The organism is Gardnerella sp. DNF01144, assembly GCF_049244245.1.
GTDB lineage: Bacteria > Actinomycetota > Actinomycetes > Actinomycetales > Bifidobacteriaceae > Bifidobacterium > Bifidobacterium piotii.
Genome location: NZ_CP058390.1, coordinates 230,685 through 461,370, shown reverse-complemented (window position 1 = coordinate 461,370; position 230,686 = coordinate 230,685). Strand labels below are relative to the sequence as shown.

The window sequence follows — 230,686 nt, the reverse complement described above, 5'->3', positions numbered from 1 at the left end:
GTTTAAGCCGGCATGTTCATTAAGCTAGAGCACTTATAGGATTGCAAGTCGCTCATTCCGTTAATGCCCGTTAGCTCCATTACAAAACAGAATCCAGCAACAACACCTTCGGATCTTTCAACAAGCCTTGCAGCAGCTTTTGCGGTTCCTCCTGTTGCAATCAAATCATCAACAATAAGAACACGCTGGCCAGGTTTAATCGAGTCTTTTTCAATCTCGATTTTAGCTTCTCCATATTCAAGAGAATACGATTCACTAATAACTTCTGGCGGCAACTTCCCTGCTTTTCTTACGGCAACAAAACCCTTATTTAAGCGTGCAGCTAATACTGGGCCAAATAAGAATCCACGAGCTTCAAGACCTGCAACTAAATCAAAAGAATCTTTAGAAACTGGCAAAGAATCAACAAGTGACTCAATAAGAATGTTCATACCACGAGCATCTGCAAATACTGGTAGAAAATCGCGAAAAACAATCTTTGGATTAGGGAATCCTGGAATTGTGCGAACAAGAGATACTAAATAATTAGCATCTTCACTACTAACATTCTTTAGAGGATTTACCGTAATATCAGTTGTTGTCATAATCCTAGCGTTCTATTCTAGTTTTCTTTATTTTCATTAGATTCGCTAGATTCTTGAACCTCGTTAGATTCATTGGATTCTTGCGATTCTTGCGATTCGTTATCTTCTGCGCTATCTGCATTATTAGCGCCTTCGGCACTATCTTCTTTATCGTAGCTATTAAAATCTACGCGAACGTAAACCCTGTTAACAGCACGGAAAGATACGCGAAGCAGACTACCTTCTGAATCTAAAACAATCTCTTCGTGATCTGCATCAACGCTAACAACTTTACCAATAATTCCGCCAATGGTTATAACCTCAACACCAGGCTTTAACGAATCATGGAAAGAACGCAATTCAGTTTGGCGCTTTTTCATGTTACGAGATTGGAACCACATGATACCAACCATGGCAATTACAAGAACAATAAGCATGCCATACTGTTGAAAGAATTGGGGCACAATAAACTCCTTAAGTTATCCAACCCTAAGACGGCAAAACACCGTCCAAATCAACTATTTTATGTTATCTATCTGACATTATCGGGTGCTTTAAGACCTAAATGTTGCCAAGCTTTTTCAGTTGCAACTCTGCCTTTAGGTGTTCTAACAAGAAAGCCTTCTCGAACCAAATATGGTTCACAAACAGTTTCCACAGTTTCCGACTCTTCTCCAACCATTGCAGCCAAGTTATTAAGCCCTACAGGACCACCATTAAATTGAACCACAATAGCTTTTAGAACAGCAATATCTAAACGATCAAGGCCTTGAGTATCTATTTGATACAAAGATAAAGCCTCGATTACAGACTCGCGATTTACTTCTTTAAGATTATGGACTACTGCCCAATCTCTAACACGCCTCAAAAGTCTGTTTGCAATCCTAGGAGTTCCCCTAGAACGCAAAGCAAGCTCTTTTGCCGCTTGGCATGCAAGATTTACGCCTAAAAGTGCGGAAGAACGCTCAATAAGCTTCTCTAGCTCTTCGTGAGGATAAAAATCCAAGTGAGCAGTAAAACCAAAACGCGCTCTAAGAGGAGAAGGAAGCATGCCTTCTCTAGTAGTTGCGCCAACAACCGTAAAATGAGGCAAAGTAAGCGGTATAGAAGACGCTCCAGGCCCTTTTCCAACCATAACGTCTACTCGAAAATCTTCCATAGCGATATAAAGCAACTCTTCTGCAGCGCGAGGAAGTCGATGAATCTCATCAATAAACAACACTTCACCTGTATCTAGAGAGCTTAAAATTGATGCTAAATCCCCAGCATGTTGAATAGCAGGGCCAGAAGTAACTCGAATAGAAACGCCTAATTCGTTAGCAACAATCATTGCTAAAGTTGTTTTTCCAAGACCAGGAGGACCCGCAAGAAGCATATGATCGGGAGGAACATTACGCAATCTTGCAGCATCCAAAAAAAGTTGCAATTGCGCTTTTAATAAAGGCTGACCAATAAAACCATCCAGAGCATGAGGACGTAACTCCTCATCACTAATTTGCTCGTTTTCTATAGCACTAGAAGATACTATTCTTAATGAATCTTCTGATACGCCAGTATTAACAGATTGCACGTTGTTGATTTTCTCGCTGTTGATTTTCTCGCCAAAACTCATAATCGTCACCTGCCTCTATCCAGCGAAGACAAAGCCATGCGCAAAACTGTTGGCATATCTTCATCTCTAATTGGCAAAGAAATATGCTCTTGTTTACAAACGCTTTCCACTGCTTTTTGAGCATCAAACTGCTTCCAGCCTAAAGACATCAATCCAACAACAACTTTTTGCATAGAAGAATCAATAAAATCGCTTATATTCTTGTTTACATTTTTATCCACGCTATCTTGTGCTAATAAAGACACGTCAATAGAGCCTTTAAGCTCGAGGATAATTTTTTGTGCACCCTTTTTTCCCAGCCCAGGAGCGGAAGAAAGCGCAGAAACATCTGAATCCGCAATAGCCTTAATCAAACGATCTACGCTTAATGTTGAAAGCAAAGAAAGAGCGACTTTAGGACCTACTCCACTAACTTTTTGTTGAATTTGAAGAAAAATACGCTTTGCAGCCATACTCGTAAAACCATAGAGCGTAATAGCATCTTGACTAACTTGCAAAGACGTATAAACTCTAACTTCTTGACCTTCGCGCAGAGATGATAAATCTGACGAAGGCATATATACCTCGTAGCCAACGCCACAAACACAGACAAGCGCACAACGCGAATCGATAGATTCCACTACGCCATTAAGCATACCGATCATCAGCGCTCACCTTTCTGAATAAATCCCTACAACCTATAGAACATCTGTTCTATAAACATCCTACATACCTCGCCCGACAGAACTTGATCCGCGCGCCGCACGCAAAGACTCGGCCCACTTTCTTTGAGCATCTGTTAAATGCTGCTCTCGCTCTCCTCCTTGCAATGCGCCTGCAGGCCTAAGAGCATGGCAAATAGCTTGAGCTAAAGCATCGGCAGCATCTGCAGGAGTTGGTAAAACATTAAGATTCAAAAGACGCGCAACCATGCGCTCTACTTGCTCTTTGCCAGCACTACCACTGCCTGCAACAGCAAGTTTAACCTCCGTTGGAGTGTGTAAAGCAACAGGAATACCCCTTTGAGCTGCAACAAGCATAGCGATTCCTGCAACTTGAGCAGTTCCAAGCACCGTATTTCGATTTTCTTGAGCAAACACGCGCTCAATCGAAACAACATCTGGCGAAAACCTCTCGATTTTCTCCACAAGACCATTGTAAATTTCTAGCAATCTTAAATCTTGAGAAGTTTTTGGATTGCTTCTTAAAACATCGACGTGAATAAAAGAAAGCCGACGAGAAACGCCGGCTTCAATCACGCCGACCCCGCAGCGAGTAAGCCCGGGGTCAACGCCCAAAATCATCATTGGAAACTATTCTGCTTCCTCAAGCTGAGCCATAACTTCATCCGAAGCAGTCCAGTTGCTATAAATATTTTGAACATCGTCCAAATCATCGAGATTGTCAATCAAGCGAGACACCTTTTGAGCATCTTCAAAGCTCAACTCAACCTCGTTATTTGGATGCATAACGATTTCTGCAGAATCGTAGTCAAAACCAGCATCTTGCAAAGCCTTACGAACAGTTACCAAATCGCTAGAATCCGTGTATACGGAGTACACGTCTCCATCGTCTGCAACGTCTTCAGCACCTGCTTCTGCAGCAATATCAAAAAGCTTGCTATAGTCAACACCTTCGCTAGGAACTTCAATCAAGCCCTTGCGCTCAAAGTTAAAGCTCACAGAACCACTTGTAGCCAAAGAGCCATTGCCCTTTGTAAGAGTGGAACGAACATCTGCTGCAGCGCGATTGCGATTATCTGTAAGGCACTCAATAATCAAGCCAACGCCTGCAGGAGCATAGCCTTCGTAAACAATCTCTTCGTAGTTTGCGCCGCCTGCTTCTTCTCCAGAGCCACGCTTAACAGCACGCTTAATGTTGTCTGCTGGCATAGAAGCTTTCTTGGCTTTAACGATTGCATCGTACAAAGTTGGGTTACCATCTGGGTCTCCACCACCAAGACGAGCTGCGATTTCAATATTCTTAATAAGCTTGGCGAAAAGCTTGCCGCGCTTTGCGTCGATAGCGGCCTTCTTGTGCTTTGTGGTCGCCCACTTGGAATGACCTGACATGATACTCCTAAAAAGTGTACGGTTACGTAAACGTGATGATTTTAATGCGCTTTAGCGACAAATCACCAAATTGAATTTATTTAAGCAAATTTTTAACTTCAAAAATGCGCTGAAAAACAGTTATAGCTCCACCAATGCAAAGAATAATCATTGCTAAGCAAAGCCACAATAACCAACCCGTTAATCCGCTTAATCCCATTGAAACTAGAATTATTGCAACTCTATCGGCGCGAGTAATCAATCCTTTTTTAGCGTCTACTCCAACAGACTCGCCTCTTGCTCTCGCATATGACGTTACAAAAGCAAACATCATAGATACTAGCGAGCACACTAATCCGCAATATCTCAAAAAATTATTCACGTAAAATGGCAAATATAAGCAAATGTTTAGATTATTTGCGCGATATAAACAAATGCAAACACAAGCAAAAAGCGACCAATCTGCAATTCTATCTAGAGTTGAATCTAAAAATGCGCCAAATTTAGTGCCACCATTCTTGTTTGTTAAAGCAGCAACAGAGCCATCTAAAGCGTCTGCAAGAACAAAAATCGTAAGCAAAATAGTGCCAATAAAAAGCTGGCCGCTTATAGAAATAAAAACAGAAGTTGCAACAAGTGCAATGGTGCCAAAAATCGTAACACTGTTAGCGCTACATCCAAATTTAACAAGAAGCTTTGCGATTGGCAAAATAACACGTTTGAATCCACTTCTTAAAGATTCCAACATATTAAGCCTTTCTTTGATTCAAATATAATCATTCAAACACAGCGCTCAAACACGAGTATTCAAACACGAGTATTCAAACACAAATCACTTCTAAACTCATCACCGCGTTAACAAAAACGCCGCTTAAAACTAAGCGGCGCTAATTCTAGCTCCCTCACCTGGATTCGAACCAAGACAAAGGGTTCCAAAGACCCGTGTGCTGCCATTACACCATGAGGGAACGGCGGAAAAAACCGCCAAGTCACTATTATGCCACAACAATCAAAATCGTCAAGCTTGGCGTGGCGAAATAGGATTTATGCAAATTTATGCAAACAAAAACCCTTTTCCGTGGTGCTCTGGGTATGTGTCAAACAGCTTTGCAACAGACCCATCTTCAAACACAGCTTTAATAGCGCTTGCCAAAAGTGGAGCAATAGAAAGAACCGTCAACCCATCCCAACGCTTTTCTTGTGGAATTGGAACAGTATCTGTTAACACAACTTCTCTAGCTCCGCAATTCTTTAATCGCTCAACTGCAGGTCCAGAAAGAACTCCGTGCGTTGCAACAACAGTTACAGACTTAGCGCCAGCATCTTTAAGAACATTGCAAGCACCTGCGATCGTTCCAGCAGTATCGATTAAATCGTCTACCATAACGCAATCGCGACCAGCAACATCACCAACTACACGATTTGCAACAGCTTGATTTGGACGCGTAATATCTCTAGTCTTATGAACAAAAGCCAATGGGCCTCCGCCCAATCTTTGCGCCCACTGTTCTGCAACACGAATTCGCCCTGCATCTGGCGAAACAACGGTAACATTGCCTAAATCTTCGCTAAAGCGATCCCTTACATAGTCCACCAAAACTGGCATAGCAATCAAATGATCTACAGGACCATCAAAGAATCCTTGCGATTGCGCAGCATGCAAATCAACGCTCATAATGCGATCTGCGCCTGCTGTTTTAAGTAAATCAAACATCAAGCGGCAAGAGATAGGCTCACGACCGCGATGCTTTTTATCTTGTCTAGAATATCCAAGCAACGGGCACACAGCGGTAATAGAACGAGCAGACGCGCGCTTTAATGCATCAATCATAATTAACTGTTCCATAATGGACTTATTAACAGGGTCACTATGACTTTGCAACACAAACACGTCTGTTCCTCGCACAGACTGAGTGTAACGAACATACATCTCGCCATTAGCAAAATCGTATGCCGTTGTTTCCAATACTTCTATACCAAGCTGATTCGCAACATCTTTAGCAAGCTTAGGATGCGCGCGACCAGTTACGAGAACAAGGTTTTTATCTGGCTTTCCTTCAAGGACGATGCTCACCATATCTCCAAACGCTAGTTCGCTAACAGTCCACAAAAATCGGACTGAGTTCAATACTATCTATTTGCGCAGACTATAACAATTAAGCCGTTTCATACATAACAAATGCTTGCAAACAGTTGCAAATCCTTACAAAAAACATTACAAATCATTACAAATCGCGTATGTATAAACCGTGTTTAACAATGTATTGAACAACGCCGTCTGGAACCAAATACCAAACTGGCTCCCCATGCTCTGCACGCTTGCGAACATCTGTTGAAGAAATTGCCAACGCTGGAATCTCCAATATGTCAACTGGAAAACGATGATTGTGACAATTAATCATATCGTCGCAAGAATCGTAAGACGCGGAACGAGCCTCAATTTGTGTAAACTTTTCTGGACTTGCATACCCTGGACGTGTAACTGCAACAAATCTAGCCAAACTCCATAATTCTCTAGCATTTTTCCATTGCATAATCTCTGCAATAGCGTCTGCTCCAGTAATAAAGAAAAGCTCCGCGTCTGGGTGTTGTGCGCGAATGTCTCGAAGCGTATCGATTGTGTAAGTAACGCCAGGCCTATCAATATCCACTCTAGAAACTGTAAATTTTGGATTTGAAGCTGTTGCGATTACAGTCATCAAATATCTGTCTTCTGCATTTGTGACTTTTTTGTCTAGCTTAAAAACAGGCTTTCCAGTAGGAACAAAAATAACTTCGTCTAAATCATAAACCCACGCAACTTCGGAAGCTGCTACCAAGTGGCCATTATGAATCGGATCAAAAGTGCCACCCATAATTCCTATGCGCGGATGTTGATGAACATTTCCTCTTGCAGAGTGCTTAAGCCTAGAAGAATTTGCCGAAACTGGCACACTAGCTTGACTTTGGTCAAAAGAACCTTGGAACAAATCCGACATTCTGCGTTCTGTAGATGAATCACTCATTTAAACAAAATCCCATTTTATTTTAAATTAGTCGCATTTTATGCATTAGATACATTATGCGTTAGCTGCATCTGCCGCATCATCTGCTTTAACTTCATCAATTACGCTGGAAGCAACATTTGCTTTATCTGGATTAATGTTCCCCATTTCTTCATTCCACTCATCTTGAACAACGCGCTTAATTTCTTCAAACGTTGGAAGAGCAAAATCAGGCTGGAAAACACCTCTAATGTTTGCAACACACTCCGTAATCTCTACAAGAACTTCGCTCATATTGTCTATAAGACTAGCGCGCTCAAGCTTACTAAATTCAGCTATATTGCTTTCCATTTTTTGCAAATTCTTATTAACTTCATCTATTGTTTCGCTATTTTCTGGCGTAACAACATCTCGATTATCTCTATCTGGCCAACCCATTAAAACAGCGTCAGCATACTCAAGAGAAGACCTTTGACTTGCAGAAGCAATCCCATCTTCTATTTGAACTAAAAACACGTAACGAACAATAGACAATCTTTCTGCTGCAACATCTAAAGCATCAAGCACATTAGAAGCACCTACACCGTTAGATAAGCTTAGATCCTCGTTTGATTGATTTTTAGCAATTTTAGACGATTGTGATTGTGATGTATCAGGCATATTCTTAACCTTACTCTTAAGCCCTTATTTGTCCTTGCCCGTAGCCGATCCACTTTGTAGTTGTCATCTCTACTAAGCCCATTGGCCCTCTTGCATGCAACTTTTGAGTGGAAATTCCAAGCTCCGCTCCAAAACCAAATTCGCCGCCGTCTGTAAACCTTGTTGAAGCATTTACCATAACAACCGCGCTGTCTATTGACGAAACAAACTCATTAATCGTTAAGTAGTCTTGCGCAATAATCGTTTCCGTGTGACCCGTTGAATATTTTGAAATATGATTAATGGCATCCTTAACACCATCTACAACTTTTACTCCGATTTGCAAAGACAAGTATTCCGTAGACCAATCTTCATTATTTGCATGCTCTAGTTTAATGCCACTTATATTTGCGGATGATAAAATATTGTATGATTCTTCATCAGCATGAATCAAAACATTACGATTCGCTAATTCACTTGCGACTTTTGGAAGAAAATCTTTAGCAATGCTTTTATCTACAAGTAATTTTTCTGCAGCGTTACAAACTCCGACTCGTTGCGTTTTTGCGTTTATAATAATCGGAATTGCTTGACTAAAGTTTGCTGTTTTATCTACATAAATATGAACGTTTCCAGCACCAGTTTCTATGACTGGGACTGTTGATTCCTTAACAACTGCCGCGATTAGATTTGCGCTTCCTCTAGGAACAAGAACATCAATATGACCATGAGCGTGCATCATTGACGTTGCGCCGCTTCTGCCTAAATCATCAACGGATTCTATAAGATTTTCACTTACACCAAAATCTTTTAAGACTTGCTTTAACACACTAATAGTTGCGCGATTTGTGCATTCTGCTGCACTTCCGCCTCTTAAAATTACAGCATTTGAAGATTTTACGCACAAAGACGCAACGTCAACAGTTACATTTGGTCTAGCTTCGTAAATCATTCCCATTACGCCAATTGGTACTCTTACTTGAGAAAGTCTAATACCATTTTCCAGCGTGTATCCTCGAACAATTTGACCAACAGGATCTTGCAATTGTGCTATTTTTCTAACGCTTTGAGCTGATTTAACTATTCTTTCTTTATTAAACACAAGTCTGTCTAGTTTTCCAGCATCCATACCATTTTTTTGCGCTTTTTCTAAGTCTTGCTTGTTTGCTTTTTCAATAAATTCTGCGTTATTTTCAAGAGAATCAGCAATAGCATTTAAAAGATTGTTCTTAAAAGTGGCATTAGCTTTAGCAAATTCTCTTTGTGCGATTCGCGCATCATCTGCTCTAGAAAAAACAATAGAATCTGTAGAGTCCCCATGCTCTTTAGAACTATTGACTTGCTCACTATTATGCGTTTCGTCAAACTTTGTATTGAGATTAATCATATTGAACATATTAGCAATAGCAGTGCTTAGGCTCCAACGCTTCGGGTATTATGTATAACAATTGACACAAATGGAGGAATCATGGCAGAAAACACTACGAATGCAGTTATGTTTCACAGCACTAGGTCTAACTCTAAAACCTACACTTCGAAGCAAGCTATTCGTAGAGGCATAGCAGAAGATGGTGGCCTGTTTGTTACGGATTGCCTTGGTGAAACTCGCTACAATATTTCTAATATTGTTGGAAAATCTTATAAGCAAATCGCTAAAGATGTTCTTCAAATCCTCCTTCCAGATTTTACTTCTAGCGAGCTTGATGAGTGCGTTGAAAATGCTTATGGAGATCAATGGGAAGATTGCGAAATTACTCCATTAAAGCAGCTTGGCACTAACAATGATTTTGTTTTAGAGCTTTTCCACGGTCCTACTTGCGCTTTTAAAGATGTTGCTTTGCAAATTTTGCCACAATTTATTCGTTGCTCAAAAAATGCTTCTGACTCTAGCCAAAACGTTATGATTCTTACAGCTACTTCGGGAGATACAGGCAAAGCTGCGCTAGCTGGCTTTGCAAATGTTGAAGGCACTTCTATGGTCACTTTTTACCCAGAAGGCAAAGTAAGTAAAGTTCAAGAATTGCAAATGACAACTCAAAGCGGAAGTAACGTAAAAGTTTGCGCTGTTAGAGGTAATTTTGACGACACTCAAAGCAGCGTTAAGCAAATCTTTACTAACGACTCAATTAATGAATCGATTAAGAACAACAATAATGCTTTGCTTTCTTCTGCTAATTCGATTAATATAGGCAGGCTTATTCCTCAAGTTGTTTACTACTTTTACGCTTATTCTAAGCTTGTTGAACGCGGATCTATAAAGCTTGGAGACGAAGTGGAATTTTGCGTTCCAAGTGGCAATTTTGGCAATATTCTTGCTGGATATTATGCAAAAATGCTTGGTCTTCCTGTAAAGCACTTGATTGTTGCAAGCAATAGCAACAATGTTTTGTTTGACTTTTTGGTTAGCGGAACATATAACAAGATTCGACCTTTCCATCAAACGGTTGCGCCTTCTATGGATATTCTTGTTTCTTCTAATTTGGAACGCATGCTTTACTACATGTGCAATAAAGATACGCGACTTTTGCAAATGCTTATGAATGATTTGCAACAATGGGGCGCTTTTGAAGTACCAGAAGACGTGCTTTCTAAAATTCGAGAACTTTTTGGATGCGGATGGGCAAACGAGGATCAAATTCGCGATTCCATAAAAGAATGCTGGAATAAGCATAATTATGTTATTGACCCACATACTGCTTGCGGATACTTTGTTATGAGCCATATTCCTCATGATTCTAGTGTTCCTCGCGTTCTTTTAAGCACTGCAAGCCCGTATAAGTTCCCTAGAGTTGTTTGCGAATCTTTAGGCTTAAATGTTGAAGGATTAGATGATTTTGCTTGCATGGATTTGCTAGAAAGAAAAACTTCTACAAACGCTCCTAAAATGCTTAGCGAACTTAAGAATAAAACAGCTAGATTCAACGATGTTATTAATGTTGAAGATATGCCAGATTACGTTCTTAAGTGCGCTAACGAAATCTGCTAAGTCCTAATAGTTTAAGACTTAAACAGAGCATAATATACTTCGTTTAACGTGTTTAAATCGTGACCTTTTCTAGCTCCTGCAGAGAAGAATCTTCTCCTTCTAACATCTGGTTCTAGATTTTTTGTTCGCTGTGCTACCTTTTTGCCTAAACTCCATGCGCTTTGTTCAAAAACACCGTTTTCTCTAGCATCTTGCAAAGATGAGGTTATTATTGCAGAAGCAACTCCCTTTTTTTGCAACTCCATGCGAGTTGCACGTTCTCCTAATGTTCTACTTGAGCATGAGCGTATAACAGATTGAGCATATTGTTCATCGTTAATCAAGTGCAAATCTTCTAAACGAATTATTACAGATTCAACAATATTCTCTCTGTAGCCCTTATCTATAAGCCTATTTTTTAAGTCGTTTGAAGATCTTGCAGCATAATCTAACATTCTTAAAGCACACTCTTTGCAACTATCAAAGTCGCATGCTTTTTTAGAGTCTACTTTTTTAACAGCTTTATTATTAAAAGAGTTATACTTTTGCAATCTATAAGACGAATGGCATGAGTCTTCTTCGCAATCACCTATTTCAATACTATTCTCTGAATAATGCGAATTAACAACTTCTAAACTACAATCATCTTCTGCATACACATTCTTGTTTTTAACATCATTTTTGTTAAAAACAGAAGCATCTACTGGCTTATGATTGCGAAGAAAACTCTCAACACTAATCATCTATTAGTCTTCTAATCTATTAGTCTTCATTCTTGGAATCTTTACTAGAAGCATCTGACTTATTTGCTGCATTAGAATTCGACTTTGCTTTTTCGCTATCGTCTTCATCTTCTACTTCAACAAATTGATCTTCTGGCTTCATTAGCCCAAAAGCAACTTTTACTTTATCGCTAATTTCTTCCGTAATAGCAGGATTATCTTTAAGGAATTGACGCACGTTTTCTCTACCTTGACCAAGCTGTTCGCCCTCATACGTAAACCAAGAACCAGACTTTTTAATAACGTCACACTGTACAGCCATATCAATTACAGAGCCTTCAGTAGATATTCCTTCTCCATAAAGAACATCAAATTCAGCTGTTTTGAAAGGAGGAGCCATTTTATTCTTAACAATCTTTACTTTAGTTCGATTTCCAACAGCTTCTTCCCCGTTTTTAATAGTAGAAACACGCCTAATATCCATTCGAACAGACGAATAGAATTTAAGAGCTTTACCACCTGTAGTTGTTTCTGGACTACCAAAGAACACACCGATTTTTTCTCGAAGCTGATTAATAAAGATTGCGGTTGTTCCAGCTTGAGACAAAGCTCCTGTCATCTTTCTTAAAGCCTGACTCATTAAGCGAGCTTGCAAACCAACATGGCTATCTCCCATGTCTCCGTCAATTTCGGCTTTTGGAACAAGCGCTGCTACAGAATCAACAACTATAACATCTAAAGCGCCAGATCGAATAAGCATATCCGCAATCTCTAAAGCTTGCTCACCATTATCTGGCTGAGAAACAATAAGAGAATCTGTATCTACACCTAATTTACGCGCATAAACTGGATCCAACGCATGCTCAGCATCAATAAACGCTGCAACTCCGCCATTCTTTTGAGCATTAGCAACAATGTGCAAAGCTAACGTTGTTTTACCAGAAGATTCAGGACCATAAACCTCTACAATACGCCCACGAGGAACGCCACCAATTCCCAAAGCCATGTCTAGAGCTAAAGAACCAGTAGGAATAACCTCAACGTCTTGCAGTGGCTTATCTCCTAATCGCATTGCAGAACCCTTGCCATATTGTTTTTCAACATTTGCAAGAGCCATCTCTAGCGCTGCTTTTCTACGTGGATCTGCCTTGTCGGCATCAATAAGACGATCCACAGCACCCTTTTTTGTTTGTTGTGCCATATTATTACTCCTTTCGCATGCCGATGTATTGATGACCATACTCAATACATGATGCCCGTGCAAGCGTTTTAGAGCAATGTGGTTAAAGGCTATTTTCCAATAACCAATAGGCACTTACACGCTGCAAGAAGACCAACAATTAAATATTATACACCATAAACGAACATTTGTTCGATATGCGTGTTGGCTTGAAATTCCAACAAAAACACATACACGCAATCAAAATAAAAAATAAAATAACCCTTATTTTGCTGGAAGTGGCGGAGCATTATGGTCTTTACCCCAACGCTTGCTATCTGGAATATTCATGTGATCACATAAAACATTCCAAACAATTCTAGGCTCCACGCCAGCATCAATCGCCTCGCGCGCACTCATACCATCAAGCTTTTGCAACTCTTGGTCTTTAGCAATACTCCTACCAAATTCTCTACCGAAAACTTCTTCAAGAAGCTCCCAAAATTCACGTTCGCGCATAAAAAATCCAATCTTCAAAAATAAGAGCATAGAAAATCTTAATTAGCGCGCTAACAACACCAATACGAACGTCTTTTCTATCTCCAGAAATATTTAGTTGAGCGCAAAGCGTAAAACCGTGGTCAACTGAATAAGTAGAACATCTACTTAAAGAAAGATTGCTTATTTTGCCACATTCACACTCAAAAACACGATCTTTAATATTGTTAATTTTTAGCGAAACTAAATCAAAATCAAGCGAAGAACAGCGCTTTGAAGCAGCATTTGGAATAAAAATTCCAACGTAAGCCAATCCTTGCGGTTTTAAGCCATCGGGACCAGGCCCTGCAACGCCAGTAGTAGACAATCCAATAACAGGAAAATCTGCGCTATCAACATCTTTACTAGAATCCGTGCAATCATATTGCCACTTTGCGCCGCTATACAATCTTGCGCAACCAAACGCCATTTGCTTTGCAACGCTAGGCTCTACAGCACCGCAAGTTTTAAGCAAATCGCAATCCACGCCAAGAATCTTAGATTTTTCGCGAATATCGTAAGTAACAGCCGATCCAAGAAAAACCTTTGAGGCTCCAGGAATATTTACAAACGAATCCGCAAGAAGTCCTCCTGTTAAAGATTCTGCACAAGAAATATGCAAAGAATTATTCACACAAAAATCGAGAATTTTGCTTGCAAAAAAGTCTGTGGAATCGCTTGTAAAATCGCTTACCAAATCGTCACACATTTTACTATCGCTTAAACGCACCGCGCACGTAAAGGAATCCAGAATAAAGCGCAAAACCAAGAGCAATGCCTATAAATCCGTAGCAAAGCGAGTAATAGCACACAACCCAAACAGAAACATTGTAAGCGCAAAATATTGGAACAATAGGCGCAAGCAACATTGAAATTCCAACAGATTGAGAAAGCGTCTTATATTTTCCAGCCCAAGATGCTGCAATAACTTTTCCGCCTTTATCTATAACGTAAAAACGCAAAACAGTAATGCCTATTTCTCTAAGAATAAACAGTAGAGTAATCCACCAATAAAGCTCGCCAAAAGCAGAAGCAATAATAAGAGCAGAAAGTATTAAAAGCTTATCGGCAATAGGATCTAAGAGTTTTCCAAGCTCTGTAACTTGATTATATTTTCTAGCCATCCAACCGTCTAATTTATCTGTTGAAGCTGCGATTATAAACATTGCAAATGCAGCCCAGCGAACCGAAGTAGAAGCATAGCCCCAAGGTCCAGAGATAAGATACAAAACGATGAATACAACAGAAAGAGCTATTCTTATGTAAGTCACAATGTTTGGAGCACAATTCCAACCTTCTAGCAACTTAGACTTACCATTTTGCAACATCGTTAATACCTCCATAACCGCTACACAAACATGGTATAGCAAACGCAAAACTTAATTAAAAACAATGCTTTAGCAATGCTTTTACAATACTTAATTATTCTTAATTCAAAGAATCAGACTCACCTTTAATAAAAGCTAAGACTTTAGGCAAATCTTGCGGCTGAACAAGAACCTCACGCGCTTTAGAGCCTTCCGAAGGACCAACAACGCCACGCGACTCAAGCAAATCCATAAGTCTACCTGCCTTAGAGAATCCAACACGAAGCTTTCGTTGAAGCATAGACGTAGATCCAAATTGTGCACCAACAACAAGCTCAGCAGCTTGAAGAAGCTCATCCATATCGTCGCCAATATCTGTTGTTTTAGCTTGCGCTTGAGCCTGTTCATCTGCTTTTGCAGCCATTTGCTCAATGTCTTCCCTGTATTTTGGTTTTCGCTGAGTTCTAACATATTCTACAGCTTTACGAATCTCTGATTCGCTAACCCAAGATCCCTGAACTCGCTGAGGCTTAGCGGCACCCATTGGAAGGAACAAAGCATCTCCTTGACCAATCAAAGTTTCCGCACCAACAGTGTCTAAAATAACCCTAGAATCCGTAGCAGAAGACGTAGCAAAAGCCAGTCGAGACGGAATATTTGCCTTAATCAAGCCAGTTACAACATCAACAGAAGGGCGTTGAGTTGCAAGAACCAGATGCACACCTGCAGCACGAGCAAGCTGCGTGATTCGCTGAATAGAACTTTCAACATCGTTTTTTGCAACCATCATCAAATCAGCCATCTCGTCTACAACAACAAGCAAATACGGGTATGGCGCAACTTTTCTCTCGGAGCCTTTTGGAGCATGAACCTTGCCTTCGCGCACAGCCTTGTTAAAGTCTTTAACATGACGGAAACCAAAGAATTGCAAGTCGTCATAGCGCGAGTCCATCTCTTTAACAACCCATTCAAGAGCTTGAGCAGCCTTCTTAGGGTCTGTAATAATCGGAGTTAACAAATGCGGAATCCCAGCATATGCAGAAAGCTCTACTCGCTTTGGATCTACCAAAATCATGCGAACCTGCTCTGGAGTAGAACGCATAATAATCGAAGTTAGCATAGAGTTTATAAAGCTTGACTTTCCAGAGCCAGTAGCACCAGCAACAAGCAAATGCGGCATTTTATCTAGAGCAGCAGTTACAAAATGACCCTCAACGTCTTTACCAACACCAGTGAGCATAGGATTTGAATCCTGGCGAGCTTTATCTGACCTTAAAACATCTCCAAGGTTTACAATCTCTCGATCTACGTTTGGAATCTCTATACCAATCGCAGACTTGCCTGGAATTGGAGACAAAATACGCACATCTGTGCTTGCTACAGCGTACGCAATATTTTTTTGAAGATTTGTGACTTTTTCAACTTTTACACCAGGCCCCAGCTCAACTTCGTATTGAGTAACAGAAGGCCCTCTTAAAAAGCCAATAACCTTTGCATCTACTTCAAACTGTTCAAACGTAGAAGTTAGCGCACGAATTACGCGATCATTTGCAGGAGTTCTAGTTGCGTGCGGTTTTCCGTGAACAAGAATATTCAAATCTGGCAATCTGTACGGCTCTTCGCTGTACTCACTTGAAGAATCGCTAGAATCGTTTGAATTATTGGCGTTGCTCACACTATCTTCATCATTTTCTTGCGATGACCTATATTGATCCAACTGCTGACCAGGCATTTTACTCCATGGATCATTGCTATATTGCGATTCGCCACTAATTGGCGCTTTTGGAAATTCGTCAATATACATTTGACCAGAAGACGGCAAAGAATTAGCGCCATAAGTGCCATTAGAAACACCATTAGAAGCAACAACACGCGGATGATTACTTTGATTCTGATCTTCTTGCGGATCCGATTTAGAGCCGTAGTCTTCAATAGAGTAACCATCTTGACTTGGCTTAGAAGAAGCGCTAAGAAAAGCATCATCTCCAGCATACGCATCTAAAAGTTCGCTATTACTATCCTTCTTTTTAGAGCCGAACATAGAATTAAAAATTTTAGAGATTATTGAATTGTGCAAATCTTTACGCGACTTTTCGCCATCTGAAGAGTCGTGAGTTGGAACACCTTCTGCAAACTCAAGATTATCGCTGCTATTACTCGAATTTTCATCATCTGTATTCTCTAAGTCTTGATTATTCTTTGACTTTTTAGAGAAAATAGATGAAACAAATTGAGTCACATCTTCAACATGTAATTTAAGAATCATTAAAATAGCAAAAATGGCAATAATAACAAAAATTGTAAGAGCAAAAATCCTAGATAATCCCCAGGCCAAAGGAGAACCTAAGAAGAATCCTAATAATCCGCCAGATTTTTGCAAATCATCTATATTAAATTCTTGATTTTTGCTTGCAATCAAAATGTCTAAAATTGAGCAAATTGACCATAAAAGAAGAACAAAACCACCTATAACACGAGGATTTCCAGATTTAGCACCACTATTTCGCATAAGCCTAATAGCAACCGCACTAAGCCACACTGGCAAAACAACGCTCATAATGCCAAAAATCGCGGAAGATAAAGAATGCAACGCAACACCTAAGAATCCGCTAACTCTAAACCATTCAGATGCGCAAAAAAGAACAGCAAGAATAAGCATTACAAAGCACAATCCATCTCTACGGTATGCCTCATCGTATTGCCCAACTCCAAAAAGCGAGCGAACTGCTTTGCCAATAACACGCGGAACAAAAAGCAGAGCAGACTCCCAAAATGGCTCATTAGTCTGCGCTTTAGACTGCTTACCACCATTGTTTGGCATATAAATCGCTCCTCCATAAAATGCGCGTACAAAAACCGCTAACAACTAGCAAGCTAATCGCCAGCAATCATTCACATTAAGTACAAACACCAACCGAATTACTTAAAATTATCCAATCAATATTATCAAATTAATAGCTTTACTTATTCTACTCCAAAGCGTGCTAACAAAATAAACATGTTTGAACACAAAAACAAGACAAAACAGAAAGCCATACAGAGTAAAAAAAAATCGGCTGGGAAGCAGCCGATTAAGTGGGGTGGCTAACGCGGCTTGAACGCGCGACCTTCTGAACCACAATCAGATGCTCTACCGACTGAGCTATAGCCACCATTACAGCGCGAAACCCTTCGGGAATCGCACAACAGAGGAATACTATACACGATTTTTCTAATTTGCGCTACCCTTGCGATTTTCGGCGCGTCGCACAAAATACGACGTTACTTAATGACACAATAAGACTATGAGTTTTTTGCAAAAATCAAATGCAACCAGCATGCTCAATGAGCAAGCAGAACATTGGAAAAGCGTTGAAAACAATCGCACTTTTGGCATTCTAAATTCAACATCACACACAACTACAGCACTTCTTTTAGGATCTGGAGAGCTTGGAAAAGAAATCGCTATAGAGCTTATAAGACTTGGTATTAAAGTATGTGCTGCAGATAGCTATGCAAATGCTCCAGCAATGCAAGTTGCGCAAGAAAATCGCGTTTTAGATATGAGCGATTCTAAAAAATTGCAAGAACTAATAAACAAAATAAACCCGAACATAATAATCCCAGAAGTTGAAGCAATATCGACCGAAGTATTAAAAGACGTTGTTAAAAACAAAAAAATTCAAGTTGTTCCAAGCTCTAGTATCACTTCGATTGCAATGGATCGCGAAGCTTTGCGAAAAATCGCCCACGAAAAAATTGGTCTGCCTACTACACCATATTGTTTTGCTTCAAGCTACAAAGAATTAGAAGAAGGAGCAAAAATCGTAGGATATCCATGCGTAGTGAAACCAATTATGAGTTCTTCTGGTCATGGTCAATCTATTGTAAAAGATCCTAAAAATCTTGAAGATGCTTGGATAGAAGCACAAAATGGAAGAAGATCTAAGCATAAAACGCAAAGCTTGCAGAGTGAAGATAATGAAAATAATGAAGATATATCTCGCGTAATCGTAGAAGCACTTGCTCCTTTAGACTACGAATTAACGGTTTTAACAGTGTGCTCAAGCGCTGGAATAACAACATGCGAACCTATTGCACAATGCCAAGAAAACGGCGACTACAGGCAATCATGGCAACCAGCAAACATACCAGAAAATGTTAGAAAATCAGCTCAAAATATTGCAAAACAAGCAGTAGAAGGTTTAAGCAAAATAGCAAAAGAAAACGGAGAAACAGGCTGGGGCATTTACGGCGTAGAACTTTTTGTTCTTAAGAATGGAGATTTACTTTTTAGCGAACTATCCCCTAGACCACACGACACTGGCATGGTAACAATGATTTCGCAATACTACAGCGAGTTTGCTTTGCATGTTTTAGCAATATTAGGTGTTCCAATCACACAAAAGCACACTGCTCTTTGCTTAAAAGATAACGAAGTTGCATTAAGTCACGCACTTGTTGTGCAAGGAAACGGAGCTGTAGGATTTACAAATCTTGCACAAGCATTAGACGAAGAAGATTGCACAAGATGCGATATACGAATTTTTGGAAAGCCAGAAGTCCACGGCTCAAGACGAATGGGTGTTATTTTGACAGTATCGAACAGCGTAAATGATGCAAAATCTTGTGCGACACGCATTGCAAGCAAAATACACACAGTAGAACTGCCATCGTAGAACGCTGAAAAGTCAAGGTTTTTACTACTTTTATTAGACAAAAAATCAAAAAATAATACAAACAAAATGTAGGTAACAATTGTTAGTCTAATCTTGCTGGCGGTTGAATAAACCTTCAAATAATGATGGTTTGCAACACTCAGCCATGGATACAACGGAGAGGCACGTCAATGGAAAAACTTGACAAGTTGTATGAAGGTAAAGCAAAGAAATTGTATGCCACGAGTAACGATAACGTTCTGTGGGTTCAATACATGAATCAAGCTACAGCTGGCAATGGTCTTAAAAAGGCTCAAATTGCTGGAAAAGGAAGCTTAAATAATCAAATCACTTCTCTACTGTTCAATCTTCTTAAAGCTCGTGGAGTTAAAAGCCATTTTCTTGGCAGAATTTCAGATACCGAACAGCTTGTAAAGCGCATGAAGATGTTTCCGCTAGAAATAATAATGCGAAACACAGCTGCTGGTTCTTTTGCAAAACGATATGCCGTTAAAGAAGGAACTGCACTAAAAAAGCCTCTTTTGGAGTTTTGCGTAAAGTCAGACGATCTTGGCGATCCTTTTATTAACCCAGAAGGCGTTGTAGCTTTAGGTCTTGCTAGCGAAAGCGAAATGGCAGAAATTACAAAGAAAGCTCACGCTGTAAACAATGCACTTTTGGATATTTTCAACAAAATCGACGTTCAACTCGTTGACTTTAAGATTGAAGAAGGCGTAGACGCACAAGGAAACATTCTTCTTGCAGACGAGATAACGCCAGATACATGCCGACTTTGGGATAAGCGCAATACGAATGGCTCTGAAGTAAGTCATTTAGATAAAGACTTGTTCAGACGCGATTTAGGAGACATAATTCCAGCCTACGAAGAAATATTCTCGAGGCTTAAATCTCTTGCGCAAAGCGAAGGAGTAAACTTCGACGAAGTCAATCCAAACGATTGCGCTGAACAATAATTTTAATGTGGCTCGCATCTTTTAGGTGCGAGCCACGCGCGTTCTTAAACAAATAAATAAACAAACAAGCAAACAAAAATAGCCAAACACAAATAGCCAAAACTACAATTGCAAGGCAGGTTCACCGTGGTATTTCGCGTTTATGTTGAAAAACGATCTGGTTTCGATATAAAAGCCCAACATCTTAATCACGAGCTTAAAGAAATTCTTGGTATTGATTCTCTAAAATCCACGCGCATAATCAACAGGTATGATGTAGAAGGAATATCTAAAGATCTTTTTAACACTGCTGTTAAAACAGTTCTTAGCGAGCCTACAGTAGACAACACTTACGACTACTTGCCTATTAGCACAAATGAGCATGTTGTTGCTATAGAATTCCTTCCTGGCCAATTTGATCAGCGCGCGCAATCCGCAAGCGAATGCGTACAAATGATTAGTCAGGGAGAATGCCCTAAAGTTAGAACTGCTCAAATTCTTGCTTTTAATGGCAATTTGTCTAAAGAAGACATTGACTCAATTAAACACTACGTTATTAATCCAGTAGAAGCTCGCGAAGCATCGCTAGATAGTGTCGATACGCTTAAAAGTGAGGCAATTGTTCCAGCAAACGTAGAAGTATTAGATGGTTTTAACGATTTAGATTCCAACGGATTGCAAAAATTCATTGAAGATCGCGCGCTAGCAATGGACTTGGCTGATGCTAAATTCTGCCAAGACTATTTTAGAAGCGAAAATCGCAATCCAACTATTACAGAAATAAAAGTAATAGACACGTATTGGTCCGACCATTGCCGCCATACTACTTTTGGAACGCATTTTGAAAACGTTCAAATAGATGACGAGCAAGTAAAAGATGCATTTAATCGTTATCTTAAACTACGCGAAGAGCTTAAGCGCACAAATAAGCCGATTTGCCTGATGGACATGGCCACTATTGGCGCAAAATATTTGAAGCATACAGGAAAGCTTAAAAACTTAGACGAATCCGAAGAAATCAACGCGTGCACAGTAAAAGTAAAAGTTGACGTTAATGGGCACGATGAAGACTGGCTGTTTTTGTTCAAAAACGAAACGCATAATCATCCTACAGAAATCGAACCCTTTGGCGGCGCTGCAACTTGCATTGGCGGTTGCATTCGAGATCCTCTTTCGGGACGCTCCTACGTATATCAAGCAATGCGCGTAACTGGAGCAGCCGACCCTAGAACTCCTATTAGCGAAACTTTAGAAGGAAAACTATCTCAACGAAAAATTGTAACGTCGGCAGCTGCAGGCTACTCGTCTTACGGAAATCAAATTGGATTAGCAACAGGCGAAGTACACGAGATTTACCACCCAGGATATGTTGCAAAACGAATGGAAGTTGGCGCGGTTGTAGCAGCTACCCCAGCAGACCACGTTAGAAGAGAAACACCTGAAGCAGGAGATGTGATTATTCTTCTAGGCGGCAGAACCGGAAGAGACGGAATTGGCGGAGCAACAGGTGCTTCTAAAGCGCAAGATGCAGACAGCATTGAAGAGTGCGGAGCAGAAGTTCAAAAAGGAAATGCACCTATTGAACGCAAGTTGCAAAGACTTTTTAGACGCAAAGACGCATGCCGTCTTATTAAGCGTTGCAACGATTTTGGCGCTGGTGGCGTAAGCGTTGCAACTGGAGAAATCGCAGATGGCTTGATTATTAACTTAGACAAGGTGTCTAAAAAATACGAAGGCCTTGATGGCACGGAGCTTGCGATTTCTGAATCTCAAGAGCGAATGGCAGTTGATGTTTCTGCAAGCGATGCAGACGAATTTTTGAGCTACGCGCGTCAAGAAAATTTGGAAGCGCAAATTGTAGCTACAGTTACAAAAGAAGCTCGAATGAAAATGACTTGGCGAGGAAAAACAATTGTTGATCTAAGCCGCGAATTCCTAGCTTCTAATGGCGCTCCAAAAACGCAAGATATTTACGTTGAAAATGGCAAAAAATATGCTACAAAGTGGCAAGACGAAAGTGGAGTTTACTCTGGCAAGTCTTTAGCTGAGCGCATTAAAAATCTTGTTTCTAACATAAACGTTTGCTCAAACAAAGGCCTTAGCGAAATGTTTGACTCCACTATTGGAGCCGCAACCGTTCTTATGCCATTTGGCGGCCGCCGCCAGCTCACTCCAGCACAAGCAATGGTCGCAAAATTCCCAGTATTTGGCGAAACAAACACCGCTTCTGCAATGTCTTGGGGATTTAACCCATACATTATGGAAAAGAACCAATTTACGGGAGCGTACATATCGGTTGTAGAATCTTTAGCAAAACTTGTAGCAAGCGGTTTTACAATCGAAAACGCTTATTTAAGCCTTCAAGAATATTTTGGCAAACCGCAAAATGTTCCAGAAAGATGGGGAAAACCTACTGCAGCAGTTCTTGGCGCTTTAAGCGCGCAAATTGATTTTGGCGTTGGCGCGATCGGCGGCAAAGACTCTATGAGCGGAAGCTTTGAAAATCTTGACGTTCCTCCAACTCTTATATCGTTTGCTGTTTCTACAGGAGACGCGCGAAATGTTGTTTCTCCAGAATTCAAAAAAACCAATAGTAAAATCCTAAGAATACTACCTACGTATAAAGAAGACGGAATCACGCCTAACGCTCAAAGCTTCTTAGAGGCGATTAGGATTGTTGAAAATCTTACTTCAAGCAAGCGCGCGCTAGCAATTAGCACTCCAGGTTTTGGAGCTAGTGCAGAAAGCCTGTTTAAGATGACTTTGGGCAACCATATTGGATTAAAACTTAACGACTCTGTTAAAACAGACGACTTGTTTAAGTCTAGATATGGAACTTTCTTTGTAGAAGTGGATGAAGATTTTAACGTTGATGATTTTGCAAACAAGGTTAGCGAAAATCTTGTAAACGTTGAAGTTATTGGACAAACGTGCAATGAATTTAAGCTTTATGCTTGCAACGAAATTATTAGTTTAGATGATTTACAGGAAGATTGGGAAAGTCCTCTAGAGGGCATTTTCCCATATAGAGGTAAAGGAAGCGCAGTTCGCGAAATAAATTCCACTAATCGCAAGCCTGTTAGAAATCATATGAAATCTAGCAGAAGAACTCCATTGAGCAAGCCGCGCGTAATCATTCCAGTTTTCCCTGGAAACAATTGCGAATACGACACTCAAGCAGCGTTTGAAAAAGCTGGAGCAGAATGCAAAACGCTTATAATCAATAATTTAAGCGCTGATGATGTTGTAGAATCCGCAAAAGAGCTTGTTAAAGAGATTAATAAAAGCCAAATTGTTATGATTCCTGGCGGCTTCTCTGGAGGCGACGAGCCAGACGGTTCTGCAAAGTTTATAGCTGCATTCTTTAGAAACCCTGCAGTTAGCGACTCTGTTCGAGATTTGCTAAACAATCGCGATGGCTTAATGCTTGGTATTTGCAACGGCTTCCAAGCTCTTATTAAGCTCGGTCTTGTTCCATTCGGAGATATTGTTCCAATGGATGCAGAATGCCCGACTTTAACGTTTAACACTATTGGAAGGCATCAAAGCAAGATTGTTAGAACTCGCGTTGCTTCTAATCTTTCTCCATGGCTTTCAAATTGCAAAGTTGGCGATGTTCATAGTGTTGCAATATCTCATGGAGAAGGTCGATTCGTAGCATTGCCAGAAGTTATGGATACTCTTATACAAAACGGCCAAATTGCAACGCAATACGTTGATAGCAATGGCGTTCCAAGCATGAATCTTAAAGTAAATCCAAACGGTTCGCTTATGGCTGTAGAAGGAATCACTAGCCCAGATGGAAGAGTGTTTGGAAAAATGGGTCATTGCGAGCGCAGCGGCAACGGTTTGTACGTAAATATTCCAGATTTTAGAACACAAAACATTTTTAGCTCTGGCGTTGAATACTTTACGTCATGATTGGGGATTCACAATTTGTGATTTACGACTTACAACTTACGATTTACAACTTACGACTTACAACTTTAAAACAATAGGGGGTGCGAATGTCTGCTGAACTTGAAGGAGTTCACGAAGAATGTGGCGTTTTTGGAGTGTGGGGTCATTCCGATGCCGCAAGGCTTACCTACTTTGGCTTGCACGCATTGCAACATAGAGGCCAAGAAGGTGCTGGAATAGTTGCAAACGATAATGGCCATCTTAAAGGATACAGAAACTTAGGTCTTTTAACTCAAGTTTTTGCAAACGAAGACATTATGAAGCATCTTACTGGAAACAGCGCGATTGGCCACGTTCGTTACGCGACTGCTGGATCTGGAAGCGTTGAGAACATTCAACCTTTTCTGTTTTCTTTCCACGATGGAGATGTTGCTTTAGGACATAATGGCAATCTTACTAATTGCACAACTCTTAGAAATAAGCTAGAAGATTGCGGAGCGATTTTCCACTCTAACTCCGACACAGAAGTTTTGATGCACCTTATTAGAAGGTCGAATAAAACTTCGTTTATGGATAAGCTTAAAGAAGCGCTGTTAACTGTTCATGGCGGTTTTGCATACTTACTTCTTACAGAAGACGCGCTTGTTGGAGCAACGGATCCTAATGGTTTTAGGCCTCTTAGTCTAGGAAGAATGAGTAATGGTGCTTACGTTCTTGCATCGGAAACTTGCGCTTTAGATATTGTTAGCGCGGAGTTTATTAGAGACATTGAGCCTGGCGAAATAATCGTTATTAATAATGATGGATACAAGATTGAGCGTTATGCAAAAAATATTCAGCACGCTGTTTGCTCAATGGAGTTTATCTATTTTGCTCGCCCAGATTCTAATATTTACGGCATTAATGTTCATTCTGCGCGAAAGCGCATGGGAGCACGCTTAGCTAAAGAGTCTCCTGTAGACGCAGATATGGTGATTGGAGTTCCTAATTCTTCGCTTTCTGCAGCTGCTGGATACGCCGAAACAAGCGGAATCCCTAACGAGATGGGTTTGATTAAAAATCAATACGTTGCGCGCACTTTTATTCAGCCAACGCAAGAGCTTAGAGAACAAGGCGTTCGCATGAAGCTTTCGGCTGTTAGAGGTGTTGTTAAAGGAAAGCGCGTAATTGTTATTGACGATTCAATCGTTCGCGGAACAACGTCTAAGAGGATTGTTCGTCTTCTTAGAGAAGCTGGCGCTAAAGAGGTTCATATGCGAATCTCTTCGCCTCCTCTTAAATACCCGTGCTTCTACGGAATCGATATTCAAACAACTAAAGAGCTTATTGCAGCTAAACATTCTGTTGAGCAAATTCGCGAATATATTGGCGCTGACTCTTTAGCGTTTTTATCTTTAGACGGTCTTGTTGAATCTATTGGGTTAAATAAGCCTGCTCCGTACGGAGGATTATGCGTAGCGTATTTTAATGGCGACTACCCTACCGCTTTAGACGACTACCGAGATGAATTCTTAGCTTCGCTTTCTAAAGAAGACAAGGAAGTTTTAGAGAATATTAAAAAGAATAGTAAATACAATTTTGCGACTAAAAACTGCGATTAAACTACGACTAAACTTCGACTAAACACTTAAAACACTTAAAACAAACACGAAAGGATTCTTAAATGCCAAACGCATATGAACAAGCTGGCGTTAGCGTAGAAGCTGGCTACGAGGTTGTGCGAAGAATAAAATCCCACGTAAATCGCACAAAAAGACCAGGCGTTATGGGCGGAATTGGCGGTTTTGGCGGCCTGTTTGATTTAGCAAGCCTTGGATACAAAGACCCAGTGCTAATTTCTGGAACAGACGGAGTTGGCACAAAGCTTATGATTGCGCAAATGATGCAAAAGCATAATACGATTGGCATTGATTGCGTTGCTATGTGTGTAAACGATATTGCAGCTCAAGGAGCACAGCCTCTGTTCTTCCTTGATTACATTGCTTGCGGAAGAAACAATCCAGAAATACTTGAGCAAGTTGTTTCTGGCGTTGCAGACGGATGCGTGCAATCAGAAGCAGCATTAATTGGCGGAGAGACTGCAGAAATGCCAGGAATGTACGATCAAAGCGAGTACGATCTTGCAGGGTTTGCTGTAGGAGTTGCAGAAAGAGAAAACATTGTTGATGGCTCTAAAATCACGCCTGGAGACACTCTTATAGGACTTGCATCTTCGGGAGTACACTCAAACGGATTCTCACTTGTTAGAAAAGCACTTTTTGATGTAGCTAATTACAACGTAAATAGTAAACCAGAAGAATTGTGTGGCAAATCTATTGGCGAAGTTCTTTTAGAGCCTACAAAAATCTACGTTAAAGCATTAAAACCGCTTTTTGCTAATCATCTTATTAAAGGCGTAGCTCATATTACAGGCGGCGGATTTATAGAAAACATTCCAAGAATGTTTGCAAATAATCTTGCAGCACAAATCGACACAAAAAAGTGGCAAGTTCCTGCAATTTTCAACCTTATTGAAAAGTCGGGTAAAGTAGACCACTCAGAAATGTTCAACGTTTTTAACATGGGAATCGGAATGGTATTAGCAATTGATGCAAATAAAGCAGATGAAGCTATGCAAATCCTTAAAAACAATAATGAACAAGCGTATGTTATTGGCAAAATGATTAAACGCGAAAACGTTGCAGTTGAGTTGTTATAATTCACAAAATCTTAAAGTAATAAAGGATTAAAGATGAAAGTTTTAGTTGTAGGCTCAGGCGCACGAGAACACGCAATCGCAGTTGCATTTTTAGCAAGTAAAAGCGTTAGCGAAGTCACAGTTGCTCCTGGAAACCCAGGCATGATTAAAAGCGGAATCAAAACTGAAAACATTAGCGAATCGGATCACAACGCTTTAATCGAATTTGTTAAGAGCAACAACTACGACTTTGCTTTTATTGGCCCCGAAGTGCCTCTTATGAATGGCATTGTTGACGATTTTGAAGCTAATGGAATCCCAGCATTTGGCCCAAACAAAGCGGCTGCTCAAATTGAAGGATCTAAGGATTTTGCAAAGCAACTTATGCAAAGGCATAATATTCCAACAGCCGCCTACCAAACATTTAGCGAGCTAGAACCAGCGATTGAGTACGTTAAAAATCAAGGCGCTCCTATTGTTATTAAAGCAGACGGCTTGGCTGCTGGGAAAGGCGTAACAGTTGCCACTAGCGTTGATGAGGCGCTCGCAGCTTTAGACGATATTTTTGTAGACCATCGTTTTGGCAAAGCTGGAGCAAAAGTAGTTATAGAAGAGTTTTTAGAAGGCGAAGAATTCTCATTAATGAGTTTTGCTAACGGAACAGATTTTTGGGTTATGCCAATTTCTCAAGATCACAAGCGCGCTCATGATGGCGATACTGGCCCAAACACAGGCGGCATGGGAGCTTATAGCCCTGTTCCGCAAATCAGCGATGAAGTTGTAAAACAAGCGATTGATAAAATCGTACGCCCAACTTTGCAAGCTCTTGCAAGCGAAGGCATGCCTTTTACAGGAGTTTTGTACGCTGGATTGATTAACACAGAGCAAGGCGCAAAAGTCATAGAATTTAACGCTCGCTTTGGAGACCCAGAAACAGAGGTTGTTCTTCCAAGACTTACTAGCGACTTTGGCGAAGCTATTTTTAACATTTTGCATGGCAAAGAACCAACATTTACTTGGATTAAAAATGGCGTAACTCTTGGCGTTGTGTTAGCAAGCAAAGGATACCCAGGAAAGCTTGTTACAGGAACACCTCTGCCACAAATCACTCTTAATAGCGCAGATCAAAATGTTTACTATTCTGGTGTTAAATTAGACGAAAACAATAATCTTGTAACGTCTTCTGGAAGAGTGGCACTTTTGCAAGTAAATGGCAAAGATGTTAAAGATGCTCAATCAAAAGCCTATAGCATATTAGACAATCTTAATCTTTCTAACATGTTTTATAGGCACGACATTGCAACTAAAGCACTTAAAGCATTGAAAAATTAAAAACCAAGAAAGTTTGTGTTTTTAAGATAATGCTTTCCAGCCGTAATATCATATTGAATCAAACGGTAATCATGCAATAATTGTTTAGTTTCTTTGTTCATACTACTAGCAATCATTGGCTTTCCGCTTGGATTCAAGTAAATTGGCTGGCCTTGCGGAATTCTATCCCACCCCTGAATCTTATTTACTACAGGAGGCTCCATTGCACTAATCTTTTCGTGCAATTTTGTAAGGAATGCAAGATATGGCGAAACTTTAGAATTTGTGTGAGACGCCACTTGCGATATAAAGAAGTTTGGAGAAGAATAATAGTCACTAATTTTGTTTGGAGCTTTATTATTTTCTCTAGCTTTTTTATTTGACCAAATAAAGTAATCAGTTAGATGCAAATCAAGAGAATTATTCTCATCATCGCTGGCAGTACTATATATTCCAGGAAGATGATCTCCATAGAATACAACAGTCACTGGCTTATCTATAGAATCCAAGTCATTTAAGAACTCTTGAGTTGCTTTATCTGTGTAACTCACTCCCTTAGCGTATGTTTCAATCGAAGATATTTCCGAGCTTCCAAGCTTTGGCGAGCTAGGCTTTGAACTAGCCTTAAAATCATTGTTCTTATACCAATTCCTAAATGGCATATGATTTTGCATTGTGACTATTTGCACAAATTGATTATTTTTACTAGATGCGATTTTTTCAAACGCACTTTTATACGCAGACTCGTCGCAAACATAAGGCGATTTATCAAGCATATTTTTGTGAGCAATAACATTAGGAGATTCTAGCGAGTAGAACTTACTAAAACCAAACTTCTTATAGTTTGTTGAGCGCAAGTACATGCTAGGCTCATACGGGTGGAATGCTATGGAATTAGATTCACTCCCCCAATACCTATTAATCGTAGGAGTCCAAGAAGAATTTGGAACAAGCTGCTGATACGGGCTTGTAAGAGATGAGTTAAAGTTCACCATGCTCAATCCCGTAAGAGACATATATTCAAGATTTGCAGTTCCTCCGCCGTAGCCAGAAGAAAGCATTAAACCGCTATCTGTTTTCTCTTTCAAAGAGCTTATAAATGGCATTGGATTCTTATTTAGTTGCAATCCAGGAACTCTTATTGGATTAGAGAATGATTCCGAAAGCACATAAACAACAGTATTATCGGAGATTTTTGACTTTCTAGAAGCGTTTATTTTCTTTGCTTCATTATTGTATTTTTCTAGCAAAGCGCTCATAGTTCGCTCATTGTAATCCGCAGGCTTATCCATAACCTTTGGGTTTACTTGCCTTAAAAATGCCACTAATGCGCCGTTTCTTTGAGCGTCGTAAACGGAGTCCCACATTGATGGCGTATCTCCCATAAACTTAGCAAAATTGTTTGCGCTAGAATCAACAGTTCCAACTGTGCAAATATACCATCCAAAAGTCGCTAATAATGCTATTAAAGTTACAACACGAACCAAAATCGAAGTTCTTAAATTTGAAATAATAACAATTTTTCCATGATTAACATCTAAAACATGCAACAAAAGCGCAATAACCCAAGTTATTAGAACAGCAACAATAGAGCTAAAAATAACGGCATTTGCGTTGTCTGGAAGAAAAGATGCGATATTTCCAGTATTACTTTTTAAAAAGTTTAAGTCAGCTGGAAGAATCGTTTCGTATCGAACATTCACTTTCATATATTCAATAACAGAAACAATTATAGATGCGCTAATCAAAATAGCAGACGTAATCCAAAAACGGTTTATGATTATTAGCAAAATACCATAAATCAACGCAAGAATAAGAAGATTAAGCACAAAAACAAAATTAAGCTTAAGCCACATTTTTGAGATTATGTTCCAAGCGCTTGCAGAAAGTGATGAAGTCATTTCCACTCGACCAGAACGCTGTACAGAAAGCTGCACAATCATAACCATTATTGCGCAAAAAGCAACAAACAGAGCGCAATACGCCCAACGAGCAAACCTAATCTTAAAACGATCAAATTGCTTAAAAATTGTAAGAGAATTGCTTAATGGCAATTTTGCACCCTTCTGATTCATGCCCATGTTTAATGCCCAATATTTAATGCATATTACATTTATTACGTTCTTAACGCATATCGTGTACGTATTAGTCTACACATACATCTTAAGTATCACTATCGTCATACCAAACAACCGTATAAAACTATGCATATTCATACTTTTGACGTATTGTAAGGTGTTCTATAGCATTTATCATTATAATAGATGACAAAATATAGAAAATTTTAAGGATTATATACTATATTTGCAAAGGTTGTGTTTGTTATCTTCAATCTAGCGAGGTTTTAAGGAACAGTAAGAATGAAGCAATTTATTGCCACAATTAACTTAATGCACGGCACTCTACCTATAAGCATATTCGCAATATCTGCATTATGCTTAGCTGTTCTTTTAATTACAAAACCTAAAAAGTCAAAGTATTTTCCAAAACTATTAACTCAACTAGGCTCAGCATTTTTATTCGCCATTATTTTTGGATTCATAACTTGGCTAATATCCGACGTTTTTCTTGTGTTTGGCGTAAGTCTTGGCTGGCTCGTGATTTTTTCGATTGCAGGAGGATTTGCTGCCGTAGGCTTTGCTCTAAGCGCTGCAATAATTTCTAAGGGATACAGAAGAGCTCTAGCTATTTTTTCGATTATCTTATTTGTTTTAGCAACAATGATTCGCGTAAACATGATTTACGGAGAATACACGACTATTGGATCTGTTTTTGGATTAGGAAATTACCCAAAGCTAGAAGAGCATAATAAACACAATGCAGTTATGGAGATTAAAGATTGGAACTTACTAGCAGATCAGAAAAAACTGCCTAAAATGCCGTCTAAAGGCATTAGCCGCTCTGTTAGAATTCCAGCAACGCAATCAAACTTCCGAGCTAGAATCGCAAACGTGTATCTTCCTCCAGCTGCGCTAACAAAATTTGCTCCAAAACTTCCTGTAATGGTTCTTCTTTCTGGACAGCCAGGAAGCCCTAATAGACTATTTGCTGCAAGCGAAATAGTGAATACTTTAGACGCTTACGCTAAAAAGCACAATGGTTTAGCTCCGATTGTTGTTTCCCCAGACCAGAATGGCACTTCAACGCACAATTCACTTTGTGCAAACACAAAAGTTTATGGAAATGCTCAAACGTACCTGACTAAAGATGTTGTTAGCTGGATTCGCAAAAATCTTCCTGCAAGCACAAATCCAGCACTTTGGCTTATGGGAGGATTTTCTCAAGGTGGAACTTGTGCAACTCAAATAGTTCCAGCGTACCCAAAGTTGTTTGGAAACATGTATTCTGCTGGCGGAGAATTAGAGCCAACTTACAAGAATAAAAACGAAACAATAAACCGCTATTTTAACGGAAATCGCAAGGAATACGAAAAACATATTCCAACAAACATAATGAGAAAAAACGCTCCATTAAATCAAAATTATTATTCAATAGCAGGAGCATGGGATCCAAAATCACAAATAAATCAATCCACTATTGCTATTGCAGCACATAAAGCTGGAATAAGCGTTATAACAATGATTTCTAAAGGCTCAGGACACGATTGGCATACGGTTCAAAGCGGATTAAAGGTTGCTATTGATCATCTTTGTAAAGACGCTGGAATAGCAAAGCATGATCCAGATTTAAGCTCTTATAGTAATATTCAAGTGGTTGTTAATCAGAAGGTGAGGCGATAAACATGCCAAACTTTTTATCAAAAAATCACAAGTCAACAGCAAAACATCATTTATCTATACTAAGTAATGATGTTAGAATCTGGCTGTCTCAACGAGTTCTTGCAGTAAAAATCACGCTTGTATTTTTGCTTATAAACCTTGTACATTGGATTTTCCGTACCGTAATGCACATTTACACTTACGGTACAAACGCTACTCTTGCACAGTTTTTCTCGTACCATAAGCCAAAAATTGGCTCCCCATTCCTTTTTGGCCATAGAAACGTTCCTCAACTTTTGCTTAAACTGTTCCACTCGCTTTTCTTTGTAAACAGTTTTCCGTCTTTAGCTGTTAACGCTATTCTTTCTTTGGTTTTAATCGGATTAGCAGAAACAAGAATTGGAAAAATGCGTTTGCTTTTTGTTTCTGTATCTAGCACGCTTATTGGAACTTTGCTAGGGCTAACACTAATTGGCAATCTTTCTGCGATTATTCGCAATATGCATTGGATTACTAGAATACCAATTAGGCTTTCGCCTTTTACTCTTTTTGTTGGCGCGTTTATGTCTGCAGCAACATGCGAATCAATCTTGTGGCGTAGACGAATGCTTGTTTTGGGCTATTCAATAACATCTGCAATGCTTCTTTATAGTGGAAATCCTGGGGATTATTGCACGATTTTTGCAGCGATTTGTGGCCATATTATTGGCAATGCAATGAACAAGAACAACAAAACTAATACTGCTAAAAGCGCAAGCTGGTGGCATGGAACAGACTACGAAATTAGGCGTCTTTTTTCAATAGCGCAACTTATTATGGCGTTAGGCCCTGTTCTTGCATTGTCTTCAAGATCTCACGCTGGAATACTAACAACTCTTGGCTTGTTTATGTCTCCACAAATGGGCACAAAACCTTGGCTTGCAAGATGCATATCGAATTATAGTTCTAGCAGCTGTTTGCTTCATTCTGGATTGCAACACGCAACAATTGGCGGTCTTTGGATTCGTATTCTTTTGCCTATTGTTACTTTAATGATTATATCTTGGGGACTTTTACGCGGAAGAAGACTTGCAGCTTATGCCGCTATAACAATTAATGGACTTACTGCAGTTTATGCAACTATGTATTTTGCGATTTTGCCATTAATAGCAGCTAAGCAAGCTATGATTTTCCACAAGAATAATGCAACTTCTATAGCGTTTATGCTCACTGCTCTGCCTCCACTATTAATCGCAATTCTATTGTTTATAAACATAAAGCATTTTCCAAATCATAGCGATAAGTTTGAACGCAGAATTGGCTTAGTTGCAATTGTTCTTGCACTATTTTCTACTGGAATAGGATATGTTTGCTTTGGATTAATTGCTCCAAATGAGTTTAAGCCTGCAGCAGACTTGCATCATTTACTCCGTGACCTTCCAGGACGTTGGATGCCTATGGGATTTGGAACAAGATCTAACGCAATGCTTATGCCATTAACTACACTTGCTTCTGCTATTGCTCAATGCGTTGGAGTTCTTCTTTGGATTGTTCTTTTTGTTGTTTGCCTTATGTGGTTTAAGAACAAAGTCACTATTAACGAAGAAGATCGTAAAAAAGCAAGTCAATTAGTTCATTTTGGCGGAGACACAATGAGCTTTATGACTACTTGGCCAGACAATCACTATTGGTTCTCCAACACGGAACGCTCCGCAATAGCATATAGGCTTAAGTACGGAATTGCTTTAACATTAACAGGGCCTTTTGGAGATAAAACAGAATATAAGAATGATTTGAAAGTGTTTATTCAACTTTGCGAGCAAAACTCTTGGTCTCCAGCTTTCTATGCCGTGCACGAGGAAGACCGCAAAAACCTGGAATCTCTTGGTTTTATGTCTATTAAAGTTGGAAGCGATATGCTTGTTTACCCTAAAGAGTGGCAAACTCGTGGCAAAAAGTGGCAAGATATTCGTACCGCTATAAACAAAGCAAAACGCGATGGAATAATAGATGTTCTTAGCACATACAATGATGCTCCGTGGGAAATTCAACAACAGATTATTGAGATTTCGGAAGAGTGGGCAGAGCTTAAATCTCTTCCAGAGATGAAGTTCACTCTTGGCGGATTAGAAGAATTGCACGATCCTCGAGTAAAAATTTTGTATGCAATTGACAATAATGGCAAGGTTCTTGGCGTTACGAGCTGGATGCCTACTTATAGCAACAATCGCGTAATAGGGTGGACTCTTGATTTTATGAGGCACCGTACGGATAGTCCTAATGGAATTATGGAATTGCTTATTGCAAGAATGGCGGAACGCTTAAGAGATGAAGGACTTGAGAATCCAGAATCTGCTGTGGAATTTATGAGTCTTTCTGCTGCTCCTCTTGCTGGAATAACAGATATTTGCGACTCAAACGATTCTAGTACTTCAACTTCTTTGCAAAGTGAAGCGAACACTGTTAATAACAAGGACGATATAGAAAATAATGATAATGATGGCGTAGAACATGCGCAAAATAGCGTAAACCACCATGAGTCCAACGAGATTATTGTTCATGCTCTAGAGATGATGTCCGACATTTTGGAACCAGCATACGGATTTAAGTCGTTGTACTTCTTTAAGAAAAAGTTCCAACCAACCAATAGTCCTGTGTACATATGCTATCTGGATTCTGCAAAGCTTGCGCAAATATCGCTAGCTGTTACAAGCTCCTATTTGCCAGAAACTAATCCTAAGCAAATTTTAGAAATGCTAAAAACACTTAAGAAAGACGCAAATCAAAAAAAATCTCCGTTAATTTGCGTGCTATAGCTTGCATATTAACGGAGATTAAGTTCATTAATAGTTTTAATAGAAATCTTAATTGTGCAACTAAGACTCCGATTCAACTTTTGAAGCGGAATCAGATTCGTCTGATTTAGCTGACTCGGTTGATTCGGAAGAATCATTGGAATCAGTGGATTCTGCCGACTTAGAGTCGCTGCATGCGGAATCAAACTTCTTACCGCGGAAAATAAATTCTCCAAGCAACCCTTCGCCTTCGGCATCCACCTCAACGCATTCGCCGTCTGTTAAATCGCCAAGCAAAATCTTCTCGCTAATAGCATCCTCGATGTCTCGCTGAATAACTCTACGCAATGGCCTTGCTCCAAGAAGTGGGTCAAAGCCCTTTTGCGCAAGAAGATTCTTAGCTTCATCTGTAAGCTCCAAAGCCATATGACGCTCAAACAAGCGGTCGTTCAAACGCTTAACATCTAAGTCAACAATTTGACGAACCTCTGGCTCAGTAAGCTGACGGAACACAATAGTATCGTCTAAGCGGTTAAGGAACTCTGGGCGGAATTGACGCTTAAGCTCGGAATTAACTTGATCCTTCATACGCTGATAAGACGCATCCGCGTTATTGCCAAGGCTAAATCCTGTGTTTGCTGCCTTAGCAATATCTCGAGTACCAAGATTCGTAGTCAAGATAATAATCGTGTTCTTAAAATCGACTTTTCGCCCTTGACCATCTGTTAAGTGGCCATCATCCAAAACTTGCAACAATGTGTTGAAAATATCTGGATGTGCCTTCTCAATCTCGTCGAACAAAACCACAGAGAATGGCTTTCTACGAACCTTCTCTGTAAGCTCGCCACCTTCCTCGTAGCCAACATAGCCTGGAGGAGCACCAAAAAGACGCGAAGCTGCATACTTTTCTGCAAACTCCGACATATCTACGCGAATAAGCGCATCGTCGTCGTCAAACAGGAACTGAGCCAAAGTCTTAGCAAGCTCCGTTTTACCAACACCAGTAGGGCCAGCAAAAATAAACGAGCCAGCAGGACGCTTTGGATCCTTCAAACCCACTCGAGCACGACGAATCGAGCGAGAAAGCGCACAAACAGCCTCATCTTGACCAATAATGCGCTTATGAAGTTCTGCTTCCATGCCAAGAAGCTTTTTAGACTCTGCTTGAGTAAGCTTAACAACAGGAATACCAGTTGTATTAGAAACAACAGATGCAATCACATCTTCGTCTACAACCATATTCACATTGGATTCGCCTTCGCGCCAAGCTTGCTCTTTAGTCTTGCGATCTTCTTCAAGCTTCTCTTGCTCATCTCGCAAGTCGGCAGCTTTTTCAAAATCTTGATTCTTAATAGCTTCGTCTTTTTTATCGGAAAGCTTAGAAATCTTAGAATCAAGTTCTTTAAGCTCTGAAGGCTCTGTTAAGCGCTTAATTCGCAATCGAGCACCAGCTTCGTCAATCAAGTCAATTGCCTTATCTGGCAAATTGCGATCTTGAATGTATCTAGCAGACATTTCGGCTGCAGATTGCAAAGCACCATCCGTAATAGTTACATGATGATGATTCTCGTAGCGAGCACGCAAGCCCTTTAGAATTTCGATTGTTTCTGCAATAGAAGGCTCTTGAACCTGAATCGGCTGGAATCTGCGTTCCAAAGCCGCATCCTTTTCAATATACTTTCTATACTCATCTGTAGTTGTAGCACCAATCGTTTGCATCTCACCGCGCGCAAGCATAGGCTTAAGCATATCGGAAGCGCCCAAAGCGCCATCAGCAGCGCCCGCTCCAACAATAGTGTGAATCTCGTCAATAAACAGAACAATATCTCCGCGAGTCTTAATCTCTTTAAGCACCTTCTTTAAGCGCTCTTCAAAATCGCCGCGGTAACGAGATCCTGCAACCATTGAGCCAAGATCTAGGGAATAAACTTGCTTACCTTTTAATGTTTCTGGAACGTCTCCAGCAACAATCTTTTGCGCAAGACCTTCTACAACAGCTGTTTTACCAACGCCTGGATCGCCAATAAGAACAGGATTATTCTTTGTTCTACGAGAAAGCACAACCATAACGCGCTCGATTTCTTTAGAGCGTCCAATAACAGGATCAAGCTTGCCTTGTTGAGCTTCGTTAGTAAGATTTCTTCCAAACTGATCTAAAAGAGCAGAACCAGACTGATTGCGTTTATCTTGAACTCCCCCAGCATTTGCAAGTTCTGCGCCTTGACCGTCTGCTGGAATGCCAGAATTGCCACGAATCAAATCCATTGCCGTGCTACGAAGATCGCCTAAATCAACCTCCATTTTAATAAGCACTTGTGTGCCAACGCCTTCGCCTTCTCTAATAAGGCCTAAAAGAATATGCTCAGTACCAATATAACTATGACCAAGTTGCAAAGCTTCACGCAAACTAAGCTCAAGCACTTGCTTAGCATGCGGAGTAAAAGGTATGTGGCCATTAGGCGAAACAGTACCCGTTCCAATCATCTCTTTTACTTGTTTGCGAGTACCGTCTAAATCTACGCCTTTTGCACTCAAAGCTTTTGCTGCTATTCCTTCACCTTCTCTAATAAGGCCTAAAAGAATATGCTCAGTACCAATGTAGTTATGCTGAAGAGCGCGCGCTTCTTCTTGCGCTAGCACAATAACACGCCGAGCGCGGTCAGTGAACCGTTCAAACATAATTGCCTTCCGTTTTTATCCTTGTTCCATGGTAACGAGTTGCCATGACTCTAGAGCAATGCTCTCTATAGAATCCATGGGACTAATCATTTGAGCGCGGATTATTATTTGAGTCAAAATTATCTTCAGATTCTGCACTATCTACGATTTGTGCACTGCTTTTTGATTCTGCAACATCTTCATTGTGCAAATCATCCTCGTTGCGCAAACCATCGTCATCATGCTCTTTACTATCTTGATTATTTTCATCCAAAACGCGCTTACGCCTTGATTTGCGATTTTCTTTGCTATCTTCAATCGCTTCTTCTATAAGCTCAACATCTGCACGTTCCTCTCTAGGTGTTTGAGGAACAATCTCAATGTGATAATCGTCATAAGCAGGCTCTGATTGAACCCAAAGCTGCGATGGCTCAGGAGGCGCTATTTCGGAATGTTCTCCGCATCCATGATCAAGCGCAACTACTCGCCCATCGTCTGGGCTCCACATATTTGCGCAAACTCCAAACATGTTTCCAAGACTTCCCGCAAGAGGAATCATAAATCCACATGACGAGCAAGCTTTTCCATCTGCAATCTTAGTAGAAAGCGACTTTGGCCCATGTTGACCCGCATACCATCTTTTTGCAGTTTGAGCTATAGCTTGAGCAGTCATAACTCTTTTTCGAGTTAAGCGGAAAGTTTCAACAGCATCTTCAAAATCTTCTTTTGACTCCCCATTCTCAAGATTTTCATCATCTTCTGCACTCGCTTTATCTGTATTATATGCGCTTTTGCTATCCGAACTATCTGAACTATCCGCGATATTCTCGCTATTCTCGCTATTTGCATCGTTATTAGTGTTTTCACTATCTTTAGCGCATTGCGAACCGTCTTCAGATGCATCATTTTCTTGAATACCATCAAGCTTAACTCCATCTTCAAGCCTGGAGTCATCTTCTGCACTCGCTTTATCTGTATTATATGCGCTTTTGCTATCCGAACTATCTGAACTATCCGCGATATTCTCGCTATTCTCGCTATTTGCATCGTTATTAGTGTTTTCACTATCTTTAGCGCATTGCGAACCGTCTTCAGATGCATCATTTTCTTGAATACCATCAAGCTTAACTCCATCTTCAAGCCTGGAGTCATCTTCTGCAGTGCCTATTGAATCCATAACCGAAAGATCCGTAGGCCTAAGTCTATCTTTCCAAGGAACCCAAGGAGGAGGAAGTAACGAATCTTCAGTTGGAGCAAGACTAGATTCATTAACAGTCCAACGACCAGCATCTTCATCATGATACAGCGTTACCGACCATTGCCAGCCTTCATAGCCAAGCATAGTGCAAGCAAAACGGAAATCAGTAACATTGCTACCAAGATCCATTTTGCCTACAAAATCGCCTACAGCGTTTTTGCGCTCCGAAGTTTCCACAGCAACTTCATAAGCAAGCTCCTGCGGATTTATTACTTCATCTTCCATAAAAAATCCTGTTAACTATTAATCTTGTACGTCAAAATTATCTGCCACAGCACGCAACAAGTGCGCGAGCTTTTTAGATTCTGCACTAGATGGATAATGGCGTCTACGCAAGCCGTTGCCAGCAGAGTCTAAAAGCTTAATAAGGTCTTCTACGATTGCAGCCATATCTTCTGCTTTTGGCCTTGTAGCCTTTACAAGCGAAGGAGCAGAAGCTACGAGTGTAAGTCCCATTGCTTGCGGGCCTTTGCGTCCTTCTACAACAGAAAATTCCACACGCGTACCTTTACGCAATTCTTTTATTGACGATGGCAATGCAGAAGAAGGCAAAAATACATCTTTGCCGTCTTCATCTACTATAAAGCCATATCCCTTTTGGGAATCATACCAACGAACGCGCCCGTTGGGCATAACACACCTCACTCAAATTCACTAAACTTTATGCGAATCATCAATTCTACTACATCCACATAACTCTACAGATTCACACTTTTCTAATTGTAGCGCATGAATCTAGAACAACCTAAATAATCTAAATAACCTACAGTCTAAACAGTCTTGTTATTTTCAACACCACTAATAGAGCCACTTGTAAGCATTTTATTTGATTTATCTACATTATTTTCTTTGTTTGTACTATCGCTACTATCACTGCTATCACTACTATCGTCAATAATAACATTTGGTAATACAACTGTAAGAGTTAAACCATGAGGCTTAGAATCCGAAGATTCATCTCCATTCAATGTTATATCTGCAGAAATATCTGTAGCAAAATTATCTTCACTAGTTCTATACGCACAAGACGTTGTTGCGCAAATCAAACCGCGATGAGCTTTAACAACAGATTGCGCAATAGACATGCCCAAGCCTGTACCGCCCTTTTCCCTGGCTCTAGAAGGATCAGCAATGTAGAAACGCTCAAAAATATGAGGCAACGATTCTTCTGGAACTCCAGGACCGTGATCAACAACCCTTATAACAACGTAAGAGCTGCCAGCACCTGTTGATTGGCTAACTTCTGCAGCCTCCAAAAAATCCTTAAGAGACTTAGAAACAGAGCTCATTTTTTGCAAAGCTTCTGGAGTAATCGAAGCTTTAAAAATTCCCATTCCGATTTCTACAGGAGAATCACTTGGAGTATAACGATGAATGTTGCCAACAATATTAGTAAGAACTTGACGCAACCTTGCTCCATCGCCCTTTATAGTAACGTTAGGAAGCGAGCCTGGAGTAAAAATAAACTTTCTATCAAGATTGCAATTTGTAGGCTTAGAGCAATCCATTAACTTTAAGTCGTCTGCTAAATACAATGTTCCTTGCTGAACAACTCTAACTTGATCAAGCGCGCGCAGGTCATTAGCAGCATCTTTAAGAATAGGAGTCACATTAACAGTTTGAGAAACATTGATTCCTCGCCCCTCATCAAATCTCGCTAGCGAAAGCAAATCTTCAACAAGCTCTGTCATTCTCTCGCTAGAAGCCTTAATGTGAGCAATTGAATCATCTGCCTTATCTTGCTGACCAGCAACACCTCTCCACATGTAATACAATTCTGCATAACCGTGAATCGCAGCTAAAGGAGTTCTAAGCTCATGACTTGCATCCGAAACAAAACGTTTCATTTTTTCTGTCATTGCTTCTTGATCGTTAAAGCCTTGCTCAATTCTAGAAAGCATTGAATTTAAGCTTGCTGCCAAAGACCCAACTTCTGTGTTTTCTGGAGCAGATGGAACTCGTCTGCTTAAATCTCCAGAAGCAATTTTAGAAGCTGTTTTTTCTATTCTTTTTAGCGGAACAAGAGTCGATTGAATGATCAAAGCAGACAAAACTGCACCAAGCAAAATAACAGTTATACTAACCATTAAACAATAGCGCGTAAGAGTGTTTAGCGTATCCATTTGATCGCTTAACGAAAGCGCTATATAAACGTAACCTCTAACGTGCATTTCGGAGTTGTAGCCACTGCGATTACCCCATGTAAGAACTAACACGCGCCACGGCGACTGAGCAACCTTTGCAGTTGCTTCATCAACACTTTTAATGTCTCCATGAACCACAGCTGGAGATGTAAACGGCTTTCTTTTTATAACAACGCTATTGATTTCGCCATCTTCCGGCAGCGTTGGCATAGAAACAACGTCTCCTTTAAGCGGAGGAACCAAAGGCGTTGTAATAATTTTGTTATTAGTATCTCGAATTTGCAAGAAGTAATCGTTTGGACCAACAGTTGGCTCTTTTGAATCCTTTTTTCTAAGCAAATCAATATTGTCGTAAATAAGCTGAGCCTGATCTGCCAACTGAGCATCGGTTTTATCTAGCAAATAGCTTCCAACTAGCTGCCTAATCGACAAAGATATGCAAAATGCTGCAATAGTTAAAACTACAAGCGTACATGCCACTAATCGAGTGCTTAACGGTATTGCATCTAGATGTTTACGTATCCATTTTGCTGCTTTATGCTTTTTATTAGGATTATTGTTTTTGCTTTTATAATCCGCATTTGCATTAGCAACTTCGGGATTATAAATAGCGACTTCCGCAGACTTGCCACTATTCATAATCAGGCTTGACCTGCCTTTGGTACGCGAATCATGTAACCAATTCCGCGCTTAGTTTCAATAAGTGGAACGACTTTCTCTATAGAGCCGTCGTCATTCTTAATCTCAATACCGTCGATTTTCTTTCTAAGATAAGAAATATAGGATTCAACGATTGCTGCGTCTCCACCCCAATCGTATTGCCAAACGTGATTAAGAATCTGGCTTTTAGACAACACTCTGCCTTCGTTATCCATTAAGTAATGTAAAAGCTTGTATTCCGTAGGACTTAGCTCGATTGGAACTCCAGCTCTAGAAACATCGTGCGAGTCCTCATTAATCTCTAAATCTGCAACGCGCACAACAGGGGTGTCTTCTTCTGGCTCTTGAGTTCTGCGCAAAATTGCTCGGATTCTAGCAACTACTTCTTCTAGACTAAATGGCTTTGTAACGTAGTCGTCTCCGCCAACTGTTAAGCCCATAATCTTATCTTGAGTATCATCTCTAGCTGTAAGAAACAGAACTGGCACTACTACACCATTTTGGCGGATTCGCCTTGTAACGGTAAAACCGTCTATATCTGGCAACATAACGTCCATAACAATAAGATCTGGATGAACGCGCTCTATAACCTCGATTGCTTCCGATCCCGAAGCAGCGGTTTCTACGTCAAATCCAGCAAAATGCAACGATGCAACCAAAAGTTCACGAATTGAAGGTTCATCATCGACCACAACAATAGATGCTTCTACATTCTTACCCATACTGTTTAGCATCACTTATAAAGCTGAATGTTTCCTGAGTGTTTCCTGGAAAAAATAATTTTATTTATTAGATGCGTGCCTGCGCTTAGCTTTTCTAATACCCAGTTTAACTTGCTTTAGCACATAATTTCTTCTATAAAGTACAATCGCAACAATTACAAACAATGCAGCAATAACAACAATCATAACAATAGTTGCAATAATACTTGTTGAAGGCGTAACAGCCGTTTTTTTAGCTCTCGAAATCTGCTTCATAAGCAAAATCGCAGACTTAGCCCAGTCAGCACCCTGCTCGTTAACTAATGGTCTATAAGCTGCATCCGACAATAAGTCAACTGTTGTTTTTCTTTTAAGCCATTCGTCGGAATTAGGGGAAACTGCAACAACAAGCCTTCCATCATGAGTAGCAACTGCTAGAAGAACTGTGTTTGCAGGTGGATTCGTGCTTGTTAATAAATCGCTAGCCCACTTTGATGGGTCTTTGCTGCCGCTAAAATTAGCTAAATAAAGAAGACGCACAGATACGCCTGTTTGCTTTTTTGTGCTAGCAATCATATCAGAGACTTTTGCAACGGAATCCCCTAGAAGATTTTCCGTATCTGTAATTGAATCAGTAGCAACAATGCCATAATTATTAGAACTTTTATTTGCTAAATCACCATTTTTTGATTCATCTTCAGCAAAAGCAGTGCTTGCAAATAAAGCAATTTGGCTTAAAAACGCAAGCATTATAAGTGTGCATAAGCCTTTAACCACATTAGTAAAAAAATCTTTGTCATAATCGCTTAATGGCATATATTCATAATACCGTGTTTTTAGATTACAAGAAACAATAGCAAAATTGAGTTTTAGACGCATCTTTTTATACAAGCATTATTTTATACAAGCATTAGAGAACGCGGAAATAAAAAAACATAGAAAACACATCCATTTACAAGCATTAAGGAGTAAAAAATGGCACAATTTAGAGTAGACTCAGAGCAAATTCAGCAATCTGCCGCAGCAGTCGGATCTTCGATTAATGCGATTCGAGATGCAACAAATGGAATGTACGCAAATCTACAGCAATTACAAAGCGTGTGGACCGGCCCTGCTGCAACTCAGTTTGCAACAACTGCTGGGCAATGGCGTGCAGCACACCAACAAATGGAGCAATCTCTAGAGGCAATTCAGCTTGCAATGCAAAATGTTTCTAACATTTACATGGATACAGAAACACAAGCAACTTCCTTGTTTGCAATGAACTAAACAAAAGTCACAAATCACAAAAACAAAAACAAAAACAAACATGAGCGGCAAAGTCAAAACTTTACCGCTCATGTATTGATAACTAAACAGACTCAATCAAAGAGTTAATTTAATTTAGTAGCCCATCTCTGCGCCGCCTGCAGGAGCTGCAGCTGGCTTTTCTGGCTTATTTGCAACAACAGCTTCGGTTGTTAAGAACAAACCAGCAATAGAAGCAGCATTCTGTAGAGCAGAACGAGTTACCTTAACTGGGTCGGTAACGCCAGCAGCCATCAAATCTTCGTAAGCGTTGGTTGCAGCGTTAAAGCCTTGGCCTTCTGGAAGCTCGCGAACCTTGTTAAGAACAACATCTCCAGAAACACCGCTATTTTGAGCAATCTGCTTGATTGGAGCTTCTACAGCGCGGAACACGATTGCAGCGCCAGTAGCTTCTTCGCCCTTAAGATTTGCGACTTCGGCAGACTTCTCAACCTTTGCAGCAGCTTGAACAAGAGCAACGCCACCACCTGGGAGCAAGCCCTCTTCGATTGCAGCTTTAGCGTTACGCACTGCATCTTCAATGCGATGCTTGCGCTCCTTGGCTTCTACTTCTGTAGCAGCGCCAACCTTAATAACGGCAACTCCACCAGCAAGCTTTGCAAGACGCTCCTGAAGCTTTTCGCGATCGTAATCGGAATCGGTATTTTCGATTTCGCCGCGAATCTGAGCAACACGAGCCTCAACGTCTTCCTTAGAGCCAGCACCAGAAACGATAGTTGTTTCGTCCTTAGAAACAATCACCTTAGATGCATGACCAAACACAGATGCATCGATAGAATCAAGCTTTAAGCCAAGGTCGTCAGAAACAACCTGAGCGCCAGTCAAAATTGCCATATCTTGCAACATTGCCTTGCGACGATCGCCAAAGCCTGGAGCCTTAACAGCTACAGTGTTGAAAGTGCCACGAATCTTGTTAAGAACAAGAGTTGGCAAAGCTTCGCCATCAACATCTTCCGCAATAATAAGCAATGGCTTACCAGACTTCATAACAAGTTCTGCAACATGAACAATGTCTTGCTGGCTAGAAACCTTGCCAGAAGTGAGCAAAATGTATGGATCTTCCAAAACAGCAGTCTGATCTTCTGCGTTAGTTACAAAGTAAGGAGAAATGTAACCCTTATCAAAGCGCATGCCTTCTGTAAAGTCCAAATCAAGACCAAACTTGTTGTTGTCTTCAACAGTAACAACGCCGTCTTGACCAACCTTATCTAGAGCTTCTGCAATCTTTTCGCCAACTTCTGGGTCGGCAGCAGAAATCGTAGCAGTAGCAGCGATTTGATCCTTTGTTTCAACATCTTTAGCAGACGCAAGCAATTCCTTAACAATTGCTTCGGAAGCTTTTTCAATGCCGCGGCGAAGAGCAATTGGATTGCTTCCTGCAACAACATTCTTTAAGCCTTCGTGAACTAAAGACTGAGCCAAAACGGTAGCGGTTGTAGTTCCATCGCCTGCAACGTCATCAGTCTTCTTAGCAACTTCCTTAACTAATTCAGCACCAATACGCTCGTATGGGTCTTCAAGGTCAATCTCTTTAGCGATTGAAACGCCATCATTAGTGATTGTTGGAGCGCCGTAAGACTTATCTAGAACTACGTTACGACCCTTTGGTCCAAGAGTGACCTTTACTGTATTTGCAAGCTTATCAAGACCAGCAAGCATACCCTGGCGGGCATCCTCTTCATAGGCAATAATCTTTGCCATTATTCCTCCACATAAATTAACTATGGACACTCACTCATGCTTCTTTTAGCTAATCAACCGTCAGCTGTTGACTAAACCGTTAAACTGAGTGCTAAATGAAGATTAGCACTCTACATGCCCGAGTGCCAACTATAATCAAAAATCTATAGAAAAAATCTATAGTATAAAATCAAAAATAGCCAATCAAAAAGCCACTTATTGTAGTTTTTCAATTGACTATTTAAGTATTTATTTATTAATCAAATTTATTACATCACTTGTTGCGTCACTTATTTAATGCACTCGCACATATGCAATCGCACACATGCAATCTAATTGCACATTTACTTGCACAAAACAACAACAATAGTGGTTGCTATTTGATTTGCAGGCTCAACATTGCTAATTCCAAGCGTCTTAGCAATATCTTCAGCAGCAGATCGATTCTCGTCTCCCTTATACCAAACAACGGAATCAGCAGGAACGTTTCCAGAAGGATTTGCAGCTTCTACGCTTGCATAGCCTGCTTGCTTAAGCTTTGCTGCTTCTTGAGCCGCATGACCCTGAATCTTTGTTGCGTTAACAACTCTTACTGGAACAGTCTTGTTAATAGGTTGTTCAGAAGAATTTGAGTCGCTTGCATTATTGTCTTTAGAATCCTTAGAGCTATTATCATTTTTATCTGTTTTGTTTGACTTATCTTCTTTTACTGGATCTCTATCTTCGTCTGAATCGTCATTAGCATTATCAGACTTGCTCTTGTGCTCATCAATCTTACCGCTCTTAACGTTAGAAGACTTAGCAGTTGTTGACTGATTTGCACTCCAAGGCAAACGAATATTGTTGATTTCTCCAGACATAATAGCCCACGCAAAAACGCCTAAAATAACAGCTACAGCTATGACTACTACATATGGGAGCAATACAGCATACCAAGCGCGATTTCCGCGATGAACACCAACAGGGCCTTCTGGTGGATTATCAAAAGCATCTGGCGTAAACGACACGTTCTGCTTATGCGCCATAATTGCATCCCTTCTAAAAACTATCTAAACAATATGAATCCATATTAGCGAATGCCGCGCACAAAGCGTAAAAAATTTATTTATTTTTATATTTGATTTTGGATTTATCACCCTTGTTTTAGAGTTGATAAACATGAATATTAAGCAGCGAAAATCTTTACACGAACTAATAGACCCAGATTGGGCAAATGCTCTTGAGCCAGTTGAGCCGCAAATCCACAAAATGGGAGACTTCTTACGCGAAGAGATGGCATGCGGAAGACGATTTTTGCCAGAAAGTCATAATATTCTTAGAGCTTTTACTATTCCATTTAATCAAATAAAAGTTCTTATTGTTGGTCAAGACCCATACCCTACTCCAGGCCACCCCGTTGGTCTTAGTTTTTGTGTGGATGCTCGCGTTAAACCTTTACCTAAAAGTCTGACTAATATTTACAAAGAATTAGTTAGCGACTTAAATGTTCCAATGCCTAAAAATGGTGATTTAACACCTTGGACTAAGCAAGGCGTAATGCTTTTGAACAGATGCCTTAGCGTAGAAGCTGGAAAAGCTAATAGCCATCAAGGAAAAGGTTGGGAACAAATCACAGATGCAGCAATAACAGCATTAAATAATCGTAAAGATGCTAATGGCAAACCACTTCCACTTGTGGCTATTCTTTGGGGCAGAAACGCTCAAAGCCTAGCACCTCTTCTTACAAATGCAATAATTATTCAATCCCCTCATCCAAGCCCACTTTCTGCTTCAAGAGGATTTTTTGGGTCAAAGCCATTTTCTAGAGCAAATCAAGCATTAATATCTCTAGGTACAACACCAATTGACTGGAGTTTATAGAAAAAACAAGTAAAGACTTGCCAAAAATAGAAACTAAAAGAATCTAAGGTAGCGCATATCGGTTAAAATAAAACGCATGGCATTATTCCCTCCACAACCAAATAGTCAAAATAATAGCGCGAATACTGGTGTTTTCACTCTTCCACCTCAACCTCGCACGCCCGTTTCCAATGGCGTTGCTTCTAGCACAATAGACGAAGTAAATCAGCCAATATCTGTAGGCGTGTCTAACGAAAGCATTAAAAAAGCACAGCAAATAGCTGCCATTCTTCGCTCCAGATTCACGCAAACACTTGTAGGCCAAGATTCACTTAGAGAATCACTTATTTTGACGCTTATTGCTGGGGGCCACATTCTTATTGAATCAGTTCCAGGACTTGCAAAAACAACTGCTGCGCAGACTCTTGCAACAGCCATGTCTGGAAGTTTTAAGCGAATTCAATGCACTCCTGATTTAATGCCAGCAGACTTAGTTGGAACACAAGTTTTTGACTTTGCTTCTCAAAGATTTACCACACAAATCGGCCCTATTCACGCAAACGTGATTCTTCTAGACGAAATCAATCGTTCTAACGCAAAAACACAATCCGCTATGCTAGAAGCAATGGCCGAAGGCGCAACAACAATCGGCGGAGAACGCATTAATCTACCTCAACCTTTTATGGTTATTGCTACGCAAAATCCTATTGAAGAAGAAGGCACTTTTAATCTTCCAGAAGCTCAAATGGATCGTTTTATGCTTAAGGCAGTTATGACTTATCCTTCGCCTAGCGAAGAAGTAAGCATGTTGGAGCTTCTAACAAACAGAGGAAGCGACGTTTTTAATCCTCAAACGCTTAATAGTCAAAAAATAAGTTTGCAAGACGTTACTTTTTTGCGCGCAGCTGCTAAGCGAGTGCATGTTTCGGAAGCTGTTATGAAGTATGCTGTAGATATTGTTGCAACTTCTAGAGGCCAAGGAAGTCATCCTCTTAAAACTATTTCTTCGCTAGTTAGAATGGGAGCAAGCCCTAGAGCTTCTATTGCTTTGATCCGCATTGGTCAAGCTCAAGCTTTGCTTTCTGGAAGAGATTACGTTATTCCAGAAGATGTTAAAAAGTTTGCTCACGAAGTTCTTAGACACAGAATTCTTTTGACTTTTGAAGCTTTAGCGGATTCGATTACTAGCGATCAAGTTATTGATGCAATAGTGAAGACGGTTCCTGCACCATGATTTTTGCAAAACTGCTTAACGCTTATTCTCATCCAACTTTTTTTACTAATAATGCTAAAAGAAGTTTACTATGCTCCGATTCGTCTAAAAAAGTTAGAAGAAAAATCGAAGTATTAGACAATCGCCTAAATTTGCCACTTGCAAAAAAATCTTTAAGCATTTTCGAAGGAGAACATCCTTCTAGTCAAAAATTTGGCAATGGCGACTTAGTAGACGTTCACGCGTGGCAGCCTGGAGACGAAGCCAGAATGATTAATTGGAAAGCCAGCGCAAGAGTTGGCGAGCCGATGGTTTCTTCCAGGCAGCGCGAATCTTCTTCTAAAACTTGGATTCTTGTGGATTCTAGCGTAAATATGAATGCTTCTTGCGCATCTAAAAGCAATGAGCACTTGTATGAGATTGCTTCTAACACAGCATGCTTTTTTGCGTCTTTAAGCTTAAAACGCAACGATTCGCTTGATTGCGCTTTATTTGATGGAGATAATATTTTAAGAATCCCATCTTGCAGGAATCTTCCTGATTTTGAACGTAGCTTAGATATTTCACTATGCAACGCACGCAAAAAGACTAGAAACACAAATGCAATTATTGATTTTGCTAATTCTATTACACAAAAGCATAGTTTGATCGTAATAATTACGGACGAATACGCTATTTTGCAAAAACATTTTAACGATTTGCAAAAAATCGCAAGTTTACATTCTTTAATAGTTGTAACAATAAATCCTGTAAACCCATTTAGCACGTCTAAAAATATTCCAATAGTTGATGGAACAACTATGCGCAAAATACCAGCGTTTTTAATAGATGATTCATGCACTAAAGAGGTAAAAGCACATAGAGCATTTGTAAACAACGCTTTGCATGATTGCTTAAACACTTATAAGGCTTGCCTTATACGAGGATCTTCCAGCAGCCAAATATTCCATTCTTTAGCTAAATTTATTTGCAACGCAACTTTGCAAAATAGCGTTTTTAATGTTAAGAAGAATCAAGATTTACTCTTAGAGTAGTTTGGGTTGGTGTAATCAGTGAGTATTCTTAATGTTCAAAAGGTTCTAAACGACGAAACAATGCTACTTGCTTTTATTGGCTTAAGCATAATAGTGGCACTTTTTGCAAGCGCAACGCTCTACTTTGCTATATGCAAAATCAATCCTAAAGTTAATACTAAAAAAGATATAAAGAATGCTGCGCATACTCTAAATGCAAATAAGCAAGAATGGCGTAAAAAAATCGAGCAAGTTGTTAGCGACTATAATCAAAAAAAGATTAAAAAAGATCAAGCTTTTGCAAAATTAGCTCAAATTGCAAGACAATATGTTTCGATAATCAGTGGCGAAAACATTAAATCACATACTCTTTCAGACATAAGCTCGCTTAGAAACTCTTGGAAGAACACGCATGGAGCAGACTTATTGCGCCAAACTATTGCAGCACTATACCCTACTGAATTTGCAGATACTAAATATAATAATCAAGCTAAAAATACGGATGTTGATCAAGGCGCAAGGTGGGTTCTTGTTCTTCTGGAAAGTTGGAAAACAAAGGAGAACAAGCCAAAGGAGAATAAAAGATGACATTCTCCACTTTAAGCACATGCACTTTTGCAATGCATAATTTGTCAATACATAATTTTGCAATACCTAATTTTGCAATACCTAATTTAGAAATGAGCAAAATATTTGCTTCAACACTATTTTCAATGCGATTAAAATGGCCGCTAATCTTTGTTTTTGGCGTTTTAATAAGCGTAATCGTTGCAATATTGGCGTTTGCAATAAGTGAGATTAAAAAACGTAATTCTAAAAACTACAAAATTAAATCTTCCAAAACATTAGAAACAAGCTTTTTAACGTCTTTTTCTTTAGACGAAGACCTTAAAGGAAGCATATGCTCAAGAAGATGGCGATTATGGAATATTTTGCGAAGAACATGCGCCTTAATGCTTTCTCTTGCTCTTTTATGCACGCTAATTCTTAGCGCAAGGCCTTCTAGAGTTTTAGACGCAAACGAGCAATCGAGTTCTAGAGATATTGTGCTTTGCTTAGACGTTTCTGGATCCACTCTTCCCTACGATTTAGAAGTTATTAACGCTTACTTAAAATTTGTTGAGCATTTTCAAGGCGAGCGCATTGGCTTGAGTATTTTTAACTCAACATCTAGAACTGTTTTTCCACTAACAGACGATTATTCGCTTGTTAAAAAGCAATTGCAATACGCTTCTAAACTCTTGGATGGAGTTCAAACGCAAGACAAAATCGACAATATGCAACAAAAGCAATATCAGCAAATTTCTACATGGCTTGATGGAACTCAAAATCGAAAAGAAGCAACATCTTTAATCGGAGATGGTCTTGTTAGTTGTGCTGCAATGATTCCTGGAGTTGTGTACGGCTCTTCTAACAATTCTAAAAAGCCTCATAATCGCCTTAATCGCAGTGCTTCTATTGTTTTAGCAACAGACAATGTTGTTTCTGGAAAGCCGTCTTATTCGCTTAAAGCAGCTTTGGATTTAACAAAACAAGCGAATATTCAAGTTGATGGATTGTATTCTGGGTCTGCTCAAAGCGAAAACGAGGCAACCACTAAGCAAATGCGTGATCTAATTACTCAAAACGGAGGTATTTTCTTAACGCAACATAACGCTGATTCTGTAATGGCTTTGGTTCGTAAAATCGAGCAGCAACATACGAGTATTCCAAATGATTCATCTCAATCAGCTTTAAGCGATGACCCTAGTATTGCAACAATTTTAGCGGTTATTTTTGTGTCTCTTTGGCTTATTTTTGCAAGAAGGATAAAACGATGAGAATATATTTTAGTTGGATTTCGTTAATCTTAATTGCAATTCTTGCCATTTTAGCACTATTTGAGATTTTCCCACTAAAACGCAACTCTTATAACACAGATGAAACTATTTATATGCGTATTCGCAGAGTTTTAATATGCGTTTTGCTTGCGATTTGCGCATTATGCCCATGCATTATGAAAAGCACTTTTCAACGCTCTCTTAACGCTACAAACGTAATATTTGTTTTAGACGTTACTGGCTCTATGAACGTTAATGATTCTAAAGACTTAAATAACAATCGCACTACTAGGTTTAACAGCGCAAAGCAAATAATAAAGCAAGTGACGAGTAATTACGCAAATGCGAGCTTTAGTGCAATAAGATTTGGAGCGTCTTCTAGTGTTGACGTTCCACTAACTCCAGACGCAAATGCCATTGAAAATTGGGTTAACACCATTAACACAGAGCCTGTTGGAGTTTCAAACGGAACGAGCTTAGACGCGCCTTTAGATAAGACTCTTCTTGCCGCTCAAGCAATTCACAACGCTCATCCGCAAGATGTTACTGTTTTGTACTTGATTAGCGATGGCGAAGAAACTACTAGCAGAAAGCGCAGAACATTCTCATCTTTGCGCGGCTACATAAATCATGCCTACGTAATTGGTGTTGGCTCTAAAAATGGAGGAAAAATACCAAATAAAAGCACTAAGTTAGATAATTTAGACAATATTAACGTAACTGATTCTTCTATAAAACAGTCTGAAAAATGGGTTATTGACCCTTCTACAAAAAAGCCTGGAATTTCTAAAATGGATTCAAAAAATCTTAAGAATATTGCAGACGAGCTTAGTGGAAAATATATTGATTCCAGTAAAGATCATTCTATTGGCGTAGAAGCAAAGCAGATTCTTTCTAAACAATGGAGACAAAACAACACTGTTAAGCCAAGACTTAGGCCAGAGCCAATCGTTTGGCCGTTTGCTATTCTTGCAAGTGTATTAATTCTTTGGGAATTGGCATGCTGGATTACAAAATCGAGGAAGCTTATATGATTAGCAAAATCACACCTAAGTCATTCCTAAGATTTTCTATTATTGCAATATCTTCTATTGTTATATTTTTATGCATGGTTTCAATCTATTTAATTGCAACTAATCTTAAAGCAGAATCAACGTATAACGCTGCTACAAAAAGTCTTATAAACAACATAAATGCATCGAAAAAAGTTGATGCAGATAAAGAAACGTTGGTTGTGTCTCAAAAACAGGTTGATGACCAATTTAACGAAGCAAAATCGCCTTACACGATTTTAATGCCGCACTTATTAAAAAGCATTAATCATAACGCAATAATATCTAAAGAGCTTACTAAAAGCTTGCAAAAGCAACTTAACCAAGATAAAAAAGATACGGATTCTAATGCGCAAACAAGCCAAAATAATCGCAAAAATATGACTAATAAAGCGCAAGAAAAATCCAACAAATCCAGCTTAAGCGATTCGCAAAAAAGTAAAATTCAAGACTTGCTAAAGCAAAATAATCAAAGCGATTCTAGCCAAAATTCGCAAAATCAATCAAATCAAAATAGCGATGATTCCACTAAAGACGAATCAAACAAGAATGAAAAAACTAAGTCTTCTAAAAAAGAAGACTCAAGTAATAAGCCTTGGTAGGTCGCGCTAAAATTTGCGATAAAATTCGTTAAAAAAAAAACGACTTAAAACGCAAAAAACCTTATATTTCAAGGCTTATAGCCTTTAACCACATTGCAAGAATTTTCGTGACTATTTGAAAAACATTGTGTGTAATGTTTGTATGCACATATTTAACGACTACCAGTGGCTGTTAGAAAGAACAGAACAATGCTCTAACAGCGTGCTTAGCGAAGCACACTCAAACACGCTTAAAGACTGGCACGGAAGAGCCGCAAACGCGTTTAACGAACAGATGGCTAAAACTGCTAGAGAAGCATGCCAAATCAGCTGCGTTAACACTAGTTTTGTTGACGGTGATTTTATTAACGCTAATTCTACTTTTAGATCGATGCTAAACTTTGGGGGTAAATAATGCCTTGGAGAGTAAAATCTACAATAACTGGCGGAGAACCTCTTAGTGTTGATGATTCTAACGCGTATAGAACAAAAGCTGCAAGACTTAGTGAACTATCAAACGATTTTCATTCGCTAAGCGCCTGTTGGATGCAAACTGCAATGCAAATCGAAAGCCAAAAAGCAGCTCTTGTACAAAACCAAAACAACTGTTTTAGCGAAAACATTAATCAACATGCTTTGCAAAACTTGCCTGATTCTAACGAATGCAGAATAAAGTCAAGCCAATGCGAATCAATGTCTAACAGTCTTAGTGAATTAGCAACTCTAATAGTCAGAGCAAATAACTTATATTCTCAAGCAGAATACAAGAATAGAGAAACCTTAGATAACCTTGTGTCTATTGGAACTACAATCTTCCCTATTGCAGCAGTGCCATTCTTTGCAAGCGTAGGATTCAGCGCACTTTTAGACATGACTCAAAAAAGTGGTATGAAAAACTTTTCTAAATGGAGCCATGCAACAGTACCAATTCAGCAAGGATTTATTAGAGGCTTTTCTAAACATTTTCTAATAAACCCCGTAACTGGAATCCCTATTCGTCTTTTTTCTAGCATTCAAGAAAAGAACGATGTAAAACATTCAAAAGCGCCAGTTTCCACTTTTGCAAGCGCATTAAGCATGTTTAGCTCAAAAATCAACGATGCAAACCAAGGAAACAATCTTAAAGTAACAAAATTAGTTTTGCCTAAAAACGCACAATCTAAAATATTTCTCTATAAGGGAAACAATATTGGTCAAGCGATTGAAAATCTTAACAGCCTTTCTAGCGGAAATCTTTCGGTGCATCCTCCAAAAACAAATCCAGATGCTGCAACAATCGCAATTCAACGTTTTAGACAAAAAGACGGTAGCACGTCTTGGCTTGTTACAATACCTGGGACCGACGGTAAACCAAAGTCTCCTTTTGGATGGCCTCAAAATGCAGAGGTTATGAGCAGTTCTAGAAGCGTAAGAATGAACGCAGACAGCACAAGAATGGTTGTAGAAGCTATGAAAAAGAGCGGAATTAAAGCGAACGACAATGTTGTTCTTGTTGGACATTCTCAAGGAGGAATAGTTGCTGCAGGAATTGCTAGCGACTATTCAAAACAATACAACATAAAACATGTTGTAACTGCTGGGTCTCCAATAGCAAACCACGCAATTCCAAGCAAAACTTGGGTTACGAGTATAGAAATGGAAGACGAGCTAGTTCCAACACTAGACGGAGCAAGTAATCCGAGCAGAAATAATTGGGTTACGATTCACGCAATTGCAAGTAAAAGTGCTAATCGAATTAAAAGAAAAGAAGAAGATGAGGAAAATGTCTCTAAACAAAATCGTAATAAGATTGGCAACACAAATCGCAACACAAAAAATATCTTTGAAAAAGACGGAATATTAGTAAAAAATGTACCAGAAGAAGGAACACTCACACACGATTTGAACTATCATCAAGCAGCATATGCGGATGCTCACCAACTTGCGTCTAAAGAAATTAGAACTCAAGAATCACATTTTAATAAGATATTAAGCGGAAAATTAGAAGAAACAACATTGTGGCAAGGTGTTATGCAACACTAATGCAAAGTAAAATAGCAACGCTCAAAACTTAGTAGTTTTTGCCATGCTGTAACCTTTAGAGTATGAAGCTTACTGATATTTGCCCTGCTATTGCTTTGACTCCTCTAGATGGAAGATACCACAACCAAACCGCAAGCCTTGTAGAATATTTAAGCGAACCAGCATTAAACCGCGAGCGCATGCGTGTAGAAGTTGAATGGATGATTCTTCTAGCAAACGGTTATAAGGGAAACGATTTTAAGACGATTGTAGATGGCGTAAAGCCTTTAACAGACGAGGAATGCGATTATTTGCGCGCAATCCCAGAAAACTTTGGAGCAGAAGGCATAAAACGCCATGCATCTCACGAAGCTGTTACACATCACGACGTTAAAGCTGTTGAATACTATATTGACGACGAGTTAGACAAAGCAGAACAAGTATTAGGGCATAAAACCCAGCTTAGCAATCTTAAAACATTGGTTCATTTTGCTTGCACAAGCGAAGATATAAACAATCTTTCTATAGCTCGTTGCGTAAAAAACGCTGTTGAAAACGTGTATAGGCCAAATTTGAAAGCTATTGTTGATTACTTAACTCAAAAAGCGCAAGAGTATAGAGATATGCCAATGCTATCGCTTACTCACGGCCAGCCTGCAACTCCTACAACTTTAGGTAAAGAGCTTGCTGTGTTTGTTTATAGGCTAAATCGCCAGCTAAAACACCTTAACTGCCAAGAGTATCTTGGAAAAATAAATGGCGCTACTGGAACTTTTGGCGCTCATCTTGCTGCTTTCCCTAATGTTGATTGGCTTAGCGTTTCTAAAGAATTCGTAGAAAACAGAATGGGTCTTTGCTTTAATCCTCTTACAACGCAAATCGAAAGCCACGATTGGCAAGCGGAACTTTATAGCACTGTAAGTCACATTAATCACATTCTTCACAATCTTGCTGTAGACGTGTGGATGTACATTTCTCGCGGCGTTTTTGTGCAAGTTCCTGTTAAAGGTGCCACTGGATCCTCCACAATGCCTCATAAAGTGAACCCTATTCGATTCGAAAACGCGGAAGCAAATCTAGAGATTTCTTGCGCACTTTTCGACACTCTTTGTGCAACACTTACCGAGAGCCGATGGCAGCGCGATTTAACAGATTCCACTACTCAAAGAAACGTTGGATCCGCATTTGGCTATGCTCTTCTTGCTTTGAACAATCTTCTTGGCGGCTTAAAGTCAATTCATCCAAACACGCAAATGATGAGCGAAGAGCTTAACAACAATTGGGAAGTTCTTGGAGAGCCAATCCAAACTGCTATGCGCGCTCAAGAAATTGCTGGCGTAGAAGGAATGGAAAAGCCGTACGAGCAAGTTAAAGAGCTTATGCGTGGTCATAGTATTTCTAGACAAGATGTTGAAGATTTTATATCTTCTAGAAACTTCGATGCTCAGACTGCAAATAGGCTAAAAAATCTTACTCCAGAATCTTATACTGGAATTGCATCACGTTTGGTGGATTTTATTCAATAACTATTTTGTTCAATAACTTATTAAACATTAATAACTATTAATAAATAAACGGTGTACTATGCAATCGCAAGTAAAAGATGATTTAGTTATTAACGACGTTGAGCCTAAGCTAGTTCGCAATTGGGCAGATTTAATCTACTCAATTGCATCTGCTGGCGTAGCTACAGCAGTAGTGCTATTTGCAACGTGTTTTTCGGGAACAACAGCAGGCGTAGAACACGACGCAAAAAATGCTGGAAAGATTATTGAGTGGATTGTAAAAGGACTTCCATCTTCTCTTTTTCAGCAAGCGCTTACAATCGCAATTGTTGCTGGCGTAATCGTATCAATGATCGATTCGAAAAAATGGATTAATACGGCAATATCAACAATAACTTTGCTTTTAACGTATCCGCTTGTATGGTATATTTCCTACATTCTTACAACGCTAAACAATCCTTCGATATTCGCATCGTTTAATTCGATTTCCAATAGTCATGGCGCAGAATTATTGCCAGACATGTACGCGGTTTTGGTTGCTTTTCTAACTGTTAGCGGTCCTAGAAGAGATAATAAAATCGTAAAACTCTCTTGGCAAGCGCTGCTAATTGCGTCTCCAATATTAATCGTAACTTCTTGGCATTCGCTAACAGGTGCATTAACATCTTGGTGCATTGGACGCTCTTTTGGAACACTAATTCGGTTTATTAAGGGAACGCAAAGCAAAGGAGCGTGGGGCAAAGATATTGTTGAAGCACTAGAAAACATTGGCATTACGCATCTTGTTCAGCTTAATAGAAGAACACTAACAACCGACCATAGTGGAGTTCTTAAGTCTAGTCTTGACGACGATTTGATTGAAAATTCAAGGCTATACGATGCGATTGATATTCACGGAACAAGATACGTTATATCTGTATTAGACAATCAAGTGCACTTGCCTGGGTATCTAAATCAGCTATGGCAATGGGTTAAGCTAATTGACATTCCAGTTAGACGAGACCGTTCTGCAAGACACTCAATACATCACCATCTTTCTATGCTACTTGCTCTTAGAAACTTGCATCTTGCAACAGCAAACGTGTATGGGGTAACAGACCTAGAAAAATCATCAATAATGGTATTTCATACTAGCAATGTTCTTGTTCCTTGCAATCTAAACACACTTACAGCTAAAGATGCTCAAAGACTTATGCAATATCTTGATATTGCAAACTCTAGAGGTATTACACACAGAAGAATAGGACCCGAATCGCTTGCGCGACTAGAAGATGGGACTCCCCTAATTGCAGGTTGGCAAAATGGCGATGTTGCTAGTGATTCAACTAATATTGCTTTAGATAAAGTTCAACTTTTAACAATAATCGCGTCTTGCATTGATGCAAAAACTGCTGTTGAGTCAGCAATAAACGTTTGGGGCGAATATAAGGTTGCGCAAATACTTCCATTTATTCAAAAAGCGGCCGTTCCAGCGTCTACAAGGTCACTTTCTTCTTGCAACAAAAAGCTTTTTGAAGATCTTAAAAATGAGATTAGCAAAAAAGTTTGCACGCTTAACAACGAAGAAGACTACGACACTGTACGCTTAGCGCGCTTTAATATTAGATTCTTTGTTAGCTTAATCCTTATTATTGCAGCAATTTCGGCTATTGTTACGCAATGGCATCCGCAAGAATTTATTTTTGCGCTTAAAAAAGCAAATAGCATAATGGTCTTTGCTTGCTTTGTGTGCAGCATGCTTGCTTGGGTTGGGTCTTCTATTACACTCGGGTCTTTTATGGATGATTCAAAGCCAAATGCTGGTGTTTTATTTACATCTCAAGCAGCTTCGGGCTTTACTGCCGTGTCTATGCCAGCTGGAGTAGGGCCTGCGTTTGTAAACATGCAACTTATAAAGAAAAACGGTAGTTCAACATCTCAAGCAACAGCGATTACAAGCGCAGTATGGCTTTTGCAATCGCTAGTAACCGCTCTTGTTATATTTAGCGTTGGAATTTTTACTGGTAAAAACCTTCTATCTGGAATGATTCCTACGCATATGCTTATTACCGTAATAGGAATTGTTACTATAATCCTATGCGCGTTTATGGCGATTACTCCTATTCGTAAATTTATACGCAAAAAATATCTTCCTATTCTTTCCGATTATGGCAAACAGATAAAAGAACTCGTAACTAAACCAAAACAGCTTTTTAACGGCACTTTGGGAGGTTTGATTCTTGTTTTTGCAACAGGACTAGGATATTGGGTTGCTCTTTTGGCATTTGGATACTACGCAAACCCTTGGGAAACAGTTCTGCTGTTCTTAGTAGCAAACACTGCAGGATCTGCTGTTCCAACACCTGGCGGATTGGGAGCTGTTGAAGCATCTTTGACTTTTGCATTCACTTCGGTTGGTATTCCTCCAACAATCGCATTATCTGCAACTCTTCTTTACCGTCTTATGTTCTATTGGTTACGAATACCAATCGGCGCTTTTGCAATGAAAAGTCTTAGCAATAAGGGATTAATCTAACAACAAATTAGTGTAAATTTAACAAATCAAAAAAGAATATATTTAGTTAAAAACCGCATAAATACGCCTATATAAGGCATTTTTGCGGTTTTTATGTACTTTATTTACTAAAAAAAGTAAAAAATCGTAAAAAAATCTTAATAAAACGCTGAAAAACCGCGCATTTGTAGGGAAAATGTACTAATATCTATGAATGAAAGTGGTCTTTGGAAGAGAAGGCCCCTAACACAAAGGATGCTTGTATGGCATACAACAAGTCTGATCTCGTTTCGAAGATCGCTCAGAAGTCCAACCTTACCAAGGCACAGGCCGAGGCCGCTGTCAACGCATTCCAGGATGTGTTCGTTGAGGCTTTGCAGTCTGGCGAAGGATTGAAGCTCACTGGTCTGTTCTCCGCTGAGCGCGTAAAGCGCGCAGAGCGTACTGGCCGCAACCCACGTACTGGCGAAACCATTAAGATTCCTGCATCTTACGGTGTTAGAATCTCTGCTGGTTCTTTGCTTAAGAAGGCTGTTACTGAGTAGGTTGAACCTTTAAGCGTAGACTTACAAGAACGAGGAACATCCCAATGTTGGATTTGTTCCTCGTTCTTTTGTTTTATGCACTGTGTTTTATGCACTGTGTTTTATGCGCTCTAACTTAATGCTCTAGTTTCTCACTATTGCAATCTTTGCACAGCCCAAACACTTCCAAAGTGTGGTCTATAACTGTGTATCCGTGAGATTCAGCAATCTTATGAATCCAACCTTCATCGTCTGGAGGCTCTATGTCTACAGTTTTGCCACACTTTTCGCACACAAGATGATGATGATGCGTGTTTTCGTCACAAATCCTAAAAAGCTGCTGACCATTAAAACGCACAGTATCAACATCTCCGCTTTGTGCAAGCGTATTAAGCTGGCGATAAACGGTTGCAAGCCCAATGATTTCCCCATCTTCTACAAGCGCGCGATGCAAATCTTGAGCAGAAACAAAATTACGCGAAGCTCTTAAATGCTCAAGAACTGTTTCCTTTTGCTTAGTGTTTCTGCGTATTGGCTCACCAACCATTATTTAACCTTTCACCACAAAAAACTTTTAATCAAGCTCGTCATCCCAACAACCTGTAGAGTCTAACACATTGGCTTCCTCAACAGGATTATTGCAAAGAACAGTAATATGACCCATTTTGCGATTCTTACGAACCTGTGCCTTGCCGTAATCGTGAACATGCCATTCTGGATGCTCTGCAATAAGCGCGCGAGTAGGTGCAACATGCTGGCCTAAAACATTAACCATTACGGCTGCAGAAAGCAGCTTAGGCTCTTTTAGTGGCCATCCAACAATGCCTCTAACATGAGCTTCAAACTGATCCATATCGCAAGACTCAATCGTGTAATGACCCGAATTATGCGGGCGTGGCGCAAGCTCATTTACTACTACGCGATTATCTTTAGTAATAAACAGCTCAATTCCAAGCGTTCCAGCAAGCTTAAAGCCTTGAGCCAATCTAAGCGCTAAGCTATGCGCAGCTTCTTGAACCTTAGCATCAACATTTGCAGGAGCCAAGGTCATGTGCAAAATGCTATTGTGATGCACGTTTTTTACAAGCGGATAAGTCACAAATTCGTTGCCATTTCCCGAAACAAGAATTGATGCTTCAAAAGCAAAGTCAACAAAACCTTCGAGAATAGAAGGCGGCATCTCTTTGCCATTTTCTACGCGATTACGAACATTATTAACGTCTTCTTGAGTGCGCAAAACGTCTTGACCGTGGCCATCGTAACCACCTCTGCGCGTTTTAAGAATTGCAGGAAGCCCGATTTCTTCGATTGCTTTATCTAAATCGTCTAAATTGTTGACTTCACACCATTTAGCTGTTTCAATACCATGATTGTTAATAAAGCTTTTTTCAAAAACACGGTCTTGCGTAACTCGCAATAAGTCGGTTCCTTGAGGAACAGCAACTAAATCGCGCACACTATCTAAAGCATCTGCGTTTACGTTTTCAAATTCGTACGTAAGCACATCGCAACTTTTAGCAAGCTTTTTTAAGGCTTCCAAATCATCATACTCAGCTTCAACTTGAAAATCCGCAACTTGAAACACTGGGCAATTATGCGCTGGGTCTAAAACGCCGATTTTAAAGCCCATTCTTCTAGCAGCAATCGCCATCATGCGACCAAGCTGACCGCCGCCTATAATTCCAATAGTTGCCCCTGGCATTAAGCACTTTACAGCACCATTAGTAGCTTCACATAAGCTCGGCATTAGATTCCTCAACCTTCTTTTTTAATTCTTTGCGGTATTCTTCAAGTTCTTCTTCTAGGCGATTATCTGTTGTGCTAAGCATGCTTACAGCAAGCAAGCCCGCGTTTGTAGCGCCAGAATTGCCAACAGCGGTTGTTGCAACTGGAATTCCGCCAGGCATTTGCACTATAGAAAGCAAAGAATCCCAGCCCGAAAGAGCATGGGATTTTACAGGAACACCAACAACTGGAAGCGTTGTTTGAGCAGCAATCATACCTGGCAAGTGTGCAGCTCCACCAGCGCCAGCAATAATCACGCGAAAACCGTTTTTTCTAGCACTATGCGCAAAATCTGCCATAAGTTCTGGAGTGCGATGTGCAGAAATAATTTGCTTCATATACGGCACTCTAAATTTTTCTAAGATTTCGCATGCGTGGCGCATTGTTTCCCAATCGCTAGAAGAGCCCATAACAACTGCCACAACAGGTTTTGAATCTAAAATATCTGCCACAACAACCTCCCGTATATGCGTAAATACGCGGCTTATGCGCAAAGTTTATACGCAAGTTTTACTTTACGCATAAGCACGGAAAAATGGCTAATAATTAGTGTTTTATTAGTGATTTACTGGTGTTTTATTAGCTTCTTTATTGCTTCTTTATTAGCTGCTTATTTTTAAGAACATATTTTACGTCTGCAGCAGCCGCAACATCGCTAGAATGCGTTACAACAATCACGCATTTTCCGCGTTTATGAGCGGCATCTTTTAAGATTGCTATAACTTCTTTAGTTGTGTTTGGATCCAAGCTACCTGTTGGCTCATCGGCAAGAATAACAGGCGCAGAAGATACAAGCGCTCGCGCAATAGCAACGCGCTGCTGCTGCCCGCCAGAAAGCTTTGTTATATTTCTAGTGGACTCGTCTTCACTAAGCCCCAGCTCTTTAAGAATCGCAGAATCCGCCTTTGGATTAACAAGACGCAAATTTTCTATAGGAGTCAAATAGTCGATTAGATTAAAACTCTGAAAAACTAAGGAAACATTATTCTTACGATGATTAGCATAACCGCCATTCTTGGAAATATCTTGACCGTTAAACAATACTGTTCCGCTTGTTGGCGAGTCTAAACCAGCAAGAAGAGATAACATGGTTGATTTTCCAGCTCCCGATGGACCCGTTATGCTATAGATTTTCCCAGCTTCAAAATCTGCATTAACATTTTTAAGAACCGCAATATGAGTCGCTCCATAAGAGTAATCAACGTTGTTTAGTTTTAATAAAGTTGTCATAATAAACTCCAATATTCTATTAATCTCTATATTTTATGAATCTATATTTTTTATAAATCTGTGTTATAAATCTACCTATTATTTTTATGCTTACTTCGGCCTATGCACTTGTTCTGCTCACTAATCGCAAGCGTTATGTGCATAAAAATACGCCACCTTAATCTCCTCTAACTAATTGAGCTGAGTATAGAACGCGGCTTTTTAAGCATTATTGGCACAAATGCAATGCATAGAGACGCAAACGCTATAGCGAATCCTAAAAGAATAGAAAACGCTGTTTGGCCAGTTAGCAAAGACTGATTTGGCGAGTATGTAATTGCACCATTTGCAACATTTGCCAATAGCATTGATCCAACGCTAGACGATATTGCAGCACTAATCGCAGTAGACAGCACTGAGCAAAATGCGGACATTATAAAAACTTCTATAATCATTTGCAAAGCTATAACACGTTTTTCTACACCAATTGCCATTAGAACGCCAACTTCGTGAATCCTTCCTCGAACCCAAAAAACAAGAACTAAGCCAAGCACTATGATTCCGACTAATGCAAGACACATTAAAATCATTGTTACTAATTGCTTAACTGTTTTTACGGATTGAAGAACGGAGGCAAATCTTTGCGCATTATTTTCTACAGAAATCATGCCGTTGCCATAGTCTTTAGCGATTTTATTGGCTTCTTTTAAAGCTTTTTCTAGATTATTTGAATTCTGCATAACGCACTTTATAGAACTGCGATTTTTACTTCCAAACAAGTAAAGAGCGGATTCTAAATCAGTTATTACGCGATTTTCGGAAGAGTCGGAAGGAAGCGCACCCTTTGTTTGCATCTTGCCAGAAAAAATGCCAACAACCTTAAGATTAATGCTTTTGCTGCCTTGTTTTAGAGTTAAAACAGACCCGAGTTTAAGATTATTTTGTTTAGCAAAGCTCTTGTGAATTATTGCAGATTTCGCACGCTTAAAGTCGCCAGCAACCGAAGAATCAATATGATTGCCTTCCTCAAGCTTATATAATCCTTCTTGGAATCCCTGCGCTAACTGTGATTTAGTTGTTCCCGTTATTGAAACAAGCGAAAACATTCCATCATTGTCTAAACGCGGACCATTTATTGGCGCTACAATTTTAGCGTTAACAGGATTTGCTAAAACATCTTTTTCTTCTGCAATGGTTTTTATTCCATTAATCTTTTTAAACTTTGCAATAAGACTTTCAGGAATTCCCTCGTTTTTTTGCAAATCTTGAGGAATATCTTGCTGCGATTGCTTAGCAGAATCGCTGACTGAATCGCCAGCAGAATCGCCAGCAGAATCAGACTCTGGCAAAGTCTGCCCTTGCGTTTTTGCGTAAACACTAAATCCTAAACCAATGTTGGAAGTTATTTGATCCTCTAGATTTTTTACGCAAGCAATAACACTCGCTTGGCAAATAAGCGCGCTAAGAACAACCGTAATAATCAAAGCTAAAATAGCACTACGCCTTGGTTTTCTAACTATAGCAAGCCAAGATCTTTTTATAATTTGAGTCATTTTACCACCTACTTTTGCAGCCAACTACTTTTGCATGCCAAGCAAATCTCTAGGAGACCTTCGCAAAATAGGAAGATAAGACAGCGCAACCGCAACAATAATAATCGCTAGAACCATCAATGACGATTGAATTAAGCAATCAAGGTTAACTTGAACAGCAATCTTATCTAAGGTTCTAGTGGCCATGCTCGATTCCAGGTTTCCTCCAGCTTGACCCATTGAGCTAAGCTGCTGAGCGGCGGAATTTTTTACCGAACCTAATGCGCAATCGCTAAACCAAGGAGATATTGCACTAGCAAAACCATAGCCTATTGCAATAGCTGGAATCGCAAGCAACACAAGCTCAAAAAGCTGCTGCAACACAAGGGAAACTTTGCTAATACCAATAGAAGTTAGAACGCCGATTTCTTTTCTACGCTCATTAATCCAAAGAATAAGAACCAATCCAAGAGCTACAACAGCAAACGCGCTTACTGCAATAACCGTTATATTCATCATGGATTTTACGCCTTTTGCCGCACCAATCATGCCTTGTACAAACTGGTCATCTCGAGTAATCTGATAGCTTTGCAAATCAATCGGAAGCTTAGACGCTTCTTCAATCACAGAATCTGCGTCCGCTCCTTTTTTAACCTTAAAACTTGCGTCCTGATATATCTCTTTTCCAGGCTTATATTTGTAAAGCTCTCTTGTTGTTTTCAAATCTGTATACACAGTGTTTGCAGTTAATTCTGCACGCGTTGCAACTGGGCGATTATTAGCTCCGCCGTAAATTCCAACTATGCGCGTTTTTACTTGCTCCGTAGAGTGGTTAAGATTATCGGCGTCAAACGGGTTTGCTTTAAGTGTTAACGAATCCCCTAATTTTAGGCCATTTAGTTTTGCTAAATCTTCGTGGATTAAGGAAGCATGCTCATCTGATTCTTGCAAAGCTCTACCTTTAACCATGTGAATTGACTTTGTTTTAAAAGCATTTAAGCCCTTAGAAGAGTTTGTTCCTTCTAAGTTTACAGCGTTGCCAAATTGCTTTTCTCTACGCGCATCGTAGTCTTGAACACCTTTGATTCTAGCTGCTTTTGCGTCAACTAAATCGGCAGTAACATTTTGACGTAAAACATACGAATCAACGTTTTTAAGTGACGCGATTTTTTTAACATCACTTGGCTTAACAGTTCCTGCTCCCCTTGGAGTTCCAGGATTTACTTGCGGATTATTTGCTAAAACAAAACTAGATTCTGCTTGTTCTTCTACCTTTTTGCCCTCTTTTTCTGCAGCAATCGCAACTGCAGAAGATGCCAGCAAAAGCGTTGAAATCAATGCTAATATTACAAACACGATTGCTGTTTTCACTCTTTTTCTCAAAACGTAGCGTATTGCGCGAGAAATAAATGTCATTGACTACCATCCTCATCGAACATTTGTAGTTAAATCGTATGTTATTCAATCATTAATATCAGTACAATATGTACAAGTCGCGTGAATCATACAAAATCGTATAAAATCATGCGGCTGCACAGCAAGTACAATCACGTAGCCTATATTATTTACCCTTATAAAATACTGTGAATAATCTGTTTATTATCTTCAAAAATCTTAGAAAATTTTATGAAAATTACTGATTTTCAATAAAAAATATATGACATATTGTTATAATCATTTGAAATAATTTATGTGACTAAATGTTAATGAAAGAAAATTTATTAATCGATTAGCAAGTTTTACAACTTGAGACTTTACAGTCAAAAAAATTTATTTTGCATGATTTAACTAGAATTTGCATGACTATTTTGTAGGATTTGCGTGAATAAAGGCGCATACAACAACAATTAAGGCGAGCACGTGATTGTTACAAGTGCCCGCCTTAATTTATTTATGGGATTTATGCGCTGCGATTAGCCACGGCTGATTTCGCCTTAGTTTTCGCCTTCACCTTTGTTCTTCTTCTTTTTCTTACCAAACAGAATAAAGAACAAGAATCCACCAACAATCGCAGCAAGAGCAGCAAGAGCGCCAACAATAGACGCAATCAAACCAATGTTTGAAGAGTTTGATGCATGCTGTGCAGAATTGCTAGCAGAATCTTTTGCAGAGTCTTTTGAATCCTTAGCGTCTTTTTCAGAATCATCAGAGTCAGAGTGATCCTTAGAAGAATCCTTAGCAGAAGTGGAATCAGAATCAGAGTCATTCGACTTAGCGGAATTGCTTGAATTAGAGCCACTTCCACCCGCGTTTAAGCCACTGCCACCAGTGGAACCACCATTGTGATTGCGATTAGTATTCGAACCATTGGTGTTATTACCACCGTTTCCATTACCATTACCTGAACCATTGGTATTGTTGCCATTACCTGGATTATTATTCGGATTATTACCTGGTGTATTTCCAGAACCATTATCCGGATTATTGTTTGGATTATTATCTGGATTATCGCCCGAACCATTGTCTGGGTTATCGTCTGGAGTATCACCGCCAGGCTGCGACGCTGGATTTGGCGTCGGATCTGGCGTCGGTGCAGGCGGCTGAGGAGTTGGCGTTGGTGCAGGATCTGTATTCTTTGTGTATATTGCATACACAGTAGTATTCTCATCCACAGAAGTCTGATCAGTAAACTTTGTACCTTTGCCATCTGCCTGAGTATTCCACTCTTTAAACGTGAATCCATCTTTAGCAGGAGCATTTGGCATAGTAACGTCTGTTAAAACAGCATCACTTGTTACGATTGTTTCACCCTTAAGATCGGCAATTCTCTTACCAGCTTCAACGCTAAGAGTTGAAACAGTAGAATCACCATTCTTAAACGTTACTTTATGCGCCTCTTTAATTGTATAGGTTTGGAACAGCTCCGAAAGCTTTGAGGTTGAGGAAAGCTCCTTATCAGCAACAGCTACATAGGTGGTCGGAAAACTTGTGTTGTTTGTGCGCAGCTTTGACACACCCTCTGCAACAGCTCCAGGAATGTAGTGCTTTACAATCTCAACAGGATCTTTTAACGGCTTGCTGTCTTTCCCATTAACACGTGAATCAAGAACCGATGGAAGATACGTTTTTTCACTGGTATTACCGTATTGCACGGTAACAAAAGGTACATTATCCCCGTTTTCTTTTTGCCCTTTCATTGCATTAAGCAGCGCATCATTATCAGTAATTATAAGGTTGCTGCTGAGACCACTTCCTACAGCATACTTGTCATCATATTGAATATTCTTAAAATAATCATTTATTTCTTTATCCGTTGTATTTCCAACATTGAATATATATGCAGCTCCTTCGGAATCATTAAGGAGATCAGAAAGCACATAAGGCTTAATCCACTTTATGTTAGTGAATGTTATTGGAGGATACTCAAATGTTCTGTATCCAAACATTTCAGAACTAGACGAACCATAATAACTATCTTCATAAAACTTATCTGCCCAACTTTGTATAGGAGATATATCAGTCAGTTTCATACAACGAACAAAGACATACCTTAGAGGTGCGTCTGCTGGATTTACACTAATATTCCAATCTTTTATTCCGCTAATATCTGTTAAATTTTCACAGCTGGCAAACATACATGATATAACCAGGTTTTTATTCGTTATCCACTTTTTAAACCCATTTAAGTTCTCTAGGCTCGTGCAACCGGCAAACATACCGCTCATAGTGGCTACGTTACTAACATTCCAATCAGCTATGTCATCAACATTTTTCAAACGATTGACACCTGCAAACATGCCATCCATATTGGTAGCATTGCTAGTTTTCCATTTCGCTAAAGCCTGTAAACTATCAATGCTCGTACAGCCACTAAACATGTACGACATATTCGTAACACTGCCAGTATTCCAGTTCTTCAGTTCGTTAAGATTTTTCAAGCTCTCGCAGCCAGGAACACGCGTTGGAGTCGGATACTCAGTACCAATAAATCCTGCAAACATTCCTTGCATGGTAGTAACATTCTGTGTCTTCCAATTTGACAACGCGGAAATATCCGATAAATTCTTGCAGCCAAAAAATAGGTATGACATGTCGGTAACATTCTGTGTATTCCAATTTGACAACGCCGAAATGTCCGTGAGTCCTTGTGAGCCAGATATTTTTGATGAAATAAATGAATCGTCAGAGTAGCCAGAACAATACCAGCCAAACATACCACGCATGTTAGTTAAGTTACCAGTATTCCAGTTAGCTAAACCCTGTAAACTCTTAATGTTGTTACAACCACTAAACATGAAAGACATATCAGTAACATTCTTAGTATCCCAGTTAGATAATGGCTCAAGACTTTTTAATTTTTCACAGCTACTTATAAAACCAGCTTCAGCACTAAATGCATAAGTACCTGAATATCCTGAAAACATTCCTCGCATAGTTGTAACACTGCCAGTATTCCAGTTAGATAAGCCATTCAAATTTTCAATATTCTTGCAGCCACTAAACATGTACGACATATCAGTAACTTTGGCAGTATTCCAACTAGACAATGGCTCAAGACTTTTTAATTTTTCACAACCATCGATTTTATATTGTTTTTTAGAATCTATCCTACCTGCAAACATTCCCTTCATGGTGGTAACGTTGCCCGTCTTCCAGTCTTTCAAACCCGAAATATCTAGCAAATTCTTGCAACCACTAAACATGTACGACATATCGGTAACTTTGGCAGTATTCCAACTAGATAGAGCACTAAGGTTTTTTAATTGTTCACAGCCGTCAATTATGACATCATAATTCTTACCTTCCTTGCCTCCAAACATTCCCTTCATCGTAGTAACATTTTCCGTATTCCACTTCTCTAAACCAGCTAGATTTTCCAGGCTTTTGCAGTCGTTAAACATGTACGACATGTTTTTAACATTTTTGGTATCCCAATTAAATAGAGATTCAAGGCTTGTTAATTTTTCACATCCCTCAATGGTTTCAGAATTAAAGTCACTTTCTTTGCCTCCAAACATGTTCTTCATGGTGGTAACGTTGCCAGTATTCCAGCCCTTCAAACCATCTAAATTTTCGAGGTTTTTGCACCCACTAAACATGTACGACATATCAGTAACTTTGCTGGTATCCCAACTCGCTAAATCATTCAAGCTTTTCAAATATTTGCAACCACTAAACAAGCCTTGCATGTTAGTAACGTTGCTTACATCAAAGTCGCCAACATTTCCAAGAGATGCAATGTAAGTTTCACTAAACAAACCAGCAATACTGCCGTAGCCATGTATGGTGCCTTCAAATTTTAGTTTATATTCATAATTTCGACGTATCATATCTTGAATCTGTTCGAAATCATCTTTTTTAAGGTCGGCGCTAATAATGCCTTCGGCGCCATCTTTTGGCTTAATGACAAGGTAGTCAACGCCAGCTATTGTTTCAAATTTAGCCTCGCAGCCTTTCATCTTTCTGGCTGCATCTTCATCGATAATATGAGCTGGAGCAGTCGGAACAGCAGAACGCTCAGAATTCTGTACACCCCCCCCCCCGTAACGGAATCAGCCTTCTTAGCGACTCCATCAGCAGACGATTTAACAACACTAGAAGAAGCAGCAACACTAGAAGAAGCAGCAGAAGCGTTGGCCACGACTCCCCCAGTTATAGCCAACGCGGTTGCGCAAAAACCAGCACTAAGCGGCACAAAAACACTACGATTACGAGCACTATGATTACTAACGCTACGGATATGCTTACTACTCTTCTTCATAATAATCCTTCTCCACAGTACAAAATGCTCACAAATTACACGCAAAAAATGCGTACAAATAAATGCGAGCACAAAACTCTATGCATAAAACACTAATATTTTACACCCAAACGCATAAACACAACATACTATTCGCGCAAAAAGCAACGAAATACAACAAAAACCGCACGAATAAGAAAAACAACAATACACAAAAACAACTAAGGCGAGCACATTGCATTACCAAAGTGCCCGCCTTAGTTTATTTATGAGATTTATGTTCTGCGATTAACTTGCGATTAATCACAACAAACTTCTCAATCATTCTCTTTCAGCACAATCTTTCAGCACAATCTTTCAGCACAATCTTTCAGCACAATCTTTCAGCACAAGTTCTATAAGTTTATCCGTATAATCAGCCTTTGCTAGATTTTGTACTTTTATCTCCCCAAGCTATTGTTTCATCCATTTTGCCACCCAATACATTTTTTAATAGAATATCAATCATTGCAAGGCATATAACACAAGGCATATAAGAATAAAGAACTTATAAACTATTGCATAAATAAACGCTGAGATGATAGACTATTGGTTCGTATTGTAGTTGGGCACATCTATATGGAGAGAAGTCAATCAATGAAACACGGGCATACTATTTTCTTCTTGAAACGAAAATTTCTAACCTCTTTCCTAATTTTTGCCTTGGGGGGGGGGTTGTTCGCATCGTCATTAACTGCATTTTCCAAAGCATCGTTTGCAAACACCAATAGCAATATTCAAAATAATCAAGACACTCAAGACATTCCTGGGCCATTCTACGGTGGATTAAACGTTAATAGCCCATTGTTAGAAGTTGGAAAATATGCTTCGCTAAATATAACTGCAACAAATGCGTCAGGCACTGCCGTAGGTGTAAACAGCAATGATGCTACTAATTATTCAGGCACTCTTACGCTAGACATTCCATTCAATGAGGTTCTTAAAGCAACTAAGGATCAAATGAAATCTTGCGAAAATGAATTCACTGATAAGTTAAAAGAATCTTGTAAAAATGAAAAAGCTAAGCTTGATTTTAGCTACTCGCTATCTTTGCCTGAACCTATTGAATGGCAAGAAGACGCTAAAGCTGAGAATAGCTCTTCACTAGTTGCATCAGCGAGCGCAAAAATCTCTCCTAGTCATAAAAATAAAATCACGCTTATTGCTCATTTAAAAGAAAACACGTGGGAAAATTTATCTAGTTCTAGTGATTCCAATACTGTAAAGCTAACTGCTCATTTTTCGTTTAAAAAAAGCTCACTTGAACAAGTTCAAAATAAAAACATTACTGGTACAGGCATTTTGAATCTGTACAGAAAAGATAAAGATAGTGGAAAGTGGGTGCCTGGATTCGGGTTTACCTATATTACTCACGAGCTGAACATTCCACTTTTGGGCGGTAAGCCTACAATAAGTGATCCACTTGATACAACAAAACAAGACTATAATCAGCCTATTTACAGCAATGATTTAACAGACGGAAACAAAGACATTACATCAATTGGAAAATTCGGTTTTTCGGGAACTGCTCAAAAAGTTACGTACGAAGATTACAGCTCTCCTCTTATAACTAGAGATGGTCTTGAAATAAACGCTAAAATTAGCAGCCAACCATTCAAATCCTCTTTAGAAAACGTTGAAAAATGGCTAAAAACAAGGATTAACGACGTTTCAAGAGTGTACGTATCTGATTTAAACGTATCAATGAAACTCACGTTTAAGTTGCCTAAAGAAATATCGTTATCGCCTAGTAGAGAACTTCCTGACGACCCATTAAATCATTACCCAATTAAAATTGGTGGCGTGAGAAACGACCCAACATCGCTTTTAGGTGATTATGGTGATTTTGCACTCAAAGATGTACAAGAACATGGTAATACTATTACAGCAACTGCATACCTAAAAGACTGGTACAGAGGCGATCAGCTAATGAGGCCATACGCCTACTCGTACGATGAGATTAAGCGTAGGATTAACAATTTAGTTAATGAGATAAATATTAAGTTTATTCCTGTATGGTTTAACACCAATGCAGAAGCTGGAAAAACCTACAAAATCGAAGGCTCAGCACAAGGCGAACTATCTGGAAAAATCAATTACGTGTATAGACGTCTTGGAGGATGTGACTCGAACAATCTAGCATGCGACTCGAACAAGCTTATACCTTTTAACGTTAAATTTGGCGAAGAAGACGTAAAAATTCATGTAGAAGTTCCATATAAAGTTGATTTCAAGTTTGAAAGTGGAACTCCTGGCCAAACGCTGCCTGATTACATTAATAAGCAGTATGAATTAAAGCCAATTAACGTTTATAAAGGAAAGTCAATTACTATCGATAACTCTACTTTGTATACAACAGACAATTCAACATTTGAACCTTATCCAGAAGTAGTTGGCGATGGAACTAATATGACTGGTACGTGGACTTTTGACAAAAACGCTGGATGGAAGATTGACGGAAAGGGCAAGCCTGTTACAACTATTGAAAATGTAGATAAAAACATTACTTTAGTTGGAATGTGGAAGTTTATTCCTGTACTTAGAAAAGTAACATTCAAAGATGGAGAAAACACTATTGCAACTGTTAAAGTAGAAGCTGGAAATAACATTGAAGGCGACTCTTTGAAGGATCAGTCTATGCCAGCAAATCCTACTAAAGCGGGCTATACGTTTAAAGAGTGGAATACAAAAGTAGACGGAACAGGCGCTAAATTCTTAGGTACAACAGCTGTAACATCCGATATTACTGTATACGCAATTTACACTAAGGATTCCAATCCACAGAATCCAGATAATCCAGATAACAACTCTGGAAACGGCTCAATTCTCGACTTAGATAATGGCTCAGAAGATGGAAGCAATAGTCACGAATACGCTAGCGATAAGCCGAATGTTAATAATCAAAATATGCGTAACAATAAATTAAAATCGCTAGAATCATCGAATTCAAATAAAAGAGGCGTTGTAGATAAACTTGGCACTGCCAAACAAAATACACTGCCAAGAACGGGCGTAGACAATTCTCTCGCAGTTGCAATAACGTCTATAATTACAACAATTGCGCTAACAACGCTATTAACATCGCTTATTGCAAAAAGCAAAAATAATCTACAAGCATAGTGCGCAAAATACAATACATATAAATTAAGGCGAGCACGTTGCGTTACCAAAGTGCCCGCCTCGTTTTATAGGATTTATGCGCTGCGATTAGCACAAATGCTTAGCCAAACAACTAGCGAAAAATACACATAAAAACAGAAACTTGCTTAAGTTGCGCAGGTTTCTTTTAATTAAGACGTATAAAAGTTTTTGACGTGTGATTCAAAAACTTGCCAAAATATGAAAGTTTTTGACGTAGAATTCAAAAACTTTGAGTTTTAAGCAAGTTTTTGCTAGTATGGTTAAAAAGTTGGAAAAGTAGAGGAATGTTCAAAGGGAGTTTACGGTGATATACAATTCAGCAACACATGCGCTCATAAATCGCCCAGAATACCTAAACCAGCTTATAGAACATAAAGACGTAGACTTAGTGAAAATCGTAACTGGCATACGAAGGTGCGGAAAATCTTCCCTACTCGATCTTTTCCACAAGCATCTACTTAATTCCGGAGTAAGCGAAGACCACATAATTCACATAAATCTTGAGTCTCTTAAATATCGAAATATCACCAATTACACGGAATTGTACGATTATATAAGCAAACGCATACCATCAGACTGCATGGAAGATGGCAAATTATGCGTAACATCACAAAATGCTACCGAATCACGCAATGCCAGCAAATCCACAAAAACTTATCTTATTTTTGACGAGCTTCAAGCCGTAGAAGATTGGCAAAAAGCAGTGGAGTCTTTCCGCATTGATTTTAATGTTGACATTTACATTACAGGATCCAACGCATACTTACTTTCTAGCGAATTTTCAACACTTCTTGCAGGTCGCTATGTTGAAATCCGCATGCTGCCATTATCATTCAAAGAATTCCTAGACTTTTACAACTTCCCAACAAGCGCATCCACAGATGAAAAGTTCCAAAAATACTTGCAATTTGGCGGAATGCCCGTGCTAAGCGAGTATAAATTCAACGAGGCGCGTAGCATGCAAGCTTTGGAAGGAATATATTCAACCGTTATTTTACGAGACGTTTTACAAAGAAACGAAAAAGCAGACCAAATCGTTCTACAAAAACTTATGACTTTCTTATGCTCCACCATTGGCAGCACAACTTCACCCAACAGCATAAGCAAATCGCTTCGAGCTGAAGGAGATATTGAAAAAACTACAGTATCCGTTGCTAGCAAAACCGTTAGTGATTACATACGCATGTTAAACAACGCTTTTATTGTTTATCCAGTGCAACGCTACGATGTTCAAGGCAAAGAACTTCTAAAAACACTCGGGAAAAACTACGTTATTGACTTAGGCTTCCGTAACATGCTTTTAGGATATAGAGGAACAGATCGCGGTCACATTATAGAAAACGTTGTATTTCTTGAGCTTCTTAGACGCGACTATCGCGTTTATATTGGGAAAGTTGGCAACGCGGAAGTGGATTTTGTTGCAGAAAAACCTAACGAAAAAATATACGTTCAGGTAACCGAAAGCATGCAATCTCCAGAAACGCGCGAGCGAGAGCTAAAGCCTCTACGTGCAATCAAAGATAATTACGAAAAAATTGTGATTTCGATGGATCACGATTACATAAACTATTACGACGGCATTAAGGCGATTAACCTTACGGACTGGCTGCTTAAATAACGCGTAAGTAAGACTAAGTAAAGCAAAGCACTATAAACATAAAATCAAGGAGCATATTATGACAATCAGCGCAACCGCAACAAAAACCGCAAGCACACCAGCAAAGGCCGCAGCAAAAACCGCAAGCATAAACGTACGCGTAACCAAAGATGTTAAAGCACAAGCAGAAGAACTATTTGCCAGCTTCGGCATAACTCTAAGCGATGCAATCAACATGTTCTTGCACAAATCGCTTATGATAGAAGGGCTCCCGTTCGACTTAAAGCAGCCAAAATACAATAAAGAAACAATCGCCGCGTTTAAGGAAGCCGACTACATGAAAGCGCATCCAGAAGAATACAAGCGCTACGACGATGTTACCGAAGCATTGGAGGACGCGCTAAAATGAGCTTAAAAGTCGTATTATTAAACTCATTCAAAAGAGATCTTAAACGTATGAAAAAGCGTGGCTACGACATAAAACTCTTAGATAGCGTCGTGCGAATGATTGCACAACAAGAAAAGCTTGCTGAAAGATACTGCGACCACGCACTCACAGGCAACTATTTAGGATTCCGAGAGAGTCACATAAGCGTGGATTGGTTTCTTGAGTATTGCATAGATAACGACAATATGACGCTTATACTTTCGCGCACAGGCACCCACTCCGACGTATTCAACGAGTAAATTTTAAGAAGCAACAAAGCGGAATGCAAAATAACAAGGCACAGAAAACAACAAGACACAGAAAACAACTAAGGCGAGCACATTGCGTTACCAAAGTGCCCGCCTCAATTTATTTTTAGGATTTATGCTCTGCGATTAGCCGCGGCTGATTCCGACTTAGTTTTCGCCTTCGTTTTCGTCTTCGCCTTTGTTCTTCTTCTTTTTCTTACCAAACAGAATAAAGAACAAGAGTCCACCAACAATCGCAACAAAAGCCGCAAGAGCGCCAACAATAGACGCAATCAAACCAATGTTTGAAGAGTTTGATGCACTCTTTGCAGAATCACTAGCAGAATCTTTAGTGGAGTCTTTTGCAGAATCATCGGAATCAGAGTGATCCTTAGAAGAATCCTTAGCAGAATCAGAGTCATTCGACTTAGCGGAATTGCTTGAATTAGATCCACTTCCACCCAAGTTTAAGCCACTGCCACCAGTGAAACCACCATTGCGATTGCGATTCGTGTTCGAACCATTGGTGTTATTACCAGTGTTCCCAGCACCACCGTTCCCAGTGCCATTGTTCTTAGTGTTATCGTTACCAGTGCCATTACCCGAACCATTGGTATTGTTTCCATTATTCGAGCCATTACCTGGATTATTGTTTGTATTATTATCTGGGTTATTTCCAGAACCGTTGTCCGGATTATTGTTTGGATTATTATCCGGATTGTTTCCAGGATTATCGCCCGAACCATTGTCTGGGTTATCGTCGCCAGGATTCAATCCAACGCCTGGAGTATCTCCGCCAGGCGTTGGTGTTGGTTCTGGAGTTGGTTCAGGCTCTGGATTCTTAATTTTCGATTTATCTACTTCAAGATTATAAGTTTGAAAAACATCATTTGCATTCGATATTTTCCTCGAAGCAGAATAATTTCCAGTAAGCTCTGGATAAGTTTTCTGCAACTCTTCTATCTTACTTTTAATAGTTTTATTAACAACAGAGCTCACAGCTTCGATATCATTCTTATTTTGTTCTTCATCATTATCATTACCATAAACTTCGGAACTAATATAAACTGCGGGAAGATCATCAATATCAATACTGTGACTAGTAAAACCAGTAAAAGTCAAAGTTACCTTCTTCTTGGTTTTCAACTTAAAAATAGCAGGACTAGTATCTATATTTACACCAGGCATTTTATGAATAATAATTATTGAATCATACGGATTTCCAAATATTTCTTTAATTTGATCTTCGTTTAATTTATCTAATCCAAAACCGTCTAATTCAAGCCTCCCCTGAAAATCTTTTAAGTTTTGTATAAGACTTTTTAAAAAGTCTACGTAACTATTTTCACTAATAAGATCGCCTGTAACTAAATACCCTAAATCAATATAAGGTAAATCTTTATTAAATTTCCAATTATTAAGCGCGCTAATGTCGGTTAATGTGTTGCTTCCTGCAAACATTCCGCCCATTTTCGAGACCTTGCTAACATCCCACTTTTGAACAGCATTAAGGTTTGATACACTGCTTACACCGCGGCCACAAAGTAAAGCGCTAATATTATCGAAGACATTTACACTTTGCAAACAGTTAGCAAACATTCTTTGCATATTAGTAACGCTACCTGTGTTCCAGTTTGCTACACCATTAATATTTAGTAACGATGTGCAATCCTCAAACATGTAAGACATGTCAGTTACATTACTAGTTTTCCAGTTTTGCAATCCATCCAAATTTTTGAGTTTTTTGCAATTAGAAAACATACCCTTCATATTTTTTACATTTGACGTATCCCAGCTTTTCAAAGCATCAATATTTACTAAATTCTTTCCAAAATAAAACATTCCTCCCATATCAGTAACGTTACTTACATCCCAATTACTAATAGGGTTTAAAAAAGTTGAACTTTGCTGATAACTATCAAAATCATCAAAAAAACAACTACTAAACATTGAATTCATATTAATGACATTGCTTGTGTTCCATTTATCTAAGCTATTTAAACTATCAATGTTCTTGCACCCACTAAACATATGCGACATATCAGTAACATTGCCCGTATTCCACTTATCCAAGCCGTTCAAACTCTCAAGACTTTTGCACCAGCTAAACATGTACGACATATCAGTAACGTTGCTTACATCAAATTTATCAATATTCCCAAGAGATGCAATGTAAGTCTCACTAAACAAACCAGAAATACTGCCATAGCCATATACATTGCCTTCAAATTCTAAAGTGGCACCATAAGTATTATCGCTTGTAAGTATATTGCGAATAGCCTCAAAATCACTTTTTTTATTTTCAAGCGAATAAGAAATAACACCTTTTTTGGCACCGTTCTTAGGCCGAATAATGAATTTATTCTCGTCTTTATTAAATACAGCCTCGCAGCCAGCCATGTTAATGGCTTCTTCTCTAGTGAGACTAGTGGCTTTAGCAGTGGGAACAGCAGAATGCTCAGAAGCCTGACCCCCCCCCCGTAACAGATTTAGCCTTCTTAGCGACTCCATCAGCAGACGATTTAACAACACTAGAAGAAGCAGCAACACTAGAAGAAGCAGCAGAAGCGTTGGCCACGACTCCCCCAGTTATAGCCAACGCGGTTGCGCAAAAACCAGCACTAAGCGGCACAAAAACACTACGATTACGAGCACTATGATTACTAACGCTACGGATATGCTTACTACTCTTCTTCATAATAATCCTTCTCCACAGTACAAAATGCTCACAAATTACACGCAAAAAATGCGTACAAATAAATGCGAGCACAAAACTCTATGCATAAAACACTAATATTTTACACCCAAACGCATAAACACAACATACTATTCGCGCAAAAAGCAACGAAATACAACAAAAACCGCACGAATAAGAAAAACAACAATACACAAAAACAACTAAGGCGAGCACATTGCATTACCAAAGTACTCGCCTTAATTTATGGGATTTATGCGCTGCGATTAGCGCAAACGCTTAACCAAACAACTAGCGCAAATGCTTAGCACGCTTGCGATTTACCGCAGCTCCTGCAGAAAACATGCCAAACACTAGAGCGCTAAAGGATGCAAAAGTCACACCAGAAATACTAAATCCTGTACTTGGCAGAGCGGCAGTAGAGCGCGTACCAGCAGTTCGCGACTTAAAAGAACCGCTTCTGTTTGCAACACCGCTTGCTGAGACGTTTGCGTTAACAGACATACCATTAGAGATTCCGTTAGCAGACCCATTAGCAGATCCATTGGTGGCTCCATTGGTGGCGTTTCCTCCCACACCACTACCATTGGTGTTATTAGTGTTATTGGTGTTATTGGCGTCGCCTCCGTTTCCGTCGTTACCGCCGCCAATATTCAATTCAGGATTATCAGTCGAATCTGGCGCAACACTTCCGCCACCATTGTTGTGGTCATCATTGCCACCATTATTATCGCTGCCACTATTATTGTCGTCACCATTCCCGTCGCTCGTGTTACCAGAACCACCAGTACCATGGTCATCTGGATTTGGGTTTGGAGCTGGTGGCGTTGGTGGAGTTGGCGGTTGCGGCTGCGGCTGCGGCTCAGGCGCTGGTGGATTAGGAGTTGGCACTGGCGGCTGCGGCTGCGGCGGAGTCACAGGATTCTTCGTATAAACCGCATACACAGTCAAATCACTATTGACAGGCGTTGTACCAGTAAACGTTGTACCTTGACCATCCTGCTGCGTATTCCAACCTTTAAACGTGTAGCCAGACTTTGTCGGATTTTCTGGCATAGATTGGCTGGTCAAACCATCAGTTGAAATAGCCTTACCCCTTTCAACCTTAACACTTGCAACCTGCTTATCACCATCTTTGAAAGTTACCGTCTTTTGTAACTGATCAGGCGGCGTCAAAGTACCCGCTGGCATAGATGTATGCTTTTTTGGATTGGTTAATTTTCCTGTATTCGGATCAACATCGTACGTAGTAGTAATGGTCTTATCGCCCTCATGCGTAACCTGCTTATTACCAACGCGCACCACATGGTCTGTCGGATCAACCTTTTTTTCTTGAGTGCTTTCAACGTCTGCGGAAAGACCAGTAGTTTTATCCACTTTATAAGTGGTTGTAACTGTCTTGGAACCGTCTTTACCAGCAGTTTTGTCTTCTTTTGCTTCATAAGCAAGCGTATCATCCGCAATATAGGTAGTCTTAAATTTAATAACTTCAGTTTCGGTTTTAACGTTACCGACTTTGATGACTTTATCTTTAGCAGCTGTTGTTGTTTTGCTTTCGCTTGACTGAACAGTATTCGTCAGGCCCGTATTCTCATCAACTTTATAAATCGTAGTTGTGGTCTTAGTACCCTTGGCGCCTTCTGTCGTCTGCTCTTTCTTGTAATCAAGCGAGCTATCTGCCTCATACTTGGTACCAGGCTGAATCTCCTCAGTCTTAACTTCCTTATTGCCGACTTTAGTTACACCGTTTACAGCTGCCTTAATTTCGACTTTCGGTTCACCTTCAACCCATTTGCCGTTTTCCACTTTACCTGTTGAAGTTGTAATCTTCTCCCCATCTTTAGGGTCACTTACTTTCTGAGTTTGGCCATAAGGCAGTGATTCATCGGCCACATAAGTCATTTTACCCTTTAGAACTTCAGAGACTGCTGCCCCGCTTGCAATATCGGTCCACGGGCGTGACGTTACTACTGTAGGATCACTTAAAGTGCCGTCATTCGGGTTGACTTTGTAAGTCTTAGTGGTAGTTGAGCCGTCATTGTTTTGAATAACTTCTTTGTTGCCGACTTGTATAACTTCGTTAACAGGCTGCGTGCACAAGCCTTTTTTCGCCTCAACTTCAGTCGTTAGGCCAGTCTTAGCGTCTACCTTGTAAGTCAAAGTAACTTCTTCTTTACCGTTTTGACCAGCAGTTTTAGTTTCCTGTTTTTGGTAGGTAAGAGCCTCATTCCCCTCATAAGTTTTCTTGAAAGGAATGTCGCTGGTCTTTTTCTCTACGTTACCGACTTTGATGACTTTATCTTTAGCAGCTGTTGTTGTTTTGCTTTCGCTTGACTGAACAGTATTCGTCAGGCCCGTATTCTCATCAACTTTATAAATCGTAGTTGTGGTCTTAGTACCCTTGGCGCCTTCTGTCGTCTGCTCTTTCTTGTAATCAAGCGAGCTATCTGCCTCATACTTGGTACCAGGCTGAATCTCCTCAGTTTTAACTTCCTTGTTGCCTACACGAGCCTTACCATCCACAGCTTTTGTTATTTCTTTTTCTGATGTAGCATCAGGATCCCAAACGCCGTTCTTCATTGCACCAGTGATGGTTTGCTTTTTACCATCTTGAGGTTGAGTATCGTATTCAACTTTCTTGTATTCCAATTTTGGATCTGCGGTGTACGTCGTCTTAGCTTTTGTCGTTTCCTCTTTTACAAGACCAAGGTAGTAATCCTGGAAGAGTTCAATCGGCGATTTAGCATCTTTAAGATCGTGCACAGGCACAGGAATAACGTTCTCGGGCAAGTTAAGGGTAGGATTTTTCGTACGCATATCCTTAACAGCGTTTTTAATTGCTTCGTCAATCTGCGGCTTAACAACCTTCATAGGATCATTAGAAGCAGCTTTGCTTGCATCAGGGTTACCCTTTGCGTCGATGCGGGAATCGTAAACAGCAGGAAGTTCAAGCTCTACCGACTTTTCGGTACCGTTCACTTTGTAAATGACTTTGACTTTTTTGTAGAACTTGTATTTTGCAGTCTTATTCTTATCAAGAATTGTCGGGTTGTCGGTGATCAAAAGGTGTAGGCTTGGACCAGTGTATTTCTTCAATTTAGCATCATAGTGCGTGAGCATCCAACTTGAATTATCCAACAGCTTTTGAATTGGATTGCCCGTACCACTCGGATCCGCAAGTGTCCAATTATTGGCTACAAGCACGCCGCGGAAAGAATTGAACATGTTGGTAACATCTGCAGAATTCTTAAACTTTTTATTGCTAAAGTCGAGTACAAAGCTGTCGTTTTCATTACCAACGCCAGAGAACATCAAATTAAGCTTATCTACATTGGAAACGTTCCACTTGGAAAGATCCAGCTTGCCTTCAAGCTGACTTGCCAAGTTAAACATCTTTTCCATGCTCTCAACATGAGATGTATCCCAATTCTCTACGCCCTTAATATAGTGCAAGTGATCAGCAGCTTTACTATAATTTTGCATAAAGAATGTTGCTAAATTCTTTGCAAATTTGATATTCAGATTATCCGTAATATTAATTGTTTTGACATATGCTTGATAGAACAATGTATCGTTTGCACTTGGATTCGTAGAATCGTAGATATATACACGCTTATCAAAGCGCACTGGCACGTAGTCATGGCCACTATCATCAAAGATAAGTACGCGCCTTATTGCTGTAAAATCGTCTTTTTTGTTAGCAATCGAATAGGAAATAACGCCCTCGCTCGCACCGTTCTTAGGGCGAATAACAAATTCCTGATTTGCGCTATCAAAATACGCTTCGCAGCCTGGAAGATTCTCAGCTTCCTCTTTTGTTAAAGTATCACGCACAGGCGGAAGATCTGAATTTGAATTGCTACTATTCGTTGCAGCAAAAGCTTGAGAAGATGAAAGTGCAACAACAGCAACGTTTGAAGCAACGCAACCAGATACAGCTAACACAGTTGCGCAAAAACTGGCACTTAGAGGCGCAAGAATACTACGTTTTTTAGCGTTTTCCATAACAATTCCTCTCAACAAAAAACAATAAAAGCGCTTATACAAAACCACCAATTCTCTCTGCATATGCACTCTAAACAGCTCCATAGCATACCCCCCCCCCAATACATTTATAGCTTTAAAACCACTTTGCGAATTAGGTGAATATGCTGAAAAGCAAGATACAAACAACAAGACACAGAAAAACAACAATACACACAAATAACTAAGGCGAGCACATTGTGTTACCAAAGTGCCCGCCTTAATTTATTTATTTATTAAAAACAGTTTTATCTATCTATAAACACACCTAAATCGACCTAAATACGCTTAAATCAACCTAAATACGCTTAAAGCGCTGTGCCGTGCTCGTCTAGGCGCGGATTTTGCTTAGAGTTGCTAAAGCTAAAGAACAGCCCAAATACGCCTAAAGCAAACAACACTGCAACAGTTATAACAAGCACCATTGGCTGGCTTGGCGGCCACATAATCACCAAGAACGCAAACGCAGAAAGCAAAAGAACAGCCCAAGAGCACACACCAATAACCTTGCGAACAGCATTCCACGTATCGTCTCCAGCCTGAGCACGCTTAATATTGCGCTCCATCTTGCTCTGGCTTTGCGTAACGCTAGAAGATGGCTTCCATCCATCAACGCCATTTTCTTGAAGTCTTCTTGAATGTTCTTGCAAATTGTACTCGTCAATCATTCCACCGCGACCGCGACCATTTGTTTGATCGTATTGAGACGGGATTCCCCTACGATTCTGCCTGGCTTTTGCTCTACGCTCCTTGCGGTTTGCCATGATTGATTCCTTTCTGCGTTGAATTTTCACACAATACGAATCATTTTAACGCATAACTAAGCCATTTTGGCACGCGTCAACAATTCTTTCTATTAATAAATCGTTGAGCAGCCTACCTTTACGCGTTGCAATAATACGATTCTCGTTCAATACTGCCAAATCTTCTTTACACACTTCGATTAACACTTTTTGCAAATACGAATCGTCAAATCCGCAATTGGCTTTACGCATCTTTGCGCACAATTCATCAACGCTAAGCCCTTCCCTAATGCGCAAACCAAGCATTACTTCTTCTATTAACGCGTCCTCACTGTTTATGCACTCGTAGTTTTGCCAAGGCACGTTTCCTGCATTAATCGCCTGCGCCCAGCGTTTTGGATGCAAAATATCCCAAGATCTAAGATTGTAAAACTTGCTTGAATCCGCCAGAACAGCACAATCATCCATGCTTTGCTTGCTAATGCCGCTCGCTGAATTGTAATGCGAATGAGCTCCAGGGCCAATCCCAGCCCAATCAATGTTCTTCCAATATCCAAGATTGTGACGAGACTCAAAACCAGTGCGCGCCCAGTTAGAAATCTCATACCACTCTAGGCCAGCAGAACTAAAAAGACTATCTGCCAACTCGTATTTTGCTGCTTCATCATCGTCATCTGGCGCTTGAATTATGCCAGCAGCAATTTGGCGACCCATTTTTGTGCGCGGCTCCACCGTTAGCGCATACGCGGAAACATGGTTAATGCCCAGGCTTAAAGCCATTTCTACTGACTTTCGCCAATCGTCTATGCTCTCCCCTGGAGCGCCATAAATCAAATCAACACTAGATCGCAAACCGCAAGAATTCGCCGCTCTAACTCCGCGCTCTACGTTTTCTGGAGTATGCGTGCGGTCAAGCGTTTTTAGCACATGCGGCACAGCAGATTGCATTCCAAAAGATATTCGTGTAAATCCGCCTTTTGCAAGCGTTTCAATATAAGACTCGTCTGCGGTATCTGGGTTTGCTTCCGTAGTGACTTCCGCGCCAGGCATAATGCCCCATAATTCGCTGATTTCGCGCAAAATTCGCACTAAATCTTGCGCTTTAAGAACAGTCGGAGTGCCGCCGCCAAAGAAAACAGATTGCGCTTTAGGCTCGAAAATCCCGTGGAATTCCTGCCACTTTTTTACAAGACGCATCTCGCGAATTGCAACATCCGCATACCCGCTTCGACTTGCGCCCTCCCCTAAATCGCGAGCTGTATACGTGTTAAAATCGCAGTAACCGCAGCGTCGCAAGCAAAATGGCACGTGCACATACACTTCAAAAGGCATGATTGAACGCGAATCTTCACTAGACTTATTCGATTCAAAATTCAATATAAGCCTCAGCCTTCAGACTTTTGCGCAGCACGAATCTTATCTTTAGTGTCTCTGTCGTTTGCGCTATCGTCTGTAGCTAAAGCTGCAACAAACGCTTCTTGAGGAACTTCAACGTGTCCAAGCATCTTCATGCGCTTCTTACCAGCCTTCTGCTTTTCTAGAAGCTTGCGCTTACGCGTAATATCGCCGCCGTAGCACTTAGCGAGCACGTCTTTTCTAAGCGCACTAATCGTTTCGCGCGCAATAATACGCGAGCCAATCGCAGCCTGAATTGGAATCTCAAACTGCTGGCGAGGAATAAGTCCGCGAAGCTTCTTAGTCATCATAACGCCGTAAGAATAAGCCTTATCTCGGTGAACAATCGCACTAAAAGCGTCAACCTTATCTCCCTGAATAAGAATATCTACCTTAACAAGATCTGCAGCTTGCTCGCCATCTTCGTGGTAATCTAGCGAAGCATAGCCTTTTGTGCGGCTTTTAAGCTGATCGAAGAAGTCAAAAACAATTTCCGCAAGAGGAATCCTGTAGTGCATTTCCACTCTGTCGGCACTAATGTATTCCATTGTGCCCATTTCTCCGCGATGATCCTGGCACAAATCCATAATTGCGCCAATAAAATCTTTAGGCGCAATAATATCGGCAGCAACCATTGGCTCAATAATGCGCTTGATTTTGCCTTCTGGGAACTCACTAGGATTAGTCACATGATGCTCGGTACCGTCTTCGCTTGTAACGTCGTAAGTTACGTTTGGAGCAGTTGAAATAAGATCCAAGCCAAACTCGCGGCTTAAACGCTCGGAAACAATCTCCATGTGCAAAAGGCCTAAGAATCCGCAACGGAAACCAAAGCCCAATGCAACAGACGTTTCTGGCTCGTAAATAAGAGCAGCATCGTTAAGTTTTAGCTTATCTAGCGCGTCTCTAAGCTCTGGGAATTGCGCGTTATCGATTGGGAAAAGACCTGCGTAAACCATAGGCTTAGGGTCTCTGTAGCCCTCCAACGGCTTAGCCGCAGGGTGCGCAGCACTAGTAATTGTGTCGCCAACTTTAGATTGGCTAACGTCTTTTGCGCCTGTAATTACGTAGCCGACTTCTCCCGCTCCAAGCGCCGTTGTTGGAGTCATATCTGGGCTAATAACGCCGATTTCAATAGGATCGTGCGTCATGCCAATGCCCATCATGTGAAGCTTTTCACGCGATTTAAGCTCGCCATCAACCATACGAATATATGTTACGATTCCGCGATACGAATCGTAGACGGAGTCAAAAATAAGCGCGCGAGCAGCTCCATTAGGATTTCCACTAGGAGATGGCACTTCCAGTACGATTTGGTCGAGAAGATCTTTTACACCTTCGCCAGTTTTGCCAGAAACGCGCAAAACATCGCTAGGCTTGCATCCAATTAAGCCAGCAATCTCTTCTGCATGCTTATCTGGCTCCGCACTAGGCAAATCGATTTTGTTTAATACAGGAATAATCGTTAAATCGTGTTCGATTGCCATATAAAGGTTAGAAAGCGTCTGCGCTTCAATACCTTGCGTTGCATCCACAAGCAAAACTGCACCTTCGCAAGCTGCAAGCGCACGCGAAACTTCGTAAGTAAAATCAACGTGACCTGGAGTATCAATCATTCCAAGCGAGTACTCTTTGCCGTCAAAAGTCCACGGAACTCGAACAGCTTGCGATTTAATAGTGATTCCGCGCTCTTGCTCAATATCCATGCGGTCCAAAAATCGGTCTCGCATCTCGCGCTCTGGCACAATTCCCGAAAGCTGCAAAATGCGATCTGCTACGGTAGACTTGCCGTGATCTATATGCGCAATAATGCAGAAGTTGCGTATCAGCGATTGATCCGTAAATCCTGGCTGGTTATGCGGTGTAATCAAAGCAAATATCTCCTTTTAAGACTATACGAGCAATCAAATATGCGAAAAGTATTGCAACAACTAATGTTAGCAACTTGACTACCCTAGAAACACTTGACTACTCTAGAAACACTTATCCATAAACCATGCTATGCTTGCACACTGTATGTCCTTAGTATAGTAAACGTCGTTTGGAGTAATAGTGGCAAACATTAAGTCGCAGAAAAAGCGCGTGCTCACCAATGAAAAGGCACACAAGCGTAACGTGGCAGTGAAGTCTGCTTTGAAGACTGCTATCCGCGCTACTCGCGAAGCCATTTCCGCTGGTGACAAGGCTGCCGCACAGGCCGCTTTTGCAGTAGCTTCTCAGAAGCTCGATAAGGCTGCAGGCCGTGGCGTGATTCACAAGAATCAGGCTGCAAACCGCAAGTCTGGTCTTGCTGTAGCAATCAACGCTCTTTAATAATCGCATATTGCGAATTGATTAGAGTTTGAAAAATCCCCGCTACCATTGATTTCATTTGGCAACGGGGATTTTTGTATTCTAAAGAAAGAAAATAGCACAAAAACTCACGAGCTAACGTGCATCTTAAACTGAATATCTCCATAATTAGGCGTATGTATACCAACGCCAAAGGCGATTATAGAGCCAAAAGAATCTTTAACAATCGACTCAACAGTAAGCGCTGGAGTTTTTGGCTCAACATGTAAGAATTCAGACATATCGTCGCATAACTGTTCAACGCGAATTAATAAATCATTTTCGTAAAGCTTTACAGCATAATCACTTTCCAAGAAATTCACTATTGATTGCTTAGAAAAATCGATATTCAAAACCTTAGGGAATCTAGATGCCGAAAGATAAACAACAATATAACTTGATAAAACGTTATCAACGTATTTTAGTCGTTTTATGCAAATCAAATCTTCTGATTCGTCTAAACCAAGCTTATGCGCAGCCGACTCGTCTTTAACAATGCTGTTTTGAATAACCTTAATTCGCACGTTTGTATTGTTTTCGGAATAATTTTGATAGAATCCTTGAATTTGATCTGATATAACTTCTCGATTAGAACTATGAACAATATTCTTTGCTCTAAAAGTTCCTTTTCCTTGGATTCTAACAAGCAAGCCTTCTAGTATCAAACTATCTACTGCATGCCTAAGTGTTATTCGACTAACGTTGTATTGTTTGCATAATTCTAATTCTGGAGGGAGCTGCTCCTGCGGCTTCATTAAATCAATGCGCTTTCTAAGATTATCGCGCACTGCTACATATTTAGGCACACCTTCAGTCACAATTCACTCTCCAAACAGAATGATTAGAAAAACAATTGTAAGAATTGCCTAAAATCCTACGATTCTTAAGCCTTATGATTCTACGACAATTCTTACAAAAATGCTTTTGAATACATATAGAACTAATAGTATCAGTTTATTAGTCCAATATGTAATCCGACGCGCTAGAAGCAGAATTGTTTGTTGCTAGCGATTTAACTTTTTTGTTTTCTAAACGAGTCAATATTATTGACGACGCATAGAAAAGAACGTATAGAATAGCGATTGCAACAATAAGCAGAATCCTTCCTCCAGCAACATTTGAGTAGCCAAATATTACTCCTGCTACACCATAGTCAGCGTCGGAATAGGTTGAGTTTGCAGAGCCAAGATTTCCCAAAACAGGCAAAAGAAGCAAAGGCAAGAATGTAATAACAAGGCCATTAACAAAACCGCCTATAACGCATCCTCTTCTACCCGCTTGACCATTGCTAAACACTCCCGTAACGCCACCTGCCATAAAGTGCGCAACAATTCCTGGAATAACAACCGTTGTGCCAGCCAAGGCCATAATGACCATTCCAACAATTCCACCTGCAAAGCTTGCAAGGAATCCAATAAGAACGGCGTTTGGAGCAAAACCGAATGTCATAGGAGCATCCAATGCTGGCTTAGCATTTTTAACCAATTTTTCGGATATTCCCTTAAATGCTGGAACAATTTCGTCTAAAACAACTTGAACGCCTGCAAGAATAACAAAAACGCCTGCAGAGAACATTGCTGCTTTAAGAATAACGAACACAATAAAGTTCTGGCCGCCAGAAAGCTTAGTCTCAATAAACTCAGGGCCTGCAAAAAGAGCAACCACAACGTAAATAACTGCCATTGAAAGCGCAATCAAAACAGTTGTATCTTTTAAGAATCCAAGAGCAGACGGGAACTTAATATCTTCGGTAGACTTAGACGGATGCTTTTTAGAGCGCGTAAGCTTTGCAACTAAAGTTCCAATAAGAACACCACTGCTAGCAGGGTGACCAAGAGCTACGTCATCTTTGGCGGAAGCTTTACGCATAAACGATTGCACCAACGCTGGAGAAATCGTAATCAATAAGCCTTGTGCAAGAGAACCAATAACAATAAGAGTTAAAGTATTAAAACCTGCAACATTGAAGATTACTGCAATCATACTAGCCATGTAGAAAGCAACGTGACCAGTTAGATAAATGAATTTGAAACGAGATGTTAGAGAAAGAATAATGTTTACAATCATTCCAAAGAAGAAGATGAGAGCAGATTCTGAGCCGTACTTTAAAAGAACGGTTCCAATAATTGCCTCATTGTTTGGAACTACACCTTGAACGTGGAAAGCATATTGGAACATGCTTCCAAATGGATCAAGCGCTTGAGTTACAACGCCAGAGCCTGCAGCCAAAACCAAAAACCCAACCATTGTACGAATTGAACCTTGTACAATGTTGGAAATACTTTTGCCTTGAACTGCAAGTCCAATCAAAGAAATCATCGCAACTATTACAGCTGGTTGACGGAAAACATCGAGCAGTATAGAAAGAATACCGTTCACAGTTCTCTCCTTATTTTGTATGTTAACATTTTTAGGCGCATTTTGGCATGAAACGAAAATTACAAGATAGTGTAATTAACTAAGCCAAACCAGAATGCCCGAATTTATTTAATTCAAAAGCCATAATAATGGATAAGCCAAGACATAAATTTGTTATAATGTTATATTCAATTTATGGTGACTTTTAGGCATATCTTGAATAAAATGAAAATTATTACGTATAATCACTATTTAACAGAAAATAATATAACAAAATCGTATATGATACGAAAATTAATAGTCTTTTATTAAGCAACAACCTAAAAATATGTGAAAATAATCACAATAATTCTGTCAGAAGACACGCCAAAAGACACGCCCACAATGCAAAAATCACGCAAAAAGCGCTACTCAATAATCCAGGCCAAACCAATCAAAACAGCTAAGAAAAGAAGATTCACAATTGTGTACATAAGCAAATAGCGACCCTTATTATGAGGATACTTATGCGTAATACTCTTGTACGAAATCAAAGATGCCATAGACGCAATAAGCGTTCCCATGCCGCCAAGATTAGTGCCAATAATAAGCATCTTCCATTGGTCGCAGAATCCAGAAAGCAAAATAGTTGTTGGAACGTTACTAATCATTTGACTAGAAACAACCGAAACTTCCATAGGGTGAGAGCCAACCCACATTTGTGCAATCTCGGTAAATCCAGGAACCCTGCGCATGTTTCCAATAAAAATGAAGAACATTATAAACGTAAGAGGCAAAGCCCAATCCAAAGCGCGGAACACATGCGAATCGCAAATAATAAAGGCAATAACAACTGCCAAAACCATAATCCAGTCTGGAATCCAGCCAGCTACTCCACACAAGCACAAAATAAACAAAAGGCTGTAAACAACAACTCGCCATTGAGTAAAGCCAACACCGTAGCCCATAACGCGAATCTCGTCTGGCTTAGGTGATTTAGAATGCGGAGCTAAAACACCTTGCTCAATGTCGTCTCCGTGCAATCCTTCAAACTGATCGACTTTTCTAGAACTAAAGAACACAAACGCAAACGCAATCATAAGAATCGCAGCAGTAAGCGTGTACGGAGCCATAATGGAAAGAAAGTCGCCAGTAGACATTCCAGTAAGCGCTTTAAGATACAAATTGTGCGCATTGCCAATAGGAGTTAGCATGCTTCCAACGTTTGCACCAATCGTCATTAAAGTAACAATAAGAATCGCGTGCTTTTCGGCATTCGCCATCATTAAAACAGAAATCGCAAAAGGAACAAAAGTCACAAGAGCAACATCGTTAGTAATAAGCATTGCCGAGAAAAACGTTAGAGACATAAGAACAAGAACTAATCCTCGCTCAGTCCTAACTCTTCTAAGAAGATTCGCGCCAATGCTTCTAAAAACGCCTATTCGTTGGAATCCGCAAACAACCATCATTAAGCAAACAAGTTGAGAAATAGTGTTTACGTGAATGTAACTAAAATATTGCGCATCAGGCGGAACGAAAAAACAAGAAATAACAGCTAAAACGGCGGCCACAATAAGGATGGTCTCACATTTGACCAAATTCAGAAGCCAACGCCTCATCATTCCTCCGCAACTAAAATAAACGACTCTTTCAATTGTATAAGAAACCCAATCCAAAGAGGCAAAAATTCCCGACAAAATCGTTGAAATAACAAGGCACAGGGTGCTAAAAGCGCTTTAGTTTTGCCACAAAGCGAATATGTAAAAATCCGCCCATTTTTGTGACACGCGCAAAATGCACATGTCTTAGAGTCTTATATTATAAATGGAAAAGAAGTCGTAAGGCTAACAAGCACATTAAGCACAAAGCGAGAAACGCAATTATGACAAATCAAGAATCGCAAGCTCAAAAAACAGCAAGCCATAAAAGAAACACAGCAGACTTAATCGTAGAATGCCTTGTAAACGAAGGCGTTGAGGTTGTTTTTGGAATCCCAGGAGAAGAAAATATTCCGCTTTTAGAGGCAATTGAGCGAAATGGAAACATACGCTTTGTGCTTACTCGCCACGAGCAAGGCGCAGGCTTTATGGCCGCAACTTATGCACATATTACTGGAAAGCCAGGCGTATGCTTGGCAACGCTGGGGCCTGGAGCACTAAATCTTACGCTTCCTGTAGCTCAAGCAAATGCAAGCACAACTCCGCTTGTTGCAATATGCGCTCAAGGAAACGTTTCTAGACTTTACAAGGAATCTCACCAAATCATTGATTTAGTAGCACTATTCCAACCAATCACTCAATGGTCTTCTATGATGCTTGCTCCAAGCACAGCTCCAGAAATGGTTCGCAAAGCTTTCTCAATCGCTCAAAGAAAGCGCCCAGGAGCAACATGCCTTGTTATTCCAGAAGATATTAGCGAAATGAGCGTGCCAGAAGATGCAAAGCCACTTCCGCTTCCAAAGCCGTTGCATATTCTTCCAGCTCCAGACACAATTTACGAAGCTGCTAAAATAATTAGCCAAGCAAAAAGGCCGATTATTCTTGCAGGAAACGGCGTTGCAAGAAGCCACGCTCAAGAACAGCTTCTAGATTTTGCAGAACAGCTTAATGTTCCAGTTGCAACAACGTTTGAAGGCAAAGGCGTGTTCCCAGATAATCATCCGAACGCTCTTGGCGTAGTTGGATTTATGCATAGAGATTATGAGAATTTTGCTTTCGACACAGCAGATTTGATTATTGCTGTAGGATTCTCAATTCAGCAATTTGACCCTAAGAAGATTAATCCAAATATTGACAAGACGATTATTCACATAAACACATTTGTTGAAGACACAGACGCTCACTACCCTACTGCACTAAACATTATGGCAGATATTGCTCAAACGCTTAAAGCGCTTACAAGTGTGCTTAAAGATAGAAACGTTACTTTTGACGTAACTCACCCAAAGATTCGTCAAATGATTACAGACGAGTTGCGTTCGTTTGAAAACGATAACAGCATTCCTATGAAGCCTCAGCGCGTTGTTTACGATACTCGTCGTGCTGTTGCAGAAGGAACTAAGGTTCTTGTAGATACGGGCGCACTAAAAATGTGGATGGCAAGGCTTTACCCAACAATGCATCCAAATACGTGCATTATAGACAACAGTCTTTCTACAATGGCTTGGACTTTGCCTGGAGCTGTTGGAGCATCGTTCATTAAAGATAATAGTGGAAAAATCAACACAAAGCCTGTTCTTGCTGTTATGGGCGACGGCAGCTTTATGATGAACGTTCAAGAGATTGAAACCGCTGTTCGCGTTGGTTCTAGAATGGTGGTTTTGGTTTGGGAAGATAACGCGTACGGTTTGATTAAGTGGAAGATGGACTTGCACGCTGGAGAACACGAATACGTTGATTTTACTAATCCAAATGTTCCAAAATTGGCGGAAAGCTTTGGCGCAAGAGGCCACGTTGTACAAAAGCCAGAAGACTTATACAACATGCTTAAAGAGGCTTTGGCTCAAGAAAGCGGTGTTGACGTTATAGCTTGCCCAGTGGATTATAGCGAAAACATGAAGCTTATTGAAAAGCTTGGAGACATTGACTTCGGCAACTAAAGTATATTTATACTGAAAATATATGCATTAATTTATACGCATTAAATATAAATACGACCGAGTTTGTGAATAGCCATAAACAAACTCGGTCGTATTTAAATATTATTTCAATATAGAAAGCATGTTGGTAAAAACAAATTTTGCTAATCTACAACATGCAAAGTACGATAAATGTAATTTTTATATTTTTCGGGATTAAGCCTACTACATATTTCAACATTCGGAGTTTTACCAGAGAAGAAATTAGCATCAACAAGAACTGAGCCATAACTTGGTCCAGGAGTTGCATCAACTTGGCAATAATATTTTGTGCACTCGCTTATACATTCGGGATATAACGCAGCGGCAACGGCAGATGGATCAGCCATATCTAGATAAGCATCTCCAAAACGGCTAATATTCATTTCCATTAATTCCCTATTACAATCAATTACAAACTTACCAAGTTCTCCACTTTTGCGAATATTAGCAATTTCTTGTGGATTCAGCATACATTCTCCCAAGCATGCGTCCCATCCAACAAACATAATATTTTTAAGACCAGAGTCAACTAATATCTTTGCGGCTTCTGCATCTTGCCAAATATTGAATTCTGCTACAGGAGAAACATTTCCACGTCCTAAACCAGCAGATCCCATAACAACTATGCGACCAACTTTTTTCATCGCTTCATAATCAACCTTAATAGCTAGAGCAATGTTAGTTAATGGCCCTAATGCAATAATGTCTATTTCACCATCTTCACTGTTTCTCAAAGTTTCAATCATTTTCAAAACAGCATTACCATTACTTTCTTTCAAACGATGAGGCACTAGACCAATATCACCCATTCCATCTCTACCATGAGTTTCATGAGCATAAGACAAATCGCGTAAGAGCATGCTTCTGCTTCCTTTATATACAGGTGGCTCATACGAACCAGCATGCTCGATAGTAGTAAGCGTATTAATAGTCGCTTGTTCCATGCACACGTTTCCTGATACAGTGCAAAACATTAATATCTCATATCTAGGATCATTTAAAGCCATGGCAATTGCCATAGCATCATCCGAACCACAATCTGTATCTATTATTATTTTCTTTTTAGAATAAATTCCTTTATTTTCCATAAACTCTCAACATCCTATCAATTAATAGAAACTGTAGTTTCAGATGCAACGTGAATACGCAATGAGCATAGCTGAAAAGGACGTAATTCTATATTTAACTCATCATTATTCTTGTGCAAAGCTATAGGCATACCGTGCAACAATGGCATTTCCATAAGATCTACTTCTTCGATTGAGGCCGCACGCAAGATTTTGTTGAGTTTTATTTGCCCACTTGCGCAGCCACCACATGGCTCGTAAATACGCAAGATTATGTCTCCAGAACAATCGTCAGCTAGCTTAACCCAATCTAATGCAATTAGGCCTGAGTTTCTATGAATCGTAAACAGCGGATCTACATCTGGAAGCTTATCAATGATTGGCGAATTCAAAAGATTAGCCGCACTTAAAACTGAGTCCATATTTGCATCAGCAATAAATGACCAAGTAAATTCATGCTTACCTTGATCCGTATTTGGATCTGGGTAAAGAGGCGCAGAAAGCAAAGATAATCTGAGCATAGTTCCATAAGATGAAGAATAATCGCCAATAGGAGAAGCATCAGCGCCATAAGTAGACGAATTCGCAACAGCAACAGCATACGAGGAATCTTCTATGCGAACAAACCTATGCGTGCATGATTCAAATTTTGCATCGTCACTACGAGTATTTTTTACTATTGGACGTCCAACTAAACCATATTGACACTCATATTGCGCATTATTTGAACATATAGATGTTGGCATATCTACTTTCAAAAATTGCTCTTTAGCTTTCCAATCAACTTGCGCACGGAAATCAAGTCGTTTAACACATGGCTCTAAAATTATATTTGTTTTAATCTTTATATCTTTTTTACATGCCAAGATTTCAACAGACACACCGCCCGATAAAAGTTCTTTAACACAAACAATTGAAGAATCATCAATCTTACGATTCCTCATAAATGCATCTCGCTCAACATCCCACGCATCCCACTGAGATGGCTCATCTTTTAGTATCTCGTATTGCGCCATGCGATAACCAGATGGAATTAGCTCGCGATTAAATTTAATATCTTTAACAGAAGACACTGTGCCATCGCGTTCAATAGTCACACTTAAAACACTATTATTAAGAATTATTCCACCATCATTTTTGTGTTTTACAGTTGTTTTACTATTTTTACTGCTTTCATTGCATCGATACAAATTCCAAGCAACATCATTTTTACCTGTATAAGTCAATAACTTTACATTTTCACGCATATTAATCGCGCTGTTAGTGCCAATACTGCCAATAGTGCTATTAGTGCTGTTAGCTTTTACAATCGCATTAGCAATATCTGAAATAATCTTACGTAAACAAGAAATATCTCTAGCATATTCTTCTCTAGCTTGCCTATGAACCCATGCAATAGCAGAGCCTGGAAGAATATCGTGGAACTGGTTCAATAATAAAGTCTTCCAAATTCTAGTAAGCTCATTGTTATTAAAACGGTATTCTGGCGCATAAACTCGAACTAAAACAACAAGATATTCAGCTACGCGCAACAATGATTCCTCCATGCGGCAATAGCGCTTCATATCTTGCTGAGAAGTAAGAGTTTTTCTATGCAACTCTAGATAAAGCTCACCCTTAAACACTGGTGTATCACCATTTGAATCGTCAACAATATCTTTTCGTATTTTTTCAAACAACTCATCAGGAGTGCCGAAATCAACTCTAGGAGCACCCTCTAGATTACGATCGCGCCTAATACGAGCAGTCATTTCGCGAGTAGGCCCGCCACCGCCATCGCCAAAACCGTATAGCAATATTGCGTGATCAGATAAATCTTTATCCAAAAAATAGCGTTGAGAATAAACTAACTCATGCATGCTAACAGACGAAGCATAAGTATTAGATGGAGGAAAATGAGCCAAAATCCTAGAACCGTCTATTCCTTCCCAAAGGAAAGAATGATGCGGGAATTTAGTGGTATCATTCCAAGAAAGCTTTTGAGTTAAAAACCAATCAAAACCAGCGCGGCGAGCGATTTGAGGTAATGCTCCAGTATAGCCAAAACTGTCTGGAAGCCAAATGCCATGCGGATCGGCGCCAAGATGCTCCTTAAAATAGCGCTTACCAAAAGTCATTTGGCGAATTAAAGATTCACCACATGGCATCATTACATCAGACTCAACCCACATACCTCCAACGGGTATAAAACGTCCTTCCTTAATCCTATTTTTCATACGCTCAAACAAATCGGGATGCTCGTTTTCTAGCCACTCGTATTGTTGAGCAGAACTCATAGCATAAGTAAAATCAGGGTCCTCATCCATAAGAGCTAAAACGTTAGATATTGTGCGCGCAACCTTTCTGTGCGTTTCTCGCACAGGCCATTGCCAAGCAGAATCAATATGAGCATGACCAACAGCCGTATGCTTTATAGAGCTTGCTGCAGCAGGGCTACTTAATACATCAATCAACTCTTTACGAGCATTTTGAACAGTAGAAAAATCATGCTCATCATACGCGTTTAAGGATCGCTGTAAAGCTTTAGCTAGTTTCCAATAACGCGGATTATCATCACTTAATTCGCGCATCAAAGAACTTACAGTCTCAAGATCCATATAATAATCAAAAATATTGCGATTAAAAACGGTAACGTCAATATACTTCAACATATATTGGCATTCGGTTTTTCCAGTAGCACGCTCTCCTAAATCAGTAGGAGAAAATGGAGTAGATCCTTCAACAAATGGATTATCTGCAGCCTCCAAATATAAAGTAAAATTACCATTTTCATCAATACTAATAGAACGATTATTATGCTCATCAATCAACGGAACCCAATGATTACAAGGGTTTACAGCTTTTATAACTCTTCCGTCAACGTTATACACTAATCCTTCTGCCTGAAAACCAGGAAAAAGATTGCTAATCCAACCTAAATCAACATTTAGCTCAACTTTGCGCCCTTTTACCTTTGAAAAATCAATCGACCCTGTAACTTCAAACCACGTTGTACCCCAAGTTGTTCCCCAAACACATGGAGCATTAAATGAGCGAAACGCAATATCGTTTCTTTTTAACTTAGAGAAGAATTCGCCAGAAGAAATAGGTTCTCCAGCGATCTCATACGCTCGAATTTTACAATGCGATAAAACAGTATTTATATACGGATATAAGCGTTGTTGCATAACTCTTGTACAGCGACTTAACTGCTGCTCAGGTAATAAAAACATTGTTTCTACACTTCTTTCTTACACAACTACACATTTATACATAAATAACGTATCTCTGTATATAAAGACAAAACAAGTAATTGATAAATCTTATAGAATTTGTGATTGAAGATCTTTTCGAGCAGATTCTAATCTAGTAATCTGACCTAAAAGATTAAGCTTTTCACTCCCATCTTCTAACTTACTCATTCTAAGCTTAATAGCTCCGATTTTTCGCATAAAACCAACGTCTAAAAGCTTAATAAGCAGCTCGTTTGCATACTTTTGTTCTTCTTCGCTAGGAACACGCAAAAGACTGGATGGCCCGCCTTTAGTGCCTTCGCCACTATAATCGTAAGCAGCTAGCGAGTTAATAGAAGAAGCTCCACTTAAGCCCTTGCTTAAAGACAATGGAAGAGGCATTACGGAAAGCTCGTTAATAACGCCTTCTAACATAGGGCCTGCAGCCTTAGTAATAGTGTGCAACCAAAGACCTTGGCTAATATTTGTGCTAGGCAAGCCTCCAGAAGCAACAAATGCTTGGAAAAGAGTTCTAAAAACTGGCGTAATAAAATTATTCAAAGTAAGATGCGCAAAAAGTTGGCCGCTAAATGCTAAAGGAGATTGCATAAGAACAGCCATAAACTGCTGTTCGCACATAAACACGGAATCGTCAACCTTGTAATAGCTTTGATTCTTGTACGCACTTCTAAGCATGGCTGTTTTTACAGCAGCCTCATTCATGCTTTGAGAACGCTGATCAAATGCGCGAGAATCCGCATAAACGCTAGAAGAATAGCCTTTAGAATAAGCGTCATCGTCTACAACGTGCAATCGCCTTCTAGCGGACTCCACTTCCCTACGCATAACGTCTAAATCAACACCAATATTTCTAACAGCTTTTCTAGTGTACAAGTCAAGCAAAGACCTGTCTCGAATTTGCGCAACAAGAGGAGCAACCGCCTTAACAGCACCCATCTGCCCTGTAGTAAAAGACGTGTCAAACTTACGAATAACAGTGTCGATTACAAAATCGTAAAGAGGATTAGCGCGCGCAATCAAAGAACGAACAGCATCGTCGCCGCGCTGAATACGCAAATCGCAAGGGTCTAAATTATTATCTGCAACAGCAACAAAAGTCTGCGTTAAAAACGCTGAATCTAAGCCAAAAGCATGCAGAGCAGCTTTTTGACCTGCCGCGTCTCCATCAAAAGTAAAAACAATACGCGAACTAACTTTTTGACCTTCTACTTTTACAGGGCCAACAAGCTGAATCGCTCCCAAAGAATCGTCTGCAATAAGACGACGAATAATCTTCGCGTGCTCCGCACCAAAAGCCGTTCCGCAAGTTGCAACAGCAGTATCTACACCAGCTAAATGGCAAGCCATAACATCCGTATAGCCTTCCACAATCACAACTTGGCGCTTTTTAACAATATTCGACTTAGCAATGTCAATTCCATAAAGAACTTGCGTTTTTCGGTACAACACAGTGTCTGGAGTATTAATGTACTTTGCGCTAATAGAATCGTCGTCGTAAAGCTTTCTGGCACCAAAACCCAAAGTGCGTCCAGTAGAATCTCGAATAGGCCACGTTAATCGGCCGCGGAAGTAATCGTAAATTCCGCGCTGACCTTGGCGAGCCAATCCTGCATCCAATAATTCTTGACGAGTAAAACCCTTATTAGACAAATAGCGAACAAGATTATCCCATCCGTTAGGCGCGTATCCGCAACCAAAACGCTCGCATTGTGCTTGAGTAAAATTGCGCCCTGCAAGCAAGCTACGCGCTGGAGCCGCTTCTTTAGAGTTGATTTGAGATGCAAAGAAACGTTGAGCTTCCTCGTTTGCTTCTATAAGACGAGCGCGCTTGGAGCCAGCATGAGAATTATCTTTAGCATCTTGCGATTTATCATAATGCACTTCAATGTGGTAGCGATCCGCTAGCAGCTCTACTGCCTCGCGAAAATCAATGTTTTCTTTTTGCTCAACATACTTAAAAACATCGCCGCCAGCACCGCAACCAAAGCAATGCCAGACACCTAAGCTTGGACGAACGCTAAAACTAGGCGTTTTTTCATCGTGAAACGGGCAAAGCCCCACAAAAGTACCCGTTCCAGAAGGCTTAAGCGTAACAGTTGCAGATACAATATCGTACAAATCTGCAGCAGCGCGCACACGCTCAACGTCTTCTTTTACAATCATTCCAGCCATAATCTCTAGCTTATCGCAAGCCGAAGGCTATAGACACTCTATTCATAAAAGCGTAAAAGCGTTGATTTAGCACAAAGCAGCATGAAGAGCTGTAGCCGATCCATCTGTAAGACTTGCAACTTGATCAATCGCAACTCTTAAACGTTCGTCTTCGCTAGAGCACTTATTCCAATCGCTTATAAACACAGATTCCATAGCATCGTGCGCACGCGGAGATTTGCTCATAAAAACTTCAACCAAATCAGTTAGAATCTTTTGCTCACGCTTATAAAACTCGCGCTCCCTAGGCTGGATTATAAAATGCACAGCCAAACTTTTAAGAACGATTATCTCGTAAGATGTTTCTGGAGGAATCACAACATTTGCGCGATAGCGAATTAAAGCGCCGTTCCCATATTTTTCTCTAGTTGCTTTCTCAACAGAACTTGCAAACCTGCCGATTAAAGCACTAGTAATATTCTTTAAGTGAGCGAGAGACCTTCTAGAGCCGTCAAAAGAATCAGGGAACATGTTAAGAGCGCGCAAACGCTTAAAAGCTGCCAAAAGACTATCTGCATCCCACTGGCTGCCGTACCAATTATGAGCTTCTTGAACAACTTGATCTGCAACGCTTGAATCCCAAACAAGCTCCGTGTTAAAAGCTCCAGTCACAATCGCGTCTTCAATATCGTGAACACTGTACGCAATATCGTCGGAAAGATCCATAATTTGGCATTCTATAGGCTTCGATTCGCGCGGAGAGCCAGACTTTAGCCAATCAAAAACTTCCCTATCGTCTGGGTAAACGCAGAATTTTAAGTCACGCTCGCCTTTATCGTGCGCTTTTGCTTCATCAAAACCCCAAGGATATTTAACAGCAGCATCTAAGCTTGCACGCGTAAGATTTACGCCTGCACTAGCGCCATTTTCTCTAAAAACTTTAGGCTCTAAACGCGTTAAAAGTCTAAGAGTTTGAGCATTTCCTTCAAAACCACCAATATTGCTTGCGATTTGAGCAAGCGCGCGCTCGCCATTGTGACCAAAAGGAGGATGACCTAAGTCGTGAGCTAAGCAAGCGCAATCTACAACATCTGGATCTGCTCCAAGCATCGCAGCAATCTGGCGACCAATTTGCGCAACTTCCAACGTGTGCGTTAAACGTGTGCGAGCAAAATCGTCGGATCCAGCTACAAGCACTTGACTTTTAGCGCCAAGTCTTCTAAGCGCTGAAGAGTGGATTATTCTAGCTCTGTCTCGCTCAAACGGAGTGCGAGCGCGCGTGTGGTGAGGCTCGCTAGCCCAACGCTCTGTATCGTGCAAGCTGTATTCGCCAACAACTTCGTTATCGGAAGCAATCACATCGTTACACATTAAAAACCTCCTCCACTAATTAAAAGAAGCAAATCTAAAAGCGTAAATCTAAAAGCGTAAAGTCGCTAACTCAATAAGTCGCTAAAACCGTAAAAATTTAGATTAAGCTTTTTTCATCCAACATTTTTATGTCTTTTTTAGGCAAAACTTCGTAAGCATTCTTATACAATCGAAGAACTCTAGGACCAATCCCAGTCATAATCTCGTAGCTTATTGTTCCTGCAGCCGCCGCCCAATCGTCTGCCGTCGGCTCCGCATATTCTAAGCCTCTGCCTGGTCCAAAAAGCCTTACTGTATCTCCTTCTTTAACTCCAAGATCTTTAGCACTGCCTTTTAAGTCAACAATAAACTGATCCATGCAAACGCGCCCCGAAACATGCAAAATCCTAGCGCCGCTCTTGGTTTCCACGCGCACAGGGCCTCCAGGCTTATTAACATGACGAGAGCCTTGCATATCGAATCCGCTAGACGCGCGCAAAATGCCATCCGCATAGCCGAGTGGAACGATTGCTGTGCTTGTATTGTCTGGCGTTAAATACGTGCGCCCGTACGAAATTCCATGCCCTGCTTCTACAGATTTAACTGTTCCTAATTGCGCTTGTAAAGTCATAGCTGGACGCAAGTCGTAAGCTTGAGGCGCTCCCATAACAGGATCTGGCTCATATCCGTACAATCCAATTCCTGGTCGAACAAGCTCAAATCGTATCTCTGGCCTGTTAAGAGTTGCAGCTGTATTAGCTAAATGTCGGATTTTAGGCTCCAACCCAGCTTCGCGCATTCTTCGAGTAAAGTCGTGGAATTGCTCAATTTGCCTATCTGTAGATGCAACAAACTCTGGAACATCTGGGCAATCAGCAACAGCCAAGTGACTCCATTGCCCAATAACTTCGATTAATCCCTGGCTAGAATATTCACTAAGCTTTTCTAAAGCATCACTAAAGCCTGCAGGCGTAAAACCGTTTCTGCCAAATCCTGTATCTACCTTAACGTGTACGCGAGCGGTAGCTCCAACCAATTTAGCAGCGAGCGCAACAGCGTCAATTGAATCCAGCGAGCCAACAGAAATATCAATATCTGCGTTTATTAAATCTGCAAAAAGAGACGTTGGAGCGCTAGTAAGCCACGTAAGAATACGGCATCTACTTGAGTCAATTCCACATTTACGAAGTCGCAAAGCCTCGTAAGGTTGAGCTGTACCAAGCCAAGTTGCTCCCCCTGCAAGAGCTGCGAGCGCACTAGGAATAAGCCCGTGACCATACCCGTCTGCTTTAACAACTCCCATAACTGCTGGCGACTTTTGCCCAGGCTTCAAATCTTTAGAAACACGCTCAACAAGCGCTCGCATATTATCTCTTAGCGCTTTTAAATCAACGATTACCTGCCCCGGGTATGCGCTTAAGGCGCGAGCATAGTTTTCTTGCAAAATCGCTTGTATACTCGAATTTTTACACATATCTTGCGCCTTTACTTTTAGTTTTAATTTTACGTTTACTTTTATATCTACTATATATGCAAGTATTTTTTGACTTACATTTCAATACTGCTAATACTTCTAATACCGTATTACATGATTATGCGAGCGCAACCATTGATACGCGATTCTAGTTGCACTATGCGCGCGATCTGGAATTACAACAAGACCACACTTGCTAAAGCCTTCTCGCAAAATAACTTTTTGCATAATCAAGTTGTCGGGATGAGTGTCAATTCTAACATTAGAGTAGTTGCTCTTGGCCCATTTTAAACACTCTCTTGCCATTTTTGGCTTGACTCCCGAAGAGGCAAGTCTATGGATTGTAACGTATGGCAAAACGTCATCTAGCCACGCTCCGTCAATCTTTGCGTAGACTTCATCAGCCCCTTCGCACAGTGCAAATTGTGCCAAAATGCGCTCTTCTCCAAAGTCTGGGTCCGTGTCTACAAGAAGATTAAAACGGTTCAAACGAATATCTTCTATAACACTAGATGTTAGAGGAAAACGATCTCCCCATTGATGAGGATTGCCATTATTTGCCATAAATACTCTTGCTCTCTCATAAATATTTTCAATATCTTTTAGATCACTAAGAGTTGCTTTCCTCAATCTTATTTCACACATACACCCCCCTATGCTTAGAATATGGCGATTTTACAGTATCACACAATTAAACGCAACAAATCACACAATCTTGCGCTCAAAAGGATCGGAGCTAATACCCTTATCTAAAATATCTTTGCACCATTGACGCGCTCCAAATAAGCTATGATCGCGGTAGTTTCCGCAAGACTCAATAGTTGTAGCTGGAACATCTTCCCAAGTAGCTTTATACGCAATAAATTCAAGCGATTCCTTTAACGCGCGCGCAACATCTTCCGTGCTATGAGTGCCCCAAGTTAAAAGGTGGAATCCTGTACGGCAACCAAATGGAGAGCAATCAATGTAGCCTTCAATGCGCTGACGCAAAAGAACAGCAATTGTGTGCTCAATCGTATGCAAAGCGCCCGTAGGAATAGCCTCTTGATTAGGCTGAGTTAAGCGAATATCGTAGTTAGAAATAACATCTCCATTCGGGCCTTTTTGAGTGTCAATATAGCGAACGTATGGAGCTTTAACTTTAGTGTGGTCAAGCTCAAAGCTTTCTGGACGAGGTGTTGGCTGATTATTTTGATTTTCGCTCATTTTATCTTTCCTAACTTGTAATACATACGCAAATAACGATTACTAACAATATTAGACGCTATTCTTGCCAAACACACATAAACGCGAATCTAAAAATATTTTTTATTAGACTTGCAACACTTATTTGCTTACAAACTTTCAAGACTTACCAATACAGACTTACAAAGTAGCAGCATCAATAAGTTCGCGAGTGTAGCTATGTTTTGGATTATTTAAAATTTGACTTACAAGCCCAGATTCAACAACAACGCCATCTTTTAGAACAACAACGCTAGAAGCTAAATGTTGAATCATACCAAGATCGTGGCTAACGAATATGCACGCCATATTAGGGCGATTTGCGCGAATCACATTAAACGCATCTAAGATTCTTGTGCGCTCAGCAACATCGATTGCACTCATTGGCTCATCTGCAACCAAAACTCTAGGATTATTGATTAGCGCGCGCGCAATCGCAACGCATTGAGCTTGCCCGCCAGAAAGCTGGCAAGGGTATCTTTTGCCAAAAACACTAGGATCTAATCCAACTAAATTCAAAACATCATCTACTTTAGAATCAATAACATGTGAATCAACAGCATGTGAATCAACAGTATTTGAATCAGAACTCATGTTTTTACGCCATATTTCAAGCGGCTCAGCAACGCTTTTTCTAACTGTCCAACGTGGGTCTAAAGCTGCAAAAGGATGCTGAAACACAAGCGAACATTGTCTTCTCATATTTACGTAAGCAGAATCTTTCAAACTTGATTTTCTAGCATTTTCAACGGTTTCGACTAGCTTTCCGCAATATTCTATACTCCCCTGGCGTATTTCTTGCAATCCAAGCAAAGAACGAATCAAAGTTGTTTTACCACTTCCAGATCCGCCAATTAGTGCTAAAGATTCGCCAACTTTAAGATTAAAGTCAACACCTTTTAATGCTTCAACACGAGTCTTTGCACTTCCTAAAACAACATGAACGTTTTTAGCGTTAAAAATGCAATCATCTTTGGAAGAATCATTTTTATTACTAAGACTTAAATCATTCTTATCATCAAGACTTAGATCATTTTTATTACTAAGACTTAAATCATTTTTACTAAGACTTAAAGCGCGCGCTGCAAAAACAAGTTGCTTAGTAGAGTGAACCTTAGGATTTTCTAGCAATTCACCAACACGCGCACTATCGACTAATCTCCCAGAATCCAAAACATAGCAACGAGTAGCAGCGCTAGAAAGAACCGAAAAATCGTGAGTAACAAAAAGCATTGAAGCGCCCATATTATCAACTAAAGAAGTGAGCATATTCACAACATCTTTTTGCGTAACAGAATCAAGAGCAGTAGTCGGCTCGTCTGCAAGAATCAACTTAGGGCAAGTTATAAGCGCTGTAGCAATCCCAACTCGTTGCATTTGCCCACCCGAAAGCTCAAAAGTGCGCTTATTCAAAATATTCGCGCCTAAACCAACTTTTTCAAGCATAACTTTAACGCGATTTTGAATATCGTCTTCGTCTAAATTGTAGTGGAGCCTAAGAGGTAAGGCGATTTGCTCGCTAACACTCATAATAGGGTTAAGAGCACGATCCGCTTGCTGAAAAACAACGCCAACATACTTACCGCGAATGTTTGCAAGCGCAGAATCGTTAGCGCCAACAGTTTGGGCATTGCCAACATGGCAAGAGCCAGTGATTTTGCAATTAGACGGAACTAAGCCAATCGCAGCTCTTAAAAGCATTGATTTACCAGAGCCAGAAGATCCAACTAGCCCAACGCGCTCGCCATCTTTAACGTTAAGTGAAACATCACTTAAAATGCGCGAAGATCCAATGCTAAGCGATAATCCTTTTATATCAAGACTCATTCTTAGACTCCCTATTCGCTGGATTTGTAGCACTTCTTAAAACATCGCCAAAAAGATTAAGAGACAAAACTGTTAATGTAACAACAAGGCCAGGCCATAGAGCCGCAAGCGGATAAACGTGAATCAAAGTAACCGAAGTAGAAAGAACGCGACCCCAGCTCGGCACTCCCGAAGGAACACCAACACCTAAATAAGTCAATCCGCTTTCCGCTAAAATAACAGTTCCTGCAGAAAGCGAAAGCTGAACGGAAGCGATAGGCAAAATATTAGGAAAAACATGCTTTAGCAAAACGTAACTTCTGCTAGCACCATTAGAAACAGCGCAATCAACATAATTAGACTTAAGAACAAGAACAGCACTTGGTCGCAAAATACGAGCAAGATTTAAGCCATATCCAAATCCGCATGCAAGCATGATTACAAGAACGGATGCTCCAAGAGGTACAGCAAGCATAAGCGCAATCAAAACTGTTGGAATAGAAATTAAAGCGTCTACTGCCATAATGCTTACGGAACGAATTTTTTGAACGCGGCAAATCGTAAAGCTTAAAATCACAAACCCAACAACGCTTGCAATCGCAACTGTTGAAATAACAAGCAAAATCTCTACTCTAGAACCAGCCATAAGCCAGCTAAGCATATCTGCACCCGTTCCATCTGTGCCAAGCCAATGCTTTAGAGAAGGCTTTTGCCATACCTCGTACCCGTTTGTTTCTAGAAGAGAGTAGGGCGTCCACACAAAAGAAAGCGCAGCTACAAAAATCCACAAGCACAAAATAATGCAAACGAATTTTCCAATAACTCCGCGCCAAATGCGTCTTAAAAACTTAATCATTGCTTGAATCACTCCCCACTTGAATCACAGCTCGAATCATTCACTACTCGAATCTTGGCTAAGCCTTGAATCCAACAAACGATGCAACACGTCAATCGCAAACCCAACAAGCAAGAACAATGCAGAAAGCATAAAAAGATTGCCTTGAACAGATATAAGATCTCGCAAACCAACATCGCGCACAAGACCCATACCCATTCCAGGAAGCGAAAACAGATTTTCAATAACCATTACGCCCATAATCATGTGCGCAAAAGTCAAGCCGATTACAGACACAAGCTGCGGCAACGCTAATCGCAAGCCAACTCGCCAAATCATTTGCTTTTTAGTCATTCCACAAGCCATAGCTTGCAAAGCAATGTCGCTATTAGAAATCTGCTCTAATGATGCTGCAATGTAACGCATAAAGCCAGATCCAACAATAATGCCAACTGTTAGCGATGGAAGAATCAAAGACAAAAATGCGCTAGAAAAATCACTCCAACCGTCTGTTGGAAAACCTTGAGTAGGAAAAATCTCAACTAAGCCAATGCCCCTGCCAAAAATCATGATTAAAATCATTCCACCCCAAAGAGCAGGAACAGAGCCGCCTGCAATAGCGCAAAATCTTAAAAAGACTTGCAAAGACTTGCCAGAATGCAAAACTTGCAAACATCCAAGCGGAATACCAATTGCGAGCGCAATTAAAAGCCCTAGAAAAATAAGCGGAAAAGTTATGCTAGCACGCATAGCAATAGTGGACGCAACGGAGCGACCAGTGAGCATTGATATGCCGAAGTCGCCCCTAAAAACGCCAAAAATCCACTCTAAATATTGAATGAAAAGGGGCTTGTTTAATCCTAAATCGCGTCTTAATTGCTCAACTTTTCCATCTGGCGCATTTAAGCCAGCCATAACTTGAGCAACGTCTCCAGGTAAAACTCTAAGAGCAAGAAATACGATTGCAGAAATAAATAGCAGCGCTACAAAGAACAACGCGATGCGTCGAAGAATCATGCGCTTCATACAAACCCCTTACTTAATCTATCGTTTTCCCGCATTTGTTCCCTTTTTTACTTAACTGGTAAACAAACTCGTGAAAGTTTGCCCGCTTTTGTTTACTAAATGAGCTAAAACGTAAACAAAAGCAAGAAAAAGAAACAAACGCGGGAGAATTTAGACCAAATCACTTAAGTCGCAAGTTGTATAGCGGCAAAAGAACCTGATTAATGTCAAAAGGCATGCCTTCAAGGTTCTTTACCTTAGCTGTAACAACTTTGTAATTAAGCAACCAATCTGCAGGAGCATCTTGGCTAACGATTCGCGCAGCTTTAGCAAGAAGCTTATTAGACTCCTTAATATTCGCGCAAAGCATTGCCTTAGCATACAAATCCTGAACCTGCTTATTGTTGTAACCGTAGTAATACTTAGGATCTGCCCACTGGCCAAAATCATGGCTTTCATTGTGATCTACCATAGACAAATCGTAGTTTTTATTTGTATAAACGTCGTGAAGCCAAGTAGTAAATTCAACAACGTTTACTTTTAGATCAATGCCAATTTGCTTTAATTGAGACATCAATTGCTCACCAAGTTGCGTTCCATAAATATTCGGGTAAGTAAGCGAAAGATGCAAAGGATTCGACTCGCTAAAACCAGCTTCCTTCATTAACGACTTAGCGCGCTTAACATTATGCGCGTAAATCTTAGTTAAATCCTCATATCCTGGGTCCAAAGAAGGAATTGGTCCGCCAAGCAAAGCATCCGTACCTCCGCGCGAAGCAATAATTTGCTTATGGTCAATCGCATAGCGAATCGCTTGACGCACGCGCTTATCTTTAGTGCGCTCACCATTCATATTCATAGCAAGCACAAATTTATCGGTAGTGTTTCCAGCTTTAACAACATAGCGTTTTGAATCCGCCTTAAAAGGCTTAGCAAGCTGGCCAGAAATAGGCGCCAAAGCTTGAACAGATCCCGAAGAAAGCGCATTTACAGCAGCAACATCGTCTACAAAATAGCGAACAACAACTTTTTGAGTTTTTGCCTTATTAACGCCCTTATAGCGCGGATTTGCTTTTAACACAACTCGGTCGTTTGGCACAAACTTTTCTACCAAATATGGACCAGATCCAACTGCTTGAGTTTTAGCGTCATAATTCGCAAGCTTATCGAAAACTAAGCCAGCTCTAGAGCACAATGCCCACAAAAGCTTTGCATTTGGCTCTTTAAGCTTGATTTCAAACGTGTAATCATCTTTAGCTTTAGCGGATTCAACTTTTCCAACCATGTTTGATCCGCGATACTTCTTAGCAACAAGCTCGTTAAAAGACCACTCAGCGTCTTTTGCAGTAAGCTTATTCCCATTAGAAAAAACAACGCCTTTACGCATGTGGAAAGTGTACTTTAAGCCATCTTTGCTTATTTTCCAACTTTTTGCAAGGGATGGAACAACCTGATTTTTAGTATTTCTAGCTACAAGACCTTCATACACGTTTCCAATTAACAATTGCTCCAATGATGAGCCAGATTGATTACGAATATCGAGATTTGTAGGAGCAAGTTTTAATCCGATTGACACAGTTTTATTTGAAACTTGCGCAGAAGATGTTTGACTTGCAGGATTTTTTTGTGGACCTGTAAGCGTTGCAACAATCGCGCTAACTACTGCGATTACTACGATTGCTACAGAAACAAGCCAGAATTTTCCCAAACCACGCTTATTGGTTTTATACGCACTTTTAGACGCAGCGTTAAGCGAAGCATCTGTACTAAAGCCAGCTTGCGATTCTTGGCGCTCTTGCGCGTTTTCTTGCCCATAGAATTTATCGGTCGCATCTTTAGAGTATGCGCCATCTTTGGGTTCTTTGTTATCCATTCAACAAACCTTTCTGGATTGAATTAGATACATTTATTTAATTGTTGTTTATGTTGTTATTTAATTGTTTAAGCTCGTTGCTTTGTCTAATTGCAACACTTGCAACACAAAGTCAACGGCGTATATAATCGTAGCTTGCTAGCAAGTCAATCAAAACTAGAGCGAGTCTAAAAACTTGGTTATAAATCATTAATAAGTAATTGATATTTATACGTTTTTACAAAAATTTGACATCATTGTGTAAAAAATTTAACACTATTCTATAAAAATTTGACGTTATTCTAATCACATATCCTATGAATGTGGTTAAATGCCATCAGACGTAAACTTGCAAACGTGCGCAAAAAACAATACGATAGCTTGCATATTTGCAAAAATGTATAACAGACGCATAAAGATGTTACACACAGCATGCATGCAAAATGCACCAATAAAACGCCAATAAAAAGCGAGGAATAATGGCAGAAAACTTGAATACTACAGTAACAGTAAACGAATCCTCAGATCCGCAAAATAACGGCAGCCAAGACCGCACTGCTCTAAATCGCCAGCTTGCACAAATGCTTAAGGGCGGCGTGATTATGGACGTTACTACTCCAGAGCAGGCACGAATTGCTGAAGATTCTGGAGCTTGCGCTGTAATGGCGTTGGAACGCATTCCTGCCGATATTCGCGCAGCTGGTGGCGTATCTAGAATGAGCGACCCAGCTATGATTCACGGAATCCAAGAGGCTGTGTCTATTCCTGTTATGGCAAAATGCCGCATTGGTCACTTTGTAGAAGCGCAAGTACTTGAGGCTATTGAGATCGATTACATTGACGAAAGCGAAGTGCTTAGCCCAGCAGACGACGTGTACCACATTAACAAGCGCGATTTTGCAGTTCCATTTGTTTGCGGAGCTAAGGATTTGGGCGAAGCTTTGCGAAGGATTAACGAGGGTGCTTCCATGATTCGCACTAAGGGCGAGCCTGGAACTGGAGATGTGATTCAGGCAGTGCGCCACATGCGCATGATGAATTCCGCAATACGCAAGCTTACAAGCATGCGCGAGGATGAGCTTTTTGAAGAAGCTAAGACATTGCGCGTGCCTTTCGATCTCGTAAAGTACGTTGCACAAAACGGCAAGCTTCCTGTTGTAAACTTTGCAGCCGGCGGTGTTGCTACCCCTGCAGACGCTGCTTTAATGATGCAGCTTGGCGCAGAAGGCGTGTTCGTTGGATCTGGCATCTTTAAGTCTGGAGACCCAGCAAAGCGCGCTGCTGCAATCGTTAAGGCTGTTACTAATTACAAAGACGCTAAGATGATTGCTAAGCTTTCCGAGAATTTGGGCGAAGCTATGGTTGGCATTAACGAGCAGGAAATCAAGCTTTTAATGGCTAATCGCGGCGAGTGATTTAAGCGAGTGATTGAGGCGAATTATTTTGGCAAACTCACCTATCAACACAAATAATTGCGCGCACACTGTAGCCGTTCTAGCTGTTCAAGGAGCTTTTCTTGAGCATCGTTTAATGCTAGAAAAGCTTGGCGCGCGCGTTATTGAGCTTCGTCAAGCGCGAGATTTGGAGCAATCTTTTGACCGCCTTGTTTTGCCTGGCGGCGAAAGCACTGTGCAAACTAAACTTCTTAAAGAGCAAAATATGCTTGAGCCTTTGCGCGAGAGAATTGCAAGCGGAATGCCAGTTCTTGGCACTTGTGCAGGATTGATTTTACTTGCAAAAAACGTGGAAGGTAACGAAGTTAGTGGATTTGGCACTCTAGACGTTACTGTTAAGCGAAACGCTTACGGCCGCCAGCTTGGAAGCTTCCATTGCGAATCGGATTTTGGCAGTCTTGAAGCTGTTCCAATGACGTTTATTCGCGCGCCTTATATTGCGCAAGTCGGCTCAAATGCCGAGACTCTTGCAACAGTAGATGGCAACGTTGTAGCTGCTCGCCAGGGAAATCAAATCGGAACAGCTTTCCACCCAGAGCTTGACGAAGACACTAGAATCCATCAGCTTTTCTTAGATTTGTAGTTGGATTTGCAAATATCTTAAGCTTGTAAATAAAAGTGGCACTTAAATCACTTGATTAAGTGCCACTTTTATTGATTAAATCGCCAGCAAAAATCGCTATTTTGCTTCAAAAATCGCGTATCCAAAAGCTCCAAGAGAGTGATTTTGAGCATCATAATTGTAGCTAATAATCGGTTTACAATCTGGCAAGCCACTAAACGAATCGTTAGACTCATTAAACGCATTTAAAGCCACTACAACACGCTTAGAGTCGGTTTCTCGCGCAAACACAAATTTTCCGCGCTCATCATAGTCAAGAACTCTAAAATTGCCATGACTAAAGCAATCGTTACTTTTACGCAAGTTTATAAGTTCGCGGAACAAGTCGCGATTATCCTTTACAGGATTTACCCAAGGCATAGCCGCGCGGTAATCACACTCTTCAAAACCAACTACGCCAAGCTCGTCCCCGTAGAACACGCTTGGAGTTCCAACAGACGTAAGCAAACAAAGCTCAGCCAAACGGAATCGCTTATCTTGCTCGCAAGAATCGCCAGAATCCGCGGAATTTTGCGCACACAAGCTCCTAAAGCGACTAACGTCATGACTATCAAGCAAATTCAATTGACCTTGAACAATCGGGAATGGGTATCTTAAAAGCATATCCACAAATCGACTATTAAACTCGCGCGCATTAATCTTACCAAAAGCAAAGAAATCGCGGCAAACTTTGCGGAATTCGTAGTTCATAGTGGAGTCAAACATATCTCCTTGCAGCCAACGCTCAGAATTCTCCCAAATCTCCGCAATTAGCACACTATCTTTTTTAGTCTTTTTAGCAACAGCGCGGAAGGCACGCCAAAAGTCTTTATCAACCTCATTAGCAACGTCTAAACGCCAACCGTCAACATCAAAATCTTCAAGCCAATAGCGACAAACGTCCATAAAATAGTCGCGAACTTTTGGATTAGAAGTATTAAGCTTTGGCATTTTACGCTCATACGCAAAACACGTATAGCTTGGGCGCTCGCCATCTTCGGGGCGCACAACAGGGAACTTTAATCCATAGAACCAATCCTTGTATTGCGAATTTTCGCCATTTTTAACAACATCGTCAAACGCGAAGAAATACCAACTAGAATGATTAAAAACGCCGTCAATAATTATGTGCATGCCGCGATTATGAACCTCGCTAACAAGCTCCCTAAAATCGTCGTCCGTTCCTAAATTAGGGCAAACATGGTAGTAGTCAAGAAGATCGTAACGATGGTACTCTGCAGCTGTAAAAATAGGATTTAAGTACAAGCAATTAAAGCCCAAATCTTCTATATAATCAAGGTTTTCGATTATGCCTCTAATTGTTCCGCCCAAACGAGTGTGTAAAGTTTGGCCAGTTTTTTCATCAAAATAATCTTTTGCAATGCAACTTATGCCGCGTTTAGAATCTGCAAAACTATCTGGGAAAATGTTGTAAACAACAGCCTCTTTAAGCCAATGTGGAACGTCGCTAATCTCTTCGCGGCGAATAAATGGGAACTGGTAGACTTCTGTACGATCTTCTGGAAAATCAGCTGCAATAGTATCGGCATACAAATACAAGTGCTCATCCGCATCTTGCATCTCAAAGTAATAACAAACTCTATCTAAATCGCTGCTTATATTCGCTTCATAGTAGTCAAAGTAATCGTCGCTTGCAATCTTTTCCATTTTCAGCGTGCAAAACTTGTCTAACGGAGTTAAATCAACGCGATTCCCGTAGTGCAAAACGCATGAACAAAGATTATTCTTTGCTGCACGCAAGCGAATTGTTAAGCAATATTCTGCCGTAGAATACGCGTATTGTGAAAGTGGCCTATGCAATATTGCTTGACGATTTATCATTTACAATTCCTTTCTAGCCTCGCTGCCATTGTTTTCGACTTTATCACCTACTGTGCCACACCGCCACACTTTTATGTGATTTCCTAAAACAGCAAGCACAAACAATCAAATTGCACGCAACGACTTAGCATTAATGTAGTATTGCTCTAAAGATGCGCATACTTAAGTTTGGCAACACACAAACACAACGGAGGCGAATATGCTTTTAGCAGTAGACATTGGCAACACGAATATTGTGCTTGGATTCTTAGATAACGGCAAGATTGTTGGCACATATAGAATGACTACAAAAGCAAATCACACTTCCGACGAATACGGCATTATGATTACGCAATTCCTTAATTTAAGCGGTTTTAGCGTAAACGATGTTGAAGATGTTATTGTTGCTTCTGTTGTTCCAAAAGTTATGCACTCGTTCCGCGCAAGCATTGTTAAGTTTTTGCAAATCGACCCTATGATTGTAGGTCCTGGAGTAAAAACTGGCGTAAATATTAGGATTGACGAGCCTCGCTCTTTGGGCGCAGACTGCTTAGCAGATTGTGTTGGCGCGTTTTACGAATATGGCGGCCCAGCATTGGTAATTGATTTTGGCACAGCTACAACTTATAACTACGTTGATAAAAGCGGAGCAATTACTTGCGGACTTATTTGCACGGGAATCAGCTCGGCTGCGGCAGCTCTATGGGATAATACTGCTCAGCTTCCAGAAGTTGAGATTTCGCGCCCTAAATCCATTCTTGCAAAATCAACTCGTCCTGCTATGCAAGCTGGCCTCTACTACAGCTTCCTCGGGGGCATTGAGCGCACAATTGAGCAATTCAAAATAGAGATAAATGAGCCGTTTAAGGTTGTTGCTACAGGAGGCTTGGGGCGACTTTTTGAAAAAGACGTTGATTCGATTGATCACTACGATCCAAATTTGATTTTTAAGGGAATGTACGAGATTTATAGAAGAACAATCGGTTGCTAGCGACTTTTCCTTTGGGGTACAAACCTAAAGCGCATAAGTATTAGCTAACACTCTTAGCTCGCACTTATAGCGCACAACATCTTATCGCACAACAAAACCTTGATTATACCCGTATTCTTTTAAGTCTTTTTTCCAAAGCGCGATTCCGTCTTTAAGACGAATTTTAGGGCCAGGGTCGTCTGGAAGAACAAAATCTTTTCCGTCATCTTGCTTAATTCCAGCGTCAATCATAGCTTTAGTATTTAATCGCGCTTTTGACTTTCGATTCCAATCATAAGCTAAGCCAACTGTGGAGCGAAAATCACTACGCGAATATACTTCAAATGGCAAATACTTGTACCCCGTATACACATGTTGTGCTGCATCCGCAAAAACTCTATTAAAGTGTTGCCCGCCAAAGTATGGCACTTTAATTCCTCTAGAATCCAAAACAGTAGTCTTATTCAAAAATGCGCTATCTCTAAGAGTTACAACGTCTGCTGGGAATGCTCCCGAACTAACGCGTTCTTTGATGCCTTGTTGATTGTGGCAAACAAAATCAACAAAACGCATTGCAGCTTCTGGCTTCCTGCTAGATTGCAATACACTTAGCGCAGATCCGCCCATTTGCGCATTATGATTTTTGCCATCCATTGTTGGAACTCTTGCAACACGCCACAGCCCTGCTCCGCCTGGAATATCGTGCATTAAAAGCGAAGTCATCCATGCTCCAGCAAAAACGGAAGCAACATTTCCAGAACCAACAGCGCTCTTCCAAGATGGAGTCCACGTTGTAAGCCTTGTGTCCACTAAGTCTTCGTCAATCATTAATTGCCAAAATTTTGTAAAGTCTTTTGTTCCTTTATCTTTGCTTAAGCGAACAGTAACAGTTTTTCCGTCGTGCGAGGTTATAAACGGATGCCCGCCAGAAAGCCAAATCATAGCGTTGTAAAAGCTAGCATCTCCAGAATCCGCAGCAATATAAACACCAATATTTTTTAGCTTTCTTGCTGCGTGAATGTAGTCTTTCCAAGTGTGAATTTGCGTAGCATCCACGCCTGCTTGGCTAAACACATCTTGATTATAAAACCACGCTAAAGGCCCTGAATCCATTGGTAAACCGTATATTCGGCCTCCTAATTGCACAGAAGACCATGATCCTTGCGTGTAAAATGTTTGAGTTCCCTGTACCCTATCTGTAATGTCTAGAAGCTGACCGCTAACAGCGTATTGTGGCAAAGCATAGTACTCAAGCTGAGCAACATCTGGCATGCCATAGCCATCTTGAATAGCGCTATTAAGATTGCTATACCCACTTGTGTCTTTAACACTAACGCGAATATCTGGATTTTGCTTCTCAAAATCTGCAGCAATCCGCTTCATGCTTGGCTCCCAAGACCACACCGTGATTTTAGTTCTAGAATCAACAGATCCGCATGACGCACAAAAAACAACAGCAAAAACGCATAAAACAGCAGTTATTATGCGCCTAACAAAATAGTCAGCAATCTGCTTGCGATTTTTGTGCGGTCTTCTTGCACTCATAACACTCATTGTATTGCTATTCCACAGTTACGGATTTTGCAAGATTCCTAGGCTTATCAACGTCGTAGCCCTTAAGCTTTGCCATATTCATAGCAAAAAGTTGCAATGCTACAACATCTACAAGAGGGCTTAGCAATGTTGGGCACTTAGGGCGCCAAAACACAATATCTGCGTAACGCTCAGCATCTGGATCACCGTCTTCTGCAACAGCAATCGTAAACGCTCCGCGAGCCTTAACTTCTTCGATTCCCGATATCACTTTAGCGTGTAAAACGTCTCTGCCTCTAGAAGATGGCACAATCACAACAACCGGCTCTCCCTTATCTACAAGAGCAATCGGACCGTGCTTTAACTCTCCTGCAGCAAAGCCTTCTGTAAACGTGTACGCAATCTCTTTTAGCTTTAATGCGCCTTCTAGCGCTACTGGGTAGCCAACGTGCCTGCCAAGGAACAAGAACGATTTTGCGTCCATCGTTCGCTTTGCAGCTTGCATAATCGAGTCCGTTTGCGTATCTAAAACGTTTTGAATTTTATCTGGCATTTCTTTAAGCTGAGACACGATTTGCTGAATCTCATCCCTGTACATTGTTCCCTTGACTTGAGCCAAATAAAGACCAAGCATGTATGCTGCTACGATTTGCGCAACGAAGGCTTTTGTGGAAGCAACTGCGATTTCTGGGCCTGCATGCGTGTAAAGTACAGCATCCGATTCTCGAGGAATACTCGAGCCTTGAGTGTTGCATATTGCAAGCACGCGGCTACCCTGCTCACGCGCGTGCCTTAACGCCATTAGAGTGTCCATTGTTTCGCCAGATTGAGATATTGCAACAACAAGCGTTCTATGCGTTAAAATCGGGTCTCTATACCTAAATTCGTGAGCCAACTCCACTTCTACTGGCACGCGTACCCAATGTTCAATCGCATATTTTGCAACTAATCCAGCGTAGCTTGCTGTTCCACAAGCCACAACTATTATCTTGTCGATTGATCGCAAAATATCTTGACTAATCCTAACTTCGTCAAGAATAATGTTCCCTTTTGCGTCGAATCGCCCACGCAAAGTATCAGCTACAGCATGCGGATCTTCGTGGATTTCCTTATCCATAAAGGAATCCCATCCGCCTTTTTCTACTGCAGAAGCATCCCAGTCTACTGTAAAGCAACTAGGGTTTTCAATCTTATTGCCATCAAAATCTGTAAGTAAAAGCTGTGCTTTTTTGTTTCCTTCTATATCTCCGATTAAAACAGCTTGATCTTGACCAACTTCAAGAACCTTATCTGTGTATTCTACAAAAGCAGCAACGTCGGAGCCTAGAAAATACTCGTTATTTGAAACACCTACTACAAGCGGCGAATCGTGGCGAACAGCAGCAACAATATTAGGCTGTCTAACATCCACTGCAAGTAGAGTAAAAGCTCCTTTAAGAATTTTTGCAACTCGTCTTATTGCTTCAAAAAGATCTGGCTTACCAGTTTCTTCAATTATTTGATTCGCGATTTTTCCAAGCGCTTTTGCTGCAACTTCCGTATCTGTTTGAGACGAAAACTCTATGCCTTCTTTTTGCATTTGTTCTTTAAGACTAATAGCGTTTTCAATAATACCGTTGTGAATAAGTGCGATTTTTCCGTCTGCACTAACGTGAGGATGCGCGTTTAAGTCGCATGGAGCGCCATTTGTAGCCCAACGCGTGTGGCCTATTGCAACGCTCGCTTCTGGCATTGGATTTTCGGCTATATCTTTTCTTAAAACAGCTAAGCGACCAGCTTTTTTGCGCACGCATATAGAATCCATTCCTGGAGCAGCAAGAGCTACACCAGACGAATCATAGCCTCTGTACTCTAAGCGTTCTAATCCGTTTAAGCAAACTTCTAAAGGCTTTGCGCAAACTGTGCCAAAACCTGCGTATCCAACAATTCCACACATAATTTTCTATTGTACGTTATAAAACGTGTGCGTTTCTACTCGTTTTGCAATTATGTTTTGAATTATGTTTTGCAGTTATGTTTTGCAGTTATGTTTTGCAATTACTGCTATCTGTTGCTATGAATGCTATCTGCTTTTGCTTCGAATCCTTTACCAAAATGCTTTTCTAACATAACCTGCAAAACCATCAAAACAGACGTAATCACCAAATACCAAACACTAGCAACAATAAGAATGCGAGCTAAAAGAGGATCTGGCCCAACAGCATCGCTTGTTCCACAAGCACTAGAAAATCCTAGTAAAGATAGCGACGTAAACGCAGCAACAAATCTTAGCCAACGAGATACACGAACGCCGTTCTTACTATGCGAGTTTGATTCGCATGAAGAACATGCATCACTCATACTAATCTCCGAATAAATTGGATGGAATATTCAAACAATGAACAACTTTACACTATGTTTGTTATTACACAAACACGCCAAACACTACGCAAAATATTCTTTGCGTAAAATTGTTTGAATAATAATACTAATCAAAATAAAAAGGCTGCAGCAAACACCACAGCCATAAATTATTCATAATTTTACACAAAATACTTTAATTTTTACGTATTTACATTTATATGTTAGGCTTACAAAACGTTGTGCAGAAAATCCTTGAACCTTTCAGTTTGAGGATTATCAATAATCCCAGACGTTCCACATTCAACAACTTTTCCGCCGTCCATAAACACAACTTGATCTGCAACTTCTCTAGCAAAACCAATCTCGTGAGTTACAACAATCATTGTCATGCCATCGTTTGCCAAGTCGCGCATAACATTAAGCACTTCTCCAACAAGCTCTGGGTCTAGCGCAGACGTAGGCTCATCAAAAAGCATTATTTCTGGCTTCATAGCAAGCGCGCGAGCAATAGCCACTCGCTGCTGCTGGCCGCCAGAAAGTTGAGAAGGATAATGATCTACGCGGTCCGCCATTCCAACGCGCTCAAGCTCTTTAACCGCTAAATCGTGAGCTGCAATTTTGTCCATATGCAAAACGTGAACTGGCGCTTCCATAACGTTTTCAATAGCAGTCATATGTGGAAACAGGTTAAAACGCTGGAACACCATTCCAAGCTTTGCGCGCTGCGCTGCAATCTCTTTATCGTTTAACGCTTGCAAAACCTCTTTACCCTTACGAACAACAGTTTTTACGCCAATGCGCTCGCCGTAAATCGTAATTTTTCCAGATGTGATTGTTTCAAGCTGGTTCACTAATCGCAGCAAAGTTGACTTTCCGCTTCCCGAAGGACCGAGTATAACTGTTACACTTCCTGGCTTAACAGTCATATCAATTCCCTTAAGAACTTGCAAATTGCCGAAGGACTTGTGTAAATCCTCTATGACTACTGCTGGAGTATCACTTTTAGTAACATTTTGGCTTTGTGTATCAACCGTTAAAATATCAGTCATTTTTCCTCAAATCTAATAAAAACTAATGGAATTTTATCATTTATAATGCACTTATTTATGCTTGCATTATGCAATCAATACAACTATGCGTTAAATCCAAGCATTGTTGCATTATTGCGACCATTTACAGCATCGCTAGCAGCTTTAATGGCTTTATCTCCACGCTTTGCAGCATTTGAGTTGATTTGCGTATTTTTTACAATGTCTTTTGCTTCGAATCCTTTGCCAAAATGCTTTTCTAACATAACCTGCAAAACCATCAAAACAGACGTAATCACCAAATACCAAACACTAGCAACAATAAGAAGCGGAATCGGCTTATAAATACGATTAGCAACAGCATTAGTAGCAAACTGAAGCTCCAAAGTAAAAGGAACAGCCAAAACCAAAGACGTAGTCTTAAGCATACCAATAGTCTCATTACCCAAAGGCGGAACAATAATACGCATAGCCTGAGGCAAAACAACCCTACGCATAGTCAAAGACCTACCCATACCCAAAGCCTGAGCAGCCTCAACCTGACCAGCATCCACAGCCTCCAAGCCAGCACGAACAATCTCCGACAAATACGCAGCCTCATTAAGAGACAAACCAATAACAGCAGCATTCAAAGAAGTCATAACAACATTAGAATCAATCGAGAAAAACTCAACAGACGTAAACGGAACACCCAAACTCAACTTAGGAACAAGAACCGCAAACATACCCCAAAAAACAAGCTGCGTATAAACAGGCGTACCACGGAAAAACCAAATAAAGAACCAGCTCACACCACGTAAAACAGGATTAACACTCTTACGCATCATAGCCAATCCTATAGCAAGAACGATTGCAATAATCATAGACAAGAATGTGAGTATTAGCGTCCAACCAATACCAGCAAGAACGTTGTTGCTTATAAGATAAATTCCAACAACATTCCACTCAAATCGCGGATTAGTGACTATAGAATAAATCAGTGAGCATGCGATTATTGCTACGATTATGCCAGCTACGATTGGTCCAGGATTTTTAACTGGCAAAATGCGCTCGCTTCCTTGCGAATTTTGCAAAGGCTTTTTATTTAAACTGTTAAACATACTTTCTCCATAAAGACTTTAGGTTGCAACATATGCAAATTAATGTAGATTAAATACAAAAAATTGGCGTGCGATTTTACTTATGCAGTATCTACAAACGCACGCCAACTTTAAAATCATACTTCTGGGTTTACTTGCACTTCCTTAATAGCAACGTTTTCAACGCCCCACTTTTTAAGAATGTCTTTGTAAACGCCATTCTTCATAAGCTTATCGATTGCAGCCTTAATAAGCTTTAGCATCTTAGCATCGCCCTTCTTAACAGCTGCACCCATTGGCTCCGCGTCATCGCTGCTTTCTAGAATCTCTAGCTTTCCGCTATTCTTTATTGCAGCGTAACCAGCAACAGGAGTGTCTGCATACATAACATCTGCACGGCCAGAAAGCAAAGCTGTAGTGGCATCTGTTTGATCCTTAAAGCTCATGATTTCTAGCGGCTTATCGTTATTTGCAACGCACTGCTTCTTGGCTTCTTCCATGATTGGTTCGCCAACAGTGCCAGTTTCTAATGTAACTTTTTTGCCGCAAAGATTCTTTGGATCCACCTTAGTTGGATTGCCTTTACGAACTTCAAAAGACAAACCAGCGTTTGCATACGTTACAAAATCAACGGACTTCATACGTTCAGCGTTGACTGTAAAGCCAGAGATTCCAACGTTATACTTGCTTCCGATTGCTGGAATAATGGAATCAAACTGAGCATGCATAATCTTGGCTTTTAAGCCCATCAGCTTTGCTAACGCCTTAGAAAAATCAATCTCGTAACCGACTGGGGTTTTGCCATCGGCAGCAAAGAATTCTGCAGGAGCATAGCTAACATTTACGCCAACAGTTAGTTCGCCAGTTTTTGCAACGCTTTCTGGAACAAGCTTTGCAATCTCTTCATCTTTTTGAACTTTGCTTACATCGTAGCTGCGTGCCACATCTGGGTCTTCTGCTTTAGAATCAGCAGGGCCGCATGCGCATGTGCATCCAATCAATGCAAGAGTTGCAATTGCAGCAACTGGCTTAGCGAACATAAAAATCTTATTTGACTTAAGCATTTTCTTCTCCTGTTCAATCCTTCAGTTTTAAAGAATGAATAACTTATAATTTACAGTGATATGCATAACTATACACGATATCGCTACTAAATTGCGATTATTAAAATACAAAAACTGAATATTCATAAATTGCCATACACGCATATGCTGAAAAATAGCGAAAAATAACGAATTACAAAATCAAAAAGCCGTATATTATTCGTAAAAATGAATAATATACGGCGTGTCGTTATACAATCGCACTACATGGCAGGTCGTCGCGCCCGAGCAACACCAAGTAAGTGGAATATGCGAGTATTATTTTCCGCACTTTGTACGTAATTTAGGTCAAATTTGGTACAAAACCCGTCACATCGTTCGCGCGGTCTAAGCGCGCGAACGTCTTCGCCGCACGTAAAGTCCACTGGACTTTACGTTTGAGCGGCTCAGCGAATCGAAGTGCATTCGCGCGCTACGCTATTCCTCGCGGCTATTAGTAGCCGCTCGGCTGATTTGGCATGTAAAGTCCACTGGACTTTACATTTGAGCCAAATCACGCTTTGAAGGAGCTTGAAATGCGTTATGCAATTTCAAGCTCAGTCAAAGCGCTCATGCAAGTCGATTCGCCCGCGCAACATCAATCACCTAGATTGCATATTCTTGTATCGCATAGCGCGCAAAGCCTCGCGCTTATCTTGTTCTTCGCGCAACGCCTGTCGCTTATCGTACTCTTTTTTGCCTCGCGCCAAAGCAATCTCAACTTTAGCGTAACTGCCCTTAAAATAAATCCTCAAAGGCACAATCGTATAACCTTTAGCTTCAATCTGCCTAGAAAGCTTAGCAATTTGAACAGCATGAAGAAGTAACTTACGCTTGCGTTTTGGCGCATGATTATTCCACGTTCCATTTAGATACTCTGGAATATTTGCGCCTTCTAGCCAAATCTCACCACGTCTATCAATATTTACAAACGCTTCAGCTAAAGAAGCTCTACCTTCTCGTAAAGACTTAACTTCGGTTCCAGTAAGCGCAATACCTGCTTCGTAGCAATCTTCAATCGCATAGTCGTGATTAGCTTTTTTATTTCTTGCAACAGTTAAAGTACCATCTGAACCAGGTTTTTTATCCAAATTACACCAACCTAAATCGAGTCATACCTAAATCAAATCATAAAAATTAAAAATTAATAGTGAACGTACTCATAGTTTCCAGCATTGCCGATAGTCCTATAAGACGGGAACGTTGCAAACCCAACGCCACCTTCGGATATAAGCACGGAGCCATCGGAATTTACGCGCTCAACAACAGCAACGTGACCATACGTAGGGTCGGATCCAGCAGCACCTCTAGAAAACACCATAACAGCACCAACGTGTGGAGTACGATTTACAAGATATCCAAGTCTGCGCCCAGAATTTGCCCAGTCTGCGCCGTTTCCCATAAATGATCCAACAGGCAAACCAAGCTGCGACCTACGCAAATATGCCCAAAGCGTGCACTGGCGAGCAGGGTACGCAGAACCCCCAGCAGTATTACCAGTATTATGTCCGTAGCAATTACCAGCACCAGCAGGGCAATTGCCAGGAACTGAGTAATTCATACCACTTGCAGCACCATTAGAAAGAGGCAACGCAGGCAAATAAGGCGCACTCCAGCCGCCACCACGTATTTGTTGGCGATTAGCATTTGGATTCATGCGAGCTGCAGCAGACGCAGCCAAAGCCCTAGCTTGAGCGTCGATTTGAGACTTTAACGCAACGATTTCTGCAGCCTCACGAGCAGCACGAGACGTAAGACTGTTCTTTTGACTTTCCAACTGCTTTCTAAGAACACTTCCCTGGTCTCGCAAATTTTGCAAAGAACGCTGCTTATCTACAGCAGCTTTTGCAGCAGCTTGCGCGCTTTGTGCCTGGTCTTGAGCTTTTTGCTTTAATTTTTGAATCTCATCTTCTATAGCAGCCAAACGCTGACGCCTATTCATTGAGTTATTCAAAGTAACAGCAGCATCGTTAGCAGCATTCGCCTCACTACGAACAACAGCAGCTTCCGATTGAAGTTTTCCAACAAATTGCTCGGTAGTTGTTGAATTGGTTACCATAGCCATTACGTTAGAAGCGTTTGAACCGTGGAAACTTTTTCGCGCAAGCTGAGCCACAGCAGCCTTTGCATCGTCAAAATCTTCGCCAGTTTTTTTAATCTTTTCTTCCAAATCGCGCTTATCTTTTTGAGCAGATTGCAAACGCTGATTTGTTGATTCAACAAGACTCATTGCTTGTTGCGCTTGATCTTGAGCCTGTTGAGCTGCTCGAATCTGGTTTGGAATTTGATGCTCGTTAAGATCATTAAGCTCTAAAATCTTATCTGCAAGCTGCTTACTAACTCCAGCCAATTGCTTTTTAAGAGCCGCATTACTTTGCACTTTTCTGTTGTAATCTTGCATTGTTACAGCATTCGCACGCAAAGGAGTATACGCAAGTAGAATAGTAAATGCAGAAAGCATAAGAACGCTTAGCGCAATCACGCTAGTAACAACGCGTTTAGAATAGTAAAAATAGCATCCTTTGCTTTCAAACTTTCTACCCAACTTGCTTTCCTTTCAACCTTTACAAGCACTAAAGCGAATTATACATTGAAAATGTTATTAATCGTAAGCGTTTCAAACCAATCTTAAGTTTTATATCACTTATATTTATATTTAAGATGATTTACGCTTGCAAATATCGTCTCAAAGCAAACGCGGAGGCGATTATTGAAAGCAAAACAGCTCCAATAACCAACGCTGGAACAGTCATCCAAACAGTTGCTTGATTAACAAACGGCATCCAACGAACATTTTGTGCAAGCCAATCTGTAATAAACACCTTAACAACAATGCTTAGCGCGCACCCAGATAGCAAAGATCCTATAAGAGAGGCAAACGCTCCTTCTAAAATAAACGGCATGCGAATTGTCCAATTAGAAGCGCCAACAAGTCGCATAATCTCTGTCTCTTGCTTTCTAGAAGCCGCAGACATGCGAATCGTAGTACCTGTAAGCATAATCGCAACAACAACCATAACTGCAGCAAGAACAATAGTCACAGCTGTTGCGTGATTCAAAACACTAAACACGGGGTCAAAAATCTGCCTTTGGTCCACAACTTCTTCTACGCCTTCACGACCAGAAAGAACCTCGGAAACAACTTGATATTTTGTTGGATTCGTAAGCTTTAGTCGCAAGGAATCTTGCATATCTGCAGCTGTTAAAGTGCGGCCTTGATATAAGCCATTAGGATATTGCTTAAGAAAAGTGTTTTTGTAAAATTCGCTTCTGCTAACGTAAGTTATGTTTGAAACGTCCGAGCCAAGTTCTTGGTTAATAATGTTTTCTAACTTTACGATTTCGCTCTTTGTTGGAGCTTTTCCAGAAGCGCAAGATGCTGCTTGACTCGTGCCATCTGGGCAAAGCCATGCAACAACTTCTACTTTGTCGTACCAATCGCCCTTAGCTTTTGTGATTTGTGCTTGCATAAGAACAGATGCGCCTATAAACAAGAACGATATGAAGGTAACGAGCATTACCGAAATAATCATAGAAACGTTTCTGCGTAAACTAATCCACGTTTCGGAGAATATGAATCGCAATCGCATTACTCGTCTCCTTCGTTCTTAAGATTTTCGCTATTATTCACTTCTGTTTTATTCGCTTCTGTTTTATTCGCTTCGCTATCGCTAGCTTTGCTATTAGAGCTTATTTCATTCGACTCGTCAACCCTACTGGCATCACCATTATCTTCTGATTTTTTTGCAGGCGGAGCAGGCGGAATCGAAAGCCCACGCCCCCAAGTCATAGTTGTTTCTAAAGGCTGAAAAACCTCGCCATATCTACCCGTTCTGCCAGAATGAACAGATTGCGCAAGACGAGCAATGCCCTCATTATTTTCGGACCCATTTTGCAAAGTTTGAGCAACAGCATCCATTGCCTTTTTTGCTTGAACTGCACGCTTTGCACGTTTAGACATAAAACGATAATTTTCTTGCGACTCGTCAAAACCATTTGCATCTATAGGTGATTGACTATTAGCATTTGAGCTAGATTCTGCATTTGATTCGGCATTTGATTCGCCATTTGAACCGCTCTTAGAACCGCCCTTAGAATCAGCAACAGCCGCACTAATGGAGTCTCCTTCTACAGCTTGTTGAGCTTTCGACTTTTGCTCAACATCTGCGTCTGGGAAGTAAAGCGCAGAATCGTAAGAACCCTCGCGCTCATCTCGCACAATATGACCAGAATGAAGCTCCACAACGCGCTTTCGCATAGAGTTAACAATTTCCTCATTGTGCGTAGCCATAACAATCGTAGTACCCGTGCGATTAATAGCGTCCAAAACTTCCATAATTCCAAGAGAAGTTGTAGGATCCAAGTTTCCAGTAGGCTCGTCTGCAAGAAGAATTTGCGGATGATTAACGTACGCGCGCGCAATGGCAACTCGCTGAGCCTCACCACCCGAAAGCTCGTGCGGATAATTATTCTCTTTGCCTGTTAAACCAACTGTTTCCAAAACTCGCGGAACAAGCGACTTAATCGTAGAGCGGCTCGTGCCAATAACCTCTAGTGCAAAAGCCACATTTTGATACACAGTTTTATTATTAAGCAGCTTATAATCCTGAAAAATAAAGCCAAGTGACCTTCTATACTGCGGAACCTGGCGATTTACCAGTCGCCTCAAGTCGTTGCCAGCAACGTGAATCTCGCCTTTTGTGGCTTCTTCTTCTCGCAAAAGCAAACTCAAAAGCGTTGTCTTACCAGACCCAGAAGCGCCCACAAGAAACACAAAGTCGCCGCGATTAACGTCTAAAGAAATATCGTCCAAAGCGGGGCGTGTGCCCTTAGGATAAATCTTCGACACATGTTCTAGCGAAATCAGAGACATATCTGCATTTTCCTTTACGAACTATTGAACGATATTCTTTACTTTTTACTATCTTATAGATTGTTTTTGATTTTAGGCGCTTTACGCTAAGTCAAAACAACCTAGACGCAATTATCCGCGCTTTGCAGCAACTCGCTGCTCGTGCCTCCATCGAATGCCAGCTTCAATGAAACCGTCAATATCTCCGTCAAAAACAGCTTGAGTTTGCGAAGTTTCGTAGCCTGTGCGCAAATCCTTTACCATCTGGTACGGGTGAAGAACGTAGGAGCGCATTTGGTCTCCCCAACTTGCCTTAATATCTCCAGCAAGCTCCTTCTTTTTAGCAGCTTCTTCTGCATGCTTTAACACAAGCAAACGCGATTGCAAAACTGCCATTGCAGCGGCACGGTTCTGAATCTGGCTGCGCTCATCTTGCATAGAAACAACCAAACCAGTAGGCAAATGGGTAATACGAACAGCAGAATACGTAGTATTTACGCCTTGTCCGCCAGGACCAGACGCTTGGAAAGTGTCTACGCGAATGTCTGAATCTGGAATGTCAATATGATCCGTAGCTTCAACAAGTGGGATTACTTCCACGGCACTAAAGCCAGTTTGACGCCTGCCTTGATTATCGAATGGAGATATACGAACCATTCTGTGAGTGCCGCCTTCTACGGAAAGACGACCATACGCGTATGGAGCATCCACTTGGAAAGTCGCAGATTTAATACCAGCTTCTTCCGCATAAGACGTGTCCATCATCTTAGTTTTGTAGCCATTTCGCTCTGCCCAGCGCAAGTACATTCTAAGAAGCATTTGCGCAAAATCAGCAGCATCCACGCCACCAGCGCCAGATCTAATAGTAACTACAGCTGCTCGCGCGTCGTATTCTCCGTCAAGAAGAGTCTGCACTTCCATATCGTCCAACTCGTGAGCAATAGCGCCAAGCTCCTCTTGAGCCTCGCTCATAGAATCGGCATCGCCTTCTTCTTGCCCAAGCTCAATCAAAGTTTTAGCATCTTCAATGCGCTGATCTACAGCTTGCAAACGCTTTAATTGAGACTGAGCTGCCGAAAGCTTACTCGTAACTTGCTGAGCGTGCTCAGAATCGTCCCAAAGTCCAGGCTCTGCAGCTTGCTTTTCTAAATCTGCAATCGTAGACTTAAGCGAATCAATATCTATTGCTTTAGAAATCGAAGAATACTTTGCTTCAACATCATTTAGCGCTTGAGCAAAATCAAATTCCGCCATTTACTTAAAGTACCTCTTTATGTTTTATTATGTTCGTTTTACGCAATCACTATTTAAAGCTTTTTAACGCTTTACACATTTACTATTAAAAGTTTAACGAACAGTCAAAATCTCTGGACCATTCTCTGTAATTGCAATCGTATGCTCGCTATGAGCACCGCGCGAACCATCTGCAGAACGAAGAGTCCAACCGTCTTTTGGATCTTGATAAATCTCGTCAGTAGTCTTTAAGAACCATGGCTCAATCGCAATAACCAAGCCTGGGCGAAGCTTGTAGCCGTGATGCGCTGTGCCATCGTTAGGAACGTGCGGATCGCCATGCATAATATGGCCAACTCCGTGGCCGCCAAACTCAAGATTTACGCTGTAACCATACTCGTGAGCAACGCATCCAACAGCTGCAGAAATATCGCCAAGACGGTTGCCAGGCTGAGCCATGTTAATGCCAGCCTCGAGTGCTTCCTCCGTGCACTTAATCAAGCGCAAATCTTCTGGATCTGCATGCTTTCCAACAACAAAGCTAACAGCAGAATCTCCAACCCATCCGTCAACGTTAATCGCTAAGTCAAGCGTTAGCAAATCGCCGTCTTTAAGGTTGTAATCAAAAGGAACACCATGAAGAACAGCATCGTTTACAGAAGTGCAAATGTAGTGCGCAAAAGGACCAGTTCCAAAATCAGGAGCGTAATCAACATAGCAAGAAGACGCACCTTTACGGCTCATAATGCGTTGGCGAACAAAGTCATCAATCTCAAGAAGATTTGTTCCAACTTTTGTCATTGCTTGTAAATCTTTAAGAATACTACCAACGAAGCGACCCGCAGGCTTCATAGCTTCAATCTCGGATGGAGTTTTAAGTTCAATCATGATTTAAGACTAACGCGCAGGCACGAAAATAGCACAAAATATGGCGAAAATACTAGACAATGATGTCGCTTAATACTTGTAATCTAGGCACATGCCTAATAACAATGAAAATAATAATAACAATAATAAAGAATCGCAGAAGGAAATTTCTGCTGTAAATTTTGACCCAGCTTCCTTCTCTTCGGTTATTCGACCACAAGACGATTTATTCCGTTACGTAAACGGTCCTTGGATTGACACTTACACTCTTCCAGAAGATAAGCCAATGTTTGGTGCTTTCTACAAGCTTGCAGAAGATGCAGAGACGCAAATTCGAGATATTTTAGAAAGTGAAGATTGCCCAGCCAAAAAGTCGCGAATCTTATACCGTAACTATTTAGATACTGCATCTATTGAAAAAGCTGGAATTACGCCAATTAAGAGCGATTTAGACGCTGTTGATGCAGCTAGCAGCAAAGAAGACTTAGTTCGCACTATTGCTTCTCTTACTCCATACGGCGGTCCAAATGCAATGTTTGCTTTTGGCGTATGCGGAGACCCTAAAGACCCTAAGACGAATATTATGCACATTGAGCAGGCTGGATTGGGCTTGCCAGACGAAGCATACTATCGCGAAGATAATTACGCTCCGATTCGCGCTGAATACGTAAAAATGGTAGCAAAGTTGCTGCGATTAGCTGGTTACGGAGATGCCACTACTACAAGCGAGCAATCGGAACGTTTCTTGAAGGTTGAGACACAAATCGCAAGCAACCATTGGGATAATGTAGCAACACGCGATTCTCAAAAAACTTATAATCCTTACGATTATGCGGATTTGGCAAAAACGCTTGAAGCGTTAAATCTTGACGCCTTCTTAGATGCTGCTCAAAAATCTTACGATAACTCGGAAGAAGCAAAGAATCAGCCAATAGATTTTCGCAAAGCTTTTAGCAAAGTAGTAGTTCACGAGCCAAGCTTTATAGAAGGATTGAATAAGATTTGGCAAGAAGCCGACTTAGAAGATCTAAAGCTTTGGGCACGCGTTCATGTGATTTTGTGCTGGGCAAGCATGTTAAGCGAGGACTTTGCTGGAGCTAGATTCGACTTCTACGGCAAAGTGCTTTCTGGTGCCACAAAGCCTCGCGACCGCTGGAAGCGCGCAATCGGAGTTGTTGACGATGCTTGCGGCGAAGAAGTTGGCCGCGAATATGTGCGTTTGCACTTCCCTGAGTCTTCTAAAAAGTATATGGAAGGCTTAGTTAGCAATCTTATTAACGCATACCGCGTATCGATTTCTAACAGCAGCTGGCTTGGCGAGGAGACTAAGGCAAAGGCTTTGGAAAAGCTTAGCAAGTTTGAGCCAAATATTGGTTATACAAACCATTGGATTGACTACTCTGCGCTAAATATTAAGGAAGACGCTGGCTTAATTGAGAATATGCGCGAAGTTTCTCGATTTGTGTTTGGTAGGTATACTGCAAAAGCTGGAGAACCTGTGGATCGTGAAGAGTGGCAGATGACTCCGCAAACCGTAAATGCTTACTACGATCCACTGCTTAACGTAATTGTGTTCCCAGCTGCGATTTTGCAACCTCCATTCTTTAGCCCAAGTGCTCCAGACGCAGCAAATTACGGTGCTATTGGTGCAGTAATTGGCCACGAAATCGGCCACGGTTTTGACGATCAAGGTTGCGAATACGATGGCGACGGCGTGCTTAACAATTGGTGGACTGAAGAAGACAAAACCAACTTCACTGAGCGCACTAAAGCGCTTATTGAGCAATACAATGCTTTTACACCAACGCAGCTTATTGTTAAATACTCTCACTTAAAGAGCAAAGAAGAGCGCAATGCAATGCCTCACGTAAATGGCGCTTTAACAATCGGCGAAAATATTGGCGATCTAAGCGGCGTAACTATTGCGCTTAAAGCGTACGCTTTTGCTTTGCAAAAGAGCAATGGGCAAGAGATTGACGGAAGTGACGATGCGATTCGCGAAACTTTGCTGAACGCTCCTAAGGTAGATGGCTTCACTGCTTTGCAACGATTCTTCTTAAGCTACGCGCTTGTGTGGCGTTCAAAGTCTCGTAACGAGATTGCGGAGCAATACCTTCAAATCGACCCACACTCCCCTGCAGAGTGCCGCACTAACGGCATTGCTCGCAACGTTGACTTGTTCTACAACGCATTCGACGTTAAAGAAGGCGACGAGATGTGGCTCGACCCAAGCGAGCGCGTACACATTTGGTAAATCGCAACATTTTGTAAGTCGCAAATAATATAAACAAATAATATAAACAAAAAAAGCCTGCAAACGTTTAATACGTAAGCAGGCTTTTATATTGATTTTTTTATGTTTATGTGACTTGCTAATCAGATCAGCTAATCAAACTCACACGCCAAATGCGTATGTCTTAACATCCGACAAGTCGCCGTTCTGATCATATGCCTCAAAATGAGTCCAATAGATACCTGGACGTGGGCTCCACAAAGCCCAAGGACCATCAAATCCCTCAACCCACTGCTTAGCGTTGTAATCGTAGATCTTAATCTTGGTAGAACCATTAGGATTATTAGTAGTTGCGCCAAGAAGAACACTATTACCCTGCCATGCAGCGTACGTTCCAGCAATAACAGTCTGACTTGGAACCGTGTAGTGGAAAGCAATTGTCTTCTCTAAAATAACTTTCTTAGTAGAAGGATCGCGTACTTCGCAATGCAACCAATAGTCGCCTGGCCTTGTAACCCAAGAAGCCCAGTTTCCAGTACTCCAATCAGCAATAGTTGCCCACTGCTGAGTACTCAAATTGTAAGAAAGCCAACGATACTCAAGAGTCTTATTGCTATATGCATTTGCACCAACAGCAATGTCGTTGTCTCGAACAATCCAAGCAAAATCAAGATGAGGAGTGTTATCGAGCTCGCCATCTTGATAGTCGGTATCTCCAACTTGAGTTGACAAAGTTAAAGCAGATACTTTTCCATAAGGACCGCCAGCAGCCTCGCCATAACCGAAGGAAATGTTTTCTGGGTTCAAAATTTGATATAAGTGAGCGTTATCACCGTTTATCATGCCATTAGCTTGGCGCAATTGGGATTCCTCTTCCTCTGCCCAATCGTGCATAGATTCTTCTGGACCTTCGCCCCAAGCAAGGTTTTCGCCCCAAGCCTTACGACCAGTGTAGTCTGGAAGGCTTACGCCATCTGGACCCAAATGATCAATCTTGCCATGCTTAGCAGTCTCTTCTGCGCGACGATACGCATCTTCTTCGTTTGCGCGATCGTAGCGAATACCATCAATATATTGCTCTTTTGTAAGACCCTTAGAAGTAACATAATCCGCAAGAGGCATGCCGTTCATAAGTGTAACGCCATCTTGATAATACTTTAAGCGCAAATTACGTATTTCGCCTAAAATGTAGCTTGCGACTTTATTGTCTTTAATCTGCCAATTTGTATTAACATTTGCAACGCTGTTATTAGGCAAATCAACCAATGCACTAGCAGATACTGCAGTAGATCCAATCATTGCCACACAAGCAACAGCCGATGTTGCAACAGCTAGGCATTTCTTTACAGAAAACACATGCAACTTATTCCACATAAGCGTAGTCCTCTCTCGTATACGAACATAACTATCTCTTAGCAATTTTATGTTCAGCATTACAGTAAGTAGAAGTAAGTAAAATCTAGGCTCACTCTATGCTAAACAAAACAAAAACCGCTCCTTTAAGTATACCAATCTACATATATTTTTTAGACTTTTAATCCGCTACTAGCTTTTGCATATTTTGTCAAGACTTTTTAATCAATGTGAATAAAACATAGGCTTTAACCACATTTATAAAAATATATTGCGCAACTATTTTCCATAATTCATAGTTGATTCTACTGCGGCGAATTTGCCAAAAGCCACGATAATCAACACGGTTTTGCGCGATGAACTTCGAGACTTAAATTAGTCGCAGTCCAAACTCTTGAAAGGTTGAAAAATATGGCACAGCAACAAGCAACATTAACAATCAGCGGATACGTTGGAAGCGACCCTGTAAACTTTAGTCGCAACGAAAATGCGCCCGCATGCTCACTAAGAATTGGAAGCACATCTTCTTACTATCATAATGAAGAAAAAGCGTGGAAGGAGCGTCCAACAACATGGATGACTGTAAAAGCGTACAAGTCTCTAGCGTCAAACGTGTTAAAAAGCGTGCATAAGGGAGACGCAATCGTAGTTTGCGGAAATTTAAATACGGAATCTTGGCACAAAGATGGAGAAGACCGATCGCGAGTGGTTCTAGAAGCAACATCAATCGGACACGACCTAAATCGCGGAATCAGTGAATTTACTAAGACTTCGTATGCTAGAAACAAAAGCGTTGCAAACGTAGATTCTAAAAACAAAGACTATAGCGAAAATGGAAATAGTCAAAATCAAAACTTTGCAATGAAAAATCCAATGTCTTCTAAATCAAATTCTTCTAATTCTCAAGAAAATGAAGAAATAAGTGATTTTGGAGGCCAATTAGATGAAGAACAATACAACGATATTGAAGGAGGCGCCAATGATTTTTAGAAAAGTCTAATAATATTAAACATTAGACTTAAGCATAGTATTGTTTAAAATTTTACTACTGTTATTCATAGCAATATTGCCGCTGAAAATAATGCGCACACATGCAAAACATGCAAAGCATTATATCAACGGCAATATTGTTTTAATCGTTCAATTGTTTAATCGCTGATCGCTAATTAGCTGTTACAAGTTATTGGATTATAACTGCTCGCGAACGCGCTCTACAATGCGGCTAGCAGCCTCATCAACTGGAACTGCTTCAACATTTGAGCCATTGCGATTGCGGATTTCAATCGTGCCATTGTTTACAGTGTCTCGTCCAGCTACAGCAATCAGCGGCACGCCAACAAGCTCCGCGTCCTTAAACTTTACGCCTGGAGAAACCTTTGGACGATCGTCGAATATTACTTCGATTCCCTGCTTGCTAAGCTCTTCAACAACTTTCTCAGCAGCGTCGAAAGCAACTTGATCTTTGCCAGTAGCAACAACGTGAACTTGAGCTGGAGCAATCGCCATAGGCCATGCAAGGCCAGCTTCATCGTGATGTGTTTCTGCAAGGCACGCAATCACGCGGCTAACGCCAATACCGTAGCAGCCCATCCAAACTGGCACAGCTTTGCCGTTTTCGTTAAGAACGCTTAAGCCCAAAGCCTTAGAATACTTTAAGCCAAGCTGGAATACCTGGCCAATTTCCACACCGCGCTCAAAGCTAAGCGGACCAGAACCATCTGGGCTCATATCTCCATCGCGAACCTGTGCTGCCTCAACAACGCCATCAGCCTCAAAATCGCGGCCGTAAACAGCGTTGTAAACATGCTTGCCGTCTTCGTCTGCTCCTGTAATCCAGGCGCTGCCCTTTGCAACGTGAGCATCCATCAAGTAGCGAACAGGGCAAGCAATTTTGCTTCCATCTTTGCGAGCTTGAGGACCTAATACGCCAGCGCCAATATATCCCTTAACAAACTCAGGATGAGACTTTAAGTCATCCTCGGTTGCTTCTTCGATTTCTGCAGGAGCAAATTGAGCTTCAAGACGCTTCATATCTACCTGGCGATCTCCTGGAACACCAATAGCTACGATTTCGCGCCATGGCTCCTCGTGCTCGCCGCCGACTGCATCTGCAGGGTGCTTAACAGCAATAATCAAGTTCTTCAAAGTATCGCTTGCTTGCCATTCGCGGCCGTCTTTGCGTGGATGCAAATCGTTAGAAACTTTAACCAAAGCTTCAATCGTCTTAGCATCTGGAGTATCAAGAGCTTCCATTTTAGGAGTTGCCGAGCAGTCAACATCTTGCATTTCTGGTGTTGTCAAAGCCTCAACGTTCCAAGCTTTTCCAGAAGGAGCGAGAGCAAAAGTATCTTCGCCAATTGCCATTGGAGCCAAGAACTCCTCGGAATCCGATCCGCCCATAGGGCCAGAAACAGCGTGAACAATCACGTATTTAATGCCTAAACGGTCGAAAATTCGAGCGTAGGCAGCGCGCTCTTCAACATAAGCAGACTTCAAACCATCTTCGTCAATCGAGAACGAGTAAGCGTCTTGCATAATAAACTCGCGTCCGCGAATAAGACCTGCGCGCGGACGGAATTCGTCGCGATACTTCGTTTGAATCTGATACAAAGTTAGTGGCAAATCCTTGTACGAAGAATACATATCTTTTACAAGAAGAGTAAAGACTTCTTCGTGCGTTGGAGCAAGAAGATAGTCAGCCTCATGGCGATCTTTGAGGCGGAATATGTTGTCGCCGTACTCTTCCCAACGATTAGTAGCCTCGTATGGCTCGCGTGGAAGAAGCGCTGGGAAGTGAACTTCTTGAGCGCCAATACCGTTGATTTCTTCGCGAATAATCGCTTGAACTTTATTGAGTACTTTTAGACCAAGCGGCAACCACGTCCACACGCCTGGAGCGGATTTACGAATGTAGCCTGCGCGCTGCATAAGTTTTGCGGAAGTCACGTCCGCATCTGCTGGATCTTCGCGCAGCGTACGAAGAAACAGTTTAGACATACGAAGTACATTAGAACCCATGCGTTCCAATCTATTTGCGCATGAGGACATAAACACTTGTTTACGCTACTAAACAAAAGCAAAAACACTTTACCGGCTTTGTAGCTAAAAACGACGATTAGAGCTAGAAAAAGCGGAAGTATCGTTCGCACGGATTAGCCGTGCGAATGTCTTCGCCACGCAGAAGCAGTGCTTCTGCCTTGAGTGGCTCAGCGCTCCGAATTACCTTTTCGCGCTACGCTCTAAGCGAAAAGGCAGGTCGTCGCGCCCGCGCACTTTGTACCAAATTTGACCCAAATCACGTACAAAAAGCGGAATATAGATTATGTCGTTCGCGCAGATTAGCCACAAAACGCTCTAAGCTAAAAGGCATGTCGTGGCGCAAAATGCTAAAACTCGTCATTGAATCCAAACTCATCGTTGCTAGTACTTGCAAAAATATCAAGTTCCTGCTGATTAACGAATTCGTTTTCTAACGTGTTTTTTACGAAAGAATTAGCACCACTGTTAGTAAGAAGCTTACTTGCTTTCTCAGAAGCTTCGCGCAAAGAGCTATCAAGAATCACAGCATCCGCGCAAACGCTAAACGCGCGGTCATTAATGCCCTCTAAATAAAGTCCACTCAAATTTTCCACTCTAGAAAGCGCAACATATCCCATTCCAGGCGCAAAAGTACGGCGCAAATCCATAACTGCACTATCAAGCGTCATTCCTTGCGATTTATGAATCGTAATTCCCCACGCGCATCTAAGTGGCACTTGATTTACGCTAGCAAGAACAGTTTCGCCATCTGTCATCTCCCAAGCAGCAGGCTTAAGAGTAACAATATTGCCGTTTTCAAACTCAACAATCGGCCAGCCACCTTTGGATTCAGGTGCAAATCGCAAAACTCGCCCAACAGAACCGTTCACATATTGCTTATCTTGGTCATTTCTCAAAGCCATTACAGCCGCACCAGCCTTTAATACAAGACGTTCAGGCGCAAGCATGTTCTTTTTTAAGCGCTCTACAAGATTTTTAGGGCCAGCTTCCGTTGCTACAAATTCGTGAGGCTCAGCATCAATCGCAGCAAGTTGAACATTATTTAAGCCGTCCGCTTGCGCGTTTGTTGGAAAAAGATGAACCGAAACTTCTCTATCTTGAGGATATTCGCCAAGTCGACTAGCAAGAACTTGCTTATCTTCATTACTCACAATGCCACTTCGAATATCTGTTAAAACGCTAAGAAGCTTGCCATCATCTTGCCTGTGTTGCTCTGTTAAATAGCACACAACAGGTTTTAGAGAATCCCACGCAAACGATTCCGTAATATAGCCTTCGGGATTTTTGCCAGCAGCAGCATACTTTTCGCGCGATGTAATAAACTCAGGGCTAGGCTCGAATACATCGCGATTTCGCGTAGACGTGCTAACTGGCGGCAACTGGAAGAAATCGCCAGAAACCACCACTTGCAGTCCGCCAAAAGGCAAATCATTTTTGCGCACCTTGCGGCACACTTCGTCAACCATGTCGAAAAGCCAAGCGTGAATCATGGAAACTTCGTCCAACACAAGCACGTCTGTGGCTTTTATGCGCTTTCCTCGCCGAGCTCTAATGGTTTTAAGAAGCGAATCGGTAAGCGCGTTTGCAACGCCTGTTCCACTCCACGAATGAATGGTTTGGCCGTTCAAATGCGTTGCTGCAATGCCCGTTGAAGCTGTTACAGCAACGCTTAAACCGTTTTCGCGCATTGAACGCACAGCACGGTTTAAAACATACGTTTTTCCCGACCCAGGAGCGCCCGTTAAGAACACACTTGCGCCCGCGTTTATTATTTCTAACGCTTCCGATTGCTTCATTGGCAGCACCTTTTATTTGCGCTATTTGCGCATTTACGTTTAATGCGTTTAATAGTCACGCTTTGTTTAATAATCGCGCTTTTCTGCGGAATTTACGTCTTCTAGAGCTTCGCCTCTGCGCTCGTAGTCGCGAAGCAAGCTCGTGCTCTCAATGTGTTGCGCGCCCGCTTTTGCTTGTGCTTCGCTTGGCCCTGGAGTTGGAACGAACATCATATCGCGGTAGTAGCGCAACTCGTCAATCGACTCAATAATATCCGCGAGCGCACGGTGGCCTCCGTGTTTCGCTGGCTTATTGCGGTAAACGTCTGGGTAAAGTCTGCGCGAAATCTCCTTCAACGTGCTTACGTCGATTACACGATAATGCAGATTTGCCATTAAATCTGGCATGTAGCGGTCGAGGAATTTTTTGTCTGAGCCAACGGAGTTTCCAGCAAGATGCGCTTTTCCGCGCTCTGGCAAAAATCGCTTTACGTACTCAACAACCTGCTTTTGTGCTTCTTCTAGAGGCAAACCGTTTTTATTCCACTCGTCAACAAGACCAGAAGACGTGTGCATATTGCGCACAAAATCGTTCATATGACTCACAGCAGCATCGCTTGGCTTAATCACTAAATCAATTCCGTCATCTAGAACTTTCAAATTAAAGTCAGTTGGAACTACAGATACTTCGCATAATTCGTCGTGGAAAATATCGAGACCAGTCATCTCGCAATCAATCCAAATTAAACGCGATTCTTTCGGCGTAAACGTAAGATCTTCCTTAGCTTCTGCCATTTTCGTTCCTTTCCTAATATTTTTTTGAACCCATCAGCCTACATCTTCCCACCGACGAGGCGCGTATTAAAAACGACGAAAAGTTAGAAAGTAGCAAATAAGACTTAGCTAACTTTTCGCCGTTTAATGCAAAAATACTTGCGATTTATATGCGACTTATACGCGCGACATACGCAACTCGCGCACAACTTGCGACTTAGTTGTGGAAACCGCTGTAGTTTGGCGCTTCTGCAGTCATCACAATATCGTGAGGATGCGATTCCCTAAGGCCCGCATCCGTAATGCGAATAAAGCGACCGCGCTCCTGAAGCTCCTCAATATTGTGAGCGCCAACGTAGAACATAGACTGATGCAAGCCACCGAGCAACTGGTAAAGCACAGCGTTAAGCGGACCGCGGTATGGCACTTCGCCTTCCACGCCTTCTGGAACCACCTTATCGGAGCTAGTAACATCTGCCTGGAAGTAACGATCCTTAGAATAAGACTTCTTACCGCGAGGCGCCATTGCACCAAGCGAACCCATGCCACGATAAAGCTTGTATTGCTTGCCGTGAAGCAAAACCTTCTCGCCTGGAGCTTCCTCACATCCAGCCAAAGTGCCGCCGAGCATAACGGTGTTGGCTCCTGCAACCAAAGCCTTAGCAATATCTCCAGAATAGTGAATACCACCATCAGCAATGCATGGAATTCCAGCAGCCTTGCAAGCTTGAGCAGCGTCATAAACAGCAGTAAGCTGAGGCACACCAACACCTGCAACAACGCGCGTAGTGCAAATAGAGCCTGGGCCAACGCCAACCTTTACAGCGTCAACGCCAGCGTCAATCATCGCCTGCGCACCTTGGCGAGTAGCAATATTTCCGCCAATAATTTGCACGCCGTCAAAAGCCTTATCTGCCTTAATTCGGCGAATCATGTCTAATGCCAAGCGAGCTTCACCGTTTGCTGTATCAACAACAAGAACGTCTACACCAGCTTCCATAAGAGCGCACGCACGTTGCCAAGCATCTCCAAGGAAACCAATTCCAGCAGCCACACGAAGTCTACCCTGGTCGTCTTTAGTGGCATCTGGGTACTGCTCAGTCTTAACAAAGTCCTTAACAGTAATCAAACCTGTAAGCTTGCCTTCAGCATCAACCAGCGGCAACTTTTCAACCTTGTTTTCCGCAAGCAAACGATGCGCATCTTCTTTAGAAATATTCGAAGGACCAGTTACAAGATTTTCGCGAGTCATCACGTCTTTAACTTTCAAGCGATCGTAATCCTCGGAAGCAATAAAACGCATATCGCGATTGGTAATAATGCCAACTAAACGATTTTCGCCATCTACTACTGGCAAGCCCGAAATATGGAAGCGCCCGCACAATTTATCTAAATCGGCGAGCGTTGCATCTGGGTGAACAGTAAGAGGGTCGGTAATCATACCCGACTCGCTGCGCTTAACAATATCTACTTGCGCAGCCTGATCATCAATGGAAAGATTGCGGTGAAGTACGCCAATTCCGCCATTTCTAGCCATTGCAATAGCCATATCCGACTCGGTCACAGTGTCCATTGCTGCAGAAATTGCAGGAACTTTCATAGTGATTTCGCGAGTTAGATGAGTAGTTGTATCTACTTCGGATGGAATTACATCGGTTTCGTTTGGAAGCAGAAGCACATCGTCGTACGCGAGGCCGAGCTTTTCGAAAATTGGAGGAACAGGAGTATACGCAGATTGCATGTTCATATCAGTTGTAACCATAGGGTTACTATACGTTTTTGCTATGACGTTTGCAAAAGTCGCGTTTCATACACAATATTTAGTGGCCATTTTGCGCTGAATCCACTACAGCGCGATTATCTACGACTATCTACGACTAATGCGACGGGTACTGCGATTAGCATCAATTCAAGCACTACTCCACTTTTTACGAATTTCGTAACTCTGGCAGCCGCCTGCGCAAATATGGCATCATTGTAAGAACCGTAAGCAACGCCGCCGCAATAATCATGCCAACAAGCACGTAAACTGCTTTAAAGAACAGAATCATTATTGAGCCAAAAGATATGAGCGCCGCCCATCCCCACAAAATAAGCACTGCTCCTTGCACCGAGTGCCCAATACGCAACATTCTGTGATGCAAATGCATACGGTCTGGATGCATTGGCGACTGCCCTTTTGCAAGCCTTCTGCATATTGCTAAACACATGTCTAACACTGGCAAAAACAGCACTAAAATCGGAAGCAAAATCGGCATAAATACTGGCAAATAGATGCTTGTGTGCACTGCAGATGGGTCTAAGTGGCCTGTCATTATAATAGACGCGCAAGTTATTAAATACCCGATTAGCATGGAGCCAGAATCACCCATAAAAAGCTTTGCTGGATGCCAATTGTGCAAAATAAACCCTAAGCACATTCCAACCATTGCAACGTCTATAAGAGTTGCCATTGAAGCGTAGCTTGGAGATGTGCGCGCAAGAATATAAGAGTATGTTGCGAATGCGATTCCGCCAATTGCTACAATTCCAGAAGCCAGCCCATCTAGACCATCTACAAAGTTGACTGCATTAATTGAAGCCACGATTAGTATTGCGGTTATTGCGATTGAAAGACTTGGAGACGCTGTAACTAGAGAGCCGAGCGGCAACGCTACGATTTGAAGCCCTCCCCACGCAACAAAAACAGCTATTAGCAATTGACCTGCAAGTTTTAGCATCCAATCTAAGTCCCAAATGTCGTCGCAAACGCCCAAAAGGCATATGAGTACCGCTCCAGCCAAAACCACCCACGGCTGATGTGTTCCTGCAAAAAGCCCCGAAATAAAAGGCATGGAGCTTGCAAACGCCATCGATACAGCAAAGCCGAATAGCATTCCAACTCCACCCATACGGGGCGTAGGTATTGTGTGAACGTCGCGAGCGCGCACTTTTCCAACGGCTCCTATGCGAATCGCAAGATGACGTACAAGCGGCATTATTAGCCACGTTGCGCCTCCTGCGATTGCTGCTATAAATAGGTATACCCTCATTTCTTGCGACTTTCTGCTCTTATCTGTTCTTCACTTATAACGCCTTCGCGCAAAATCACAATTCCGTCCGCGTCTGCTGAGTCCGCGCCAACTACCGTGCTTGCTACATGCGAGCGCGTTGGCCCCGCGTTTAAGTACAGTGGAATTTCGTCTCCAAAAGCCTCAAACGCTTCTTCCACGCTGTCTGCGCTCTCGTTTCCGCTGCGATTTGCGCTAGATGCAGCCAATGGCCCCGTAACGCGCAAGATTTTCATTAGCTCTGGGCAATCTGGCACGCGCACGCCTTGCGTTGCTTGACTTTGCGTTGCTTTACTTTGCTCACTGCCCTCATCTGCTTTACAAAGCGTAGCAAGCCTTGTAGCTACCGAATCTTTTTTTGCGCGCGCGATTGGCGAGTATCCGCCTGGCAGGAATTTTTCCGCAAGCACGTCTAGTGGGCTTGGCAAGTAAAGCCCAAGTTTTTCTAAGTCACTTACACTGCTCATAAGTATTTGCAAGGCTTTTGTGCGCGGTCTGCGCTTTAGTTGGTAGATTTTCGCTACTGCATCCTCGTTAAATGGGTCGCATGCTACTCCGTAAACTGTGTCTGTTGGCACTACGATTACTCCGCCTGCGTTGATTATTTGCGCTGCAAGTTGCAATGATTCTTCGTTAATCGTGCAAATTTTACTCATTTTTAGCCTCTTTTTTGCATACTACAATTTTTGGCATACTACAAATCTTGCTCTGTTTGTTAAGTCGTTTTTGACTTTTGCGCTGCTAAATCCTACGTTTTTTGCATAATCTGCAAGCGCTTCTCCTTGCGTAATATCGTGTTCCATAACCATTATTCCACCCCTACGCAAATACGCAAAACTCGCTTTCATAATTTTTTGCGGTATTAGTAGTCCGTCTTTAGATCCACCATATAACGCCATTTTTGGATCGTAGTCGCGAGCTTCAATCTGCTCTAGTGGCTTGCTTTCTGGCACGTATGGTGGGTTTGTGATTACTACGTCTACTTTCTCTTTAATCGCAGCTGTTTCAGGCAGATTAACGTTTGTAGCATCGCCTAATATTGCGTGATATCTGTTTAAAATATTATATTTTTCTGCGATTTTGCGGTAGTTTTTTTGCAAATATTCAAAAGCTTCTGGCGATTTTTCAACAGCCCACACTTGCGCGTTTGCAACTTCGCTTGCAACCGATAGTCCGATTGCTCCCGAGCCTGCACACAAGTCTAAAACAATAGGATTTTTTAGATTATTTGCGCAAATCCAATCTATTCCTTCTTGAACTACCACTTCTGTCTCGGGCCTTGGCACAAAAACGCCTTTACCTACTATTAGGTCTATGTAGCGAAAAGTTGCGCATCCAATAATGTGCTGCAATGGCTCGCGCGAAGCACGCCTAGATATAAAATCGCTATATTTGCTAGCATAATCGTGCGAAAAATCCTTAAAATCGTCAAGTATTAGCGCTTTGTTTAAGTCTGCTAAGCTTATGCCACAAGCGTGCGCTAAAAGTACACGAGCGTCATATTGTGGAGAATCTACGCCTGCTTTACAAAGACACGCAATAGCATTTTGCAAGAGTTCGCGCATAATACAAGCAATTCCTAGATGCTAATTCCTACAAGCCAATTTCTACAATTTAATTTCTACAAGCCAATTTCTACAAGCCAACACAAGCAACGAGTTTAAAGATATTACTACTTACTTGGCTTTAGCTAAGCGATCGGCTTCATCTGCCTGAATATCGCTGTCTATAACCGCTTGCAAATCGCCATTAAGCACCTGGTCAAGATTGTATGCCTTGTAATTCGTACGATGGTCCACAATACGATTTTCTGGGAAGTTGTATGTGCGGATTCGCTCAGAACGGTCCAACGAGCGCACCTGCGAGTGGCGCATATCTGCCGCCTCCGCTGCCTCCTGCTCGTGCTTCATGGCAAGCAAACGCGACTTTAGCACGCGAAGAGCCGCCGCACGGTTTTGAATCTGCGACTTTTCATCTTGCATGCTAACAACAATTCCCGTTGGAATATGCGTCATGCGAACTGCGGAATACGTAGTGTTAACGGACTGTCCGCCAGGGCCAGAGCTCATGAAAATATCGATTTTAAGGTCTTTTGGATCGATTTCGATTTCGTCGTCGTCTTCGTCTGCTTCTGGGAACACGATTACACCAGCCGCGGAAGTTTGAATACGCCCTTGCGATTCCGTAACTGGGATTCGCTGCACGCGATGCACTCCGCCTTCGTACTTCATGCTTGCCCACACGCCGTCTTCTGGAGCAGGCGTGCCTTTTGCGCGAATCGCAAGCTGCACGTCTTTTACGCCGCCAAGCTCCGTCGCGTTTTCGCTTTGGATTACGGTAGTCCATCCGCGCTTTTCCGCGTAACGCATGTACATGCGCAATAAATCGCCAGCAAACAGAGCCGCTTCTTCGCCGCCCGTGCCAGCTTTGATTTCCATAATCATGTCTCGCGCATCGTCTGGGTCTCTAGGAATCAGCGCTGTGCGAAGCTTTTCTTTTGCTGCTGGAATCTGCTCTTCTAAATGTTTTGCTTCTTTTGCTAAGTCTTCGTCTTCGCTTGCCATCTCGCTAGCTACTTCGTAGTCTTCGCAAAGCTGCTTGTAATTTAAGTACGCGCTTACGATTGACCCGAGTTCTGCATGCCTACGACCGAGCTTGCGTATTGCGTCTGGATTAGACGCTACTTCTGGCTCCCCCATGCGATTTTCAATATCGCGGTATTCGTTTAGAGCTGTAACCGCTGCTGGGAATTGCTCATCTATTGACTCGGCCATTTTGTTCCTTTGTAGTCGCGCATAACGCGGATTTTGAATCGAAAATATTAAATTAAATATTGTAAGATACACACATGTTTAGCACATAAAACGCCAGCCCCGATTCCGCGAAGTTACACGAAAGCAGGGCTGGCGATTAAAAAGCTACTTAGTCTTCTTACCGTAGCGCTTCTCGAAGCGAGCCACGCGGCCGCCGGTATCGAGAATCTTCTGCTTGCCGGTATAGAATGGGTGGCACTTTGAGCACACGTCAACCGTCATATGATCGCCATCAGCGGTGGAACGAGTTACAAAAGTGTCTCCGCAAGAGCAGGTAACCTGCACTGCGTGATAGTCGGGATGAATACCCTGCTTCATAATGTCTCCTATGGAATTCGGGCGACCCGGGTCGCAAAGCCCCAATAGCTAAGCGTGAACCGGAACCTTCGCTATTTTAGTTACTACCCTCGACTCGCTTAGTTATTCTTACCGTCTTCGCGCTTTCTCCTATGCTTTGCAGCGAACCCAGCAAAACCAACAGACGCTAACAAGCTTGCGATTAACGCAGATTGCGAAGCATCAACACCAGTTTGAGGCAGCAAATCACCCTTAACTCCCGTCTTTTGCTTATCTTGCAAAGGCACAACAGGAACAGGAGCTGGCACAGGTGCAGGCTCATACGCTGGAACAACATAATCCGAAGGACCCGTTGAATAATCAGGCTCAGGCACTGGTGTCGTGTCAGGCGTTGGATCAGGCTTTGCCGAATCCACTACGTCAATATACACAACAATCTCCGCACGACGCCCATACTGGTCAACAGTTGTAAACTTAACTTCCACTTTAGGCTTGCCATCCACAATCTTAGGCGTGCCAGAAATCTTGCAAGTAGTGCCATTGCAATAAGGAAGAAGGCCATTAGAGCCAGGACTATTAGGAGTCAACGCATTAATAGGACTATTAACACCATCTACACTAACAGTCGTATTCCCACTCGAATTCTCCGTTAAGTTTGCAAGCGTAAACGTTGCAGGAATACCCGAAACCGCAGAACTTCTAAACTCAAACCTCATAGGCTTCATAAGCTCGAAGTTTGCAGTAACAGTGATTTCTTTCTTTGGCTCAGATGCAGGAACAGCATACAAATCCACACCAGCATTGCGCAAAACCTGCTTCAAAACTTCCAAACTAGACTTCTTTGAGCTGCGAATTATCTTTGCAACAAATGGCTTATTCGCATCGTCAGCAATCTCAGCAAGCAATTCTCGCTGTTCATCACTGACATTACTCTTATTCGTTACCTCATAATTAGCAAATGTCAAGTCTATTCCAGCTTCTCGCATCAAATTCTTCAAAGCTTCTATTGAAGAATGCTTGGAATTGGAAATTTGCTTAGCAAGCCATTCCTTTCCAGCTTCTTTTGCAAGTTTCACAAGCAAAGCCTTTTCATGAAGTTGCTCAATGACTTCGTCAACATCAATGCCAGTTTCTGCAAGCTTATACTTAATATCTTGCAAGGAATCATGAGAATCGCGAATTTGTTGAGCTAGATCAGTGTTACCCTTTCTTTCAGCAACCTGAGCTAATTCTTCGCGTTTAGCATTGTAGACATTGTAAGCTTCTTGCTTCGCGCGACTCTTTCGCGCTTCGTTAAGAAGATTTTGCAAAGCAGCAAACGTAAACTTACGCGAATCACTAATCTGCTTTGCAACATCGTGCATTCCGTCAATCTTAGCCAAACGAGCCAAAGCTTCGCGTTCCTCTGCTGTAGCCTTGCGTATATCTGCTGGAGCTACTGGAGTCTCAGTCGTGATAGAAGTCCAATTCTTAAACACGTAGCCATTAGCTGCAAGCACATCTGGAACTGGCATGTGCAAATCCTTAGCGCCTTTACGCACCCAGTATGTGAACACAGGAGACTTCATTTCTCCGCCCTCACCAGCTACATACGTCACCTTCGTGTAGTTCTTTTCTACAAACTTGGCTGCAGCAGTGCCCTCAGCTGGCAAATCGTTATCTGCAATAACTTTAGGCAAAACGTACACGCGCACAGGCAACTTAGTCGTAACAGTTTTATGTTTTTTTGTAGCCGTATCAATTTCATCAGTAGGCTTAGTTACATTCACCATAATTGTTGAAATTCCAGGCTTTGAAACATCAACCGTAGAGCTACTATCTACAGATACACTCACTTTAGGGTCAGTGTTATGCACTAGCTTATTAACGTTTGGAATACTCTCACCCACGCCAATAACTGTTTCTGGAATCTTTATATCTGAAGTACCAGTTTGTTCCGCAACAAGTATTCTAGGAGTAGATATATTCCAACTATCACTTAGGAAAATACTTGACTTATTATTCTTAGCATCATAAATTTGCCAATTAGTAAAACCAGAAAGGTCTTTACTCATACGATTAGCAACTTCTTGCGCAAACTTAATATTTGCTTCCCTATCTTTGCCATGTCGAATATACATAATCTTTGGCCTATGTGAACCATCAGACCACTTTCTTCCATATCCTGGCATAAATATGGTTGCAACATATCCATCTGGAATCTCGTCTTGCTGTGAAGCGTCAATTACATTCGGTATTCTATCGTACTCTGCTTGATACGTTGTATTCGCATCATGTATTTCATTACGAATCTGCTCGTCTGTTAAAAGATCCTTCTTTGTATCTGGCACATTAACGCTAGTCACAAATTCTGGTTCACTTACCATCAAAGTAGTGAAAGGAATTGCTGAATAATCAGGCAAGCTACGCCTTGCACGCGTATGCACAGTGCTATTCGCAGCAGGATCAACAAAATGGTCGAGCTTTCTCCATCCTTTGAACACGTAATGATATCCATCAGCGTCATAATCCTTGCCAACAGGTTGCGGAGCTTTTACGCCAGTAGCAGAATTTTTACGCGCGTAATACAACGTGCGGTCATTTTTGCCAAAGCTTCCTTTGCCGTCTTGCGAATACTGGTCTTTGTCCGCATTAATAAAGCTCACTCTAGCAAAATTGTTACTATCCAATACCTGCTTCGCTTCTGGAGAATTAGTGTCAATCTCTCCATTTGCAAGCTTCGGCAAGCTTTCTGGGTACATCAACTGGTAAATCACCTTAAGACGAGCAACGCGCTTATACGTTTCAGGCTTTGCACCATCCTTGTAATTGACTGTAATCCTTAGCGGTACAGTGTACAAAGAAGGCTTAGCAAGCATTTTATTCTCAAAGTCTTCTGGCTGCTTACCTTCTGGCAAATCGTATTCGACTTTTACATCTTTTATCTCGCCTTTAGCTTCTGCCTCTTTCTTCAAAGCATCAAGATTTGTCAAATACTTGTCTAACGGCGGAAGTGTGTCACGCTTATCTTGCACAGCAACAAAGTAATCAGTCTGCACTTCTGGCTGCGTCCAAGGCGTTTGATCTGCCACGAACTCTTGGAACGGCTTATTAACTTGCCAATCCGAAACATTTGTTATAGGCGTTACTTCTTCTTTGCCATTAATCATGCTGCTTCTAGACCAGGTACCAGTAGCATTTGTTAGGTTTTCTTTAAGCCTCGTCAAAGCGTTAGTAGAGTCGCTAGAACTGTACGGAATATGCGAAAGATCAGTGCCCTTCTTTACGTAGAACACTTTAGGACCGCTTGTGCCGTCCTTCCACTTTCGACCTGGTGCAGGCTTAAAGATTGCGATTACAGAATCTTCCGGAACTGTTCCATTATCGGACGAGCTGGAGAAGTAGTCGATTCGCTTGTAAACAGCGTGGTAAGTTACATCATTACTAAACGTGTCTTTTTTGTAGCGATCTTCAGACTTAATATCGTAGTTAGATATCTTTGCTGGATCGGTTTGTGTGCCAGTAGTCCAACCCTTAAACACGTAGTGATAATGATCATCCTCGTATTCCTTACCAAAGGCTTGCGGCACGCGTACAGAAATATCCTTCTTACCTTTATAAACGTATGCAACGAGCGCAGGGTTATTCTCGCTAGTCTCGCCGTCATGACCAAGAATCCTACCTTGCTGCAAATCACCAGTAAAAGTGACTTTCACATATTCGTTATTCTTTACAGCACTCTTGCCGTAGTCAGTAGCCTTAAACGTATCCCAATCGCTTGCGTACACCAGATCTGGCAGCACGCGGTACAGCACTTCAGTTTCAGCAGTGTTTCCATCAAGCTTTACTTGCACTTTAATCTTGTGCAAGCCTGGAGTGTTGTCGAACTTTTCGCTTGGTGCAAAGCTGAACGTGGCACTAGTTGGATACTTATCAGCATTCGCTATAAGCTTCTTAGCTGATTCCTCATCCAGTTTCAAAGTATCTGTTGGCTTCAAGACCTTAGTATCGATTGCAACAGGAGCTTTAAGCTTGAAGTTAGCAATGTAAACAACTTTTGGATATGATTGCGATTCAGAAAGAATTGGAAGACGGCTAAAGCCATCGCTTTCCGTTTGCGAACCATGTCCATTATCTATATAAATCTTAGAAGTCCAGCCTGCAAACTCGTAGCCTGGCTTTGCAACTGGATCTTGAGGCAGCGGCATTTGGTATGCCTTCGTGCCAGAAATCGCATCATAAACAAGAGCAGAGCCGTCAGCTACAGTTTTTCCTTGCCAGTCAACAATGCTCCCCATAGAGCTTTGATTATCATCCACTTTGAACACGTAGCGCGTGTAGTTGGTTGGGCGAGCTTGCGATTCGTTCTTGCGCTTAAACACGCGAACGTCGTCGTATGTGAAGGTGATTTCAGGGATATCGTTAGCTTTTTGCTTGCCGTCGCTATCAGTAATATACGTAATACTCTGCTGCAATTCTCTAGGTTTAAAACCGTCAATATGCTTGTAGAATGCTACGTCGTACTCTCTATTTACAGAGCTGACTTCGTTTTCTGGAAGAAGATCCTTGCCGTCTTGATCAACGTAGCGAACCTTATACTTGCGCGTATTGTACGTTTGGTAAATAAACTCGCCAGTATTCTTAGAGGCATCGCTCGATGCTTCAAAGCTTGTGAAATGCTTATCTGGGAAGTGCGTTTCGTCACTGTAGACTGCTTCCGCATTATAGCGCAAATGCTCGCGCAAGCCGGAAACCGTTTGAGTAGAAATGTGATCTACAAGCGCGGCTTCCGTGTGAGTAGTTTTAGCATCGTTATACTGCTTAAACGTTACGCCTGGCTTTAAGAATATGTGCTTAAAAGTACCGTTGTAGCGAGTATCCTTAATCCACACGGCCTTAAGCGTTATATCTTCTACTACCTTGTTGCCAAAAGCGTACGGAGTATGATCCTTTACTTCCACATCGCCCTTTTTAGCAAGCTCCCAGCCGTAGAAGTCGTAGCCTTTGCGAGTTGGAATACTGATTTCCTTTTCGTTGAGCGGATCGTAACGCTTAACTGTCCTCGTTTCCTTTACGTCAGTATCAGGCTTCTCTTTACCGTCATTGCCGATTTGATTCATATTGTAATCAAGCGTTACAGTGTGCTTAATATCAGTTGGCTTACCCCACGCAGCGTAAAGCTTAATGCCGTTAACTGGCATTGTATAATCTTTAGTTTCGCCTTTAGCTTTGCCGTCACCTTCAGTACTTTCACTATTGTCGTTTATCTCACCATTTATAAGATGAATACCAGCTTGATCAACAGCCCAGCCCTTAAACACATAGTCTTTTGGCAAATCAGCAGGGCGAACGATGGAGTACTTAGTACCATTAAGCGTGAAAGTGTACTTGCCATCGAACTGCTTAGACGTATCAGCATTGTCTTTAGTTACAGAAGCATCGTAAGACGTAACTTTGCCACCGTCATAGTATAGCTTTTCGTCTTCGCCAGTCAATTTAGCATTGCCGCGCTTAGACAAGCTATACTCATACGGCAGTTCTTCTTTAGCAACATCGCTACTACCAGCACCAGCACTTATAGCATTGCCGTCCGCATTATAAAACTGCACAGCGTACTTCTTGCGGTCGTACTCGAGAGTTACTATATTATCAGACTCAAATTCTCTACACTTAACCTCATCACCAAAATTAAGCTTTTTTTCAATGCCAGCGAAGTAGCGACGGAACTCAAGATGATACTTCTTTTTAAACTCGTAATATTTCTTATATGCTGGATCAGTTTTAAGTCTTCTAGCAATCTCATCATTTAATTTTTTAAGAGCAAGTCCTCCATCCTCATCGTCTTCGCCAGAAGTATAATCAGGGGCAGGAAAATCGCCATCATTTCCTTCTTCTGGAGCATCGTCTGGAGCGTCTTCACCTGTTACTTCTTCATAAAGCTCATGTACTTTTGTATAGAAGTCATCAGCATCGAGAGCGTCCCCAATCTTAACACCATCTTCACGATTACTGTTGTCAGGTTTAAGACCAGTTATTTTTGACTCAAAACCTGCAATAGAAGACGGAGGAAACACATAAGAACTACTGTTAGTATCATCCTTACTATAGGAATCTGTAGAAATCTCATACTTAATATTTTTGCCAGTATCGCCATTTTTTGCAGATGCAATGCTCTGTTTTTTAATGATTACCTGTATAGGATTAGCTTGAAGTTTTTCAGAATTATCATGGGAATCAAGAATAAGTAGGCGCTGATCATCTCTTACAGTATACTTTGGCGCATTTTTATCTGCAGGGTTGTCACTAATCTGCGAAGCCGTACCCTTACCATACATCCAATGGAATTTTGGATCAACAAATTCTTCTTTCGTTAAACGAAATGGAGGAGTATCACGATATGTACCATAAGTACCTCCACTAACATTTCCACCAATCAAAAAACCTAATGAAGAAGTGTTACCATCATCCATAAAGTCTACTTCATCTGAATTAGGCCAAAAATCAGTAAGACTCTGACCGTAACGAACCTTTACACGGTAACCATTATGATCAACTTTGTTAGTTACTTTATTAAAACTATTACCATACGTGTAAGTAGACTCATTGTCTAATTTATCTGAGCAATCACCGCCGCCAGCGTAGCAATAACTAATTATCTCACCTTTGCTGTTCTTTTTATTTATAACAACATTATTGCCGCCCATACCATTATTACTGTTCTTAGGAGAAGCAAAAATAAGCTCGTACTCTTTGCGATCGTAGACTAAGTCAAAATTATTATCTAAGTCGTTAGCAGAAAGCGTAGTGTCTGTACTAGTAGTATCTTTTGTAGATTTTCTAGTAAGCTTTTTATTCACATAGAAATAGCGCGTGAATATGTCCTTGTAAACTCTTTTGCCATTAGAATCTACAGTATAATTTTTTGGATCATCAGGATTCTCAGTATCATACCCATCTAAGCTTGTTACAGGCGTATCGTTCATCCAATTGAACTTTGCAATTAAGCCGTCTTTGTGATCAGAATTTTTGCCTTGCAACTCTTCTTTAGTTAAGCCAAGCTCAGAGTCCAAAATAGGATTATCTTTATTAGTGCCGCTTAATTTATTAGGATCATTAGCAACGCCAGCATCGTTCATACTATTAAGATCAACGCTGCTGCCAGTCTTAACATTCGTACGCTCAACAAGACCAACAAAGTCGTAGTTTGCACGCGAATCTGGATTCTTTTTGTCTACTAAATCCGCCTTCTGCACCCACACACTCACGCGGTAGCTGGTGGTTTTATTCTCTTCCCAAATTGCGCGAAGCTTAACATCGTGATCTGGCATTGGAGAGCTAGCATCAAAATTAACGTTTTGCGTATTTGCTGTGCTTTCAGCAGGGTCAACAATATGCCAGCCCTTAAACGTGTAGCCGCGCTTAGTTGGGTTTGTAACTGGTGGCACATTTTGCTTGTAATACACTTTTTGAGCAGTAATATCTGTGCCGCCAGCAGAATCGTAAGTAACGTCGTAAGCCTTACGGTAGTAGCGAAGGTTCAAAACAAGCTTGTCTTTTTCGTCTTCGGAATCCGAAAGAGGCGAGCTAATCAAATTGTGCTCTGGCTCGTAGCCTGGAATATACACAGAAACAGCGCTTACATTAGAGCCGACTGTACCAGTAACTTCGGTAACGTGAATTTGCTCGCCACCTACCGTAATGGTCTTAACGCCTGATACATTTTTATCTTCTTTGAATTCATTTCTATTGTCAGCATCTTGCAGCATGTGGCGAATGTAATATTTAGCTGTTTTAGGAGCGTAGTTTATGTTCAACTCGCCATAGTACTGAATTCCATCTTTTGCACCTGGCTGCGAAGTTTGGTCGCTGCTGTTACCTCCAACAACCTGCCTTTGCTTTACAGCGTATTCTTTAATAAGATCTTTGTTTAGACGCAAGTAGCGATCAGCATCCGCATGCATGCCATCATCAATAACATACTTGCCTTTACTTTTTTCAATGTAGTACTGGTAATTGCCACTATGATATACGGCAGGGTTATATCCTGCAGACTTTGGAAGCTTAACATACACATAATTTTTAGGATCACTAAGCTTATTTAGCTGATTTTCGTCAATCGTAAGCTCGTACGGCTGCACAAGCTGCTTATTTGGAGCTCCGCCAATCGTATAGCGAATTTGCAAATTATATGTAGCTGTTGGCTTTTTGTCGGTTTGTACCTGTTCGTTGGCCTTCTCTATGGTCTTAGCCTCTTGATTATCCGTATTCGGCTTAATTACCTGGCTGTTGGCATTAGAATTATTATTGGAGCTAGTCGCATTCTCACCGCTTCTATCTGTGCTTGATGCACCTGAATCTTCAGCTTCAGGAGTTACACTACTCCCCTTGTTGGAATCTTTGGCACTTTGATTAACATCTCTACGATTACGAACTTTTGGCTTAGTGGAATCGTTCTCTACCTTTGCAACAGGATTTGTGTTTTCAGGATTTGTCTCTTCGGAGCTTGCCTTCTGTGCACTTGCATTCTGTTCACTTCCAGACTGCGCGTTTTCTGTGCTTGCAGGCTGCGCTGACTTTTGATCTGGCTCAGTCTTGGCAGAAGAATTCGTCTTTGTTTCCGAAGCCGCCTTTGTTGCCAAACCCGTCTTTGCAGCAGGCTCAGAATTTGCAGGTTCTGGATTCGATGCATCATCTTGCTTCGATGCAGGCTCTGGATTCAAAACTTCTGTTTTTGCAGACTCAGTCTTGGCAGGCTCTGCATCTGCTGGCTCCGTCTTTGCTGCAGGAGTCTCAGCTTGCTTTACTTCTGCAGGCTGTTCTTTCTCAACAGCTTTACTCTTTGGCTTTGCTAAATCTGAATTATTTTGCTCACCCTTAGTAGCATCCTTAGTCTCACTCTTAGTAGCATCGTCAGTTGCAACCTTAGAACCATCTTTAGTAGCAGACTGATCTTCAGTTGTAGGCTTGATTTGCTTGCTGCTGGATTCCACGCTAACATCATTGCTGCTATTGGTACTAGCAACCGAGCCATCACCATCGACATCATTATCGCCATTGCCAGTCTCAGAAGCAGCATCATTACTAGCCTCAGAACCAGCCCCAGAACGTTCGCCAGAACCCTTAACGCCCACAGAAGAATCGCCAGCAGCCGCTTCCTGATTATCAACGACTGCCGCACTATTGTTAGAATCCGCATTAGAATCAGCATGCTTAACTAAATATTCTTTAGCAGAACCAACCATCTGGCGCATAGCGCGCTCAGAAGTAGCACCTGTGTTAAGCAAACCATTGTTATATAATCCGTTTGGGTCGCCATTGCCCTTGCCAGCACCCTTGCCAGAAGTCTTAGCAGCACTCTTTACATAAGACGAATCAAAAGAATCAGCGTTAAGAGGAGTCTTAGCTAAAGCAGTTGCACCAGGAAGCAACATAGACAGCGTAGATGCTAAAGCTACAGCAGCAACGCCAATGCGACCAGAAGCATTATTCGCATTCTTCGAAGAAACATTCTTTAAGCTACTAGCGCCTTTATTTTTAGCGCTTTTATGCTTAACTTGCTTGCTGCTCGAATTAACCTTGCTAGCAACGTCTTTTGCTTTATCCACTGAAACTCCCAACTCGTAATACTTAACCTTTGCATTCTATCAGACAGCACGGATACCCCCCCCCCATAAGTATTTTTGTTTCAAGGGTTTTTGCTCGAATCGACTTGCATGAGCGCTTTGACTGAGCTTGAAATTGCATAACGCATTTCAAGCTCCTTCAAAGCGTGATTTGGCTCAAATGTAAAGTCCAGTGGACTTTACATGCCAAATCAGCCGAGCGGCTACTAATAGCCGTGAGGAATAGCGTAGCGCGCGAATGCACTTCGATTCGCTGAGCCGCTTAAGGCAGAAGCACTGCTTCTGCGCGGCGAAGACGTTCGCGCGCTTAGACCGCGCGAACGACACGACCTGCTTTTCCGCTTTTTGTACCATTTTTTAGTCAAATTTGGTACAAAATGCGGAATCGTGTGAGATACAAAAACCGCGCAAGCCAAGAAAATCTTGACTATGCGCGGCTTGTAAAATCTTAGAAAATCCTAGAAAATCCTAGAAAATCCTAGAAAATCTTAAAAATGCCAAGCAAATCTTAAAAAATTCTAAGCAAAAATTCTAAGCAAAACCTTACTCGACAGCAGGAGCTTCTGCAGCAGCAGGAGCAGCAGCTGGCTCTTCTGTAGCAGCATCTTCTGGAACGGTGACGCTAACAACAGACTCTTCGCCATCCATGTCGAGAACAACGCCCTCAGGAAGCTTAACGTCTTTAGCAAACACCTTGGTACCATCGGTTAAGCCGTCAACATTAACCACCAAGCGCTCTGGCAAGTTGGCAACGTCTGCGCGAACCTTAAGCTCCTGAACGTCTACGAATGCAACAGCAGCACCCTTTGGAGTGCCTTCAACAAACACTGGCACCTCAACGTCAATCTTCTCGCCAGCCTTAACTTCGTAGAAGTCAATGTGCTCAACAATGCGCTTAACAGGGTTGCGCTGAACATCCTTAACAACTGCGATTCGCGATTCCTTACCAAACTTAATGGTAAACAAGGCGTTTGCGTGACGAAGCGAAAGAGTGGTCTCCCTCATTGGAAGAGTAACGTGTACAGGTTCAGCACCGCCAGCGTAAATGCTGGCTGGAATCAAATTGGCAACACGCAAACGGCGAGCAACACCCTTACCGAACTCATTGCGCACATTGCCTTCAAGTGTAATCTTTGTAGCCATATCGGTCTCCTTATGGTCTGGATTATGCGGATAATCTTATTTAAATCCAGCTTCAGGCGCACCGACGCGCCGAAAACCACCATAAGTTGGCATCAGCCCAGTCGATAACGGAACTTACACAACAATCGCAGGCAGCAATCGCAAAGCGCTCGTCGCAAGTATCGCAGTGTTATTCCCTCGCCAAAGCAACTTGTCTAGTCTACAAAAACACTTAGACATGCGCTTATCCAAAAAATATCAACACAAAATCAGGGCAATATCAAGGCAAAAAGTGACTTGAGCTATACAAGCTATTATCATATATAAAAGAAGTAAGCGCGCATTAAATTGTGCGATTAAAAAACAAGCTGATTTTGTGACTAAAGTTGTGACACGAGTTGCAACACAAATTACATGTTGCAACGCAAATTTATGACTCAAGATTAGCGCAATTAAGGAGCAGACGTGTCCGTGCTAAACACACTCCAGCAGCAAGCTTTCAACCTTGCTCGCAAGGCCTTGCAAATCGGCAGCAACTTCGCGCATCCAGTTAGCGACGATCGCTCGGGAAGCCAAGACTACTCGCAAGTCGAAGAAAAACAAGAAGCAGCAAACACGCTACTTGCGCAAAAATCGCGTCTGCCTCGCGTAGAAGAGTGGGGCGCAGAAATGCCAACCACCACTTTCCTAGACCCACAAACTGGCTTGTTGACTACAAAAACCGAGGGAAGCGCTCCGCTAGATGAAGGCACAAGCATCTACGACTTGTATGCAGATAGGGCCGCTCGAATGGGAGACGATCCGCTTTACACGTACAAAGAAAACGACGAATGGGTTACAAAAACAGCAAATCAGTTCCTTAAAGAAGTGCGAGATGCCGCAAAAGGCTTAATGCACTACGGTTTGCGCAAGGGAGATGCTGTTGCGTTAATGTGCAAAACCTCGTACGAGTGGGATATTGCTGACGCTGCAGTTATGGCTTGCGGAGGCGTGCTTGCTACGATTTACGACACTGATTCTGCCGAGCAAATTCGCAACATTGTAAACAACTCCGATTCGCGCTTTTTGATTGTTGGAACAACCGACATGAAGGAAAAGGCAGACGGCGCAATCGAAGAATGCCCAAGCCTTGAGCGCATTATTTGCATAGAAACTGGCGGATTGGCGGAACTTCAAGCTTTTGGATACGCTGTTAGCGATGAAGAGCTAGACGAGCGCATTGACTCGGTTAAAAAAACCGACTTGTGCTCAATCGTGTACACTTCTGGCTCTACAGCTGCGCCAAAAGGCGTGGAAATGACGCATGAGCATTATTGCACAACGGCATTAAACTTGCCGATTTATTTGCCAGACTTGCTTAGCGAGCCTGATGGATCTGTGCTTCTGTTCTTGCCTCAAGCACATTCGTTTGCGCGCGCAATCAACTATATTGTTGTTGCTAGCACGCTTAGAATCTACATTGCACAAGGCATTACAACGCTTATATCTGACCTGCAAGTTGCAAAGCCAACCGTTATGATTGTTGTTCCGCGTGTGCTCGAAAAAGTGTATAACGCGGCTTCGCAAAAGGCAGGTCACGGCGCTAAGGGACTTGCTTTCCAGGGTGCTGTTGTTACAGCTCAGCAATACATGAAGGAAGTACAGGATTCTGGAGACGCTAAGGCGCTAACAAAGGCTCGCCGCGCTGCTTACGATCCACTGGTTTACCGCCCGATTCGCCAAGCGCTTGGTGGGCGTGCGCGCTGGATTGTTGCTGGCGGTGCGCCGCTTGACCCAGAGCTGCTAGCGTTCTTCCGCGGCGCAGGCGTGCCAGTTTACGAGGGCTACGGCCTTACGGAAACCACTGCCCCATGTGCGTTCACACCTATTGGCGTTCCATTCCACGAAGGCTCCGTTGGCATTGCTTTCCCAGCTTTCACTTTGCGAATTGCTAAAGATGGCGAAGTTCAAATTAAGGGCACTTGCGTGTTTAAGAGATATCACAAGAACGAAGAGGCGACCGAAACTTCGTTTACAGAAGACGGATGGTATGCTACTGGCGATTTGGGCAGAATTGACGACGACGGCATGCTTTACATTACTGGTCGCAAGAAGGACTTAATCATTACTGCTGGCGGCAAGAATGTGGCTCCTGGCCCTATTGAAGAAGTGATTAAGCGTTGCGAGCTTGTGTCTCAAGCTCTTGTTCTTGGAGATAAGAGGCCATTTATATCTGCTCTTGTTACTTTAGACGAGGAGATTTTGCGCAATTGGCTTAAATCCAAGGGTCTGGACGAGACTATGAGCATGGAAGACGCAGCAAATAACGCGGTTGTGCGTGCGGAAGTTCAAAAGTTTGTGGATCTTGCAAACGAGGGCGTATCGCGCGCGGAATCTGTGCGAAAGTTCATTATTTTGCCAGAAGAGTTTACTCAAGAAAACGGCTTAATGACGGCTTCTATGAAGATTATTCGCCCTCGCGTTATTAAGAAGTATTCTGCATTGCTCAACACGCAAATGTACACGATTCGCAAGAAGTAGCGCTGATTAAATCGTAATGCGCGAATCGCCAGCAAACCGCGGAAGGCTAGTCTTATACCGACTCGTCTTCCGCGGTTTTTTGTATCTACTTATACACTAGTGTTACAAATGCCTCACCGATAATGCAAATCTAACGAATTTAAGCCGAAAAACGTTACAAATGCCTCATTGATGAGACAAATGTAACGAAAATCATCCAAAAAGTGTTACAAATGTCTCATCAATGATGCAAATCTAACGAAATTAGGGCAAAAAACGTTATATATGTCTCACCTCCGAGACATATATAACGAATCCAGCCATCTCGCAACAGCAAACAGAGAACGTCACTCGCACAAATTTAATCCATAGGTATTTGATAAAATCGCGTTGAAAACTTGATACCCCCCCCCCCGGTAGAAAATATGTTTTCCAAAACAAGACGAACGGCAAGCAATTGCTAAAAAATCTTGTTCAAAAACACGAAAACTAACGATTTCCTATTATCAAATATGAGGAGAGGTTTTATGAATGCTAAAATCGCAGCCGCTATATCTTTAGGCGCAAGTTCACTGGCATTATTCGCAATGGCAAATGTGGCCAACGCTGTTGAACAGAATCCAAACATAACTCAAGAAACTAACAGCGTAGTTAACAGCGCAAATCCACAATCCGAACCAAAATCCAGCGAAGAAGCAAATAAAGAAGCAAACAAGCTTGCAGACGAAGCCGAAAGACTAGAAAAAGAAGCTAATACAGAATTTACAAAAGCTCAAGACGAATATAATCAGGCTAATCAAGCTGCGACCGACGCCAACAATGTTGCCAGCACTGCACAATCTGAGTTAGAGGATGCTCAAAAAGAGAAAACTCTCGCAGAAGAAAATCAAACTAAAGCAAATAAAGAATTGCAAGAAAAGCAATTGCAGGCATCTAAAGCAAAAGACGAAGTAACAGCAAAAACTAAAATATTAGAAGCAGAAAAAAATAAAGAAAAAGCTGCTTTAGACGCAAGGAAAGATGCTGCAAATGCACAAATAGAAGCCGAAGAACTTAATGCTTCTGCTCAAAGTGACGCTGCAAAGCATAAAGAGCTAGCAGATAAAGCAGATGAAGATTTAAAAGATAAGCAAAAAGCTCAAGAGAAAGAAAACGAAAATCTGCAACAAGCCAAGGATGCTCTAAGCAATGCAAAAAAGGAGCATCAAGAATTATTGCAAAAGGCCAATCAGTTAGATGTACTTAAACAAAATGCAGATAAGCTTGTTGAAGAAAACAATAACAATCAAAAGAAAATTACGGCCCAGATAGAAGCGCTTACAAATCCAAAATCTGCTAGCGAAAATGAGAATGTTAAAAATCTAGAAAAAGAAGCTCAAGAAGCGCAAGAAAAAGCAGATTCAGCAAAGACTAATGCTGCTAAAAAGAATTCGGAAGTCAACTCTGCAAGCGACAATCTTACAAAAGCAGAAAATGAGCTTAAGTCAAAGAACAAAGACTTTTATGATTTAAAAAACGCTGTAGAGGAAGCTAAACGCACAGCAAAACAAAAAAGTGACGAATACGACCTTACCGCAGATACAGAAGATTCAAACAAAAAAGTAGAAGAAAAGTCCGACTTCTACAAGTTCTTGCAATATGTGATTGATACTGAAAAAGCTAAGAAAAACGCAGTCAACGCCAAGCTTATTGCAGACGCTGAGCGCGCTCAAAAAGTCCTTAAGGGCGAGACTTATACGGTTCCTGATAAGAACAAAACTGTTGGAAATGTCACATACACTACTCCAGAATACACAGTTTATGCTCCAACTTGGTACAACGACTTAGTAAAGCCTGGACTTGGCAGGGTTGGTAGCGCAGACTCGCTGCAAAATATGATTGAAGCATCAACATACTACGATGCTCTTAACACGCTGCGCAAGGCAGACGATTCTTTGCCAGAAGTCGGCGTGCGCTTAACGCATATTGCCGAGGGCATTGTGCATTCCTTCTACTCAGCCGCGTATATAGGTCATGCTGCATCTCATGAACCTGATGGTGTAGCAGAAGATTTAAAAACGCATGCATATAATCGATCTGCGGAAAATGTTGCGTGGAGCAACAAGTTAGACGGGCACGACAATACAAGAAATCCACAGAAGTTTGATGACTGCGAGGTAACAGACGAAGGTCATTTTTCTTGCAAAATCAACTCTGGCGACTCACACAACGCTCTAGACGGTTGGTACACAATAGAAAAAACCTTGTACGACAACACAATTAGCAGCGGCAAATGGGCGAATCATAAACTCGCAAATGGCGCTAAAGAAATACTGCAACAACATAGACATGATCTTGCAGATTTTACTCGCAATACAAAAACTATCTTATTTGAAAACGACAATGATGAATCGCTTACTAAGAAGTTTATAAACGCAGTTGGCCATTACACAAACTTTGCCGATAGGTCAAATACTGCTGCGGGCTTCGCCGAAGGCGACAACTCGTATGACAATAAAAACAAATACCAAGATATTGCCATGTGGCATGGTAGCAACGAATCGACGATTACAGTTAGCCAATATAAGGATTTGCTTGATGCTTATGTTAAAAAAGTTAATCCTAATAACAATAACTTGGAACCAGATAACGCAGAAAAGTTGAAGCAGCTTAATGCGGACGCAAACCTTGCAAATATGGCTATTTTTAACGCCAGATATAAGGTTTTGCAGAAAAAGCACGCCATGAGCGAACAGGATCGTGCCGCTATTAAAGGCCTCGAAGAAAAATTCGATGGTGCTGTTAGCAAATTTGAGCAAGCTCAAGAAGAGTTTAAAGACGCAAATAAAAGCAAAATCCTTCTGGAAGAATCTGCTGAGGCTGCGAAAAAGCTTTATGAAGAAGAAAAGCAGAAGGCAGATGCTAATGCTCAGCTTGACGAAAATGCTAGAGATAACAAAAAGAAGCAACTTGAGCAAGAACTTAAAAAGTTGCAAGCAGCTTCGACTGATTTGAACAAAAATGCTGATAATGCTAAGAATACTGCAGAAGAAGCTCATAAAGCAGCAAATGCAAAACAGGCTACGATTGATGGCGATTTGAGTGATGCTGTTAATACTGCTCAAGGCAAGGTGGATGCTGCAAAGCAAGCGGTTCAAGCTGCAGAAGCCGACAAGAATAGGGAAAGTGAAGCGCTTGCGGCTGCTAACAAAAAGGCTGATGAGCTAGCTGATAAGATTGCTGAATTAGAGAAAACAGTCGAAGCGGAAACTAAAAAGATTGAACAAGCAAATAATAGAGTTTCTGATGCGCAAAAGGCTGTTAAAAGTGCTAATGATCAGCAAGAACGAGTAAACAACGAGCTTTCTGCTTTAAGTAAAAGAGCAGATGAGGCAAATAAAAAGGTTGTAGAAACTAAAGCTGATGTTTCCAAAAAGATTGAGGCTGTTAAGGCAGCTAAAAAGACCGTTGCAGATGCTAAGGCTAAGGTTGCCTCTGCTCAAGCCACTCTTAAAGCCGCAAAAGCTAAGGTTACAACAGCACAAAAGACTGTTAAGGCTGCTGAAGCTAAGTTTAACGAGATAATCAAGAAGCTGCCTAATGAAGCTACTCGGGAAACATACAGGGCCAAGTTCCTTGCTGCTACTGGGCGATTCCAGAATATGCAAACGGATTTGATGAGCTACACCACGCAGCTTGAAACGTTGACAACTACGTTGAACGATAACGCAGACGCGCTTAATAAGAACGTAAAAGACACAGTGGTTCCACCAGCTCCAGAGCCGTCAGTTCCAGCTCCAACGCCACCTGCGCCTGCGCCAGCTCCAAGCGAAGATAGCGACACAACGCCTGGTTCTGGTTCTGGTTCTGGTTCTGATTCTGACTCCAGCTCCAGTAGTGATGCTTCTAGTAGCAACTCCAACTACTACAACCAGTATCTTGCAGGATATGCAAACAACTTGTTCGGAAACGAGCAACTTGGCTTTAACGCTGTGATTCCAGCTGCACAATCGCAGAGTGCAAACGGAGCTAATGCTCAGAACGCTAATGGCGTTGCAGCGAATAATGTTGCAGGAGCTGCGCACGCTAACCGCATCGCAGCAGCGCTTGCAGCCGCTGGCGCTAAAGCTGAAGCCAAGGATCTTGCTAAAGCACAAGATGCTGCTAAGGATTCTGCTGCTAAGAACGAGTCTAAGCAGGATAATGCAAAGAACGATGCAAAGGATTCCGAAAAGAGCAAGTCTAAGAACGACTCCAAGAATGATTACAAGAGCGAATCTAAGAGTGAATCTAAGAACGCTCAGGCATCAGGCAACGCACAAAACGCAGCACAAAGCGCATCCAACAGCACTACGTTTAAGGTTGTTGCAGCTATAGCGGCTGTTGTTGCAGGAATCGCAGCAATCGGAGGCGGCACTTACTTTGCTCGCCATCGTCGTGCGTAATCAAAACTAAAGAAAACAAAAACCGCGGTTGACTGGTCTTATAGCAACTCGTCTGCCGCGGTTTTTGTATCTATCAACAACAAAACCCGTCAAATCGCTCGCGTGTTACAGCGCGCTATTCCTCGCGGCTATTAGTAGCCGCTCGGCTGATTTGGCATGTAAAGTCCACTGGACTTTACATTTGAGCCAAATCACGCTTTGCAGCGCAGAAGCAGTGCTTCTGCCTTGAGCTGCTCAGCGCTCCAAATTGCCTTCTCGCGCTACGCTCTAAGCTCGAAGGCAGGTCGTCGCGCCCGCGCATTTTGTACCAAATTACGCCTAAATCACGTACAAAAAGCGGAACACAACTCCGCACTTTGTAGCTCAACACACCAATGAGGGCTACATTCTCGGGCGCGACGAATTAGAACCCCAAGCGCTCAAGCTTCTTAGGGTCGCTCTGCCACCCCTTTGCAACCTTCACATGCAAATCGAGCACAGCTTTAGCGCCTGTAATACGATTCACCGCAGTGCGCAAACGCTTCTTAACGCGCACAAGATGCTCCGCACCGCGCCCAATAATAATCGGCTTTTGCGAATCGCGCTCAACATACACCGACACAATAACATGCGCTTTATTATCGCTATATTGCGCATAGTCCTCATCTCCTGGGCGCACAATGCTATCTACAACAACCGCCAGCGAATGCGGCAACTCGTCGTCAAGCTCCTCAAGAAAAGCCCCACGAATCAACTCCGCAATCATGCTAGAAGGACTCTCCTCGCTAAGCTGATCGTCTGGATACATCTTCGGACCTTCTGGAAGATTGTCAATCAAAACCTTCTTAACTTCGTCAACATTGTCGCGTTCCAAAGCGCTAACTGGCACAATATCCGTAAAATCGGCAAACTGTTGAATCTCAATCAAATGAGACACCAACTCATCGCGGCTTAGCGTATCAATTTTAGTGACGATTCCAATAAGCGGAACCTTCCACACCCAGTTTCCAGCCGCATCTTTTTTGGCAAAGTCGGAGCGAAGTCGGCTTAAGATTCTTCTATCTCCAGGCCCAATCTCTTGATCTGCTGGAAGCAAGAAAGCAATCGCATCAACATCCGCAAGCGACTCGTCTACAATGTCATTCAAGCGCTGGCCTAGCAAAGTGCGCGGCCTGTGAATTCCTGGCGTATCGACTAACACCATTTGCGCGTTTGGAGTTGTTAAGATTCCGCGAATCGCCTTGCGCGTTGTTTCTGGGCGAGAAGACGCTATTGCGATTTGCGTTCCGATTAGCGCGTTCATAAGCGTTGATTTTCCAACGTTTGGTCTGCCTACTACAGCAACAAATCCCGATTTATAGCCGTTAAAATCAGGCACTTCTACGCTCGCTTTTAGAGAAGGATCTAAATTAGCAAACATTTCGTCATTCATATCGTCATTCATTTCGTCGTCCATATCTTCCATATCGTCATTCATATCATTAACATCTTTCATATCATTCATAATTCAACACTATTTATCGCCATCAACTTGCGATGATTCACTATCTTTATCGCCATTCTTGGCATTATTCTTGCCCTCGCTCCTGCTGTCACTCTTTCCGCCACTCTTTCCAGCGCTATCGTCTTCTTCTTTAAGACCCTGAATATCTTTAAGGCCTTGAATATCTCGCTCAACAAGAATTGTGGAGACTTTCTTGCGCCGCCCAGCAGAATCAACCGCAGTTAGCTTAAGGCCGCGAGTCACAGCACTCGACCCAACAATCGGCACGTTTCCAAGCAACTTAGTAAGCAACCCAAACACAGTGTCCACATCGTCTTCGTCTATATGCACTTCAAAAATATCTTCCAAATCGGCAATCGGCGTGCGCGCAGGCATTTTCCACACACCCTTACTCACCTCTTGCGGATCCGCGTGCTGAGTGCGGTCGTGCTCATCTTCTAGCTCTCCAACAATTTGCTCAATCGCGTCTTCAATCGTCACAAGCCCTGCAATTCCGCCATATTCGTCTACAACAACGGCAACGTGCTGGCGGATTCGCTGCATTTCGTGGAACAAATCATCCACTGGCTTGGACTCTGGAACAAGCATCGGGCTTCGGCCAATCGTAGAAACCGCGCGCTCAGATGCAGCAGGATTAAACACAGTTGCGCGCACAGCATCCTTTAAATACGCAATTCCTTCCAAATCGTCAACCGACTCGCCAATTATAGGCACGCGAGAAAATCCAGATCTTGAGCATAATTTTAGGAAATTTTCCAGCGTTTCGTCGTTTTTAACGCAAATCATATCGGTTCGCGGAACCATGATTTCGCGCGTTAACGTGTCGGAAAGTGTAAGCACATTGCGCATCATCTCCGAAACTTCTGGGTCAAAATCATTTGCCTCTACAAGCCTGTCAATACTCGCTTTAGCTTGATCTAATTGAATATTTTCCAACTCTTCGTCGTCGGAAAGAGCAGCATTTTTCTTATGATTTTGGCTTTGACTTTGCGAATCTCCGCGGCTTGCGATTTTTGCAAACGGATTCATAAAAACAGCAATCGAAACTATTCTAGACAAGCGCATTAGCTTAAACACTGGCTGAGCCGCGCCCACAGACCTTGGCCGCACAAGAATAGAAACAATTGCAACAATCATTGCCACTATTAGTCCGATTAATAGCGTTAGCCAAAAAGACGCACCAAGAGCCGCCGCGATTGCAGCAAAAGCCACGCCGTCCAGCACATTACACACGATTCGCACAAACGCGCACGCTCCGCTCGTTGCGTACCTATCTGCTATAAGCCTCTTTGCTCTGCGAATTCTAGCAAGCTTCCTCAAGCGAACGACTTGACTTTCGTTATCGTTCGTTTGTTCTTCAATCATAAGATTATTAAGACTAGACCTTGTAACTCTTGGCACAGCCCCTTCCGCCGCCGCCATTGCAAGCGAAAGCCACACAAGCAAAACTGCGACTATTGCAATCGCACCCAAGCAAGCCCACATATGCGCAGGCAAATCGGGAATCGGCGGAATTGTAATGTTATTTAGCATGATTTTTCTCGTATTCTTCCAGCTCATTTACGGCACCTGCTGGCAAAGTGGCGTCGTAAAGCTCGCCAGATCTAGCTGCAAAGAACGTTAGCAAAAGCTGCCTTTGCAAGCCAAACATTTGCTTTTCTTCTTGAGGCGTAGTGTGATCATATCCAAGCAAATGCAACATTCCGTGAATCGTAAGCAATAGCATCTCTTCCATTGTGCTATGCCCTGCCGCTGCTGCCTGTTGAGCTGCCACCCACGGGCAAATCACAAGGTCTCCAAGCATTCCTTCGCTCACTTTGTCGTCGCTTCCAGGAGTCAGCTCGTCCATTGGAAAGCTCATAACGTCTGTAGGGCCTTCTAAGTTCATCCATTTTTCGTGAAGACTAGCGATTGGCTCTGGGTCTACAAAAGTAATCGACAAATCGGATTGAACGCTTACTCGCATTTGTTGCAAAACCCACATTCCAAGGTCGGAGAATATTTTTGGGTCGATTTGCCAAACGGTTTCGTTCATCACTTCAACACTCATGATTACTTGATATTCCTCTCAAGATTTTGCGATTCAAAATTTTGCGATTTTTGCGATTGCGCGGTTTCTTGCGACTTTCCACGCGCATCCCCAGCCTCGCGCTTTTCCCACGCTTCGTACGCTTCTACGATTCGCCCAACAAGCTCGGCCCTAACAACATCTTGCGCATTTAAGTGAACAAACGCAATACTTTTAACGTCTTTTAGCACGTTCTCAATCGAAGCTAAACCAGATTTTGGAACCGCTAAATCGACTTGCGTTCTATCTCCCGTAATCACCATTGTTGTGTTAAATCCAAGACGCGTCAAAAACATCTTAAGCTGCTGAACAGTAGCATTTTGCGCTTCGTCTAAAATAACAAAAGCATCATTAAGCGTGCGACCTCTCATGTATGCAAGCGGAGCCACTTCCACAACGTTTTCGTCCATATACCTCTTAAGTTGCGGCGCGCCCAACATGTCGGAAAGCGCATCGTAAAGCGGCCTTAAATATGGGTCTACTTTGTCGTTTAGCGTTCCAGGCAAGAATCCAAGATTTTCCCCAGCTTCTACAGCAGGGCGCGTCAACACTATTCTTCGCACGCGACCATCTTCTAAAGCTCTAACCGCCTTAGCAACCGCCAAATACGTTTTTCCAGTACCAGCAGGCCCAATTCCAAACGTTACAGTATTTGATTCCATTGCTTGCACATAAGCCGTTTGGCCCGCTGTTTTTGCGCGAACAGGATTTCCGCCTGCAAACGTTATAACGCCTTTAGTCATTCGCGCTTTGCGGCTCATTGCTCGCCTTTTAGCATCTTCACTAGATGGCATTAAATCGGCAGAATTTCGCGCAAAATCGCTTTCGATTGAACCAGAGCCAGAACCAAAGCCAGATCCAGCATCAAAAGAATTTAATCCGCTAAACGCTCCGCCTAAAACTCCACCATTGTGACCAATCCTATCGATTCGCACATTATGTTCAGCGCCTTTAAGCACATCTCTTTCTAGCATGCGTTTTACAGCATAGGAATCAACAGGAGCTTCGTAAGCGCAATCAACTATTTTGCGCAACGCGTGTTCGGCTTTGCAAGCGTCTTCTTCACTTCTTGCGCTTCTAGATACGATTTTCACACAATCCGCGTGAACGAAAATATCTACGCTTGGAAAAGCCTTCTCCAACTCTCTTAAGTTTGAATCTGCTGCTCCCAAAACAGCAACTGGGCTTAATTCGCTTGGAATTTGAACAATACGCGTTGTACTATTTGCCACGATTTATAAACTACCTTCTTCAAGTTTTTCGCCTGTTAAAACATGAGCGTGAACATGGAACACGGTTTGACCAGCTCCCAAACCAGTGTTGAAAACAAGGCGATAATCGCCATTATAAAAGTCGTTTGCAATTTTTTGCGCAACGCATGCAATATGCGCCAAAACATCACAATCATTTTGCGCAAGCTCAACAACATTCTTGTAATGATTGCGCGGAACAATCAAAACATGCACCTTGGCTTGCGGATTAATATCGTTAAAAGCCACTACTGCATCGTCTTCATACACTTTGCTGCTTGGGATTTGCCCATCAATTATCTTGCAAAAAATGCAATCTTTGTCAGTTATGTATGTATTGCATGCTTTATCCATTATTTTGCCCACTTTTCAATAATTCTTATCGCAATTCTTATCGCAATTCTTATTACAATTCTTATTGCAAAATACCATTTACCATTTTACACAAAACACGCACAAAGCTTGCAAAGATTGCTTTCAAAGATTACTCGCAAAATTGCTTACTATTCGTACCTGCCAAGCGCTCTAGAAAGCAATGATAAGCATACTGGCCCTGCTGTAGATGCGCGTAAAATATTGCTTCCTAAAACGCAACTTTTAGCTCCAGCGTCTATAAAACTTTGCACTTCTTCTTCGCTAATTCCACCTTCTGGCCCTACAATTACGTAAACAGTGCGCGTTTTGCCATCTTTTAAGCATTTTTCTGTTAAGTCGTTTACGTAGTTTTCGATTTGACTAAAAGAATCCGTTGCATCTTGATGCAAAACAACTACAAGACTTCCATAAACGCATGCACGCCTACAAATTGCTAGAATCTGCTTACTTGTAACTGGCTCTAAAAGCTGCGGCATCCACGCTCTTCGCGATTGCTCAGTAGCAGCCTCAAGCACCTGATTCCATCTCTTATCTGTGCGCCCTGGCTTCCATTTTGAGATTGACCTATTTGCGCACCAAGGAATTACTTCGTCTACTCCGATTTGCGTAGCCATATCTATTGCTTGCTCGTCGTGACCCGTTTTTGCAAGCGCCTGAATCAACGCTAATCTGGTTGTTGGCGCTGGCTCTTTTATAAACGAATCTACTTTAACTAAGCCGTTTTCGCTGTCTGTAATCGTTGCGTGAATTCGCACTCCTTTGCCGTCCGAAAGGTCTAGCGAATCTCCATCCGAAAGTCGCATTGCGCTTATTGCGTGCCTTTTAACGTGTTGAGGCAAGCTAAGAGTCCAGCCCTCTTCAATCCCATTTGCAAGAACGGGCGCGTCGTCTTTATTTGTATCCAGCAAAAACAAAGCATCTGTCATAATTTAAGCCTAACGTTAGGCGCAGCCAACATTTTTGCTACTTCTGTGATTTTGTGCAAGTATTTCTACTTCTGCATTTTCGCTCAAGTATTTCTGTGCAAGTATTTCTGTGCAAGTATTATGGCAAACTAGAATTATACGAATTGGAGGTATGCGCAAATGGTTGACGATTTTAGACGCAACTTTGCGCATTCCATTAATCAAGATTGCACTACAAGCGATGAAGCTTTTGTGACTTTTCGCGTATCTCGTTTTACTCCAAATGACGGTTCTTGCGACTCCGCGGTTGCTGGCGACTCCGCGGTTGCTGGCGATTCAAGCACTGGCCCAACCACTAACTCAACACAAATCTCCTCCACTAACTCCCCTGGTTTAGTTAGAAGGCACAGAGAAAGTCCTTTTGCAAAAAAGCGTAAAAGCAGCCCATTCCAGGCTCAAAATTCTGGCGACCTGCAAGCTAAACCATTAAGCGGAAAACATTGGATTCAAGATTATACGATTCGCGCGCGCAAAAACGACACGATTTTAGACTGCTTGCTTAAAATTAAGCGCACACTAGACCCCACTTTGGCATTTAGATACTCTTGCGGTCACGGCGTTTGCGGATCGGATGCTGCAAACGTAAACGGCATACCCACTTTACTTTGCACAGCCACAATCGCTCAAAACGCTAGGCAAAATACGCAAAACCCGCAAAATCAAGGCGTTCGATCAAGCGGTTTTAGAAAAACTGGTAGCGTAAAGTCGCAAGCTTCCGCAGAATCAACCGCAACACTAACTACAACATCATCAGTCGATGAAAATCACAATCCGCAAGTGCAATCTCAAGAGATATCTTCACTAATCCAAAATGGAAGCTTTGGCATTATTGAGGTTGCGCCACTTTCTGGCTTTGCTGTTCAAAGAGACCTTATTTGCGATCTTTCTCCAATGATTGCTCAACTTAAAAGACTTGAGCCATATTTGCAAGCGCAAGATGTTCAAACAAGAAACAGCAGCGGAAAACTTGCGATTATTGAGTTTTTGCAGCACCCAGAGCAGCTTGCAAAGTTTGAGCTTTTAAGCAATTGCATAATGTGCGGCGTGTGCGAAGGAATTTGCCCAGTTTATGCAGGCGGAGAAGCGTTTATTGGACCTGCAGCTCTTATAAATGCTGCGCGATTTATTAATGATTCCAGAGATAACGCCACTAATCGAAGATTAGACTTGGCGGATTCTAGCGACGGCATAAGCGCGTGCCAATCCGTGCGAGCATGCTCCAGGCAATGCCCACGCGGAATCGACGTTGGAGAAGAAATTTGGCAACTTACAACGCTTATAAACAAGCGCAAAATGAAGGAAAATTAGCCAAAACTAGCCAAAACTAGTTAATAAACTTGTCTCCAGTTGCAATTCGCACAGCTTCTAGAGGGTCGTCTGTAATCGCAAGCAAACTAGGGTCAAAAGACGATATAAGTCCTCTTTCTTTAACTGTAGTTTCAATCCAATTCATAAGGCCTTTCCAATATTCGCTGCCAAAAAGCACAACAGGAATTTTAGAAACCTTATGCGTTTGAACAAGCGTAAGCGACTCAAAAAGCTCGTCCATTGTGCCAAAACCGCCTGGGCACACAATAATTCCCGAAGAATATTTTAGGAACATTGTTTTGCGAACAAAAAAGTAGCGGAATTGCATTCCAAGATTTACCCATTTGTTTAAGCCCTGCTCGTGAGGCAATTCGATTCCTAGCCCCACGCTTGTTCCGCCAGCTTCTGCCGCTCCGCGATTTGCTGCTTCCATAATTCCAGGCCCGCCGCCCGTAATCACCGCAAAACCGCGTTTTACAAGCTCTTTGCCCATTATGCGAGCGCTATTGTATTCTGGCTCGTCTGGCTTTATTCGAGCAGAACCAAACACGCTAACAGCTAATCCAAGTTTTGCTAAAGCGTCGAAGCCATCAATAAATTCGGCTTGTATTCTAAGAACTCGCCAAGGGTCAAGGCCTTGCCACGCGTAATTATTATGCAAATCGCTATTAGGCAAATCGTGTTGCAACAGTGTTTCCGTTGTGCTTTCCTTAGGAATCATTGGCCCACGCATCATTACGGCACCGCTGTAATAAGTGTCTTTCCAAGGTGAGTTCTGTTCGCTTTGCGAGCGCGAGTCGCAAGAATTATCTGGATTATCAGATTTACCAGAATTATCTAAATTACCTAAATTATTATTAGAAACCATAAGTCACCTCTAAAACCTTCTAATCGCAATTAAAAACAGACTAAATCACTCTAAATCACTCTAAATCACTCTTCAATATCGTCTAATTCTTCTTCCATATGATTCGATTGCTTTGCAAGCAAGAATCCAGAAACAGCAGCCGCAATAATAGACGCCACTAGTACGCCGAATCGCGCTTCGCCCGAAAGATCCGCGTCGCTGTACGCAAGCGAAGCGATTAACAAAGACACAGTAAAGCCAATTCCGCACGCGCATGCTGTAGGCAAAAGGTCGCGAACGCGCAAATCGTCTGGAACGCGCAAGCCAATAACTTTCTTAGCAAACCAAGCAGTAATCATAATTCCAAGTGGCTTTCCAACAACTAACGCAATCGTAATCGCAATTAGTATTGGAGACAAAAACAGCTGCCAAGTCAATGTTTCAAAATGAACTCCAGTTGCAAAAAGCGCAAAAACTGGAAGTGCAAACAAAGAAGACAAAGGCTGAATTTTCTGGCGATACCTTTCGGCTCTAAGCGACTTTTCGCCGTGAACAAGATGCGCAGGAGTTAGCAAACCAACCATTACGCCTGCAAGAGTTGGGTGAACGCCAGCCTGATACATCATAACCCACGCAAGCAAGCCAACAAGCGCCACAACAGGCCATGGAACGCGCTTTAATCGCACAAGCATAGTCCACACTAATCCGCATAAAACAACGCCTACAAACCAATACCATGCGTTAAGCGAAGAGAAGAACACTGCGATTAACGCAATTCCAAGAAGATCGTCGACTGTAGCCAGAGTCATTAAAAATGCGCGCAATGATTTAGGAAGCGTTTTAGCAAAAAGCGCAAGAACAGCCAGCGAGAATGCTATATCTGTTGCCGTAGGAATAGCCCAGCCGTCGCGAACCATTTCTAAAGACGGAAGCGCTCCAGAAGTAAGTCGCATAATCTCTTGACCAGCGTGCAACTCCGAGAATATTGTAACAGTTCCAACAAAAAGAATCGGCGGAACAACCATGCCGCCAACAGCGCAAATCATTGGCATTGCTGCAGCGCGCGGGTCTCTAAGAGATCCTGCAATAAGCTCGTGTTTTAAGTCTAAACCAACTGTAAGGAAGAAAATAGTTAGCACGCCGTCTTGAACCCAGTGGCTAATCGACATGTGAATGTTGGTGTATGGAATTCCGATTTGCGTGTGAGAAACAGCTTCAAAAATAGGCGACGCAAATGGCAAATTTGCAAGCATTAATCCAGCTAAAGCAAATCCGAGCATAATCAACCCAGACGTACGCTCATTATTGGCTATTTTGCATGCCACTTTCCACGCGCGCTTTAACATGCTGAATTATCTCCTATAAGTTTTAAGTTAAGTTTTAAGTTTAGAATGCTTGTGCAAAATACGTTACATGCACTAGGACTTACAAGTATATAAGATACGTATCGAAATATAACAAAAACGCCACTCCGATTAGAAGTGACGTTTCAAATTGTGGAGCTAGGGGGATTCGAACCCCCGACCCCCTCCATGCCATGGAGATGCGCTACCAGCTGCGCCATAGCCCCGTTTTAGTTGTATAGCTCAAACGAACCTTTGATAGAATACAACAGATTTTGCTGCCAACCAAACTCGGCGTGTCGTACACAGCGTTTTTGGCAGCTATTTCTATTCGCCGCCGCCTGATTGCTGCGAGCCAGATTCGCCTTGTTGTGCAGCAGATCCACCACTCGCTCCGTTAGATGAAAGCGACGACGAAGACGAAGAGTCGCCAGAAACCGAAGAATCGCCTTTAGACCCGCGCGCACCAGAATCCGCTCCAGAAACACCAGAATTCCCAGAGCTTTGCTCGCCAGAACCTGCATTAGACTCATTTGAATCTAAAGAAGAGGAGGAAGATCCCTCGTGAGTCTTTTTATCTTGCTTTTCGCTAGGATTCTTGCTCGAAGAATCTTTTCCTTCTTTGCCTTCTTTACCGTCTTTGCCGTCTTCGCCTTCTTTGCTGTCTTTACTGTCTTGCGCGTCTTGAGAGTCTTTTTGCGCGTCTTGAGAGTTCTTATCTTGATTTTGAACGCCATTATTTTGGCCGTTTTGATGCGTATTATTGTCTGAATTCTGGCCATTATTCTGTTCTGTATTTTGGCCAGAAGGCACTAAATTATCTGTGCCCTTTCCTTGAGTAAACAGAAGCACAATGCCAGCAGTAAGAAGAACAGCCGCGAGCGCGCTCAAAATAGCAATAACAATCGTAAGCTTCTTATACTTCGCTTCACTATTTGCGTAATAACTTCTGCCGCCTAATGCGCGTTTAGCGTCGTTAAGAGTAAGAATCGAGTCTTCGTCTCCTTCCGAAAGCGCATTATCTTCTTCTTTTAGCTTTCTTAAGGAAGACAATTCCATAACACTCGTGCTTTCGGCATTAAGTGCTTGCGATTCCCCCGATTTTGCGTTTTGCGAACTTAAAGAATCAACATCACGTAAAGAATCGCCAGCAACATTTGCAACATTTGCATTAGAAGCCATTGCAACAACTCTTCTAGCTTGTTTTTCTTTGCTCGAATCAATCATATTATTGTAAACTTCGTATTCTTTAGGCATATCATCCTCTAATGCAATAAAACGCGCATTATTTACCACTTTAGTGTCATCTTCTTCATAGCGGCTTGAACCTGACTTTAGCGCAGAAGAAGACTGTATCTTTTTAGAAGACGCGTGAATAACATTTTGATAAAGTTGCGATGCTACAGCAGAGACAATCGAACCTATTGCAACGCCAATAACAGACCCCGCAATACCAATTTTTGACGAAAGCAAAAACGCCGTCACAGCTGCAAGAGAGCCAGCTAGAACTTGCGTAAATGATATTCCCTTAAAGAAGTTCTTCACAAGCACACCTTAAAAATCGTTATCTACTACTATTCACTAAGCAATATGCACAAATTAGTAATCACCAAAATATTCGCTAATTAGTATTCAAATTGACTACTACTTAGATTGTAGATGCTGGCGCAGATGCCACTTTTGCTTTAGATTTATAAGCGCTCTGCTTTTTTCTTGCTTTTATAAGCTCAATATGCTCTGCCAAACTTGCAAGCAAAATCGCAGCAAAAATCAACGCAAATCCAACAAAAGCCATGCTTGTTACTCGCTCATTGTAAAGAATGCTAGAAAATAGCAATGTAAACAAGCATTCTGTGCACATAATCACAGAAGCGTTAGCTGTAGAAAGATAAATCAGCGTGTAGTTTTGAATAACTTGAGCAACAACAGTTACTATCACTATAAGATAGAACATGTTTGTAAATGTAATCCAATTATCTTCGGCATTAAAGTTAGGCAAAGGCTCGCTTATTGCAGCTCCGCACAAAAATAGAACTCCAGAAACACTAAACTGGCCGAATGTTAAAGCAACGGGATTGTACTGCCTAGAGTAATACGCTAAGTATGTTAAGTTAAACGCAAAAACAGCCGCGCAAATAAGAGTTAAAACATCTCCGTGAGAAAGCGTAAGAACAAGCAAGCCTGGCTTTAGCGCAACGAATCCAACGCCCACAACGCATGTTAAAGCAGCAATAATTCCTAAAAGCGTTGGCTTCTTTTTAATAATCATCCACGCGGAAAATGGCGCTATAACGCAATATGCAGCTGTAAGAAAAGCGCTTCTGCCTGGGTCAATCCACCTTAATCCTTCTGTTTGCGTAACTAAAGACGCGTAGTATGTAACGCCCGTTAAAAGCGAAGGAATTATTAGCTTTTTAGTAAAATTTTTGCGAATCGTCTTAAAGAAAACCACGCCCATTATTATGCACGCTCCAAGCATGCGAACCCCCATAAGCCATTGCGGCGTGAATACCTCTAGAGCGTATTTAGACGATACGTAGCTTCCGCCCCAAATTGCGGCGCATAAGAGCAACATGATTCGCGCAATGTTTACGGTAATTCGATTATTCTGCCTTGGTTGAACAGCGCTATTTATTTCACTCATGTCACTCCCCTCATTATTGCAAACAACAAGTCTATAGCATTAAATTTTTCTTTAAGTTAGCTAAATTGCCTTATAAACTTTATAGAATAGCCACAAAAACAAGAAAAGTACAACCCATTGGCGTTCCTTCGGAAAATTTACTACTTTATTGCGAAATCAGCACTTGATAGCACGCTATTGCCTTAATATTTACGATTCATGATTTAGGTAGTGCGTTTGTATCAAAAAACACCAAAATTCAGTACAATCGCACTACGTATTCGTTAGATTTGTCTCGCTGGTGAGACAAATGTTACGTTTTTTGGCTTAAATCCGTTACATTTGCATCATTGATGAGACATTTGTTACGTTTTTAGCTGTAAAAACGTAACAAATGTATTACGCGCACTACAAATATAACGCAACTACTATTATCCCTGTGTTGAGCAACACAAAGCGGAACTCTTAGCATTATGCAATTAGTGATTTATGTCACAAGTTTACGCATTTTTACAAAAACTCATCGATTTTTAAGCCTTTATATGCACGATTGCGCGTAATCTTAAAAGTGATTGAATCATAATCATATAATTGCGCGATTGCACAATAATCAGTTGAAGAAAGGACTCAACATGGCAACTCTTAGTGAAGATATGAAGACTTTTATTGAAAACAATTTGGCTTGGATTGCAACGATTAGCAAAGATGGCGAGCTTGATCTTGGCCCAAAGATGTCGATGTTTGTTCTAGACAATAATCACCTTGCTTACCACGAGCGCACTGCAGGTCAGCATTTTAAGAACTTGCAAGACGGCAGCCAGCTTGTTGTTGCAGTTGCAAATTTGGCAGAAAAGAAGGGCTATCGCTTCCGCGGAACTGTTACACTTCACACGGATGACGCGATTTACAACGAGCAGGTTCGCGTTGCAGAAGAAAAGGGCACAAAGAAGCCTGCTGCTGTTCCTGTTATGGAGATTAATGAGATTCAGGATTTGACTTCTGGAGCTAATGCTGGAAAGACAATTGCTAAAGATTAGTCAAAATACTAATTTTTAGCAAAAATCTAGCAAAACGCCGAATAAATTATGACCATTCTATGACGCGTTTTAGAATAGCGAGTGGCGTTCTTCTTCAAAGGCGAAGATGAACACCACTCAATTTTTATTTGATTATTTTATTTACTTAAATTTTTACTTAAATTATTTAATTGTCACTAATTTACTTGCTTTCTTTACGCAATTCGCGCAATCTAGCGTTCATTTCTTTCGCTTTCTTCTTCTCGAAGTAATAAATTATTGCAGCAATAGGAATCGGTAAAATAACAGTGAACGCAATCCATCCGCAAATCACCGCTGGATCATCTTTAAATGAAATCCATCCAACAATCACAGACACAATAAATTGAATAGCAATTGGAGGAACTAGCGCAAAAACGAACTTTGCAAGATTTGACATGCGTTCATTCGACCAAAAAATAGCGAACACTCCATATCCTATGCCTATAACAAACGCGGCTACAGCATAAGATGCAATTCTGTTTCCAACCGCGCTATGTGCTAACAGGCTTGAAACAAAAGACATTACTGTAAAAATAGTGCACCCTATGCCAATGCCTCTAACAATGTTTTTTACCATTGTTTTACCAAAAGTTGTAACTTGCTTTTCCATAATAATCGTTTCCTTTTTAAGTATTAAAAAATTACTATTAAAAATTAGTATTAAAAATACGCTTAAAACTACATTCCCAAGCGCTTTTTGAACGAGCTCAAGCATCTGCGACTAATCCACTCAACGCTTCCATCGTCCATTTTTACGCTCATACTTCCGCCGAATCCTGGATCAACTCGAACAATGCGATTTAAGTTCACGATTGCGGATTTAGATATGCGCACAAACGACGCGAATTGCGGATTATCAAAATCCATTAGACGCTTGTAAGACACGCACTCGCCTTTATCACTGTGAATGATTACGCGCGAATTTTCTACGCAAATCATAATCACATCTGGCTCGTGCATAACAATAATCGAATCATTAATATAACCATATATGAATGAATTATTATTGCTATTTGCCGCATTCGCAGTATTATTTTCGGCAATATCAGTATTATTTTCAGCATTGCTTGATTTTGCATCTTTAGAATCAATGCTTTGCAAGCTGGCTATAATGCGTTTAAGGTTATCGTCAATATTGTGAACTGACAATTGAGCGCACTGCTCTTCTTCTGGCGGCACAATAGCAATCGTTACTTTCATCAGGCCCCCTTTCGTATACTACCGTTAGCGTTTACTAGCTTTTGCTAACTTTTCTTAGCTTTTGCCAGCTTTCTGTTTTGTAATTTTGACTATACGGCACTGTAAATAATCTGTCTTTACAAAACCGCTAAACGGTAGTTTTAGGAATATAAGCGGCAAAAAAGGAGAAATTATGCTGCTTAAGCTGCACCCCAAATGCGAATAAGACGCTGGCTTGTAGGGTCTGCTGCAGGACCTTGATCGTAAGCATCCAAACGCCAATGAATCGAGCCATCCGCATTAAGGCTTGGAATTAAGCGCGCCCAACGGCCGTTTCCCATTCCGCCAATCGTCTTATAAGAAGGATCTACCTTGTCTAATCCAAGAAGCTTATGAACAGTTTGAGAAAGGCAAGATCCGTGCGAGAACACTAGTAAATCGCGGTCTGAGCCAGTTTTGCGCGCCCAATCTTCAACAGCTTTCGCAGCGCGCTCGCCAACTTCTTGCTTAGTTTCTGCACCGTGATTAAGCTCGCCACCTTCGCCTTTTACCCAAGCATTAAAATCTTCAGGCCATTTTTCGCTAATTTGCTGGCGATTAAGGCCTTCCCACTCGCCAAAAAAGCGCTCGCGCACGCCATTTTCAACGTGAACATTAAGACCAATCTTATCTGCAAAAGCGTGAGCCGTCTGCTGTGCGCGAATAAGCGGCGAAACAATGGCAACAAAACTTGCATCGGCTTCTTCTGGAGTAATGCGCACGTGCTCCTGGCTATTTGGATTCTTTGGGTCTTCTAAGTCGGAAGCTCCAAAAAGCACTCGCAAAGCCTTACCAGAGCGAGTCACCTGGTCTATTCCAGACTCATCTAAAGCAATATCAATCATGCCTTGAAGTCTAAATTGCGCGTTATAAGGCGTCTGACCGTGGCGAACAAGCATTACAGAACGCGCAATACCCTCGTGAGCGCTGTTTTTATTGGCATTATGCGCAATTTGCGTTGCGCTTTCAACAAAATCCACCATTATCTTGCGCTACCTTTCAGACTCTTAATCGCCATTTTGTGCATCATCGTCATCGCCACGCACATCATCATCATGCTCTGGAAGTTGCAAATCAATTGCAGGGCAATCATTCCACAAACGCTCAAGGCGATAAAACTCGCGCGCTTCCTCGTGCATAATATGAACCACAAAGTCGCCAAAATCAAGCAAAATCCACTGTGCTAGTTCTAAGCCTTCTCTAGATATTGGCTTGCGCTTGTTGTCTTTTAAATACAAATCTTTTTCGATTTCTTCACTAACAGCTAAGACTTGACGTTCATTAGATGCAGAAACAACCAGCATAGCGTCTGTAATTCCAAGCAGATTGCTAACGTCAAAAGCTTGGCAATTAGTGGCTTTTAACCTATCGGCTGCAGCCGCAGCAATCCTAATCGCGTTAACAGAGCTTTCTAAAGCTGCCATTGTTTCTCCTTAAGTATCAAACTAGCAAACTATCGAACCAGCGAACTATCGCTCCCAAGCTGGCTTCCAGCCTTCTACAACATGCTGAGTATTTTCCGAATACACCATGGAATCCGCTGGAACATCGTGACGCACAACAGAGCCTGCACCCGTTGTAACTCCATCTCCAACAGTAACGGGAGCTACAAACAGGTTTCCTGCACCAACATGCGCGTTAGAGCCAATAGTCGTGTGATTCTTATGCACGCCGTCGTAGTTTGCTGTAATCGTTCCACCGCCGATGTTCGTGTGCTCTCCCAAATCAGCGTCGCCCATATAGCTCAAGTGCGGAACCTTAGTGCCGTTTCCAATATGCGCTTTCTTCATTTCCACAAACGCGCCAGCTTTGCTTTCTTCGCCAAGCACATTTCCTGGTCGCAAATACGTCCACGGACCAATGTTTGCAGCGCGGCAAATATGCGATTCTTGCACACGCGAGCGCTCCACAACCGCGTCTTCATCTACTTGCGCATCAATAAGCGTAGTGTACGGTCCTACAACAGCGCCGCTTTTAACAGTTGTATGCCCTTGCAAGAAGCAGCCTGGAAGAACCGTAACGTCTTCTTTCAAAACAACATCGTCTTCAATCCATGTAGTATCTGGATCTAAAATAGTCACGCCTTCAAGCATCCACTTTTCGCAAACGCGCTTGTTATATGCTTTTGCAAGCGCAGATAACTGAACGCGCGTATTTACACCTTCCACGCTCAACGAGTCTGCTGCCGCCATTGCTCCAACACGCCCCATTGCGCGAGCGTGCTCTAGCGCATCTGTTAAGTAGAACTCGCCTTGAGCGTTCTTTGAATCAAGGTTTTCTATAGCATCGCTAAGCACTGCAGCGTCGAACACATACACAGATGTGTTCACTTCCTTAATCGCAAGCTCTTCTGCATTAGCGTCTTTGTGCTCAACAATACGCAGAACATCGCCATTTTCTCCGCGCACAATTCGCCCGTAGCCAGTGGCATCGTCTAAAACAGCAGTTAGAACAGTTGCCGCGTTTCCTTGATTATTGTGAAAATCGATTAACGATTGCAATGTTTGCGTATCCAAAAGTGGCATATCACTTGCCGCAATTACCACAGAACCTTTAAGCGCACTGCCATATTGCTGCTTTGAAGCTTCGTTAAGATCTTGCATTGCGCACTGCACAGTCCTGCCCGTTCCAGGCTTATCGTCTTGGTTTACAATGCGCACAGCGTTGTTGTAGCTTTGTGCTGCTTGCGACACCCGTTGCGCTTGAGCATGAACTACAACGACAAGCTCCTTAGGGTTTACGCCTGCCATTGCGTCCATTACGCGATTTAAGAATGTTTTTCCAGCAAACTTATGCAATACCTTTGGAGTTGCTGAACGCATGCGCGTCCCATCACCTGCTGCCAGAATTATTGCTGCGGCTACATTATGATTTTCCACATGCGCTCCTTATTTGCATAATACGTGCCGAAAGATTTTTCAACACAAACATAAGAGCAAAGCAAAGTGCCCCCGACGCGATTCGAACGCGCAACCAACGGATTAGAAGGCCGTTGCTCTATCCATTGAGCTACAGAGGCGCAAGTTGCAATTATACCAAAATTCTTACACCAACACACCCAATCTTAAATAATTTGCAAATTAATATTTCTGATTTGTGGGATTTGTATTCTGTTTTGATTCTTATTTGTGATATTTGATTCCGTTTTGATTCCGTTTTGATTTATTGCATTTTACTTTGGGTTTTTAGCGAGCGGTTGCTTGCGATTCTTCCGCACACACGCAACTAGCTTTCTTACACGCAACACGCGGTATATTTGATTACTCTGCAAAATGTGGTATAGTCATCAAGTCGCGTTAAAACGCGGATAATTTAAGATGCCCCTGTATCCCAATTGGTAGAGGAAACAGCCTCAAAATCTGTGCAGTGTGAGTTCGAGTCTCACCGGGGGCACGTGCACAACGCCGCTTACATTCTAAGCGGCGTTTTTGTTATCTTCCCCATCACTCTCACGCGATTTTGGCCTATAACACGATTATAAAAAACGCGCACCCAAAAGGATGCGCGTTTAGAAAACTAACGATTAGCTGACGATTAACTAGCAATCAGCTAGCAATCAACTAGCGATTAATCGCAAGCACCAACGGTGTGAACGTAAATAGAGTCGGTACGACCGGCCTGGCGCTCACCCTGAGCAGTGCTCAAAACAACAATCTTGTCGCCATCTTCAACCTTGCCAGCTTCACGAAGAACCTTGTCGGTAAAGATCATAAGATCGTGACGGTTCATATCGTGGTAGTCCTCGCTAATCAAGAAGCCTTCAGTGCCCCAGCTCAAAGCCAACCAGTGATAAGTGTGCTCATTGTTGGTCAAGCCGTAGATTGGAGCAGCTGGGCGCTCGCGAGAAATGCGATGAACGGTACGACCAGTTTGCGTGTAAGCAACAATTGCCTTAGCGTTGAGCTTGTCTGCCAAGTCAACAGCTGCAGAAGAAACTGCACCCGTGCTAGACATGTCAAGCTCCACAGATGGAATGCGATCGTAACCGTTTTCAGTAGCGTATTGAGAAATACGAGACATGGTCTGAACGGTAACTGCTGGATACTTGCCGACTGCGGTCTCGTTAGAGGTCATAGTTGCATCGGCGCCGTCAAGAACAGCGTTAGCGCAATCAGAAGCCTCTGCACGAGTTGGAACTGGAGAGTTAACCATAGATCCAAGAACTTCAGTAGCAACGATTACTGGCTTTGCGTATTGGCGAGAAAGCTCAATGCAGCGCTTGGTAACGAGTGGAACCTGCTCAAGTGGCATCTCCACTGCCATATCTCCACGAGCAACCATAATGCCATCGAAGGTCTTAACAATCTCTTCCAAGTTTGCAACAGCCTGTGGCTTCTCAATCTTTGCAACGATTGGAATGCGTCGGCCTTCTTCGTCCATGATTTCGTGAGCACGATCAATATCGGTAGCAAAACGCACGAACGACATAGCAATAATGTCTGCACCCGTGCGAATAGCCCAACGAAGATCAGACTCATCCTTTTCGGTCAATGCTGGAAGAGAAACGGCAACGCCTGGAAGGTTAATGCCCTTGTGGCTAGAAACTGGGCCAGCAACAACAACCTTAGTGTGTACGTCGTTGCCTTCTACCTTGGTAACCTCAAGACGAACCTTGCCATCATCGATCAAAATTGGATCGCCTGCGTGGCAATCTCCTGGCAAACCCTTGAAGGTTGTGGAAGTGCGATGCTCATCACCCTCAATATCGTCTGTTGTAATAACGAACTCTTGGCCCTCTTCCAAATAAACCTTGTCTTCGCCGTCAGCGTTCTTCTTGAACCAGCCGCAACGAATCTTTGGACCTTGCAAATCAACAAGAGCAGCAACATTACGACCAGTGGTCTTTGAAGCTTCGCGCACATTGTTGTAAACGCGCAAATGATCTTCAGGAGTGCCATGCGAACGGTTTAAGCGAGCAACATCCATGCCAGCTTCAACAAGCTTGGTAATGCCCTCTAACGATTCGGTAGCTGGTCCAATAGTATCAACAATTTTGGCTTTTCTCATAATGCCTGCCTGTTTCCTTTGTTTATTTTTAAATGGGAAAATACCCACTTTCCGAGTAATAGTGTACCAGCAAATTGTGACCTATAGGCAAAACTCGCACTTATTTATTTACTACGATTAAACATGACTACATGCGCTCACTGATTAATCACGATCATCTTGCGATTAGTCACGCTAACTTATCAATCATTTTCTTTCAGTGCAATCTTTCAGCGCAAGTTCTATAAGCTTATCCGTGTAATCAGCCATAAATAACGGAATATTCAACATATCATCGTCTAGTTTTAGATTATTCAGCGAGAATCGTATACGTAATTTCGCTTGATTAGGGAATAGTTCTTTAAACTTTTTCAAACTTCTACTGTTAATATTTGCTTCAGATTTAACCTCAACAGGGAAAATATCATTTTCTCGTTGAATAAGAAAATCCACTTCATAAGGCGGATTCGTTTGAGACCAGTATCTAGGCATAACTTCAAATTGAGTAAGTAACGCCTGCAAAACATAATTTTCTGTTAAAGCACCCTTAAACTCAGTAAATAGCCTATTGCCTTCCGCAAATGCAGTAGGAGCAAGTTGTGCTAATCGCCTTAACAAACCAACATCTGCCAGATAAATCTTAAAAGCAGATACATCATCATAAGCAGCAATAGGTAAATTCGGCGCAGTATTTCTATAAATTTTATACACCAATTGTGCCGACACCAACCATTGCAAAGCGTCTTCATATTCTCTTGCTCGCGCACCATTTTTAACAACTTTATACAAGAATTTTTTGTTTTCACGCGCCAGTTGAGATGGAATAGAATTCCAAATCATTGATATTTTAGGAAACTCGCTAACATTAGGATGTTTCGCAAAATCTCGTTCATAAGCTGTTATAATCTCAAACAATGTTTCTTGCATTGCGTTTACATCTCGTGCTTTAGCCCACATTAAAACTGACTCAGGCATTCCCCCTGTAACATAATACATTTTTAATTTCTCGTATAGCGGATTAAAAAATGCGTCTGGAATCGGCTCTATTTTATCGATTTGTTCAATAAACTTCGCTAGATTTTCATCTCCATTAGCAAGTAAAAACTCTGTGAAATTCATTGGGTTTATTTGCATAAAATTAACTTTTCCAACTGGGAATGAAGATGGTTTGGCAAGCGTTATTCCAAGCAATGATCCAGCGCAAGCAACATGATATTGCGGAGCGTTTTCACAAAAATATTTCATCGCGTTTATTACTTCTGGGCAGTCCTGAACCTCGTCAAATATGATAAGCGTGTTTTCTGGTTCGATTTTTTGGCCACTTGCAAGCATTAGGTTTTGTAAAATTCGCTCCACATTTTTAGTGGTTTCAAAGAATTGCTTATATTCTTTGTTTTCATCGAAGTTAAAATAAGCAATATTTTTGTAGTAAAGCTTACCAAATTCTTTTAGTATCCAAGTTTTACCAACTTGACGTACTCCTTTTAATATCAATGGTTTACGGTACGGCGAGTTCTTCCATGCTAAAAGTTTGCTCATAATCAGCCTTTTCATGTTTACTCACCTTTCACTTGACGTTACGCTATTAGATATTTCAACCGCATTAGTGCGTTGCTGTTTTTACGCGTGATTGTTCTGCTACGTTATTATGTTGCAACAATTCTGCGGTTATTCTGTTATATTTTGCGTTATCTTTTATCGTGTATCACATTATTATACATAATTTAGTGCATTTAATCACATTATTATACATATTTTGGTGTTTTTTATCACATTATTATACGATTATACGCATTGATACGCATTACGCATTAAGTAGCGCTCGCATAAAACATGTATTGATAGGCCTTACGAGTATATTACACTTTTTGAGCACCTAGCCAAGTATATGCTCACTTTTTAACGATAGAAAATATCGCAAAAAGGTTTAGGATTGGTTGTTTACCAGCTTTTTTGTTGCGTCAATAATCTTGTCTTTATACTTAACTACATCGGCAATAGTCAATTTTTCAATGGCTCGAATATAGCGCTCCATGTAGTCAAAATCAGGCTCGCCTTCTGGGGTTATGGGAAGGGTGATCTCACATGTCTTTACTCGTTCCCACGTAGCTTTTTTATCATAAGAAAACTGCTCTCTTGTGATTTTTTCAATACATTTCGTCAAATACAAAAGCTTTTCCTCCGAGATAACATCTTGAAGAGGCTTTATTAAATAAGCATCCCACAAAATAGCTACTGAATGAGGTTGTGCATAAACTTTTCCTGTTGCGACAGCACCATTCTGAATAACATCAATACACATTTCTTGTGTGTCCCACTCAGATTTACGACCATAAAACATAATCCCGTTATCACCTAACTTGGCATTAACTAAAGGAACACAAAATTCCTGATTAGGGACAGTTGATGTGTCTTCTCGCTTATTAAAATTATCTTTTTTACATTTTGCAAACACACGCTTAAACATGCTACTAACTACAAACTTCTTAAACCTCACTTGCCCATTTTGGCAATCAGTTTCCAAAGAGCCGTTTTCGTTAGATGCGGATTTTCTAGAGAGAGAGAGTACTTTTTTATCTTCATCCGTTAGTTCATAGTCATCAAGGTTAGTTGCTTTTAGATAAGCCTCCAGCTCCTTGATGCGATCTTCCTCCAGCTCCTTGATGCGATCTTCCATATACTGCCAGTCAATGTCATCTACCGTGTATTCGTGGTTAGGGTCTGCGTGTTCTATAACGGGGAGAGAAATTTTTGCAATTTTTGCTACTGACCAATGACGTGCGTATCCTAAGTCAGGAATAGATTTTTTCCATACTGTTGTAATAAAAAGTAAAACCTGATCGGACATTTTAATTATTGGCAAAAGAACTTTCACATTGTCCATTACACAAAAACTTTTATGAACAATGTTCATTGTTTTGGTATGATCTCCAAAAACTAAGTATGCAGGACAATCTTCCGTAACATAATATAATGGTTCTCTATCTACATAACCAAGACAACCATTATTCCTCGTATCAGAAGAATAAGCTGGTGTTTTCCCATGCTCATTAAATTCCAATTTTGATACCTTAAAAGCCTGAGGAAGTAACTTAAATAAATCAGAATATAAAAACGTCTTATTCATCCCACTGCACCTCACCTTTCAAGATTGCACTCACTCTCCACGCCAAATAATCAGCTACCGTTTTCTTAAAGTCATCTTCCGTAGGTGTAGTGTCAATCTTTTTATGCTGATTAAACGTCCAATCGTCACCATTAAGAGTGATAGTGTCTTTTATCACCAACCCATTTGCTTCAGTGTAATATTCTGTTTTTGGCTTTTTACCAAGGCAAATTGCCACAATTTCGTCGTATCTTTCTAAAGCATGGTCAACGTTTCGCAAATTAACTTTTTGTGTTGACTTTTTACGATTTTGCCTTGCATAACCATCTTCACTAAAGTCAATAAACGTCACCATATCATCCGTTTCATGCGCGCGATTTACCTTGAACAAATATATAGCTGTTTGAACAGAAGACTTTCCATTAAATAAATCAGCTGGCATGTGAATGCTTGCAAGCAACGTATTTTTCTCTAATATTTGTTTAGCATACACATCTCCCTGACCACTACCCGCATTTTCTTGGATTAAAACGGCACCATAACCTGTTTCCATTTTCGATAATGCTTCGTCTACAAAGTTAAGCCCTTTACCTGGTGCAGAGTAAGGAGGATTCAGCAAGAATACATTAGCTGGAAAGTCATGCGACTTCATGAAATCAGGAGCTTCCTTATGTGAGTCACCACAAATGATTTGCGACGAACCATCCCCCATAAGAATCATATTCAAAACCGCTAAAATATAAATATTCCCAAGAATCTCAATACCTAAAAGTTGATTTTGCTTAATATTTTGAATTTTACTTTCTAAAACAGTATTATCTTTGATAACATTCTTTGCATCATCAATCATTAACTCCATAGCAGATACAAGGAACCCAGAAGAGCCCATACAGGTATCCCACACAAAAGAGTCTTTATTGGTTCTTGTAATTCGTGCCATTAAGTTTGTTACAAAGCGCGGCGTTAAAACAACATCGTTCTTTTTATCATTATCGATAGAAACCCAATCATTAAGACTGTTTAAGATTTTACCCGTAAAGTCTAAATGAATGTTACTTTCAAGTAGTGGTAAGATCTCCTCTTTTACTTGCTTATAAACCGATTTAATTACACTTTCACCATTCACAGGCTTCCATAGATCATGCTTTTCAAATACAGGCTTTAAGTAATTATTAACCATCTCAATCTTGTCGCTTGGACATTTCTTTTTTTGCAGGAATGAATTGGTACGATTAAGGATTTTATTACCATCATTATCAATCTCATCATCATTACTATAAAAGTCAGTTACTTCAAGCGGCTTTACACCTTCTGTAGTAAGGCCAGCCATAATCAAGCCGCAGAAGAAATAGAGTTTATCATTTGTAGAAAGCAAATTTTTAATAGCAGAATCATCATAAATTCTTTGATGAATGCTTTTAATACTTTGCTCCAGCAACTCCTCTTTATCACGCTTAAGACTTTCAAGTTCTTTATCAGTAAGCAAAAGCCTATCAATCACGTTATAAAGAGAATCTATATTTTCACTTTTCATTTGTGAAAAATCAAAATCAGGAATTTCTTTAGGAACTTTCCCGTTCTTTTTAGAAACATAATAAGCTTTAAGCTCTGGGTTTGATACCCACCCATCCTTGAGTTCCCATCCGTTAATACCAATAACGATGACTTCACTATAAGTACCTTCATCAAGAATAGCAAGTCCATAATGTAAAGCTCCATTTACGGCATATTGCTGTACAACACTATGAGTATTTTTCCCATTACTTTTTAGCTCGATATTATTATCTGCATCAAGTTTTTCCAATTTATTCTTTGAGCCTTTGGCTTCAATCATTACAGGGATATCACGGCGAGTACTATTTTGTAGCAAAAGTTGAATGTCAGGATAATTATTCCCTGATCCGCCAGATTTACTGTCTGCATCTTTTAACGCTTTAGAAATAGAAGAATTTATTTCTTCGGTCTTACCATAGTGTCTTATATTCAACGTATCAAGTTGTGCTTTATAAAATTCTTCAACTTTTTCTTCTGCACTTGCCATTTTTATCTCCCTATATCAAACCTGTACAATCAACACACCTAAACATTACATCTTAAACATCAAGATATCACTATCAATATGGACTGTTAGACTATTTTAGTAAATTTGTTTAATATTTTAGTTTCTCGTATTACTGCAATTACCACTAATTTGCCTTTCAGTTCTTTTCATTTTTGATTAAGCAATCTTGTCTTTTTCAAATACATCAATGCGATTCCAACATAATAGATTAAACTCATTTTTGCTTCATGCGTCTTGTCCAATCAGGATATTGCACAAACTCAGTTTTAGTTTCCAAACCATTAAATATAGTATCTGGCATAACGCCATACACAAGCACAACGCGCGGCTCAAGCTCATCTAACATCGCAATCAAGCCTTCCCTAAAATACCTTTTAGATTCTGCTGTTCTAATTTGCCCGTAGGTTCCAATTGAAACGATGCTATGTTTATCCACGCCCTGAAAAGCGACTTTTTCTCCCAATAACTCATCGGTATAAGTTCGCTCATCACCCCAACGAATATTAGGTATAACGTAAATCCCCTGTTTGCTTAAATAATAGCCAACTGCTCGATTCAAATAGATACTTGCGATTTGCACGCAAAGTGGAGCATCAATGTAGAGGGAACAATCAGGTGATATAACTCCTGGATATTGTTTTAGCTCTTCAACATAATCTTCCGTATGTGTCAAAATTTCTCTGAACTTAACATCATGCTCATAAAAGCAAACAAAGTCTTGCTTATCACAGCTACGTCGTCTTTGTGAAAAAGGTACAAGACCACTAGGAACAATAATCTCCTTAGGAGCATCAATATGCGGTATTTCAAATTTTCCATCAAAGAATGCTGTTTCAATTAAAGAAACTCTAAAACCTTCATCTACAAGCGTTTCTTTGTTAGGCATCAATATCCTCTCTTAACGCCGCTTCGGCATACTTCACACAACCTGCGAAGTTAAATGTCTTAGCCATGTCAGGATATTTTTCCCCTAGATTCTTATAGCATTCCACAATCTCTCTGCTCTGTGTTTTAGCAGCTAGGTCATCAATAATCTCACTAATCCAAAAGAACTCATCTGCCGTGCATTGATTTTGCAAGTACTTTATAGTTGATGGTATATCTTCAGACAGTATTTGAATTTCTTCTTTGTCACACATTTCTACGCCATAATCATATTCATCATGCGTTTCATTGCGCTTTTTAATTACCTCTTTAAATCTTTGTACATCCATTATCTTTTACCTCTTTTATTTAGCGGTTGATTTGAATCGTAAGATTCATCAGTATCCTCAAGAAAATCCTCTGCGCACTCTATACAAAAATCTACGTGGTATCTCTTAGCCTCTTCAGGAAATTTTGCCATCAAGCTTTTATAACACTCTACAAGTTCTCTGCTTCGTGTCTTTTCTGCTAGATCCTCGATAATTTCACTAATCCATACAAATTCATCTGCCGTGCATTCGCTTTGCAAGTACTCAATAGTTGATGGTATATCTTCAGATAATATTTCAACTTCTTCCTTCCAACACATTTCTAGTCCATAATCATATTCATCATGCGTTTCATCTCGCTTTTTAAGTACTTCTCTAAACTTTTGTACATCCATTATTTCTTACCTCTTTTCTTGAACGGTTGATTTGAATCGGGAAAGATTGTGCCGATTTGACCGTGTGTTCGTATAACTCCCACACGCACGCCTTTCCAAGTACCAAATACAATAACGCCATCTCTCACATGCTTGTTCCCTTTTAAGTTAGCAACATGTTCTCCTGCATGTTTAATGTCCTTGGTGCTCCAGCTAGCCGGAAACCAAGACTGATATATACCATCACGTTTCTTTTTGTTCCAATGCTTTGGCACATATCCAACCCTCACACCATTGGGATATGTTTTCACGATATGATACTCAATGCCGTATTTATCCAATTCTTTAAGTCCCGTCTGCCCATGACCACCAGACTTTAATCGGATGTGATTATCCTTCTGTGGTCTAGTGTATGCTCCTTCATTAGAATGGACAACAGCAAATTGACTTGCCGAACCAGCGGCTCCGCGCGTATTTAAAACTCTTCCGCTTTTAGTTGTTCCCATTTACTTCGCCCTCCACCGTACGTGTACGGTGAAGAGCTTTATTTTCATTTAATTTCACCATATATCACACCTTCCTACCTGTTCTTAAAACTGTGTTATTTACATATTTTTCTTGTAGTTACTTAGCAGGCGTGATAAAATAATCGTTGCTTGCACGGTGTTTTATAACGCCTACATAAAAACGCTTTTGAATTGCTCCAACAATTTAGAAGCGTTTTAATTTATTAATTCATTCACATTTACTCCCCTTTTTCCGCCGATTCATACAACCGAAGTGCTATCGGATCAATCTTTTTTATAAATTCCTCTTCATGACTAAATAATTTAAATCCGAGTTTTTTCTTACGACTTGCAATATTCGCGCTTGCGTTGCGCGCAGCTTCAAAACTTACACCACAAAATGCCACAATCTCATTAGGCGATGCTATGCCCTTCAACATAAGATAAGCAGTTGGACACATAAAATGCCTTGCAAAATAATCAGCTAAATCATCTTTAGAATCATCTTTATCTTCGCAAATATAATGCCCAATTTCATGAAAAATAGAAAGACGGATTGCACCTTCTGATTCAAACATATCATTGTAATAAATTGTTGGAGGGTTTTCTTTAGACTCTTTAACAAAAAATGCGTGCTTTGATTCCTTTTGCAACAGCTTTTTAGCTTCATCGGAAAAAGCAGAATAGGGAACAAGAGCAATTTTCATCTTCCAACAAAGCTCTTTCGCATCAATCGGAAATTTATCAATATTGTAATCGTCGTATATTGAATAAATCAACTTATCCAATTCGTCATACTCACTTCCGCTTCTATACATTCGCTCTACTCCCAAGAAGTAATGAAATAAGCTCATTTTTTTCTTCTGCAGTCAATTCTCCACCCTTTCTGGCAATCGCGGTGGAAATTGTTTCATAGGCACTTGCACTACTTTCTTCCCCATCATCAAGTAGATAGTCAGTTGCAACACCAAATGCTTTAGCAAAATTAACCACAATATCAAGTCGTGGCCTACGCTCAGAACGAAGATACCTAGACACCGAACTTTCTGTAATGCCACTTAATTGCGATAACTGTTTTTGGTTAATACCTCTATCATTCATTAAGTTCTTAACCTTTTCTTGCCAGCTCATACTAATTCCTCCTGTACTCAATGCAATCATATATTGCAAATTGGCAATTGTCAATACCAAAATGTCATCTCATTAAATAAATCGTCATATCTTAAAAAGCGCAAAAATCACACTCAAAACAGCAAGAAGTCAGCCTAAAATCGCCGCATGCTAAACCTTTTATCAATAAAAAAGCTGTAGATTTAAAAATGTGTTATTTTATTTCTTAAACAATTCTGAATGCGTACCAAGCCTATATAACATCAAAACAAGAACTTCATTCTTAATTTCATATACTAAAAGCCAATCTGGTTCAATATGACATTCTCTTGTTCCGCTATATTTTCCAGTCAAAGCGTGATCACAATATTTAGCTTCTAGCACACCACCGTCAGCTAACACATCAATTACTTTTAAAAGATTATTCGTGTTTTTATTTTGTTTCTTAGCTGATTTAAGATCTTTTTTGAATTAATTCGTGAATTTTACTTCGTATTTCATAAATCAAGAGCCGCCTTAAGATCTTCCATATTCCTATAACCCTTTACACTAGGATCAGATGCAATTCGTCTACCCTCCTCAATAGCAGCAATCGTTGTATCATTGGGAACCTCTAATTTAAGAGAAAATGGAATCCCGTTCTCACGAATAGTTGTTCGCAAAAACATGTTAATCGCCGTTGTCATATTGAGACCGAGTTCTGAAAAAATCCTATCAGCTTGTTCTTTAATTCCCTTATCTGTTCTGATATTTAAATTCGTAGTAGGCACAACAATACCTCCATCTTCTTTTACTATACGCAAATATTCGTTTATATTCAACATATTATCATTACATTGTATATAATTCAGACCAACTAAAGTAATATAACTGAATAAGAATTGTAAACGCAAACAACAAAGCGCAAGAAACAATAAGGCAATCTAAAACAATAAGGCGAGCACATCGTGTTACCAAAGTACTCGCCTTAATTTATTTATGATTTACACAATAGCGCAAACTAGCGCAAATACTTAGCACGCTTGCAATTTAGCACAGCTCCAGAAGCCACAAACAAGCCAAGCACTAGCGCACCAAATGACGCAAAAGTTATGCCAGCGGCATCCGCACCACTATTTGGCAGCACTCCAGAAAAGCGCGTGCCAGCAGTCCGCGACTTAGCAGAATCACTTCTGTTTTCAACACCGTTTACATTGGCAGCTGCACCATTTGCAGCACCGTCTGCCGAGCCGTTCGCAGCACCGTTTAACGTTCTATTGTTATTGACGCTGCCGCCTCCAACATTTAATTCAGGATTATCGCTTGAATCTGGTTCAACACTTCCGCTGTCATTGTTGTCGTCATTATCGCCACCGTCATCGCTGCCTGTATTCTTCGTAAAGATGGCATATACAGTCAAATCACTATCAACAGTCGTTGTGCCAGTAAATGCTTTACCTTTACCATCCGAGCTTGTATTCCACTCTTTGAAGGTATAGCCATCCTTCGTTGGATTCTTCGGCATGGACTGGTCAGTCAAGGCATCCGCATCAATAGCCTTACCAGTTTCCACCTTTACCGTTTGAGTCTTATCGCCGTTCTTGAATGTAACCGTATTGCGAATCTGCTTCCACTTGGCAATAAACACGGTATTAGCATTCAAAGTATAAGTATCACCTGGATTGTAAGTTTTATCAGCAGCATCTGCCCAGTTTAAGAACTGATAATCTTCGCGCGTAGGCGCAGGCAATATATTAATATTCTCGCCTTGCTGTACTGCTTCACTTTTCTTGGCTGTACCATCACTAAAGGTGCCGCCATTAGCATTAAATGTATATCTTGCATTCCACTGTGCGCGGAGTAAAAATATGCCGTCATACAATGGGTCTAGATTGGTATCATTCCATCGCATCCAATCACGACTATAATCAGAAAATGGCGATTGACTATTCCAGTAGTAGCGTTTGCCTACAATATTTCTTTGTCTATACGAATCAATATCAGGTAACTCGGTAAACCATCCGCCAAATACTAAATTATCTTTTGTTGGATCAGCTGGAAAATCAACCGTATTATCCTTTTTTACCGTATTGACGATTGCATCTGATTTACCGTCAACACTTCCGCCCTTCAAGTCGAATTTAACTTTCATTTGATCTAGCGAAATACGTACAGGCATACTACTATCAACAACTGCTTGAAATTCAGCATAATTCCTAGTTGGTTTAGGATACGTATAATCAGACTCCCACGAAAGATTATAGCCTTCAGGAAGCTTTGAAGTATCAACTTTGATAGTTACTTTTTCACCATTTGCAAAATTACCAACAGTACGTTCACATCTATTATTTAATTGTTTCGCAACTTCAAGTTCTTTCCCCTGACTATCGATAACTGTTATGGGAAGATTTTTCCACATATTTTCCATTTCAGGACTAAGCTGTCCAAGCGCTCCAGGCGTTGTATGACCTTTGCCTAATGTTGCTGCATAATTCATAGATATGCGTAAAGGATGCTTATTAGCATTATTATCTTCAGCAGCCTGAGCTGTCACTTCTCCAGCAAAAAGTCCAATCGTAGCTACAAAAGCAACTGCTAAACTAATAACTTTTTTTATTATTTTATTATTCATTTTATTCCCAACCAAATCACCAAATTAATGATTATAGTAATAATAATTTTTTATTAAATTCAAAAATTTATATAACGCAAATACAAAACTAAAAATGCATGTAAATATGCAAAACCACTAACCTATTTCAATACAAAATAAACAATGTATAAAGTGGTTAGAATATAAAATTATGTTACAAAAAAGACAAAATCACGCTGTCTGTCTGTCTGTCTGTCTGTCTGTCTGTCTGTCTGTCTGAGCATGCTCTCTCTAAATCCCTTTGTCAAGTATTTTTCAAAAAAATAAAATAAATTTATTTTTTCACATTAACAAAATTTAGAATATTCCATGGCCGATTCTCTATCAATGCAAAGACATCGCGTGAATCATAGACAATAAATAATCTTTTATTAACATATTCAAATCCCACACTAACCACATCTAACTAGAATACTCAATATTTGACGCATACATTAGCTTATTTATTAGCAATGCTCACTTACCAGCTCACTTATTAGCTCACTCATTACCATCACTTGCTAGCCTCATCCATTTGCCGCAATTCTTTCTTTAGATCGCGGATTTCATCACGCAATCGCGCTGCAAGCTCAAACTGCAACTGTTCTGCAGCAACATGCATTTGCTCGCTCAAATTCTTAATCAAAGACATAATATCGCTTTGCGGCAAGGCGGATATATTCTCCATACGCTTTTCTTTGCTTTGCTGCCCAAGATTTGGCTCTTTTGGCACTCCATAATGCGAGTTCCCAGCCTTATTAGCATTCCTGTAACCGCCTGCTAGCAAAGTTTGAGTGTCAACATCCTCTTTAGCAAGCATGTCGTTAACGTCACTAATCTTCTTTCGCAAAGGCTTAGGGTCAATTCCATGAGCCTTGTTGTACGCGATTTGCTTTTCGCGGCGGCGCTCCGTCTCGCTAATCGCCTTGCTCATAGCATCCGTAACAGCATCCGCATACATAAGCACAGTTCCCGAAACATTACGAGCAGCGCGTCCAATCGTCTGAATAAGCGAGCGGTAAGATCTTAAGAAGCCTTCCTTATCTGCATCTAAAATCGCAACAAGCGAAACTTCTGGCAAATCCAAGCCCTCACGAAGCAAATTAATGCCAACAATCACATCAATTTTCCCTTCGCGAAGCTCGCGCAAAAGCTCCACTCTGCGCAAAGTATCAACGTCCGAATGCAAGTACTCAACTTTAATACCAAGCTCCAAAAAGTAATCAGTTAAGTCTTCCGCCATTTTCTTAGTAAGCGTAGTAACAAGCACGCGCTCATCTTTTGCAACACGCGCCTTGATTTCCGCAAACAAATCGTCAACTTGACCTTCCACAGGTCGAACCTCAATTTTAGGATCCAGCAAGCCAGTTGGGCGAATAATCTGCTCAACTACGCCATCCGAAAGCCCCAGCTCGTAATCTCCAGGTGTTGCAGAAAGATACACAGTTTGACCAACATGCTCCAAAAATTCGTTCCACTTTAACGGGCGATTATCCATTGCAGATGGCAGCCTAAAGCCATGCTCTACAAGCGTTCTTTTGCGCGAAGCATCTCCCTCATACATAGCTCCGATTTGTGGCACGGTTACATGCGACTCATCTAAAACAAGCAAAAAGTCGTCTGGGAAAAAGTCAAGAAGCGTATGCGGAGGCGTACCTGCCGCGCGACCGTCAAAATGCCTCGAATAATTCTCCACTCCTGGGCATACTCCAACTTGTCGAAGCATCTCTAAATCGTACGTAGTTCGCATTTCCAAACGCTGAGCTTCCAGCAATTTGTTCTGCTTTTTAAGCTGCGCAACTCTCTCATCACGCTCTTTCTCAATCGCCTCCAACGCACGCTCCATGCGCTCAGGACCTGCAATATAGTGAGATGCTGGGAAAATATGAACACTACTCTCCTGGCGAATCACTTCCCCAGTAAGCGGATGCAACATTGTAATTCTGTCGATTTCGTCGCCAAAGAACTCAATTCGCACAGCTAATTCTTCGTAAACTGGAATAATCTCAACCGTATCTCCGCGCACTCTAAAAGTTCCGCGCGTAAACGCAATGTCATTGCGCTTGTATTGCATGCTAACGAATTGACGTAATAAATCGTCTCGCTCAAGCGTCTCCCCAACACTCAGCATAAGCATTCGCTCGGCATACTCCTCTGGGGTACCGAGTCCATAAATGCAAGAAACAGTAGCTACAACAACACAATCCCTGCGCGTAAGCAAATTCGCTGTAGCCGCGTGACGAAGGCGCTCAACATCGTCGTTAATATTCGAATCTTTTTCAATATACGTGTCTGTTTGCGGAATGTACGCTTCTGGCTGATAGTAATCGTAGTAAGACACAAAATAGCTCACAGCATTATCTGGCATAAGCTCGCGAAACTCCGCGCAAAGTTGAGCTGCCAATGTTTTATTCGGCTCAATAATAAGAGTCGGCCTTTGCAAACGCTCAATCAGCCAAGCGGTTGTAGCAGTTTTACCAGTGCCAGTTGCGCCCATTAAAACAACGTCGTTTTCGCCGTTTTCAATGCGATTTGCTAACTCTTCGATTGCTTGCGGCTGGTCGCCCGAAGGCTTGTATGGCGCTTTTACTACAAACGGCTTGTTTGTGCGCTGAATTTTATTCGACATTATTTTTCTCCAAGAGCATTTTATTTATTTTACTAAAACCCAACAATCGCGCGGTTGCTTGCGATTTTTCCGCGCGGTATCTAATGCTCCTCACCCATCCACGTTTTAATTTTTGAATCAACGCTTTTAAGCATAACTTCCATAGGCTTTGTAGAATCAACCACAAAATCCGCGATTTTTTTGCGCTCAATCTCTTCAACTTGATTATTTATGCGCTGCTTCGCCTGATTCTGGCTCATTTTGCGCTCGCTTATCATTCTCGCAATGCGAACATCTTTAGGCGCTTCAACCGTAATAATATAGTCAAAACTAAATGGAATGCTGTCAATTACTTGCGCAAGCAGCGGAATATCATGCACAATAACAGATCTTAAATATGCGCGTTCACAGCAATCTTCTTTAGAAATTTTCCTATCACACTCGTTTTTATATTCGCTTTTATATTCGTTTCTATATTCGCATTCTAAAGTCTTCGCTAAATCATAAATAGCAGGATGAATAAGAGACTCAAGCTTCTTACGATTTTCACAACTCTCGTCGGAGTTCCCAAAAACACACTTTGCAATAAACTCGCGATTTAAAGAGCCATCATTCTTAACAGCATCTTCCCCAAAAATGCTTACGATTTTCTGCAAGACTACGCTTCCTGGCTCCACCACTTTACGCGCTAAAACATCGTAATCTATAACAAACGCGCCAAGCGAACGCAAATGGTCTACTACAGTAGATTTTCCAGCCGCGATTCCGCCAGTTACCGCAATCCGCATCATTGTCATATTTTGATTATAAACGATACATTTCTCACAATAACGTAAGTTTTAATTGACCCAACTAAAACTTCTTATATAGCACGCAGTAAATAGACCCGTAATAAGATTTCCAATTATCGGTTAATAAACTGTATCCAAGCTTATTATAAAAATCTAAAGCAACAGCATTATTATCTTTTTCTGTAGATAAAATTATTGTTTTATATAATTTAAGATTTTCGACTTTCTTCATAAGCGCACTGCCAACGCCTATATGCTGAAACTCGGGGTCTACAAATAACTCATTTAATTCTAAGCTTTGATTGTACCAATCATAATTTTCTGATAAAAATGGCTTAATTTGATTCGCATACCAATTATCTTGTAATAATTCTATGCCATATAGAACACCGATAATACGATTATTCATTGTAGCAACAAGTAAAAGCGCACTATTGTTATATTTCAAACTATCTAATATGCGTTCACGAACATTATCTATACGATCTAGTTCTTTAGGGAATGCTTTTAGATATAAGTCTAAAATTATATTCATATTATTTTTGGCTTCTGAATAATCTAATTTTTTAATTTCAATGTTCTTCATAAAAATCCTTTATACAAGCTACTATCCGTATTACAACACAACATATTTAATCGACATATGCATATTTGATTTTACATAACCATCGTTATATAAGTACTAATTATTATTTTCGAAATATTTTCGCTTATATTCACTTAATCAATATAATTTCTTCTTTTTATCATAAAATTCAACATACGTCACATGTCATATGAATGATTTAGAATCTACAGATACGAGGTAATTGTTCTCGCAAACTATAAAGACAAAGATGTAATTTATAGGTAATTACTTATACGCCTTCAATGAAGAAAGGAATATAATGATTGGAACAGCGCATAAAGTTTGCAAAAATATTTTCTCAGCAATTCTTACATCTGCAACAATTGTGTCACTTAGCATAGGTGTAGCATCAGCAACTACCCCCCCCCCATGAACAAACTGAACCAGTAACATTTACGATTACACGTACGGATGATTTAAAAAATGATGTTCGAGTTGGGGATACGCTAAGATATAAGCTGACTTACACAAATAATACTAATCACAATGTGACTGTTTGGCCAACTAACAGTAATCTCACTGCTGTGGCTGTTGAAGGGAATAACGGTAACTGTAGGTGGAGAAATCTACAACCAGGAAAAACTGTATCATGCACGCAAGGATTCCATATAACAGAGAATTCTGACATTAAAGAAAAAGGTTTCACTCCGTCAACCGATTGGAAAATTAGCAAAGATGCAAATGGTAATGAAGTTATATCTACTCCAAAATTAATTGGCGAAAAAGTTACAAATATTAATCCAGTTCCAAGGCCTAGAAAAGACGGGGATCCTATTAGATTAGCAACAATAGGTCAAACTGTAGAAGGACTAACTGGAAAACCTTATTATAGAATACCTGCAATAGCTGAAGCTAACAATGGTTGGATTCTTACAGCTTGGGATTATCGACCAAATGGTGCAGCTGATGCCCCTAATCCAAATTCTATTGTTCAAAGAATATCTAAAGACGGTGGAAAAACTTTTGAAAAAATACAAATCGTAGCAAAAGGAAAAGAAAACTCAAATAAAGATGGACTCTCAAATAAATATGGATTCTCTGACCCTTCATATGTTGTAGACCAAGAAACGGGCAATATTTTCTTATTCTTCGTAAAATCATACGATGGTGGCGTATGGGATTCTACAGCTAGTACAGATAAAAGTGATAGACATATTTTAGACGCTGCTGTTACTTGCTCAAAAGATAACGGTTTAACTTGGAGTGAGCCAAAAGTTATAACTAAAGACATAACTAAATATCCAAAAAATGAACGAGCTAGATTTGCTACTTCTGGGCATGGCATTCAACTAAAATACGGAAAATATAAAGGTCGTTTAATACAACAATATGCAATAGTAAACAGTTCCAATGGAAGTGTGCAAAGAAACAATGAGAAATGGCAAGCCGTATCTGTATACTCTGATGACCATGGAGTAACTTGGAAAGCTGGAAATCCAGTTGGACTAGGTAAAGAACAAAGCCATATGGATGAAAATAAGGTTGTAGAGCTTTCTGATGGAAGAATTATGTTAAACTCTAGACCACATGAAGGCGGTGCAAATAATCATAGAATCATTGCTTTTTCTAATGATGGCGGAGAAACGTATGGTAAAGCATACAAAGATGAGACACTGCCAGATCCAGGTAATAACGCTCAAATAACAAGAGCATTCCCAGATGCTCCAATTGGATCTGATGCAGCTAAAATCCTCTTATATTCATCTTCTTCTGGTTCTGGAAGAGCAAATGGTTTGATACGTGTCTCATATAATGATGGAGAAAGTTGGACAGAAGAAAAGGGATTCAAGAATGGTGCAATGGCTTACTCCACTATTCAAGCTTTAAGCCAAAAAGCAGGAGGCGGTTATGGTCTCCTATATGAGGGCGATAATAATGACATAATGTATACGAGAATTTCTGCTGACTGGTTAAGTATACGTCCTAACATAACCTTAGGTTCCACAACTAAAATCAATCTATCCACCCAAAAGATAAGTCTTCCTGTGGTAAATCCTACGAGTACTAAATATGAAAATATTAAAGTTACGTCTATAAACACAAGTGATTTTACTGCATCAAGCGATTCTGTAACAATCGAAGCAAATAAAACTACATATATTCCTTTGAAAATTGAAGTGCCTAAAACAGCAAAAGTTGGAGATAAACTTACTGCAAAAATTCGTATTGCGTCTGCAAACAAAAATCAAGATCGTTCAAGCACAGAATTATCATTTGAAACGACTATAACTTTAAATGTTGCAAGTGAAACTAAAAATTCTAGTACTCAAACAGATCCTCTACCTAACAATCAATCACATACTGATACACAAACAGGAAAAGATCCTGAAACAACACAATCCGAAGAGGAGATAAATAAGAATAACAATAAACAGAATAGCAGCACATTTAACATAGATAAAGAATATTCTCAAAATTACAGAAAGGATTATTCTAATACAGACGATTCCAGAACGAATTATCATTACTCTTCAAAAGCAAAACAGGATAATTACAGCATTGATAATGAAAATAATGATAAGCGTTATAGTAAATCTGGCAATGCGTTAGCAAATAATAGAGGAATGATGCAAAAAACTGGAATCAACACAACTATTCCTTATGCTTTAATGCTTCTATTAATAGCTATCTCTACAGCATTAATGAAATTAAAAAATATGAAATATTAAAGAATAAGTGTATTTGCTATATTATTCATTTGTTCTAATGTTTCAGGCATAAAAAATAAAAGATGCGTTTTGGAAATTGAATTCTAAAACGCATCTTTTATTTGTAAAATTACTTATAAATCTTAATACTAAATATTTATTTTTAGTCTTTTAACTCAGCACCATCAGCATCTTGATGCCACTTAGTTCCAGGCTTTGAGCAAAGAATCAAAATACCCTCAACCAATGCCCATATTCCCGTAATAATCAACAGGAAACCAAAAGAAAGAACAGAAATAAGCAGCTGTGCAATCGCCTTAGTCTTAAAACCAAGATAAAAATTGTGAATTCCTAATGTGCCTAAGAAAATCGCTAGCAAACCTGCAACAATTTTATTGCGCGAGCTTTCTAAAGTCGCACCAGTGTTCTCCTCACTATTCCCATCGTACGAAGGAAACTGAGCATTTTGCTGATTGTTGTCAAACGTGCTCATAATCTTCACCAATCCTTTTAATAATTATGATTAATGTTTAAAAGCATCATATAATCATGATTCTTAAAAGAGAATTAATTGTACCTATATTTAATTACAAAATTGCCCCGATGATTACTCACCAGGGCAATTGTTAATAAGCGTCTAGTAGAAAGTAGAAACTACTTCTTTTCGCTCAAAAGCTGTTCGCGCAAAGCTGCGAGCTGATCGGAATCAGCTAAAGCACCTTCGTTAGCTGCCTCAGAAGAATAGTTGGAAGCAACTTCTTCCTTCTTTTCTTCCTTAGCTGGCTTCTTTTCTTCAGCTTCTTCACTCTGACCATCAGCGGCTGCGGATTCTGCTGCAGCTGCGAGTTCCTTAGCGGCGAACACCTTATGCTGCTCCCACAATTCGTGAGCTGCTGCATACTGTGCTTCCCACTCTTCGCGCTGCTGCTCGTAACCAGCAATCCACTCGTTAGTGTTTGGATCGAAGCCTTCTGGGTACTTGTAGTTTCCTTCTTCGTCATACTCAGCTGGCATGCCGTAGAGAGCTGGATCGAAATCTTCAGAATTTGGATCAACAGCCTCGTTAGCCTGCTTCAAGGAGAGCGAGATACGACGACGATCGAGATCTACGTCAATAACCTTAACGAATACTTCTTCGCCACCCTTAACAACAGTTTCTGGGTTCTCTACATGACGGTTAGCAAGCTCGGAAATGTGAACCAAGCCTTCGATGCCGTCTTCAACGGAGATGAACACACCGAACTGAACAATCTTGGTGACCTTGCCCTTAACAACCTGTCCAGGAACATGGGTACGAGCGAAGCGCTGCCATGGATCTTCCTGAGTTGCCTTAAGGGAGAGGGAGATGCGTTCGCGGTCGAGATCAACGTCGAGAACCTCAACGGTAACCTTATCGCCAACCTTAACAACCTCGGATGGGTGATCGATGTGCTTCCAGGAAAGCTCGGAAACGTGAATGAGACCGTCAACACCGCCGAGGTCAACAAACGCGCCGAAGTTTACGATAGAAGACACAACGCCTTCGCGAATCTGACCCTTCTTAAGCTGCGAGAGGAAGGTCTCGCGAACTTCGGACTGGGTTTCCTCGAGGAACTGACGACGAGAAAGCACAACATTGTTGCGGTTCTTATCGAGCTCAAGAATCTTAGCCTTAATCTTCTGGCCAATGTATGGGGAAAGATCGCGAACGCGACGCATTTCAACGAGGGAAGCTGGCAAGAAGCCGCGCAAACCGATGTCTACAATCAAGCCGCCCTTAACAGCCTCAATAACGGTACCTTCAACAATGCCGTCTGCATCCTTGATCTTCTCAATGTCACCCCAAGCGCGCTCATACTGTGCACGCTTCTTGGAGAGAATAAGACGTCCTTCCTTGTCTTCCTTAGTTACAACAAGGGCTTCGATGGTGTCGCCAACTTCAACAACATCATCTGGATCAACGTCTTTCTTGATGGAAAGTTCACGGGAAGGGATTACACCTTCAGTTTTGTAGCCGATGTCCAACAATACTTCGTCGTGATCAATCTTTACGACTGTACCTTCAACTAAATCACCATCGTCAAAATTCTTGATGGTTGAATCGACTGCCTTGATGAAGTCTTCTTCGGTGCCAATATCATTAATCGCAACCTTGGCGACTTCGTTATTATTCTCTGCCATTACTTATTAGTGGTTTCTTCTTGGGGTGGATATTACTCGATATTAAATTATGATTTATGCACGCGCACTATGCACGCGCTCTGTCAATGTTATATATAGGCATAGCCAAAATCGCCGTTTTACTTCGGGCGTGTCGCAGTATTTGATATTTACTACTTGCCACTTACTTGCCACTCGCTGCTCGCTCAGCCATATCAACAACATTAGCCAATAGCATTGCGCGAGTCATTGGTCCCACTCCACCAGGATTTGGCGAATACGCTCCCGCGACTTCTCTACAAGCAACATCAACATCGCCTTTTACGCGATACCTGCCCACTTCTTCATCAAAAACGCGCGATACACCAACATCAACCAACACGGCTCCAGGCTTAACATCGCAAGGCTTTACAAATCCAGCGCTGCCCATTGCCGCAATAATAACGTCGGATCGCATCATAATATCATGCAAATCGCGCGTGCGAGTGTGACACAATGTTACGGTTGCGTCTACTCCCCTGCGCGTAAGAAGCAGCCCGATTGTTCGACCAACCGTGATTCCTCGTCCAAGCACGCACACATTTTTGCCTTCAAGATCAATGTTATAAGCGTCTAAAAGCGCCAAAATTCCTCGCGGCGTGCATGGCAAAGGCGTAACAATATCTCCCGAAATATGCATAACAAGCTCGCCCAAATTATATGGATGCATTCCGTCGCAATCTTTTGCAGGGTCTACTGCCTCAATAATCTTTTGGGAATCAACTCCCTTTGGCAAAGGCAATTGCACAATAAAACCTGTGCAAGAAGGGTCATTATTAAGCTGATTTACGGCCTTAAGAATTTCGTCTTCGCTAGCGTCTTCTGGCAAATCGCAGCGGATTGAGCGAATCCCCACTTCTTCGCAATCCTTGTGTTTTCCAGCAACATACTTCAGCGAGCCAGGGTCGCTTCCAACTAAAAGCGTTCCAAGCCCTGGATTAATGCCTTTTTCTTTAAGCTTTTCTACTCTATTTTTTAAGTCGCTTTTAATACTTGCAGCTAGCGCTTTTCCATCTAATACAACAACCATGATTCACTTCCCAACTATCAGCACAATTTAACACATAGCAATTTTAACTTATCTAACAAATCGCATAAATAATTCATGGATAGGCTATCGTGAGGTATCGAAGTGCGCGACACAACTGTTAATAACTGAATATTATAATAGAATGGTATTTGTATTGCATAAGAAAGCTACAACAAGACTTGCAAAGAGCCTTGCAGCAAGCTACAACGAGTTTTAACAAGTGCTAATGCTAATAACACTGACGGAAGGGGCGCAAAGATGTGCGAAAATATTTTTCATTTAACTCGCGCAAAGAAAATATGCAAAGCTGTTTTAGCGTGCATAATTGTTCCATCAATGTTGATTGGTATAGCTGGGTGTGGTGCAAGCTCGCAATCTTCTAAAGCTCCAACACAACCCAAAAAAGAAGTTAAACAAATCAAGGTTGTTTCCACTCTTGAATCTTGGGCAAGTTTGGCTAGAGAAATCGGTGGAAACGATGTTGAAGTGCAATCTATAATCAGCAATCCAGATACCGACATCTCTACTTTTAAGCCATCTAGCAAAGATTTGCAAAAGCTGTATTCTGCGCAAGTCGTTGTGTCAAATGGCGCTGGCTACGATAGTTGGGTTGCAAAGCATACGTCTAAAAGCAGCGAGATTGTAAACGCAGCTTCCACAGTCGGAGCGCTAAATGGCGATAACCCTTATCTTTGGTTCTCAAAAGATGCTAGAAACGAGATGGCTTCTAGCATTTGCAACGCTTTTTCTAAAGTCCTTCCTTCAAAAAAGAAGGTTTTTGCTAAAAGACTTGACGCAGTTAAATCGCAAGAAAATAAGCTTGACGAATATCTTGCAAACTTTGCTAAAAGTCACAAAAAGTTTAAGTACGCTTCAATAAATCCTGTTCTTTTCTGGCTTATGTCTGATATGGGAATCAGCGATTCTGCGCCTAAGGCATACGCTCAGCAAGTAGCGCAAGGCGAAGAAGTAGACAAAGCTAATATAGATGAATTCCAAAAGCTTATTGAAGAGCGAAAATTCGACGTACTTATAAGCAATAGTCAGCGTAAAGGCGACGATATTAGCATTTTGACTGGCACTGCTGGCAGAAGCTACACGTCTGTAATGTGGGTTAATGAGCTTATGCCAACATATGCAACCGATTTAAGAAAATGGGTTATGAAGATTTGCGAAGACATTGACAATGCTAGCAAAACTACGACTAATATGCGTAAAGATTTAGCAAAGCAAGAAGCTGATCAAAAGAAGCCTATTACCGAAAAGCCGACTGTTTCTCAGCCAGATCCAAGCAGGTCTAACGAAGGCCAGCAAGATCCTGGTAAGTAGGCTCACGCTTGAGCAAGTATAGACGATAAATACTTCATACTATTTATTAGCAATTACTTACGATTATTAGCAATTACTTACGAATTAAAGATTTGCTGGCGATTTATCTGCAATCACTCGCAATCATCTGCAATCACTCGCAATGCAACTTCAATACCTCGAAGCATATCAGCTAAACTCATAGAACTCGTGCTCGGCTTATTGAGAACCTGCTCAGGCAAATACGGAACGTGAATGAAACCGCTCTTAATTGGCAATTTTTTAGTCTGGCAATAATTACAAACACTGTAAAGCACGTCATTACATACGTACGCACCCGCAGAAAAAGACACAGCCGCAGGCAATTTCGCTTTATTTAAAGCGTCAACTATGTTCACAACTGGCAAAGTCGCTTTATAAGCCACATCACCATCCTGCACAACAGACTCATACCAAGGCTTATATCCACTATTATCTGGTATGCGCGCAGCTCTACAGTTAATGCCAACATACTCAACGTTAAAACAAGCAGAACCGCCAAATTGCCCTAGCGAAAGCACAGCATTAGGATGAACTTCCTCTATTTTCTCAATAACTTTTTGCGCACCCTTATTAAATTCCGTAGGAATCTGCAAACGAACAAGTTCCACACCCTCAGGCGCAGGCACTGATTGCGCAATCTCCCACGAAGGATTTATAGACTCATTATCAAACGGCGTAAAACCAGTAATCAAAATACGCATTACAATACCCCCTCATACAACTCTCACTTATCAAACTTTATAAAACTTTATCAAACTTTATCAAAATATATTGCGAAAACTATATATACACGAATGCACTTGTATAAAACATTCATGATTCTATTACTTATTTCACTTTTATAGCAAAGATTAAATAGTAATTACAACTTATACAATAATCGCAAAACAACACACCTAGACTCACGATTAGCCAGACTAGTCGTAGTGTAATATGATTAGCTACTAGCGCGTGCTTAACGAACAATGTTGTTAACAGCGCGCATAAAACCATATAAATACAGAAAATATAGATAAATCAAAAATCAATGACGAAAAGAGATTACCGATGACCAAGATTATTCAGATTGGCGCAAATCATGCTGGCACTGCCTGCGCTAACACCATTTTGAGCTACCCAGGAAACGATCTTACAATTTACGATCAGAATAGCAACATTTCCTTCCTTGGCTGCGGTATGGCTTTGTGGATTGGCAAGCAGATTCAAAGCAGCGATGGCCTGTTCTACCAGAAGCCAGAAGATTTCGTTAAAAAGGGCGCTAAGGTAAATCTTGAAAGCAAAGTTCTCGACATTGATTACGCAAAGAAAGAAGTAACAGTCGAGCTTAAAGACGGATCTGTTATTCACGATTCTTACGATAAACTCGTTCTAGCTACTGGCAGCCTTCCAAACAAGCCACGCATTAAGGGCATTGACTTGGAAAACGTGCAAATGGTAAAGCTTTTCCAAAACGCGCAAACTGTTATTGCTAAGCTTCAAGAGCGCGATTTTAATAACGTTGTAGTTCTTGGCGGCGGCTACATTGGCGTGGAACTTGCGGAAGCTTTTAAGCGTTTGAACAAAAACGTGACTCTTATTGACATGGAAGACCATATTCTTAACGGCTACTTTGACCCAGAGTTTTCCGATAATTTAAAGAGAATTATGGAAGATAAGGGCATTAAGTTTGAGCTTGGTCAAGCTGTTGAAGAGATTGTTGGAGATACTGAAGTTAAGGCTGTTAAAACAAACAAGGGCACTTACGATGCCGACATGGTGATTTGTGCCATTGGATTCCACCCAAATGTTGCTCTTGGAAAAGACCACTTAAAGCAATACGAAAATGGCGCTTTCCTAGTTGACAAGAAGCAGCAAACTTCCGACCCAGACGTGTACGCTATTGGCGATTGCGCTACAATCTACGACAACGCTCGAAGCCGCGTAAACTACATTGCGCTCGCTACTAATGCCGTTAGAAGCGGTTTAATTGCAGGCCACAACGTTTGCGGAACTCCTGTAGAAACTGAGGGCGTACAAGGCTCTAGTGCAATGATGATTTACGATTACAAGCTTGTTTGCACTGGTTTGAGCTTAACGGCTGCTCAAAAAGAGGGCATGGACGTTGACTACGTTGATTTTGAAGATACACAAAAGCCTGCGTTTATGGAAGTTGAGAATCCAAAAGTTAAGATTCGCATTGTTTACAAGAAGGATTCTAAGGTGATTGTTGGATGCCAATTGGCTTCTAACTACGATATGTCTGCCGCAATCCACCTGTTCTCGCTTGCTATTCAAAAGAAAGTCACGATTAAAGAGCTTGCTTTGTGCGATATCTTCTTTATGCCTCACTTCAACCAGCCATACAACTACATTACGATGGCAGCTTACACGGCTTTGTTGAAGGGATGATTAGCTTCTGATTAATCTACGCCAATTAGCTTCTGATTAATCTCCGCTGATTAAGTTTCTGCTAATTAGCTTAAATCGCGTTTATTAAACCAAGCAATTTGTTCTATAATGGAGCGGTTGCTTGGTTTTTTAATCATCCGCGCACAAATCGCGAACCAAAACGCGCATATAGCGTAAGACGTACAAATTAAAACAAAGGAGTCTAGGATGAAGCAGCTATCTATTAAGCCAACTATTCACAAATTTGAAAATACGCGCGATTTTGCGCAAGAATTTAAGCTTGGCAAAGACGATTTGGTTATTACAAACCAATACATTTGGGAACCTTATTTTGGCAGCTTAAACCTTGATTGCAATGTGATTTTCCAAGAAAACTACGGCAAGGGCGAGCCAAGCGACGAAATGGTTGACGCTATTGTTCGAGATATTCACACTACCCCAAAGCGCGTGATTGGCATTGGCGGCGGCACTGTTTTGGATATTTCTAAAGTTTGCGCGTTAAAGCAAACAAGTCCACTCGAAGACTTGATTGACGGCAAGATTCCTGCGCAAAAAGGCGCGGATCTTATTCTTGTTCCAACTACTTGCGGAACTGGCTCCGAAGTTACCAACGTTGCCGTGTTCTCTCTTACAAAACGCAACACTAAAAAGGGCTTGGCAAACGATGCTTGCTACGCTACAGACGCGGTTCTTATTCCAGAATTGTTAAAGAGCCTTCCAGATTACGTTTTTGCAACCAGCTCTATTGACGCTCTTACTCATTCGATTGAGTCTGCGCTCTCCCCTATTGCAACAGAGCTTACAAAAATGTTTAGTTACAAGGCTTGCGGGCTTATTTTGCAAAGCTATATGCGAGTTGTTAAAGAAGGCAGCAGCGCTAAAAGCCAAGTTGTAGGCGACTTGGTTTCTGCAAGTCTTTACGCTGGCATTGCGTTTGGTAACGCTGGCTGCGGTTGCGTGCACGCTATGGCTTATCCACTTGGCGGCACTTTCCATGTAGCTCATGGCGAGACGAACGCTGCTCTTCTTACAAGCGTTTTGCGCTACTACTCTAAGCACAACTCTGAAAACAGCACTAGCGCTGAAAATACTGAGCTTTCTAAGCTTTTTGACTTTATGGCAAATATTCTTGAATGCCAAAAGGCAGATGTATTAGATAAGCTTGACGAAGTTCTTAACACGATTCTCCCTAAGCACAAGCTTCACGAGTATGGCATGAGCGAAGATATGATTCAAAGCTGGGCTGCAAGCGTTGTTAAAGAGCAGCAACGACTTTTAAAGAACTCATACATGCATATGAGCGAAGATGCCATCGCCGAAGTCTACGCATCTACTTTCTAAAATCATATTTCACTAAAGATTTCACTAAAAAATAATCCCCACAACTAACAGAAGCTGTGGGGATTTTAATTATCATGCCTACTTTAAAGCTCACGGCTCAAGCGTTATTACAGGATGCAAATCAAACATAGTAACTGTGCGCTTCATGCACGCAACAATGCTTGTTATAGCAATCGCAATAATGCCAAAGATTACAAGAATTCCAATGCTGGAGGTTATTGCACCACTGTTTCTTCCAGCCATAGCTTGACGAAGCCCAAGAATTGAGTACGTCATAGGCAAGTATGGGTGAACCGCCCTAAAGAACGATGGCGTCATTTGCACTGGGAAAGTTCCCGCAGAGCTAGTGATTTGCAGCATAAGCAGCACAATCGCAACAATTCTTCCTGGAATCTTAAACACTGTCATAATCATTTGCATTATGGCCATAAAGACTATTGACGCTATAATCCCCAGCGCGTAGAATGCACCAACATTGTCGATTTGCAACTTCAACGCTCCGTGAACAACGCCCATAAGAATTACAGCTTGCACAACGCCCATAATCACAAACGGAGTCAAGCTAATAAGCGCACTTTTAAGCGGATTCATGCCATTAAGAATTGCTCGCCTATCCATAACCCTTAAAACAAAGGTTGCCATAAGCGCGCCAACCCAAAGGCCTATCGAAATAAAGTAAGGTGCAAAGCCAGTTCCGTAGTTTTCAACATGCGAATAATTATGCTCTTTAAGCGCAACTGGAGCACTCATCATCTTACTTTTTTGCTTAATATTGTTGATTTTGCTAGAGCTTTGTGCGCTTTTAAGGCCTTCATGCAACTTTTTAGCTCCTTCAGCAAGCTTTGGCGTATTTTCAGAAAGCTTTTGAACTCCAGAATTAAGCTTGCTCGAGCCATCTACTATTTTTGCAGACCCAAGTGCAGCAGAATTAATACCATTATTGAGCTTTTCACTGCCATTGCTTACTTTATTAAGACCTTCCGCCAGCTTATTTGCTCCAGCGGAAAGCTGCGACGAGCCATTGTGAACGCTTGATATTCCTTTAGAAACGGCGTCAACTCCAGCTTTTATCTTCAAGCTCCCAGAAGAAAGTGCTCCAGCACCTTGGCTCAATGCTGAAAGATTCGTCTCTAAGAGCTTAGAATTTTCACTTAAGCCTCCTGCAAGACCTTGCAATTTTTCTAACACAATCTCTTTAGTTACAAGCGGATTTTGCGCTTCAACAAGCAATTGAGCAAGCTGATTTTTTGTAGCCTCGTTTCCTGCTTTAACATGTTCTTCAAGCTGCGCACTAGAATCCGAAAGCTTTTGCGCACCATTATATAGTTCGTCTGTAGCGTTATATAACGTTTGCGCTCCACTATTTAGCTGATTTGCGCCATTTGCCAAATCGTTAGTTTTTTGCGCTAATGTTTGCGCTCCATCTTTGCTTTGCGCATTTGCATTTTTAAGCGATTGCGCTCCTTTTTGAAGCTCTCCCAATCCGTTTTGTAGTTTTTGCAAAGATTGAGTAAGCTTGATTGATCCGTCAGCAAGCTTATCTACTCCGCCATTAAGCGATTGCATTCCAGCGCTTAAATCGCCAGAACCACTCACTGCCGAATTAAGAGAATCAGAAGCAGAATTTACTTTTTCAAACATATGCTCACAATATTCTTGAGCAATCGCCTCGCTAATTTCGCTTCGCATAGTGCGGAAAGCAGTTTTACCGATTTGTGAAGCCAGCATATTGCTTGCTTGATCATACTTTACGTGTAGCTTTGCTTTAGTCGGAGTATCGTATTGCGCAGAAGCAATGCACTTACTAAAAGACGATGGAATAGTTGCTACCATAAAATAATCGCCATTTTTAAGACCTTTGTTTGCTTTAGCGCTATCTACAAAGTTCCATTGAAAACCTTCGCTACCGTCTTTTTGACTCTTCAAGCGATTCTTGATTTCATTGCCAACATTGCGCATTTTGCCATTTATAATCGCACCGCTATCTTCCACAACAACAGCCACAGGCACAGTATCCAAAGTCTTATAAGGATTTGTAAACGCCCATAAATACAGCGACCCATATAAAAGTGGTATTAAGGCTACTGTTCCAATAACAAGCTTTCGAGCTTTACCTTTTATAGCATTATTTAATTCACGAAACGCAAGAACAATAGTATTAACGCGCATTCTTACCATCTCCATTTTTGTTAAGCTCAGAATCTTCGCTGTAACTTGCACGACTTAGCCTTAAAACTTGATCCGCTTGCTTTTCTAACTCGCTTTGCAAAACTCCCACGCAGCACGAGCAAAAGTGTTTGCTAACGTATGCGCGAATGTCTGCAAGCAAGCATTCACTTTGCTCACTTGTAAGCTCAGTTTCTACGCCGTCTACAAAAAGAATCCACGGCTTTTTTAGTAGCGCAAGCGCAATTCCTAATCTCATGCGCTCGCATGGCGTTAAATCACCAATAGCAGTTTCTCTAGGAGATAACACTTTCCAATACGCTAGAACGTTATACGCGTATTGATGTAGAGCTTCGCGATTTTTAACATTATTCTTGTATTGTTCGCGGAAAAGCGGCGATGCACTCGCGAGTTTTAGCTCGCTCATAAGCGCTTCTTCTATTGTTTGAGTGTTATAGAATTCGTTGATTCCGCTAAATAATCCGAGTCCAACATATTGACGTGATTCTTTTGTGTCTGCTGGAAGATTCAAGTTTGCGATTTTTAACGTTCCATTCGTAAACTTCATGTAGCCAGACAATGCTAGTAGTAGAGCAGACTTTCCAGAGCCGTGTTCTCCCGAGATTGCAACGATTTGATGAGGCTCAACTTTTAATGACACATTCCAAAATGGAGTTCTTGTAAATCTTTTTAATCCTAATTCTTTCGCTTCTATAAGCGTTTGTTCCTCTTGCATAATTTGTTTGCTGCAAAGTAGCGATGTCATACATTTTTAAATGGTATACATTTTTAATGTTGCTATCGAAATTGCTATGCATTCCTCCTTTGTATTTAACTAATATTTTTCAATTTTTAATTTTCAATTTTTAATTTTGTTTCAATTTTTAATTTTTATTGATTTTTTATTTTTGATTTTCGACTCAATCTTCAATTTGATGCTGCTTAAACTCGATTTTTGCAGCCACTTATATTGCGTTATTGCAACAAAATTGTGTAAAACAAGGAATTAATTATTTTGTTAATTCTTTGCGAACACCTTCATGGTACTCTTCAAGGTGAACAAATACTAACTTATTTTTGAACATTTTGTTCATTTGTCTATATTTTAGCTCTAAAAACACGCTATATATAACAAAATCTCACATTTTTGATTTAATCATGTAAATTTCAAGCATACTTAATATTTTTATTCTGCCAATAAAAATACTACGTACGTCTTTATGATATTGTCTTTAATTATTAAAATTTAAAATTATCAAAATTAAAAAACATATTATTACAAACATCAAAATGAAGATAACTTTAAAAAGAGGTGAAAGAGTATGCAAATTTTAAACATTCTATGCAACCCAGTAATTGTATCGGTTGTAGTGTTATGCGCGTTAAGTCTTGCAAAACTCAATGTTTTACTCGCAATGATTGTTGCATGCGTTGCAGGTGGCATTGCTGGCCATCTCCCTCTTTTTGGAGATGGAAGCCACACTATTATGGCACTGCTTTGCGATGGTTTTTCCACAAACGCGCAAACTGCGCTCGCTTACATTCTTCTTGGTACTTTTGCAGAGGCAATTACAGCAACTGGCCTAGCTCAAATTATTTCTAAAAAAATTAGCAAAATTATTGGCACTAACAAATTCATTCTTCTTGCAGTTCTAACAATTATTGCGTGTATGTCTCAAAATATTGTGCCTGTTCACATTGCTTACATTCCTATTCTTATTCCGCCGATTCTTTCCATTATGAACAAGCTTAAGCTAGATCGCCGCGCTGCCGCATGCTGCACTGCGTTCGGACTAGAAGTGCCATACATTGCTATTCCATTTGGCTTTGGCTTAATTTTCCAAACAGTTATTGCAACTAATCTTTCTAAAAATGGTATGAAAGTTAGCGTTTCAGACGTTAGCGCTGTGAACTGGTATTTGGGTGCTGCAATGCTTGCAGCTTTACTGTTTGCAGTTTTTGTTCTATACAGAAAGCCTCGCGAATATAAAACAACCGAAGCAGATACTCGCGCTGCGGACGCTGTTGTTGGTCCGCTTACTAAAGCACACTACGTAACCATTCTTGCGATTATTGTTGTTGTAGTAGTGCAAGTTATTAGTAAGGATCTTTCGCTTTCTTCTCTTGCAGGTCTTGCAACCATGATTATTTTTGGCGCAATAAAGTGGAAAGACATCGACAAGCAGCTTATGGGCGGCGTTAAGCTTATGGGTCTTATTGCATTTATTATGCTCATTGCTGGCGGCTACGCTAACGTGATTCAAGCTACAGGCGGAGTTAATGAGCTTGTACACCTTGGCGTTGCTTGTATGGGTCAAAACAAGCTAATCGCTGCATTCGTTATTACGATTATTGGCTTGCTTGTTACTATGGGCATCGGCACATCGTTTGGCACGGTTCCTATTCTTGCAGTTTTGTTCGTGCCTCTTTGCCAAAGCATTGGTTTTAGCACTCCTGCAACAATTCTTCTTATGTCTTCCGCTGCAGCTCTTGGTGACGCAGGCTCCCCTGCTTCCGATACAACGCTTGGTCCTACTTCTGGCTTAAATGCAGATGGTCAACACAGTCACATTTGGGATACTTGCATTCCAACATTCCTTATCTTCAACATTCCACTTATGGCTGCAGGCATTGTAATATCTCAGTTTATTTAGCATTTAGCTGAAAGTCACAAACAATACACATCTAATAAACGCTGGTGAAGATTTTTGCCATTTACGGCAATTTTCTTCACCGCGCCAAGTAGGCGAACCTAACATACATCCACCCGCAAAGTAGCCAATCAATGCAAATTCGCGGGCGATTGGCTACTATTGCAGAAAGCGTACTGCGTTAATATTTTTACCGAGCTTAAAATTGCTCAGCACATTTCAACAAGCCAGCCAACATCCTCACATAGACACAGTGTAAAGTGAGTAGAAGTAAGCCTTCTGATTCATAAGATCCTCAAAGCTTCCGCGCTCAATAAGCTCGCCACTTTTCATCACAAGAATCTCATCATATTGTTTAAGCGAATTAGCATCCAAGCGGTGAGTTATAACAAGTCGAAGAATTCCTTGCAAATCCAAAATAGACTGCGTTACGTTCGCGCTCGTCTCGTTATCTAGCGCACTCGTTGCCTCATCAACCAGCAGAATCTCGGACTTTTTAAGCAAGCTTCGCGCAATAGCAATACGCTGCTTTTCGCCGCCAGAAAGATGGCTACCGTTCTCACCGCACTGATAATCCTTGCCTTTAGCAGCAATCAAATCATCCAAACCAGCCAAGTGAATCACGCGATCTACCTCTGCGTCCGGGAACGGCTTAAACAGCGTAATATTATCTAAAATCGAAGCATCAAACATAAACACAGACTGCTGCATAAGAGTCGTCTTATCGTAAAGCGAACTCTTGCTCACATTGCTAAGTTCGTGATTATTCAGCTGCACGCTACCCTTATAATCCTTGTAATAGCCCATAAGCAGATTAATCAAACTACTTTTACCAGCGCCAGAAGGCCCCACTATCGCGTAAGATTTTCCATCTCGCAAAGTTAGATTTACGTTTTTCAAGACTTTATGATCCGCATCATAAGAATACGAAACATCTCGCAAAACAACGTTTTTAATAGAATCGTCAATAATCTCGCCAGAATCTTCCTTAGCGTTACTCATATAATCAGCCATCTTGCTAATAAGCTTCTTAGCGCCCTTCATCTCGCCAAGCATTTGCGGAAGACTAGAAATAGGCTGAAGTACGCCATTCATCAAATTAGTAAAAGCTAAAACCATTCCAGCAGTAATAACACCAACGTGAGCGTTAACCATCCAAGCGCCAACAAGCATCACTCCAAGCTGAGTTCCAAGGCTGGAAATTGTGCCAAGAGCAGAAACAGTAGTCATTGTTTTCTCGCGAAGATTCTTCGTATGCTCAAGCTCCATCGACTGATTTTTGTAGCGATTAATAACCTCCTGCTCCGCCTTAAAACTCTTAATAACAGAAACTCCGTTCAAAACATCCTTCGTCAGTGCCGTATAAGACTCATTCGATTTAGAAACCTGCTCCTCTCGAGTGGCGATTTCGTTAGCTGTAAGAATCGAGCACGCCATTGGAAGCACAGAAATAACAAGAGCAATAACAGTGAGCAGCGGACTGTAGTAAATCATAAGAGCTAGCGAGCTTACAAGCATAAGAACATCTTGAACAAAGTCAAAAATCTTCTTTAAATACTTTTCTTGAATACGCTCGCAATCATTAGTAAGTACAGAAAGATACGTGCCAGAATTTGCAAGCGAAAAATCACTATAACTCTTTTTTAACAGCTTTTTAATAACAGACTCTTTATACTGATTCATTGCTTTTTCAAGAAAGCGAGGATACGCGCTGCGCTTCAACGCGAAAATCAGGGAGATTGCCAGCATAAAGGAAGTGACAAGCAGCAAAATAGTAGTTAGAGAGAAGTCTCCTTTGCCAGACATATAGTCGAAAATAATTTGCAAAATCCAAGAAATAGCAGTGTAAATCATAGACAAGGCAATAAAAACTATCATCGAAAGAAAAGCTACAAGTTTGTTTTCTTTGAAAAATAGTTTTACGTAATTTTTTACGTCGGGATGCAGTGTGGATGATTGCTGATTTGCCGATGATCGCTGATTCGCCGTATTGTCAGTTTTACTCATTCTCGCTACCTCTCACTTCCTTTATACATCTCTTCTATTTCTACCATCTCTACTATCTCTTCTCTAATATCATTTTCGTAAGCAGCACTTCATAAGCTATTTGCTTATTCACTCACTACAAAGCATTGAAAGCTACACTATCATACTTATCACGATTATTAACCATTAACGTAATACTTAAACGCATTTATACGTAATGCTTGCTAGAAATAATAAGCATAGAGTTAAAAAAAAAATCAAATTAAAATGCTGATTCCGTATGTAATATCAGTGTAAACGTGTCAAATGCGCAACGCTGCTTCAATACAAAGCTCAAGAGCATACGCTTTAGAGTCTCCACCCCAATTGCGCTCATCATAATTTTCAACATCGTGCAAAGTATCTGCAGTGTAAAGAATCTCACCCCAAACAATCCCACGCATTTGTGCACAAGCCGCTAAAGCAGAACACTCCATCTCAACAACCGCGCATCCCTCCTGCTTACGACTAGCAACTTTCGTCTTAGTCTCACGGAAAAACCCATCAGTAGTCCACGTTTTAACTTCATGATAAGGCAAATTATGCGCCTGCAAGGTTTGTAAAATAGCACGTCTCGAGCGCTCTGAAACATCAACATAACGACTTGGAGGCAAATAATGATAAGAAGTCCCCTCATCCCTTAAAGCTTTATACGGAACCAGAAAAACGTTTTCCGCATAATCAACTAGAGATCCGCAAGAACCAGCACTAACAACTTCGCTAACACCGTAAGAAATCAGCCAGTCTAAGATCTGAACAGCAGCAGGAGCGCCAACTGGAGCCTGCACTAAGCAGATTTTTTGCGTTTCTTCTTCTACTTCGCTGTTTGTATTTTCTCTTACTTTTTTCTCTACTTTCTCTTCCAAAACATATATCGGATATTTTTTAGTTGCAGACTCAAAATTTGCTACAATCGTAGCTTTCCTGCTTAAAGCATACTGATCGATTTCATCGCCTAAGAAAGCAAAAACCGCTTTAGATGGAAGCTGAACGGAAATATTATCGTGATTTGGCATTAAAACTGCGCTTTTATCGGAATCATACTCTAAAATCGGTAAATCGTATTCTGCCATATAATCAGCTCCTTCACACAATCAGCTAGTTCTACAAGCCATTCAATCCTATATACCAGTATGCGCATTATCGCACAAAAATCACAAAGTAGCCAATCGCTGTAAATTCGCGGGCGATTGGCTACATTAGATATACCGTCTAGCTAAACATTTTCGCTAGCTAAGTATGCTATCGATATTCTTCTTATTGCTTAGATCATCTTCATCAAGAAAAGCCATCTGCTTTATTCCGCTTAATCTTGCAATAAGCGAAACTGGGAAAGTAACAATATTTTGATTAAGAGCGCTGATATTACTATTTACGATTCTTTTTGCTGCAGCCAGCTGCTCGTTTTCGTCGTTCACTTCTTCTTGCAAATTCAAAAATTGTTCGGAAGACTTTAATTCTGGGTAAGCTTCTGCCAAAGCAAAAATCTTCCCTATTGCATGATTCTGATTTTTCATTGCTTCACTAGAATCCGCAGAGTTTAATCCTTCTCTTAAACTCACCAAATCCACTAATGTTGTTTTTTCGTATTTTGCAAACGACTGCGCAACTTTAAGCATTTGGCAAATCGTGTCGTACCTTTTAGCGAGCGCAATGTCAACATTTTTTTGCGACTCTTCTATAATCACTCTATATTTTCTTAGTCTATTTAACGTACCAATAAACCAGCCAATAGCCACTACAAGCACTGCTGCAATAACTATTAAAATAGTTTCATAATCCATAATGTCTCCTTTATTTTTAGCCTTTTTCTAGTCTTAATTATCTCTAATTTTGCAATTTCTCTCTAATTACGCTGATTATTTCGTAATATTCAGCCAAAACATCTCTAAATCTTGCATATTCTCTTGTTAAAGATAGGTCTTCTATTCCAGATTTTCCAGGATTTCCTAATATGTACCGACCAGAATCAAAAGATGCAATAATATGCTCGCTATCTAGATATATGCAAACTCTCATTCTTTTTTGCAAATTATTCAATGCTTCTATAAAACTTGGATCTAATACAAGCTTTGTATAAAAATCGTCTGTAGAAAAGATTGAATACGAGTTATTAAACTCAATGGATTCTGTTTGAACTTCACTCTCCTCTTTTGTTTTTTTGCCATAGTATCCACTTAGTTTTTGCCCCATAAAGTTCTTTCCAGTAACGGGAACGATTCTAATGTGACCATTTATATTGGTTTTTGCGTTTATTAATAAGACTTGCCCAATAAAATCCGTTTTTTTAACAGTTTTTCCACTTTCAGTTCTAGAAAAGTGTATTGCTTGCATGTTTGAAAATTCAGTTTTAGATTCATCGCCAAAAATTATGTGTTTATTTGAATAATACCTACTCGATATTGGCAGAAGATTATTAAAAATACTGTTGTCAATTCCTTCAGAATTTTCTAATACCGTTCCAGGCAGAATCGCATTTAGAATCGGCGTTAAAACATTATTCGCATATAGCGAGCTTACATCAACCTTATTTGTTACAAAAAACTTGCCAGCAAAGCAAACAACAAAGGCAACTATTATGAGTAAAGGATATTTATAAGTAGAGTAGTCAAACGAAGGAAGATAATTGCCAACAGCACCAATAATCAGCACTACTGGTATTAATGGGATTAAACGCATTGGGTCAAAAGCGTTATTTTTTATGCCTTCTTTTAACTCATTTAGTTTCCCTTGCATTTGGGGAGATTTTTCTAATTTATTAAGTCTTTCTAAAACTTCGGGATTTGTAAACACGCTACTATGTTTTACATTCATCGTCATCTCCCTCTTATAATCGCCAATATTTTTATAACAACATCTTTATAAAAGTCATAAAAGGCTCTTATATTTTTTTATCATAAATAATCATTATTTGGAATAGTTAAATTTGTGATAGCAAAATTTGGAATAGTGAAATAGTCAAATAACGAAATAATAACAACTTTGATTTTGATATAAAAGTGATATAGCTGTTATTATTTTCAATAAAGACTTAATACAAAACAAATAACAAAGAACAAAATAACACAAAATAAACAATATAACAATTTATAACACATTAATTTTCAACTACTTTAATAACATTTCTCAAAGCGTATAATGAACTTGAATTTATTCCTTAACTGATAGGAAGTTCAAAAATGGTAAAGAAACTAAAAACTATTTGGAGCGTTAAATTAACTACCGCTTCACTCGTACTGATACCAGCCGCAATCGGCATAAATTATGTTGCAAAACTATTTGCAAGCATGCTAAAACTACCACTTTGGCTTGGCACACTAGGCACTTGCATTTCAGCTTGCTTAGCAGGACCAGTTGTAGGCGGAATTGCTGGATTTTTAACTAATATTGTTTACGGCTTAACAATTGATCCGATTTCTACAGTCTATAGCATTACAGCTGCAGCAATTGGCGTAAGCGTTGGAATCGCTGCACGATTAAAATATATGAACAAAGGCCTACACATTTTTATAACAAGTCTTATTGTTGCAGCAATCGCAATAATCATCTCTACACCTCTAAACATGATTTATTGGGGCGGAACCACTGGAAACGTTTGGGGCGACGCTGTTTTTGCAGCAATGGGATCCAAAGGCTTCTTTGCATCATTCGTAGATGAGCTTGTTGTAGATATACCAGACAAGATTGTTGTTTTGTTCCTTGCAGCTGGAATTTATAAAGTTCTTCCTAAGAGTTTAATAGCTATTTATCAATCCGATGACGAAGATCTTGATAAATAAACGTTTATCGCAAGCAAATAAATCGCATAAACGTTAAGTTCTACAAGTTTTTATAAGCACAATAAGACGAGATAGCATGAAAAGCATCAGCCTATTTGAAGATAAGCATTCGTTTCTAAACGGACTATCTGCAAAAACCAAGCTTGCATACGTAATATGCGCTACAAGCACGCCGAGTTTGCTTGGAGGCTACACTTCTTTTGCTATCTTTATTATTTTGAGCCTAATCTTACTTGCAACATCAAGGGTCCTAGCAAAAATAAAAATCGTAATACAAGTTACCGGTTTTATTATTGTAACTATTTTTATAGTTCAAACTTTCTTTAGATCGGGAAACTACACGATTTTATTCAAACTAGGACCTTTGATTGCTCGCAAGGAAGGTTTTGAAGTAGCAATGAAGATTGTGCTAAATATATTAAACATTTCGTTTGCATTTTGTGTTTTAACTCTTACAACTAAACCTTCTAATATGATGCAAGAGATGATACAAGCTGGCTTACCACCTAAAATGGGCTATGTTTTTGTCTCGCTATTTCAAATCATTCCTCAAATAACACAGCAAACTTCGACTATTGTTGACGCACAAAGAAGCAGAGGATTACAAACAAAAGGTTCCCTAATAACGCGTTTCAAAGCTTTTTTGCCTTTAATATCCCCGATTATAATGTCTTCATTTATGAGTTCTAAAGAAAGAACTATAGCTTTAGAAGTTCGCGGATTTTCGTGCAATAATCAAAAAACATTCATAAAACCATTTAAGCCAAGTAAATACAATACGCTATTTTTATGCGCTTGTTTAATCGTAATAATCGCATCTATTATTTATGCGTTACTTAATAATTTAGGATATGTAGCATGGAAGCTATTCATATAGAGCACTTAAAATATCGCTATCCTTATAGTAAAACTCTTGCACTTAATGACATTTCTTGCGATATTCATAAAGGCGAATTTATTGGAATAATAGGTGCTAATGGAGCTGGAAAATCAACATTATCTCAAGCTATTTTAGGTCTTGTTCCTAATCTTTACCACGGAGCGTACGGCGGAAAAGTCGAAGTAGAAGGTCTTAACGCAAAAACTACGCAAATAGACAGTCTTTGCAAAAAAGTTGGCTTAGTTTTTCAAAATCCTTTTAATCAAATTACTGGCTCGAAGCTTACTGTGTATGAGGAGATTGCGTTTGGGCTGGAAAATATTGGCATTGAGCAAAACGAGATGCAAAATCGCGTAGAGAAAATTATGGAAATGCTCAACATTGCGCATCTTAAAGATTGTTCTCCATACGATTTATCTGGCGGCCAAATGCAACGCATGTCTATTGCCGCTATTTTAGTTATGCAACCAGAAGTAATAATTTTAGACGAGCCAACTTCGCAGCTTGATCCTAAAGGTTCGGAAGAGGTTTTTAAGTCTGTAGAATCCTTAAAAAATCAGGGTCAAACTATTATTATGGTTGAGCACAAAATGGAAAAAATCGCGCAATATAGCGACCGCGTAATGCTTTTAAGCGAAGGAAAACTCATTGATTTTGATACTCCGCAAAAAATCTTTTCTCGCGAAGACTTGGAAGAATATGGCGTAAATCCTCCTGTTTATACTCAAATTTGCAAAAAACTTTCGTTAAAAAACAATAATGGCTTGTATCCAATAACTCTTGAGCAAACATCACAAATTTTACGCTCGCACGAAGGGAATCGATTACAATGACTCCTACTATTGAAATACGAAATGTGTCTTTTTCTCATACTCCAACATCACAAATATTCAATAATCTAAATTTGTCTTTTGCTCCTGGAGCATGCGCTATTGTTGGTCAAAATGGCACTGGAAAAACAACTTTACTTAAGATTCTTAGAGGACTTCTTACGCCGAAATCTGGAAGCGTTTTATTAAATGGTAAAGATATTTCAGAATGTACTGTTCCCTCTCTTGCTAAAGATATTGGATTCGTATTCCAGAATCCAGATGACCAGATTTTTGAATCAACTGTTATGCGCGAAGTAATGTTTGGACTTTTAAAAATTGGAATTGATAAGAGTCAAGCATTGATCCAAGCAAAAGAAAGTCTAAAACTTGTAGGACTTTTAGATAAAAGCGAGGTAAATCCTTACGATTTAAGTCTTTGCGAAAGAAAAATGGTTTCTATTGCGTCGATTTTAGCAATGGATACTCAGGTTGTTATATTAGACGAGCCTACGATTGCTCAGGACGATTGCGGCAAAAATTGTATTGAATCAATTATTAAACACCTTGTTTTGCAAGGAAAGACTGTTATAGCTGTTCTTCACGATATGAATTTTGTTGCTCGAGTATTTAATCGCGTTGTTGTGCTTTCCAATGGCAAGGTTCTTTTTGACGGCACTACGCGAGACGCATTTATGCAAGATAACATACTTTCTAGCGCACAACTAGATAAGCCAGATGTTGTTAAGCTGTGCGAAAAGTTGGGTTATGAAAATACGTTCCTATCTGTTGAAGAATTTGTGAACGATTATTTTAAGCGGAATAATCGCAAATACTAGCTTTTATTTTTACAGATTTATCTTTACAGATTTATCTTTACAGATTTATAGTTGACTTTCATATTGACGCGCTGCAATAAGCAAGCGTATACTATACACGGCTTTGATACATGGGGTTAAAGCTTTCTTGTATCAACAAAATACAATATGAATCAGGGGAATACCATGTTACAAAATTTAGGTAACGGTAAAAACATTCACTCTAACATGTCTTTGCCATTTAAAAAAATTGTATCTGGCGTAATTGTTTCGTTAAGCGTAGTTGGATTAGCATGCTCGCTAAGCGCTTGTGGATCGAATAGTGTAAAAAGCAGCGCAACGAAAACAGAAGTCAAAAAGGTAAAGAAAGTAAAAGAGTATAAGACTGAGTTCTTTATTGGCGCTAGCGAAGGCTTGGATTCCGCTGCATCCCCTGTTATTATGCACTTTATTGGTGACGATAAAAACAATAAGGACGTTGACTTTTATCATGCTGTTCTTGCAAATGATAAGCAAGACGTAATCAACATGAAGGCTGGTCATTATAAGGTAGAAGTATCTGATTGCATGTTGTCTAACGGAAGTATACTCGCAACAGATTCCGATCGATTCGACGGCGGAGTGACCATCGATAAGAATAACAATAATAAAATCGAAGTTCTTTTTGCAGACAACATTGATGCTCGAATAGTCGATGAATCCCGCGTAAACCGTTACGCAAATCTTATTAAGACTGCTCTAAAGAACGGTGACGAATCTTTGTCTGGCGAAAACGGTAAAGCTATTGCCGAAACTGTTGCTAAGAATATTAAGACGTTTGCCGATATTCGTCATATATCAGCTCCTAGTGAAAATTTCTCAGTAAATAAAACACCTCAAGGTCATACTGGTAGCACTAATACGAGCGATCCACACAAAAACACAACCACGCATCAACCTCATCGTAATGCGCAAACTCATAATGAAAGCAATCCAACTCCAAAGCCGCAACCAAAACCAGCTGTTCCTCAACCTAAGCCTAAGCCTGTAACTCCTAAGCCAAACCCTTCAACACCGCCGCAACCAAAACCTGTAACCCCTAAGCCGCATCACCCTCACCATCATCCTGTGTATCCAGTTGACCCTGCACCAAAACCAGTGCATCCGGTGACTCCAAAGCCAGTGACTCCAACACCGCGCCCAGTTCCACCTGCTCCGCATCCTGTTCCACCAGCTCCTAAGCCACAGAACGATGTGTTTAAGACTGGAAGGATGATGATTGGCTTCAGGTTCACCTATAGCGTAGAAGATGAATGGCATGGACATGATTTTGTAACCGATCCTTTCAAATACGGTATAATTAACGCTGGCAATCGTAGTGTAACATTTACGCAGGAAAAGAACCGTATGTGGTATACAGATGTCGTAAAGCCATATAGACGTCAAATGCTGCTCGCCGGCATAAATGATTGCTGCCATCCACTTTATGGTTACTACATCATCAACATGCGTACCCATACATTCACCTATGAAGTTATTGGTGAAGCTCAGGTTCCACCATACATCCCAGATGCTAACCTTCCGGGACACCGTAGGGGAACCGTTCAGGGTGGGTTCGATAACTAACCTATAAAATATAGGGGCTTGAACTGTAAAAAGTTCTTGCTCCTATATTTTTTCCCATACAAATGAACACCGGCGGCAAGCCGCCGCGGGAGGTATTTTGAGATTATATGCTTAAAATTCAAAAAAGCATACTATTTCAAAATATTAGTGAAAGGATAATATTATGCCGAATTGGGTATATAATCAAATAGAATTTCAAAATAGAGAAGATACCGAAAAAATCGCTAAATAAGCCAATACCAAAGTAGCCAATCAATGCAATTTTGCACCCAATGACTACTGGCGCACGCCTTACAATGATTTAGACAAGTTATTCAAATAATAAAAAAACTTAATCTACAATCTCATTATGAAAGAACATCAAAAAGAAATTCATATCTTGCATTATTTCTTCCCACAAAAGACTTTTAGCCCAAGATGCTTTTCTTTGATAATCCTTCCACTTTATTCTCAACACTTCACTATCTTTAATCCTATCGAAAATTTCATTCACGTTACTCAGTAAATAAAGTGTATCCCTCGTTTGAGAAGTAGCGTAAAAAGCTTTAGCAATCTCTTCTTTCTTAAAGGCATTATCTCCTTGAGACACTCTAAGAGCATGCAAATCATAAAAGTCTCGCATTCTAGTGTTAAATTCTTCCCTCACAAGAATTGTTTGCAACTTTTCCGCTAAAATCGTTGCAATTGGATAAGTCAACAAAGAGATAGATTCTGAGAACATTAAAGGCAATTCTGCTTCCATAGCAGATGGAGTAATAGCATGCCCAGTTGAAATATCGATTTTAACAGGAGTTTTTGTACCATCAAAATCTGCAATTAGGCCAGCTCGAACCCCTGGATAGTCAGATTCTTGCATAATAGAATCAAGTGTTTGCAGCGTAAATTTAACACCGTCATCAATATTAATAGATATTACATCTGATATAAAAATACGCACATCATCTTCACTAAGAGAAATATTTTGCATAGTTGTATCAATATCCATTGTCGTACGAAGATTTACGCCAACAAGATAAGAAATCAGCATTCCACCTTTTAGAACAAAATTGTCTTTATAGTGCGAGTGAGAAACACGATCTAAAAAACGCTCCATCATATATATGCGCATTAGCACGCGAGGATCTACACCCTTTTGGAGTGCAACATTCTTTATTTTTGCTTTAAGCTGGTTAGCATCCTTCATTCTCATAGTAACACCTCCAAATATTGTGATATCAACTTTGAAACCCTAAATTTTTTAGCGTAGTCACTCAGTATATCAAGTCGCTTATCCCTTCTTTTAACATAAGCTTTTAATGCACCAAATACTATCTGTTCATCTATTTGAGAACGAGAACGCAAAATATCGCAAATTGTGCGCTCTAAATCATAAGAAGGTACAAGATTGCCGTCAGGTGACTTAAGATTTTTCTTACCAATTCCTAAATAATTTGGTTTTATATAAAACACCCTAACACCAGTATTAATTAGACTACTTGCATTATAAGTTGACGGAACAGTCACTGTTAAAGAAGAAGGTTCTCTATCAGTCAAATTATGTAGAAGAAGGGCAGATTCATGTGAAAAAACAGCAACAGATGTGCGCTTTGAGAATAAATTCATTTCATCATTCCACAAATTGCTCTTAACGTAAACACCTTTTGATACGCGTTCTAAGCTTTCATCTTTAATAAATCGATAAACACTAGATGGGCTAATTCCAAGTTCTTTGATGACACTACCAATGCTTAAAACTTGCTTTTTCTCCATGTAATTGCGCAATTGATCTTTTAACATTTGCCCACCCACTTAATGACACGTTTACGCTGATTTAATACATTATATCAGCATAAACGTATCAAATGCGCAAGCAAATCGTAAAGTGCAAATAGCCAAACCACATTTAACCAAATCACAAAGTAGCCAATCAATGCAATTTTGTGCTTAATGGCTACTTGCGCCAAACAGAAACATTAACGCAGAAAAAGTAGTACATATCAAATTTGACAAACACAAATCCATTCGCTATAGTCTTCACTTATCACCATTTCGACGAGTAAAGGAGTGCACATGTATCATACAAATATGATGACAAATTGTTGTTGTAACGTATGCTGTTGCGCATTTCTTAATCGAAATGATGTTTGCAAACACTAAGTATGCATCATCTAGCCTGTGTTAAAAGCATCTACGTTAAAACACAGCAAATTACGATTCAAGAAACAGCGCGCTGTTTCTTTTTTTATGCCAAAATTCGAATATAACGTCAAAAAACAACAATTTAATACGTATTAATGTTAAAACGAATAAATATTAAACGAATAATGGCATCTTTAGAAACAACTAATAAATAATCACTTTATTAATAAAAATTGTTTTTTAAAAATTAAAAACAAAACAGAAACAAATTAAACAAAACAAACAAGTAAGGGGAAATATTATGTCTAATATTTACAAGTCCGTGCAAGAACTCGTAGGAAACACTCCACTTATGGAGCTTACACACATTGAAAAAGAGTACAATCTAGCAGCAAAAATCCTTGTAAAACTCGAATACTTTAACCCAGCAGGCTCCGTAAAAGACCGAATTGCAAAGCAGATGATTGAAGAAGCAGAAGCCGAAGGCACGCTTAAACCAGGCTCAGTAATCGTTGAGCCAACTTCTGGAAATACTGGCATTGGTCTTTCAATGATTGCGCAGACAAAAGGATACAAAAGCATTATTGTAATGCCAGAAAGCATGTCTATTGAACGCCGAAAACTTATGAAAGCATACGGCGCCGAGCTCGTACTCACCCCAGCTAAAGATGGAATGAAAGGCGCAATTGCCAAAGCGAAGGAAATCGTTGAAAACACGCCAAACGCGTGGACCCCAGGGCAGTTTACCAATCAAGCAAATGTGCACGCGCACTACAAAACAACAGGTCCAGAAATTTGGCAAGACACTGATGGAAACGTGGATATGCTCATTGCTGGCGTTGGAACAGGAGGCACAATCACAGGTACTGGCACATACCTAAAGGAGCAAAATCCGCAGCTTGAAGTAATCGCAGTAGAACCAGCCGACTCCCCTGTGCTCGCAGGTGGCAAGCCAGGAGCGCACAAGATTCAAGGAATCGGCGCAGGATTCGTGCCAGACGTGCTCAACCAAAACATTTATAATCGCATTGTTCACGTAACAAATGAAGACGCAATCGAAAGCGGCAAGCTTATAAGCAAAAAAGAAGGTGTGCTAGTGGGTATTTCTTCTGGAGCTGCAATCTGGGCAGCAATCCAAGAAGCAAAAAGAGAAGAAAACAGGGGAAAAACCATCGTTGCAATACTGCCAGATTCAGGAGATCGATACTTGTCTACAGCATTATTTGAAGACTAACTACATTTAGGAGCGCTACTGTAAATACGCAAGTTTTGATTAAATAATATATGGATAATAAATGGATAATAAATAACATTATTAGATAATGATCAAAACTGTAGAATAAAGAAAATAGCAAAATAACGGGAGAAATGTATGAGTGATCGCCTTGACCTTATAAATCAACTAAACTCAATTAACGATTCAGACATAAGGCAAGCTACATTCATACCTAATTACCGCAATATTATTGCACTCATACATGCGACTCAGGCTCTACTTTTGCCTGAGTTGCATGTGCGCAATGAAATCAACGATGCTACACAACTCAACGCTAGTTTGAATAATAACGCTAGTTTGAATACCGTTACTTCAAACGCATTAGACACTATAGAACGCATTATATTTCACGAACTTCAATGCTACACAAGCAACACAATTAAAATTCGAGAAACTTGCGATCAATTTATAAATACTCTTCCTACAATTAAAAAGTTACTTTTAACAGATATTCAAGCCATGTATGAAGGCGATCCTGCTTGCACAAGCAAAGTAGAAGTAACGCTCGCATACCCTGGTTTTTATGCAATGCTTATTCACCGCACAGCTCACGCACTCTACGAACTTAACGTACCGCTAATTCCTAGACTTATGAGCGAATATGCACACAGAAAAACTGGAATCGACATTCATCCAGGAGCAAAAATTGGCGCATATTTCTGCATAGATCATGGAACTGGTATTGTAATCGGCGAAACAACTGTAATCGGCGAGCATGTTAAGCTTTACCAAGGTGTAACTCTGGGTGCAAAAAGTTTTGCGCTAGACGAGAATGGAAATCCTGTAAAAGGCGGAAAGCGGCATCCAAATATTGGAAATAATGTTGTAATTTACGCAAACGCAACAATCTTAGGCGGAGAAACCACAATCGGCAGCGGAAGCATAATCGCAGCAAACGCGTGGATTAACCGCAGCATTCCTGCAAACACAACCTACCACTTTCCTAAAGCCTAATACGCTATTATGCTCTGTCTTTTATAAAACCGCAGCACTCGATTTCTGCTAACTCAATAAAACCAGCAGACTTATAAAAAGCAATAGTTTTTTCAGTACAATCCGTAGTCAATTGAATTTGACGAACATTCGGGTAACAATCCACAATCGCATTTAACAAAGCAGAGCCTATTCCCTGCCTTTGATACTCTGGCAAAACAAGAATATCTTGAATAAGAACAACCGTATATCCGTCACCAACAGCTCTAGCAATGCCAACCAGCTCATCATTTTTATACGCAGCTAAGACCTTGAGCGAATTATTAAAGCCATTTTCTAAGGCGGGTAAATCATCTGTATATGAAGACCAGCCAACGGAATCATATAGTCTTAAAATATCTTTGCTATTATATTTTTTATACTCTTTTATTTGCACGTCTGTTAAATTCATTTACAATAACACCTCGCAAAACATAGCAAAAGTACGCGATTCTAAAACGTAAAAATGTAAAAACATAAAAACGTAAGAACGCGTACTTGTAAGAATACTTAGTAACCGCTACAACAGATGCAACGGTTGCAACAGCTACAACAGCTACTTGTTAAGTTGCACAGTCTCGTGATCCATGCCCATCTTAAACTTAAGACCTGCACGCTGCCACATGCGATATTCACCAACCGCCGTAAAGAGAACATCTGTGGAAGAGTTAAGCGCAGTTTCGCACGAATCTTGAATCACGCCAATAATAAGGCCAATTGCAACTACTTGCATAGCAATATCATTTGAAATACCAAACGACGAGCACGCAAGAGGTATAAGCAAAAGCGAGCCACCAGCTACACCAGATGCACCTGCAGCGCTAACAGCAGAGAGAGCAGACAGAATCACAGCTGTTGGAATATCAACATAAATCCCAAGAGTGTGAGCAGCGCACAAAGCCATAATCGAAATCGTTATAGCAGCACCACTCATATTAATGGTTGATCCAAGCGGTATGGAAACAGAGTAATTGTCTTTATTAAAACCGAGTTTTTCGCACAAATTCATATTTACAGGAATATTTGCCGCAGAAGAACGCATAAAGAACGCTGTAACTCCCGAATCGCGCAATGTTCTCAATACAAGAGGATACGGATTCTTGCCAGTAAGAACAAAAACCAAAATAGGATTTACAATCAAAGCAACAACAGCCATAGTGCATACTAACAAGGCAATAACGGAACCGTATTCACTAAAAATACGAAGACCATTGCTTGCCACTGTTGTATAAACAAGACCCATAATGCCAAAAGGTGCTGCGTTAATAATCCAGTGAACAATTTTTCCAATAGCAGAAGAAACGTTGTCAAAGAATGCTTTAGTGGAAGGCTCAGCCAAGCGAAGTGCTACGCCAAATGCGATTGCCCAGAATAAAATACCAATAAAGTTTCCCTTTGCAAGAGCATCTACAGGGTTTACAACAATATTTAACACAAGAGAATTAAGAACTTCGCCGATTCCTTGAGGAGATGGCGAAGATGCTGCTTCAACATGCGCAAAAGTGAAGTCAACAGGGAAAATCATAGCTGCGCAAACAGCTATAAGGCTTGCAATAAACGTAGAGAGCGCATACAACACGATTACAAGATTCATGTTTCCAACACTTTTTGCTTTTGCAAGCGCGCCAATCACAAGGCAAAATACCAAAATCGGCGCAACGGATTTAAGTGCGCTCACAAACAGCTTTCCCATAAGATCTAGCACGTAAACGTGAGATGGCACAAAAAGACCAAGTGCAGCGCCTAGAAAAAGACCAATAACAATACGAAGAATAAGGTCAATGCTATTCCACTTTTGAAGAATCTTGTGCATGAGAGTCTCCTGTAATTTAGTTTGTGCAGAATATTTTATACTCTTTTATTTGTATTCATACTCGCAAGATTTTCTATTTTTACATATTATACACATGCATGCATACATATGCAAATCGTTAGGTTTTAGCGATTTAACAATGCCTTTTGCTTAAAAATAGTCTTTATTAGTCCTTATTAATCGTCATTAATCGTCATTAATCCTTATTAATCGTCATTAATCGCCTAATCTGCATAACTAGTATTTGGTAATTGAGGCAAAACAACAAACAATCCTGCTGTGAAAATCAGCGCGAGTATAGGCAAAAGCTGCCATTGGAACGTAGACGAGAATGCAAATCCAATCCAAGAACCAGTAGTAGCACCAATCGCAAACGCAAGGCGCGCCCAACCAGAAAACTTAGCGAGAGTACTTCCCTTAAACAGAATCTGACGCGCAACAATAATCGGCTCCACTAGCAGCATTCCGCCAATTGCCTCAAGTAAGAACGCAAAGCACATTATTGGCAAAAGATTAATAAACATAAAGCAATAAGAAAATGCGCTCACAATAATGCCTAAAATTGCAACTTTTCTTAAACCGAGTTTTTGAGACGAGTGCGCATACAAAACGGATGCAAGCACGCTTCCTACACCAGTAAAAATATACAATATCGTCAAAGAGTTAGAACCATATTGCTTACCAAGACCTAGAAGAATATAAGAAACAGAGCATGCAGGAATAAAAGCAACCAAAAGAGATCCAGCAAGAAGCATGATTTTACTCTTTAGTAATGGATTCGCAGATTGCTTGGCTGCAGATTTGTTGTCAACGTCATTTTCTTGCGATACTTGCGATACTTCTCCTTCTTCACTAATCGCTTGCGATTCATTCTCTACTTCTTGCAACTCTCCCTCTACATCGCAAGACGCTTGCGCAATGTCTTGTTTCATAATAAATCGCGTAGCACAAGCCGCAAAAGAAGTGACGGACGAGAAAATCAAAACCGCAGGAATCGACCAGCTTGCAATCCACGAACCAAGCGGAGAGCCGAGCAAGGTTCCTGTAATACTTGCCAAAACGCTCACAATGCCGCTGTAGTTTACAATCATGCCGTCATCGCCGCCTGCAGCATCAACCTCGAAAACTTCGCTAGCAATATCAATCACTTGACCAGTAATCAGCAATGCGCAAGAAAGAGCCACCAGCGACCACTTCCACGCAGGAGAGCCAAGCATAAGAAGCGGTAGTAAACTAAGCACGCCTTCTACGCCTTCAGTCATTGCAAGAGCGCGAAAACCGCCAAGCTTATCAACAATCCAACCAGAGCATGGCGAAAGAAAATCGGCAACCGTCATAAAAGTCTTACGAAAACCAATCACCCAAGCCGGCAAGCCCACAATAATAATCGAAGGCAAAACCGAGCCTTCATACGCTTGATTGCCTAGCATAGAAAAACAGAAGCCGACTAAAGCCCATCGCAATGCTGGACTAATAGATCTCATACGAATAAAAATATTATTCTTACTAAATATTGACTTCACAGCAACCAACTCTCCCTTAAAGCTCTTGTAAAATCGCAAATCATAATGCAAGCTTCTGCAAATGCATAACTACTCGCAAATCACTATCAAACTTAAATAATTCACTACAAACTACACAAATCCAATAGCTTATTTTACAAATTTAGTAACACTATACTCTTGTTCAAGAAAAATCAACAAATAATAATACAAAATAACAAAAAGCGGAAAACCGTTCGCGCGAACTAAGCGCGCTAACGTCTTCGCCACGCAGAAGCAGTGCTTCTGCCTTGAGTGGCTCAGCGCTCCGAATTGCCTTTTCGAGCTACGCTCTAAGCGAAAAGGCAGGTCGGAACGCACTACAAAAAACAGGGGTTAGTTATAGGACAAAAGTAAAAAACAAAAAGTGAAAAACAAAAAAGCTTTCGGTTTTGAATGCCCCTAGTAGCAAACAAAACCGAAAGCAACACACTCAACACTCAAAACCCCCGCAGCAGACGCCCTAACTCTGGGAAGAAAAGAAAATAATAGCAAACCAGAATTAAAACAAAAGTGCAAGAATCAAGAGCAAAACCAGTGTGGCATTTCCCTACAAAACACCACACCAGTCGTTAAGTGCAAACTCTAAAAGAGCATAAGCGCGCACTCACACACTTAGCATAAGTGCGCGCGCAATGCTTAGTGACGAGCCTTGCGAACAGCAGCACCCATGCCAGCAAGCATGGTGGCAGCCAAAGCGGTCAAAGTTACGCCAACACCAGTACCAGTGTGGGTGTTACCGCGCTTATCCTTGCCGTTCTTGTTCTCAACCTCAGTCTTAGCACCAGCAGCAGCAGAGCCATTAGCACCAGCCTTACCAGCGGCAGCGCCGTTAGCACCAGCCTGAGCACCATTCTTACCAGCTGGAGCAACACCATTGGAGGTGCTTGGAAGATCAAGGAAGTCATTATCCAATGGATCTGCAGCAGTAGAAACAACTGGAAGCTTGGTTGGATCTACATCAAGAGACACAGCATGATCGTAAGCAGCGTGATACTCTTTTACAGCAGCCTTCCAAAGAGACTTTGCATCCGTAGCCTTCTGCTTAGCTTCCTTATACTCTCCCTCAGCCTTAGTCTGCTTGGTTTCAGCAGCAGTAAGCTTGGCCTTAGCGCGATCAAGAACATCATTAAGATGGTCTTCACGCTTAGAATCAGTTTCACCGCTCATCATAAAGTCATTCAAAGCATCCTCAGCAGCCTTAACAGCTTCCTTGCAGGCAGAAACCTTTTCCTTAGCTGCATTGTAAGCAGACTTCTTCTTGAGATACTCAGCATAAGTCTTCTGCTTCTTCTCAATCTTAGTCTGAAGATCAGCTGCAGCGGTACGAACACGAGCAATAGCATTATCCTTCTGCTGTTCGTCAGACTCCTCTACAGGATCAGCCGCAGCGGTCTTAACAGCAGTTTCTGCATCAGTCCAGGCCTTAAGAGCAGCAGCAACGTCATCTACATACTTCTTGTGAGCAGCACCAGCATTAAGCCAAGCATTGTGGTCATTGACATATTTTGAAGCAGTACCCTTGTTTTCTACAGTGGCAGCTTTCATGTCAGCATCAGTATCAGCCTTCAGCGTAAGCTTGCCATTAGCGTCTTTTGTATAAAGCTTCTTAACATCTGCACTAGCTGACTCGGCTGGTTCCTTACCAGCTTCAGCAACTGGAGCCTGAACAAGCTTGAGATAAGCCTGCTGCTTTTCTTCAGCAACCTTCTTAGCTTCTTTCTTAGTCAAGACCTTCTTTGCGTCATTGTTTGGAGTCTCAGCAGCAAATGCTGGGGTGGCCATTGCGAAGCCGGCAAGCAAAGTTGCGCCAGCAGCGAAAGCGGCGATAGCCTTCTTATTCATCATTTTATTTCCTTTCTTCTTCTCCCCCACGCGCATGCAGCCAATCCACAAGCGGCGGGGAAAAATAATCAAACACGCGTTCGCGCATTTCCACCAACGGTTATCCACCGTGTGATGTTGCTATTAACATACCCCCCCCCCGTTTGAAAAAGTCAAGCCCCAACCAAACATGCTAAACCGAAAAAAATGATGTTATACACAAACTAATCCACAATTAAAGCCACTCTCGCCGTAAAATTTGTGGATAAACAACACTTAAACCGTAAAAATACGCATTTCAAGGTTTTTGAAGAATTCTCCCAGGTTTTTTTAAGAAAAGATACTCGCGCGTGTCGTGGAACAAATAATGGGAAAATAAGGAATATCGTTCGCACGGATTAGCCGTGCGAACGTCTTCGCCGCATGTAAAGTCCACTGGACTTTACATTTAAGCGGCTCAGCGAATCGAAGTGCACTCGCGCGCTACGCTCTAAGCGCTCATGCAAGTCGATTCGCGACACGCCGCCAGTTTGTACCATACGCGACTCGTATGGTAACGTTTTCGCAAACTAAAAACCATTACCCTACCAATAGTCATGTCTTTTCAACGATGAAAGGAATACTCAAATGTCTACAATCAAACGCGTAGCATACGCAATACTACATAATTACGGAAAAATGAGCCACGAGAGACTAGAACTACTCACATACTACTGTCAAGCACAATACTTATCTACAACAAGCCTACAATTATTCCCTAACTCATTCCAAGCATGGAAAAACGGGCCAGTATGCCTAGAACTATTTAACATATGCTACCTAACACAAGACGAAGTAAGCGAAAACAATATTATCTTCAGCCCAGTCGAACTATACAAATCATTTAACTGCTCCCAACTACGCGTAGTATACGCTGTTTGCGACGCGTTAAAAGATTACACTACACAAGACTTAGCCGCCAGAGCACGCAGTGAACTACCATGGGTTGACGCTAGAAGAGGCGTTAACACTAACAACGCATGCGATACTGAACTATCACATAAAATCATCCACGATTATTACGCGAAAAACCCTGTAATTGCAGACGGGCGCGCGAATACAAGAAGTAGAAGCGTTGAAAACGCCATACGCCGTCTAAGAGACGCGCATCTTAAAAAATGCAAGCAAGCAGAAAAAGAAAAACTAGAAGCACAAAATCAAGCGCACGCGGTTAATAATCATTGTAAAGAACTCATAGACGCTGAAAACATGGTCATGCGTAAAATCAGCATGCTAAACGAGTTCAAAAACATGTCGGATAATAATATTAAAACTCGAGCACGCATGATAGCTAGAAGCATAGGAAAACAATTATGCGAATACGAGCAAAACAAGAT

Annotated in this window: 175 protein-coding genes, 5 tRNA genes and 2 pseudogenes (1 of these 182 running past the window's edge); 51 read left to right on the top strand and 131 right to left on the bottom strand. The window is 41.0% G+C overall.

What is annotated here, in order from left to right:
* Positions 1 to 2 precede the first annotated feature (2 nt).
* From HXT36_RS01780 to HXT36_RS01725, 12 genes are all read right to left on the bottom strand, one after another.
* Complete coding sequence (locus tag HXT36_RS01780; RefSeq protein WP_016635292.1) at positions 3 to 584, bottom strand: adenine phosphoribosyltransferase; 582 nt, start codon at positions 582 to 584, stop codon at positions 3 to 5.
* A gap of 17 nt (positions 585 to 601) precedes the next feature.
* Positions 602 to 1,027, bottom strand: coding sequence for a preprotein translocase subunit YajC (gene yajC, locus HXT36_RS01775; protein ID WP_016791980.1), 426 nt, complete (start codon positions 1,025 to 1,027; stop codon positions 602 to 604).
* Between the two features lie 68 nt (positions 1,028 to 1,095).
* On the bottom strand, positions 1,096 to 2,175 hold the full coding sequence (gene ruvB, locus HXT36_RS01770; protein ID WP_421779073.1) for a Holliday junction branch migration DNA helicase RuvB: 1,080 nt from the start codon (positions 2,173 to 2,175) through the stop codon (positions 1,096 to 1,098).
* Between the two features lie 5 nt (positions 2,176 to 2,180).
* Positions 2,181 to 2,819 (bottom strand): Holliday junction branch migration protein RuvA, encoded by a 639-nt coding sequence (ruvA, locus tag HXT36_RS01765; protein ID WP_020973602.1) that lies wholly within the window; start codon positions 2,817 to 2,819, stop codon positions 2,181 to 2,183.
* A gap of 60 nt (positions 2,820 to 2,879) precedes the next feature.
* A complete protein-coding gene (gene ruvC, locus HXT36_RS01760; protein ID WP_004133171.1) occupies positions 2,880 to 3,461 on the bottom strand; it encodes a crossover junction endodeoxyribonuclease RuvC in 582 nt (193 codons plus the stop codon).
* A 6-nt stretch (positions 3,462 to 3,467) separates the two neighbouring features.
* Entirely contained in the window at positions 3,468 to 4,226 is a 759-nt protein-coding gene (locus HXT36_RS01755; RefSeq protein ID WP_004113651.1) for a YebC/PmpR family DNA-binding transcriptional regulator, read from the bottom strand.
* Positions 4,227 to 4,302: 76 nt separating this feature from the next.
* Complete coding sequence (locus HXT36_RS01750) at positions 4,303 to 4,953, bottom strand: CDP-alcohol phosphatidyltransferase family protein (RefSeq protein ID WP_004133174.1); 651 nt, start codon at positions 4,951 to 4,953, stop codon at positions 4,303 to 4,305.
* 149 nt (positions 4,954 to 5,102) lie between these two features.
* Positions 5,103 to 5,173: transfer RNA gene (locus HXT36_RS01745), tRNA-Gln, on the bottom strand.
* 86 nt (positions 5,174 to 5,259) lie between these two features.
* A complete protein-coding gene (locus tag HXT36_RS01740) occupies positions 5,260 to 6,282 on the bottom strand; it encodes a ribose-phosphate diphosphokinase (RefSeq protein ID WP_016635287.1) in 1,023 nt (340 codons plus the stop codon).
* Between the two features lie 148 nt (positions 6,283 to 6,430).
* Positions 6,431 to 7,210: a nicotinate-nucleotide adenylyltransferase gene (gene nadD / locus HXT36_RS01735; RefSeq protein ID WP_018639219.1), complete on the bottom strand. Its 780-nt coding sequence runs from the start codon at positions 7,208 to 7,210 to the stop codon at positions 6,431 to 6,433.
* 54 nt (positions 7,211 to 7,264) lie between these two features.
* Positions 7,265 to 7,849, bottom strand: a complete 585-nt coding sequence (locus HXT36_RS01730; RefSeq protein WP_421779068.1) for a phosphoribosylglycinamide synthetase — start codon at positions 7,847 to 7,849, stop codon at positions 7,265 to 7,267.
* 16 nt (positions 7,850 to 7,865) lie between these two features.
* A complete protein-coding gene (locus HXT36_RS01725; protein ID WP_421779066.1) occupies positions 7,866 to 9,224 on the bottom strand; it encodes a glutamate-5-semialdehyde dehydrogenase in 1,359 nt (452 codons plus the stop codon).
* Positions 9,225 to 9,296: 72 nt separating this feature from the next.
* Here HXT36_RS01725 and thrC point away from each other — a divergent pair, with 72 nt between their 5' ends.
* Positions 9,297 to 10,814 carry a threonine synthase gene (thrC, locus tag HXT36_RS01720; RefSeq protein WP_421779064.1) on the top strand — a complete coding sequence of 506 codons (1,518 nt, stop codon included), beginning with the start codon at positions 9,297 to 9,299 and terminating at the stop codon, positions 10,812 to 10,814.
* Between the two features lie 11 nt (positions 10,815 to 10,825).
* Here thrC and HXT36_RS01715 read toward each other — a convergent pair whose 3' ends face one another.
* The 7 genes from HXT36_RS01715 to HXT36_RS01685 form a co-directional block, all read right to left on the bottom strand.
* Positions 10,826 to 11,536, bottom strand: coding sequence for a regulatory protein RecX (locus tag HXT36_RS01715; RefSeq protein WP_421779062.1), 711 nt, complete (start codon positions 11,534 to 11,536; stop codon positions 10,826 to 10,828).
* A gap of 19 nt (positions 11,537 to 11,555) precedes the next feature.
* Positions 11,556 to 12,716 carry a recombinase RecA gene (gene recA / locus HXT36_RS01710; RefSeq protein ID WP_421779060.1) on the bottom strand — a complete coding sequence of 387 codons (1,161 nt, stop codon included), beginning with the start codon at positions 12,714 to 12,716 and terminating at the stop codon, positions 11,556 to 11,558.
* A 243-nt stretch (positions 12,717 to 12,959) separates the two neighbouring features.
* On the bottom strand, positions 12,960 to 13,193 hold the full coding sequence (locus HXT36_RS01705; RefSeq protein WP_020973608.1) for a DUF3046 domain-containing protein: 234 nt from the start codon (positions 13,191 to 13,193) through the stop codon (positions 12,960 to 12,962).
* On the bottom strand, positions 13,180 to 13,920 hold the full coding sequence (locus HXT36_RS01700) for a CinA family protein (protein ID WP_421779057.1): 741 nt from the start codon (positions 13,918 to 13,920) through the stop codon (positions 13,180 to 13,182). Before HXT36_RS01700 ends, HXT36_RS01705 begins: the two co-directional genes overlap by 14 nt.
* A 4-nt stretch (positions 13,921 to 13,924) precedes the next feature.
* A complete protein-coding gene (gene pgsA / locus HXT36_RS01695) occupies positions 13,925 to 14,539 on the bottom strand; it encodes a CDP-diacylglycerol--glycerol-3-phosphate 3-phosphatidyltransferase (RefSeq protein WP_032815680.1) in 615 nt (204 codons plus the stop codon).
* 100 nt (positions 14,540 to 14,639) lie between these two features.
* On the bottom strand, positions 14,640 to 17,339 hold the full coding sequence (locus HXT36_RS01690) for a DNA translocase FtsK (protein WP_421779055.1): 2,700 nt from the start codon (positions 17,337 to 17,339) through the stop codon (positions 14,640 to 14,642).
* Between the two features lie 255 nt (positions 17,340 to 17,594).
* Positions 17,595 to 17,670, bottom strand: a tRNA-His gene (locus HXT36_RS01685).
* Between the two features lie 132 nt (positions 17,671 to 17,802).
* Between HXT36_RS01685 and purT the strand changes: the two genes are divergently transcribed.
* The 6 genes from purT to purD all read left to right on the top strand — a co-directional run bounded on the left by purT (position 17,803) and on the right by purD (position 28,017).
* Positions 17,803 to 19,176, top strand: a complete 1,374-nt coding sequence (gene purT, locus HXT36_RS01680; RefSeq protein WP_421779053.1) for a formate-dependent phosphoribosylglycinamide formyltransferase — start codon at positions 17,803 to 17,805, stop codon at positions 19,174 to 19,176.
* Positions 19,177 to 19,346: 170 nt separating this feature from the next.
* A complete protein-coding gene (purC, locus tag HXT36_RS01675) occupies positions 19,347 to 20,129 on the top strand; it encodes a phosphoribosylaminoimidazolesuccinocarboxamide synthase (RefSeq protein WP_421779051.1) in 783 nt (260 codons plus the stop codon).
* Between the two features lie 126 nt (positions 20,130 to 20,255).
* Positions 20,256 to 24,029: a phosphoribosylformylglycinamidine synthase gene (locus tag HXT36_RS01670; protein ID WP_421779049.1), complete on the top strand. Its 3,774-nt coding sequence runs from the start codon at positions 20,256 to 20,258 to the stop codon at positions 24,027 to 24,029.
* A gap of 86 nt (positions 24,030 to 24,115) precedes the next feature.
* Positions 24,116 to 25,609 carry an amidophosphoribosyltransferase gene (purF, locus tag HXT36_RS01665; protein ID WP_016635272.1) on the top strand — a complete coding sequence of 498 codons (1,494 nt, stop codon included), beginning with the start codon at positions 24,116 to 24,118 and terminating at the stop codon, positions 25,607 to 25,609.
* Positions 25,610 to 25,671: 62 nt separating this feature from the next.
* Complete coding sequence (purM, locus tag HXT36_RS01660) at positions 25,672 to 26,706, top strand: phosphoribosylformylglycinamidine cyclo-ligase (protein WP_016801451.1); 1,035 nt, start codon at positions 25,672 to 25,674, stop codon at positions 26,704 to 26,706.
* A gap of 33 nt (positions 26,707 to 26,739) precedes the next feature.
* Positions 26,740 to 28,017: a phosphoribosylamine--glycine ligase gene (purD, locus tag HXT36_RS01655; RefSeq protein ID WP_016801453.1), complete on the top strand. Its 1,278-nt coding sequence runs from the start codon at positions 26,740 to 26,742 to the stop codon at positions 28,015 to 28,017.
* On the opposite strand, the gene HXT36_RS01650 is transcribed toward purD, so the two are convergent.
* Positions 28,014 to 30,071, bottom strand: a complete 2,058-nt coding sequence (locus tag HXT36_RS01650) for an LTA synthase family protein (protein WP_421779225.1) — start codon at positions 30,069 to 30,071, stop codon at positions 28,014 to 28,016. The genes purD and HXT36_RS01650 overlap by 4 nt on opposite strands.
* Before the next feature lie 285 nt (positions 30,072 to 30,356).
* On the opposite strand from HXT36_RS01650, the gene HXT36_RS01645 reads away from it, so the two are divergent.
* Together HXT36_RS01645 and HXT36_RS01640 are read left to right on the top strand one after the other, a co-directional pair.
* Positions 30,357 to 31,736, top strand: a complete 1,380-nt coding sequence (locus tag HXT36_RS01645) for an alpha/beta hydrolase-fold protein (RefSeq protein WP_016840208.1) — start codon at positions 30,357 to 30,359, stop codon at positions 31,734 to 31,736.
* 2 nt (positions 31,737 to 31,738) lie between these two features.
* On the top strand, positions 31,739 to 34,510 hold the full coding sequence (locus HXT36_RS01640; RefSeq protein ID WP_421779046.1) for a bifunctional lysylphosphatidylglycerol flippase/synthetase MprF: 2,772 nt from the start codon (positions 31,739 to 31,741) through the stop codon (positions 34,508 to 34,510).
* A 60-nt stretch (positions 34,511 to 34,570) separates the two neighbouring features.
* Here the strand turns inward: HXT36_RS01640 and HXT36_RS01635 are convergent, their stop codons facing one another.
* The 6 genes from HXT36_RS01635 to HXT36_RS01610 form a co-directional block, all read right to left on the bottom strand.
* Positions 34,571 to 37,168: an ATP-dependent Clp protease ATP-binding subunit gene (locus HXT36_RS01635; protein WP_421779044.1), complete on the bottom strand. Its 2,598-nt coding sequence runs from the start codon at positions 37,166 to 37,168 to the stop codon at positions 34,571 to 34,573.
* 82 nt (positions 37,169 to 37,250) lie between these two features.
* Positions 37,251 to 38,630 carry a DUF3027 domain-containing protein gene (locus tag HXT36_RS01630; protein WP_421779042.1) on the bottom strand — a complete coding sequence of 460 codons (1,380 nt, stop codon included), beginning with the start codon at positions 38,628 to 38,630 and terminating at the stop codon, positions 37,251 to 37,253.
* A gap of 18 nt (positions 38,631 to 38,648) precedes the next feature.
* Positions 38,649 to 39,038: a cold-shock protein gene (locus HXT36_RS01625; RefSeq protein WP_016635790.1), complete on the bottom strand. Its 390-nt coding sequence runs from the start codon at positions 39,036 to 39,038 to the stop codon at positions 38,649 to 38,651.
* A gap of 137 nt (positions 39,039 to 39,175) precedes the next feature.
* Entirely contained in the window at positions 39,176 to 41,188 is a 2,013-nt protein-coding gene (locus HXT36_RS01620; RefSeq protein ID WP_421779040.1) for a sensor histidine kinase, read from the bottom strand.
* A 2-nt stretch (positions 41,189 to 41,190) separates the two neighbouring features.
* Entirely contained in the window at positions 41,191 to 41,931 is a 741-nt protein-coding gene (locus HXT36_RS01615) for a response regulator transcription factor (RefSeq protein WP_004130734.1), read from the bottom strand.
* Between the two features lie 60 nt (positions 41,932 to 41,991).
* A complete protein-coding gene (locus HXT36_RS01610; protein ID WP_421779038.1) occupies positions 41,992 to 42,726 on the bottom strand; it encodes a TPM domain-containing protein in 735 nt (244 codons plus the stop codon).
* A gap of 159 nt (positions 42,727 to 42,885) precedes the next feature.
* Between HXT36_RS01610 and HXT36_RS01605 the strand changes: the two genes are divergently transcribed.
* Complete coding sequence (locus HXT36_RS01605; RefSeq protein ID WP_016791927.1) at positions 42,886 to 43,179, top strand: WXG100 family type VII secretion target; 294 nt, start codon at positions 42,886 to 42,888, stop codon at positions 43,177 to 43,179.
* Positions 43,180 to 43,293: 114 nt separating this feature from the next.
* Here the strand turns inward: HXT36_RS01605 and groL are convergent, their stop codons facing one another.
* Positions 43,294 to 44,919: a chaperonin GroEL gene (gene groL / locus HXT36_RS01600; protein WP_004133211.1), complete on the bottom strand. Its 1,626-nt coding sequence runs from the start codon at positions 44,917 to 44,919 to the stop codon at positions 43,294 to 43,296.
* 323 nt (positions 44,920 to 45,242) lie between these two features.
* Positions 45,243 to 45,923 carry a LytR C-terminal domain-containing protein gene (locus tag HXT36_RS01595; protein ID WP_004133213.1) on the bottom strand — a complete coding sequence of 227 codons (681 nt, stop codon included), beginning with the start codon at positions 45,921 to 45,923 and terminating at the stop codon, positions 45,243 to 45,245.
* 133 nt (positions 45,924 to 46,056) lie between these two features.
* Between HXT36_RS01595 and HXT36_RS01590 the strand changes: the two genes are divergently transcribed.
* The 12 genes from HXT36_RS01590 (at position 46,057) to HXT36_RS01535 (ending at position 58,961) form a co-directional block, all read left to right on the top strand.
* Positions 46,057 to 46,758, top strand: coding sequence for a uracil-DNA glycosylase (locus HXT36_RS01590; protein ID WP_016635797.1), 702 nt, complete (start codon positions 46,057 to 46,059; stop codon positions 46,756 to 46,758).
* 76 nt (positions 46,759 to 46,834) lie between these two features.
* Positions 46,835 to 47,971: an AAA family ATPase gene (locus tag HXT36_RS01585; RefSeq protein ID WP_016791921.1), complete on the top strand. Its 1,137-nt coding sequence runs from the start codon at positions 46,835 to 46,837 to the stop codon at positions 47,969 to 47,971.
* Positions 47,968 to 48,984: a DUF58 domain-containing protein gene (locus tag HXT36_RS01580; RefSeq protein ID WP_421779034.1), complete on the top strand. Its 1,017-nt coding sequence runs from the start codon at positions 47,968 to 47,970 to the stop codon at positions 48,982 to 48,984. The genes HXT36_RS01585 and HXT36_RS01580 overlap by 4 nt, the downstream gene beginning before the upstream one ends.
* An 18-nt stretch (positions 48,985 to 49,002) precedes the next feature.
* Positions 49,003 to 49,551 carry a hypothetical protein gene (locus HXT36_RS01575; RefSeq protein WP_116438464.1) on the top strand — a complete coding sequence of 183 codons (549 nt, stop codon included), beginning with the start codon at positions 49,003 to 49,005 and terminating at the stop codon, positions 49,549 to 49,551.
* Between the two features lie 92 nt (positions 49,552 to 49,643).
* A complete protein-coding gene (locus HXT36_RS01570; protein WP_252863499.1) occupies positions 49,644 to 50,783 on the top strand; it encodes a VWA domain-containing protein in 1,140 nt (379 codons plus the stop codon).
* On the top strand, positions 50,780 to 51,817 hold the full coding sequence (locus HXT36_RS01565) for a vWA domain-containing protein (RefSeq protein ID WP_421779032.1): 1,038 nt from the start codon (positions 50,780 to 50,782) through the stop codon (positions 51,815 to 51,817). Before HXT36_RS01570 ends, HXT36_RS01565 begins: the two co-directional genes overlap by 4 nt.
* Positions 51,784 to 52,437 carry a DUF6466 family protein gene (locus HXT36_RS01560; RefSeq protein ID WP_116438466.1) on the top strand — a complete coding sequence of 218 codons (654 nt, stop codon included), beginning with the start codon at positions 51,784 to 51,786 and terminating at the stop codon, positions 52,435 to 52,437. The genes HXT36_RS01565 and HXT36_RS01560 overlap by 34 nt, the downstream gene beginning before the upstream one ends.
* 142 nt (positions 52,438 to 52,579) lie before the next feature.
* Entirely contained in the window at positions 52,580 to 52,831 is a 252-nt protein-coding gene (locus HXT36_RS01555) for a hypothetical protein (protein WP_116285874.1), read from the top strand.
* On the top strand, positions 52,831 to 54,438 hold the full coding sequence (locus tag HXT36_RS01550; protein WP_421779029.1) for an esterase/lipase family protein: 1,608 nt from the start codon (positions 52,831 to 52,833) through the stop codon (positions 54,436 to 54,438). The genes HXT36_RS01555 and HXT36_RS01550 overlap by 1 nt, the downstream gene beginning before the upstream one ends.
* Positions 54,439 to 54,500: 62 nt before the next feature.
* Entirely contained in the window at positions 54,501 to 55,943 is a 1,443-nt protein-coding gene (gene purB / locus HXT36_RS01545; RefSeq protein WP_421779027.1) for an adenylosuccinate lyase, read from the top strand.
* A 58-nt stretch (positions 55,944 to 56,001) separates the two neighbouring features.
* Complete coding sequence (locus HXT36_RS01540; RefSeq protein WP_421779025.1) at positions 56,002 to 58,437, top strand: lysylphosphatidylglycerol synthase transmembrane domain-containing protein; 2,436 nt, start codon at positions 56,002 to 56,004, stop codon at positions 58,435 to 58,437.
* 242 nt (positions 58,438 to 58,679) lie between these two features.
* Complete coding sequence (locus HXT36_RS01535; RefSeq protein WP_004112617.1) at positions 58,680 to 58,961, top strand: HU family DNA-binding protein; 282 nt, start codon at positions 58,680 to 58,682, stop codon at positions 58,959 to 58,961.
* A gap of 115 nt (positions 58,962 to 59,076) precedes the next feature.
* Here the strand turns inward: HXT36_RS01535 and HXT36_RS01530 are convergent, their stop codons facing one another.
* The 8 genes from HXT36_RS01530 to HXT36_RS01495 form a co-directional block, all read right to left on the bottom strand.
* Positions 59,077 to 59,487, bottom strand: coding sequence for a Fur family transcriptional regulator (locus HXT36_RS01530; RefSeq protein ID WP_421779023.1), 411 nt, complete (start codon positions 59,485 to 59,487; stop codon positions 59,077 to 59,079).
* 27 nt (positions 59,488 to 59,514) lie between these two features.
* Complete coding sequence (purK, locus tag HXT36_RS01525; RefSeq protein ID WP_421779021.1) at positions 59,515 to 60,687, bottom strand: 5-(carboxyamino)imidazole ribonucleotide synthase; 1,173 nt, start codon at positions 60,685 to 60,687, stop codon at positions 59,515 to 59,517.
* Positions 60,671 to 61,135: a 5-(carboxyamino)imidazole ribonucleotide mutase gene (gene purE / locus HXT36_RS01520; RefSeq protein ID WP_421779224.1), complete on the bottom strand. Its 465-nt coding sequence runs from the start codon at positions 61,133 to 61,135 to the stop codon at positions 60,671 to 60,673. Before purE ends, purK begins: the two co-directional genes overlap by 17 nt.
* 178 nt (positions 61,136 to 61,313) lie before the next feature.
* A complete protein-coding gene (locus tag HXT36_RS01515) occupies positions 61,314 to 61,955 on the bottom strand; it encodes an ABC transporter ATP-binding protein (RefSeq protein WP_421779019.1) in 642 nt (213 codons plus the stop codon).
* 167 nt (positions 61,956 to 62,122) lie between these two features.
* Complete coding sequence (locus HXT36_RS01510; protein WP_421779017.1) at positions 62,123 to 63,487, bottom strand: ABC transporter permease; 1,365 nt, start codon at positions 63,485 to 63,487, stop codon at positions 62,123 to 62,125.
* A gap of 24 nt (positions 63,488 to 63,511) precedes the next feature.
* A complete protein-coding gene (locus tag HXT36_RS01505) occupies positions 63,512 to 64,882 on the bottom strand; it encodes an ABC transporter permease (RefSeq protein ID WP_421779015.1) in 1,371 nt (456 codons plus the stop codon).
* Between the two features lie 518 nt (positions 64,883 to 65,400).
* Complete coding sequence (locus HXT36_RS01500; protein WP_421779013.1) at positions 65,401 to 68,865, bottom strand: BspA family leucine-rich repeat surface protein; 3,465 nt, start codon at positions 68,863 to 68,865, stop codon at positions 65,401 to 65,403.
* The gene (locus tag HXT36_RS01495; RefSeq protein WP_421779011.1) at positions 68,862 to 69,167 is read right to left on the bottom strand and encodes a hypothetical protein; all 306 of its coding nucleotides are present in this window, start codon (positions 69,165 to 69,167) and stop codon (positions 68,862 to 68,864) included. The genes HXT36_RS01500 and HXT36_RS01495 overlap by 4 nt, the downstream gene beginning before the upstream one ends.
* A 693-nt stretch (positions 69,168 to 69,860) precedes the next feature.
* Here HXT36_RS01495 and HXT36_RS01490 point away from each other — a divergent pair.
* From HXT36_RS01490 to HXT36_RS01475, 4 genes are all read left to right on the top strand, one after another.
* Entirely contained in the window at positions 69,861 to 72,305 is a 2,445-nt protein-coding gene (locus HXT36_RS01490; protein WP_421779009.1) for an InlB B-repeat-containing protein, read from the top strand.
* Between the two features lie 325 nt (positions 72,306 to 72,630).
* The gene (locus HXT36_RS01485; protein WP_421779007.1) at positions 72,631 to 73,944 is read left to right on the top strand and encodes an ATP-binding protein; all 1,314 of its coding nucleotides are present in this window, start codon (positions 72,631 to 72,633) and stop codon (positions 73,942 to 73,944) included.
* Positions 73,945 to 74,002: 58 nt separating this feature from the next.
* On the top strand, positions 74,003 to 74,332 hold the full coding sequence (locus HXT36_RS01480) for a type II toxin-antitoxin system RelB/DinJ family antitoxin (protein WP_421779005.1): 330 nt from the start codon (positions 74,003 to 74,005) through the stop codon (positions 74,330 to 74,332).
* Positions 74,329 to 74,610, top strand: a complete 282-nt coding sequence (locus HXT36_RS01475; protein ID WP_421779003.1) for a type II toxin-antitoxin system YafQ family toxin — start codon at positions 74,329 to 74,331, stop codon at positions 74,608 to 74,610. Before HXT36_RS01480 ends, HXT36_RS01475 begins: the two co-directional genes overlap by 4 nt.
* Before the next feature lie 156 nt (positions 74,611 to 74,766).
* Here the strand turns inward: HXT36_RS01475 and HXT36_RS01470 are convergent, their stop codons facing one another.
* The 6 genes from HXT36_RS01470 to lepA form a co-directional block, all read right to left on the bottom strand.
* Entirely contained in the window at positions 74,767 to 76,998 is a 2,232-nt protein-coding gene (locus HXT36_RS01470; RefSeq protein ID WP_421779002.1) for a BspA family leucine-rich repeat surface protein, read from the bottom strand.
* A gap of 58 nt (positions 76,999 to 77,056) precedes the next feature.
* Entirely contained in the window at positions 77,057 to 77,296 is a 240-nt protein-coding gene (locus HXT36_RS01465; RefSeq protein WP_421779000.1) for a hypothetical protein, read from the bottom strand.
* Between the two features lie 288 nt (positions 77,297 to 77,584).
* Positions 77,585 to 81,298 carry a G5 domain-containing protein gene (locus HXT36_RS01460; protein ID WP_421778998.1) on the bottom strand — a complete coding sequence of 1,238 codons (3,714 nt, stop codon included), beginning with the start codon at positions 81,296 to 81,298 and terminating at the stop codon, positions 77,585 to 77,587.
* A gap of 326 nt (positions 81,299 to 81,624) precedes the next feature.
* Positions 81,625 to 82,080, bottom strand: coding sequence for a tripartite tricarboxylate transporter TctB family protein (locus HXT36_RS01455; protein WP_421778996.1), 456 nt, complete (start codon positions 82,078 to 82,080; stop codon positions 81,625 to 81,627).
* A gap of 45 nt (positions 82,081 to 82,125) precedes the next feature.
* Positions 82,126 to 83,391: a radical SAM family heme chaperone HemW gene (gene hemW, locus HXT36_RS01450; RefSeq protein ID WP_421779223.1), complete on the bottom strand. Its 1,266-nt coding sequence runs from the start codon at positions 83,389 to 83,391 to the stop codon at positions 82,126 to 82,128.
* Positions 83,392 to 83,444: 53 nt separating this feature from the next.
* The gene (gene lepA / locus HXT36_RS01445) at positions 83,445 to 85,325 is read right to left on the bottom strand and encodes a translation elongation factor 4 (protein ID WP_421778994.1); all 1,881 of its coding nucleotides are present in this window, start codon (positions 85,323 to 85,325) and stop codon (positions 83,445 to 83,447) included.
* A 181-nt stretch (positions 85,326 to 85,506) separates the two neighbouring features.
* On the opposite strand from lepA, the gene rpsT reads away from it, so the two are divergent.
* Positions 85,507 to 85,767 (top strand): 30S ribosomal protein S20, encoded by a 261-nt coding sequence (gene rpsT, locus HXT36_RS01440; RefSeq protein WP_004130697.1) that lies wholly within the window; start codon positions 85,507 to 85,509, stop codon positions 85,765 to 85,767.
* A gap of 107 nt (positions 85,768 to 85,874) precedes the next feature.
* Here the strand turns inward: rpsT and HXT36_RS01435 are convergent, their stop codons facing one another.
* The 3 genes from HXT36_RS01435 to HXT36_RS01425 all read right to left on the bottom strand — a co-directional run bounded on the left by HXT36_RS01435 (position 85,875) and on the right by HXT36_RS01425 (position 89,744).
* Positions 85,875 to 86,603, bottom strand: a complete 729-nt coding sequence (locus HXT36_RS01435; protein ID WP_020757372.1) for a GntR family transcriptional regulator — start codon at positions 86,601 to 86,603, stop codon at positions 85,875 to 85,877.
* 139 nt (positions 86,604 to 86,742) lie between these two features.
* Positions 86,743 to 88,164, bottom strand: coding sequence for a PTS ascorbate transporter subunit IIC (locus tag HXT36_RS01430; protein ID WP_020757373.1), 1,422 nt, complete (start codon positions 88,162 to 88,164; stop codon positions 86,743 to 86,745).
* Positions 88,165 to 88,550: 386 nt separating this feature from the next.
* Positions 88,551 to 89,744, bottom strand: coding sequence for an SLC13 family permease (locus HXT36_RS01425; RefSeq protein ID WP_032817949.1), 1,194 nt, complete (start codon positions 89,742 to 89,744; stop codon positions 88,551 to 88,553).
* A 263-nt stretch (positions 89,745 to 90,007) separates the two neighbouring features.
* Between HXT36_RS01425 and HXT36_RS01420 the strand changes: the two genes are divergently transcribed.
* Positions 90,008 to 91,723 carry an acetolactate synthase large subunit gene (locus HXT36_RS01420; RefSeq protein ID WP_016635564.1) on the top strand — a complete coding sequence of 572 codons (1,716 nt, stop codon included), beginning with the start codon at positions 90,008 to 90,010 and terminating at the stop codon, positions 91,721 to 91,723.
* A 143-nt stretch (positions 91,724 to 91,866) separates the two neighbouring features.
* Here HXT36_RS01420 and HXT36_RS01415 read toward each other — a convergent pair whose 3' ends face one another.
* The 11 genes from HXT36_RS01415 to HXT36_RS01365 form a co-directional block, all read right to left on the bottom strand.
* Positions 91,867 to 92,832: a nucleoside hydrolase gene (locus HXT36_RS01415; RefSeq protein WP_421778990.1), complete on the bottom strand. Its 966-nt coding sequence runs from the start codon at positions 92,830 to 92,832 to the stop codon at positions 91,867 to 91,869.
* Between the two features lie 17 nt (positions 92,833 to 92,849).
* Complete coding sequence (locus HXT36_RS01410) at positions 92,850 to 96,023, bottom strand: alpha-mannosidase (protein ID WP_421778988.1); 3,174 nt, start codon at positions 96,021 to 96,023, stop codon at positions 92,850 to 92,852.
* Between the two features lie 90 nt (positions 96,024 to 96,113).
* A complete protein-coding gene (gene dnaG, locus HXT36_RS01405) occupies positions 96,114 to 98,216 on the bottom strand; it encodes a DNA primase (RefSeq protein ID WP_421778986.1) in 2,103 nt (700 codons plus the stop codon).
* 66 nt (positions 98,217 to 98,282) lie between these two features.
* The gene (locus HXT36_RS01400) at positions 98,283 to 99,566 is read right to left on the bottom strand and encodes a deoxyguanosinetriphosphate triphosphohydrolase (protein WP_016786273.1); all 1,284 of its coding nucleotides are present in this window, start codon (positions 99,564 to 99,566) and stop codon (positions 98,283 to 98,285) included.
* A 97-nt stretch (positions 99,567 to 99,663) separates the two neighbouring features.
* Positions 99,664 to 101,019, bottom strand: coding sequence for an alanine racemase (gene alr, locus HXT36_RS01395; RefSeq protein ID WP_421778984.1), 1,356 nt, complete (start codon positions 101,017 to 101,019; stop codon positions 99,664 to 99,666).
* Positions 101,020 to 101,118: 99 nt separating this feature from the next.
* Entirely contained in the window at positions 101,119 to 101,664 is a 546-nt protein-coding gene (locus HXT36_RS01390; protein ID WP_016838023.1) for a hypothetical protein, read from the bottom strand.
* A gap of 60 nt (positions 101,665 to 101,724) precedes the next feature.
* Entirely contained in the window at positions 101,725 to 102,225 is a 501-nt protein-coding gene (locus HXT36_RS01385) for an S-ribosylhomocysteine lyase (RefSeq protein WP_004113527.1), read from the bottom strand.
* Positions 102,226 to 102,384: 159 nt separating this feature from the next.
* Positions 102,385 to 104,070 (bottom strand): ABC transporter ATP-binding protein, encoded by a 1,686-nt coding sequence (locus HXT36_RS01380; protein ID WP_421778981.1) that lies wholly within the window; start codon positions 104,068 to 104,070, stop codon positions 102,385 to 102,387.
* Positions 104,060 to 104,905 carry an ABC transporter permease gene (locus HXT36_RS01375; protein ID WP_032819335.1) on the bottom strand — a complete coding sequence of 282 codons (846 nt, stop codon included), beginning with the start codon at positions 104,903 to 104,905 and terminating at the stop codon, positions 104,060 to 104,062. Before HXT36_RS01375 ends, HXT36_RS01380 begins: the two co-directional genes overlap by 11 nt.
* A 36-nt stretch (positions 104,906 to 104,941) precedes the next feature.
* On the bottom strand, positions 104,942 to 105,910 hold the full coding sequence (locus tag HXT36_RS01370; protein ID WP_421778979.1) for an ABC transporter permease: 969 nt from the start codon (positions 105,908 to 105,910) through the stop codon (positions 104,942 to 104,944).
* 160 nt (positions 105,911 to 106,070) lie between these two features.
* A complete protein-coding gene (locus HXT36_RS01365; protein ID WP_421778977.1) occupies positions 106,071 to 107,762 on the bottom strand; it encodes an ABC transporter substrate-binding protein in 1,692 nt (563 codons plus the stop codon).
* A 458-nt stretch (positions 107,763 to 108,220) separates the two neighbouring features.
* On the opposite strand from HXT36_RS01365, the gene pdxS reads away from it, so the two are divergent.
* Both pdxS and pdxT read left to right on the top strand, forming a co-directional pair.
* Positions 108,221 to 109,156, top strand: a complete 936-nt coding sequence (gene pdxS, locus HXT36_RS01360; protein WP_004113518.1) for a pyridoxal 5'-phosphate synthase lyase subunit PdxS — start codon at positions 108,221 to 108,223, stop codon at positions 109,154 to 109,156.
* 22 nt (positions 109,157 to 109,178) lie between these two features.
* Positions 109,179 to 109,778, top strand: coding sequence for a pyridoxal 5'-phosphate synthase glutaminase subunit PdxT (pdxT, locus tag HXT36_RS01355; protein ID WP_421779222.1), 600 nt, complete (start codon positions 109,179 to 109,181; stop codon positions 109,776 to 109,778).
* A gap of 96 nt (positions 109,779 to 109,874) precedes the next feature.
* Here pdxT and HXT36_RS01350 read toward each other — a convergent pair whose 3' ends face one another.
* The gene (locus HXT36_RS01350; protein ID WP_421778975.1) at positions 109,875 to 111,638 is read right to left on the bottom strand and encodes a glycoside hydrolase family 13 protein; all 1,764 of its coding nucleotides are present in this window, start codon (positions 111,636 to 111,638) and stop codon (positions 109,875 to 109,877) included.
* A 199-nt stretch (positions 111,639 to 111,837) separates the two neighbouring features.
* Here HXT36_RS01350 and HXT36_RS01345 point away from each other — a divergent pair, with 199 nt between their 5' ends.
* Positions 111,838 to 112,608, top strand: a complete 771-nt coding sequence (locus HXT36_RS01345) for a type III pantothenate kinase (protein WP_016786294.1) — start codon at positions 111,838 to 111,840, stop codon at positions 112,606 to 112,608.
* Between the two features lie 81 nt (positions 112,609 to 112,689).
* On the opposite strand, the gene HXT36_RS01340 is transcribed toward HXT36_RS01345, so the two are convergent.
* The 12 genes and pseudogenes from HXT36_RS01340 to map form a co-directional block, all read right to left on the bottom strand.
* Positions 112,690 to 114,132 carry an ABC transporter substrate-binding protein gene (locus HXT36_RS01340; protein WP_421778973.1) on the bottom strand — a complete coding sequence of 481 codons (1,443 nt, stop codon included), beginning with the start codon at positions 114,130 to 114,132 and terminating at the stop codon, positions 112,690 to 112,692.
* A 16-nt stretch (positions 114,133 to 114,148) separates the two neighbouring features.
* Entirely contained in the window at positions 114,149 to 116,056 is a 1,908-nt protein-coding gene (gene glmS, locus HXT36_RS01335; RefSeq protein WP_421778971.1) for a glutamine--fructose-6-phosphate transaminase (isomerizing), read from the bottom strand.
* A gap of 107 nt (positions 116,057 to 116,163) precedes the next feature.
* Positions 116,164 to 116,292 (bottom strand): annotated as a pseudogene (locus HXT36_RS01330) (amino acid ABC transporter permease); the annotation flags it as partial.
* 398 nt (positions 116,293 to 116,690) lie between these two features.
* A complete protein-coding gene (locus HXT36_RS01325) occupies positions 116,691 to 117,512 on the bottom strand; it encodes an amino acid ABC transporter ATP-binding protein (RefSeq protein WP_415688347.1) in 822 nt (273 codons plus the stop codon).
* 83 nt (positions 117,513 to 117,595) lie between these two features.
* Positions 117,596 to 118,591 (bottom strand): amino acid ABC transporter permease, encoded by a 996-nt coding sequence (locus HXT36_RS01320; RefSeq protein ID WP_421778969.1) that lies wholly within the window; start codon positions 118,589 to 118,591, stop codon positions 117,596 to 117,598.
* Between the two features lie 116 nt (positions 118,592 to 118,707).
* Positions 118,708 to 119,634, bottom strand: coding sequence for an ABC transporter substrate-binding protein (locus HXT36_RS01315; protein WP_421778967.1), 927 nt, complete (start codon positions 119,632 to 119,634; stop codon positions 118,708 to 118,710).
* 620 nt (positions 119,635 to 120,254) lie between these two features.
* Positions 120,255 to 120,743: an SsrA-binding protein SmpB gene (gene smpB / locus HXT36_RS01310; protein WP_004130644.1), complete on the bottom strand. Its 489-nt coding sequence runs from the start codon at positions 120,741 to 120,743 to the stop codon at positions 120,255 to 120,257.
* Between the two features lie 53 nt (positions 120,744 to 120,796).
* The gene (locus HXT36_RS01305; RefSeq protein ID WP_230470819.1) at positions 120,797 to 122,113 is read right to left on the bottom strand and encodes a CHAP domain-containing protein; all 1,317 of its coding nucleotides are present in this window, start codon (positions 122,111 to 122,113) and stop codon (positions 120,797 to 120,799) included.
* A 205-nt stretch (positions 122,114 to 122,318) separates the two neighbouring features.
* Entirely contained in the window at positions 122,319 to 123,242 is a 924-nt protein-coding gene (ftsX, locus tag HXT36_RS01300) for a permease-like cell division protein FtsX (protein WP_032812849.1), read from the bottom strand.
* Positions 123,242 to 124,525, bottom strand: a complete 1,284-nt coding sequence (gene ftsE, locus HXT36_RS01295) for a cell division ATP-binding protein FtsE (RefSeq protein ID WP_421778964.1) — start codon at positions 124,523 to 124,525, stop codon at positions 123,242 to 123,244. The genes ftsX and ftsE overlap by 1 nt, the downstream gene beginning before the upstream one ends.
* 111 nt (positions 124,526 to 124,636) lie before the next feature.
* Positions 124,637 to 125,758 (bottom strand): peptide chain release factor 2, encoded by a 1,122-nt coding sequence (gene prfB, locus HXT36_RS01290; protein WP_016635958.1) that lies wholly within the window; start codon positions 125,756 to 125,758, stop codon positions 124,637 to 124,639.
* Positions 125,759 to 125,851: 93 nt separating this feature from the next.
* Complete coding sequence (map, locus tag HXT36_RS01285) at positions 125,852 to 126,625, bottom strand: type I methionyl aminopeptidase (RefSeq protein WP_016785904.1); 774 nt, start codon at positions 126,623 to 126,625, stop codon at positions 125,852 to 125,854.
* Between the two features lie 91 nt (positions 126,626 to 126,716).
* Between map and HXT36_RS01280 the strand changes: the two genes are divergently transcribed.
* Complete coding sequence (locus HXT36_RS01280; protein ID WP_016841628.1) at positions 126,717 to 128,858, top strand: M13 family metallopeptidase; 2,142 nt, start codon at positions 126,717 to 126,719, stop codon at positions 128,856 to 128,858.
* Between the two features lie 141 nt (positions 128,859 to 128,999).
* Here the strand turns inward: HXT36_RS01280 and HXT36_RS01275 are convergent, their stop codons facing one another.
* Positions 129,000 to 130,211: a CAP domain-containing protein gene (locus tag HXT36_RS01275; protein WP_421778961.1), complete on the bottom strand. Its 1,212-nt coding sequence runs from the start codon at positions 130,209 to 130,211 to the stop codon at positions 129,000 to 129,002.
* A gap of 390 nt (positions 130,212 to 130,601) precedes the next feature.
* On the opposite strand from HXT36_RS01275, the gene HXT36_RS01270 reads away from it, so the two are divergent.
* Complete coding sequence (locus HXT36_RS01270; protein ID WP_421778958.1) at positions 130,602 to 131,180, top strand: single-stranded DNA-binding protein; 579 nt, start codon at positions 130,602 to 130,604, stop codon at positions 131,178 to 131,180.
* Between the two features lie 198 nt (positions 131,181 to 131,378).
* Here the strand turns inward: HXT36_RS01270 and HXT36_RS01265 are convergent, their stop codons facing one another.
* From HXT36_RS01265 to HXT36_RS01215, 11 genes are all read right to left on the bottom strand, one after another.
* The gene (locus tag HXT36_RS01265) at positions 131,379 to 133,208 is read right to left on the bottom strand and encodes a proline--tRNA ligase (protein WP_421778956.1); all 1,830 of its coding nucleotides are present in this window, start codon (positions 133,206 to 133,208) and stop codon (positions 131,379 to 131,381) included.
* 368 nt (positions 133,209 to 133,576) lie between these two features.
* Positions 133,577 to 135,025 carry a PIF1 family DEAD/DEAH box helicase gene (locus HXT36_RS01260; RefSeq protein ID WP_421778954.1) on the bottom strand — a complete coding sequence of 483 codons (1,449 nt, stop codon included), beginning with the start codon at positions 135,023 to 135,025 and terminating at the stop codon, positions 133,577 to 133,579.
* A gap of 66 nt (positions 135,026 to 135,091) precedes the next feature.
* A complete protein-coding gene (gene orn, locus HXT36_RS01255) occupies positions 135,092 to 135,799 on the bottom strand; it encodes an oligoribonuclease (RefSeq protein WP_410294292.1) in 708 nt (235 codons plus the stop codon).
* A gap of 196 nt (positions 135,800 to 135,995) precedes the next feature.
* Positions 135,996 to 137,540, bottom strand: coding sequence for an IMP dehydrogenase (gene guaB / locus HXT36_RS01250; protein WP_004130610.1), 1,545 nt, complete (start codon positions 137,538 to 137,540; stop codon positions 135,996 to 135,998).
* Positions 137,541 to 137,706: 166 nt separating this feature from the next.
* A complete protein-coding gene (locus HXT36_RS01245) occupies positions 137,707 to 138,810 on the bottom strand; it encodes an MraY family glycosyltransferase (RefSeq protein WP_116438504.1) in 1,104 nt (367 codons plus the stop codon).
* Positions 138,807 to 139,484, bottom strand: a complete 678-nt coding sequence (locus HXT36_RS01240; RefSeq protein WP_421778951.1) for an L-threonylcarbamoyladenylate synthase — start codon at positions 139,482 to 139,484, stop codon at positions 138,807 to 138,809. Before HXT36_RS01240 ends, HXT36_RS01245 begins: the two co-directional genes overlap by 4 nt.
* Before the next feature lie 21 nt (positions 139,485 to 139,505).
* Entirely contained in the window at positions 139,506 to 140,393 is an 888-nt protein-coding gene (prmC, locus tag HXT36_RS01235) for a peptide chain release factor N(5)-glutamine methyltransferase (protein WP_421778949.1), read from the bottom strand.
* 111 nt (positions 140,394 to 140,504) lie between these two features.
* The gene (gene prfA / locus HXT36_RS01230) at positions 140,505 to 141,602 is read right to left on the bottom strand and encodes a peptide chain release factor 1 (protein ID WP_116285916.1); all 1,098 of its coding nucleotides are present in this window, start codon (positions 141,600 to 141,602) and stop codon (positions 140,505 to 140,507) included.
* Positions 141,603 to 141,746: 144 nt separating this feature from the next.
* Positions 141,747 to 141,959: a 50S ribosomal protein L31 gene (rpmE, locus tag HXT36_RS01225; protein ID WP_004113085.1), complete on the bottom strand. Its 213-nt coding sequence runs from the start codon at positions 141,957 to 141,959 to the stop codon at positions 141,747 to 141,749.
* Between the two features lie 98 nt (positions 141,960 to 142,057).
* Positions 142,058 to 151,522 carry an InlB B-repeat-containing protein gene (locus HXT36_RS01220; protein WP_421778947.1) on the bottom strand — a complete coding sequence of 3,155 codons (9,465 nt, stop codon included), beginning with the start codon at positions 151,520 to 151,522 and terminating at the stop codon, positions 142,058 to 142,060.
* A 561-nt stretch (positions 151,523 to 152,083) separates the two neighbouring features.
* On the bottom strand, positions 152,084 to 152,683 hold the full coding sequence (locus HXT36_RS01215) for a 50S ribosomal protein L25/general stress protein Ctc (RefSeq protein WP_421778945.1): 600 nt from the start codon (positions 152,681 to 152,683) through the stop codon (positions 152,084 to 152,086).
* Positions 152,684 to 153,127: 444 nt separating this feature from the next.
* Between HXT36_RS01215 and HXT36_RS01210 the strand changes: the two genes are divergently transcribed.
* The gene (locus HXT36_RS01210; protein WP_032815797.1) at positions 153,128 to 155,182 is read left to right on the top strand and encodes an AMP-dependent synthetase/ligase; all 2,055 of its coding nucleotides are present in this window, start codon (positions 153,128 to 153,130) and stop codon (positions 155,180 to 155,182) included.
* A 506-nt stretch (positions 155,183 to 155,688) separates the two neighbouring features.
* Positions 155,689 to 159,585 carry a hypothetical protein gene (locus HXT36_RS01205; RefSeq protein WP_421778943.1) on the top strand — a complete coding sequence of 1,299 codons (3,897 nt, stop codon included), beginning with the start codon at positions 155,689 to 155,691 and terminating at the stop codon, positions 159,583 to 159,585.
* 403 nt (positions 159,586 to 159,988) lie between these two features.
* On the opposite strand, the gene era is transcribed toward HXT36_RS01205, so the two are convergent.
* The 6 genes from era to HXT36_RS01175 all read right to left on the bottom strand — a co-directional run bounded on the left by era (position 159,989) and on the right by HXT36_RS01175 (position 165,687).
* Positions 159,989 to 161,068: a GTPase Era gene (gene era / locus HXT36_RS01200; RefSeq protein WP_102705028.1), complete on the bottom strand. Its 1,080-nt coding sequence runs from the start codon at positions 161,066 to 161,068 to the stop codon at positions 159,989 to 159,991.
* A gap of 9 nt (positions 161,069 to 161,077) precedes the next feature.
* Positions 161,078 to 162,601: a hemolysin family protein gene (locus HXT36_RS01195; RefSeq protein ID WP_421779221.1), complete on the bottom strand. Its 1,524-nt coding sequence runs from the start codon at positions 162,599 to 162,601 to the stop codon at positions 161,078 to 161,080.
* Positions 162,591 to 163,118 (bottom strand): rRNA maturation RNase YbeY, encoded by a 528-nt coding sequence (gene ybeY / locus HXT36_RS01190; RefSeq protein ID WP_004130585.1) that lies wholly within the window; start codon positions 163,116 to 163,118, stop codon positions 162,591 to 162,593. Before ybeY ends, HXT36_RS01195 begins: the two co-directional genes overlap by 11 nt.
* Before the next feature lie 2 nt (positions 163,119 to 163,120).
* On the bottom strand, positions 163,121 to 164,368 hold the full coding sequence (locus HXT36_RS01185; RefSeq protein WP_421778940.1) for a PhoH family protein: 1,248 nt from the start codon (positions 164,366 to 164,368) through the stop codon (positions 163,121 to 163,123).
* Positions 164,369 to 164,371: 3 nt separating this feature from the next.
* Positions 164,372 to 164,740, bottom strand: coding sequence for a histidine triad nucleotide-binding protein (locus tag HXT36_RS01180; RefSeq protein WP_016635849.1), 369 nt, complete (start codon positions 164,738 to 164,740; stop codon positions 164,372 to 164,374).
* A 149-nt stretch (positions 164,741 to 164,889) separates the two neighbouring features.
* Positions 164,890 to 165,687: a 16S rRNA (uracil(1498)-N(3))-methyltransferase gene (locus HXT36_RS01175; protein WP_016635850.1), complete on the bottom strand. Its 798-nt coding sequence runs from the start codon at positions 165,685 to 165,687 to the stop codon at positions 164,890 to 164,892.
* Positions 165,688 to 165,846: 159 nt separating this feature from the next.
* On the opposite strand from HXT36_RS01175, the gene HXT36_RS01170 reads away from it, so the two are divergent.
* Positions 165,847 to 167,034, top strand: a complete 1,188-nt coding sequence (locus HXT36_RS01170) for a succinate dehydrogenase/fumarate reductase iron-sulfur subunit (protein WP_421778938.1) — start codon at positions 165,847 to 165,849, stop codon at positions 167,032 to 167,034.
* Positions 167,035 to 167,050: 16 nt separating this feature from the next.
* Here HXT36_RS01170 and HXT36_RS01165 read toward each other — a convergent pair whose 3' ends face one another.
* The 5 genes from HXT36_RS01165 to HXT36_RS01145 all read right to left on the bottom strand — a co-directional run bounded on the left by HXT36_RS01165 (position 167,051) and on the right by HXT36_RS01145 (position 171,868).
* Positions 167,051 to 167,902, bottom strand: coding sequence for a TIGR00730 family Rossman fold protein (locus HXT36_RS01165; RefSeq protein WP_016806712.1), 852 nt, complete (start codon positions 167,900 to 167,902; stop codon positions 167,051 to 167,053).
* A gap of 65 nt (positions 167,903 to 167,967) precedes the next feature.
* Complete coding sequence (locus tag HXT36_RS01160; protein ID WP_020973429.1) at positions 167,968 to 169,227, bottom strand: Na+/H+ antiporter NhaA; 1,260 nt, start codon at positions 169,225 to 169,227, stop codon at positions 167,968 to 167,970.
* A 151-nt stretch (positions 169,228 to 169,378) separates the two neighbouring features.
* Positions 169,379 to 169,451, bottom strand: a tRNA-Ala gene (locus HXT36_RS01155).
* A 100-nt stretch (positions 169,452 to 169,551) separates the two neighbouring features.
* Positions 169,552 to 170,769 (bottom strand): hypothetical protein, encoded by a 1,218-nt coding sequence (locus HXT36_RS01150; RefSeq protein ID WP_421778935.1) that lies wholly within the window; start codon positions 170,767 to 170,769, stop codon positions 169,552 to 169,554.
* A gap of 103 nt (positions 170,770 to 170,872) precedes the next feature.
* On the bottom strand, positions 170,873 to 171,868 hold the full coding sequence (locus HXT36_RS01145) for a DMT family transporter (protein WP_016635855.1): 996 nt from the start codon (positions 171,866 to 171,868) through the stop codon (positions 170,873 to 170,875).
* A gap of 611 nt (positions 171,869 to 172,479) precedes the next feature.
* Here HXT36_RS01145 and HXT36_RS01140 point away from each other — a divergent pair.
* On the top strand, positions 172,480 to 172,884 hold the full coding sequence (locus tag HXT36_RS01140) for a pyridoxamine 5'-phosphate oxidase family protein (protein WP_016806710.1): 405 nt from the start codon (positions 172,480 to 172,482) through the stop codon (positions 172,882 to 172,884).
* A gap of 181 nt (positions 172,885 to 173,065) precedes the next feature.
* Here HXT36_RS01140 and HXT36_RS01135 read toward each other — a convergent pair whose 3' ends face one another.
* The 6 genes from HXT36_RS01135 to HXT36_RS01110 all read right to left on the bottom strand — a co-directional run bounded on the left by HXT36_RS01135 (position 173,066) and on the right by HXT36_RS01110 (position 177,142).
* Positions 173,066 to 173,515: a DUF3021 family protein gene (locus tag HXT36_RS01135; RefSeq protein ID WP_032813214.1), complete on the bottom strand. Its 450-nt coding sequence runs from the start codon at positions 173,513 to 173,515 to the stop codon at positions 173,066 to 173,068.
* A 68-nt stretch (positions 173,516 to 173,583) separates the two neighbouring features.
* Positions 173,584 to 174,105, bottom strand: a complete 522-nt coding sequence (locus HXT36_RS01130; RefSeq protein ID WP_421778932.1) for a LytTR family DNA-binding domain-containing protein — start codon at positions 174,103 to 174,105, stop codon at positions 173,584 to 173,586.
* 179 nt (positions 174,106 to 174,284) lie between these two features.
* The gene (locus HXT36_RS01125) at positions 174,285 to 175,106 is read right to left on the bottom strand and encodes a histidine phosphatase family protein (RefSeq protein WP_020973422.1); all 822 of its coding nucleotides are present in this window, start codon (positions 175,104 to 175,106) and stop codon (positions 174,285 to 174,287) included.
* A gap of 24 nt (positions 175,107 to 175,130) precedes the next feature.
* The gene (gene rsfS / locus HXT36_RS01120; protein ID WP_016635860.1) at positions 175,131 to 175,547 is read right to left on the bottom strand and encodes a ribosome silencing factor; all 417 of its coding nucleotides are present in this window, start codon (positions 175,545 to 175,547) and stop codon (positions 175,131 to 175,133) included.
* Between the two features lie 45 nt (positions 175,548 to 175,592).
* Positions 175,593 to 177,002 (bottom strand): bifunctional UDP-N-acetylglucosamine diphosphorylase/glucosamine-1-phosphate N-acetyltransferase GlmU, encoded by a 1,410-nt coding sequence (gene glmU, locus HXT36_RS01115; protein WP_421778929.1) that lies wholly within the window; start codon positions 177,000 to 177,002, stop codon positions 175,593 to 175,595.
* 67 nt (positions 177,003 to 177,069) lie between these two features.
* A tRNA-Arg gene (locus HXT36_RS01110) sits at positions 177,070 to 177,142 on the bottom strand.
* Positions 177,143 to 177,442: 300 nt separating this feature from the next.
* Here HXT36_RS01110 and HXT36_RS01105 point away from each other — a divergent pair.
* Positions 177,443 to 177,516 (top strand) — tRNA-Leu (locus HXT36_RS01105).
* Positions 177,517 to 177,690: 174 nt separating this feature from the next.
* Here HXT36_RS01105 and pyk read toward each other — a convergent pair.
* From pyk to HXT36_RS01020, 17 genes and pseudogenes are all read right to left on the bottom strand, one after another.
* The gene (pyk, locus tag HXT36_RS01100) at positions 177,691 to 179,130 is read right to left on the bottom strand and encodes a pyruvate kinase (protein ID WP_004113139.1); all 1,440 of its coding nucleotides are present in this window, start codon (positions 179,128 to 179,130) and stop codon (positions 177,691 to 177,693) included.
* Positions 179,131 to 179,316: 186 nt separating this feature from the next.
* Positions 179,317 to 180,663: an ATP-binding protein gene (locus HXT36_RS01095; protein WP_421778926.1), complete on the bottom strand. Its 1,347-nt coding sequence runs from the start codon at positions 180,661 to 180,663 to the stop codon at positions 179,317 to 179,319.
* Positions 180,664 to 181,036: 373 nt separating this feature from the next.
* On the bottom strand, positions 181,037 to 182,236 hold the full coding sequence (locus HXT36_RS01090; RefSeq protein ID WP_421778924.1) for a restriction endonuclease subunit S: 1,200 nt from the start codon (positions 182,234 to 182,236) through the stop codon (positions 181,037 to 181,039).
* Entirely contained in the window at positions 182,229 to 184,256 is a 2,028-nt protein-coding gene (locus HXT36_RS01085; RefSeq protein ID WP_421778922.1) for an HsdM family class I SAM-dependent methyltransferase, read from the bottom strand. Before HXT36_RS01085 ends, HXT36_RS01090 begins: the two co-directional genes overlap by 8 nt.
* Before the next feature lie 235 nt (positions 184,257 to 184,491).
* Positions 184,492 to 185,163: a DUF4417 domain-containing protein gene (locus HXT36_RS01080; protein ID WP_421778920.1), complete on the bottom strand. Its 672-nt coding sequence runs from the start codon at positions 185,161 to 185,163 to the stop codon at positions 184,492 to 184,494.
* Positions 185,156 to 185,491, bottom strand: coding sequence for a hypothetical protein (locus HXT36_RS01075; RefSeq protein WP_421778918.1), 336 nt, complete (start codon positions 185,489 to 185,491; stop codon positions 185,156 to 185,158). The genes HXT36_RS01080 and HXT36_RS01075 overlap by 8 nt, the downstream gene beginning before the upstream one ends.
* Entirely contained in the window at positions 185,491 to 185,865 is a 375-nt protein-coding gene (locus HXT36_RS01070) for a hypothetical protein (protein ID WP_016806692.1), read from the bottom strand. The genes HXT36_RS01075 and HXT36_RS01070 overlap by 1 nt, the downstream gene beginning before the upstream one ends.
* Positions 185,865 to 186,350, bottom strand: coding sequence for an EndoU domain-containing protein (locus tag HXT36_RS01065; RefSeq protein ID WP_016806690.1), 486 nt, complete (start codon positions 186,348 to 186,350; stop codon positions 185,865 to 185,867). The genes HXT36_RS01070 and HXT36_RS01065 overlap by 1 nt, the downstream gene beginning before the upstream one ends.
* Before the next feature lie 239 nt (positions 186,351 to 186,589).
* Complete coding sequence (locus HXT36_RS01060; protein WP_016806688.1) at positions 186,590 to 187,168, bottom strand: ImmA/IrrE family metallo-endopeptidase; 579 nt, start codon at positions 187,166 to 187,168, stop codon at positions 186,590 to 186,592.
* On the bottom strand, positions 187,161 to 187,481 hold the full coding sequence (locus tag HXT36_RS01055; protein ID WP_032813210.1) for a helix-turn-helix domain-containing protein: 321 nt from the start codon (positions 187,479 to 187,481) through the stop codon (positions 187,161 to 187,163). The genes HXT36_RS01060 and HXT36_RS01055 overlap by 8 nt, the downstream gene beginning before the upstream one ends.
* A gap of 198 nt (positions 187,482 to 187,679) precedes the next feature.
* Positions 187,680 to 187,961: pseudogene (locus tag HXT36_RS01050) on the bottom strand (type II toxin-antitoxin system YafQ family toxin).
* Positions 187,958 to 188,284 carry a type II toxin-antitoxin system RelB/DinJ family antitoxin gene (locus HXT36_RS01045; RefSeq protein WP_421778915.1) on the bottom strand — a complete coding sequence of 109 codons (327 nt, stop codon included), beginning with the start codon at positions 188,282 to 188,284 and terminating at the stop codon, positions 187,958 to 187,960. The pseudogene HXT36_RS01050 and the gene HXT36_RS01045 overlap by 4 nt, the downstream one beginning before the upstream one ends.
* A gap of 176 nt (positions 188,285 to 188,460) precedes the next feature.
* Positions 188,461 to 190,071, bottom strand: coding sequence for an InlB B-repeat-containing protein (locus tag HXT36_RS01040; RefSeq protein ID WP_421778913.1), 1,611 nt, complete (start codon positions 190,069 to 190,071; stop codon positions 188,461 to 188,463).
* Between the two features lie 514 nt (positions 190,072 to 190,585).
* A complete protein-coding gene (gene uvrB, locus HXT36_RS01035) occupies positions 190,586 to 192,700 on the bottom strand; it encodes an excinuclease ABC subunit UvrB (protein WP_020973418.1) in 2,115 nt (704 codons plus the stop codon).
* A gap of 80 nt (positions 192,701 to 192,780) precedes the next feature.
* Positions 192,781 to 193,476: a dephospho-CoA kinase gene (coaE, locus tag HXT36_RS01030; protein WP_421778911.1), complete on the bottom strand. Its 696-nt coding sequence runs from the start codon at positions 193,474 to 193,476 to the stop codon at positions 192,781 to 192,783.
* Between the two features lie 55 nt (positions 193,477 to 193,531).
* On the bottom strand, positions 193,532 to 194,056 hold the full coding sequence (locus HXT36_RS01025) for a GNAT family N-acetyltransferase (RefSeq protein WP_421778909.1): 525 nt from the start codon (positions 194,054 to 194,056) through the stop codon (positions 193,532 to 193,534).
* Positions 194,057 to 194,323: 267 nt separating this feature from the next.
* Complete coding sequence (locus HXT36_RS01020) at positions 194,324 to 194,491, bottom strand: hypothetical protein (protein WP_004132910.1); 168 nt, start codon at positions 194,489 to 194,491, stop codon at positions 194,324 to 194,326.
* A 95-nt stretch (positions 194,492 to 194,586) separates the two neighbouring features.
* On the opposite strand from HXT36_RS01020, the gene HXT36_RS01015 reads away from it, so the two are divergent.
* Positions 194,587 to 196,767 (top strand): sialidase family protein, encoded by a 2,181-nt coding sequence (locus HXT36_RS01015; RefSeq protein ID WP_421778907.1) that lies wholly within the window; start codon positions 194,587 to 194,589, stop codon positions 196,765 to 196,767.
* A 142-nt stretch (positions 196,768 to 196,909) separates the two neighbouring features.
* On the opposite strand, the gene HXT36_RS01010 is transcribed toward HXT36_RS01015, so the two are convergent.
* The 3 genes from HXT36_RS01010 to HXT36_RS01000 form a co-directional block, all read right to left on the bottom strand.
* Complete coding sequence (locus HXT36_RS01010; RefSeq protein ID WP_116438524.1) at positions 196,910 to 197,239, bottom strand: TM2 domain-containing protein; 330 nt, start codon at positions 197,237 to 197,239, stop codon at positions 196,910 to 196,912.
* A 161-nt stretch (positions 197,240 to 197,400) separates the two neighbouring features.
* Positions 197,401 to 198,906 carry a 30S ribosomal protein S1 gene (gene rpsA / locus HXT36_RS01005; protein WP_004130522.1) on the bottom strand — a complete coding sequence of 502 codons (1,506 nt, stop codon included), beginning with the start codon at positions 198,904 to 198,906 and terminating at the stop codon, positions 197,401 to 197,403.
* A 163-nt stretch (positions 198,907 to 199,069) separates the two neighbouring features.
* The gene (locus tag HXT36_RS01000; RefSeq protein ID WP_016799410.1) at positions 199,070 to 199,954 is read right to left on the bottom strand and encodes a bifunctional methylenetetrahydrofolate dehydrogenase/methenyltetrahydrofolate cyclohydrolase; all 885 of its coding nucleotides are present in this window, start codon (positions 199,952 to 199,954) and stop codon (positions 199,070 to 199,072) included.
* Between the two features lie 258 nt (positions 199,955 to 200,212).
* On the opposite strand from HXT36_RS01000, the gene HXT36_RS00995 reads away from it, so the two are divergent.
* Positions 200,213 to 201,283 (top strand): metal ABC transporter solute-binding protein, Zn/Mn family, encoded by a 1,071-nt coding sequence (locus tag HXT36_RS00995; protein ID WP_116285940.1) that lies wholly within the window; start codon positions 200,213 to 200,215, stop codon positions 201,281 to 201,283.
* A gap of 113 nt (positions 201,284 to 201,396) precedes the next feature.
* Here the strand turns inward: HXT36_RS00995 and HXT36_RS00990 are convergent, their stop codons facing one another.
* A complete protein-coding gene (locus HXT36_RS00990; RefSeq protein WP_415701852.1) occupies positions 201,397 to 202,005 on the bottom strand; it encodes a pyroglutamyl-peptidase I in 609 nt (202 codons plus the stop codon).
* A gap of 346 nt (positions 202,006 to 202,351) precedes the next feature.
* Here HXT36_RS00990 and nox point away from each other — a divergent pair, with 346 nt between their 5' ends.
* Together nox and HXT36_RS00980 are read left to right on the top strand one after the other, a co-directional pair.
* Positions 202,352 to 203,692 (top strand): H2O-forming NADH oxidase, encoded by a 1,341-nt coding sequence (gene nox / locus HXT36_RS00985; RefSeq protein ID WP_421778904.1) that lies wholly within the window; start codon positions 202,352 to 202,354, stop codon positions 203,690 to 203,692.
* 207 nt (positions 203,693 to 203,899) lie between these two features.
* Positions 203,900 to 205,033 carry a 4-hydroxybutyrate dehydrogenase gene (locus HXT36_RS00980; protein ID WP_421778902.1) on the top strand — a complete coding sequence of 378 codons (1,134 nt, stop codon included), beginning with the start codon at positions 203,900 to 203,902 and terminating at the stop codon, positions 205,031 to 205,033.
* A 90-nt stretch (positions 205,034 to 205,123) separates the two neighbouring features.
* Here HXT36_RS00980 and HXT36_RS00975 read toward each other — a convergent pair whose 3' ends face one another.
* Positions 205,124 to 207,202 carry a YhgE/Pip family protein gene (locus tag HXT36_RS00975; RefSeq protein ID WP_421778900.1) on the bottom strand — a complete coding sequence of 693 codons (2,079 nt, stop codon included), beginning with the start codon at positions 207,200 to 207,202 and terminating at the stop codon, positions 205,124 to 205,126.
* On the bottom strand, positions 207,192 to 207,935 hold the full coding sequence (locus HXT36_RS00970) for an ATP-binding cassette domain-containing protein (protein WP_020973409.1): 744 nt from the start codon (positions 207,933 to 207,935) through the stop codon (positions 207,192 to 207,194). The genes HXT36_RS00975 and HXT36_RS00970 overlap by 11 nt, the downstream gene beginning before the upstream one ends.
* Before the next feature lie 586 nt (positions 207,936 to 208,521).
* Here HXT36_RS00970 and HXT36_RS00965 point away from each other — a divergent pair.
* Positions 208,522 to 209,853 (top strand): Na+/H+ antiporter NhaC family protein, encoded by a 1,332-nt coding sequence (locus tag HXT36_RS00965; RefSeq protein ID WP_020973407.1) that lies wholly within the window; start codon positions 208,522 to 208,524, stop codon positions 209,851 to 209,853.
* A 237-nt stretch (positions 209,854 to 210,090) separates the two neighbouring features.
* Here the strand turns inward: HXT36_RS00965 and HXT36_RS00960 are convergent, their stop codons facing one another.
* From HXT36_RS00960 to HXT36_RS00945, 4 genes are all read right to left on the bottom strand, one after another.
* Positions 210,091 to 211,857: an ABC transporter ATP-binding protein gene (locus HXT36_RS00960; RefSeq protein WP_020973405.1), complete on the bottom strand. Its 1,767-nt coding sequence runs from the start codon at positions 211,855 to 211,857 to the stop codon at positions 210,091 to 210,093.
* 281 nt (positions 211,858 to 212,138) lie between these two features.
* Positions 212,139 to 212,948, bottom strand: a complete 810-nt coding sequence (locus HXT36_RS00955) for a nucleoside phosphorylase (RefSeq protein WP_421778897.1) — start codon at positions 212,946 to 212,948, stop codon at positions 212,139 to 212,141.
* A gap of 156 nt (positions 212,949 to 213,104) precedes the next feature.
* Positions 213,105 to 213,659 carry a LemA family protein gene (locus tag HXT36_RS00950; RefSeq protein WP_020973403.1) on the bottom strand — a complete coding sequence of 185 codons (555 nt, stop codon included), beginning with the start codon at positions 213,657 to 213,659 and terminating at the stop codon, positions 213,105 to 213,107.
* A gap of 43 nt (positions 213,660 to 213,702) precedes the next feature.
* A complete protein-coding gene (locus HXT36_RS00945; protein ID WP_421778895.1) occupies positions 213,703 to 214,689 on the bottom strand; it encodes a DUF3137 domain-containing protein in 987 nt (328 codons plus the stop codon).
* A gap of 365 nt (positions 214,690 to 215,054) precedes the next feature.
* Here HXT36_RS00945 and HXT36_RS00940 point away from each other — a divergent pair, with 365 nt between their 5' ends.
* The 5 genes from HXT36_RS00940 (at position 215,055) to HXT36_RS00920 (ending at position 219,766) form a co-directional block, all read left to right on the top strand.
* A complete protein-coding gene (locus tag HXT36_RS00940) occupies positions 215,055 to 215,654 on the top strand; it encodes a hypothetical protein (protein WP_016799393.1) in 600 nt (199 codons plus the stop codon).
* 76 nt (positions 215,655 to 215,730) lie between these two features.
* The gene (locus HXT36_RS00935; RefSeq protein ID WP_421778892.1) at positions 215,731 to 216,531 is read left to right on the top strand and encodes an energy-coupling factor transporter transmembrane component T family protein; all 801 of its coding nucleotides are present in this window, start codon (positions 215,731 to 215,733) and stop codon (positions 216,529 to 216,531) included.
* Positions 216,513 to 217,367 carry an energy-coupling factor ABC transporter ATP-binding protein gene (locus tag HXT36_RS00930; RefSeq protein ID WP_421778889.1) on the top strand — a complete coding sequence of 285 codons (855 nt, stop codon included), beginning with the start codon at positions 216,513 to 216,515 and terminating at the stop codon, positions 217,365 to 217,367. Before HXT36_RS00935 ends, HXT36_RS00930 begins: the two co-directional genes overlap by 19 nt.
* The gene (locus HXT36_RS00925; protein WP_421778887.1) at positions 217,364 to 218,182 is read left to right on the top strand and encodes an energy-coupling factor ABC transporter ATP-binding protein; all 819 of its coding nucleotides are present in this window, start codon (positions 217,364 to 217,366) and stop codon (positions 218,180 to 218,182) included. The genes HXT36_RS00930 and HXT36_RS00925 overlap by 4 nt, the downstream gene beginning before the upstream one ends.
* 165 nt (positions 218,183 to 218,347) lie before the next feature.
* The gene (locus HXT36_RS00920; protein WP_421778885.1) at positions 218,348 to 219,766 is read left to right on the top strand and encodes a hypothetical protein; all 1,419 of its coding nucleotides are present in this window, start codon (positions 218,348 to 218,350) and stop codon (positions 219,764 to 219,766) included.
* A gap of 331 nt (positions 219,767 to 220,097) precedes the next feature.
* Here the strand turns inward: HXT36_RS00920 and HXT36_RS00915 are convergent, their stop codons facing one another.
* Together HXT36_RS00915 and HXT36_RS00910 are read right to left on the bottom strand one after the other, a co-directional pair.
* On the bottom strand, positions 220,098 to 220,955 hold the full coding sequence (locus HXT36_RS00915; RefSeq protein WP_421778883.1) for a nucleotidyl transferase AbiEii/AbiGii toxin family protein: 858 nt from the start codon (positions 220,953 to 220,955) through the stop codon (positions 220,098 to 220,100).
* Positions 220,952 to 221,542, bottom strand: coding sequence for a type IV toxin-antitoxin system AbiEi family antitoxin domain-containing protein (locus tag HXT36_RS00910; protein WP_421778881.1), 591 nt, complete (start codon positions 221,540 to 221,542; stop codon positions 220,952 to 220,954). The genes HXT36_RS00915 and HXT36_RS00910 overlap by 4 nt, the downstream gene beginning before the upstream one ends.
* A gap of 643 nt (positions 221,543 to 222,185) precedes the next feature.
* On the opposite strand from HXT36_RS00910, the gene cysK reads away from it, so the two are divergent.
* Together cysK and epsC are read left to right on the top strand one after the other, a co-directional pair.
* Positions 222,186 to 223,118, top strand: coding sequence for a cysteine synthase A (cysK, locus tag HXT36_RS00905; protein ID WP_128813997.1), 933 nt, complete (start codon positions 222,186 to 222,188; stop codon positions 223,116 to 223,118).
* A 138-nt stretch (positions 223,119 to 223,256) separates the two neighbouring features.
* Positions 223,257 to 224,114 carry a serine O-acetyltransferase EpsC gene (gene epsC, locus HXT36_RS00900; protein ID WP_128813996.1) on the top strand — a complete coding sequence of 286 codons (858 nt, stop codon included), beginning with the start codon at positions 223,257 to 223,259 and terminating at the stop codon, positions 224,112 to 224,114.
* Between the two features lie 7 nt (positions 224,115 to 224,121).
* Here the strand turns inward: epsC and HXT36_RS00895 are convergent, their stop codons facing one another.
* The 4 genes from HXT36_RS00895 to HXT36_RS00880 all read right to left on the bottom strand — a co-directional run bounded on the left by HXT36_RS00895 (position 224,122) and on the right by HXT36_RS00880 (position 229,334).
* Positions 224,122 to 224,544: a GNAT family N-acetyltransferase gene (locus HXT36_RS00895; protein ID WP_018638233.1), complete on the bottom strand. Its 423-nt coding sequence runs from the start codon at positions 224,542 to 224,544 to the stop codon at positions 224,122 to 224,124.
* Between the two features lie 144 nt (positions 224,545 to 224,688).
* Positions 224,689 to 225,945, bottom strand: coding sequence for a serine/threonine transporter SstT (sstT, locus tag HXT36_RS00890; protein ID WP_421778878.1), 1,257 nt, complete (start codon positions 225,943 to 225,945; stop codon positions 224,689 to 224,691).
* Between the two features lie 224 nt (positions 225,946 to 226,169).
* On the bottom strand, positions 226,170 to 227,468 hold the full coding sequence (locus tag HXT36_RS00885) for an MFS transporter (RefSeq protein ID WP_421779220.1): 1,299 nt from the start codon (positions 227,466 to 227,468) through the stop codon (positions 226,170 to 226,172).
* A 657-nt stretch (positions 227,469 to 228,125) separates the two neighbouring features.
* The gene (locus tag HXT36_RS00880) at positions 228,126 to 229,334 is read right to left on the bottom strand and encodes a hypothetical protein (protein WP_421778876.1); all 1,209 of its coding nucleotides are present in this window, start codon (positions 229,332 to 229,334) and stop codon (positions 228,126 to 228,128) included.
* Positions 229,335 to 229,937: 603 nt separating this feature from the next.
* On the opposite strand from HXT36_RS00880, the gene HXT36_RS00875 reads away from it, so the two are divergent.
* Positions 229,938 to 230,686 carry the 5' portion of a Panacea domain-containing protein gene (locus HXT36_RS00875; RefSeq protein ID WP_421778874.1) on the top strand. 334 nt of this gene lie beyond the right edge of the window, so 749 of the gene's 1,083 nt are visible here — the first part of the coding sequence; it begins with the start codon at positions 229,938 to 229,940; its stop codon lies off the right edge, out of view.

Excerpts from the sequence above, each read along its gene's own strand:
- HXT36_RS01780 (WP_016635292.1), bottom strand. The coding sequence starts at position 584 with ATGACAACAACTGATATTACGGTAAATCCTCTAAAGAATGTTAGTAGT.
- ruvB (WP_421779073.1), bottom strand. The coding sequence starts at position 2,175 with ATGAGTTTTGGCGAGAAAATCAACAGCGAGAAAATCAACAACGTGCAA.
- ruvA (WP_020973602.1), bottom strand. The coding sequence starts at position 2,819 with ATGATCGGTATGCTTAATGGCGTAGTGGAATCTATCGATTCGCGTTGT.
- ruvC (WP_004133171.1), bottom strand. The coding sequence starts at position 3,461 with ATGATGATTTTGGGCGTTGACCCCGGGCTTACTCGCTGCGGGGTCGGC.
- HXT36_RS01755 (WP_004113651.1), bottom strand. The coding sequence starts at position 4,226 with ATGTCAGGTCATTCCAAGTGGGCGACCACAAAGCACAAGAAGGCCGCT.
- HXT36_RS01750 (WP_004133174.1), bottom strand. The coding sequence starts at position 4,953 with ATGTTGGAATCTTTAAGAAGTGGATTCAAACGTGTTATTTTGCCAATC.
- HXT36_RS01740 (WP_016635287.1), bottom strand. The coding sequence starts at position 6,282 with ATGGTGAGCATCGTCCTTGAAGGAAAGCCAGATAAAAACCTTGTTCTC.
- nadD (WP_018639219.1), bottom strand. The coding sequence starts at position 7,210 with ATGAGTGATTCATCTACAGAACGCAGAATGTCGGATTTGTTCCAAGGT.
- HXT36_RS01730 (WP_421779068.1), bottom strand. The coding sequence starts at position 7,849 with ATGCCTGATACATCACAATCACAATCGTCTAAAATTGCTAAAAATCAA.
- HXT36_RS01725 (WP_421779066.1), bottom strand. The coding sequence starts at position 9,224 with ATGTTCAATATGATTAATCTCAATACAAAGTTTGACGAAACGCATAAT.
- thrC (WP_421779064.1), top strand. The coding sequence starts at position 9,297 with ATGGCAGAAAACACTACGAATGCAGTTATGTTTCACAGCACTAGGTCT.
- HXT36_RS01715 (WP_421779062.1), bottom strand. The coding sequence starts at position 11,536 with ATGATTAGTGTTGAGAGTTTTCTTCGCAATCATAAGCCAGTAGATGCT.
- recA (WP_421779060.1), bottom strand. The coding sequence starts at position 12,716 with ATGGCACAACAAACAAAAAAGGGTGCTGTGGATCGTCTTATTGATGCC.
- HXT36_RS01705 (WP_020973608.1), bottom strand. The coding sequence starts at position 13,193 with ATGCGCGAACGTGAATTTTGGGAGCTTCTTGAAGAAGTTTTCGGTAGA.
- HXT36_RS01700 (WP_421779057.1), bottom strand. The coding sequence starts at position 13,920 with ATGTGTGACGATTTGGTAAGCGATTTTACAAGCGATTCCACAGACTTT.
- pgsA (WP_032815680.1), bottom strand. The coding sequence starts at position 14,539 with ATGTTGCAAAATGGTAAGTCTAAGTTGCTAGAAGGTTGGAATTGTGCT.
- HXT36_RS01690 (WP_421779055.1), bottom strand. The coding sequence starts at position 17,339 with ATGCCAAACAATGGTGGTAAGCAGTCTAAAGCGCAGACTAATGAGCCA.
- purT (WP_421779053.1), top strand. The coding sequence starts at position 17,803 with ATGAGTTTTTTGCAAAAATCAAATGCAACCAGCATGCTCAATGAGCAA.
- purC (WP_421779051.1), top strand. The coding sequence starts at position 19,347 with ATGGAAAAACTTGACAAGTTGTATGAAGGTAAAGCAAAGAAATTGTAT.
- purF (WP_016635272.1), top strand. The coding sequence starts at position 24,116 with ATGTCTGCTGAACTTGAAGGAGTTCACGAAGAATGTGGCGTTTTTGGA.
- purM (WP_016801451.1), top strand. The coding sequence starts at position 25,672 with ATGCCAAACGCATATGAACAAGCTGGCGTTAGCGTAGAAGCTGGCTAC.
- purD (WP_016801453.1), top strand. The coding sequence starts at position 26,740 with ATGAAAGTTTTAGTTGTAGGCTCAGGCGCACGAGAACACGCAATCGCA.
- HXT36_RS01650 (WP_421779225.1), bottom strand. The coding sequence starts at position 30,071 with ATGAATCAGAAGGGTGCAAAATTGCCATTAAGCAATTCTCTTACAATT.
- HXT36_RS01645 (WP_016840208.1), top strand. The coding sequence starts at position 30,357 with ATGAAGCAATTTATTGCCACAATTAACTTAATGCACGGCACTCTACCT.
- HXT36_RS01640 (WP_421779046.1), top strand. The coding sequence starts at position 31,739 with ATGCCAAACTTTTTATCAAAAAATCACAAGTCAACAGCAAAACATCAT.
- HXT36_RS01635 (WP_421779044.1), bottom strand. The coding sequence starts at position 37,168 with ATGTTTGAACGGTTCACTGACCGCGCTCGGCGTGTTATTGTGCTAGCG.
- HXT36_RS01630 (WP_421779042.1), bottom strand. The coding sequence starts at position 38,630 with ATGGAAGATGAAGTAATAAATCCGCAGGAGCTTGCTTATGAAGTTGCT.
- HXT36_RS01625 (WP_016635790.1), bottom strand. The coding sequence starts at position 39,038 with ATGCCCAACGGGCGCGTTCGTTGGTATGATTCCCAAAAGGGATATGGC.
- HXT36_RS01620 (WP_421779040.1), bottom strand. The coding sequence starts at position 41,188 with ATGAATAGTGGCAAGTCTGCGGAAGTCGCTATTTATAATCCCGAAGTT.
- HXT36_RS01615 (WP_004130734.1), bottom strand. The coding sequence starts at position 41,931 with ATGGGTAAGAATGTAGAAGCATCTATTGTTGTGGTCGATGATGAACCT.
- HXT36_RS01610 (WP_421779038.1), bottom strand. The coding sequence starts at position 42,726 with ATGCCATTAAGCGATTATGACAAAGATTTTTTTACTAATGTGGTTAAA.
- HXT36_RS01605 (WP_016791927.1), top strand. The coding sequence starts at position 42,886 with ATGGCACAATTTAGAGTAGACTCAGAGCAAATTCAGCAATCTGCCGCA.
- groL (WP_004133211.1), bottom strand. The coding sequence starts at position 44,919 with ATGGCAAAGATTATTGCCTATGAAGAGGATGCCCGCCAGGGTATGCTT.
- HXT36_RS01595 (WP_004133213.1), bottom strand. The coding sequence starts at position 45,923 with ATGGCGCATAAGCAGAACGTGTCGTTTACGCCAGATGCTTTTGATAAT.
- HXT36_RS01590 (WP_016635797.1), top strand. The coding sequence starts at position 46,057 with ATGAATATTAAGCAGCGAAAATCTTTACACGAACTAATAGACCCAGAT.
- HXT36_RS01585 (WP_016791921.1), top strand. The coding sequence starts at position 46,835 with ATGGCATTATTCCCTCCACAACCAAATAGTCAAAATAATAGCGCGAAT.
- HXT36_RS01580 (WP_421779034.1), top strand. The coding sequence starts at position 47,968 with ATGATTTTTGCAAAACTGCTTAACGCTTATTCTCATCCAACTTTTTTT.
- HXT36_RS01570 (WP_252863499.1), top strand. The coding sequence starts at position 49,644 with ATGAGCAAAATATTTGCTTCAACACTATTTTCAATGCGATTAAAATGG.
- HXT36_RS01565 (WP_421779032.1), top strand. The coding sequence starts at position 50,780 with ATGAGAATATATTTTAGTTGGATTTCGTTAATCTTAATTGCAATTCTT.
- HXT36_RS01560 (WP_116438466.1), top strand. The coding sequence starts at position 51,784 with ATGCTGGATTACAAAATCGAGGAAGCTTATATGATTAGCAAAATCACA.
- HXT36_RS01555 (WP_116285874.1), top strand. The coding sequence starts at position 52,580 with ATGCACATATTTAACGACTACCAGTGGCTGTTAGAAAGAACAGAACAA.
- HXT36_RS01550 (WP_421779029.1), top strand. The coding sequence starts at position 52,831 with ATGCCTTGGAGAGTAAAATCTACAATAACTGGCGGAGAACCTCTTAGT.
- purB (WP_421779027.1), top strand. The coding sequence starts at position 54,501 with ATGAAGCTTACTGATATTTGCCCTGCTATTGCTTTGACTCCTCTAGAT.
- HXT36_RS01540 (WP_421779025.1), top strand. The coding sequence starts at position 56,002 with ATGCAATCGCAAGTAAAAGATGATTTAGTTATTAACGACGTTGAGCCT.
- HXT36_RS01535 (WP_004112617.1), top strand. The coding sequence starts at position 58,680 with ATGGCATACAACAAGTCTGATCTCGTTTCGAAGATCGCTCAGAAGTCC.
- HXT36_RS01530 (WP_421779023.1), bottom strand. The coding sequence starts at position 59,487 with ATGGTTGGTGAGCCAATACGCAGAAACACTAAGCAAAAGGAAACAGTT.
- purK (WP_421779021.1), bottom strand. The coding sequence starts at position 60,687 with ATGCCGAGCTTATGTGAAGCTACTAATGGTGCTGTAAAGTGCTTAATG.
- purE (WP_421779224.1), bottom strand. The coding sequence starts at position 61,135 with ATGGGCTCTTCTAGCGATTGGGAAACAATGCGCCACGCATGCGAAATC.
- HXT36_RS01515 (WP_421779019.1), bottom strand. The coding sequence starts at position 61,955 with ATGACAACTTTATTAAAACTAAACAACGTTGATTACTCTTATGGAGCG.
- HXT36_RS01510 (WP_421779017.1), bottom strand. The coding sequence starts at position 63,487 with ATGACTCAAATTATAAAAAGATCTTGGCTTGCTATAGTTAGAAAACCA.
- HXT36_RS01505 (WP_421779015.1), bottom strand. The coding sequence starts at position 64,882 with ATGACATTTATTTCTCGCGCAATACGCTACGTTTTGAGAAAAAGAGTG.
- HXT36_RS01500 (WP_421779013.1), bottom strand. The coding sequence starts at position 68,865 with ATGAAAGGCTGCGAGGCTAAATTTGAAACAATAGCTGGCGTTGACTAC.
- HXT36_RS01495 (WP_421779011.1), bottom strand. The coding sequence starts at position 69,167 with ATGAAGAAGAGTAGTAAGCATATCCGTAGCGTTAGTAATCATAGTGCT.
- HXT36_RS01480 (WP_421779005.1), top strand. The coding sequence starts at position 74,003 with ATGACAATCAGCGCAACCGCAACAAAAACCGCAAGCACACCAGCAAAG.
- HXT36_RS01475 (WP_421779003.1), top strand. The coding sequence starts at position 74,329 with ATGAGCTTAAAAGTCGTATTATTAAACTCATTCAAAAGAGATCTTAAA.
- HXT36_RS01470 (WP_421779002.1), bottom strand. The coding sequence starts at position 76,998 with ATGGCTGGCTGCGAGGCTGTATTTAATAAAGACGAGAATAAATTCATT.
- HXT36_RS01465 (WP_421779000.1), bottom strand. The coding sequence starts at position 77,296 with ATGAAGAAGAGTAGTAAGCATATCCGTAGCGTTAGTAATCATAGTGCT.
- HXT36_RS01460 (WP_421778998.1), bottom strand. The coding sequence starts at position 81,298 with ATGGAAAACGCTAAAAAACGTAGTATTCTTGCGCCTCTAAGTGCCAGT.
- HXT36_RS01455 (WP_421778996.1), bottom strand. The coding sequence starts at position 82,080 with ATGGCAAACCGCAAGGAGCGTAGAGCAAAAGCCAGGCAGAATCGTAGG.
- hemW (WP_421779223.1), bottom strand. The coding sequence starts at position 83,391 with ATGCCTTTTGAAGTGTATGTGCACGTGCCATTTTGCTTGCGACGCTGC.
- HXT36_RS01425 (WP_032817949.1), bottom strand. The coding sequence starts at position 89,744 with ATGAGGCGTTGGCTTCTGAATTTGGTCAAATGTGAGACCATCCTTATT.
- HXT36_RS01420 (WP_016635564.1), top strand. The coding sequence starts at position 90,008 with ATGACAAATCAAGAATCGCAAGCTCAAAAAACAGCAAGCCATAAAAGA.
- HXT36_RS01415 (WP_421778990.1), bottom strand. The coding sequence starts at position 92,832 with ATGGAAAATAAAGGAATTTATTCTAAAAAGAAAATAATAATAGATACA.
- HXT36_RS01410 (WP_421778988.1), bottom strand. The coding sequence starts at position 96,023 with ATGTTTTTATTACCTGAGCAGCAGTTAAGTCGCTGTACAAGAGTTATG.
- dnaG (WP_421778986.1), bottom strand. The coding sequence starts at position 98,216 with ATGGCTGGAATGATTGTAAAAGAAGACGTTGAGCGTGTGCGCGCTGCT.
- HXT36_RS01400 (WP_016786273.1), bottom strand. The coding sequence starts at position 99,566 with ATGTGTAACGATGTGATTGCTTCCGATAACGAAGTTGTTGGCGAATAC.
- alr (WP_421778984.1), bottom strand. The coding sequence starts at position 101,019 with ATGTGTAAAAATTCGAGTATACAAGCGATTTTGCAAGAAAACTATGCT.
- HXT36_RS01390 (WP_016838023.1), bottom strand. The coding sequence starts at position 101,664 with ATGTGTGAAATAAGATTGAGGAAAGCAACTCTTAGTGATCTAAAAGAT.
- HXT36_RS01385 (WP_004113527.1), bottom strand. The coding sequence starts at position 102,225 with ATGAGCGAAAATCAAAATAATCAGCCAACACCTCGTCCAGAAAGCTTT.
- HXT36_RS01380 (WP_421778981.1), bottom strand. The coding sequence starts at position 104,070 with ATGAGTCTTGATATAAAAGGATTATCGCTTAGCATTGGATCTTCGCGC.
- HXT36_RS01375 (WP_032819335.1), bottom strand. The coding sequence starts at position 104,905 with ATGATTAAGTTTTTAAGACGCATTTGGCGCGGAGTTATTGGAAAATTC.
- HXT36_RS01370 (WP_421778979.1), bottom strand. The coding sequence starts at position 105,910 with ATGAAGCGCATGATTCTTCGACGCATCGCGTTGTTCTTTGTAGCGCTG.
- HXT36_RS01365 (WP_421778977.1), bottom strand. The coding sequence starts at position 107,762 with ATGGATAACAAAGAACCCAAAGATGGCGCATACTCTAAAGATGCGACC.
- pdxS (WP_004113518.1), top strand. The coding sequence starts at position 108,221 with ATGGCAGAAAACTTGAATACTACAGTAACAGTAAACGAATCCTCAGAT.
- HXT36_RS01350 (WP_421778975.1), bottom strand. The coding sequence starts at position 111,638 with ATGATAAATCGTCAAGCAATATTGCATAGGCCACTTTCACAATACGCG.
- HXT36_RS01345 (WP_016786294.1), top strand. The coding sequence starts at position 111,838 with ATGCTTTTAGCAGTAGACATTGGCAACACGAATATTGTGCTTGGATTC.
- HXT36_RS01340 (WP_421778973.1), bottom strand. The coding sequence starts at position 114,132 with ATGAGTGCAAGAAGACCGCACAAAAATCGCAAGCAGATTGCTGACTAT.
- glmS (WP_421778971.1), bottom strand. The coding sequence starts at position 116,056 with ATGTGTGGAATTGTTGGATACGCAGGTTTTGGCACAGTTTGCGCAAAG.
- HXT36_RS01325 (WP_415688347.1), bottom strand. The coding sequence starts at position 117,512 with ATGACTGATATTTTAACGGTTGATACACAAAGCCAAAATGTTACTAAA.
- HXT36_RS01320 (WP_421778969.1), bottom strand. The coding sequence starts at position 118,591 with ATGTTTAACAGTTTAAATAAAAAGCCTTTGCAAAATTCGCAAGGAAGC.
- HXT36_RS01315 (WP_421778967.1), bottom strand. The coding sequence starts at position 119,634 with ATGCTTAAGTCAAATAAGATTTTTATGTTCGCTAAGCCAGTTGCTGCA.
- HXT36_RS01305 (WP_230470819.1), bottom strand. The coding sequence starts at position 122,113 with ATGCTTTCTGCATTTACTATTCTACTTGCGTATACTCCTTTGCGTGCG.
- ftsX (WP_032812849.1), bottom strand. The coding sequence starts at position 123,242 with ATGCGATTGCGATTCATATTCTCCGAAACGTGGATTAGTTTACGCAGA.
- ftsE (WP_421778964.1), bottom strand. The coding sequence starts at position 124,525 with ATGTCTCTGATTTCGCTAGAACATGTGTCGAAGATTTATCCTAAGGGC.
- prfB (WP_016635958.1), bottom strand. The coding sequence starts at position 125,758 with ATGGCGGAATTTGATTTTGCTCAAGCGCTAAATGATGTTGAAGCAAAG.
- map (WP_016785904.1), bottom strand. The coding sequence starts at position 126,625 with ATGATTGAACTTAAAACTCCATCCGAGATTGAAGCTATGAAGCCTGCG.
- HXT36_RS01280 (WP_016841628.1), top strand. The coding sequence starts at position 126,717 with ATGCCTAATAACAATGAAAATAATAATAACAATAATAAAGAATCGCAG.
- HXT36_RS01275 (WP_421778961.1), bottom strand. The coding sequence starts at position 130,211 with ATGTGGAATAAGTTGCATGTGTTTTCTGTAAAGAAATGCCTAGCTGTT.
- HXT36_RS01270 (WP_421778958.1), top strand. The coding sequence starts at position 130,602 with ATGGCACAGCAACAAGCAACATTAACAATCAGCGGATACGTTGGAAGC.
- HXT36_RS01265 (WP_421778956.1), bottom strand. The coding sequence starts at position 133,208 with ATGGGTTCTAATGTACTTCGTATGTCTAAACTGTTTCTTCGTACGCTG.
- HXT36_RS01260 (WP_421778954.1), bottom strand. The coding sequence starts at position 135,025 with ATGAAGCAATCGGAAGCGTTAGAAATAATAAACGCGGGCGCAAGTGTG.
- orn (WP_410294292.1), bottom strand. The coding sequence starts at position 135,799 with ATGGCAGAAGCTAAGGAAGATCTTACGTTTACGCCGAAAGAATCGCGT.
- guaB (WP_004130610.1), bottom strand. The coding sequence starts at position 137,540 with ATGGTTACAACTGATATGAACATGCAATCTGCGTATACTCCTGTTCCT.
- HXT36_RS01245 (WP_116438504.1), bottom strand. The coding sequence starts at position 138,810 with ATGAGGGTATACCTATTTATAGCAGCAATCGCAGGAGGCGCAACGTGG.
- HXT36_RS01240 (WP_421778951.1), bottom strand. The coding sequence starts at position 139,484 with ATGAGTAAAATTTGCACGATTAACGAAGAATCATTGCAACTTGCAGCG.
- prmC (WP_421778949.1), bottom strand. The coding sequence starts at position 140,393 with ATGCGCGAACTCTTGCAAAATGCTATTGCGTGTCTTTGTAAAGCAGGC.
- prfA (WP_116285916.1), bottom strand. The coding sequence starts at position 141,602 with ATGGCCGAGTCAATAGATGAGCAATTCCCAGCAGCGGTTACAGCTCTA.
- rpmE (WP_004113085.1), bottom strand. The coding sequence starts at position 141,959 with ATGAAGCAGGGTATTCATCCCGACTATCACGCAGTGCAGGTTACCTGC.
- HXT36_RS01215 (WP_421778945.1), bottom strand. The coding sequence starts at position 152,683 with ATGGCTACAAAGATTACACTTGAAGGCAATGTGCGCAATGAGTTCGGT.
- HXT36_RS01205 (WP_421778943.1), top strand. The coding sequence starts at position 155,689 with ATGAATGCTAAAATCGCAGCCGCTATATCTTTAGGCGCAAGTTCACTG.
- era (WP_102705028.1), bottom strand. The coding sequence starts at position 161,068 with ATGAATGATATGAAAGATGTTAATGATATGAATGACGATATGGAAGAT.
- HXT36_RS01195 (WP_421779221.1), bottom strand. The coding sequence starts at position 162,601 with ATGCTAAATAACATTACAATTCCGCCGATTCCCGATTTGCCTGCGCAT.
- ybeY (WP_004130585.1), bottom strand. The coding sequence starts at position 163,118 with ATGAGTGTTGAAGTGATGAACGAAACCGTTTGGCAAATCGACCCAAAA.
- HXT36_RS01180 (WP_016635849.1), bottom strand. The coding sequence starts at position 164,740 with ATGGATAAAGCATGCAATACATACATAACTGACAAAGATTGCATTTTT.
- HXT36_RS01175 (WP_016635850.1), bottom strand. The coding sequence starts at position 165,687 with ATGACAGATGCTTTGTTTTTGCTGGATACAAATAAAGACGACGCGCCC.
- HXT36_RS01170 (WP_421778938.1), top strand. The coding sequence starts at position 165,847 with ATGGTTGACGATTTTAGACGCAACTTTGCGCATTCCATTAATCAAGAT.
- HXT36_RS01165 (WP_016806712.1), bottom strand. The coding sequence starts at position 167,902 with ATGGTTTCTAATAATAATTTAGGTAATTTAGATAATTCTGGTAAATCT.
- HXT36_RS01160 (WP_020973429.1), bottom strand. The coding sequence starts at position 169,227 with ATGTTAAAGCGCGCGTGGAAAGTGGCATGCAAAATAGCCAATAATGAG.
- HXT36_RS01145 (WP_016635855.1), bottom strand. The coding sequence starts at position 171,868 with ATGAGTGAAATAAATAGCGCTGTTCAACCAAGGCAGAATAATCGAATT.
- HXT36_RS01140 (WP_016806710.1), top strand. The coding sequence starts at position 172,480 with ATGGCAACTCTTAGTGAAGATATGAAGACTTTTATTGAAAACAATTTG.
- HXT36_RS01135 (WP_032813214.1), bottom strand. The coding sequence starts at position 173,515 with ATGGAAAAGCAAGTTACAACTTTTGGTAAAACAATGGTAAAAAACATT.
- HXT36_RS01130 (WP_421778932.1), bottom strand. The coding sequence starts at position 174,105 with ATGAAAGTAACGATTGCTATTGTGCCGCCAGAAGAAGAGCAGTGCGCT.
- HXT36_RS01125 (WP_020973422.1), bottom strand. The coding sequence starts at position 175,106 with ATGGTGGATTTTGTTGAAAGCGCAACGCAAATTGCGCATAATGCCAAT.
- rsfS (WP_016635860.1), bottom strand. The coding sequence starts at position 175,547 with ATGGCAGCTTTAGAAAGCTCTGTTAACGCGATTAGGATTGCTGCGGCT.
- pyk (WP_004113139.1), bottom strand. The coding sequence starts at position 179,130 with ATGAGAAAAGCCAAAATTGTTGATACTATTGGACCAGCTACCGAATCG.
- HXT36_RS01095 (WP_421778926.1), bottom strand. The coding sequence starts at position 180,663 with ATGAAAAGGCTGATTATGAGCAAACTTTTAGCATGGAAGAACTCGCCG.
- HXT36_RS01090 (WP_421778924.1), bottom strand. The coding sequence starts at position 182,236 with ATGAATAAGACGTTTTTATATTCTGATTTATTTAAGTTACTTCCTCAG.
- HXT36_RS01085 (WP_421778922.1), bottom strand. The coding sequence starts at position 184,256 with ATGGCAAGTGCAGAAGAAAAAGTTGAAGAATTTTATAAAGCACAACTT.
- HXT36_RS01080 (WP_421778920.1), bottom strand. The coding sequence starts at position 185,163 with ATGCCTAACAAAGAAACGCTTGTAGATGAAGGTTTTAGAGTTTCTTTA.
- HXT36_RS01075 (WP_421778918.1), bottom strand. The coding sequence starts at position 185,491 with ATGGATGTACAAAGATTTAAAGAGGTAATTAAAAAGCGCAATGAAACG.
- HXT36_RS01070 (WP_016806692.1), bottom strand. The coding sequence starts at position 185,865 with ATGGATGTACAAAAGTTTAGAGAAGTACTTAAAAAGCGAGATGAAACG.
- HXT36_RS01065 (WP_016806690.1), bottom strand. The coding sequence starts at position 186,350 with ATGGGAACAACTAAAAGCGGAAGAGTTTTAAATACGCGCGGAGCCGCT.
- HXT36_RS01060 (WP_016806688.1), bottom strand. The coding sequence starts at position 187,168 with ATGTATAGAAGCGGAAGTGAGTATGACGAATTGGATAAGTTGATTTAT.
- HXT36_RS01055 (WP_032813210.1), bottom strand. The coding sequence starts at position 187,481 with ATGAGCTGGCAAGAAAAGGTTAAGAACTTAATGAATGATAGAGGTATT.
- HXT36_RS01045 (WP_421778915.1), bottom strand. The coding sequence starts at position 188,284 with ATGTTGAATATAAACGAATATTTGCGTATAGTAAAAGAAGATGGAGGT.
- HXT36_RS01040 (WP_421778913.1), bottom strand. The coding sequence starts at position 190,071 with ATGAATAATAAAATAATAAAAAAAGTTATTAGTTTAGCAGTTGCTTTT.
- uvrB (WP_020973418.1), bottom strand. The coding sequence starts at position 192,700 with ATGTCGAATAAAATTCAGCGCACAAACAAGCCGTTTGTAGTAAAAGCG.
- coaE (WP_421778911.1), bottom strand. The coding sequence starts at position 193,476 with ATGACAATGATGCGGATTGCGGTAACTGGCGGAATCGCGGCTGGAAAA.
- HXT36_RS01025 (WP_421778909.1), bottom strand. The coding sequence starts at position 194,056 with ATGAAGAACATTGAAATTAAAAAATTAGATTATTCAGAAGCCAAAAAT.
- HXT36_RS01020 (WP_004132910.1), bottom strand. The coding sequence starts at position 194,491 with ATGTTACTGGTTCAGTTTGTTCATGGGGGGGGGGTAGTTGCTGATGCT.
- HXT36_RS01010 (WP_116438524.1), bottom strand. The coding sequence starts at position 197,239 with ATGAGCACGTTTGACAACAATCAGCAAAATGCTCAGTTTCCTTCGTAC.
- rpsA (WP_004130522.1), bottom strand. The coding sequence starts at position 198,906 with ATGGCAGAGAATAATAACGAAGTCGCCAAGGTTGCGATTAATGATATT.
- HXT36_RS01000 (WP_016799410.1), bottom strand. The coding sequence starts at position 199,954 with ATGGTTGTTGTATTAGATGGAAAAGCGCTAGCTGCAAGTATTAAAAGC.
- HXT36_RS00995 (WP_116285940.1), top strand. The coding sequence starts at position 200,213 with ATGTGCGAAAATATTTTTCATTTAACTCGCGCAAAGAAAATATGCAAA.
- HXT36_RS00990 (WP_415701852.1), bottom strand. The coding sequence starts at position 202,005 with ATGCGTATTTTGATTACTGGTTTTACGCCGTTTGATAATGAGTCTATA.
- nox (WP_421778904.1), top strand. The coding sequence starts at position 202,352 with ATGACCAAGATTATTCAGATTGGCGCAAATCATGCTGGCACTGCCTGC.
- HXT36_RS00980 (WP_421778902.1), top strand. The coding sequence starts at position 203,900 with ATGAAGCAGCTATCTATTAAGCCAACTATTCACAAATTTGAAAATACG.
- HXT36_RS00975 (WP_421778900.1), bottom strand. The coding sequence starts at position 207,202 with ATGCGCGTTAATACTATTGTTCTTGCGTTTCGTGAATTAAATAATGCT.
- HXT36_RS00970 (WP_020973409.1), bottom strand. The coding sequence starts at position 207,935 with ATGCAAGAGGAACAAACGCTTATAGAAGCGAAAGAATTAGGATTAAAA.
- HXT36_RS00965 (WP_020973407.1), top strand. The coding sequence starts at position 208,522 with ATGCAAATTTTAAACATTCTATGCAACCCAGTAATTGTATCGGTTGTA.
- HXT36_RS00960 (WP_020973405.1), bottom strand. The coding sequence starts at position 211,857 with ATGAGTAAAACTGACAATACGGCGAATCAGCGATCATCGGCAAATCAG.
- HXT36_RS00955 (WP_421778897.1), bottom strand. The coding sequence starts at position 212,948 with ATGGCAGAATACGATTTACCGATTTTAGAGTATGATTCCGATAAAAGC.
- HXT36_RS00950 (WP_020973403.1), bottom strand. The coding sequence starts at position 213,659 with ATGGATTATGAAACTATTTTAATAGTTATTGCAGCAGTGCTTGTAGTG.
- HXT36_RS00945 (WP_421778895.1), bottom strand. The coding sequence starts at position 214,689 with ATGAATGTAAAACATAGTAGCGTGTTTACAAATCCCGAAGTTTTAGAA.
- HXT36_RS00940 (WP_016799393.1), top strand. The coding sequence starts at position 215,055 with ATGGTAAAGAAACTAAAAACTATTTGGAGCGTTAAATTAACTACCGCT.
- HXT36_RS00935 (WP_421778892.1), top strand. The coding sequence starts at position 215,731 with ATGAAAAGCATCAGCCTATTTGAAGATAAGCATTCGTTTCTAAACGGA.
- HXT36_RS00930 (WP_421778889.1), top strand. The coding sequence starts at position 216,513 with ATGGAAGCTATTCATATAGAGCACTTAAAATATCGCTATCCTTATAGT.
- HXT36_RS00925 (WP_421778887.1), top strand. The coding sequence starts at position 217,364 with ATGACTCCTACTATTGAAATACGAAATGTGTCTTTTTCTCATACTCCA.
- HXT36_RS00920 (WP_421778885.1), top strand. The coding sequence starts at position 218,348 with ATGTTACAAAATTTAGGTAACGGTAAAAACATTCACTCTAACATGTCT.
- HXT36_RS00915 (WP_421778883.1), bottom strand. The coding sequence starts at position 220,955 with ATGAGAATGAAGGATGCTAACCAGCTTAAAGCAAAAATAAAGAATGTT.
- HXT36_RS00910 (WP_421778881.1), bottom strand. The coding sequence starts at position 221,542 with ATGTTAAAAGATCAATTGCGCAATTACATGGAGAAAAAGCAAGTTTTA.
- cysK (WP_128813997.1), top strand. The coding sequence starts at position 222,186 with ATGTCTAATATTTACAAGTCCGTGCAAGAACTCGTAGGAAACACTCCA.
- epsC (WP_128813996.1), top strand. The coding sequence starts at position 223,257 with ATGAGTGATCGCCTTGACCTTATAAATCAACTAAACTCAATTAACGAT.
- HXT36_RS00895 (WP_018638233.1), bottom strand. The coding sequence starts at position 224,544 with ATGAATTTAACAGACGTGCAAATAAAAGAGTATAAAAAATATAATAGC.
- sstT (WP_421778878.1), bottom strand. The coding sequence starts at position 225,945 with ATGCACAAGATTCTTCAAAAGTGGAATAGCATTGACCTTATTCTTCGT.
- HXT36_RS00880 (WP_421778876.1), bottom strand. The coding sequence starts at position 229,334 with ATGATGAATAAGAAGGCTATCGCCGCTTTCGCTGCTGGCGCAACTTTG.